Origin of the sequence: Paenibacillus sp. PK3_47 (assembly GCF_023520895.1) — a bacterium.
Taxonomy (GTDB): domain Bacteria; phylum Bacillota; class Bacilli; order Paenibacillales; family Paenibacillaceae; genus Paenibacillus_AQ.
In genome coordinates, this window is record NZ_CP026029.1 from 3,689,341 (window position 1) to 3,920,026 (window position 230,686).

The following is a 230,686-nucleotide window of genomic DNA, read 5'->3' on the forward strand; positions in this document are numbered from 1 at the left end:
GCGGAAGTGCTGGCGCAGTACGGCTCTGACTTCTATAAAGGCATGCCGGTCCTGACTGCGAACAGCTTTGGCGAAGGGAAGGCTTATTATGTGGCTTCCAGTCCGGAAGAGGGCTTCCTGAAGGGCTTCCTCACGAACCTGTGCGAAGACAACGGGATTAAGCCGCTTGTAAGCGCACCGGAAGGCCTTGAGTCCGTGCAGCGTGTAAAAGACGGCGTATCGTATCTGTTCCTCTTGAATCATCAGGCAGATGAAGTCAGCGCAGACATCGGCGGAGTTGAACGCAGGGATCTGCTGACCGGCCAGACATTCAGCAGCACAGTGGTTGTACCGGGCCGAGGCGTAATGATTTTGTCCGACAAAAAATAACTGTTCAGCATATTAAAGCGGCGATGCTTCCTTTACAGGAAGGTCGCCGCTTTTTTACAATCTTACTGGGTAAACGAACCGAAATCCGTGATTTTCAAATCATATTTAAAAGTGATTTTGGAACGGCTGAAGATGTCGTCCCACTGGTCTTTAACCTTCTTCCATACCGCCGGATGCTGGATGCCCAGTGCCTCTCCGAAGCCGGAGACATCTGTTTTATATTCGTTCTGGAGCTTCTGAATCAGCTGGTCCATCATCTGCTTAAGCCTGTCTTCAAAGATACCGCCGACTTTTTCCGCATAGGCACTCGAGGTGGCGTATTCGGTGGTATTCCAGGTTTCAATCAGCCGCCCCTCGGTTTGAACCGCAACCTCAAATGAAATCTCGTCCCCGTCTACCTTTGATTTGATCTTGCTCTTCATTGATTTCATTTCATAAGTCATGGGATGGTTGTCCCAGTCATAAGCCTTTATTGCGCCGCTGCTGCCTTTATTGGCCAGCCAGGACAGGCACTGCGTATCCTCCTGGTCCAGATCTCCAACCCAATGTCCGGTATCTCCTTTAACGATTGCTGCACCGGCAAACTCCATACTGCCTTTTGCCATGACCAGGTTCTGCAGGACATAACTTCTTTTCGAATGCATCAGCCCGTCCAACTCGGATAAAATGACTGGTTGCATCACCTTGCTTGTCCTGTATTGATTGCGGATCATTTCCTTGATATGAAAGGTGGGAATCTCCTCCGGCTGTTTGGACACAAGCGTATCCATTGCCCGTCCCTGGCTGATAAAAACCATTGTACTTGGCCGGATATCGTTGTCACGGAGTACAAAATCCATGACCTCATCCATTTTTTGCCGCTTAAGCAGTTCCTTTGAAACTACAATAATCTTGAGGTGATGCCCGATAATCGGGCGTTCGTTACGGATAGAGAAATTACGGAAAATCTCGAATACGGAATCCCCGGTTCCCGACAAATTAATATAGGCTTTGCCTTGGCTGCTGCTCTGCTTGTCTGGTCCGCCCGTCGATTTGGTCGGTACAATCTGGATGGTGGCCGTAATTTTGTTCTGTTTGGAATAGGTGCTTCCTCTTTCCTCCAGCAGTTGTTCTGTAGGAGTCAGCTCGCCTACGTCAAGTGCAAGACCGGCATAGAGGGCAAGATCCTCGATCTCTTTACTGCTCCAGCAGCCGGTTTGCGTACCCGTTAACAGGAGTAGGCAAAGGCAGAGGGGGATTATGCGTTTATACATGCTGCTTCAATCCTTTCCTGCGGATGAGCCAAATAACTGAAAGCAGCAGCGGCAGCAGAATGAACAGTACAATTCCCATTTTGCCGATCGCATCACCGAGAGTGAACAGGTCATGTACAGACTTGGGGACCATCGCCGAAATATAAATGACCGGAACAAGCGCGAAAATAACCGGATGAATAGGCAGACGGAAAATCTGGGAGACGCCTAAAGAGGCGTGAAAGAAGAAGCTGCTGAAATTACAGAACATCTGCATGAGCCAGATTACCATGAGCGGAAACTCCATACGTTCGAAGAACAGCCCCGTAACTTCAAAGCTGCGGATCAAATCAATGGTGGGCCATGTACTGGTAATTGCCGAATCAATAGAAATGCCCCCGATCACCATCACCACTGTTATAAAATACAGGCATACCGGAATGCCGATTCCGGTAAGCATTGCTTTTAGCGCCTGCCGGGGGTCCTGCATGAATGCTACGAGTATCATAACCACTTCACAGCCGGTGTAGACAAGGACAGTTGATTTCAGGCCGCTGATCACAGGAAGAATACCGCTGCCCATCACCGGGCGCAGATTATTAATATCAAAAAGCCTGAAGCTGAACGCGAACGAGATAAGCAGGATCATAATACTGATGGGGAACACGATTTGAAAGACTCTGGCCATGGAATTGATCCCCCCGTACACGAGATAAATCCCCAGCCAGATAAAAGGCAGGACAATAGCCCAGATCGGTGTGCCCTCCAGCAGAAAAAACAGCGTAACCTCAGCAAGTGTTCGAATCTCAAAGCCGGCAACAACCAGAAAGTAGACAACCAGCAGCAGACACAGCAATGCACCAGGAACCCTGCCCACAATTTTCGCAGCATACTGAAACACCGTTTTTCCGGGAAACTGCTGGCTGATCTTGACCATCAGCGCAACGACCAGCAGAACAATGACTCCGCCAAGCAGTACGGACAGCCAGGAGTCCGGAGTTTTGACGCTCTGGCTTACATTTCTCGGCAGCGTAAGTATGCCTGCGCCAAGCACGGCATTGTTCAGGAATACCGCAGCCTGAGAAGCTGTAATTTTATCATCTGTACGGGTAAACATGGCAGGGCTCCTTTTATAAATATGGATTAGTTTCTCCGTTTGCTTTTTTGAGGTTTCATCATGGCAGGCCGGTTTTTCATCAGGGAAAGCGGAACGCGGATGAATATATCTTTCCAGTCCTTTACACGAAATGGTGAGACCGGTGTCAGGTACGGCACACCAAAGCTTTTCAGCCTGGTAAGGTGGCTGCAGATGAGCAGGAAGAACAGAATTGTTCCGAACATGCCGAGACATGCTGCAAACAGCATACCTACAAAACGGAGAATACGAAGGGTGATCCCGGCGCTGTACATCGGGATGGAAAACGATGAAATGGCAGTAACCGCTACAACAATAACCAGAAACGGACTGACAATCCCGGCCTGAACCGCAGCATCGCCGATAATCAGACCGCCGACGATACCCATCGCCGGGCCGATCGGCTTAGGAAGCCGGATGCCCGCCTCCCGCAGAATCTCAATAGATACTTCCAGAATCAGCACCTCAATCAGGGAGGGGAAGGGTACCCCCTGCCGGGTCTTGATAATCGAGATGGCCAGCTCGGTAGGAATGAGCCCGGGATGAAAGGAAATAAAGGAAATATACAGCGCAGGTGCCATCAGTGCCAGAAAGGCAGCTGAGAAACGCAGATTTCTGAGGAGTGAGCCCGGCAGCCAGCGTTCGTAATAGTCCTCGGGAGACTGCAGCAGCATGCTGAATGTAACCGGGACAATGAGGGCGAACGGCGATCCGTCCAGCAGAATGGCGATCCGTCCTTCGAGCAGGGCGTTGATGACCCTGTCAGGACGCTCGGTATTCTGTGTCTGCTGGAACGGGCTTAAATAGTTATCTTCAATCAGCTGTTCAATATATCCCGATTCTGCAAGAAAATCGATATCGATTTTGGATATCCGGGTCTCTACTTCCTTCAGCAGCTCCGGATTCACAATATCTTTTATAAAAGCGACTACCAGATCCTTTTCGATTACCGTGCCGGAACGGTACGAGCGCATTTCCAGCTTGTCGCTGAATCCCTGGCGGCGCAGCATGGCGGTGTTCTCACTCAATACCTCCGTAAAGCCTACCCTCGGACCGCGCAGCAGGGCCTCCGAGACGGGCTCTCCGATAGGACGGTTGGCACCGCCCGGAAGTTCGATCAGCAATCCTTTTGGCAATCCTTCAATCAGCAGTGCAGCATGTCCGAACAGGATAGACTTGTTAAAGTTATTTAAATCGGCGGTCTCGGTAAGATTGCTGAAGGGCAGCCGCTCCGCGATTCCTGCAGCAGTTAAAGACCCGAAGTCAGCTTCATTGATCAGGAACTGCATCACCTGCAGGTTAAGCTGCCTGTCATTCTGCATGCCATCCACATAGATCAGGACTCCTTGTCTCTGCAGCTTTGTGAAAGTGAACTTCCTGAAGCTGAAATCACTGTTCCCGCCGATCACCGACTGGATTGCTTCCAGATCAGTGTCAATATTCCCGCTGAAATCTGCTGCGGCAGAAGACGTCTGCCGGCTTTCAGGCTGTGGCTGAGGTTTGCGGTTAGACTTGTCTTCTCCGGGCGAGGCTTGTCCCCCGCTGCCTACATAGGAATAGAGGGTTTTGTATGAAGCCAATGCCAGCAAGGGAACCAGCAGAGCCGCTCCAGCCTGAGCCCAAACCGCCCAGCCGGGGATGTAGGATATGAATGTTGAGAGCAATAGAATCAACCCCAGCTTTCAAAGTGGACTGCTGCCATAACAGCTGCGTAAATGAAGTTTTCCAAGGATTGCTTAGCTTTAGTCATTTTTTGCGAAAAAAAATGAAAAAAACGGATGCCCCTGATTTATAAGGAGTGCATCCGTTTTCCGCGGAGAATTGGAAAGGGCAAATGGTATATAATCATCATATAGAGAAATACAGAGCTTCCCGTTCAGAAAAGAGGCATCCTATGAAAACCTTACTCGTAACAGGCTACCGTGCGCATGAGCTCGGGATTTTTGACAGCAAGCACCAAGGGATTCCTTATATTAAAAAAGCACTCAAACACCGGCTGCTTCCTCTCGTGGAGGAGGGGCTGGAGTGGGTGATTACCCCGGGCCAGTACGGAGTCGATCTTTGGGCATGCGAAGTGGTGCTTGAGCTGAAAATGCAGTATCCCGCCCTTAAGCTCGGCATTATTACGGCCCACGCGGCACCGGAGGAGAAGTGGAAGGAGGAGAAGCAGAATGAATACCGGCGTATCGTGGCCGGGGCGGATTATTACGGTGCGGTCAGCAATGCGCCGTATGACGGAAGCTGGCAGTTCCGGGCCAGGGACGATCTGCTGTTCCGCAAGAGTGACGGTATTCTGCTCTTCTATGATGAGGATGCTGCTGAGGGCAGCCCGAAGTTCATTAAGGAACGGGCACAAAAGCTGCATGCTGAGGGCGATTACGAGCTCTATCTGATGCATGCCGAGGAGATTCAGAATATAGCCGATGAAGAAAATATGCGTGATTATGAATGAGGAGGGTTCCAGGTTGGGACAGGCGGATACGCTGGATTACCATGAGGATATTTGTTATGTAATTCTGCTGGACAAGACGGAGAATGACCGCAGGGATATGGAGATCATCCGGCAGCATGTACGGCATCTGCAGGAGCTGGAGCGTAGCGGCCAGCTTGTCTTATGCGGGCCGTTCAGCGATTACCCGGGCGGGATGGTTATTGTGCGCGCGGCTTCACGCGAGGAAGCGGAGGAGATTGCCCGGCGTGATCCTTATGTGACTTCTGGAATCCGCAGCTATGAAGTGCGCACCTGGGGCCTGTCGCATGCAGGCAACAGGCATATGGGCATAGCTGCGGACTGACAGGAGCAGGGTTCAGATAAAGCTGCGGAGGGAAGGTGCCTTCCGGACCTTGTAATTCTGTTCATAAGCGTAGGCCAGCCTGATCAGCTGCGGCTCGCAGTAAGCCCGGGCTGAGAAGGCTACGCCAAAGGGTGCGCCTGCCGAAGTATAACCGGAAGGTACGACGATTGAAGGGTAACCGGCGCGTGAGGTGATCCGTGAACCAAAATCGGCGGGGAACAGCAGCGCGTCAAGCTGATGCTCCTTCATGGTGGCGTCGATCCCCTCTTCCTTGCAGAGCTGAAGATCGGTTATGCGGTCACGGAGGTACTGTGGTTCCGTTAGCGTGCCGGAGGTAGTATATTCAGCAGAGATCAGCGTCGCCTGCCCGTAACGCAGCGTTTCTACAGGATGGGCATGGTTAAAATCGATAATATCCTTCAGCGTGCGCATCGGTGCTCCCGGACCAAGCTGCGCCAGATAAGCGTTGAGCGAAGTCTTGAATTCATTGAGCACAACGGAGGAGTATTTGATTTCACGCGCTGTCCTGATATCGGCAGGGTCAATGATGACTGCCCCCAGCTCGCGCATTTTGTCTACGGAAGCGTTGAACAGCGCCAGCTGCTCATCCGTCAGCTCCTCGAAATAGTAATCCCGCGGAATGCCGATTCTTGCGCCCTTTAGACCGTCTTCATCCAGAAAAACAGTATAGTCTTCATGGACCTTCCCCGGATTGCTGCCCATCGCAGCATCTTTGCTGTCCTGCCCCAGCATGGCATTCAGCAGCAGCACGGCATCGCGCACGGTTCTTGCCATCGGTCCGGCCGTATCCTGGGTATTGGACAGCGGAAGAATACCGGAGCGGCTGATTAATCCTACTGTGGGCTTGATTCCGATGATGGAGCCCAGGTTGCCGGGATTGAGAATGGAGCCGGAGGTTTCCGTTCCTACCGAGACGGTGCAGAAATTGCAGGCTACCGCTACCGCAGATCCGGCGCTCGAGCCGCCTGTCGGTGTGGAGATATTATACGGGTTCAGCACCTGCCCCCCGCGTGAGCTGTAGCCTGTCGGCATCCCGTTTGTCATAAAATTGGCGAACTCCGTCATGTTGGCTTTGCCCATAATGATCGCCCCGGCCTCCCGCAGCTTTGTTACCAGAAACGCATCTTCACCCGCAAAAGAATCCGCAAGAGCCAATGACCCTGCGCTTGTATGCATTTTGTCCCCTGTATTGATATTATCTTTCAGCAGCACCGGAATTCCGTGCATCGGCCCCCTCGGGCCATGAAGCGAGCGTTCAGCATCGAGAGCTTCAGCGATGAACAGCGCATCCGGGTTGATCTCCAGCACCGAGTTAATCGTCAAGCCGTTTTTGTCATGATCGGCAATGCGTTCATAATACTTGAGCACCAGTTGTCTGGAAGTAATCTCTCCTGCAGCAAGTGCAGCCTGAATCTCCGGAATAGTAGCCTCTACAATTTCAAAAGCCATGCGCGCCCACGCTTCTTCCCATATAGAATAGTTTTTCTTCCTCTATCTAACCACAATTTCCCTGGTGTTAATAGGAGTCTTTTTCAGCTTGGCAGCGCTTGCCGCGGACAGGCCAATACATATTTTGTTAGAAAGCTTCCTCCATTGGTTAAATACTTCACATAACTTGCTTGGCAGTTCATGGAAGCCTGCCATATTACACTAGGAGGGAATACCATTTTGAAAAAACTAACAACAGTATTACTAGGATCTATGCTAACCATCGGACTCACGGCTTGCGGTAACAATGAGGCAGTGCAGGATAATGCTGCAGCTAACAACACGTCTGCGGCGGTTACAGCTACCGCTTCACCTGCAGCTGAAGCTTCTGCTGCACCGGACGCCGGACAGGCTGCACAATCAGGGCCTATTACTGTAGAAGAATTGATTCAGAAATCAACAGAAGCCAGCGACCAGCTGACCAGCTTTGCTATGGATTCTAATATTGTTCAAAATATTACCATTAAGCAGGGAGAGGAATCCCAAAATCAGGATGTAGAAATGAAAATGAAGTCCGAATTTATCAAAGAGCCGCTGCAAATGCATCAGACGGTCCAGACGAATATGGCGGGCCAGCAGCAGGATGTTGAGCAGTACATTACAGCAGACGGGATCTACAGCTATACCAATGGACGTTGGGTCAAGCTGCCGGCGGAGATGACGGAGCAGATTACGGCCTCCATTCAGCAGCAGGCTGATCCGGAGAAGCAGCTGGAGCAGTTCAATACCCTTACTGAGTATACAAAAGTTACTGAAGAGGGCGATGACTATTTATTAACTGCCGAAGTCTCCGGTGACAGCGTCAAGGAGCTGGCCCAGACCTATATGAATCAGGCGGCCGGTGGAGACAACCAGATGGGCGCACTGATGGAGCAAATGAATATCCAGAGCATGACTATCATGTCCGCAGTAAATAAGGAAACTTTTTTGCCGACCCAGACCAAGGTATCTATGGCGATGGACATGACTGCTGAAGGACAGAGCGTCGAGATGCAAATGAATATGGACGCCGCCATCAGCCGCCACAATGAGATTACCGAAATCAAGGTGCCGGAGGAAGCGCTCAGTGCAGAGGAAGTAACGATGCCGGCGGCGCAGTAACATATAAGCTTATGTGAAATGCAAAAAGCCTGTATCCCGCATAATCTGCGGTGTACAGGCTTTTTAGTGTGTTGCTTGGGGATTGCATTCCACATTTAGCTGAAGGGCGGGTAAAAGTACCTCTCATTTAGTAAAAAGGCGAGCTGTGAGCGAAATCAAAGGTAAAAGTACCGCTCATTTGGCGAAAAAGCGAGCTGTGTGCGAAATCAAGGGTAAAAGTACCTCTCATTTGGCGAAAAGGCAGGCAGTGTGCGAAATCAAAGGTAAAAGTACCTCTCATATGGCGAAAAAGCGAGCTGTGTGCGAAATCAAAGGTAAAAGTACCTCTTATTTGGTGAAAAGGTGGCAGTGTGCGAAATCAAAGGTAAAAGTACCTCTCATTTGGCGAAAAGGCGGGATGTGTGCGAAATCAAAGGTAAAAGTACCTCTCAGTTGGTGAAAAAGCGAGCTGTGTGCGAAATCAAAGGTAAAAGTACCTCTCATTTAGCCGAAAGGCGTACTGTGTGCGAAATCAAGGGTAAAAGTACCTCTCATTTGGCGAAAAGGCAGGCAGTGTTCGAAATCAAAGGTAAAAGTACCTCTCATATGGCGAAAAAGCGAGCTGTGTGCGAAATCAAAGGTAAAAGTACCTCTCATTTCGCTAGAAAGCGGACTGTATGCGAAATCAAAGGTAAAAGTACCTCTCCAGCGCCACACAGCCCTTCACTCATTTCTCATATCCACCGCGCAGCCCAAAATCAACGGGAAAACTCCCGTACATTCCACCAAATCCACCGCGCAGCCCGAAATCAACGGGAAAATTCCCGTATATTCGGCCAGACCACACGCGCAGCCCGAAATCAACGGGAAAACTCCCGTACATTCCGCCAAATCACCCGCGCAGTCCGAAATCAACGGGAAAATTCCCGTATATTCCACCAAATCCACCGCGCAGCCCGAAATCAACGGGAAAATTCCCGTATATTCGGCCAGACCGCACGCACAGGCCGGAATCAACGGGAAAACTCCCGTACATTCCGCCAAATCACCCGCGCAGGCCCAAATCAACTGGAAAATTCCCGTATATACCGCCAAACCGCTCGCGCAGCCAGGGCACAAAAGCCCCTTACTCCTGCACCAGCGAAAATCCCTCTTCCGCCAGATACTCTTCCGCTTCCCCGACGGTCTCGAAGGCCATCTCCAGCTGAATGCCGGCGTAGAGGTACCACAGATCCTCCTCAAATCTGAGACTCAGCTGATTTCCTTCCGGGTTAGCCCAAATTGTCTCGGCGGCCGGAGCAGCTTTTTTCTTTCTTTTACTTGGAGCGGGGGCTTCAGGAATGTATGCGGATAATGAGGCGATTGATGCATCCAGCAGCTCACGCAGCTCAGCCTCAGAGTAATCGCGGATGTTGACCAGCCCTTTATTGTCTGTCTCATAGCCCCGAAGCAGCCCGGCATATACAAATCCGTTGCCGTTCGGATGGAGATGGGAAGCGACGGTCTTTTTCTCATGCCGACTGCCTTCAAAATGATAGTTCACCCGGCCAAGGGACACGTCTTTGCGTTCCAGTTGGGGGTAGGAATCGAGAATCGCCATTTTTTGTTCAAAAGTCAGCATATACAGCCTCCGGTTCACGGTTTCATATAGTAGTTGATTAACGTGCAAGTGATTATACCATGCCAGGGTAAAAGTAAACCACTTCCGCTTCCCGCATAGAAGCGGTGTTACAGCGCATGCGGAAGTGTCAGGATAAAAGTACAGCCCGGTTCCGGTCTGCTATCAAGCGCAAGGCTTCCGCCCATCGCTTCAGCCAGCAGCCGGCTGAAGGTCAGGCCAAGTCCCAGTCCGCGCAGCGTGCTCTGCTTGTCGCTGCCGCGGAAGAAGGCTTCGAATACCTTTTCGCAGTTCTCCGGCGTAATGCCCGGCCCGTTATCAGTGACAGTGATCACTGCGTTTCCGTGCGGAGCCTCAGTAAGGCTGACCGTCAGCTGGAGCGGGGTTCCGGGAACCGCGGCCTGCAGGCTGTTGTTCAGCAGATTCACAATAATCTGCTGGATGCGCAGCGGGTCTCCCCGAAGCAGCAGAGGTTTGCCGGGCAGATGAAGCAGAGGGTCAAGGACCTCCCCGTTTTGGGTCAGCTTCCACTGATACACGATTTCTTCCAGCAGCGGTACGGCATCCAGCTTGTCGTGGCGGACTGCGACGATTCCCGCAGTCAATGCATTATAGTCCAGCAGATCGGCGACCATATGCTGAAGCCGTCCGGCTTCCAGCAGGGCGATATCGAGAAATTCAGCGGCTTCGTCACCTTCGACGACGCCCTCACGGACCGCATGAACCAGTCCCTTGATGGAAGTGACCGGTGTTTTCAGTTCATGGGAGACCCCTGCAAGCATGACTGCCCGGGACTGTTCGAACTGCTGCAGCTTACCCGCCATCTCCTGAAAGGAGATCAGCAGCTCGTGAATTTCCCGCTCCTTGGCATTCGTATCCAGAACGATGTTATATTGCCCGCTGCTGATCTGGGCAGCGGCAGCGGCTACCTTCTGAACCGGCTTGGCAAGCTTGACCGACAGGAGATAGATCGTCAGCCAGCTCAGGACGATCAGGGAGATGATGATGATGGAGAAAAAAGTGATCTCCTCTTGCGGAATATGCTGCAGGGAGCGTTTGGACTGGAGCACAATGACTTGTCCGAGCGCTTCCCCGTCTCCCTGAATGGCAGCCGACGCCGCCTTGAATTCCGGGCTGCGCGCATCGGTAAGGCTGTCGTTAAGCTTATGCCGCATCTCCTCATCGGTTAGCTTTGGCTCCGAGAATAGCAGCTCGCCCTCAGGCCCGGTAATGATAACGCACATTTCTACCGTAACTTTAAAGAAACGCTTGCGGTCTTCGACCAGCTTCTGCAGCCCCGGGCTGATTTTGACAATGCCGTCTGGGCTGACGCTGCGGTCGGCAATTTCCTGGGCCAGCAGGGCGGTGGTCTGCATCCGGTTATTCATCGCTTCCTGCTGTATCCACCAGAACGTAAGCAGTGCGGTGACCAGCAGCCCGACACTGATGATCAGCAGGTAGCGGACTGTCCAGTACGAGAGAATGGAGGTGCGCTGTTTGTTTCCGGGAAGCTTTAAGTGACCCATAGCTGATACCCCGTTCCTCTCAGCGTACGGATTTCGCCTTCCCCGGCAGGCCAGTGGGAGAGCGCCTGACGCAGTCTTTTAATCGACAGATCCACGGCCCGGTCACTTCCCTCGTAATCCATTTCCCACACATATTCAAGCAACTGCTCTCTTGTACAAATCTGATTAGGACGTTCGGCGAGGAATAACATTACCGACATATCCCGCGGGCTGAGGTTGACCTCTGCGCCGTTAAGGAAAACAGCATGTGCTGAAAAATCTATAAACAGGCTGCCATAATGACGCTTGCGGCTGCCATCCGACCACTGGGAAGGGCGGCGGAGCACCGCATTTACGCGGGCCACTACTTCCTCAGGAATAAAAGGCTTGGACATATAATCGTCAGCACCGCCGTCCAGTCCGGCCAGACGGTCTTTAATGCCGTCCCTTGCTGTCAGCATAATTACAGGACAGCTGCTCTTCTCACGGATCAGCCCAAGCAGCTCAAAGCCGTCCATGTTCGGCAGCATAATATCAAGCAGGACCAGAGAAGGCGGAGCTTCTTCGAAGGCGGCCAGCGCACTTTGTCCGTCGGCGGCACGGGTAATGTGATAGCCTGCTTTTTTCAGATAGACGCTCAGCACCCGGGCAATCGCTTCCTCATCCTCTACAATTAAAATGGTTTTCATTAGATTTAAGCCTCCTCCGGGCCAGTGAAAATTACGACAATTTTACCACATTGTGTGCCTGCTTGCTTTGACTTATTCCCGACATATTGCCCTGTTAGAATAAGGGACAAGCCGATAGGGGCACTAAGATAAACAAATGGAGGGAACAAGGATGAAGAAAAAAACATGGGCCTGGGTTGGCGCCGGAGTCGTTATCGCAGGGGCAATCACAGCATTCATTTTACTCAACAACAGCTTGGGCAATAACGTTGAAATCGAGTCCGTTATCCCAGCCGAGACGCAAGCAGGCAATTCATCAGGGACGGCAGCCGCAAATGCTGCGGAGACAGCGGGCGCTGCAGTCACGGCAGAGCAGTTGAATGGTGCATGGACCATCGCCGATACCTCGAAGGTATACTGGTCGGTAACGACGTCCCGTGAAACGGTCAATTTTGTCAATGAAGAGGTTGCGGGGACCTGGAATGTGAATCTGGCGGATCCGGCTGCGATGACGGGTGAAGGAACGCTGGAGATGAGTGCCCTGGATTCCGGCAACGGCCAGCGGGACGAACATGTCAAAGGTGCGGACTATTTGAACATTGCGGAGTTCCCGCAGTCTACATTTGTAGTGAGCTCCTTCTCGGAGCTGCCGGCGGAGTGGACGGAAGGCACAGCGGTACCTGTAGAAATGCAGGGTACACTGACGGTAAAAGGTGTGGAAAAGGACGTTACTTTCCAGTCTCAAGCAGTGTACAGCGGCGGACAGCTGCTGCTCTCGGGAACAACAACTGTAACGTTCGAGGATTTCGGCTTAGCGAATCCGCATTCGATCGTGCTGGAAACCGAGAACAATCTTGAAGTGCGCCTGGAGCTTGCACTGAACAAATAAGCCTGTGTGTAACCTTCGACAAATTCACATAAAGATGGGGACGTCTCACAGCCGGACAATGGCTGAATGGGACGTCCCCTTTGTATACCCTCTGGGCTATGTCTTAATCCTCATCTGTGTCTGCTTCTTCATTACCTGCTGCAGTCCCGCTGTCTGCATCCTTATCAGGGGGGATATTCTTCTTCGGCACACCGTCTAGACCGTATTCCCAATCATATGCATCAAAAATTTTGCGGGCGACCGGTGCAGCACTGTTTGAGCCGAATCCCCCTTCGGGAATGACTACCGCTACGGCCAGCTTTGGATTCTCACGCGGGGCGAAGGCGATAAATACGCCGTTGTCAGCCAGATAATTAGTGCGTTTAACTGTATATTGCTGCTGCGAAGTCCCTGTCTTGCGGGCAAAGTCATAAGGAAAGTCTTCAAAAGCACTGACGGATGTATTCATCCCCTTGATGACCTCCCGCCAGTGGGCCTTGTCAAATTTCACTTCGTTCAGCACTTCCCGCCCGAAGGTTTTGACGGTATTGCCCGCCTGGTCTGTAATTTTGCTGACCAGCTGCGGTTTGATCCGGACGCCCTGATTAGCCAGTGTAGAGGCATATTGGGCGAGCTGCAGCACTGTATACCGGCCCTGCTGTCCGAAGGAAGCATAGACCAGCGCGGATTGGGCGCTTCCGGACTTGGCTTCAGCAAAGTAATTGATCAGGCCTTTGTGTTCGCCAGGCAGGCCGCTGCCCGGGGCCGCACCCAGCCCGAACTCCTTCATATATTTATCCCATACATCGACGCCTTTGGAACCGTATTTCTCGTAGAGTTTATTCCCAATCATATCGATCATAAAGACGTTGGAGGATTTCTCGATTGCTTTGGCTGGAGAACTGAAGAACCCGTAGGCATGGCTTCCGGAGTTGCGGACAGTGGTTTCGTATCCTTCCTTACCAAAGGTGGTGCTGCCTGTATCCGTATAAGGGGTATGCGTTGTGATAAAACCTTCATTCAGCCCGATCAGCACGGTCAGCGGCTTGATTACAGAACCTAAAAAGACCGTAGATTCAAAGTTATGGCCGGACCGTCCGGAGGCAATTGGCGTAATAGTACCGTTTTTATTGTTGATTTCCAGATTATTTTCTTTCCATACCTCGTCCGGCATCACGCCGGAAGTCCACAGGTTGGTATCGTAATCCTCCATGCTGGCCATCGCCACAATATTCCCTGTATCGACTTCCATGGCGACTGCGTAGCCGGTAAGGGCGTCAGGATGAACCTTCCCCTGCACCGGATTGCTGTGAACCCATTTGATCTGATCAAGGATGGCCTGCTCTGTTTTCAGCTGAATATTTTTGTTGATGGTCGTCCACAGGTTGTTGCCTTTCACCGGAGGTACCACTTCTTCGATGCCTTCGGACATGTTCTTGGCATTCACGCCAACCGTCAGGTATCCGTTGCGGCCGCGCAGCTCTCTCTGGTATTGCAGCTCCAGCCCGTCAAAGCCGACAAATTCATCGTCTCTGTAAGCCAGCCCCGGGTCTCCATCCCTCTTCATTGCAGCGAGGATATTCATATAAATGTTGAGGCTTCCTGACTTTTTGAAAGGCTTGATATACCCGATGGTCTGCGTTGCTACAGTGTCAGGATCATAATGCCGCTCGTCCTCCTCAATGACCGTGAGATTGGGATACTTGTCCTTGTGTTCCATGAAGTAAGCGACTTCTTCCTTCGTAAGCCCGCGTTTGATCGGCCGGAGCATGAAGCCCGAATAGACTCTGGAATCCAGATCCATCGCTTTCAGTATGGCCTCTTTGGTCATGGCCTCTTCCGGTGGCACCTGTGCACCATATTTAGCGAAATCAGCTGCCAGGCTCTCGGCAAGAGTCTCTGCTTTGGCGACCGCTTCGGGGGTGCGTGAGGTGATTTTGGTCTCCTTGTCGGTCGAGGTTGCCAGGAAATCACTGGTTAATGAAAAATATAACGTCTGCACTGAAGTGGAATAGGCCAGCTTTTCTCCTGCTGCGGCAAATATCGTTCCCCTGATGGAGGCCAGCGGCACGTTTTTGGTATCCCGGCTGGTCTCTACCTCGGAGAGCGTGGGTCCCTCCACGAACTGAAGAATGGCAAGACGGACAATAATAATGCAGAATATAATAAATGTGCTGAAGAAAAATATATTAATGCGCAGACTAAGGGACTGGGTCGGTTTGGGTTCATCGTGGAAAGAATCCGGCTTGAAAATAGATTTCACATACAGCCTCCCCTGGAGAATCCATCTCTCCTGCAGAAAAGATGAATTCTAGAATGCGAATCACTTATTACCATATTGTACCACAATATTACATCTTGCTTGTATGCACGAAATAGATGATTCGTAAGAAAAAATAGGAGGAATAGCATGATTGAAGTAGCGGCTGCGATTATACATAATAAAGAAGGGCGGATACTTATTGCCAAAAGAAGGCAGGGCAAGTCACAGGCGGGACTGTGGGAATTTCCCGGCGGCAAGCTGGAGGCTGGTGAGGATGTCCAATCCTGTCTGTGCAGGGAGCTGATGGAAGAGATGGCCATCGGGATACAGCCTGTGGAGGATTACGGTGTGCATGAGCATGATTATGGAGATGTTCAGATCCGGCTCCGGGCCTGGAGATCGGAGTATGTACACGGGGAGATCCGGCTGACTGATCATGATGCCTACAGATGGGTACTGCCCGGTGAGCTTGCGGAGTTTACTTTTGCGGCGGCAGATATCCCGTTTGTGGAAAAGCTGCTGGGCGAGTCCCGGGATGAATAATCCTGCCCATATTGAATATTTTGAGAATGGAAGTGATCTGTTTTGCCGCAATATCATAAGCTTGTACGCGACTGCATCCCGGATATCATAGCTCCCCAGGGAAAAAAATGTACTACAAAAATATTGGAACAAGAAGAATACATAGAGCAGCTGCGTGCCAAATTGCGTGAGGAAACTGCGGAATACCTCGAAGCCGGGAACGACAAGGATGCTGCGGAGGAGCTGGCGGATCTGCTGGAGGTAGTCTCGGCGCTGGCAGAAATTCATGGCTTGGATGACAGGGCTCTGGAAACTATCCGTGCACAAAAGGCAGAGCGGCGGGGAGGATTCAAGCGGCGTATTCTGCTGCTGCAGGTGGAGGATGAGACTTCATGTTCAAAAGAAGACTGACAATGTCCTTGAGTATTATTGCGGCAATGATTCCATTCATTTTGTACCTGTTTTTGTATCCGCGGATGCCGGTATTTGTACCTATTCATTATAACGGGGATGTAGCAGACCGGTTCGTGAACAAAAGCAGCGTTGAAGTCCTGCTGCTCAGTCTGCTCGGCTGGTTCGGCTTTATTGTGATCAGGCTGCTGCGGTTTGCCCTGACCAGAATGTTCTTCCGGAGCTATATTGAAAATCTTGCGGTGCTGCACCGTATCTGGAATGCGGCCGCGCTGCTCGTAACGCTGGGATTTGCTTCAATCAGCGTCTGCGCGCTGTTCGAAATGGTATAACCTATTATTGTGGTAATTGTTGTATACGCCTATCACATTTTGATAGAATTATAAGGACTATGTACGATACCAAGGAGGGCAAGTTAATGTCAGACGACAACGCTTACAAGGTAAAATGGGGAATTCTCAGCACTGGCTGGATTGCCCATCAGTTTGCAACAGACCTGGCTCATGCCAGTAACGGTGTAGCTTATGCCGTAGGGTCGCGGACCCAGGAGAGTGCGGATGAGTTCGCCCGCAATCACGGTATTCCTGTTGCGCATGCCACCTACGAAGATCTGGTGAATGATCCGGAGGTAGACGCGGTCTACATTGGAACTCCGCATCCTTTCCATAAAGAGAATGCGCTGCTCGCGCTGCGTGCCGGCAAGGCGGTATTATGCGAGAAGCCGTTCACCGTGAACAGCGGTGAGCTGGAGGAGCTTGTGTCTTACGCCCGTGAACACAAGCTGTTCCTGATGGAGGCCATGTGGAGCCGCTATATTCCGGCCAACGTCAAGGTTAGAGAGTGGATCGCTGACGGACGGATCGGCGATGTCCGGCTGGTCAAAGCGGATCTTGGCTTCCGCGCCGGCTGGAATCCGGAGAGCCGTCTGCTGAATCCGGCGCTGGGCGGCGGAGCGCTGCTGGATGTCGGCATCTATCCGGTATCCTTTGCGTCGATGGTTCTCGGACCGCACCCGGAGAACGTATCGAGCACTGTCCATATCGGCGAGACAGGTGTGGATGAGCATTTCTCACTGCTGCTGTCTTATGAAGGCGGCAAATCAGCTTCCCTGAACGGCGGCATCCGCCTGAACCTGCTGGAGGAAGCCCATGTATTCGGGACAGAGGGCCATATTGTTGTCAAAGGCACGCTGGTCAATCCGAAGTCGGCTGAGCTGTACATCGGAGGAGAGCTTGCGGAGACGTTTGAGGATGACCGTGCTTCGATCGGATATTCTTTTGAAGCCGAGGAAGTCGGACGCTGCCTTCAGGCCGGGCTTACCGAAAGTCCGGTGATGACGCTGGATGAATCTGTAGCGATCCTTAAGCTGCTGGATCAGATCCGCAGGCAGTGGGGACTTGTCTATCCGGGCGAACAGGCATAATAAGCTGCAAAGTGTTGCGATCATGCTCGTGCAGCAGCCTCCGCACCCTGCGGCAGACTGTTCTTGAGAGACAAGGAGGAGCACAATGTTAGGAACTGCCGATCGTTATCAGGGATGTTTGCAGGGACTGGCAACCGGGGACGCACTCGGGACTGCAGTGGAGTTCAAGCCCCCGGGTACCTTCACACCACTTACGGATATGACGGGCGGCGGCGTATTTGGACTGCAGCCCGGACAATGGACAGATGATACCTCCATGGCACTCTGTCTGGCGGAAAGCCTGCTGGCGAAGCAGGGCTTCGATCCCGCCGACCAGATGCGGCGGTATGTGAAATGGTTCCGGAAGGGTCATTTGAGCAGCACCGGAGTATGCTTCGACATCGGCAATGCTACTCAGGCGGCACTGCTGCAATTCGAGGCCGGCGGCGAAGCCTTCAGCGGCTCAGCGGATCCTCTGGCAGCCGGGAACGGCTCCATTATGCGCCTTGCTCCTGTAGTCATGTATTATGCGGAAGACCCGCCCGCTGCCATAGAATTTGCAGCACACAGCTCGAGGACCACCCATGGTGCTGCTGAATGTGTAGGAGCCTGCCGCCTGATGGCCGCCTACATTCTTGCAGGGCTTCACGGCTGGAGCAAGGAAGAAATGCTCGCCCCGGAAGCCTTCAGCGACTGGATAACTGAGAATCAGCTGACCCCGCATATTCTTAATATCAGGAACGGCTCTTATAAGCTGAAGGAGCCGCCGGAAATCCAGGGCTCGGGTTATGTGGTGGAGTCGCTGGAAGCGGCGCTGTGGGCTTTTCACCAATCATCAAGCTTCGCCGAGGGAGCACTGCTCGCCGTCAATCTGGGTAATGATGCCGACACCACTGGTGCGGTCTACGGCCAGATTGCCGGAGCTTACTACGGGCTAAGCGGCATCCCGGAGGAATGGGCAAGCAAGCTTGCCATGCGCCTTCTGATCGGCGACTTTGCCGGGCGGCTGTATACAGAGCGGGCTAGAAGGTAAGGGGAACGATGCAGCAGATGAAGAAGGCTCCGCGGATGCGGGGCTTTCTTGCTGCATGGGGTTGCAATAAAAGTTCCGATTACAAAGGAGGACCGGACCATGAGTGACACTTCATACAATCTGCAGTTTGACAAGTTATGCAGCATGCTGCAGCTTGGAGATATCGTTGGCGTTCCTGAGGTTATTACGGGCGGGCTCTTGCACAGAATGTACATGATAGTAACGACTCAGGGCAAATATGCAGTCAAGGCATTGAATCCTCAAATTATGATCAGGCCAACAGCCATGCAAAACTTCATAGATTCAGAACGGATTGCTGAAATTGCATCCCGGCATGTTCCTGCGCTCCCAGCGCAACGGTTCCAGGGTACTGCCGTGCACAACATAGATGGTCAGCATTATCTTGTGTTTGAATGGACTGAAGGAAGAAGCCTGAGGCCTGACGAAATTACCGCGGCTCATTGTTACATAATAGGCGGGGTTCTAGCGGATCTTCATAAAGTTGATTTTTCAGAATTAAACATCACTAACAATGGTGGGGCTCACATACAGCTAACGGATTGGAACCATTATTTGCATCTGGGGCAGAAAAATAATGCGCAGTGGATGAACCTGCTGTCTGAAAATATCCAACTTCTTTACAGCTGGAACGCACAGGCGAATAACGCAGCAGAACGGCTCGCTTCAGGTAGGGTTATAAGCCACTGGGACTTGGATGCTAAAAACGTAATGTGGAATGACGGAACCCCCCTTTTTATTGATTGGGAAGCTTCCGGTTACATTCATCCGATGCAAAACCTGATTGAAACGGCTCTGTACTGGTCAGAGGATGGAACCGGGAATATCAATAAAGAAAGATTTCAGGCTTTTATAGCCGGTTATGCAAGGAATTACGGAACCCTGCAGGCAGATTGGAAAACAGTTCTGGAGAACGGGTTTTCAGGCAAATTAGGATGGCTGGAGTACAGCCTGAAGCGTTCCCTGGGGATTGAATGTACAGACGAAAAAGAACAGCAGACGGGGACGGAACAGGTTGGAGGAACATTACATGCCCTCAATCGTTACGGGGACACAATCGCTGAGATCGAAAATTGGCTTAACAACGAAATTTGATCAATATGCAAACAGGTAGCTTTTCATAATAGCACACATTCCCTTAAATGAGTATATACAGCGGCAGATATTCGCGGAACCCTTGTTTTATACTATATTTAATTCTATCCTGCGGGCTTTGGCGGCTTGCAGCCTCTCCCTGATAATGTAAAAAAGAAAGGCAGCGATAGAATGACTTGGGGTTCCGTACTGATACTGATTCTGAATGCAGCTTATTGCCTCATTATGCCATGTTTTCTGTTCCATGCTTATAAACAATATAAATTTAAAAAAGCCGGGAAAAATCAGATACAAGTATACGACCCGGCTCTGTTCATTCCTCATAGCGGTCTGCTTGTTACGGCGTTTCTCTATCTGATAACAGTTACGGTGCTGTGGATGCTGTATATCTTTGGAGTGAGTGACCTGCTCATAAGCCACTGGTTCTATTATGTATATTTAGCGGCCCTTCCTGCCGTAATCAATCATGACAGAGTGCTGATGCATATCGGAAAGCAAGGCATTGTCCTGAACAAGGAGCTCATACCCTGGGATGAAATTACCCGCTGTGAATTTAAGGGGCTCAACCCTGCTACGAACCGGTGGAAGCTGGAAATTCAGGCTGGAGACAGAGGGTTATGCGGGATCATATCCTCCGGTTCATTTGCCGAGCTTGATCATTTGCTGGAAAAAAATAAATGTGCGTCCACGATCACTGTGCCGGAGTTGTTTTCAACTTAACAGGAACCAGGGCTGCCGGATAACCGGCAGCCTTTTTGTTATGGCATTAGTGAGCGGAAGGGCATGAAATGCACGAAATAAAACCACCGCGCCGCAGCCAATGTACACAGTTTTTCACGTACAATAGGCTCATTTCTCTCCGCCGCAGCCCAATGTACACGGTTTTTCACGTACAATAGGCTCATTTCTCTCCGCCGCAGCCCAATGTACTCGGTTTTTCATGTACAATAGGCTCATTTCTCTCCGCCGCAGCCCAATGTACACGGTTTTTCACGTACAATAGGCTCATTTCTCTCCGCCGCAGCCCAATGTACTCGGTTTTTCGTGTACAATAGGCTGCTTCTGCTGTAAGCCAGCAAAAGGGCTGGAGGAGAGGTATACCAGCACAAGACCGAACTGTGAATAAGCGGATTGCAAAAGAATACAGATTTTCATTTTGCAGCAACGATAGCAAATAGAAGTATCTCATTTCACAAGCGGATGCCCTTAGGTTTACGCTGAACGAATGTACGGTAATCCTTCACGGAGCGGATAATCCGGTGATGGAACAGCAGTTCTTTATCGCTGATAATCCAGGTGTGGTTGGATGTATTTTTTGGGCGGGCTTCCACTACATCGCTCCCCTTATCAATCATCTTCCATTACAATATGTAGGAGGAAACAAGAGTAACGGCGTATCTCTTCTGAAATAACAATGCCGTTGGAAGCTCCGCCAGAGAGCAGAATGCAAGTTTAATACATCATCAAGCCCTATGCTGCTCCATCCACGCCGCCGCCCAGTCTACAAGCGGTCTTTGCTCCAGCAGACGGATTTCGGCATTGCCGATGACGTGCACAGGGAGATTGATCTGGCGTTCGTATGCTTCTCCTAATCTGACAAAATCGCTGTCATCCACAGCCTGGGTAGAGTATGTCACCCATTGGCGTTTGCCGTCTACCAGCATGGCGCTGCTCTCGTTCATCAGGTGTTTGCCCGGGAAGCTGGCTCTGGTCTCAGCCAAATGAAGGGATGTATTCTTGTCATGACCGACGCCGATCAGGAGCACATGGCCGTTCAGCTGATACAGCTTATCCAGGGGCGATCCCGCTCCAAAAATATTGCTTAAATCATGATTTTCCGTCAAATACACCGCATGCTTACCCACTGCCGCTACGGAACGTGCCGGGTGATCCGAACGTTCTGCACCAGGCCATTTGCAGAACAGCTCCGCTGCGATGCCCATGCCGATGGCCGGAGTTACCTTTTTGTCATAGGCCGGCCAATGCTCCCGGATCACAGGCCACCATTCAGCAGGCTCTTCCCAGTGCACACCTGTTTGCGGATCGAGATTCTTCCAGGTTTGCGAGGGCATCATTATAGTTCCTCCGGTACCAACGATCTCAAGAAGCGCACGGATTAACGTTTCGGCCCCGCCCACGACAAACCCCAGCCGGCTCAGTGAGGTGTGTACGAACAGCGTCTGTCCTTCCTGCAGACCGCAGTGTTTGAACTGCCGGATCAGCTCTTCTTTTGTGAATATGGTTCTGTTCTCTTGACGCTTAGACATACAAACTCCACCTTTCATGTCCAGTCAAAATAAAAAGACAACGCCGCAATAATCTGCGGGGTTGTCTCCGGAACTGCCGGAAAAGCATTGCCCTTCATTTCAATAACTGACCAGATTATATCATGTATATTTACAAAAATGGAATAAGGAGGTTTGCGCATGGGACTGACGATTACAAACGAAACGAAGCTGCCTATCGAGGAACGGATGGATCAGTTATACATTGGTGTCGGGAACTTGTTTAGCCGCTCCGTGGTTGAAATAACGACAGTTACCTGTGAGGACCTCGGTTATGCAACCCCTAATTTTACAACGGCCGGAGTCTATCACCTCCATGGTCATGCCATTGTAGATCATGTACCGCTGCCCTGGTCTCTGATTCTGAAGATTATTCAGCAGGACAGCGGTGAGAAAGAGAACCCTCAGCATCATAATTACTGGAGGCGGGAGGCGCTTGTGCTTCAATCCGGGATTCTGAAAGAACTGCCTGAATCCGTCCGGGCGCCTGAATGTTATCTGGTACAAGAACAGCCGGATGGAACGATATGGCTGTGGATGGAGCGGGTGGAGGGGGAGGTCCCGGCTTCACTTGAACAGTTTGAAAGCATTGCCTTTCGGCTAGGCTGTTTTAATGGTGCATATCTGACAGGAAAAGAACTGCCCCGTGCAGAATGGATCTGCCAAAGCTGGCTAAAGTCCTGGACGGCGGCGAGCAGGAAGTATGCGCCGAGTACAGAATCCTATACGAGCCGTCTGCACACAAAGCATGAGCTTGACATCTGGGCATGGTATAAGGATTTTGACCGCCAAATCGGCGGTTACCTGAATGCGCTGGAGCGGCTGCCGCGTGTGCTGGCCCATCAGGATCTGAGTCAGATGAACATGCTGCTTGCCCGTGAAGACTTTCTTGATGCCCCGCTCATGCTGATCGACTGGCAGTTTATGAGTATTTCCGGTATTGGTGAAGACTTGGGCAAGCTGTACGGGGTGAACATGAGCCTGGGAATTATCCCCGAGAATGAATACGAAGTTTTTCGTGAAGCGTTATTCACTTCATACATGCAAGGTCTCAGGTCTGCGGGGTGGAGGGGGCTGGAGGTTCAGGCAAGGTACGGGTTTTGCGTGAGCACTGCCTTAAGGAGTGTCTGGGAGGTACCGCAGTTTTTTGCGGCCGCTGGGCAGCTGGAGCATGATCCGCATAACACCGGGCTTGAGGAGCGCTACACACGTCTAACGAAGATTATACAGGTACACCGGCAGATGGCCGGGGAAGCAGACAGAATACAAAGATATCATTGAGCTGGAGGGCGAACAGTATCATTACTACACTCTTACTAAAAGCAGCCGGGATAACCTGCAGTGAAAGACTATGCTGATATCACAGCATCTGGAGCGCTATAGCGGGGCTATACTTTCACTTCCTGTGGATAGATCCCTCCTCAAAAAAGATCTGCTGATCCGTGAATTCCTGATGGCGGAGAACGGCGGTCTGAAAATGTATTACGCACCGCATAACGAATATATCAACAGCACCGCGAAGGTAATGATCATTGGCCTGACGCCAGGGTGGACACAGATGAAAACTGCCATGGAAGCGGCCAGAGCGGGCCTTGCGGCTGAGCTTTCCGGCGAAGAGATATGCAAAAGAGCCAAAGAGGCGGCGAGCTTTGCCGGCCCGATGCGAAGCAATCTGATCCAGATGCTGGATCTGCTGAAGCTGCCGCAGGCGCTGGATATTCCGGATTCGGCCGGATTGTTTCAGGAACAGCGGAGTCTGCTGCATACGACCTCTGTGCTGCGGTACCCGGTATTTGTGGAGCAGCGGAATTACAGCGGCACGTCTCCGGGACTGCTGAACAGTCCTTTTTTAAAAGAAAAAGCGCTGCGGTCAGCAGCAGAAGAGCTTACGCTGTTACCCGGGGCACTGGTTATTCCTCTCGGAACCGTGGTGGAGAGCGTACTGCAGCAGCTTGTACAAGCGGGGGAGCTTGATCCCGGGCGTTGCCTGTGGGGATTTCCGCATCCTTCCGGCGCCAACGGGCACAGACACCGGCAGTTTGCTTCCCGGAGGGAGCAGATGGGGGCAAGGATGAGTCGTTTTTTCACTAACAAATGAGCAGCGAGTGTAAGTATACCTAACAATAAAATGCTTGATTCTTGTTTTGCGTCACTTTATATAACATTTTAATATTGACAACTCTCTGTATTTATCTATAATGATGTATAAGTAATAGGAGATAGCACAGTTTTTAGTTATTATGTAGTTTTTGCTGACATTACAATGAGCTATAAAGGTGTGACTGCGATGATCGCTTCCGCCGGACAATGGAAACAGGATATTCTTCGAGTGTACAACGAGATCAACAAGAAGCTGTTCAACGCCGGCGTCAAGCAGCAGAAGGTCGATTTTGTAGGGAACAAGATCATTATCCTATCCGTCAACAGCCGGGTCCCCGTACTGAAAGTGCTCGACACCCATCATGCTTCTGCCGGGCGTGAAATTAATCTGGTGCTGCATGAGGTGTTCAAGAAGGAGATCAGGCAGGCTTTTATGGATGAATTTCAAGTGAATATCAAAGCCGTTCTTAAAGATTATGATGTGGAGACCGAGTATTCCGGTACGATCATAATTTTGGAGAAGGATTTGGAGCAGTACCTGAACGTTACGCTGGAACTCTGAAGAGAGCCGGCCTGCCGTCAGTTTTAAGATTCGAGCCCCGGTGGGCTCTGTCTAAAGCTGGCGGCTTTTTGCATATGTGGAGATTTTCATTAGGGAGGATGATTGAGATGAACACAAAGATTGAGATTGCCGGAGTAAGCAAGTGGTTCCGCCGGGACGGTCAGGAAATTATCGCCATGCAGGAGACCAATCTTTCGATCGAAGAAGGCAGGTTCGTCAGCATTATCGGCCCCAGCGGCTGCGGGAAATCTACGCTTTTTAATATCATTGCAGGCCTCATGCCTCCATCTACGGGCCGTGTGCTGGCTGACGGGGAAGATATTATCGGCAAAACCGGACATGTAGGCTATATGCTGCAAAAGGACATGCTGCTGCCTTGGCGGACGATCCTCGACAACATCATTCTGGGGATGGAAATCCGCGGTGTACCGCGGAAGGAAGCCGTGGCCCGTGCGCAGCCGCTCATGGACCGTTACGGGCTGAAAGGCTTCGGCGGGCATTATCCCGCCGAGCTGTCCGGCGGCATGCGGCAGCGGGCGGCGCTGCTCCGGACACTGCTGTATGACCGGGATATTATTTTGCTGGACGAGCCCTTCGGTGCGCTTGATGCCCAGACCCGGCTGACGATGCAGAACTGGCTGCTGGAAATCTGGGAGGATTTCCGCAAGACGGTGCTCTTCGTTACTCACGATATTGATGAAGCGATCTACCTGTCGGATGACATTTATGTGTTCTCCGGACGTCCGGGAAGAATTATTTCCAAGATCTCCGTAGACATGCCGCGTCCGAGACATATGGAAGATACCGTATCTGCTTCCTTCATGGAGCTTAAGGCCCATTTGCTGGACCTGCTCTCCGGCAGCGGCAGTGAACCGGCTGCCCATATCTCCTGATTCACAGGTTTGGCAGGCCGTATAGCCGCAGCGTGCAGGATTTAAACACGTCAGGGGATTTCAACTCACATTACTTAAGGGGGAGAACGTCAATGGAGAGTGTGCAAAAGAAGGGTTATGTCATTCACAAGCTGGAAGCTGCGGGGCCGGCCATCGCCAGGCCCGAGAAAAAGCAGGCAGAGCCGTTCATCCAGGATGAAGAGGCGGCAGCGCGCCGGACTAAACGGGTAATCACCGCCGGACGGCTGACGGTAGCGCTGCTGATTGTGGTCTGCTGGGAGCTGTTTACAAGGATCGGCTGGATGGATGCCTACTACTGGAGCAGTCCGGTGCGTATCCTCAGCACGACCTGGACACAGATTACAGAGGGTACGCTGCTTGAAGATATCGCCTACACGTCCAGCTCTACGATTCTTGGTTTTGTGGGCGGCACACTGATCGGATCACTGCTGGGCCTCTCCTTTTGGTGGTCGCGGAAATTTGCCGGTATCAGCGAGCCGTTCCTGATCCTGCTGAACGCTATGCCGAAGCTGGCGCTTGCACCGGTATTGGTTATTCTGCTTGGTATCGGATTTTTCTCGAAGGTCGCGCTGGCTTTTGCCATGACGGTAGTAGTCGCAGCCTTGTCGGCGCACAGCGGCGTGCAGAGTGTGGACAAGGATATGGAGAAGCTGATGTACTCCCTGGGCGCCAAAAGGCATCAGGTGTTCACCAAGGTAGTTATCCCGTGGGCCATGCCGTGGATGATCAGCAGTCTGCGGATTAACATTGCCCTGTCGCTGGCCGGAGCCATTGTCGGAGAGTTCATCGCTTCAAGCCACGGAATCGGGCGGATGGTCATTTATGCCGGGACGATTCTGGATATCAATCTGGTCTGGGTAGGGGTTGTTGTCTTGTCGGTACTGTCCATGGTGATGTACATGGGGGTTGTGCTGCTGGAGAAATGGCTGTCCAAGGGTTACGGAATGAAGAAAGCTTAGCAGAGATCATCTAAATTATTGAACAAAAGGGGAGAATGGAATGAAAAAAACAAATAAGTTCAAGCTGTCCGCCGTCCTGCCGCTTGTCTCCGCTGTGATCCTGCTGTCCGGCTGTGGTGCCAAAGGGGCAACAGATGCTGATGCCGCCGCTGCCGGCAAAGAAGGGCTGAAGAAGCTCGTCATCGCCGAGCCGCTCCACTACACCGGCTATCTGCCGCTGTATGTAGCCCAGCGGGAGGGTTATTTTGCAGAGGAAGGGCTTGAGGTTCAGATGCTGCAGGCTGCGGGCGGCGCGCATGTCACTTCAGTGGTCAGCGGGGATGCCTGGGGCGTAATCGGCGGCCCGGAGTCAAACGCCTTGGCGAATATCGGAAACTCCGATCCGATTATTTCGGTCAGCAATGTCGTCAACCGTGCGAATGTCTATCTGATGGCCAAGAAGGGGACGGCACCTGCGGGAGACTCCAATGAGGAATTAAAAGCTTTTATGGAGGGCAAAAAAGTAAATGCCGGACGCCACGGCGGAACACCGAATTTGCTGACCCAGTATCTGCTGCTGGAGCTTGGCCTTGATCCGCAAAAGGATGTACGGCTGCTGGAGCCGGCAGACGGTTCGACGGTTGTAGCGATGGTGCAGCAGGGCGCAGCGGATATTGCTAACGGGGCTGAGCCGCAGATCAGTGACGGGATGGAAAAGGGCGTGTGGGACGAGCCGTTTTATAAGTTTCATGACATGGGCGACTATGCGTATTCGGTCCTGAGTGTAAAGAAATCGACGATTGAGAAGGACCCGGAAACGGTGCAGAAGGCAGTAAACGCGGTCGTCAAAGCCCTGAAGGCGATCCGGGAGGATGAAGCGATGGCGATGGAGGTGCTGAAGGCGGAGTTCCCGACTCTTTCGGATACGGCGGCGCAGGCGGCGCTTGACCGGGCGTTCGAGGATCAGCTGTGGAGCCCGGACGGAATCATCTCGGAAGAAGCGCTGGGCAAGGATATGAATGTGATGATCAAGACGGGGATTTTTAAAGGTGAATATACCTATGACGGGCTTGTGGATATGCAATTCGTTAACAAGACAGCCGGAAACTAAGCTTTTTATAAAATAAAGAGGTGACGATATGGAATTGACTGCAGATCTGATTATGCCGGAAAGAACAGCACTTATTATTGTAGATGTACAAAATGATTACTGCCACCCGGAAGGCGCGCTTGCCTCAGCAGGAAATGACGTAACCGCCGTAAAAGAAATGATGCCGCGGCTCCACGGGCTGATTGCGGCAGCGAGAGCACACAGTGTCCCCATTATATACATTCAGACCTTTCATGAGAGAGCTACGGATTCGCAGGTGTGGGTCTCGCGTTCCGGACGCGGTTCGCTTGGGGTGTGCCGCAGGGGAAGCTGGGGAGCGGAGTTTTTTGAAGTGGCGCCGCTGCCGGATGAAATCGTGGTCAACAAACACCGCTACAGCGCGTTCATTAATACCCGGCTCGACTCTGTCCTCCGGACACTGCGGGTCGAAACGCTGATTATGACCGGGGTAAGCACCAATGTATGTGTGGAATCGACGGCCCGGGACGGTTTTATGCGGGATTATCACATCGTGCTGGCTGAGGATGCCTGCGCATCCTATTCCCGGGCGGCACATGAGATGACGGTGGAGAACATGAAGGGATATTTCGGTGTAGTCTCCAAGGCGGCTGAAGTGGAGGAGAACTGGAGCATCTGGAGCCAGTCTGCGCTGCAAAATATTTTATGAATGCCCCGGGTGCGGGGGCGTCTCAGCAGGTAAACCTGTCAGCTGTTAAGGTAGTCATCTGTCTCGGCGCCTTCCTGTCCAATCTGTCTGCCGGCATGTTCAATATCGCGCTGGTTGATATTTCAGCGGATTTGCATATTCCGGTAGCTTCGGCCCAATGGGTAGTCAGCATCTACCTGCTGGTGATCTCCGTGCTGCTGCCTGTAATGGGCAGGCTCGGAGATATGCTCGGGCGGCGGAAGGTGCACAACTTTGGTTTGTTCGCCTTTGCATTGGGTGCGCTGGGCTGTGCGCTTGCGCCAAATGCTGCGCTGCTGCTGGGCTTCAGGGTCATTCAGGGAGCCGGTGCCTCGATGTACCAGGCCACGAATATGGCACTGATCGTCTCGGTATTTCCGGGGGAGCAGAGGGGCCGGGCGCTCGGGCTGATGAGCACTTTTGTAGCCGCAGGCTCCATGGCCGGACCGGCACTCGGCGGGTTCCTCATCCAGTGGCTGTCCTGGGAGAGCAACTTCTGGCTGCTGGCTGCAGTGGCCGGAGCTGTGGGGTTGCTCGCGCATCTGCTGATTCCACAGGACACGGAGACAGCAGGCGGAAAGCTGGATCTCGGCCGGACAGCCTGGTTCGCCGTGGCCTTGTCTACGCTGATGATCGCCGTTGATCTTGGCGGCCGGACTTCTTTCCTGTCCCTGCCGGTGCTGCTGCTGTTCACGGCTTCGGCAGGAACGGCTGCTGCTTATGCAGCCCATGCCCGTGCTTCGGGCCGCAGGGGAAGGTCCGCTGCTGTAGCGGCGGGTCCAGAGCCGGCGGATGCCGGGACAGGGTGGAGTAAGGACAATAAGACTTCCGCTGTGTCTGAACGGGGAATGTTCGCGGACAGTAATTTTGTCATGGGAATTGCCATTACGGTGATTACGTATATGGCTGCTTTTGCAGCACAGCTGGCTCTGCCTGCGGTTCTGCGGCTCTCCGGTGCAGAGCCTGCATGGATCGGCCTGATCATGATCGGTTATCCGCTGGCGCTCGTGGTGACGGCGCCGCTATGCGGAGGGATTGCCGACCGCAGAGGCCCGTCCGGCATTCTGGCGGCAGGCCTGCTGCTTATGAGTGCCACGCTGCTGGCACTGGGGTTCGCCGCCCCGGCGCTTGGTGCAGGAGCGATGTTCCTGCCGGTGCTGCTGCTCGGCTGCGCGATGGGCATGATCACCTCGCCCAACACCAGCATTGTCATGGGCCTGGCCGCGAAGTCCAGGCTCGGCATGGTCAGCAGCCTGCTGGCCTTATCCCGCAACATCGGGATGATGTTCGGCACGGCGGCAGGCGGCCTGGTCATTGGCGGCGGGGCCGCAGGACAGGGCGGGATGCACAGGGCTGTGTTCCTGGCCTGCGCGGCAGGCGTGGCAGCGGCCTGTGTCTGGCTGCTGTATTCCTTCCGCCGCAGCGGCAAACGGGAGGGCGCGGGGCTGCGCGGGTCAGCGCGCTGATAGACGTGTAAGGGGCGCGGCTGTACGGGAGCAGTGTGGTGATAAGTGTGGGTGCCAGAGGTGCGCATACTGTACAGGTGTGGGTGCCAGAGATGCGACTTCTGTACGGGACAAATGGTGATAGGTGTGCTAAAAGACACGGCTGTGCAGGTTGGCGTGCTGATTGGGCAATGCTGATCAAGAGGATTTGTGTTATAGACGGGATTAAAGGTATTATTGTTTGAGACTTTGATCGGTTTCGTATGCTGCTTGCTGTAACGGGAAACTCCGCCTATGAGGGCGGAGTTTTTTTGGCTTTCTATCTCGGGTTTAGGGATAAAAAGAAACACTCTAAAGCTTCCTGCTATAAATGAGGAACGGCGTTCTATTGTACTCTATACAGGGCTGTTGATTAGCTGTCATATGGAAAATGGTTGTAGGGAGCGTATACAGATAAAACCTAAGAGGAATTTTTCCATCTAATCCTCCGAAAAATGGCGGTTTTACAATGCTTGTTGGAAAAACTCCACTTAAATGTATTGAGTGAGTCTTTAAAGGCCTTTATCCGTTTGAATAGCTGGAGAATTTCCAACTAAAAGTTATAAATGATGAAAAAGGACAGGATTAGGGGGAGGAAATCCAACTAAAGTCTCCGGCTGTTTTATAAGGATTCTGTTGCACAAAGTGTAATCCCGGCACAAACTACTTAGCTTGCGGGGGACAAACACTACGGTTTGCTCCTTCAACGTACTCTGCATCAGCATTCTATTTTGAACTAACGGCGGAACATCTCTTGAGAGTAACTAGTGTGAAGTAAATGACGTTTAATTGTATTTCCTGCAATTAAAAGACTGTGAAAAACGGAATTTGGAACTTTAACTGTATTCTGTACAGGTAAAAGTGGCGATAATGCTCCTTGGGGGGATATGGCGGTTTTTAATTGCAGAAAGTGCATCTAAGGCCCTTACGGCCCGGAAATAGCCGGCTTTAGCTGCAGGAAATACAACTAAAGCGCCGGTGGGGAACTAGCATCTATAATATGTACATCAGGCAAGGAGCCGGGGGAACAATAGAACGCCGGTTCAACAATCCATTATTTGGACAATAATTCATCCGCAGCAACCGGGAACAACGTCTTCACAATGCTCAGTACCGCTTTGGCGTAATCTTGTATTTCCTGTTGGGCATCGTGTTCCAGCCGTTGGTTCAGGAAGTGGGCGGCAGATTGCAGGGATGCCGTCCAGTACCAGCGGACATACAGGCCGTAGGCCGGCAGGAATAGTCTGGCCTGCTCTGCGCAGATACCGTCAGAGAGGGCGGACTCATATTTTTTCATGCCTAATTCGGTGTAGTCCATCAGCTCCTTCGTATACTTCTCCCCAAGCTCCCAGGCAACAACGCCGCCGCTGCCCTGCTTGGAATTCTCAGGTGCACTCCGCCACTGATCTCCTGAAGGAACATAAAAAGCAGGCTCCTCCGTAATATATCTCCTGCTGGACTCATTCCACGCTTCAAGGCTGTCACCTGTTCCTTCGTAATGGGCTGCTCCGACAACATATTTCCACCACTGTCTGGCGACCATAAGCGGAGCATAGATTTCAAGCTGAATTACCGCATGTCTGAAAGGCGAGGTATGCCCTTCACGGGCCAAAAACTGAATCAGCCGCATGTCCTTTTCGCTCAGCGTTTCCGATTGTTTGGCATAAGAGACCCGGGCCGCATTTACCACGGTCAGATCACTGCCCATGTGGTCCACCAGCCGTACGTACCCTTTATCCAGAACGTTAATTAACATACTAACAACCTCCAATGGACTATTCTTTTGTCTAAGCTGAATATGAACTTCTAACTTCTTCTTTATGTACTTTTCAGCTGGCTGATGTACTGAGCATACTTATTTGCTCATCGGCACGCATTTTCAGCGGAAGGTTATCGGTTTAAGCACCCTTGTGTCCGTTATCCGCTTTCGGCAGCACTCTCCATACACAAATCATAGCTTATTTATTTATGTAATGCATGGTATAATTTTCCTGTGTGTTTGCTGAACACTTCATTGATGCGGATAAGTGGCTGGAGGGGATTTATGGTACGGCTCAGGCAGCTGGCAGTGGCTTTTTTATTGAACGATCGGATGGAGATGCTGTTTCTGCAAAAGAAAGCTGAAAGCGCATTCCTTCCCGGATATCTCGTTCCCGTTGGAGGGCACATGGAGGAGGGTGAATTTAATGATCCGCTGCGTGCCTGCATTAGGGAGATTAAAGAGGAAACGGGGCTTCCAGAGCAGGCGGTCCACAACTTGTCCCTCAGGTACATAGTTCACAGGATCAGGAGTAACCGGGAAATCCGGATCCAGTATGTCTATACCGGTCATGTGCCGCCAGAGAGCGTTCCTGCAGGGAGTGACGAAGGACAGTTGCTGTGGGTGGACCGTAACAGGCTGGACAGCCGGCAGATTACTGCCTCCACGAAGGCAATCATTGATCATTATTTTGCAAAGGGAATACATAACAAGCAAATTTATACCGGTACACTATACGCGCAGAAGGGACAGGCTGTTATGGGCTGGAGTGTGCTGGAGGATTGGGAGGCGTAACAGAGTGACAGAAGACACGGTTTCAATTTTGGGTGTGCCGTTCTCCAAGCTGACGCTTGAGGAGACGACGCTGTATCTGGCAGAGCAGATCCGCAAGGAGCGTTCCGGTCTGTTCCATTTAATTACGGCTAATCCGGAGATTACGCTGGCCAGCCAGACTGATGAGCTGCTGCGGGAAATTATTCATTCTGCGGACCTGGTGGTTCCTGATGGCATCGGGATTGTGCTTGCGGCCAAAAGACAAGGCGATCCCATCCCTGAACGTGTAACCGGATATGATCTTTTGCTGCGGCTGCTGGAAAAGGGGAATGAGCAGGGGTGGAGCTTTGATTTTCTGGGAACGGATGAGCAGACGAGCATGCAGGCTGTGGAGAAAATCTCTTACAAGTATCCCCAGGTGAAGATTGCCGGGAGGCATCACGGTTTTTTTGATGCGGAGGAGGAGCTGCAGATTATAACTGAAATTCAGCGCTGCGGGCCGGATGTGCTGATTCTCGCTATGGGAGCGCCGTATTCGGATAAATGGCTGAATAGGCATAAAGCGGAGCTGGCCGGGGTGAAGCTTGTTTTTGGCGTCGGAGGCAGCCTGGATGTGATCTCGGGAAAAGTGAAGCCTGCACCGGCAGTCTGGAAAAAGCTGAATCTGGAGTGGGCGCATCGCCTGCTGTTCGCTCCCGTGGCCAAGGGCCAGAAATCCCGCTGGCGCAGACAGGCTGCGCTGCCCAAATTTGTCTACCGGACGATGATCCGCAGATGACAGACAGCTGCAAATTGACCGGTCTGCTAAAAGACACGGTATACTGCTTCGTGTCCCCTGATGCCCAAGTGTTAAGCGTCGAGAGCAGTCCAATATCGGCAGGCAGCCGGGCTGTTGAGCTGTCGAGGCACCGGCTGAAGCTCGGGGTGAGCTCCGGGGAAAATGAGGCTTCCACTGGTGCGTCTGATTCAGAAATTTCGCTGATTACCAAACTGGCCAATTATAATGAACGTTCTGCCCTGTCCCGTTTATATGCACAAGGAGCAAAGGTTCCCTTCAGCTTGTCGAATCAGCCGCAATGTGAAGGGCGCAGCCTGCTCTGTATTCAAGATGTGGATGATCAGACAGATTACAGCAGACTGGATATTGCCGCGCTTGAGGCTAAAGAAATGCAGGCACTCGCCTATATTCACAGTAAGAACCTGGGCTGCAGGGAGGAAGTCCCCTGGCTGCCGGTGGTTGACGAGGATCAGATTGCTGTGGCGGTCGGGCACTGGTGGAAACCTGCGTGGAAAGCGGCGAAGAGCCATCCGGATTTTGCCGGGACATTCGGTGCAGAACGGCTTGCTGAAATTGAAAGTGTGGCGGAGGGGATCGTCAGTGCAATGGTTCCGGTCATTGAGGATACCGCCACCTATACGATGATCCACAATGACTTGAATCCGGGCAACGTGCTGGTGCATAACAACGAGGAGGTCTACTTCATTGACTGGGAGGAAGCCTGTTACGGCTCGCTGTTCCTGGATATTCCTATGCGCTGCAGCAGCGTGCGGCAAGCATTTGCCTACAAGAAATACTTGAACAATTACGGATTAGAGATTCCGGATGCGAAGTTTGCGGAGCTTTTTGCCGTCGCCTCCCGGTATCTGGGCCTGCGGTATATGTGCTGGAATCTTGGAGTATGGGAGCATAACGAGCGGGCTAAAGCTGATTTGTGCAAATATATGGATATGGTTACCCGGCCTTTATTCAGCTAAAAAAACAGACCTTGCCGGCCTGAGCCCGCGAAGGTCTGTTGTCGTATTTTATTAAATTACATAAGGTGTTGCTTCGATCGTTTCTGCTTTGGCTACAGCAGCTTCCAGCGTCATCCCGGTGAAATTCTGCGCATGGAGGAACCGTCCGCTTTTCTTGTCATCTACAAAGGCCCCGACAGCAATGCCGGGAATAACGCTCTCTACGGGGCTTGTGGCATTCGGGCCGCCGAGATCGGTTCTGCACCAGCCCGGATCAGTCAGACTGATAATAACATCGGTTCCGTCCAGACGTGAGGCCAGATCCTTGGTGAATTTATCAAGCGCTGCTTTGCTGGCGGCATAACCGGCCTGTTCGGGTTCATTTTTGATGCCGCTGGTGGTATTGATGACCCGCCCGAAGCCGCGCTCCAGCATTTTGGGAATTAAGCGGTTGCATATTGTTGCAACAGAAATGAAATTAATCCGGAAGCTCTGCTCAAAATCTTCTGCCGGCGTATTCCAGTAATCTGTCCGGTAAGCAATTTGTACGGCGGCATTGTTAAATACAATGTCTACTGCCACACCTTTAGCTTCGATTTCATCCAGCATGGCAGCCACTTCATCGTGATTCGCAAGTTCGGCATGCACACAGCAGGCTTCAACGCCGAGCGCTTTGACCTCCTGCTCCACCTTGGCTGTATGTGCCAGGTCTCTGCTGTGCAGAATCAGATTGCAGCCCTGCTGTGCCATGAATATCGCGGTCTGGTAACCGACGCCCCGGCTTGCTCCTGTAATCAATGCCCATCTGCCTTGTATGTTTACCATGAATATCGCTCCTTGTCTGAGAATGGACAATAATACTCCACAGCAAGTCTAGCATAAATCCGCTTACAATTATATCTGATCTTCGGCTGAATCCGCGGCTGCTGTTCTGGGTAAGTATAGGTAAAGGAAACCAGGAGGGGATAGAAGTGGCCAATCCGATTAAGGAATTCAAGAACAGCATTGACGGCCTGAAACAGTCGCTGGACGGGGTGAAGCAGTCCGTGGACCGGCTGAAGGAGCCTGTGGATGAAGTGAAGACCAATATCCAGGAAACACTGGATGAGGCCAAAAGCCGTTCGGAAGGCGTCAAATCCGGGGTGAAGCGCGTGAAAGCATCCGTGCAGGAGACCAAGACGGTATTGGGCGAGGTGAAGGAGACGGTATCAGGCGCAGCCGGAGCAATCTATACCCAGGAGCGTTACCAGCGCCTCAAGAGCCGCAAGAGAAGGCAGGGCATTGCCGGAGCAATCCGGCACTGACAATAGTGTGCATACAGCCCGGAATGTCATATACGAAATGAACAAAGACGCAAGGAGGAGAACGATGCCATCGTCCAGCCTTGCGTCTTTGTTGTGCGGTAGGATCGGTTAAGGTGCGGTCAAGCTCAGGCTTGCTGCGGAATCAACCATAAGTACAGGAACATACTCCGTACCAAGGTTCGTCTCCATGACATCATAATTACTCTGGAATTGGCCGCTGATAACGGCAGAGCCTGTGGTATCGCCGACATTGCCCTGAAGAATTATATATCTGTCTCCGGTGACGGCCACAATTCTTCCATAGTTATCATAGAAGATTTCGGCGTTCAGCGAGATGTTCTCGTAAGGATAGAGCTCGAGATCACCGGCACTGATGAGCCTGTATTCCTGATGAATTTCAGCAAACTGGTACATCCCGTCCACCTGACGGTATATTGCGGTTTGTCCGTCCACGCCATCCCCGATATCCGCATTCAAAACGGTAACCGACAGATCCTCCTGCACCAGCTCATAGCTGTCCCCGGCAAAAGAAAACAGCGGCGTTATCCCCTCAGGCCTGATGGTGTAAGCGGCAAAATCTGTCCGCCCGTCATCACGGCTGCCTTCACTTACAACAACCGGAACCCCGGCCAGGGCGGATAATCTGGTGTCAAAATCAAGACTCCGGAGGTTTTCATAACCGGGTACAATATCGCCAGTCAAGGTGGAGACAACACCCTCCCCCGTCATGTCCGCATAGTGTAACCTTCCGCTGCGGTCTGTTCCGGCTGCAGCTACCCGTACACCGTATTGTCCGGTAACGGAGGCCACTTGTGCATAGCTGTCCGGTTCTTTACCGCCCGGCAGCAGCCGCACCGGTTCGGCTATGTTCCAGGCCAGCTGGGCAGCGGCTATGTTCTCCGTGGTGTCTATTATAGAAGCGAGTTCACCATAGAGCTGAATGGCTGCTGCATACTGGCCGCTGCGCACCATTTTTCCGCCGGATCTAATGAGCTTGGCTGTGGTGTTGTCAATCACCGTCAGCGTCTGGGAAGCCGTAAGTCCTGCCGAAGCTGCGTATTCCCGGTAGGCTGTGACATGGCCTGTGAAAGCGGCCATATTATCGTTATCCACATCCTTGGTAAGGATAAGTGTGGCACTCTCCTCTGCCTGCTTCTGAATCCAGGGAGCCTCATAGCTGTGGCTGCTGTACGCCTCCTGCATGGACAGGGCGCTGCCGAGCAGACCGGTAAAGTTCCCTGCTCCCGTCAAAGCCTTGAGCCCCGCTATATCATGAGCCCGGAAAGCATCTGCCAGCAATTTCTCCTTGGCTTCATTTCCTCCATAATAAGCACCCGGAATCAGCAGCAGATTCCACTTAAAGCTGTCAGGGCTGCCGGAACTGTCTTCCGTACTGCCGCTGTTCTGACTGTCTGTCATCTCACCCAGAAACTGCGTCTTAAACTGCTGAAATCCGGCTGTCATCTGTTCGGAAATCCCTGAATCGGCTGACAGCTGGCGGTAATAGGCCTCATGAGGTCCGCCTGCCTTCATATATTCGGCTTTGAGGCTGAGCAGGGAGGCGTAGCTCTCCATGAATCCGCTAAAATCCCTGGTGACCAGCTGGTCTGTCACCTTCAGCACAAGAGTGCGCAGCCCGCTGCGGATGGCGCTGATCGGTGCAAGCTCCGCGAGCCGGGCATCCACCAGCTCTTCTTTGTACAGGATGGCAGAGTTCGAGTCCGCCTGGCGGAACTGATTCTCTGCAGCGATCAGGTCTCCGGCCGCGTACAGCCGCTCGGCTTCCTGAACCATTGTGATCTTATCGTCAATCCGGAATGCTTTCCGGCCCAGAAGGACAACCATGAAGATACACAAAATAATCATAATATTGCGCAGGGTTATCGCCTGTTTGAACGTCATATAATAGTAGCCCCTTTTTTAAAAAATATAAGAAGGTATAACTTGGTGTCATACTTCATTCTTATATTCCCTGCAGAACCGGCTCCGCTCCTGATCATAGGGCAGGCCGTTTCTTTGTGTGCAGGCATTCCTATTTCATCGGGCGCTGTCCTGAACATCAGGATCCCAGCGGTATTTGGCTTCACGGACCTCTGCGAGCTTAAGGTCGAGGCCGTTCCACGGTTCATAAGGATTTGCTGAAATCAGCCTGGATAAGCGCAGGAAACGGTCCTTGGGCAGCTCATCTATGTATCTTCCGATCATGCCGGAGTACAGCAAAGCGTAGCGTTTCATGCGGACGGCCGCGCCGGCAACACCTGTCAGGATAGCAATCCCGTCCTTCATTTCAAGGATTTGCGTCTCGTAGGCTTTCACATAACGCAGCGTCCGGTCCTTGATGAGATCGGGCCGGACCTTGGCAATTTCGCCGATATATTCAGCCAGCAGCGGTTCGAAATCCTTCAGCAGCAGCTGCTCAAGTTCCAGGTTCATGTCCTTGCGGAGCTGAAAGCCGTGCAGAAGGGCAACGCGCTGGCGGGCAATCCGGTCACCGCGCAGCAGGACGGAGATTTCGCGCAGCTTCTCATAAGCAAGCACATCATTCTCGCGGAGTACGGAGACCGCCTCCTGGCGGTTGATCTCCAGGCCTTCTTTGATCGTATCTATATTCCGGCCGAGCAGTTCGTTCAGTGCATACAGATTTTCGTTCTGTCTTACTCTGCGCTGCGTATAGTAGAGCAGTCCGGCCAGTATGATGCCTCCGGCTGCGCACAGCATCATTTCCTGCAGGCTCTGGCCGAAATAGACGGAGATCAGGGTGAGCAGGAGGACCAGCAGGAGCCGGGTATGCATCTTGCGGCCGGCCAGGCGGGCAGCCTGCTTCTCAACCCCGGTCAGTGCAGCGCGGCCACATTTGCCGCAGCGCTCTTCGCCAAGCGCGGTATAGCGTCCGCAGTGCCGGCAGATGCGCAGTTTATCGTAAGCGTAGCGGGGGGCCTTGAAGGGGCGGAACGTTACGGGTCGCTTCTTATTCACGGGCACGGTCGCCTCCGTTCAGCGCGGCCAGAAGCCTCTCGTCAATGTCATCACGGCCCAGCGGCTTGCGCCTGCGCGCGGCATATAGAGAGATCTGAATTACGGCATAAAGAAACGTAATTCCGAGAATGACGTATGAAATCATGGAACTCTTCCTTTCTTCCTGGAAGCACGGCGGTCCGGACATGTAACGGAAAAGACAATCCTGCATGTACGGTGCCGGTTCTGCGGTCCTAAAGTTGAAGTTTACAAGGTTTAATTATATCATAATGGCATGCTATTTACAGAATTTAGCTAGAACGACGAACAGTCTGCCAACCGAATTTAACACAAGAGGAGCCATCTTTATGCTTCGTACAAGAACACTCAAGCAATTCATGCAGGTTATCCTTACGCCGCTGCTCGCCCTGTGCCTTACTGCAGCACCGTTTGCGGCCGGCCGGGCAAGCGCTGCTGCACAGGCGCCGTCCCAGATTGACGCCGTGCTGCTGATCGATGTCAGCAACTCGATGAATACGAGCGACAAGAACAAAATCGCCAATGAGGCGATGAAGATGTTCATAGATATGCTGTCCACACAAGGTGACAAGGTCGGAATCGTAGCCTACACCGACAAGGTGCAGCGGGAAAAAGCCCTGCTGCAGATCAATTCTGCAACTGACAAGGAAGATCTCAAGGAATTCATCGACGGCCTGAACCGCGGAGCGTATACCGATATCGCCGTAGGGATGGAAGAAGCCGTCAAGGTGCTGGAGAACGGCAGCGACCCGGATCATGAGCCGATGATCGTCATGCTCGCTGACGGCAATAACGATCTTGATGAATCGACCGGACGGACACAAAGCCAGTCGGATCAGGAGCTGGATGCTGCGGTGGAGACCGCCAAGCAGAAGGGTTATCCGGTATATACAATCGGCCTGAACGCCGACGGCAAGCTGAACAAGGAAATTCTGGCCGGGCTGTCGGATGAGACAGGGGGCAAGGCCTTCACGACGGATTCCGCCGATGATCTGCCGCAGATTCTCAGCGAAATTTTTGCCAGCCATCTGAAGCTCAAGGTGGTACCTGTACAGTCGATTACAGCGGACGGCAGCTTCCAGGAGGTGACGGTGAACGTCCCTAACGAAAGTGTGCTGGAAGCGAATATTTCTATTATGTCATCACAGCCCGTCACTGCCAAGCTGACCGATCCGTCCGGCAAGGAGGTCCAGATTCCTTCAGATGAAGTCCTGTTGTCGAAATCGGCAACTTACAGTCTGATCAAGCTGCTCTCTCCCCAGGAGGGAGACTGGAAGCTGCAGGTAAAGGGCGTGCCGAAGGATAAGATCGATATCAATCTCGTGTTCAACTATGATCTTGAGCTTCAAATCGATGCAGTGTCATCTACTGCCTTCAAGAAGGGCGACAAAATTGATATCTCATCACACCTCTACAGCAACGGCACTCAGGTAACACTCAGTAACTTGTATCAAGATATGAAGGCAGTGCTGCTTGCCACGGATGTGGACACCGGAACAGTAGAGGAGATTCCGCTGGATAATTCCGGCGCTGTGTTCAAAGGAACCTTTGAGATCAAGGACAGCCATGATTACGAGCTGAAGGTCCGTGCGGAGGAGAGCAGCTTCTACCGGGAAAGTGATGTCCTGAAGATTAGCGCCAAGACAGGAGCTGCGGCTACAAGCGGAGCCGGAACCGGCGGCAATACAGGTGAAGAGCTCGCTGCGGACAGCGGCTCCTCCAAGACACTGTACTTTGTTATAGGCGGCCTTATACTGCTGATTGCGGCGGCTGTGGCACTTTGGATGCTGCGCAAGAAGTCCACCCGAGGTTTTGTGGGCCAAATGGTAGTGGAAGTGGTGGATGGAAATACCGGAGAGAAGACTTATCCGCAGTATAAGAAGCTGTCGGCCTTCCGCGGTAAATTCACCCTTCACCAGCTGCTGCAGCTTGCACCGGAGCTGAAGGAGAGTGAGAAGCTTGTCTTCACTCCGGGCAAGAATGACCGGCTGCTGCTGAAAGGCGGAGAAGGGCTTTCTGTAGAAAGATCAGGGCGTGCTGCCGATATCTCGCGCGGCCTTGAACTGAAGAGCGGCGACCGGATTTCCGTCAATCTGCAGACTGTAGACAAGACGATTCAACTGGAATATTTGATATAGGACAGCAGGATTCATACTGAACGCTGTCAATAATGCTTAGGGGGAGAACCTATGAAACCGGTAGTAAGAGAACATATTCAGCAGCTAGACGTATCGCTGGGCGGGGGCATTGTCAGCGACAAGATCAGGGTCGATACGATCGATAACCCGATCCTGATTATCGGCCTTGGCGGAACGGGGATCGATGCCCTGCTGCGCCTGAAATACCAGATTAACCGGCGCTTCAAGCTGCCGGAGGATCCGCTGTCCAAGAAAAAACGCGACAAGCCGGACAATGTGGAGTTTCTTGCTTTTGAGACCAATGAACAGGACCGCGGCAAGAAATACAAAGGGATCGGCCTGGATCCGCAAAATGAATTCGTGCTGCTGGCCAACGCCGAAATCGGCGGCCTTCTGCAGAACCGCAGCATTCTCGATCCGTATATTACGGAATGGCTGTCTCCGGAGCTGAGCATCACAGACGGCATGAACGGGGCTGCCGGTGTACGCCAGGCCGGACGGCTGCTGCTGTTCACGAAGATTAACCAGGTCGTCGGCGCCATCGACAAGAAAATCAAGACCCTGTCCGTCGGCACCAGCAAGAAGCTGATGGTATTCCTGCTTACCGGCCTGTCCGGCGGTACGGGCAGCGGCGCTTTTCTGGATATTGCCTACATCGTGCGCGGAATCATTGAGCGGGACTATGGGGCAGCCGGCATCGACCGGGTGAATACACTCGGTTATCTTTTCACACCGGACGTGAATCTGTCCAACAAGAGCCTCAGTGAGCACACGCGTGAGTATATCCGCAAAAACGGTTATGCTGCGCTCAAAGAGCTGGATTACTGGATGAATGTGGACAGCCGGGGTGAGCGTTTCCGCCAGCAGTACGGCAATATTCTGACGGTGAATTCTCCGCTTCCGCCGTTCAACCTGTGCCATCTGATCTCTGCGACCAATACGGAAGGCAAGCTGCTGGAGAACGCCTATGATTACTGCATGAATGTAACGGCAGAGAACATCACGAACTTTATGGCCAGCGAGGAAAAGGCATCCGGCGAAGAATTTGCGATCCATGACTATATCAGTAACATCCGCACGAATATCGCCCAGATGAACAAAACCTATCCTGCCAATTATGAATACAACATCATCGGTGCTTCGTCCGCGGTGCTGCCGATTGAAGAAATGACGACTTATCTGGCCTACCGCCTGTTCGACAAAATGGACAAGATGTTCCAGCAGGCGCCGGGGCAGGAGGATGTGGAGAAGCTGGCGCGCAAGCTAGGCATCGATCTTGACTCCATGATCAAAACCTTTGAATCCCGCGTCCCCGAGCCGCTGCCGGGTTACCAGAACAGCGAACGGCTCAGCCATGCCAATGTCATCAAAAACCAGGTCGTCGATATGGACACAGAGCTGGAGCAAAGCTTTCTGGCCCGGGCGCGTGAAGAGTATATCAAGGCCAAAAAACAGCTGCCGGGCGAAATCACCGGACGCTTCGGCGAGGAGCTGGAGCGGATCTTCCTGCATCCGGAGCAGGGGCCATTCTATGTCTCGCGTCTGCTGTACACCGAGAAGGGCTTCTGTATACTGAAGCTGATCCAGTCTTATATTGAAGCGCTGCGCGAGAGCCTGCTGCGTCTGCCGCGTGACATTGAGACCGCACAGGACAGTGCCGAGGAGAAGCTGGGCGATGCGCGGAGTGCTTTTGTCTCCAAGGAGAAGAAGAAGAACGCTTATATTGAAGCCAAAATCAATGAGTACTGGCTTCATGCCGATGTTGAACGCACAGAGCAGATGATTGAATTCTATGAAGATCTGTTTGAGCTGCTGAATGAGGAGAACAGCCGGATCTACGGCGTATTTACGGAGATTCTCAGCGCACTGAGCTCGATCTTTGAGAAAAACGGCGACATTCTGATTCACGGTGAAGAGCAGGCTGATCATAAAGGGAACAAAACTTACTACTGGAACATCGTCAATGTCCCTGATATTTCGGCGACGATTTCCAAGGTGATGGACCAGAAGGACGGCGACGATCTGATCCGTGACTTTACGCGGGAAATGCTGAAGCATTCCGGACGCTGGGTCAAAGAGCAGGAGATTGACATCGTCCGTTCGATTTCCGAGTTCCTGAGCGACAAGTTCGGCGATCTCATCACCCGTTCCATGGAGGATTTCCTGGTGATGAAATACGGCCGCGAGGAGCCGCTGGACAAATTCGTCGAGCGCATCATCGCCGGCAGACTGGATGAGGACGCTGTGCCGATTTTCCATCTCAGCAACAGCTCCGGCAGCCTGCATTTCCCTTCCTGGGGTTTTGTCTCTGTACCGGTCAAAGCGCCGGGCATTCTGAAGGGAATCCGCAATTACCAGAACAATGCGCTGGGCAAATCCCAGTTCACCGTCAAGGAAAGTGAAGTCAAAAACCGGATTTTCTGGCTGAATACCCGCAACGGGGTGCCGCTGTTCGTGTATACACCGCTGCGTGTATACGAGGAGAACTATGAGCGGACCATTCTCGACAAGGAGGGCATCGGCCGCCATCTGGTGATGACCGACAAGAATAACTGGACGTACCTGCCGTCTCCGATCCCAGAGAGATCATGGGGGGATACTTACGTCAATGAGCGTGTCCGTGAATATAACGCCAGAGTACGCAGTGATTTTGCAAGAGCGCTGGATAGCGGCGTCATTATCGAAAAAGGTCTGGATGAGAATACGAGCAGCCGTTACTCGGTGGTCTTCACCAAACCGTTTGACATCGACAAGCTTCTGAGCGGGTATGATCTGCAGCTTGGCGCGTCGCGTCCTAATCTCGGCGAGGTGAAAAAAGCAGCCGATGAACTGAAGGCGCTGCGCGAGAACGGGCTGGAGCGCGAAGCGGTTAAAGATATTTTTGGAAGTATCAATAATGAACTGGCTAAGGAAAATCTGATCCGCTCGCCGCAGCTGATTACCCGTGTACGGGAGGAACTGGCCAAGTATGATGCACTGGCTGCGAAGGCGGCTGAGCTAGAAGCGCTGCTCCACCAGTACATTGATGAAGACAAGTGGCTGGACCAGTTCATCGAGGCACTCTATACCGATACCATTGTCAAAAAGGGCGCGCTGTACGTCTATGACCGTGATGAGGAAGAGGATGCGTGGGAGCCGTTCGCCAATCTGATGAAGGAACGCAGCTATGTAGAGTATGCCGTATACCGCCATTTCCGCAGCCTGGATGACAAAAGCCGCAGTGTGCTGCTGCGCAAGGCAGCCAGACGCGCCGGGGAAATGACCGCTTCCGAGGATGTTACACCGCTGCTGTATAAGCTGGAAGGACTCTATGTCTCCTTCCTGGAAGCGCGCGACAGTCTGGAATACGAGCGGGTGGAGCATGCCGACGGTGATGAAATGTACAGCTTCTACAAGAGCATCACCGGCAAGCTGGCCAGTATCCGCAGAAAGCTGAAATAATCACATGATCAAATCACAAGTAATCCAATATGCCGTTCAATACGCGGCAGAGGAAGAGGCCCAGCGCAGCAAGGGGGATGGACGCAGCAGCATCCATTACCCTGCCCTGTTTCTGTTCCTTGGCGACAAGGTGTCTCCGGCCATCGGTCCGGTACTGGAGCGATGTGAGCGGAAATGGGATAATGCCGGTGGTGTGATGGCGCTGCATGCGGCTTCGCACAGCACGAACAGCAAGAGCGGCAGCGGTATGCCGGAGGAACGCGGTGACCGTGGACGGGAACGGGTGATGTCCATGGCTTTGCCGGACACGGCGGGGCGTGATCCCCGGACAGTCCGCCAGGATGTCTTCCGCGAGTTCAGCGAGGACAGCCGTTACCTGGCCGGAATGAACCGGAGCCTGCGTCAGCTCAGCAACAGCATAGCGGAGTACGGGCGTCAGTATTCATCCTTTGACGTGATCCATCTCTCCATCATTACGCGGGTCGATGACCCGCTTAATGTGCTGCTGCCGCAGATTACGCTGCTGGCCCGCGCCGTGCTCGGCCAATCCTTCAAATCGGTGCAGACCGATCTGTACGCACTGATCAATGAACGGGAGCAGGGGGAGAACTTCGGTTATTCCAGCTCGGTTGGATTGGCTTTTCTGCGTGAGCTTGATGGCCTGCAGGGAGCAGATTACACCTTCAGCGCACCGCTGCTGGTTACGGAGGACGGGTTGTCCATTCCGGTAGCGCATGGTCCGGCTTCCTTATTCGATCTCGTCTATCTGCTCTCGGATAAGAATGAACGGGGCATGATGTCTGTGCACGGTATGGAGGATAACTATGAGATTATCGCCCATATCAGCCTGCTTAAGAACCGTGTCCGTTCTACGTCAGATCCTGTTACCGGACACGGCGGCTACAACAACATGACCTTCAAAAGCGGGATCCGCGGCAGCACCGGCAGGCAGGGCTATGCATCCGCCGGTTTCTCGGCTGTGCGCAGGCCGAACAAGCAGATTGCCATGGCCGTACTGTATCACGCGCTCCGCTATCTTGCCACAGAGCTGCGCGGGAATGATAAATGGACGCTGCGTGAGCGGCAGGCGATGCTCGGCCTGACTCCGGAAGCGCTGCGCGAACGGGCTGCAGGCCTGCTGCCGGATGAGGAGGCTATTCAGGAAATGACGGGCCTGATGAGCCATGGCCGCCCGTCCTGGCAGGAGCTGAAGCAGCTGTCGCTGCGCGATGCGGAGACGCTGCTCTTCGGCGACGGGGGAGAGGCCTATTTCCGGAGCAATTTTGCCGGAGTGGCCGCGGGCAGGGCTGCGGGCATCGATCCGGCCCGTGAATGGGCGTCAGTGCTTGCGGCTGAGGCCCAGGCTGCTGTGCCGGTGACGTTCTACCAGCTGGCAGAGTGGACTGCCGAGCAGGGCGCAGGCAGTGTGCTGAATGCGCTGCGCCAGCATATGGGCGGCCTGCGCTCGGCCATTGCCTCCGCGCAGGAGGAGCTGGACCGGCTCTACGCGGAGAGCGTGGAGCGCCAGCCGTTCCAGCGCGTTCCGCTGCTGGACAAACGGACAGTGCGCAACTTCATTCATTATTTATTTGCGAGCATTTACGGCCGCAAATACGAATTGCTCCGGCTGCAGAGTGAGCTGGATCTCTGCCGCCGCTATGATGCTGCGCTGGAACAGCTGCATGTACAGAGCAAGGCCCAGGTGCAGACGATGGATGCTCTGGAAGAAGAGCTGCGGGAGCTGGCCTTTGCCAGCATCGGCCGGAGCAATGAGACGATTGATCAGAACATCATGGAGTATTACCGCACGGTGACGGAAGAAGTCATGCGGGATATTGAGACACGGCGCGGCCCTGGCATCCTGTGGAGCGAGCGTTACATGGGCAGCCTCCCGGCGCTGCTGCGGCGCGGCGGCGAAGCCGTCATAGAGCGGCTGATAGAAGTATGCCGCCGCGAGCTGCTGACGGCAGAGCCGTTCGCACTGCCGTTCGAGGAAGAGCTGCTGCGCCGCGCCAATGTCGCGGCCGCTTACGAGAACCGCGAGATTGTCTCCAGGGAAGAGCTGTTCAAGCGGCTCTACCGCAGTCTGGAAGAAGAGGCGGGCATCAACGTCCGCCTGTTCGAATACACGCAGGAGCACCGCCATGAAGAGAGATATTTCTTCGGCGACAGCACCTCTGAATTTCTGCGCTATGCCAATCATGCAGACGAGACCACCCGGATCTACCGGCTCGGCTTCGTGCACGAGCAGCGCAGAAGCGGTGTCGAGAAGCTGAACCTGATGGGCGGCTTCCATCTGGAGGATCTGCTCTACTACCGCAACGGCAAGGTCTACTATGAGACTTATGCCGGCAACGGATACCGCCTGCATGGCGTGGATGAGGAGCAGCTGCCTGAGCTGAGGTGATGCGGGCATTCTGTTGCATTTTATACAGCAGAATCCGGCAGATTCAGTGATTATGGGGAGGATGTCCGGATTCTGCTGCAGATAATGCAATAGAATTGAAATGTGTGTAGGATAAGGTTCAAACTACTGCACAATATGCAGCAGCCCTGTTGATTAACTGTATTACGGAATTATGGAAAATTGTCTTAGGGAGTTAGGGAGTTAGGGAGTTAGGGAGCATGAACAGATCAAGCTAAGTGGAAATTCTCCATCTAATTCTCCGATAAATAACGGTAATCCAATACTTGTTGGAAAAACTCCACTTAAATGTACCGGAAGAATCGCCAAAGGCCCTTATCCGCTCGAATAGCTGGAGAATTTCCAACTAAAACTCTTAAATGAGGAAAAAGTGTAGAATTAGGTGGAGGAAATCCAACTAAGCCCTGTAGCACTCTCCCTATTGCAGAGTTTAGCACACCATATAATTACAGAAAGATGCTTAAATCAGCCCATTAGACACCTTTTTAATACCTTTTTTTGGCGGATCAACACACTTGCACAATATGCAGCAGATGACTGTGAGTGGGGCGGGCGCTGCAGATGCCAGGAGTGTGAAGCGGGGCTCCGCCGTGTATAACACGGTGAAAATATGTATTTAATTATAGTTCCTCCCGGAAAGGACGGATGTATTATGCAGCGAAAAATCAACTGGCTTCTGCTCTGCTTCAGCCTGCTGGGCGGCGGGATTGCCTTTGTGCTCGGCGAACTGCTGCTGGGCAGCAGGCCTTATGATCTGCCGTCAATTGTGCTTGTGGGCATTTATTTTGCCATCGTTGCGCTTGGAGTGGGACTGGGCTGTCTGCTGGCGGAGATGATCTCCCCGAGACTGAACGGCCAATCGTGGAAGCAGCGGTACCTGGGGTTGTCCTGGAAGCTGCTGCCGCTGACCCTGGTGATGCTGTTCGCTGTCGGTACGCTGATGGAGTTTGTGTATGAGCTGAACTTCGGCGGTGTGAAGCCGGTCAAGGACGTGGTTATGGTCATTGATGACTCCGGCAGCATGCTGCAGAGCGATCCTGGCAACAGCCGGTATGCGGCAGCCAAGTCGCTCGTCCAGCAGATGGACGAGGACAACCAGGTAGCCGTAGTTACTTTCAGCAATGATGCTGCGGTTGTCCAGCCGCTTACCTCCCTGTCGAACACAGAGAACCGTGAGCAGGTATCCGCTGTTATTGACGGCCTGCAGACGACTGAAGGCGGTACGAATATCAGCGGTGCGCTTACAGAAGCGATGAATGTTATGAGCAGTGATAACAGAACGAGCCGAGGTTCAATGGTTATCCTGCTGTCGGACGGCTTCAGCCAGCTGGATACCTCGCGGGAATTATCGGAGTATGTGAACCGCGGTATTCAGGTCAATACGATCGGCCTGGCTCTGGATGACCCTTCCGGGTCAGTACTGTTGCAGGATATCGCCAGAGTGACCGGCGGGCAGTATTATGATGTTACGGATGCCAACCTGCTAGGCGATGTGTTTAAGCAAATTTATGACCGTCTGGGGGACCGCACACTGCTCACAGAACGCACCGATGCGACAGCAGACAGTCCTTATTATGCTATAGTCCGTATTTTGGCGCTGATGCTGATCGGTGCTGCGCTTGGCCTGGGCCTGGGCATCATCTTCGATAACCGCCATCTTGCCAAAAGCTTCGGCATCGGCGGCATAGTCTCCGGCCTGCTGGCAGGACTCATTCTTGAATTCGGACTGAACGGCCATTCCTTCTGGGATGCCATGGACCGCCTGCTGGCTCTCCTGGTATTGGCTGCAGTCATTGCCTTGTTTACCTTTGTCATCCCCGTAGGGGAAGGACGCCTCTCCCGCAGGGGCCGCAGAAACGAGTCAACAGCTGCACCCTCCTCTGACGGATTCCATTCGCCGCGCAGAAACCGGGGCAGCAAGGGATTTTAATCTTAATAGTACGCTTGCGCTCAAGGATGAGATCATGGTCAGCAGGCGTAGGCTTACAATAAAACTGTGCAGGAACACCTGAGAGGAAATTGAACAAGAACGTGAAAGGAGCAGGTTGTCATGAGGTACGCCCAGCAGCCTTCCGCCGCTTCCGCAATTACGGAGGTGGTGTCCCGGGTGGAGGACCGGCTCTGTACGCTGCGCTGGCGCTGGCCGGACGGCGTACAGGCGGTATACATCCATAAAGCCCCGGCAGAGACGCAGGATCACGGAGGGGCACCTCCCCAGGGACTAAAGCTGTACACCCGGGAGGAATACAAAGCGAATAACGGGTACCGCGACCGGCTGGATGATATCGGGCTGGTGGCGTATACAGTCTATGCCCGGACCAGCGAAGACGGTGACACGGTTCTGGTGCACCAGACGGACGGCGCCAACCGTACGGTTGTCAGTGCAGGCAAGGCGCGGATTTACTATTCCATCGTGCAGAAAAAGGCGCTGTTCGGCAAGCAGAAGACTGTACATATGACGATTACAGCCGAAGTGCCGGTACCGAAAGAAGTGCTCTGCTATGTCAAAAAACGCGGCGGCCATCCGTCAGCCAAAGACGACGGTGTGCTGTTCCCGTTCGTTCAGGACTTCCCCGCCGGACGGTGTGCGCTTCCGCCGATTGAGATCGGCAAAGAGGACTTTGTGCGGATTTTTTTCACCGATGGGCCAAAGTACGGGTTGTATTATGAGCTTGTGCCGGAGTAACGGGGGGCAGGGAAGCAGGGAAGCAGGGAAGCAGGGAAGCAGCTATGATGCCAGATTAACGTTATTGTTTATGCAAATCTGATTACTGGAACAGTAGGTATAGCAGGCTGCATGTGATTGCTGGAACTTAACTAATGTGCTGAACCAGACGTGACTGCTATATCGAACATAACGTGCCGAACCGAGCGTGACTCTGGACCAGCCAACTGTTTAATTGCATTTGATACAGCTATATCCGGGCTTTTAGACCATTTATGATGTTTAGTTGTACTTTGTACATCTGTATCCTGCATAATAGCCCTGATTAAGCCAATAGCCGGTATATAGCTGCACTAAATGCAGTTAAAGAGCTGGAGGCAGGCTGGAGCATGAATATAGCTGTATAAAGTACAGTTATATCGAAATTCCGGGATAAGAATGGGCCCGATTTTATACAATGGCCTTATTACTAATTTGTCAGGTTAAACATATGCTTCCGAAGCCGGCCCCAACAGGATCTACCGGGCAGCGGGGCCCCACAACACTTCCAGGAGGATGAGAAATGTCTTTTTTCAGCCGTTTTATGAAGAAGAACCAGCCGCAGCCGCGGCCGCTTTTTTACGATATTGTCTGTCCCTTCTGCTTCACCAAGTTCCAGCCGGATGAAGTGGTCTTCCGGGCCATGCACAGCCGTGAGGATGATGAAAATTATGCCTTGGCCGAAGATGACCTGCTGAACAAATACCGCGAGCGGTTCGGTCTCGATACGGTGGATGATCTGGAAGCGATTCTGAATCCCGCCGATATTCCCGAGGAATACCACCACTACACGGATAATGTGCTTACAGGTCTTACAGACCGCTATGGCGTGATGACGCGCAGACGGCTCTGTCCGGCTTGCCACAATGAGCTTCCGGTGACCGCCGGCAAGGTGCCAAGCAACATTATCTCGATTATCGGCGCTTCCCAGGTCGGGAAGTCGGTGTACATGACCTCGCTGATTCATACGCTGCAGCATACGACGGCAGGGCATTTTGACGCCGCCTGTATGCCGCTGAATGCCGAGATCAGCCGCAAGTTCCGCACCCTGTACGAAGAACCGCTGTTCGAACGCGGCGATCTGCTGGCCTCCACCCAGAAGGAGAAGATGCAGGAGCCGTTTATTTTCCAGTTTGTGTTCAAAGATGAAAGCAAACCGCCGCTGACGCTGGTGTTCTTCGACGTAGCAGGTGAGGGAATGGTTGATCAGGACTACCTCGGTCTGCACGGCCAGCATATCAAAAACTCTGCAGGGATTCTGTTCATGGTCGATCCGCTGCAGATCCGTTCGATCCGCGAGAAAATCCGCATCAACTACGGCGACCGGCCGGGGGAGTGGGTATCGCAGTATGATGAGCCGCGCGATGTGGTGCTGACCATGTTCGGCGACTTTATCGCCTACCAGGAAAAGAGCAAAACGGATATCCCGACAGCGGTCGTGCTCGCCAAAAGCGACATGCTGCATTCGCTGAAGGACGAAGACGGCGATTATATCAAGGCGAACAGCAATGTTTTTAATAACTATGTGCACCGCAAAACGCTGAATCTGGACGAATTCCACAACATTGACGGAGAAATCCGCCGCTTTATCGAAAAGGTGGACCGCCCGTTCAAGGATACGATGGATGTATATTTTGCCAATACAGGTTATTTCGCCGTGTCCGCACTGGGCAGCAATCCGGTCAATCAAAAGGTGGAGGGTGTGGTCAGCCCGATCCGCGTGGACGAGCCTTTTATCTGGCTGCTGCATAAGCTGAACTATATTGAGGGGAGCGACGGGCCGTGAACAGATTTACAGGGTCCGTAATCACCCAGCAGATGTACACCCGCGAACGGCGGGGGGTTTACCGGGCAACAGAAGGATTTGATACGGTAGCGAAGTCGGAGAGTCTGGACAATAATTTTGTCAAAAAAATTCTGCATCCCTTCTGTCTTTACGATGCGCCGGCAGAGCTTGCGGCACGCGGCGAGAAGAATGAGGAGCTGTATCCGGCTGCGCTGCACCTGTTCCACACGGAAGCCAATGACACCGTCATCGGCCAGAGCCGCTATCTGGCGGCGGATTTTACCGGACAGCGGAGCGCTTTTTTCGCCCATAACTTTGTAGTGCCGCCCATCCGTTCAGAGGAGATTGTGGAGGATTACGGGAAGTGGCTGCATGCCGATTTTGCCGGAAGCTATGACGGAGAGCCTGGCGGGACTTTGCCGGAGCTTGGAGACATTCCTGTGCGCCGGGGTGAAGGCAGAGCTGATCCGCTGAGTGTGCTGAAGTCGCTCGGATTCGGGGAAGAAACGTTCAAAGCGGTGCTGCAGGCGGTCATGACCTCGGTGGCGGGCAAGAAAAAAATATATGTGGCTCTCGACGTTCCTGTCATGGAGCTGTCACAGCGTGCAGTGGAACTGACGGAAGTAATCTACAGTGTGCTGCCCTATGATTTCCGCCGCAGGCTGGGTGTAATCACCTACGCCAATGAGCCGAAAAGCCGCAAATATATTCATCTTACCTTTGTTGAGAAGGGTTCCCTGCGCCAAGGCGACCGGAGTATCGAGAGAGACTTCACCTTTGATATGGCTTCAGGCCGGATTTTGAACGCGGACTTTGGCGGGCAGAGTCAGCCTTTTGCCGAACTTGCCTGGAAGACGCTGGAGCGTAAGGGGAGCCTGGAGGACTTTGCGAGATTTGCTGATTCACTGCTGCCCGGAGAGAGCACGGAACGTAAGCTGTCGCTTGCGCTCTATAATGAGCTGGCGGTATTTTATGAAATTGAACAGGGAGATGAAAACCTCTATACCGGGAACAAACAGGCTGTTCTGAGCGGGCTGCTGTCCTATCTTAAGCCGGAGGGGGCGCTGGTGTCGCGTGTGCGGCTGAACGATATGTTCCTGGAGCGGTTTGACCGCGAGTATGACCTGATCCGCAGCAAAGGCATTCCGCAGCCGGAGATTATGGAGAGCTTCAAGGAATATTTTGTGCTGAAGGGCCATAATTACCGGGTCAAAATCGTCGAATACTTCATCAACGGGATGCTGAACTGCAGCTCTGCCGGCCGTGAGGATGCACTCGCTTCAGCTTACAATATTATTGAGAGTGATGATGAACTGAGCAGCGCATTCTTCAAAAGAGTGCTGGCCCAGCCTGTCTTCCGCAGCAAGCTGCTTGAACCGTATTTGGAGACGAGGCTGGCTTCAGCGGCCAGAACATCCGATATTCTGCGGTTTGTCACCCACTGGGGACGGTTTCTGCCTGAGGCGCTGCAGCTGTCTTTTGTGCGTGATGCGGTCAAGGATTATCTGCTGGAGAAGCTGCAGCGGGATAAGGACCCTGTGGGTGCAGTTGCTGCCATAGACGAAGCAGTGGACAAGGCGGAAAAAGAACGGCGCAGAGGCGGCGGGACACATCCCGAGGCGCTGGCGCTGCTGCAGGAGCTTAAGGTTGCTGCGGAACGTTTTCTGCTGAACCGGGTATCTCTGGATGAGCTGACCCAGGAGCAGCTGCTCGATATTTCGTTCCTGCAGTACCGGGACATCACCGACTGGCAGCCGCCGCTAGACTCCATCAGCAGGCAAAAAGCTAATGCGCTCCGTGCCGCTTACCGCTGGTTCGGGGAGGAGAATCCGGATGAGAAGATTTTTGCCGGACTTACGCCCAAAGAGCTCGATGATGTACAGCTGCTGGGACGGCGCTGGCTGAAGGAAACGCTGTATATCGAGCCGTTCGAACGGCTTCCGCTGGCGTTTTATCACAGTGCTGACCGCGAGGGCGGTCCGCTTGATTATGAGGCGCTGATGGATCTGGTGGTCCGCAAAGCGGGGAACAGCAAGGAGACGGTCTACCGCTTCTTCGCCTGGTCACAAGACAGCCGCCTGTTCACGGTGTCGAACAAGAAGCTGCATCCGGCGTACCGCAAGGCGGTGCTCAAGTATTTCCTGAACAAAGACCGCGATGCATTCAAAAGCCGCGAATTCCGCAAAAACTACATGTCATCCGCAGGGCCTGCCCTGCAAAATGTATACAACGAGGCCCGCTCCAAGCTGGCTTCGCCGCTGGCGCGGTGGATCAGCCGCAGCCGATTTCAGCTCCTGATCTCCGGCTCCATCCTGGGGATCGTGCTGATCGGCATCATTGTGGCGGTCAGCCTGCTGCGCCCGGACAGCAAGGAGGCCGCTCTGCCGGCGGCCAGTCCGTCGCCGTCCGCTGCGGCCGCGTTTGCCCCCGCTGCCGTGTATCTCGGCAGCGAAGGGGCGGAGGGGACCGGCAGCCGGCTGGTGTTCTCCTTTGCCGACGCTGAGGAATGCACCGCCTTTAACCCGGCGGTGATTAGTGTAACGGCCTCCGGCGGGGACGCGGTGGCCTACGATGTTACGGCGATTGAACGGGGCGGCTGTCCCGTTCAATCGCCGGAGGCTGGAGCCGCCGGGGATGACGGCGGCGGAAACGCGGCTGCGGCGGATGCAGCCGGGGAAGAGAGCGGCGCGGCGGAGAACGCGCCTGCCGAGGGCGAGGGCGGCGCAGCGGAGGACGCGCCTGCCGAGGGCGATAGCGGCGCGGCGGAGAACGCGGCCGCTGAAGGTGATGGCGGCGCGGGGGAGAACGCGGCCGCTGAGGGTGATGGCGGCGCGGCAGAGAACGCGCCTGCCGCCAACACAGGCACGGCTCCGTACACCGTCAACGCGCTGCTTGAAGCGGGAGCCAGCGTTGCGGTAGGTGATATGATCACCGCCGGAAAGTACTCGCTGATGCTCGAAGCAAGTCCTGGCAGTACGCCGCCGTCAGCTACTCCGTCAGCTGCTGATACGGATGCTGATACAGGCAGCCCTGAGCCTTCCGCTGAAGCAAGTGCGGATGCGGAAGCTGAGTAACAGCATGAGCCGCTACCTCATATGCGGATTATGCTGCGAATGTGACAGAGCTGAATGTTTCTCATAGTAAAACCAGACAAAGCAGCGTTTCCCGTAATTCGGGGAAACGCTGCTTTACTTTTATGGACATTCCCTGCGCTAACGGACCCAGGATCCGTTATTTATTGATTTTGGCACGCTTATTATTTCTAACGGACCGAGGTTCCGTTATTCGCACCAAAATGACCTCATCTGCACACTTTTACTGAAAATAAGGCCCACTGAGTCCGTTAGATTCTGTGAGCGCCTGAAATCGCGGAAATAACGCCCCCTGTGTCCGTTACGCTCGGTCAGTCGCTCAGGATTCCGGTAAAATAGGTACCCTTAAACCCTATAAAACTGCTGACGCCCATTTCCATTAGCACAAGCCGCTATCATCCTCACAACAACTATCCCCGCCGCCGGACTATTTTCTTCAATAAAAGCGGAGAACGGCTGACTAACTAACATTTGGAATCTCTCAAATCCTGTTGGCATTCGCAGGTAACAGTCACTAACTCCTGACCGGGTACCGTTTTCCATTCAGCTTTTCTATGGACATACCGGAGATTACTAGATATGATTATGAAAATAATTAAAATTTAATAAGCACTAGGAAAAGGTGCGGTTCTACGCGTAGAATCCGCTTAAAAGGGAAGTCCGGTGCAAATCCGGTGCGGACCCGCCACTGTAAATGCGAAGCAACTCTCGGAGTGCCACTGTCCTGTGATCAAGGGTGGGAAGGCAGAGGGAAGCGATGAAGCATAAGCCAGGAGACCTGCCTTTTTCCGGAACGTTTCTATTCTTCGTGGGGTGAGAATGCGGAACATATGCAGATGAAATGAACTGTCGGTGTGGCTTTGGCACCGTTATGCTCGCTGTGTATTTTCCCTGGCCGCCCTTCGTGGGGCGGCTTATTAGCGTGTCAGAATGTGTAAACTTTTGGGCCCTCCCGCAAAGAACTTGATAACACATTGAAGCAAGGCCCCACTCAGTTTGTGGGGATATTTAGTGCGGACAGGCGGGTTGCGTTCATCCGGCTGATTTATGCTCCTGGAGAAAGAGTGCTGAATCAGGCAGGTAATGTGAAGCGAGTATCGGCAGATGCTTTTTTGTAGTGTCTGCTGCAAGACTAATATTATTATAGGAAAGAGGTTAATGATGAAGACGATTCTTTCTGCCAAGTCCTTTGTGCTTGGTCTGGCATTATTGCTGGTTATTTCAACGTTGGGTTCGGCTTTTGTTCCGGCAGGACAGGCTTTTGCTGCTGAGACAGCCCTAGCGGCAGCAGACACTGGTGCGACAGATGTATCTGCAGCCGACGCTCCCCAAATCACTGTATCCGAAGCTATAGAAGACACCGTCAAGCTTATCCTAAACAGCGGTGTGAAGTCCGACTGGGAGGCGATCGGGATAACCCGGGCCGGATACCAGGTGCCGGGGAGCTATCTCCAAGTGTTGGAGAACACAGTACAGACTGAAGGCAGACTTAGCAAAGTTACCGATTATGCCCGGACCGTACTTGCCATAACAGCTCTTGGCGGTGATGCGGCGAATTTCGCCGGCAGCGGTTCTGCAGCAGGGTACAACCTGTTGGAGAAGCTGTATAACAGCGACAAAATGAGCAGTGAGACGGTGAACGGACCCGTGTATGCACTGCTTGCGCTTGATTCCGGCAGCTATACTATTCCGGACGGTGCCAAGTGGACACGCACAGCGCTGGTAGACGAGATTCTGAAACAACAAAAAGATGATGGCGGTTTTGCCCTGTTCGGCTCGGCCGGAGATCCTGATATAACGGCGATGACCCTGACAGCGTTGGCGCCGTACCAAGATAAGCCTGAAGTGAAGACAGCCGGTGAAAAAGCTGTACAATGGCTATCCTCCCGTCAAGATGCCAACGGTGGCTACGGCGGCAGCAGTGAAAGTGTTGCCCAGGCTATTATCGCGCTCACTTCCAACGGAATTGATCCAACAGGGGAACGTTTTACTAAGAATGGAACCGACCTTGTAGGAAGATTAATGAGCTTCTTCGTGCAAGGCGGCGGTTTTTCACATACCCCAGGTGCTGCTGCTAATTCACAGGCAACCGAGCAGGGCCTGCAGGCCCTCGTTGCCTACAATCTGCTCGGCGGCAGCGGCAAGCTGTATGACTTCCCTAAGCCTGCGCAGCCTGAAGAACCCTCTGCCGTTAATGTGGCGCTGTCTGTTGAAGGACCGCAGGGAACAGTGGCAGAAGGCAAACTAACGGCCCTCAATGCTCTGGATGCGCTGAAACAGCTCACGGCGGCCCGCAATATTCCGCTTGATATTACTGTATATCCGTTTGGCAGTATGGTTGATGGAATTAACGGGATTAAGGGCGGCACTTACGGCGGCGGCTACTGGACTTTTCTTGTCCATCGAGGCGGGGAATGGGTGTATCCTGAATTAGGGATGGATTCCTATCCGCTTAAGGAAGCGGACCGTATTCTGATCTATTTTGGCGGAATGAATACCCCGGTGGTAGATTCAGTCACCATCAGCAGCCCGCAGCCTGAGCCAGACGAGAAATTTACAGTTGCAGTAACACAAAAACATTGGGTAACCGATGATGTGACATATGCTACTAGTACGGTTACATCCCCGGCAGCAGGCGTTCAAGTCACTGCAGGCGGCATCAGCGTAACTACAAATGATCAAGGCGTTGCTGTTTTTGAATCAGGTCTGCCGGCAGGAGATTACGAATTGGCCGTCACTGCTTATGCGGAAGGCAAAACTCCGGCAATTGTTAAACATAAGCAAGCATTGAAGGTAGGTGTAGCAGTTCACCTGTCTGTTGAAGGACCGCAGGGAACAGTGGCAGAAGGCAAGCTAACGGCCATCAATGCTCTGGATGCGCTGAAACAGCTCACGGCGGCCCGCAATATCCCGCTCGATATTACTGTATATCCGTTTGGCAGTATGGTTGACGGAATTAACGGGATTAAGGGCGGCACTTACGGCGGCGGCTATTGGACTTTTCTTGTCCATCGAGGCGGAGAATGGATGTATCCTGAATTAGGGATGGATTCCTATCCGCTTAAGGAAGCGGACCGTATTCTGATCTATTTTGGCGGAATGAATACCCCGGTGGTAGATTCAGTCACCATCAGCAGCCCGCAGCCTGAGCCAGGCGAGAAATTTACAGTTGCAGTTACACAAAAACGTTGGGTATCCGATGATGTAACATTTGTTACTAGTGCGGTCACATCACCTGCAGCAGGCGTTCAAGTTTCTGCAGGCAACCTCAGCGTAACTACCAATGATCAGGGCGTTGCTGTTTTTGAATCAGGCCTGCCGGCAGGTACCCACCAGCTTGCGGTAACCGGTTATGTTCCTGACAGTACACCGAGCGTAGTACGTTACGCACAGCAATTGGTTGTTTCCTCTCCGTCAGTAACCCCGGTGCAGGCTTCGGCAACGATTTCGGTTATCGGAGACAGCAGTAAGGGAACGATTCTGCCGAGTACAAATGTCGTCCTGAATCCGGGAGAAACGGCATACAGCCTGCTTGTCCGTCAGCTGGGCAGCAAAGTTGTTGCTTCGGGAAGCGGAGATGGCCTGTATGTACGTTCAATTGACGGCCTGGGCGAGTTTGACCGCGGGCCGCAGAGCGGATGGATGTACCTGGTCAACGGCACAGATCCAAAATCCAGCGCCGGAAGCTACAAGCTTCAGAACGGTGATGTGCTCACATGGCGTTATACGACAAATCTGGGGACAGATGTGGGCGCGGCACCTGCAGGCAATACGGGCAGCGGCTCCGGCAGCACAGCAAGTACTGTGAGCATCACTTCCGGGAATACCCTGCCGCTCCAGCAGGTGGGACAGACAACCTCTGTAACCAATGCCGGTAATCCGATGACTGCTGCAGCCGCAGCGGCGCTCCGCCAGAAGCTGGCGGGCAATCAGGTAGCTATGGAGCAGGAGGTAACCCCGGCAGCTGCTTCTGTACTGAAGGATAACGGCAGTGAAGTGCAGCTTCAGCTGCCTGCCGGATCTGTATCCGGTACAGTCAAGATCCGGGTGCAGGAGATGAAGTCAGAACGTTCCGAACTGGTATCGGGATTGTATGAATTTACTCCAGACGGAACCAAGTTCCTGAAGGAGGCAGAACTGTCGGTAACGATTCCGGTTACGGCGCTCCATCCGGCCAACCTGGCTTTGGCCTGGCTGGATGAAACCAGCGGACAGTGGATTCCGGTTCCTTCCGTACTGGATGTCTCAACAGGCTTCATTACCGGCAAAATTAGCCACTTTACCAAATACGCCGTAGTGGACCGCAGCAAATTCGAGCCGGAGCAGGAGAAGCTCAAGAGCGATATCGCAGCCACTGCCAAAGCGGTTACCGCGCTTGGCGAAATCAGTGACTGGCAGGCTGTCGGGCTTGCACGTACAGGAAATGCTGTACCTGCGGACTATCTGAACGGAGTAGCAGAGCAGCTTGATGCAAGCCAGGGCGAGTTCCGCAAGGTTACGGATTACGAGCGTCTGGTGCTGGCTGTAGCTGCAGCAGGCGGGGATCCGCGTTCGATCGGCGGGTACAACCTGATTGAGAAAATCTATAATAACAAGGCTATGGTGAACCAGGGCAGCAACGGACTTATTTTTGCCCTGATTGCACTCGACAGCGGGGCATACAATGTGCCTGCTGATGCGCAGTGGACCAGAGAACGCCTGATCAAGACGCTGCTGGACATGCAGAGCACAAGCGGCGGCTTCCCGCTGACAACAGGCGGAACCGATGATGTGGATATCACTGCAATGGCAGTGACCGCGCTGTCGTCGCATATGGGGCAGGCGGAAGTAAAGGCTGCTGCAGACAAAGCCATCACCTGGCTGTCACAGCAGCAGCTTGAGAACGGCGGCTTCAAGCTGGCCGGAGCAGAGAGCAGCGAGAGTACCGCCCAAGTCATTATTGCCCTTAGCGCAGCGGGAACCGGTCCTAACGACTTGCGGTTTGTAAAGGCAAAGGGCGGACTGCTAAGTCACCTGGCCTCATTCAGACAAGCTGACGGCAGCTATGTTCATGTATCCGGCGAAGCCGTCAACGGCCTGGCTACCGAGCAGGCACTGCTGGCACTAGCCGCTTATGACCGCTTCCTGAGCGGTGAGCCCAAGCTGTTCAGCATCGCACCGGCAGCTTCAGGCAATGTAATCTTTACCGATGAGCGTCTCATTTCTTCCTGGGCGCTGGATTCTGTCCGCAAGGCGTATGATACCGGCCTGATGAAGGGCGTCAGCACGGACAGCCTGGTCTTTGCACCGAAGAAGAATATTACCCGGGCTGAATTCGCTGCCCTGCTGCTGCGCCTGACAGACAATTCCCCGTCTTCGGCATCAGCAGCTCCGGTCTTTGGCGACGTGAAGGCTGACGCGTGGTATTATGGAGCTGTGCTTAAGGCAAAAGAGCTGGGAATCATCAGCGGTGTAACCGGGAACAGCTTCAATCCGGACGGTGTAATTACCCGCCAGGATATGGCGGTGATGATCTCCAGAGCGTTCAAGCTGGAGACTGGAACTGCTGCCGCAGGAGCTGCGAAGTTTACCGATGACAAGCGGATCAGCAGCTATGCACGGAATGCCGTTTATGCGGTGAATGAGTCAGGTTATATGACCGGCTCAGGCGGAGCATTTGATCCTTCGGCGCATGTTACAAGAGAAATGGCTGCGGTTGTAGCCGTCAGATTGCCATAGCAGTCAGCTGCAGTAAAATCATAGAGACGGGAACAGAACGGGGAGCAGATTCAGGCCTCGTTCTTTCCCTTTTTTCGGAGGTGCAGATAATAATGTCCAAACAAATGAAACGCCGGCTGGTCTATCCGCTGTTTCTGCTGCTTGCCGCCCTGCTTGTTGCAGGCTGTGCTTCCGGCGGACGGGAATCAGCAGACGAAGGCCGGAACAATACGGTAAGTAATGAGAAGTCTGCCACGCAAAGCCCGCAGCCGGAAGCCGCTGCTACAGGCTCACCGGCTGGCAGCGAAACTGCAGCCGCCTCCACTGCAGAGCCCGCGGCTCCAGATAATGCAGCAGCATCTGCTGCACCGGGCACACCGGCGCCCGAAGCAAGCGCAGCACCGGCTGCAACAGCCGCCCCAGCAGGCAGCGCAGCTCCGGCAGCGGCTTCGCCGGATGCAGCGAACCCCGTGGCAAAGACTGCTGCGCCTGCAGTGTCCGCGCCGGCCAAGCCGGACAGCGGCAAAAGCCCGGCAGTGGCTCCCAAGCCTGCCGCCACGGCCAAGCCAGCGGCTACTGTTAATCCAGCCGCTATCACGAAACCTGCCGCCACGGCCAAGCCTGCCGCTGCCGCCAAGCCGCCGGCGGCAACTGCAGCTCCAACGCAGCCGGCAGCAGCTGCAAAGCCGGCTGAGCAGGCCAGCACCGTTACACTCTCCATTACCGGAGATGAGGAGCACGGGACAATTTTGGCAGCGGCAGCGTATGAGCTGGAGGAAGGCGATACCGTGCTTGAACTCCTGAAGCGCATTACCCGCAAGAACAAAATTCAGATGGAATACAAGGGTGCCAAAAGCTTTGCCTATGTCGAAGGGATTGATAACCTGTACGAGTTTGACCGCGGCGCGGAAAGCGGCTGGATGTACAGTGTCAACGGCGAGTTTCCGGGCAAAGGCGCAGGGACCTATACCCTGAATCCCGGAGATACTATTGAATGGTTGTATACGCTGGATCTGGGCAAGGATCTGGGAGCGAAAGCTCCATGAACAGCGGCTTCCGCTCCATGCATCCAGCTGTAGCCCTGCTGTATTACGCCGGTCTGCTGCTGTTTGCTGCCCTGCTGTTTCACCCGCTGTTTCTGCTTACAGAGCTTCTGGCTCTGCTTGGCCTGCTGGCTTTGCAGGGGCAGGGGCGGAAGCTGCTGCGCAGCCTGCCCTTCTACCTGCTGATGGCAGGCTCGGTGGCTGTCCTGAATCCCCTGTTCTCACACAGGGGCTCGCATATTCTGTTTTATTTTATGGATCAGCCGGTTACGCTTGAGGCCGTGCTCTACGGACTGATGATGATGATCGTGCTGCTGACGATATTTATCCTGTTTATCTCGTACAATCATACAGTTACGACCGATAAATTCATGTACCTGTTCGCGGCGGCGGCCCCCAAAACAGCGCTTTTGACCCTGATGACGCTCCGCTTCGTCCCGCTGTTCCAGCGGAGGCTGAAGCAGATTACCCTGATCCAGAAGATGAGGGGAATCGATGTCAGCAAGGGCAAGCTGCGCAAAAGGCTCAGTGACGGCATGACCCTTCTCAAGGTGCTGCTGACATGGTCGCTTGAGGAGGCGCTGCAGAGTGCTGATTCCATGAAGTCGCGCGGGTACGGTGTCCGCAAGCGAAGTGTATACGGAATCTACAAGCTGGACAGAGAGGATAAAATTACACTGGTGCTGCTGGGTGCAAGCGGACTGGTTCCGCTGCTCTGCTGGCTGCAGGGCTACGGAGTGCTTGAGATATATCCGCACATGAAGCCCATGGTATTCGGCTGGGGCGAAGCTGTAATGTATGCAGGCTTTTGCCTGTTTGTGCTGACACCGCTGGGTCTGGAAGGAAAGGAGAAGTGGTTATGGAGATCATCACGGCGGAACGTTTATCCTTCCGTTATCCCGATGAAGCCAGAGACTCGATTCATGAGCTTTCGTTCACGGTAGAGGAGGGGGAGTTCGTAGTGCTGTGCGGTCCTTCCGGCGGCGGCAAAACTACGCTTCTGCGTCATCTGAAACGGGAGCTCACCCCGATTGGTACCGGCAGCGGAAGTGTCCGTTATAGAGGCCGGCTGCTGGCAGACCTGTCTGCCGAGACAGCTGCAGGCGAGATAGGTATTGTCTTTCAAAATCCGGATGCACAGATTGTGATGGACACAGTGTGGCATGAACTGGCTTTTTCCATGGAAAATCTGGGGTATTCCCCTTCGGTCATGCGGAGCAGGCTGGCGGAGATTGCCGGGCTGTTCGGACTGGAGCCGCTGCTGTATAAATCCGTCCATGAGCTTTCCGGCGGACAAAAGCAGCTGCTCAACCTGGCCTCCGTCCTGCTGCTTCAGCCGAAGCTGCTGCTCTTGGACGAGCCGACCTCACAGCTGGACCCTGTCGCTGCCCGCGAGTTCATCCAGACGCTGCACCGGCTGAATGAGGAACTGTCGATGACGGTCATTATCAGCGAGCACAGGCTGGAAGAGGTGCTGCCGCTGGCTGACCGGGTGCTGCTGCTTCAGGATGGTGTTCTGCAGGCTAATGGCAGTCCCCGGCAGTTCGTACGTGAATCGGATCATGCACAGAAGCTTGATCATCACGCTTATCTGCCTACAGCCTCGCGTTTGTTTCTCGCTCTGGCTCCTGAAGCGGCTGCTGTACCGCTTGAGAGTATTCCGCTTACTGTGCGGCAAGGCAAACGCTGGCTGGAATCCTTGGACACAGCTAAACCCCCTAAGACTCCAGAGGCTGCTGTTAAGGAGACAGCGGAGGATCAGCCATCCGGCAAGTCTCTGTTAAGCTGCCGGGAAGTTACCTTCCGCTACGAGAAGGACGGTCCGGAGGTGCTGAAAAAGCTGACGCTATCGCTTCAGCAGGGGGAGCTGCTGGCTGTCATGGGCGGAAATGGGGCCGGGAAATCCACTCTGCTGCATGTGCTGAGCGGACTGGCCAAGCCGCAGCGCGGCAAAGTTGAGCTGGCCAAGGGAGTTGCCGCAGGCTTCCTGGCCCAGAATCCGCTGCTCTATTTCAGCTATGACACAGCGGCCGAGGAGCTGCGGCATATGGCTGACATTTCCGGCCTGTCTCCTGAAGAAGCGAAAAAGGAAACCGACCGGCTGCTGGAGGTATTCCAGCTCCAGAGCGTGCTTGAAAGTCATCCGCATGATCTTAGCGGCGGGCAGCAGCAGAAGCTCGCGCTGGCCATGGTGATGCTGCTTAAACCAGATATTCTGCTGCTGGATGAGCCGACCAAGGGACTTGATCCCGTGGCAAAGGAGCGGTTCGCTGCCCTATTGGACCATTTGCTGAAGCAGGGAATGAGCATCATGATGGTGACACATGATGTGGAATTTGCGGCAAGGCATGCGTCCCGCTGTGCGCTGCTGTTCGATGGAAGCATTACGTCAGAGGGGGCTCCGGCAGACTTTTTCAGCAGCAACTATTTCTATACAACGGTGGTTAACCGCATGGTACGGGAGCGGCTGCCGCAGGCATTGACCATTGAGGATGTGATACAAGCATGGCCCGATTCCGTTTCCCGCTGTTAATTGCCCTGGGATTGTTTATAGCCGGTCTTGCGCTTACAGCGGCGCTGAAGGACAGGCATTATATGCTGCTCAGCCTGGTGCTGCTCGCCGTGGCTCTGCTGCCGCTGTTCATGCGCCTGGAGCGCAGGCCTCTGGAGTCCCGGGAGCTGGTGCTGCTGGCTGTGCTGTCAGCTGTCGCTGCGGTGAGCCGGATTCCCTTTGCCGCGTTACCCAGCGTCAAGCCTGTGTCGGCCATTGTGATGCTGTCGGCCTACGTGTTTGGAGCAGAGGCCGGCTTTATTATTGGAGCAGTGGCCGCGCTTGTCTCCAATATATACTTCGGGCAGGGGCCCTGGACACCGTGGCAGATGTTCGCCTGGGGAATGGTCGGACTGACAACCGGCTGGCTGCGGAATACCCGACTGCTGAAAAGCCGGATAGGGCTGCTTGTCTTTGGCTTTGTCTGGGGTTTCCTGTTCGGCTGGATTATGAATATCTGGTACCTGATCAGCCTTCCGGATGCCTTCAGCTGGGAGCTGGCAGCCGCTGCATATGCCTCCAGCTTTTATTTTGACCTGGCGCATGCCCTGTCTAATGTATTCTTCCTCGCCATTCTGGCCGGGGGCTGGACCAAGGTGCTGGAACGCTTCCGCAAGAAATACGGTTTGCTGCAGGAGTAATTAGGGTGTTATAAAGGCCGGAGCCCATGTAGATTGAGTTTGCACTCTACCGGACTCCGGCCTTTTGCTCGGCGGATAGTTTAACTGTATTCCGTGCAGCTAAAGACAATTGTTTTGGATGGCGGGAGGGGCATAGTTGCAGTTTCTGCAGTTATAAATCCCCGTAAGCCGGAAAAAGGGCCTTTACGTAGTTATTAAATGTACTGAATACAGTTAAACTTCCAAAACGGGCGATTTGCCGTCTTTTAACTGCAGGAAATACAATTAACCGCCAGGGGCTTCCCATCAGCCAGATTAGGTAGGAGCTGCTGTACAAAGTGCAATAGTCACTCATACCGCTCTATTGCGGCAGCTCTCAAATGGTGAAATTCCGCAGAAGATGCTCCATTTGGCTTTGCCAAATTCGCGGCTTGCATATGTAAACTAAGACTATCAGCCGCTCATTTTCATATTTCGACAAAATTCATGTTTTATATCATCAATTCGACTTTTTTCGCCGATATAAGATGTAAATAATAGACTCCTAGAAGGCGGGAACTCGATATGCGGCATCTGAAAGTAAAATATAAAGTGGCATTGCTCGCGGCGATTGCGGTGATTCTGATCATTGGTTTGGGTGCAGTAAGCATCACTACGATTGGAACGATGGCAGACCGCTCCCAGGAGACCTACAGCGGGAATCTGCAGCCGGTGTACCTGGTCACCGAAATCCGCGCGAATAACCGGACCATTGAGTCCTATCTTCTTGAACAGATGGTTAACAAGGATAGCGCCAGAAACGGGGAGCTTACGGCTGGTATTGAGGAGAACATTGAAAGAAACAACGGGCTGATGGAACAGTTGAAATCGGTCCGCTTCAGCAGCAGCGAAATCGAAAATTTAATTAACGAGTACATATCACTGCTGTCTGATTACCGGACACAGCGGAATAATATCATTCAGCTGGCTGCTAACAATCTTAATGCGGAAGCTTATCAGGTCTTCAGCGGCAGTACTTTTAGTGCATTAAGGGATAAAATGACAGCTTTGCTGGATGACGCTACCGGCCTGCTGGTACAGGATGCCGGAGAACGTAATGAGCTCACTGCGGAAAGCGCCAAAAACTCCACGAATGTAAGCACGGCTCTGATTACTGCGGCGTGGGTGCTGTGTATTGCAATCAGTATTATGATTACCCGGCTGATTACGAAACCGCTCAAAGAACTGCAGGGCACGATGCAGCGGGCAGAGCAGGGGGATCTGACCGTGAAGGCTTCGTACAATTCAAGGGATGAGATTGGTCAGATTAACCAGTCCTTCAACCTGATGCTGGACAGCTTAAAAGGAATGATGCAGGGAGTTTCGGAAAGCGCGGAAATGCTGTCAGCCTCCTCACAGGAAATGAGTGCCAGTGCAGAGCAGACCTCGCTGGCTTCACGCATGATTGCTGAAACTGCCGGGGGGATCGCTTCCGGGTTCGAAGCCCAGGTGGACAGCATCGCCCGCACCTCACAGTCCGCCCAGACCATGGCAGGGGATATTGCCGCCGTAGAACGGAGCGGCAATGAGATGTCAGAGCTAATGAGCAGAGCCGCACTTTCGGCAGATCTGGGGGCTGAAGCGGTAGGCAAGATTATGGACCAAATGAAGGAGATCGACACCAGCGTAACTGCCAGTCAGGCCATTGTCAGCCATCTGGATAACCTGTCGGAGGAAATCAATACGATTATCACCACCATCAATGAGATATCTGCCCAGACGAACCTGCTCTCGCTGAATGCCTCTATTGAAGCGGCCAGAGCCGGGGAATACGGTCGGGGGTTCGCTGTGGTTGCCGGTGAAATCCGCAAGCTGGCGGAGGCTACAGGAAGAAGTTCGCTGCAGATCACGGACATTATCGCCGATATCCAGCAGCAGACAGGCAGTGCTGTGAAATCCATGGCTTTGGGAGTGGAGCTGGTGTCTCATGGTGTGGCACAGAGCGAGCTGGTCTCACAGGCGTTTGCGGAAATCGATGACTCCATCAGGAGTGCTGTAGAGCAGACTGAAGAGATGAGAGCGGCCATAGGACATGTTTTAGAAGAGTCTAAGGCTGTATCAGAGGCGATGGAGCAGGCAAACGGGGTTACGCGTAAAGGAGCAGGCGATATTCAGGAGACGAGCGCAGCCAGCGAGGAACAGCTGGCTGCAATGGGCGAAATGTCAATGTCAGCACAATATCTGGCGACATTAGCCGAGGATTTGCAGAAGGAGCTGGCAAAGTTCAGACTGTGAGGAAGCGGGATAAGATTATAGCTGACAGGCCCGGGAACGATATGTTCCCGGGCCTGTTTTTTTCATACCCACAAAAAAAGACCCGCTCCGGTATTGAAACCGGAAACGGACCTTAACAATGAATACATATTTGCCTGTCTTAAGCGTACCAGCCCCATACGAAAATGAAGAGCGTTCCGAAAATGGTAACCAGACCTACAAACAAGGCATAAGCGATATTGATATACAGCTCTTTTTTGGTATCGGCAGATTCTCCGATGTGCATGAATACGAAGAGCTGCAAAGAAGCCTGAATAATCGCAGTGACCAGCAGAACAACCATATTGGCACTCTGGGACAGATCTCCGTAGATAACAACCAGCGCAGCAGCGGAAAGGACCAGAGAGGCCAGATAACCCATCACATGGCGAATTGGAAACAGTTGCTTCATCATGTTACATCAGTCCTTTCAGGTAGACGAAGCTGAAGATAAAGATCCAGACAACGTCCAGGAAGTGCCAGAACAATGAAAAGATAAATGTTTTATTAGCATTGGCCGGAGTAATACCCTGGCGCCACAGCTGAATCATGATTACTACGCCCCACAGGAAGCCGAAGCTGACGTGGGCACCGTGCGTTCCCAGCAGTACAAAGAGACTGGACAGGAAACCGCTGGTTTGCAGTGTTGCACCTTCATGAACGTAAGTCAGAAATTCTTCAATTTCAATCCCGATAAAGCCGAGACCCATCAGCAGCGTGATCCCCATAAAGAACATCATCGCTTTTTTGTAGCCCAGGCGCATGGCATGGACGGCAAGGCCGATCGTGAACGAGCTTGTCAGGAGCAGAAAGGTTGAAATCAGTACAGGACCGATTTCGAAGATTTCAGCACCGCTGGGGCCGCTGGCAAAGCGGTCAACCATGACAAAGTAAACCGTGAACAATGTGGCGAAGAGCGGAATTTCAGCTCCGAGAAACACCCAAAAGCCGAAGATCTTATTACTGTTCTCTTCTGTCGAGTATTCAAGCGGCTTGGACGCATCTATTTTCATACAGTCTCACCCCGCAGTTTCTTTTCTGTAGCTTCGACTTCTTTAGCCGAAACGTAGAAGCCCTCATCCCGGTCAAAGGACATCGCTCCCAGCATTATGAGTACGCCAATTCCCGCCACAACAGCCGGAATCCACATGCTGAATACGAGGAAGAAGCCAAGGAAGAAGAAGATAACTCCCAGAATGAACGGTTTCCCTGTATTGTTAGGCAAGTGAATCTTGGTGATTTTGTCTTCATAAAGCGGTACGTTCTTCTGCTTGGATTCCCAGAAAGGATCAAGCGATTTAACTTTAGGCACAATGGCAAAGTTGTAAGCCGGAATTGGACTTGGTGTAGCCCACTCCAGTGTACGTGCATCCCAAGGATCGCCTGTTGTATCTCTTGGCATGTAACGTGTACTCCAGTAGATGTTGTAAACCAGAATAACAAATCCGATGGCCAGACCCAGTGCACCGACGAAGGACAGCATATTCAGCGGACCGAAGCCGGTCTCTTCCGAATAAGTGTACATCCGGCGCGTCATACCCATCAGTCCCAGGAAGAACATCGGGAAGAAGGTTACGTTAAAGGAAATAATGATCCACCAGAAAGCGTGTTTGCCAAGACGTTCGTTCAGACGGAAGCCGAATACTTTAGGGAACCAGTAGTGGAAGCCCGCGATAACGGCGAATACTGCGCCCGGAATCAGAACATAGTGGAAATGCGCTACAAGGAACATGGTGTTGTGGTACTGGTAATCCGCACTGGCCATCGCCAGCATGACGCCGGTAACACCGCCGATGGTAAAGATCGGAATAAAGGCCAGCGTATAAAGCATTGGTGTTGTAAAGGTAATCCGCCCTTTTCGGAGGGTGAACAGCCAGTTGAATATTTTAACCCCTGTAGGCACGGCTATCGCCATTGTAGTAATGGAGAAGAAGCTGTTGACCATAACGCCTTGACCCATAGTGTAGAAATGGTGAGCCCATACCAGGAAGGACAGGAGGGAGATAATCACCATACTGAAGACCATGGATTTGTAACCGTACAGGTTCTTTTTGGAGAAGGTCGCGATAATTTCACTGTAAATACCGAATGCCGGCAGAATAACGATGTATACCTCCGGATGGCCCCATACCCAGAACAGGTTCGCCCAGAGCATATCCATCCCGCCGTTGGCCATCGTGAAGAATTGAGAGCCGAACAGCCGGTCGAACATCATCAGGGCAAGTGCTACGGTAAGCACAGGGAATGCAAATACGATAATGATGTTAGTGATCAGCACGGACCATGTGAACATTGGCATTTTCATCAGGGTCATGCCTGGTGCACGCATTTTGAGGATGGTAACGATGAAGTTAACCCCTGTAATAAGCGTACCGATACCGGAAATCTGCAGTGCCAGAGAGTAGTAGTTGTTACCTACAGTCGGACTGAATTCAATGCTTGCCAGCGGGAAGTAAGCGGACCAGCCTGCATCCGGCGATCCCCCGACAACGAAGGAAATGTTCAGCAGCATCGCTCCCATGAAGAAGAGCCAGAAGCTGACGGCGTTGAGGCGCGGGAAGGCAACGTCTCTTGCACCGATTTGCAGCGGAATGATTACGTTCATGAGACCGATGATAAACGGCATCGCCATGAAGAGGATCATAATCAGACCGTGGGTCGTAAATACCTCATTATAGTGCTGCGCATCCAGAAACTTCATTTCCGGTGCAGCTGTCTGCAGACGCATCATCAGGGCGTCCACACCGCCGCGGAACAGCATCAGCAGGGCGGCGAGGATGTACATAATCCCGATTTTCTTGTGGTCCACAGTCGTGAGCCATTCGCGCCAGAGGTAGCCCCATTTTTTAAAATAGGTCAGCCCAACGAGAATCCCGATGGTGGCGAGAGCGATACTGATCATGGCCCCATAAATCAGGGGTTCGCCGTGAACCTTAAATTTTTCTAAATCCATTAGGATGGCTCCTTTCAGGTTGGTACAATTGCTTCATACTATTTAAGAGCTAGTTGCTCTCGTGAGTGTGTTCTTCAACGTCTGAGCTTGGAAGCGGCTGCTCCACTTCAGGATGCGGCTCACCGTCAAATTCGGTTTGACTGGAAGGCTCCGGTGAAGGATGAATATCCTTGTTGTCGATATGTTCCGGATTTCCGTTTTCCATCTGGTCCTCAGAGCCGTGTCCGCTCATATGATCGCCATGGTCTCCAGGAGGAGGGCTGAACGTCAGATGGGTGGATGAATAGGTTTTGCGTCCAAGATGTTCGGCAGCCAGCAGACCCTTGAATTCATCCTCTGTAAGCTCAGGTGCGGTTTCTTTAACTTCATTGACCCAGTCAGTGTATTCCTGATCGGTCATAACAAGCGTTTCGAATTCCATATGGGCAAAGCCCTTACCGCTGAAGTTCGAGTTCTTACCGATAAAAGAGCCTACGGTATCTGCAGAGAGGTGCAGCGTTGTAAGCATGTCGCTCATGGCGTACTTTTGTCCGGCAAGCTGCGGAACCCAGAAGCTGGTGATTGTACCGAAAGAGTACAATCTGAATTCAACTGCACGGTGAACCGGAATGTTGACGTAGTTCACAGTTTCGATGCCTTCCTCAGGATAGCTGAAGTGCCATTTCCAGTTGGAAGAGGAAGCATAAATGACCAGAGGCTTCTGATCCTTATACTCATCAGCCACATTCTCGACAGCATGGGTGGACTTGACAGTCACAACGGACAAGAAGGCTACGATAATAATCGGGATGATGATCCAGATCGCCTCGAGTAACTTATTGCCCTCCTCATGTTCCGGAATGTAACCCTCATTGCTTTTCTTCGCACGATATTTCACCAGCACGAAGATATATAAGATGTAGACAACTGCGAGAACGAAGGCCATCGTTATAATGGAGAGGATGATGGTGTCAGATAACGTTCTTGCAGCAGGCCCCTTCGGATTCAGCACGGTTAAGGAGCTGCATCCCGGCAGGAGAAGGATAAGGCTGAGAAACAAAGCGTATAACGGTCCCTTTTTTTTCATATAGAACTCCTTCCTTCAATACTTCTTTTCATTAGCCGTACATTAGCCATGAAACAATAACCTGTATCTATAATAAGAACTACATACCCATTTTTCAAAATACATTAATTACCATATAAGCTAGATAAGTCCTTAATAATGTCGATTAAGTTAAATATGTGTGAGAAATTTGTTACAAATATTGTTAGGTATGATAAAGATCACTGTAGTGGCGCGCTTTAAGCTTATTTTAAGGTAGTTCAAAATTTGTTCACATATTAAATAAAGTTCCTTTTTTCGTCACATTTATAGTGCGTAAAAAACGTTGATTTTAACCGTCTTTTGCTTGATACGACAGTATTCGACGAATTCTGCATTTGGAACAATAATCATTGAATTTGTGTCATTTATCACTGTCAAAGGGTAACAACATTTTATTGTGGCGGTTACAATCTCTCAAATTTCCATTCCGTTAACTATGATAGAGTTATATTCAAATATACATAGATAGGAGATTAATGCTCGTGATTAAAAAAGTAATGCTGCTGTTCCTGTCCTTATTTCTTTGTACCGGCATTCTTCAGTCTGCGGCAAGTGCTGCAGGTGCAAACCCCGTTTCGAAGCTCGGAGTCAATGACAAACTGAGCGATATAGAACCAGTGTTTTCCGCTGGCCGTTATTATGTTCCGCTGCGCCAGCTCGCAAATGAACTGAACTGGACCCTGACCGGACTTAAGGAAGGAATTGCGGTTGCAGGGAACGGAAGAACACTCCGCCTGCTTCAGGGAGAAGGGGGCGCAGTGCTTCAGGATGGCACAGCTGTAGAGATGAACACCTTCCTGGAGAAGGGATCGCTGATGGTTCCGCTGCAGCTCAGCAGCCATCTTGGTTATATAATAACCTACCAGCCTGATAAATATTTGCTCAGGGTGCGCAATGCCTCGGCGAAGCTTGATGATACGGCATTTGCGGCCAAGTATCAGCAGGAACTAAAGCCCCGGGCTGCTGCTGAGCCGGCTCAGGAAGCAAAACCGGGCACGCCCGGGCAGACTGTCTATATGACCTTTGACGACGGGCCCTCGGCAACGACAGGGCAGCTGCTGGATATTCTCGGCCAATATAAAGTGAAGGCGACCTTTTTCATGCTTGGACAGAATATGAACCGTTACCCTTCCGCTGTGAAGCAAACCGTGAAGCTTGGGCAAGGATTAGGGCTGCACGGGATGACCCACCGCAAGGAGAAATTCTATGCTTCCCCGGCCGCAGCACTTGCGGAAATGGCGGATGCCAATGCTGCACTGAACAGAATTGCCGGTGCGGGCACAACGCTGATTCGTCCGCCTTATGGGAGCAAACCTTATTTCACGAAGTCCTTCAGGGACAAGGTGCTGAACCAGGGTTATCATCTATGGGACTGGAATGTGGACTCGGAAGACTGGAAATACAAGGAGAACAGTGACAAAATCTACACTTCTGTGATGGAGCAGGTCCACAAACTGAAGAAGTCCAAGACAAGTCCGGTAATTTTGATGCATGATCAAAAGGCCACGCTGAAGGTGCTGCCGCGCCTGCTCGAAACGCTGAAGAAGGAAGGCTATGACTTCCAGCTGATTACGAAAGATCTGCAGCCGGTGAATTTCTGGAAGGATACCCGCTGATCTCTGGCTTTTTCGTGATAAAGCAATTATACGTAAGATACGAGAACGGTCCCTTAGGGGCCGTTTCAGGCCGTTGAGAAAGTCTCGACAACCTTATTTATGCGATCTTGATTCACGACACCGCATTAACAATTGCCGGCTTCAATTCATCAACTGACGCGCACCAGAACATAGTAATGACTTGGAAATGCTGAAAAGCTAATGCTAACGGACCCTAGATCCTTTATCTTGCGCCAGAGGTGTTGTTTTGGGATTCTAACGGACCCTGGATCCGTTATTTCATCGAAACGGGGAAATTTATGGCAAATAACGGACGAAGTGTCCGTTAGCGTGCGAAAGGGGACGAGGCATATAACAGAGACAGCGTCCTCAGATATGGAAACGCAGCAAAGGAACCCAAGACCATTAAAAGGGTTTCTCAATACTTTGGAACGGTCCCTTAGGGACCGTTTTTTTGCTGTCAAGGTTGACAGCTGTTTCTAACTGTATTAATAATAGTAATACAGTTAATACACCTAGAGAGGTTTACCTACACAGCATGATGAATGGAGGACGGTTATGTTCGAATTGGATGTTCGCAGCCGCAAGCCGATTTACGAGCAGTTGACCGACAAGGTCAAGGAAATGATTATGCACGGCATCCTGCGGACGGATGAACAGCTTCCGTCGGTAAGAGCCTTGTCCTCACAGCTGACAGTCAACCCCAACACGATCCAAAAGGCTTACCGGGAGCTGGAACGGGAGGGGTATATTTACTCTTTGCCGGGAAAAGGAAGCTTTATTGCACCAATGCACCAGGAACAGAATGAAGGCAAGAAGGCGGAGCTCCGCACTGAACTGCTCCGGCTCATGGCCGAAGCCGTCTACCTCGGCTTTACCGAGGGGGAAATCGGGGCGCTGTACCGCCAGGTGCTTGAGGAGAGAGAGGAGAAGAACCATGATTGAGATCCGCGGAGTCAGCAAAATTTTTCAGGGGGAGAAAGCTGTTGACAGCATCTCGCTGAGTGTACATAAGGGAGCGATTTATGGACTGCTCGGTTCGAACGGGGCAGGGAAAACCACACTGCTGAAGACGCTGGCCGGCATCTACCGGCCCGAGGAAGGGACGGTCAGCGTCGGCGGACAGCCGGTATTCGATAATCCCGAAGCGAAAAGAAATGTTATTTTTATGCCGGACAGTCCGTATTTCTTCCCGCAGTCGAATTTGAAAAGTATGGCTGCCTTTTATCAATCTATATATCCCGGCTGGAGCACGAAGCGTTTTGAGGAGCTGGCTTCTGTCTTTCGTCTGGATCAGCGCAGGAAGCTGAGCAGGTTCTCTAAGGGGATGCAGCGGCAGGCGGCATTCTGGCTCGCGCTGAGCTGCACCCCGGAAGTGCTGGTCATGGACGAGCCGATCGACGGTCTGGATCCGGTCATGCGGCGGCAGATCAAGAATCTCCTGTTCCAGGAAGTGGCCGAGCGGGATCTTACCGTATTGATCTCTTCGCATAATCTGCGGGAAATTGAGGATTTATGCGATCATATCGGCATTATGCATGCCGGCAGAATGCTGGTGGAGAAGGATCTGGATGATCTCAAGGCGGACACGCACAAGATCCAGGTCGCCTTCCGCGATGAGCGGCATGCAGCGGCTCTGGGCGCCAAGCTGCAAATTCTCCATCAGGAGCAGCGGGGAAGCGTCAATCTTTATATTGTCAAAGGGGACCGTGAGCGGATTTCCAAGGCTTTTCATGTATATGAGCCGTATGTGTTCGATCTGCTTCCGCTGACGCTGGAAGAAATCTTTATCTATGAAATGGGGGATGCCGGTTATGACGTTCAGCCGATTCTTCTTTAACAGCAGCATTATCCGCCAGAATCTGCGGCAGCACGGCTGGATCGGAATTATTTATACGCTGGGTCTTTTATTTGCATTACCGCTGCAGATGTTCATGAGCAATGATCCGTATGCCAAGCCGCAGAAAGTAATGAGCCTGTTCTTCGTCGGCGGCGAAATTCAGATGATGTTCGCGGTTACGGTACCCATAGCTGCCGGTCTGTTCCTGTTCCGCTATCTGCAGGCCAAAATGCCCTCCGACTTCTATCACAGCCTTCCGCTGCGCCGGGAGCATCTGCTGGTATCGCATATCGTAAGCGGACTTATCCTGCTGATGGTGCCTGTCCTGCTTACTGCTGCGGTGGCAGGGGTTGTCAGACCCCTGGACGGTAATATGTTTATTTATTCCGGATGGGCAGTGTGGAACTGGGCCCTGACAGTCATCATCTATACGCTGTTTCTGTTCATGTTCAGCCTGTTTATCGGCATCTGCACCGGGCAAAGCATCCTTCAGGGAATGGTCATTTTTATTCTGCTGCTGCTTCCGGTGATGATGATCAAGCTGCTCAACCGGCATTTGGGCATGTACCTGTACGGATATCCCGAATGGTACGGAACCATGGCTAATGTAGAGGTATGGTCTCCCATCCTGCAAATGGTTTATGTGAAAACAAATCCTGTTCAGGCAATGCATTTGTGGCTGTATGCGATACTATCCGTCTTGTTAGCAGGATTGTCTGTAGTGCTGTACCGCAAGCGCCATAGTGAAAAAGCAGGACAGGCAATAGCCTTCACTTATTTCAATCCGCTGTTCAAAGCCGGATTTATGCTGTGCACTATGCTGATTTCCGGTACCTATTTCGGTGAACTCAAGCAGCAGCAGCTGGGCTGGATCCTAAGCGGTTATATTGCCGGAGCGCTGCTCGGCTATATTGCCGCGGAGATGATTATCCGCAAAACCTGGCATATTCTGAGCCGCAGAGTGCCGGTGGAATTTGCTGTATACGCAGGGCTGCTGGGCCTGCTGCTCTATGTTCCCGTCACCAGCATGACGGGGTATGAGGGCCGGGTGCCGGACGGAGAGAAGGTCCAGGCGGTATACGCCGGCGGCAACTACCGGATGTTCACCGAGGACATGAATGTATACGGCACTCCCCAAGCCATGTATCACGAAGAAGCTTTTACAGGGGATAGAAATTACATCGAGGCAGTCCGCAATCTGCACCAGGCCCTGGTAACGGTGCGGCCGGAAGGTCCTTCTTACACCACTTCCGAATTCCGATCCTTCCGCCAGATGGATTTTGTATACGAGCTTGACAATGGGCGGAAAGTTCACCGTGCTTATATGGTTCCTGAGCAGGGCTTTGAGCCGGAGCTGCGGGCAGTCATGGAAAGCGAGGGGTACAAGCGCAAGGAGTATATGCTGTCCCGCCTTGAAGCGGATATCGAGACGATCCGCCTGAGTTATTTTAATAAAGCAGTCGCTATTTCAGAGCCGCAGGAAGTCAAGGAGCTCACGGAGATCCTTCAGCGGGAATATCTGAATATGACCTACGATGATCAGACCAGCAGCCGGACTTCTTTTGCCTTCCTGCAGATCATGGGCAAGCCGCATGCTGACGGATATCAGATGTCTTACGGTTACGATTGGAAACCGTCGTTCCAAGAGCTGGGGGCATGGCTCACTGAGAAGGGTTATGCTGACAGAGTCCGGATCAAAGCCTCCGATGTCACTTCTGCCGAGATCATCAGAAATAACTATTCACAGCGGATTCCCGCTGAGGAAAGGTATAATGTTGAGGCACAAATGAAGCTGGCCCGCAGTGAGGAAGCTTCTGCTGTAATTACAGATGCCGGGATTATCTCTGAAATTCTGGAGAACCAGCGCAGCTATGCAGATCAGAAGGGCCAATATCTGGTGAAAATCATTTATAAGCAGGAGAAGAGAACCGATTATATATCCCTTCATGAGCAGGACATGTCGCCTGCCTTTAAAGCGCTGCTGCCGTAACGGACGGTTGACAGGAACTGGATATGTGGATTATGCTTTTGGAAATTATACAACAGTACAGTAAGGAGGTCAGGACAAATGAACGGATATGAGAATAAGCTGCAGCCGGGTAACTCCAATATTTTTAATAACGTCAATAACCCTCATTCTCATTCGTTCATTTGCCCGCCTGCTTATATTGCTCAGCCTAGGCAGCGGCAGGTCTAAGCCGGACTTCTTTTGCTGTACACCGGTGTTAGAGCAGCCGTATGTTCTGCTGATAGGCATAGCGGGGCCATGGACGATGACGTCCATGGCCTTTTTGCATACTTGAAGATCTGAAGGGAGAGAAGAGAATGACCGAAATAGAACAATCCATCCTGGGCGAGCTGCGCCGAATAGAGTCAGAAGATAATGTCCGTATTCTGTATGCCTGCGAGTCCGGCAGCCGGGCCTGGGGATTTCCGTCAAGGGATAGCGATTATGATGTGCGGTTTATCTATTTGCGGCGACCGGAGGACTATCTCTCGATTTTTGAACAGCGGGATGTCATTGAACGCCCAATCAGCGATTTGCTGGATATTAACGGCTGGGATCTGAAGAAGGCTCTCTTGCTGTTCCGCAAATCCAATCCGCCGCTGCTGGAGTGGCTGCAGTCCCCGATCAAGTATGAAGAAAATTATAAGGTGGCTGAGCAAGTCCGCAGTCTTTCACCGCTTAGCTTCTCGCCCAAGTCCTGTATTTACCACTATCTGAATATGGCCAGGGGCAATTACCGGGAGTATCTTCAGGGCAGTGAAGTCAAAATCAAAAAATATTTCTATGTGCTTCGGCCGCTGCTGGCCTGTGCCTGGATTGAGAAATACGGTGAGGTTCCTCCCCTGGATTTTACAGTGCTGGTCAATGATCTGATTCCGGAAGGCAGCGAACTGAGTGACACTATACAAAAACTGCTCCTCCGCAAAATGTCCGGTGATGAGCTGAATCTGGAGCCCCGGCTGGATGACATTAACGATTATCTGGAACGGCAGATCTCTCATTTTGAAGCAGCGGCTCCCCGTTTAGATTCGGGTAATGGTATAGCAGATGACACGCTGGATGAGCTGTTCCGCAGTGCGCTGCTTGAGGTATGGGGGCAGGAGAGCCGCTGGACTGCAGCGAGGCCCGATCAATGACAGGAATAAGGAGTGATGCAGACGATGCATTTAATTATAAAAGCGGCAGGGGAAGGGGCGGGAATGCTCTCCCACCTGCTGGCCAAAAACCCGAATAATCTCTACGACCGGAACGATAAGGAAGCCAGGGTACGGATTGTGTTCACTTCTTCTTCCGAAGAGGAAGCGGAGGCTGTCATTTACGTTACGCCTGATCCTGTGGAACTGGTAAAAGGGGCTTCTGCAGCCCACAGTGATATTACGCAGTATATCAACGACCGTGAATTTGTAACGAGCAGCCTGTTCTGTTCTTATATCCGCGCCGCGCTCGGGACTGCCCTTAACGGCAAGCCTAAAGAAGCTGTTTTACCCTGGGTTGAGTATCCCTTGACGCTTACGCTGTCGTTCGGGCCGGTAGCCTCCAATTTGCCTGACCACACGCTGGAGGAACTGTTCTCGGCACTGGGTTACAAGGTACAGGTGGAACGCGGAAATGCGGAATATTCCTTTGACCTGAAAAACCGCAGCTCCGTCCGTTATCTGAAGCTTACGGGGAAGCAGACACTGCAGACTGCACTCAGACAGCTGTTTGTGCTGATTCCGGCGCTGGATGATTATAAGCACTACTATATCAGCGGGGAAGAAGTGGACAAGATCAGACGGTATAGCGAAGGCTGGCTGGAAGAACATCCGCTGCGCGGGCTGATTCTTAAGCGTTCACTGCGTTTCGCCGATGCGATCAAGCAGTATGAAAGTCAGGCGGGCAGAGGGGCTGCCCGGAAAATTACAGAAGCGGGACCTGTTCCGGAGGCTGAAGGATTAACGGAGGATTCAGGCGGAGCACCTGCGGAACCTGCCTTCCAGGGGGATAAACCGCCGGTACCCGAGCCTCCCAAGGTCCGCTTGAATGATCTGCGTTATGCAGCTATTGCTGATGCGGTAGAGAGTCTTGATGCCAGGGGGAGTGTTGTTGATTTCGGCTCCGGCGAAGGCAAGCTGTCTGCCATCCTGGGCAGTGTGCCGGGTGTGCGGGAGATTAAAGCGGTGGAGCCTTCCGCGGTGTCACAGCTGCGTGCCTTGGAGCGTTTTGCCAAGCTGGAAGGCAAGCCGGGTGTAATTGTGCCTGAGCCGGTCACGGGCTCGCTGTTCTATTTCGATGAGTCTCTGCGCAGCAAGGATATAATAATTCTCTGCGAGGTTATTGAGCATATTGACGAGCATAGACTCGGCAGAGTGATGAATACTATTTTGGCACAGTACGCCCCAAGGACTTTAATTGTCACCACACCAAACAAGGAGTATAACGCGGTGTATGAGATGGACAGGGAGGAGATGCGCCACGGGGATCACCGTTTTGAGTGGACCCGGGAGGCTTTTGCCGCGTGGTGCGCAGGCTGGACAACGGAATTTGATTATTCGGCAGAAATAAGGGGCATCGGCGAAAGTTCGGAAGAGTTCGGCTGCCCGACCCAGATGGCCATATTTACAAAGGAGGCAGCATCCCATGACTGAAAGACAGCAAGGGCAGCGGGTGATCCCTTTTCCGCATGGAGGGATTATTGTACTGGTGGGCCCTTCCAACAGCGGTAAAACGACACTTCTCCGCCGGCTGGTGGAAGAGGGAACGCTGCTGCAGACGGAAATCGTCTCCTCTGATGACTACCGGACGCTGGTAGGGGATATTGATTACGTCGAATGGAAAGGCCGGCCCCGTGAGGAAGCGGATATTGTCTATAATGACTACCAGAAGCTGTCGAAACTGGCCTTTGAGGCAATGAATACGATAGTCGGCATGCGCTGCAGGCTGGGCAGACTGACTGTGGTTGATGCCACCCATCTGCTGCCTGAATACCGTGCCAAATACATTGAGCTGGCCGCAAAGCATGATCTGCCGTGTGCCGCCTGGGTCCTCGATGTGCCGGAGCAGATCCTGCTTGAGCGGGATAAAGGGCGTGAGCAGCCGCGCGGCAGACAGCGGGTGAAAGCGCAGTATGCCCAGTTCAGGCGTTCGCTGCGCGGTATGCGCGAGGAAGGCTTTGAATTCACTTATTTTCTGAAAGCAGAAGAGGATGTCCGGTTTATCCGAAAAGAGAACCCGCTGCTGCTGGATATCGGCGCCGGATTTGATGTCATTGGCGATATTCACGGCTGTTATGATGAAATGCTGGAGCTGCTCGGACAGCTTGGTTATACGCCTGATGATGAGGGTTTGTTCAGACATCCCGACGGAAGAACGCTGATCTCTGCCGGGGATGTAATGAGCCGCGGACCGAAATCACTGGAGACGCTGAGCTTCTGGAAGCAGCATTGCGATGCCGGAGCCGCGCGGATGATCGACAGCAACCATGGCTGGAAAATTGCCCGCTATCTTGATGGCCGCAGCGTTACGCTCAGTCACGGAGACGAGAAGTTTGCTGCGGAACTTGCGCAGTATGCCCGGGATAACGGTGACGGGGCTGCGGATGCATTTAAAAAAGAAATGAAGCAGTTTCTGCTCTCTGCGCCAAGTCATCTGGTTCTGTGCAGTAACGGCGTGCGCAGGGTTGTTGTTGCCCATGCCGGCATCCGTGATGAATATATCGGCAAACAGTCCAGGCGGATTTCGGATTTCTGCCGCTACGGTGACACGGAGGGGACAGACGGCAGCGGGAAGCCTGTGCGCAAGGAATGGTATGTCGAGCATGATTCCGGGGAGCTGATTGTCTGGGGCCATGATCCAAGACCATATCCTGCTGTGGTTAAGAATACGATTAACATTGATCAGGGGGCTGTCTTCGGAGGGGCATTGACTGCATACCGTTATCCGGAAGGGCAGTTTGTCAGTGTCAAGGCACAGCAGGACTATGCCGGAGATCCGGACAGCCCGCTGATCCGCTGGGAGCGCGGCCGGTTCGCCCCGCCTAACTTGCGGAAATTCGTGGAGGGCTATTCCGTCATGACGGAAGCTTATGGTGAACTCTCTGTCCGCGGAGAATTCGTGAAAGCGGCTATAGACACGGTGTCACATTTTACAGTTCCGCTTGAGGAATTGGTCTACATTCCGCCGACGATGAGTCCGCCGGCTGTTTCTGCAGATGAGGCTTATCTGGAGCATCCGCGCGAGGCTTTTGACTATTTCCGCGCCCAAGGCGTGCAGAAGATGATTGCTGAGAAAAAGCATATGGGCAGCCGGGCGGTGCTGCTGCTGTTCCGCGATGCCGGGGCTGCGGTATCCTATGTCGGACGCCCTACCCTGGGCACGATTTATACCCGGACAGGCCGCTCTTTCTTTGACAGCGCCACAGAAGCCGAGGTGCTCTCCAGGCTGAATGCCGATCTGCATGCTGCTGGTTATTTTGTCAAACACAGCACGGACCTGCTGCTGCTCGATGCCGAGATCATCCCGTGGAACCTGAAGGCGCGGGAGCTGATCGCGACCCAGTATGCCCATGTCGCGGAAGCTGCCCAGATGGACCGGGAGCATCTGTTGGAGAAGCTGAAGGAAGCGGAGCAGGCTGGCCGGGATGTATCCGGCTGGGTGCAGGAGATGGAAGAAAAGCTGAAGAATGCGCGGGTCTTCCGTGAGGCTTTTCAGAAATACTGCTGGGATGTCAGCGGACTGGAAGGGGTCAGGATTGCCCCGTTCCACACGCTTGCACACAGCGGGCAGAGTTATTTTGACCACAGCCATCTGTGGCATATGGAGCATAACCGCGAGCTGGCCGGCGTTTCGCCGCTGTTCATGGAGACGGAATACCGCATTATCAGCAGTGAAGCTGATGAGGCGGAGGTTATCCGCTGGTGGGAAGAAATGACTGAAGACGGCCATGAAGGGATCGTCATCAAGCCTGAGGTGTTCATCACCCGTAACGGCAAATCCATGATTCAGCCTGCAGTCAAAGTCCGGGGCCGCAAATATCTGCACATTATCTATGGCATGGATTACCTGCAGCCGGAACATCTGGCCAGGCTCAAGCAGCGCAAAACCGGTAAAAAAGAACGCCATGCCCTCATGGAATGTGCGCTCAGCGCCGAATCGGTGGAACGCTTCATCCGCAAGGAGCCGGTGGAGCGGGTGCATGAGTGTGTCCTTGCCGCCCTGGCGCTGGAGTCTGATCCGGTAGATCCGCGGCTGTAGAACAAAAGAGGTGAGAGTAATGTTGAATCACAAGGCTGAAGTATCTCTCAGCAAATATATGACCAAGCTCCTCCGGCATACCCCGGAGGAAGCCGGGCTGATGCTTGACCCCGAAGACGGCTCCTGCCTGCTGGAAGATCTGCTGGCTGTAATAACAGCTGATCCCAAGTGGTCAGAAATTTCGGAGGCGGATATCCGCCAGGTGGCCGCAAACAGCGAGAAGCAGCGTTTTGCCCTTGAAGGGGACAGGATCAAAGCCAGATATGGGCACAGCCATACCAAGGTGGCATACAGTCCCGGCACGCCGCCGCCGGTGCTGTACCATGGCACTTATGAAGAGGCTTTATCCCTCGTTCTGAAGGACGGTCTGAAACCGATGGGCAGGCAGTATGTCCATTTATCGGAGGGTCTTCATTTTGCCAGCCTGGCCGGACGGCGCAGAGGCAGGCTGGTGCTGCTGGCGGTAGATACGATTAAAGCTGCGGAGTCTGGTGTAACCTTCTATTATGCAGGCAACGAGGTGTGGCTGGCAGGGCCGGTTCCGCCTGAATGTATCACCCTGCACGAAGAAAATTAATCCGCGGGAGCCGGGAGGGGAACAGGATGAATGAGGTACGGGATCATCTGGATCACGGACTGCAGATTGTTTTTATCGGGTTCAATCCCAGCATCCGCTCGGGGGAGCTGGGCCATCATTATGCCAATCCGCGCAATAACTTCTGGCGGATTCTGGAGCGGTCCGGCCTGACAGACCGCCTGTATACAGCCGCCGAAGACGGCGAACTGCTGAAGCTGGGCTACGGCTTCACGAATATTGTAGCCCGGCCGACGGTAGGGGCGGAGGATATCACCCGTGAGGAATATACGGAAGGGCGGGAGCAGCTGCGCGCCAAGCTGGCACTTTACCGCCCGCAGATTGCCTGCTTTGTCGGCAAAGGCGTCTACACAGAATTCAGCCGCCGGAGCAAGGCCGGATGGGGCTTTCAGGAGAGTGTACCGGTTGTTGACGGTGTACGCGAGTTTGTGGCCCCGTCCTCCAGCGGGCTGGTCCGCATGCCGCTGGAGGAGATCGTGGATATTTACCGGCAGCTGTATTTGTTCACGCAGGAGGGGAGTTAGGGGGGCGCCATCTGTAAGTGGAATTTCTCCATTTAATTCTCCGATAAATACCGGTATTACAAAACTTGCTGGAAAAACTCCACTTAAATCTACCGGATGAGTCACTAACAGCCATTATCCACCTGAATAGCAGGAGAATTTCCAACTAAAGCTCATAAATAAGGAAAAAGGACCGAATTAGGTGGAGGAATTCCAACTGAGCTTTGTAGCGTTCCCGCTATAGCAGACTTTGCCGCACTCTAGTAATTACATCAGCACTTAGAACACCTGCCGCTTACCCTTTTCCGGGGATCGGCAGACTTGCACTGATTGTGCCGGAGACCCGATCTCAGAGCGGCTAACAGCGGCGTGGTTTCATCTCCAAAAAGAAATACCCCGCCCTTCATAAAGGGCGGGGTATTGTTCTGGTACGCCCAGCATGGGCGTCATCTCTAGGGTGAAAGTCCCGAGCGGGGGCTGGCAAGCGCCTACCGTTAGCCAAGGGCAAGGGTGTCTACCGCGAGGTGGAATCTGAAGGAAGCCGGAGGCAAAAGCACGACCTGAGGTACACGAATCCAATTTGAGGCGGTTGCAGCCGGATGAGTCACCTAGACATGACGAAATCCTAAGCTGCCAAGGGCTGCAATCGTAAACTTGGGCAGGTGCGGGCGGAAAGATGACGTTCTTATCTGGGGAGGCCTGTCCGGTATGCAAGGAAAAAAAACTTGTAACCGTAACCGAGAGGTTGCGCTGAACGGGCAGGAGTCAGCAGAGGCCATAGTACGTAAACTGTTGCAACAGTTTACGGAAGGGCTGAACCGAAAGGAGAGAGGAAACCGATGCGTTCGCATGAAGAGCAACGACAGCCGAATATCTCGCAAGAGAGCTGCCAGCAAAGAGAAGCGGTGAAGCCGCCAGGGTATGCTGGAGCGCCGAGTTCTTCGTCGGCACAAACCGCCCCTCCCTCTCGCAAAGCAGCGAACAACTTGCTGGAGCGAATGCTCGAAGGAGACAACCTTCGGCTCGCGTATAAACGAGTGGTACAGAACGGAGGAGCCCCCGGTGTGGACCATGTAACGGTAGCGAATCTACAAGCTTACTTGAAAACACATTGGGAACCGGTGAAAGCCGAACTTCTGGCGGGAACTTACAGACCTGCGCCAGTCAAACGGGTGGAAATCCCCAAACCCGGAGGCGGCGTACGGCTGCTGGGCATCCCGACCGTGATGGACCGTTTTCTCCAGCAGGCTCTTCTACAAGTCATGAATCCGATCTTTGACGCAGAATTCTCGTGGTACAGCTACGGCTTTCGACCCGGGAAAAGTGCACATGACGCAGTAAAACAAGCGCAAAGATATATCCAAAAGGGTCTGAGGTGGGTCGTGGACCTCGATCTTGAGAAATTCTTTGACCGGGTAAATCACGACATGCTGATGGCGAGAGTGGCGCGGAAAGTGACAGACAAAAGAGTGCTGACACTGATTCGCGCGTATCTAAACGCCGGAGTCATGGTGAATGGAAAGCTGGAGCACAGCCAGGAAGGAACGCCGCAAGGCGGTCCGCTGAGCCCGCTTTTGGCAAACATTCTACTGGATGATCTGGATAAGGAATTGACCGTACGTGGCCTGCACTTTGTGCGCTATGCGGACGACTGTAATATCTTTGTGGCGAGCAAACGAGCTGGCGAACGGGTCATGGAATCGGTTAGCGGGTTTGTAGAAGGAAAGCTAAAACTGAAAGTGAACCGGGAAAAGAGTGCAGTCGCCAGACCTTGGCACCGGAAGTTTTTAGGATTCAGTTTCCTGAGCCAGAAACAGGCAACCATTCGATTAGCACCGAAGACCATTTCGCGATTCAAGGAGAGAATCCGTGAACTGACAAACCGAACGTGGTCCATTTCCATGGAAGAACGAATTTGCCGACTAAACCGTTATCTGATGGGGTGGCTTGGCTATTTCCATCTAGCGTCGGCGAAGAAACACCTCCAAACGCTGGACCAATGGATTCGGAGAAGGCTGCGAATGTGCCTGTGGAAACAATGGAAGCGAGTGCGCACACGAATCCGCGAACTCCGGGCGCTTGGGGTGCCTGAGTGGGCCTGTTTCACGATGGCCAACTCGCGGCGAGGCGCATGGGAAATGTCCCGGAATACAAATAATGCCCTCCCGACTTCCTATTGGGAAGCGAAAGGGCTGAAAAGCTTGCTTTCACGTTACTTAGAGCTTTGTTAACCTTTTGGAACCGCCGTATGCGGACCCGCATGTACGGTGGTGTGAGAGGACGGGGGCTTGCAGCCTCCTCCTACTCGATCTTATCAGGTCTCAATCAGCAGCAGAATAATCGAAGACAGCGACAGGCACACGCTAGCCAGGTAGAGCACGGCAACAACCTGCTTCTGGTTGAGTCCGGCTTTGAGCAGGCGGTAATGCACCTGTGTGGCATCGGCCTGGTAGATAGACTTGCCTTGAAGAAATCTTTTGACAACAACAAAGATGTTATCGAAGATCGGTACACCAAGCGCCAGAATCGGGATGAACAGCGACAGCACGGTTGCCTGCTTGAACGCCCCGTCGAGGGCGATTACCGCCAGGATAAAGCCGAGAAAGGTTGCGCCGGCGTCGCCCATGAATATTTTGGCCGGAGCTTTATTGTACCGCAGATAGGCAAGCGTCACGCCGACAAGAGAGATTGCCATGATGGCTGACATGGACTGTCCTTTGGCCAAAGCGACAATGAACAGGGTAACGGCTGAAATTGCGGTAAGCCCCCCGGCCAGCCCGTCCATGCCGTCGGAGAAGTTAATCACGGTTGTGACGCCGAAGATCCAGATAATCGTCAGCAGGAACTGCAGAATGACCGGCAGGGACACATAATCCCCGGAAAAGGGATTGATGAAGCCTGTAAACGCATTGCCGGACAGAAAGACGAGGATCGCAGCGGTAATCTGCACAATGAATTTCGGCAGCGCCGGGAAATCCTTGCCTTTGGTTTTGTACCAGTCATCGATTGTACCTATAGTGAGCAGAAGCACGCCTCCGATGAACAGGGCCAGCGTCTCCAGCGAGAAATCACGGGCAAACAGCAGATATGTAATGAAAAATCCGAGAAAGATGGCGTAGCTGGCTGTCAGCGGGATGGGATTCCTATGTATTTTGCGCTCGACATCCTGGCGGGGCTTGTCCACAAAATCAAGCCGGAAAGCGAGCCTGCCAAGTGGAGGAATCAGCAAATAGACGATTATAAACGACACCAGAAACGATAAAACGTATAAAATGACAATCACCACCGTTGATTATTTTGAGCAAACCTGTCTAAATTATAACGCAGAAGGATACCTATTGTCGACGAGACGCAAAATGGAGGGAATTATGAAATACGAGGTTATTTTGTTTGATGCGGACGATACGCTGTTTGATTACGGTATGGCTGAAGGGCAGGCTTTTTACAATGTATTTGCCCATTTCGGGCTGCCTACGGGGGCTGAGGAGTACGGGGCGAGCTACAAGGAGATTAATCAGGCTTTGTGGAGTGACCTGGAGCAGGGAAAAATTACTTCCGCCGCGCTGCGGGTGGAGCGGTTTAACCGTCTGTTCGCACGCCACCAGCTGGAGTACAGCCCTGAGGAATTCAGCGAAGCTTACTTGCGTTTTTTGGGAGAAGGGACGTATCTGATTCAAGGGGCGGCAGAGCTGTGCGGGCAGCTTACCGGCTGCAGGCTGGCGATCATTACGAACGGGATCAAGGATGTGCAGCTGTCCAGAATCCAGGGCTCGCCGCTCTGTAACACTTTTGAACAGATTATTATTTCCGAGGAAGCGGGCAGCCAGAAGCCGGAGGCTAAGATTTTTGAGTATGCGTTCCGGAAGCTGGGGATTGAGGATAAGAGCAAGGTGCTGATCGTCGGCGACTCGCTGACCTCGGATATCCGGGGCGGGATCAACTTCGGCATAGATACGTGCTGGTTCAACCCGCTGGGTAAAAAGAATGAATCCGGGCTCCAACCGACCTATGAAATCCGTGAATTGTCTGCGCTGCTGGAGATTGTCCGTTAAAAGCATTCCCGGTGCAGCCATGTCCATTATGTGTGATTTTGGCAATTTGCGAGTTGAACACCTCACTCCGTGTTAAATATATTAAGACGCTGTGTTCATGTTAACAACATCATAATATACGGGAGAGGATTACGATGAACAAAAAATGGCTTATTGCCGCCATAGCGGCAGGCATGACTGTAACCGGCTCGGCCGGTGTGTATGCGGGTGCGAAGCTGGATGAGATCAAGGCGTATTTGAACCGCAGCATCGGCGTGGTGGTGGATGGAAATCCCTACTGGCTGAGGGACGGTAACGGTAAAACCTTATCTCCAATCACTTACCAGGGCCTGACGTATCTGCCGGTGCGCTCCATCGCGGATGCCCTGGATGTGCCTATCACCTATGATGCTGCAAATTATAAGGTGCGGATTGGTACTGGGGCTGATTCGGTATCCACACCGGGTGATTCGGGCAGTAATACAGGCGGTAATTCAAGTACCCCTGCTCCCGTGGAAACGACAATACGGCCGGTAAATTTGCCTAAGGACTTCCCGATTCCGGCAGATGCGGTGATTGCGACTACGCTGGATACAGATGCTAACGGTGTGAAAAAAGCGGCTTTCTCCTATTCTACCCAGGAATCGCTGGAAACGATGGGGTTTGTGTACAATGAGTATGCGAGGATTAAACGGCTGGATAATGCATCCCAGGCCGTCAGCTCTACAACTGTAAAAATCAGCGGCAGACTTGGCGGCACCAGTCCGGTGTCCATAACAGGCAAGCCTTCAACGGCCCGGCCGGGCTTCAACATCTTCACAGTAACCTGGTCGGAGAGCTAAAGAACCCTCTGTATGCCAAAAGACTCCAGGCGCTTCCATATGCGCCTGGAGTCTTTTAGGTTCTTGCCGGTGCTGATTATTGCCGGGTATCCAGCGGCTTGAGGTGAGCTTCAATCTGTGCGCGCTTTGATTCGAGGAACGGCGGCAGGGCAAGCGATTCGCCGAGATGCGCAAGCGGTTCGTCTGTAGCAAAGCCCGGCCCGTCAGTAGCCAGCTCGAACAAAATGCCGTTCGGCTCACGGAAATAGAGGGAACGGAAGTAGAACCGGTCAACGAACCCGGAGTTCGGCAGCTGTGCGGAGCGGATGTGCTCGACCCACTGCTTCAGCTCCTCTTCGTTATCCACCCGGAAGGCTACATGATGGACGCCGCCGCGTCCAAGGCGCTGCCCCGGGAGATCTGTGCGCTCTTCCAGATGCACCTCCGCACCGGAACCGCCTTCTCCGGTTTCAAATACGATGACATCCGGCTGACCGGGGGTCAGGGAAGGATAGGTGCTCTTGCGGCTGAAGCCGAGGACCTTCTCCAGCACCAGCGCGGTGTGCTCTGACGCTTCAACAGTCAGATGCGCGGGACCGAGGCCGGTAATGCCGTATTCCTGCGGAACCGGGCTTTTGGCCCAGGGACGGCCTGCGGCCACGCCCTCATTGTGCTCGTCTGATACGAGAATGAACCGCTGCCCTTCATGGTCGCGGAATGCCAGGGTAAGACGCCCGCCGCGGCTTACAATTTCATCGTGCTCAACGCTCAGGCTGCTGAACCGCTGTTTCCAGTAATCCAGTGATTTGTCATCCGGAACGCGCAGGGAGAGTGCGGAAATGCTGTTGTTGCCGTCACGGTTGCGCCCTGCATTCGGAAGCTCGAAGAAGGTCAGCTCAGTCCCCGGATTGCCAACCTCATCACCGTAGAATAAATGGTAGACCGAGATATCGTCCTGGTTGACTGTTTTTTTAATCAGGCGCAGGCCGAGCACTTCGGTATAGAATCTGAAATTTTCCGGCGCCTTGGCGGTAATTGCGGATACGTGGTGAAGCCCTTTTAATGTTAAACTCATGGTAGGTTCCTCCTGGAAATGTGGGTTTGTGTTACAAATCATGTATGTTGAAGAGGGATACGGTAAATATAATTCATGAGTAAATTTAAGTTACTATAATTTTAATAGTGAAGTGCGTATTTTGCAAGCAGGGATTTAATTATTATGGATGGGGGACAAAACTGTGATACATACTGCAGAAAGTTTAAAGGAGCAGCTGGCGGAAATGGGAATTGACCCGCGGGGGACGTTACTGGTCCATTCCTCTTTAAAAAGCATCGGCGAAGTGCAGGGCGGTGCGGATACGGTGCTGGATGTGCTGGCGGACTATATGAAGGACGGACTGCTGGTGCTGCCCACGCATACCTGGTCCTATATTAACGCTGAGAACCCGCGGTTTTCCGTATTGGAGTCGCCTTCCTGTGTCGGCATCCTGCCGGAGCTGTTCCGCAGGCGTGAAGGGGTGATCCGCTCCTGGCATCCGACCCATTCCGTGGCCGCTCTGGGCACAGATGCCGGGGACTTTACCGCCGGAGATGAACGCTGGGACACACCCTGTGCACGGGGATCAGTGTATGGAAAGCTGCTTGACCGCAAAGCGGACATTATGCTGCTCGGTGTGGATCTGCGGCGCAATACCTTTATTCACGGCATAGAAGAATGGGTGGATATTCCCGGCAGAATGACGGATGATCATGAACAGCTCTACACCGTGACTCCAGCAGGAGAGGAAATTTCCGTGCCTTCGCGGAGGCATTGCGGGCTGTCATGGTCGCAGCATTTTTGGAAGGTGGAACAGGTGCTTGAGGACGGGGGGGCCTTGAGAAGAGGAAGCTTCGGAGATGCGGCTGTGATGATCTGCGGCACTGGGGAAACGACGGAGATCATAAGCAGGATGCTGGCGGATAACCCGGATCTGTTCTCGGATAACGAACCGCTGACAGGCGAAGCTGTACCTGAGCCGCTGCCGCCGACATCGCGGGAGAAGCCGGAGTATGGCCGGTAAGGACGGGTTTTGGCGGGAAAAGTGATGTAGGTACTGGAAATTTAAGGTTGACACTGTCTGGAAAGACATGGTAAGCTGGCAACAAATTTAAGGACCGGATTAGGTCAAGGGGGTGCAGGAGCAATGATGACGCTAAATCGCTATGAACAGAATCAGTATCCGGACCGGAGCAGTGAGATACTTTCTGCCGATTTGCCGAGATTTGCTGCCTGTGAAGACGAGACTAATAGGATACGCAGCTCCCCCTTGCCCCAGGGTGTTCAGGTATAACCTGCACCTGGAGTTTCAGGTATTGGGAATGAAGGCTGCGTACACCGCAGCTTTTTTGTTTGGTCTTTTGGACCGGGGAAGAAGGCTGGGGGCGCAGCCTTTTTTTATTGTCTTTGCATTGGGCTGAAGTGTGCTGATGCGGCGGCGGGAGAGCGGAAATGAGAGGTGAAAATACCTTTGAATTCGGCAGAAGTGGCGGAAACGCGAGAATGAGAGGTAAAAGTACCTTTGATTTCGGCAGAAGTGACGGAAATGCGTAAATGAGAGGTAAAAGTATCTTTGAATCCGGCAGAAGTGGCGGTAACGCGGGAATGAGAGGTAAAAGTACCTTTGATTTCGGCAGAAGTGGCTGGAATGCGTAAATGAGAGGTAAAAGTACCTTTGATTTCGGCAGAATTGGCTGGAATGCGTAAATGAGAGGTAAAAGTACCTTTGATTTCGGCAGAAGTGGCGGAAACACGGGAATGAGAGGTAAAAGTACCTTTGATTTCGGCAGAAGTGGCGGAAACGCGTAATTGAGAGGTAAAAGTACCTTTGAATCCGGAAGAAGTGGCGGTAACGCGTAAATGAGAGGTAAAAGTACCTTTGATTTCGGCAGAAGTGACGGTAACGCGTAAATGAGAGGTAAAAGTACCTATGAATTCGGCAGAAGTGGCGGAAATGGGGGAATGAGAGGTAAAAGTACCTTTGATTTCGGCAGAAGTGGCGGAAATGGGGGAATGAGAGGTAAAAATACCTTTGAATTCGGCAGAAGTGGCGGAAACGCGTAAATGAGAGGTAAAAGTACCTTTGAATCCGGCAGAAGTGGCGGTAACGCGTAAATGAGAGGTAAAAGTACCTTTGATTTCGGTAGAAGCAGCTGAAGAGCAGATGAAATTAAACGGGAGGAGAGAGAATCATGAAGACAAATTTCAGCAGATATGAGCTGTGGAGCGCGCAAAATGGGAGAGTCGAGCGGGATGAACGGAATGAGCGGGATGAGCGTAATCTAACCCCCGGGACCGATATATCCATTCGGTTTGAGCAATATCCCATCAGTGGGCAATATTTCGGGGATAAGCTGAATATCCCTAACGAGCACGACACATGTATATCCGGCCGTCTTCATGATCCTCCTCCCCCTTCCGTAAGACGGAGGGATAGGCGTCTCATGGACTGCAGCGCATTTGCGCTGCAGCAGGAGCACCTGAGCTTAAGCACATCCATGCTATAGCAGCAGGTGCCCCGGGAATCGGGCTGCCGGATCACGTGTACTCTCTGCTTGCCGCTGTACAGGCGCGGACAGGGGGCAGACGTGACCCGGCAGCTTTTTATTTTTCATAACAGAAACAGGAGGAGAAACCTAATGAATCGTAACAGCAAATTTCACGGAGCCAATCATTATGAGCTGGAGCTTCCACACGGGGCGCTGCATGTGTTCGCGAATGAGGAGATTTATGAGTCTTTTGAAGACAAAGTGTTTGAAATGGCCGATAATAATTTGCGCATTCCCCGTAACAAATATATGGGCTACACACCGGATGCGCATGTCGGCGTAGGAACCTGCATCGGGACCACGGCTGTGTGGAACATGAAGGACGGAATGGTCTCCCCATCGATCGTCGGTGTCGATATCGGCTGCGGGATGCGGGTGCACACGACACCGCTGCACAAGTCGGATCTGCAGGATAAATCAGTCCGCCGTAAGCTGATCGAAGCAATCGAAAAATATGTGCCGACGAACGAGCGGATCAATACCAATTATGCGGACATCGATATCATGGAGGTTGTGCGCGGCGGGCTGAACGGGCTGCCGGAGAAATACATTCCTTCGCCGCAGTGGATCACGCATGTCGAGGAGAGCAATTTCCGCTATGACCATGCCGCGCTCGAAGCACTGCCGCCCAAAATTCGCAAAAATGCCCACGGACAGCTCGGAACACTTGGCAGCGGTAATCACTTCTGCGAGATACAGTACCTGGAGATTGCTGAGGAACAACGTGAGCTTGCCGCACGCTGGGGATTGTTCGACGGCGGGGTTGTCGTGATGATCCACTCGGGTTCTCGGGCCTGGGGGGCGATGGTCGGCCGGGAACACACGAAGGTCATTAAGGAAGCAATGCATCTCTGGGGTGTAAGCAATCCGGATCCTAACCTGAATTACGCGCCGATCGCCAGCCGTGAAGGGCAGACTTACTTGAATCTGATGTATTCCGCACTTAATTTCGCCGTGACTAACCGGCACATGATTGCGTTCGGGGTGCAGGAAGCTTTCCGTGAGCTGTACGGGCCGCAGTTTGAAATGCCGGTGCTGTATGACCTGATGCATAACTATGCGTTAAAAGAATTCCACCGCGGCCAGCCGATGCTGGTGCACCGTAAGGGAGCTACGCGGGCGCTGCCGCCGGGGCATTTTCTCAATACACCGGTGTATAAGGAAACAGGCCATCCGGCGCTGATCCCCGGCTCCATGGGAACCTCCTCATACATCATGCTGGGCCGCGAGCAGGGGATGAAGAACTTTTATTCCATCTGCCACGGCGCCGGACGGCTGCGTTCCCGGAGAGCTACACGGCTTGCAGTAACAGTGGATGAATTCAGCCAGTCGCTGCGCGTAGGCACGGACGATGAGATCATCGTCAACCACCGCTCCCTGGAGACGATTCTGGATGAATGTCCGCAGGCGTATAAGGACGTGGATCAGATTATCGACAGCATCACTGGAGCGGGGCTTGCCGATGTGGTGGCCAAATGCAAACCGATGGCAGTGATCAAAGGAATTTAACTTTATTAATCTAGGATTTCCCAGTTATAATAGATTCGGGTAATTAGCCAATCTGTCTGTGAAGCGAGGATTTCTGAATGATCCCGCAGTGCCATCCATCCTATGGAAGGGTATGCTGCAGCAGATCCGGCATTTATCCGCCAATTCGGGGTTCGAATCCCCATCGCCTGTGACGCGACTCTGGTAGAAAAATGCGCAATAGCAAACTGTAAAGACCTTGGCGGAGATTCCGGCCTGGCCTCCGGCCGGGCACCGGAGGTGCTGCCTTGCAGCCGGGCGGATACCGGAGAATAAGAGAGCGTACGGAGCGCAAAACATGTTCGGGTGTACCTGGAACAGGCTGCAGTTTAACCTGAACCGGCCATCCTGGAATGTCCGGCTGCTCCTGCGTACCCCTTCTCCTTAAGACCGGCTCCGCAATACTGCCGGAGGAATCTCTGCTGCCGGGGTTGACCATCAGAAGAACTGCCTGCAGTCATACAATCAGGGCGGGTTCAGGAGGATAGTATGTTCAATAAAATAACGGTGGCTGCCGATGAACGCGGGCTTTTGTTCAAACGGGGCAGCTATGATAAATATTTGGTGCCGGGTACATACTGGTTGAACCGTTTTGCAGAACAAGAGGTGCACAAATTCCACTTAAGCGAGCCTTTTGTTGTACCGGGAAAGGTGCTGGCGGTATTTTTGCAGGATGAGGAACTGGTGCGTGACCTGGAGATTGTGAATGTGGCAGATCATGAAGTTGTACTGCATTACGTGGACGGCAGGTTTAGCAGTCTTCTTCCTCCCGGGCAGCATGCGTTCTGGAATAAACTGAGCAAACATTCCTTTCTGCGGATCGACAGCCGCCAGCCGGAAATTGCCCCGGAGATCGATCGGTCGGTCTTGGCGCGTATTCCCTATTACACACAGAGCTTTGAGGTTGCCGCCCATGAGACAGGTATCCTCTATTACAATAATGTACTGCAGCGCGAGCTGCCTCCCGGCAAATATGATTTCTGGAAAGGTCCGGTCAAAGTGGTTGTGAAGACGGTGGATCTGCGGCAGCAGCAGATAGATATGACAGGCCAGGAAATGCTTACAGAGGATAAAGTCAGCCTGAGACTAAATTTCGTCTGCCGGTACTCTATTGTTGACCCGCAGCGGGTACTTGGTATCAAATCCGTTGAGGATCACATTTATATCAGTCTGCAGCTGGTACTCAGGGAGTATGTCGGCAGCCTGAAGCTGGATGATCTGCTGCGGATGAAGCAGGAGGTCGGGGCTTTTGTGCTCTCCAGGCTGCAGGAGCAGAGCGATGCTTACGGTGTACAGTTCCACTCCGCCGGGGTGAAGGATATTATTCTTCCAGGAGAGATCAAGGATATCCTCAATACCGTACTGCTGGCCGAGAAAAAGGCGCAGGCGAACCTGATCACCCGGCGTGAAGAAACCGCGTCTACCCGCAGCCTGCTGAACACGGCGAAGCTGATGGACGAGAACAAAACGCTGTACCGCCTGAAAGAGCTGGAGTTTCTGGAGAAAATCAGCGAGCGGATCGGCAGTGTCTCTCTGACCGGCGGCGGTACGCTTGCAGAACGGCTTGGTCAGCTGCTGATCCCTGACGGGGGCGGCAAGCAGTAGCCTTCTGAATCCGCCAACCTGCCAGGCGGAGTTTTCCGCAGGCAGGTTAATTTTTTGCCGTGATACCGGGCATTGTAAACTCTTCTTGGACACAATCTGGCTACTCCCTATCAATGTATGGTATATTAATCTCACAAAAAACAAAGTAAGGAGATTGGAAATGGAAAAAACACTGGTCTTTGGACACAAAAATCCGGATACGGATACCATTTGTTCAGCAATTGCTTATGCCGCACTGAAGAAGGAACTGGGCTGGGATGCCGAGCCTGTCCGTCTGGGAGAAGTTAACGGTGAGACACAGTATGCCCTCGACCAATTCGGAGTTTCTGCACCCCGTCTGGTAGAAAATGTTGCAGGCGAAGCGGCACAGGTTATTCTGGTTGACCACAACGAGCGCCAGCAAAGCGCAAACGATATCGATCAGGTGCGTGTTGTTGAAGTAATCGACCACCACCGGATTGCCAACTTTGAAACTGCACATCCGCTGTACTACCGTGCCGAGCCGGTGGGCTGCACAGCGACAATCCTGAACAAGCTGTACAAAGAAAACGGAGTAACGATTCCCAAGGAAATCGCCGGCCTGATGCTGTCCGCTATCATTTCCGACTCCCTGCTGTTCAAATCCCCTACCTGCACAGAGCAGGATGTGGCGGCTGCACATGAGCTGGCTGAAATCGCCGGTGTGAATGCAGAAGAGTACGGCCTGTCCATGCTCAAAGCCGGTGCAGACCTGAGCGACAAGAGCATTGCCCAGCTGATCTCCCTGGATGCCAAGGAATTCACTATGGGTGCCTACAAGGTAGAAATTGCCCAGGTTAATGCTGTGGATGTCAATGATGTCCTCTCCAAGCAGGCGGAGATTGAAACTGCGCTGAACGTGATTATTAATGAAAAAGAACTGGATCTTTTCCTGTTCGTAGTAACAGATATCCTGAACAACGATTCCGTAGGTCTGGCGCTGGGCCGCATTGCCGGTGCAGTAGAGACGGCTTACAATGTGAAGCTGGAAGACAACAAAGCCCTTCTCAGAGGCGTTGTATCCCGCAAATCACAAATCGTACCTGTGCTTACCGAGACGATTTCCAAGCTGTAACTCCGGCTTGACGGCCGTAAATTCAGCAGAGTTAGAAGTAACTCATATCAAAAGTGCAGCCCAAGAGCCGGCTGTGCCTTCCTTAACCGGAATGGTGCAGCCGGCTTTTTTGTGAGCCTGTATTTTTTTGATGGACAGCAACTTATTTCCAGCAGGGGAGTATAATCAGCATATGATCAGAGCGGGGGAAGCAGAATGGGCAAATTAAGAAAGACAGTTTTGGGAGCTGTATGCCTGATGACTTTGTCCGGAGGGACCGTGCTGTATGCGGCTTCAGGCAAATCGGAAATTGCGCTTTATTTGAACAATGTGCTGCAAAAACAAACAGGGCTGTTGTCCGAAGGGGTTCCATACCTGCCGGTCAAGCAGTTAGCCGGGGATCTGCATGCGCTGCTGTCGCTGGACGAATCAGGGCAGACCGTCCGTCTCTACAAGCCCAATGTGAATTTAGTACTGATTGATAATAAAGGGAAGATCTTTGGCAAGGTGCGGAGCGGAATCGACACAACCTTTTCGGTTCTGGTACAGGTGGATCACTTGAAAACAGATATTTCAGATATGAAAATACTGCTCATCGACCCGGCGGGCACTGTGAAGACGATTGATAATCAGCCGATCAAAGAGAAGAGTGAAAGCTTCTGGTTCAAATCAGTAGAATTCTCCGACAGCTTTAACGCCAAAGGGGCTTATACCATTCAGGTGTATATGAAGGCATCCGCCGCGAAGGAATGGTCGGTTGTCTCCGAAATGGAAATTACCACAATATAAGAAGTTACTGTTCCCGGAGCGGATGCTTGAGGCGGCCGGCACAAACAGGCCGGTGCTTTGTGTCCGGCTTTTTGGTTTTCCTGTACTTTCTGCTACACTAGGGGTAATGACACCAACAGGGAGGGGTTACAGTGATTCAAATCTATCCGGCGGAAGCCGCTCACCGTTTTGACCACGGCTGGCTGAAAGGCAGCCATGTCTTCTCGTTTGGTGAATATTATGACCCCGGGAATACTGCATTTGGGCCTATGCGTGTCTGTAACGACGACACCATCGCTCCGGGCAAAGGCTTTGGCGCCCACCCGCACAGCGATATGGAGATTGTCTCCATCGTGCTCTCCGGCAGGCTGCGCCATGAGGATAATCTGGGCAATGTGGCGGAGACAACCTTCGGCGGGATTCAGAGAATGTCTGCAGGAACAGGAGCTATTCATACCGAACATAATCCGTCCGATACGGAACCTGTACGGCTGCTGCAGCTGTGGTTTATGCCGCTGGCCCGCGGAACGGTTCCGTCTTATGCTACGGGACGTTTTGATCCCGCGAAGCTGGAGGGGGAGCTGCTGCCCGTAGTGTCCGTGGCACGTTCGGAGAGCGTCGTGGATATCGCTCAGGATATGACTATCTATCTAGGCCGTGCCGCGGCCGGGCAGGAGCTGTCTTTCAGCCAGGAGCCTGGACGGCGCGTGTTCATATATGGTATTGAGGGCAAGCTCAGCCTGCAGGGTGAGCAGCTTCTGAATCCGGGGGATTCTGCACGGATTGAAGGCATCAGTGAACTGGCGCTGGCGGCTGAAGAGGATGCCTTTGTCATGGTCATTGATTTGCCTTGAATAGAGGAGGGACAGGTAATGGCACAGGAGGAGAGAGTGCTGGTCAAGCATTCCGTAACAGGACGTATGCTGGTCAACAGCACGGACGGATTTGCTTATACTTTTGATCCGCAGGGTGAACTTACATTCCTAACGATCAATGGAGTGCCTGAGGACCAGGGGACAGCAGTGGTGGCGCTGAAGTCCGAGCTGAATGTGTTCCGTTTTGAGGAGCCCGCAGGCGGGCCGGTAATCAAGCACTGGTATTATGTAGGTGACAATCCGGTAACCTATGACGCGGCTTCCGGAAGCCTGACGATAGCGGTGCAGTCAGAGATCGAATACCGTCCGGATCAATACTGGGAATAAGGCAGTACAGCCGGATAACAGCATATTTTCTGATCTAACCCGGGATAATAACATTCCGGGTTAGATATGTGTGCGATACAGATGATTTCTATTTGAGTGTTCGTGAGGAAAGGACAAATGACATTGACATTCTGTCCCGGGTGTTCTAGTTTTGTTATGAAACATTACATGCTGTTCAAGAATGAAGACAGGAGAAATGAATACAATGGAATTGTTTGCAGCAATGGAGCGGGATGATTACGAAGAGCTGTTGTTTTGTCAGGATAGAGCATCTGGCCTGAAGGCCATTATCGCGATTCATGACACGACCCTGGGGCCAGCTCTGGGCGGAACCAGAATGTGGACTTATGCTTCCGAAGAAGAAGCCATTGTGGATGCGCTTCGTCTGGCCAAAGGGATGACTTACAAGAATGCGGTGGCCGGACTAAATCTGGGCGGCGGTAAGACGGTCATTATCGGCAATCCCAAAAAAGACAAAAATGAAGCAATGTTCCGCGCCTTTGGCAGATACATACAAGGACTAAACGGCCGCTATATTACAGCCGAAGATGTAGGAACTACAGAAGAAGACATGGATATCATCCATCAGGAAACCGATTATGTGACCGGAATTTCGGCAACGTACGGTTCCTCCGGCAATCCTTCACCGGCTACTGCCTTCGGGGTATACCAGGGGATGAAGGCGGCTGCCAAGGCTGCCTTTGGCACGGATTCGCTGGCAGGCAGGACAGTGGCTGTCCAGGGTGTAGGGAATGTCTCCTTTACGCTGTGCAAATATCTTCACGAAGAAGGTGCCCGGCTGATTGTAACAGATATCAATAAGGATGCCGTGGGACGCGCAGTGGAAGCCTACGGCGCCAAAGCTGTAGATCCTTCCGATATCCTTAGTGTGGACTGTGATATATATGCGCCGTGCGCACTCGGAGCCACGCTGAACGATGATTCCCTGCCGCTGCTTAAGGCAAAGGTTGTAGCCGGTGCGGCCAACAATCAGCTGAAGGAGCCGCGTCACGGCAACATCCTCCATGAGATGGGGATTGTCTACGCTCCGGATTATGTAATTAATGCCGGCGGTGTAATCAACATTGCCGATGAGCTGAACGGCTACAACAAAGAACGTGCCTTCAAGCAGATCGCCAAGATTTATGACAGCATTACCCGTGTGCTGGAGATTTCGCAGGCTAAGGGAATCCCGGCCTATGCTGCGGCAGACCGGCTGGCAGAGGAGCGGATTGCCCTGCTGCGCAGCAGCCGCAGCACCTTTCTGCAGAACGGACGGCATGCGCTCAGCAGAAGATAATTGGACTCATAAGCACAGTGCTGTATAGTAACACTGTGCTCCGGCCCGGCGTTCCCACTGGCATCAGCAGCGGGAACGCCTCTTTTTTTGTACATAATCTGTCCTTCAGACAGTGAGGAATGTCGCGGTGCATCTGGCAGTTAATCAGGAGAATAGAAGGAGTGTTACAGTTTTTTCTAATTAGGAGAGGTGGAAGTCCATGTCCGCTATTAACATGAACACCGCATTTGCTTATGAGAGCAGGGAGTCTTATTTTGACGGCAAGCTGATAGAGTATATCGGCTGGTGTCTGGCAGGCTGGCTCGTGACGGTATGCACCCTCGGGATCTGCTATCCATGGTCTGTAGTCATGATCTACCGCTGGAAAGTGGAGCATATGGTGGTGGAGGGCCGGCGGCTGCGGTTTGAGGGTACGGCTGTCAGCCTGTTCGGACAGTGGGTTAAATGGTTTGTGCTGTCCATCATTACGCTCGGCATTTACAGCTTCTGGGTGAAAATCAAGCTGGAGGAGTGGAAGGCCAAGAACACCTTTTTTCAATAAAAGTAAGTTCGCTTACGGCAAAAAGCCCCTTTCCTTTGACAGCGGACAGGGGCTCTTCACTTTGTATTAAGGTGTAAGTATACAGCTTATTGCACCTTTTCCGGCTCCGGATAGGTGACACCAAGCGTATCTACGGTGACTTTGGTCATCACCGGCGGTTCTTCCGGACGGTCGTTGCTGTCCCGCGGCAGGCTTACAATAGCCTGTACGACATCCATGCCTTCCGTTACTTTGCCGAATGAAGCATAGCTTCCGTCCAGGCTCGGGTAATCAGCTGCCATGATGAAGAACTGGGAGCCCCCGGAGTTCATGTCCTGGGATCTTGCCATAGACAGCACTCCCTCGGTGTGCAGCAGATTGTTGGTGAACCCGTTGCCGGAGAACTCACCGGCAATGCTGTAGTCCGGACCGCCCATGCCTGTGCCGTCAGGGTCACCGCCCTGGATCATAAAGCCGGGAATGACCCGGTGGAAGATCGTTCCGTCATAAAAACCCTTTTGGATCAGGGAAATGAAGTTATTGACGGTGTTGGGCGCCACTTCAGGGTAGAGCTCAGCCTTGATGATTCCGCCGTTGTCCATTTCAATGGTTACCACCGGGTGGCTGGCCGTTTCCGACGGTACGCCTTCGGCAGCACCGGCTGCATTATTCTGCGGGGCAGCACTGGCTTCAGCATTCACTGCATTGCTGTTACCCGCTGCTTCATTATTGGCCGCCGGCTTGTTGCCGCAGCCTGCCACGATGACCAGCAGCACGGTCAACAGCAGCAGTGTGAACGGATTTCTTCTGGTAAGCTTCACGTTCTCAATCTCTCCTTTTATCCTTGTGTAATCTAAGCAGATATACTTCATCATACCCTCTTTGTCCGGGTTCTTGCAAAGCCCATAAGCGCACCCGGGATTGGCACATCACTCAAAGAGGGGTAGAATGGTAAGAAGCTTCCAGAAAAAAACAGAGAAGGCGGTGCATACAATGAAATTTTCTTGGAAGCGGAACCTGATCGTGCTTTGGGTAGGGGTTTTCTTTTGCAGTACGGCATATTCGATCTCGATTCCGTTCATGTCCATCTTTTTGAGTGACCAGCTTGGGGTTACAAATCATCTGGAAATCTGGTCAGGTGTCAGCTTTGGGATTACTTTTTTGGCCAGTGCGCTGATTTCGCCGTACTGGGGATCGCTGGCTGACAAATACGGCCGCAAGCCGATGCTGATCCGCTCGGGATTCAGCCTGGCCGCTTTATATCTGATTAATTTTTTTGTGACTGATCCTTATGTTTTTGTGATCGTACGTATATTCCAAGGACTCCTGGCAGGGTTCGTTCCGGCCGCAATAGCGATGGTGGCTACGAATACGCCGGAGGAAAAAACAGGTTATGCACTAAGCATCATGTCTACAGCAGGAGCTACCGGAAGCATTATCGGACCGCTGATCGGCGGAGTCGTCAGCTATTATTCCAGCAACCGCAGTGCATTTTTGTTCTCGGCGGCAATCGTGCTGGTCTCCGCGCTGATCGCCACGTTCTTTGCCAGGGAGGAGAATGTGAACCGCTCCGCACCCAGATCCAGGGTCAGGGATGATATCCGGGAGGCCAGAACTAACCGTGCCTTTATGACACTGCTGTTCCTTGCCGGTATCTCTACCTTCTCGGTGATGATTCTGGAGCCGCTGCTGCCGATCTATTTGCTCGATATGGGCGTCTCCAAGAGCGATGCTTCTCTAAGCTCGGGCATTGTGTTCTCAGCAGTAGGCATTGCTACCGTCATTATGGCCCCGCAGTGGGGGAAAATAGGCACCCGCAAAGGCTTTGGGCTGGTGCTGTTCATCGGACTGATCGGCGGGGGGATCGGAAACATCCTGCAGTATTTTGTGTCCGGCTATGTGGAGTTCGCTGTGCTGCGTTTTGCCTACGGCCTGTTCTACGCCGGAGTTCTCCCGTCGGTGAATGCGATGATTGTCCAGACCATTGACCCCGGCTTCCGCGGACGTGCCTTTGGACTTAACCAGTCTGCTTCACAGCTGGCGACAATGGCCGGGCCGATTATCGGCGGGCTGCTGGGCGGCTTCCTGCCGATCCGCTGGGTGTTCGTGATTAACGGGCTGATGCTGCTGCTGGCCGCAGTGCTGGTCAAACTTTACAAGCTGGAGTCGAAGGTCAGCGTGGCCCGTCACTCCGGCGAACCTGCGGTATTGCCCAAATAGGAGTGGAGCAGCAGCCTGACGTTATATATTGTTAGATGACTTAAAAGCGCCGCCGGCATCTGCCAGCGGCGCTTTTCTGTTCCTGAAACGGGCTATCTGTCTTCCTCACCGGTAGAGCCGTTCAAGAGATCGGTCCCCGGCATGACATCCACAGGCGGCGCTGCCGGATCAACGGCAGTGCCCTGCTGAATCTCGTCCGCATCAGGAACATCCTCAAGCGGCTGCTCTTCTTCTTCGTCCGGCAGCTCATCATCCTCAGCGTAGTCGATCACGCCGCCGGTCAGTCCGGCTGCGCCTGCAGTAAAAATCGCATCGGATTCCAGCAGCTCGTCCCGTTCAGGTGCCGGAGAAGCAATTATGCCTCCGTCCCGGTCTGCTCTCCGGCCAAGGCCTTCTTCAGGTGCATTAAGACCGATATCCGCAGCCAGAATGTTGTCACCTACGAGAGCCGGGTCCGATCCGGAATCGACGGTTCCGTCAAAATCTACCGGAGTTTCCCCGACAGGAGTATGGCTGGCCAAGGCGGATTCCAGGGGGCGGTTCCCTGTGCCGTCCGTGAGGTCACTGGGCCCTTGCTCGGTTATCGTGCCGAGCGGCCGCAGCTCTTCTAAAGGGATGTCCTGCTCAGGAGATACGCCGCCCATCTTGTTGTAGCGTTCATATGCAAAGTCGGCTTCAGTTTTGTTGAATTCATTACCCATAGCCGTTCACTCCTTCTATTCTGAGTCTGCTCCCGGTTTAGGAACAGCGTGATTGATTGCTGCCTGCTGGTCATCGTCCGGCAGGGCGTCCGGAAATGATCCTTCCTGAAACAGGCCGAATTCTTCATCGATATCCCGCTCGGTAACCATTCCCTCTTCATCAGGGACTTTGCCGGTATCCGGTTTCCCGTGTTTATTCATCGCCAGTCCTCCTCTGTGTATAGTAATTCTATACCCGTTTAACGGTCTGCGAATCGCGGGTAAGATTTGGATAGAAGCTTACCATAATATATTCAGTTTTTTACGTCTTTAACCAATTTACGGACATAAAGGCTCTGTCCTCGATCTTTTTTGCAAATTTAGGCAGGGGACGGCGCGAAGGATGTCGAAATATAAGAAGCACATAAACTGTATGAATCCCACTAAAGATTTATTGAGGTGTCCAAATGAAGCTGTTATCACCAAAGAGCATAGCTGCGATCCTGATGCTGCTGCTGCTCTCAGCCATAGTACCCCTCGGTATTGCCATGGAATGGAAAGGCCAGGCAGGTACTGTCGTTAAGGGGTGGGAGCAGGCTTGGGACGAATCAGAATTACATAATGTTACCGGAGCTGCTGCAATTCCGGATCAAAACTGGATTCATATAACAAGCGGCACAGCGATGCCGCTGCCTCCCGGAGAGACGGAAGCGGCCTGGCTGCGCTTTGATTTGCCGGAGACCCAGGGCGATTCGGCACTGCTGATTGATAAAATCTACGGCAACCATATAAAGGCATACAGGAATAACACCCTCATTTTTGACTCTGAGGCTATGGTCGGTTTTAGCGGCAGCAAGGTGCTTATTCCTTTGACGGGTGAAGAAGAAGGCCGTCTGTATTTATGGAGCACCGGCAACGGCCGGGAGCTTGGAATAGAAGGAGAGGTCAGGCTGGGCGGGTACAACAAGCTGCTCGCCTTTTACGTAAAACAGGACCTGGTCGATCTGGTGATCGGCGCCGCGCTTGTCTTTATGAGCGCTGCGCTGCTGATGTGCCTCTTTTTCCTCAGAGTGGAATTTTTCTCAGGCGGCTTCTGGCTTGTGCTGGTTATCTTGTCTTTCGGTGTCCTGATGATTACCTACTCGCCGTTTCTGCCGCTGATTACGCACAAGCAGGACCGGATCATCGAGGTTTGCTTTGATCTTGCCCTGTTTACGCTGCTGCCGGCATTTACGTCTTATTTTGAACGGATGTTCCTGAACGGACGGAGTCGCCTGCTGATCCGTTTCCGCAATTTTCAGCTTGCCTATTCTCTTTTCTGCCTGTGCCTGATGATTGCGAATGCCCTGCTGTCCTACCGTCTGGATACGCTGTACCGGATGCTTACTGTTAATGTTCTGGGCATCATGATGCTGCTGCAATTCATTTTATTGCTGAGCCTGGCGGTCAAGTATGCCTATAAAGGCAGCCGGGATGCCGTAATCTTCTCTTTAGGATTTGGCGTGTTTGCTGTTGTGGCGCTGACCGAACTGCTGCTGTTTTTTGCATCTGGAGAGCGGTATCAGCTGTACTGGTGGAAGTGGGGAGTGGTTGTATTTATTATTTCCCTGATCGTCATCCTGGGCAGAAGATTTGCCCGAAACTACGAGCGGACCGTGGAATATTCCCGGGAGCTGGAAAAGTTCAACACGGATCTGCAGCGTTCCGAGAAAATGGAAATTATCAGCGAGCTCGCAGCCTCAGTAGCGCATGAGGTGCGCAATCCGCTGCAGGTTACCCGGGGCTTTCTGCAGATTCTGGGTGAACGTTCCGCTTCAAAGGAGCAGGAATACCTGAAGATGGCCATCGATGAGCTGGACCGCGCTTCGTCTATCATTACAGATTTCCTGACTTTCGCCAAACCGGGGCTGGATACGGTAGATGTGTTTGAGGCGGGTACCGAACTGAAACATGTAGCCGGTATTCTGGTTCCGCTGGCCAATCTTCAGGGAGGCACCATTGATCTTCATCTGCAGAACGGCCTGACTGTGCTGGGCAATCCCTCCAAATTCAAACAGGCTTTTATCAATCTGATCAAGAACAGTATCGAGTCGCTTGAGGATAACGGACGGATTACAGTAACTGCCTGGAAATCAGGAGAAGATATAATAATCAGTGTGAAGGATAACGGGGAAGGCATGAAGGCCAGTGAACTGGCCCGGCTGGGGGAGCCGTATTACTCCAACAAAACCAAGGGAACCGGGTTGGGGCTTATGGTGACCTTCCGGATCATTGAGGCGATGGACGGCACCATTAAGTTTCAAAGCACCAAAGGTGAAGGGACAGAAGTAACCGTTAAATTGCCAGGCGCCGGAAGAAAATAGAAAATAATTGGTTTGTCTTGCTATTTATGAAGGGATAGGCAAAGGTCAGGGCGAAATAATAACAGCAACAGAACTTTGCTTCTGAAACTTTCTCCTGAGGTGCTTGCATGCGCTTGATTTTCAGAACTTTACAGAAAGCGGCATTGGTTTTCCTGCTGTTTATGACCTGCGGACTGCTGCCGGTATCGGCGCAAAGCGAATATGCCTCAAGCGAAGTTTCCAGCTGGCAGATCAAGTGGGCGGATGAGGCCGGAGATCACGGAGCTGAAGCTCCTGCTGCTGTTCAGGAAGGGTGGATTACTGCCGGAGGAGAACAGGGGTCACCTGAACTTCCTAAGGGAGTCTCTGCTGCCTGGACCCGGATTCCTTTGCCGGAGTTCAACTATGCGTCACCTTCGGTTTATATTGAAAAGCTGTATGCACTGCAGGTAAAAGTGTACGTAGAGCAGCGTCTTATATATGAAGATAACCGCGATTATATCAAAGATAATTATTCCCTCCTGATTCCGCTCAGCACCGGGGACAGCGGCCGGAACTTATACATCTGGACAGAGACGCTGCAGGACCGGATCGGCATCAAGGATCACGTGATCATCGGCGAGCATAGTGAACTGGTCAAGGATTATATCGGCAATGGTCTGATTGACATCATTTTGGGCGGCGCCTTTTTGTTTGTGGCTGCAGTGTTGTTTGTATGCGCCTTTTACCTCAGCAAGGAGTATTTTCCCATTGCGGTGTCCCTGTCTATAGTTATCGCCTCCACAGGTACGCTTTCTATTACTTATTCTCCTTTTATCTATACCTTCTATAGCCATTTGGGTCCGGTCAGTATTGTTTTTCTGGATCTGGCTCTTTTGTCGCTCCTTCCTGCATTGACGTTCTTGTTCGAAAAAATCTTCGGCAGCGGAAAATTTGCTATTATCCGGCGCTTCCGCAAATTCCAGACCGGCTATTCCCTGTTCTGTGCGGGATGTCTGATTATCAATCTGCTGTCAGGCAACCATTTTGTGGAGCTGTATTATTTTGTCTCAACCACGGTTGTCGGAATTATTCTCATTCTGCAGTTCATACTGCTTATTGCCTGTGTCATCATTTACTCCCTCAAAGGAAACAGGGATGCGATTATTTTTGCTGTGGGCTTCGGGACGGCTGCCTTTACAGGCGTATTGGAGCTGATCTGGTATTATTTCCGGAACGGCAACTATGATCTCTTTTATTGGAAATGGGCGCTGGTGGTGTTCATTCTTTCGCTAATCATTATTCTGGGCCGCAGACTGGCTATGAATCACCAGCAGGTGGTGAAATATTCCCGGGAGCTGGAGCTGTTCAACAATGAACTGCAGCGCTCCGAAAAGATGGAGATTATCAGCGAGCTGGCAGCATCGGTGGCGCATGAGGTGCGTAACCCGCTTCAGGTTACCCGAGGGTTTCTGCAGCTGCTCAGCGAGAAGTCGACCGGGGATGCGCAGAGCTACCTGTTCATGGCGCTTAGTGAACTCGACCGGGCGTCGGATATCATTACGGATTTTCTGACCTTTGCCAAGCCGGAATTTGAACAGGTGGTCCTCTTGAACGTGCAGGATGAATTCAGGCATATCGAGGGTATTCTGCGGCCGCTTTGTCATATGAATGGCGGAAAAATGGTGCTCGATATGGGTGGCCAGCTGTGGGTGAGGGGCAATTCCTCCAAATTTAAGCAGGCGTTCATCAATATTATCAAGAACAGCATTGAATCGCTTGGGGATGAGGGTTATATCCATATGAGCGGATATGTGCGGGGGGATAAAGTATACATTCATATTAAGGATAACGGCGAAGGTATGGACCAAGGAGTGCTGAACCGGCTGGGCGAGCCGTATTTCTCGAACAAAACCAAGGGAACGGGCCTCGGCCTGATGGTGACCTTCCGCATCATTGAGGCGATGCAGGGGGAGATCAGGTTTGTCAGCAAAAAAGGGGCCGGAACCGAATCCATCATCATTCTGCCGCTGGCAGATGCTCAGGATGATTCCAACCCCTTATGAAGTCTAAGCTTGGTGAATTACCATGAACCCATCGGCTTAACGTCAGCTTTGAGCACATCTGAAGAAGGACTCGGAGGAATGACCAGGTAGAACTCGTTGGAGCCTTCTTCTACAGTTTTTAGCGTGATGTTGTCAGGAAGCTGGATGCCTAGGGCTTCGAACAGGGCTGCTTTGGGATCTGCAAGGAGCTTCTGCTTGAAACTTGGGTCTTCCCATGCTTTTTGAATCACTTGATTCTTAAGAATTGCTTCTGACATCACAATCATCCTCCCAAATGGTTAATTTTACCTACCAAGCATATCATAGTCTTTTATATAATTCTATTACTATTTTTTGGATTATGTAAGTGTCTGTGCTGGTCATAGATTACTATGTCTCGATAGCCAGTAACCGAGTCCTCCCCCCTGTAAAAGCTGCTTCTCCGCCTCAATGGCTGAGGCGATATGCTCCAGATTCTTGACCAGTACTAGGTGAAAAGACAGCAGATGAGGAATGTTCAGGCTGTAGCCTTCAAGCCTCTTATGATTATCTGCGGCAGTTCCCGCATAAGCAGCGAGGCCGCTTGAGGTGAAGATGAAATCTTTAACCTTGCCTTGTGTAAGGAAATCCTCAGCCTCAAGGGAGGAGCGGACCAGCGCGAGGAGACAGTTATAGCTTCCGTCGCTCAAATCCTGCTCCCAATCTTCATAATCATCAACCATTTGCAGTGTTATCAGCACTTCATGGAGCATAGATTCACATTCTGCGATCAGCGGGATGCGGTCTGTAAGCAGCAGTACAGCGGTACTGCACAGCTTAAGGGGGCTGGCTTTGTGGGCGATCCGGATACGGTCCTGCACAAAATAATTTCGGGTCTTTTCGCTGGTGACACTGTCGGCCCATTCCGAAATATAGCGGTTGAAATAGGACCAGAAGGGCGATTCCGGAGGAAACAGCGGGCGGTAAATATTGAGAAACTCCACATACAGCAGATTGGCCAGCGGCAGCTTTCCGGAAGCCGGGGACTCCCTATCGTCCATCAGATCATCCTGAAGGAAGAAATAGAGCATAAGCAGGATATTGCCGGCCGACATCGTACGTGCTGCTTCGGGAGTAATTCCATATTCGTCCCGCAGCCAGAAGGGGAGCAGATAACAGATATAGTTCTTGTTGCTCCCTGCCTTAAATACGTTAAATTGGTCAAGATAGGCCAAGCCCTGCGCAGCAAGCGGCTCCGGGAATCCGGAAATGATGCTGCTGCTTTTGTTGAATACAGCTTGCAGATCTTCTTCGTAATGATGAAGCCAATCCATAGGCTTCGCTCCTGTCCTCAGTTTATTTTGTCAGGAAAAAAGTGGTTATTCGTCATGATTATAGTCCTAAGGACAGGGGATTTCAATCGGAAATGTTGGGGTGAATGGGACTTGGAATGGTACACTTTGGGACAAATGCTGATGAAGATCCGGATCGGGCAGAAAGCCGCCACTGCGGACGGCCGGACCGTAATGCGTACAGCAGACGGACTGTTCTGGACAGGCGGAAGAGAGCACGGCCGGGCGGTCGAGATCAAAGACTATTTGTTCTCGGATATCTGGAGAATCTACGAGGATGAAGAAAGCCTGCAGGAAAGTGCAGGAAGGGAAGAGCGGGAGCGGCGGGAACGAGAAATGATTGAGAACCAGTATGAGGAGCTGCGCGGGGAATGGCTTGCTGCCGCCGGCGGCCAGCCGGAGGAGTAACCATCACAGCAAATCCCGGCCAGCCGGGACGCTGGAGCGTCCGGCCTGACCGGGATTCCGCATGAATGTCTAATAAGCGTGTACAGTTAGGCTAAGTGGAATTTCTCCATCTGATTCTCCGGCAAATAACGGTATTATGATGCTGGTGGGAAAAACTCCACTTAAATGCACTGGAAAAGTCTAAAAAGGCATGAATCCGTCGAATTAGCTGGAGATTTTCCAACTACATTCCATAAAAAAAGAAAATGGAGAGAATTAGGTGGAGTAAATCCCAGAAGATATAGTAAAGTCAGCACTAATAGATTTCGCTTATATAATAGAGCGGAGGTTTCAGTAACTCTAGTAATCAGCCAGCTGCCGTATCCGAAAGACGCTGAGCCAGAGCGGCGTACTCGCCGCGCAGGCGGAGCAGCTTGGAGACGCTTTTCTCCAGGCCCCCCGGACGGTTGCGCTGTATCCACAGCTGCCGGTAATGATGAAGTAAAAGGTCAAGATCCTTGATCTGCCGGGTAACCTGCTCAGGTCTGATGCCGCTCTGATCAGCTGCAAGCTGGTGTTTGAGCCGGCAGAGCCGGACAGCATGCTGCACAAAATGTATGCCGTTAGCCAGCTCCCGGCCTACAAGTGCGGCATCCTCACATTCCAGCGCGAGATCCGGCAGTCTGGCTTCTATACCGCTGATATACTGTTCCAGCTGGTCCAGCTGTTCTGCAGACAGCTTGCCGGAAAGCTGTACACTGCCGAGATTACTGCGCAGCAGCATGGACATTTCTGTATCATTTGCCCGCACACGGGATTCAAATTTATAGTAGTTCCCCAGATCAAGCAGCAGCTGTCCGATCTTCTCTGAACGGTCTTGAAAAACCGATTTGTTGAGATAGCCTGCGATATCGGCTTCAAGATTGTGCTCCACATTCCAGGCCAGCGCGGCGCCGTATACGAATCCCGGATAGCTTACCGGCAGATGCTGCCAATGGCCGAAATCGCCCCAGTCGGTAATCAGATATCCGATAGCCCCGTAGTTTTTGCCGTGGACAGCTGCATTCCGCAGATTGCCCAGCATATTGTCGCTGCGTCCTGTTAGCGAGTTCCAGGAGCTGGTGCCGGGGCAGACATAGAACGGTATGCCGGCTTCCCGGAATTTCTGCATATCTTCTTCAAAAGGATGCTCCGCGCCGTAGCCCCATTCCATGGCAATAATGTTTTTGGGCAGCTGCGGGATCAGCTCGGGATACTGAATGATAATATCGCCCCAGAACTGCATCGTTTTGCCGCGCCGGGACACAAGCTCCTGTATTTTGAGCAGGAAGGATAAATACACCTGGCCTTTTCCTGACGCATCGGCCTGTGCCTTGCTCTTGCCGAGACCCACCTCATAGGTTTCATCACAGCCGGTATTGAACTGGCTGGAGGTGAAATAGGGCAGCAGATCATCATACATAGTGCCAAGGAGAGTAAGTACTTCAGGATCTTCAGTATGGAAGGTTCCGGGCTCCATGAACAGGCCGTCCGGATACATATCGCTGTCATACATATATTCCGGCATCTTGAATCCTTCAGGAATTTCAGCCAGGTGGTTGAATTCCGGCCGGGTCAGCCAGCCTTCCATATGTCCAAAGCTGTTCTGGTTCGGAACCAGCTCAATCCCGCGCTCCCGGCAGTATTCATCCAGCAGCAGAATTTCTTCACCGGTTATAGGGGTTTCAAGCTCCCATACAGCCGGGAAGGATTCGTAGGCAAAAGGTGAACCTTCAATATATAGCTGCAATTGGTTCAGCTTCAAATCTTCCATCAGATCTACAATCCGGTAAAGGGTTTCGGTCTTGGGAATTTTATTGCGGCTGATATCGATCATCAGCCCCCTGGCGGCAAAATCCGGTTCGTCATAAATATGCAGGTACGGGATTTTTCTGCCACACTGCCCCAGAATCTGCTTCAGCGTGGTTACTGCGTAATTAGCCGCTGCCTGTGAGCCGTAAGTTATGAATATTCCGCCTGCGTCCACCCGGATTTCATAGGCCTGGGAAGGCAGTGCAAGGTTATAGCTGAAGCTGCAGGCGGATACAGTATTCGGACGTGTGCCGACAGACAGGGGCAGACTCAGCTGAAGGGCTTGCAATATGACAGCCTTGAGCCTGCGGGCGGCGTATAATATCCCGCGGTCCTCTTCAGCGGCCAGAATAATGCTGCCGTTCACAGGGATTGTAAATATTCCTCCGGAAGCTGTAAGCCTGCGCGGATAGGGGAGAAGCTGCAGTAGGCCTTTTTCAGTCATAGCGTGGACACCTCTTGTTCATGTAGAATATGTTCATCTATAAACAACCTTATCACTCTTAAAAAAAGGAAGGAATGCAAAATATGCTCAAGCAGATGGATTATATGATCAGCCCGTATCCTATCCGGATCATTGATCCCAAGGTGGAATCCTCCAGGCTCAGATTACAATCGATCCGTGTAGGGCAGGCCGGGCATCTTCCGGGAAGAACACTATACCGCTCCGGAGCTGTCTTTGAGCACTGGGCGATGGTCTATATCGCCTCCGGCAGCGGAACCTTGACGGAGAACGGAGGGAAGGAGCAGCAGGTAGGGGGAGGAAGCCTGTTTTTTTTCCGTCCGGGATACAGCTACTGCTTTGGTCCGCCTCCTGAAGGGAGCTGGGACGAGTATTATATCGACTTCACCGGAACAAGAGTAACTGAGTGGGTGGAAGCGGGGATGGTTACGGGCGGCACTGTGTATCAGATTGGACAGCCGCCGGGACTTTTGTCCTCCTTCGAAGAGGTTCTCCGGCTCATGGACAGCGGAATTCCGGCAGCTGCTGACCGTGCCGCGTTAATTCTCGAAAATATGCTGCTGGAGTGTACATTGGCCGCTGCCGCCCCCAGCCACTCCAGGGAATCCGATTTGATGCAGACAGTCCGCGATGATCTGGGCACCTGTGTCTACGGGGAAGTTACACTGGCGGAGATTGCTGCACGGCATCATATGTCAATGTCGACACTCCGCCGTATTGTCCGCCGCAGCAGCGGCTTCCCGCTGCATGAATATATTCACCGGATCAAAATGGCTGAAGCCAAGCACCTGCTGCTGAATACCAGCCTGCAGATTAAGGAAATAGCCGGGCTCCTCCATTACAGCGATGCTTTTTATTTCTCAAGGCTATACAAAAAATATATGGGGATTTCTCCCCAATACTCCCGGAACCATATTTTATAAATCGACATTATTCTACTTTTGGCTGTATTCCTTGTCGGAATATGTAGTCTTATGTTGACATGCGCGAATTTTGGATGCTATGATCTAGATAATATTAGCAGTTTTTTATGGGAATTCAGCATTAGTTTCATAACTATGTTATGCCGGAGATGAAGCCATGAGGGAATTTTACTGCATTACTTGCCGCAGTCTCCATAAAGTGGATGTACATAATAACCGCACCGTACGCATCATGTCCACCGGGTATCATATCGTTGGCGAACAGCGCTACCAGATTTGCATTTGTAATCCCCAGAAGCTGCATACAGCGTTGTCAGCGGAAGCGGAACGATCAGCGGAATAAATGATGCTCATATTTAAATAAAAGCAACCTGTGCGCACTGCGTACAGGTTACTTTGGCTGCAGTTATAAAACCTGAAAATAATGGATACGCTACCATTGGTAAGGTGAGGATATATTTTCCTGGTAATTTTGAAATTACAGAAAAATAACTTGTTATTTATTAATGTGAAAACGCTGTCAGTGGAAATCGAAACTTGTTATTGTGATTTTTCTCATGTATGATGCTTTTATCAAAGCTTAGCTAGCTCGAATTTTCCAAAGCTGGAGAATAGGGTGGTGGGATGAAAATTAAATCAACCGCTGAAGACAAACTGATAGCTTTTTACAGATACTTTTCTTTGTCCCTCACATCTCTGATGTATCTCCTGGATACCACGGGGCCTTCCGTAATATACAAATCCCTATTAATTCTAATACTATTCTTATTTGCCCAAATATTTATGATCTATTACCGGAGGCTTCGCAACAGACCCCAGGCACTTATGCTGGTTGTAAGTGCAGAGATGGCGGGTATTCTGGCACTGACGCTCTTAACCGGCGGTTATGACAGTTCGTTTAAGCTGTATGTGCTTAACCCTGTTCTCATTGCGGCCGGATCTTTATCCATCTATTTCGGGTGGAGTTTACTGTTTAGCTATATCGGCCTGATCGCTGTATTTTGTTACTTTTTCTTGAATTCTTCCGGAAAAACTTTTGCAGAAGCTGTACTCGAGAACGGCAACCTGTTTCTAGCCATGGTACTTACGGTTATAGTTATGCAGATGGTTAACAGGATCAAGCGGCAGCGGGAAGAAGCAAACGCGCGGACCAACGAAACCATGGAGCACATCAAATCGCTCTATCATATCGTGGAAAATTCCAGCCAGCATGACTTTATGAACATTGGCCAAGTGATCACGGATTATGTTGTGAAGCTTACCAAGCTTGATAAGGCCTTGTTCTGGTTTGCCAAGAAGAGCGGCGAGCCGGCTCCGCAGAGCCGTCAGACCGGATGGCAGCATGAAGAGGAGCATTTTCTCTTCGAGGAGCTGGAGAAGCATGAGCATGAATGGAGACTGCAGCGCGAACCGGTATTCAAAAGTTTTCCCGGACTCGGAGACTTTTTGCTGATGCCGGTGAGAATGAGCACCCGTTTTGTCGGCATGATCGGCGTGAAGCTGGAATCGTCTGAAGGGCTTGAAGGCCGCAGATGGTATATCCAGCAGCTGATGTTTTTGTCTGAGCTTAGCGCAATCATTCTCGAGCGCCATGAATTGGGTGTCATTGAGAACCGGCTGATCATCACGAATGAGCAGAACCGGATAGCTGATGAAATGCATGACAGCGTCTCGCAGAGCCTTTTCGGCATTGTGTATGCTACCCACTCTTTGAAGCAGACATGGCGCAAGATGTCTGAGTCAGAGCTGGAGGAACAGATTGAGCTTATTCATGATTCAGCGACCAAGGTAGCCAAAGAGCTGAGGATTACGATCTACAGTCTCAGCTCCAAGAAGAGCGGCGGCCCGACATGGCTGGGCATGGTAAGGTCACATCTGAAGAGCCTTTCCCGGCTCAACGATGTGGAGATCGAACTCAAAATAACGGGCGACGATTTTAGCCTCCCGTACCCCTATCACAAAGCGCTGTTCCGGATCATTTCCGAGGCAACAGGCAATGCCATCCGTCACGGTGCGGCCCGCCGGGTAGATGTTGAACTGTCGCTCAAGCCGAAATGGATCAGGCTGTCGATCATTGATGACGGCACAGGCTTCAATACGGATTTACTCTGGAGAGATACTGAGGATAACAGCAGCGGATTGGGCATGAGGAATATGCAATATCTGGCACAATCTCTCGGCGGCGATTTCCAGCTGACGAGCAGTGAGAATGCAGGTACAAGAATTTTAATTTCGATACCTGTCGGTGTGGCTGAATTAAAAAATGCATAAACTTTAGGCAGGAGGTCGTTCAAGTGAATATCGTCATTGTTGATGATCACCCTTTGGTGAGAAGAGGTTTGGCAGCGGTCATTTCCATGCAGCCCAATCTGCATTTTGCAGGCGAGGCAACGAATGGCCAAGAAGCTCTTCTCGTAATCGAGGAGACGAAGCCTGATCTTGTGCTGATTGATCTGAAGCTTGCCGATGAATCGGGCCTCGATGTCATCAAGGCTGCGCGTGCCCGCGGGCTGTCCAGCAAGTTCATTTTGCTGACATCATCAGCGAGCAGAGAGGATTTTTTGAAGGCGGAAGAAGTGCTTGTAGACGGTTATGTGCTGAAAGAGGCCTTGCCCGAAGAGCTGCTGTTCGCTATCCAACTGGTACATAAAGGCAGAAAATATTACGACCCCGGTTTGATGGAAGACAAGATGCGGATGAGCGGCAGCAGTCCGACAGACGAATTGACCCCGAAGGAAAAGGAAGTATTGATCGAGCTTGGCCAGGGCGCCTGCAACAGGGAAATTGCTTCACGGCTGTTCATCAGTGAATTCACGGTCAAGAAGCATGTCAGCCAGATTCTGGCGAAGCTGCAGGTTGCCGACCGTACACAGGCTGCGCTGTATGCCAATGCGGTTGGACTGACCAAATATGAAATGTCCTATGATTAAATAGTAAGGACCTGGAATACAGAACACGGACATGTAATGTCCATCAGGCTGTCGAGAACATCTCGGCAGCTTTTTTTATGTGATTTTGGTTTCATACGGAACCGCGTTAACTATTGCCGCTCCAGCACATCGCCTCATGCGCACCAGAACCTATAGATTACTTGACAGTGCTAATGCTTACGGACCCCAGGTCCGTTACTTTGCGCTGGTGGCGTGTTTTGGAATCCTAACGGACCCCAGGTCCGTTATTTCATCTGAAAGGGCGTAATTTATCCACCATTTGGCGGAATAAGGGAACGACGGTCCGTTAGCGGTGGAAACAGGGAGAATTCCGGCAAATAACGGACGCAGTGTCCGTTAGCGTGAGAAAGGGACGGAGCATATAGCGGAGGCAGAGTCAGGTCAGTACGGAGGGGGGGCGCCAGGCAGTCTTATGCGCCTGCCCACACACTGCAAGGCGCAGCTTGGACCCGTGCAAAATAAGTCATATTTGCTGACCAACCCCGGTACCCCCGCCGACGGATGCGCGTTTCTCAACACTCTGACGGACATATAATGTCCGTGTTTTTTTGTGCTCTTTGGCGGCATGAAGGGACACATAGAGGTACAAAGGCTCCCCGCAGTGGGAGCTTTTTTATCTGTGTTCAGCGTTTATTTTACAGATCCGGCTGTTAAAAAGAATGTGTTTGGGGACGGGATAACGTCAGGCGTAGGGTTGGCTGTCATTAGCTGTAAGTCATTCCCAACCATATGGTACTAAAGTATACCATTGAGACCCACCTAGGAACCAAAGAGACTCACACGAAAGTGAAGATTAAAGTGATGCTATGACCCATGTGGCAAGTCGTTCGGATTGATAGAATTAAAGCAAGATATCTGAAATTTTCATATCACTTTCAGAATGCACCAAATGCGGAAGGAGGGTTACTGTGGAAAAGACGATTTTAGATTACATTAACCTGATTAAGAAGAGGTTATGGTTAATCACGGTATTTGTATTAATCTCCTGCGCTACGACCTACTACGTCAGCAAGAACTTCGTCGTACCCGTCTACTCCGCTTCCGGACAACTGCTGGTCAACAACACCGCAAATGTACCCGAGAGCAATAATCTCAACAATCTGAACTTCAGCCTGAACCTCATCGAGAGCTACAAGGAAATCATGAAGTCCCCCACGATTATGAAGAGTGTAGTAGAGGATCACCCCGAGTTCAACCTGACGGAAGAACAGCTGGCCGGGAAGCTGCAAATCCGATCTTCGGAGAGAAGCTCGGTCATCAACATCACTGTTGAGGATGAAAATTACGCCAAGGCAGCCGGCATTGTAAACGCGGTTTCACAGTCGTTCATTCGCAGCCTGCCAACGCTGATGCAGCTCGACAATGTGACTTTCCTGACTCCAGCAGATCCGGCTGACACGCCTGCACCGACGAACGGCGGGTTCGCCATGAACCTGATCATCAGCTTTGTCGTAGCGCTGATGGCTGCGGTTGGAATCATCCTGCTGATGGAGACGCTGAACAGCACACTCCGCAGCGAGAAGGAAGCGGAATTCGATCTTGGCCTGCCGGTCATTGCGAGCATTCCTACCATCCGCAAACGTGATTTGGGCAAAGCGGCAAATGCCAACGCAAGAGTAGGGGAGGGCGCTTATGTTACGGCTGAATAAAAGTTTGATTGCGGACTACAATCCATCCTCACACATTTCCGAATCGTTCCGCTCGCTTCGTACCTACATCCGCCAGCTCGGTCTGCTGAAAGGGAACGGCGGACAGGTGCTGCTCTTCACATCTGCTGAAGGCGGAGAAGGCAAAACGACCATCCTGTCGAACCTCGCCGTTTCATTTGTCCAGGACGGCAAAAAGGTAGCGGTAGTCGACTGCAACCTGCGGCATCCCGGACTGCACACGGTGTTCGAGGTGGAAGGAAGCTATGGCCTGGCAGCTTATCTTAGCGGCCAGGAAGAAGCGAAGGATATCGCTGTTTACGGAAACCTTGCCAACCTGGCAGTTATTCCTGCGGGGATAACCAAGGTCAGCCCGCCGGATCTTCTGGGCAGCGACAGAATGACGGCGCTGCTGGAGGAACTGAAGAATAACTTCGATCTCATCCTGCTTGACTCGCCTCCGGCAGTAGAGTTCAGTGATGCACGGATTCTGGCCTCGCTGACAGATGGAGTGATCCTGGTTGCAAGGCACGGAAAGTCAAAGCGTGAAGCTCTCCGCAAGCTTAAGGTGCTTATGGAGCAGAGCGGATCAAAAATTCTCGGAATTGCCATGAATCAGACCAAATAAAGCTATCGCAGCAAGCTCACAAAAAATTATTTTTAGGAGGTAAGTGCGATGATGAAAAAGGTAAAGAAAGTAATTATCCCTGCAGCTGGGCTAGGTACGCGCTTCCTTCCTGCTACGAAAGCCATGCCGAAAGAAATGCTTCCGATCATCAACAAGCCGACCATCCAATACATCGTTGAAGAAGCCATTGCTTCCGGTATTGAGGACATCATCATTGTTACCGGTAAAGGCAAACGGGCAATCGAGGACCACTTCGACAATGCATTCGAGCTGGAATCCCGTCTGCTGGAAGACGGAAAGCTGGAGCTGCTGAAAGAAGTTCAACGTTCCTCTAAAGTAGAAATACACTATATCCGCCAAAAGGAACCAAAAGGTTTGGGACATGCGGTATGGTGCGCGAGACGTTTTATCGGAGACGAGCCTTTCGGCGTTATGCTCGGGGATGACATTGTAACCGGCAATACGCCTTGCCTGAAGCAGCTGATCGACCAGTATGAGGAGACGCAAAACTCGGTAATCGGTGTACAGGAAATTCCTGATGAATTCACAAACCGTTACGGTATTATCGAGCCTGACCTGCAGGACGGCCGCCTCTACCGTGTAAATAACTTTGTCGAAAAACCACCGCTCGGAACAGCGCCTTCCAATCTTGCAATTATGGGCCGGTATGTCTTCACTCCGAAGATCTTCAAGTATCTGGACCTGCAGGAAAAGGGTGCCGGCGGCGAGATCCAGCTGACGGATGCCATTCAGAAGCTGAACCAGAGCGAACGGGTATATGCCTACAACTTTGACGGCACGAGATATGATGTCGGTGAACGTCTGGGCTACATTTTAACAACACTGGAATTTGCGCTGGAGAGTGAAGATCTCCGTTATCCGGTAATGGATGCTATGGCGGAATGGCTCAGCAAAGCCGGACAAACCACACTCAGCTGATCCGGAGCTTGAGTGAAAACAAACTTTTTTAGGAGGAATGAGAAGAGATGAGCATGCAAAAACTGCCGGAAGACTATGATGCCGTCCTGCCGAAACTTTACATGCTGCATGCCAAAGAAGGAAGTAAAGGAATGGAATCCTATCTGGTAATGAAGCGGATTATAGACATTTTTTTCTCCGCTCTGGGCCTTCTCGTACTGCTGCCGCTGTTCGTAGTTGTGGCTATCCTGATTAAGCTGGAGGATCCGAAAGGCAAAGTCTTCTTTAAGCAGAACCGGGTCGGCAAGGACGAAAAGCTGTTCCCGATGTACAAATTCAGATCCATGGTCTCCAATGCCGAGGAGCTGAAGGCGAATCTGATGGCGTATAACGAAGTCAGCGGCGCAATGTTCAAAATCAAAAATGATCCCCGCATCACGCGGATCGGCAAATTCATCCGCAAGACCAGTATCGATGAACTGCCTCAGCTCTGGAACGTGCTGATGGGCCAAATGAGTCTCGTAGGCCCCCGTCCTCCGCTCGTTGAAGAGGTGGCGCAGTATACGGAATATGACAAGCAGCGGCTCCTGGTTACACCGGGCTGCACCGGATACTGGCAGGTTAATGCCAGAAACAGCGTCGGCTTCGACGAAATGGTACAGCTGGATCTGACCTACATCCATATGCGGAGCACCATGCTGGACCTGAAGATCATCGCCAAAACCGGCCTGATGCTGCTGGGTTCAAAAGATGCTTATTAAAATTATGGGAATTGGGTGATTGCCGATGCTTCACAACGGAGACGTCCCTAAGGTTTCCATTATCATCTGCACCTATAACAGGTCGGCGCTGCTGGTCAAAACACTGCAGTCGCTGCTGCTCTTGGAGAACCTGCATCAGGCTGAAGTCATCGTGGTGGATAATCAGTCTACGGATGACTCGGCTTTTGCGATCAAGAGCTTTATTGAGGCCCATGGTGCAGACATGGATATCCGTTACCTTCTGGAGCCGGTACAGGGATTGTCGGCAGCCCGGAACACAGGGATTCTGGCTTCGAAGTCGCCGCTCATCGCTTTTCTTGATGATGATGCGATACCTTGCCGGACCTGGATTACAACGATCGTAAACACGTTTGAAGAACGTCCTGAGGTCAAGGCCATGGGCGGGAAGATCGCTCCGATCTTTGAAAGTAAGCGCCCGGAATGGCTGATCAAGCCGTTCGAGCTGCCTTACACTATTGTGGATCTGGGCAACCGGATCAAAGAGTATCCGAAACGGCTGCATCCCTGCGGAGCCAATATGGCCATGCGCAAGCTCGTTTTTGATATCAGCCTGTTTCCCCTGGATCTCGGGAGAAAGGGAGACTCGCTTTTATCCGGTGAAGAGACCTGGTTGTTCGACCAGATCCAAAGGCAAGGCCATTCCATTCTGTACCATCCGGAGATGGCGGTCGACCATTTCGTGCCGGCAGGCCGGCTGACCGAAGACTGGATCATGAAAAGGTATTACAGCCAAGGCATATCCAACGCCATGAAAAGCGAAGGGATGAAGGGCAATCTGCTGCTGCTGGGCAAGACGGCCGCCAAAGTAATATACATTATGGCGGATTCGGTTACGGCCAGAAGCCAGGGCAGAAAGCTTCTGAACAGATGCAGGCTGGAGAGCATTAGAGGAACTCTTCATATGCTTTGGAACAGAAAGAGGCAATCTGCAGCGGGGTGAGGGAAGACAATGACTAATTTTGAGTGGGGCTCCAAATTTAACGTTTTGCCATACGGATTGCTCTACCTCGTGTCGGCTCTCTTCCTCGGAGCAGCGGTCATATACCAGCCGGCAATTGCGGTAGCTGCTGTACTCCTGATTATTTTGCTGGTTGTCGCCATCTCCCGTCCGGAGCGTATCAGCTACTTCGTGTTATTGACGACTTCCATCTCGATTAACTTTCTGTACAGCGGCAGCATGTTCGGGATCGAGATCCTGTCCCTTTACAAGCTGATGATCCTGATGCTGCTGGTACCCTGCATTCTGGTGAACGGACTGAAGTTTAAGCTGAGTCCTCCCATATGGGCCATGGCGGCGCTCTTCTTCATCACCTTTGCTTTCTCAAGCTGGCTGCCGGAGATGAACGCCTCCATTGCAGTGAAGGCTTTTATAGGACTGTCGCTGCCTTTCGTGTTCCTCCTGATTAACTGGAAAAAAGAGGTCGCGGAGAAGCAAATCCGCATTCTTGCGCTGCTGCCGCTGGTCAGTATGCTGGTTGGAGTAGTGCTGCATGTGGCTAACTTCCACTCCATTCTGACGATCGAATTCACGGGCGCTGTACGGGTGCAGGGAGCCAACATTCCGCCGCATCTGGCTATGCTGGCTTTCATGGGAGTAGCCATTTCATTTATCGAGATCAAGCGCAGTCCGCAGCATACCCGGTTTTTTTACATCATGCTGGCCTTGAACTTTCTGATTCTGGTCGCAACGGGGACACGGGGACCGCTACTCGCACTAGTATTGATGGTTATCTACTACTTTTTCGATATTTCACGACAGTACTTAAAAGGAAAATCGCAGTATCTGATTCCGCTGCTGTGTTCGCTGGTCCTGATTGTGGCAGCTGTGTTCCTGCAGCTCGACAATCTTAAGAAACGGTCCTTTGAGCGGACGACAGCAGAGGGAATTGACCTGTCGGGCAGAACGGAGGCCTGGGAATTTTTCCTGGATAAAGCAGCCGGCTCACCTTGGTCCGGCAGAGGGCTCGGATCAGCCACTGTAGCGAATGACGGAACACTCTACAAAGGATTTGTGGTTCCGCATAACGAGTACATCCGGTTTTACTTCGATGGAGGGTATATCGGCGCCATACTGCTGTTACTTTCCCTATTGGCTGTGTTTATTCTGGTTTACAGAGCTTTGGCACCGCCGGTCAAACCTTATTACCTGCTCTTTATTGCAGCGTTTCTGATTTATTCTTTCTCTGACAACACGCTGTCGACGGTCCAATTTATTATTCCGTTCTGTTGGTACCTGAACTGCCTGTATCGATCTTCACAGCCAACCGATTCCCCACAAAAAGAAGTGATACGATGAATCAAGTGAACATGTTCGATGTCAATTTCGATAATTATGATTTCATGGATCTGCTTGAATATATCGACAAAACCATCAGGGAGAGGAACCAGTCCTATATCCTGACCTGCAATGTCGATCATGTCATCAAGCTGCGCAAGGACAAAGAGTTTCAAACCGTATATTCGGAAGCAGGCGCCGTAGTAGCGGATGGTATGCCGCTGATCTGGGCTTCAAAGATGCTTGGCAAGCCGCTCAAACAAAAGGTATCCGGCGCGGATCTTTTTCACCGCCTGGGCGATGCCTTCGAGGAAAGGAAGTACCGGCTGTTCTTCCTGGGCTCTGCGGAGGGTGTGCCTGAGAAGGCGACCCAGAATCTTAAAGCGTCTTATCCCGGCATGAACATCGTCGGCTGTTATTCTCCTTCCTATGGCTTCGAGCACAATGAGGAAGAGAATAAACGGATCATTGAGATGCTGAATGAGAGCCGGCCGGATATCGTGTTCGTGGGCGTGGGAGCGCCCAAGCAGGAAAAATGGATTTACCGTCACTACAATTCATACCGGGCACCGATTTCGATTGGTGTCGGCGCAACCTTTGACTTTCTCTCGGGCTCTGTCAAACGGGCACCTGATTTCATGCAGAAAACAGGGCTTGAATGGTTCTGGCGGCTCAGCCAGGAACCGGGCCGGCTGTGGAAAAGATACCTTGTCGATGATGCCCAGTTTCTGGTGCTGCTGCTCAAGGAGCTCCGAAAACGGGAGAAGGTCAAGGGAGGAAGCCTTGAATAAACGTACTTTGCAGTAACCGGGGGAGGATCACCGTGATGACGAGGCCTTCCTTGTCCGTAATACGTAATGCTGATGGCCCTGAGGCGGAGGTGGGAAGATGAAGATGATGAGCCAGAATGACAGCGGCCTGACGCTGCCATCCCTCACAACCGTGAGATCAGGGATGATGATGATGTTACTGTGTGCTGCTGCCCTGGGGCTTCCGCTGATGATCGGCTTTGCCAGCGCCCATCTCAGTGCCTCGAACAGCCTGCAGGGTGTAATTCTGGCAGGCGTGCTGTTCCCGGCCCTTGTGCTGGCACTGCTGAAACCCAAACAGCTGGTAGCCTATACTCTGCTGATCTGGGCAGTGGCTCCGGAGCTTCGCCGCATTGCCGACTGGTCGGAAGGGGTATATCACTCCGTATCGCTGCTCAGTCTTGCGCCGCTGCTGACCGGTGCTACGCTGGCGATTCCGGTGCTGAAGGAGATCCACAAAATCAAGAAATCCTACACCCGGATTATCATGCTGTTCGCGGTGGCTCTGGCCTACGGTACGCTGATCGGTTTGGCAAAGAACGGCGTAGGCTCCGTGTACGATCTGGCGAACTACATCGTTCCGCTTCTGCTGCTTCCATTCTTTGCGGTGATCCGGTTCAAGCCGAAGGATATTGACCGCCTGCTGTACTCCTTTGCCAATATCGCCGTACTCGTAGCCATCTACGGAATTATCCAGTATCTGACCGTTCCGCCATGGGATGCTTTCTGGATGAGAAATGCAGATATGATCTCCATCGGAACGCCTTATCCTCTGGAAGTCCGGGTCTTCTCCACACTGAACTCTCCGGGTCCGGCAGCGACCTTTCTCGTATTTGCACTGGTGCCGATGATTCTGGAGAAAAGATGGCAGGGAACGCTGCGCTGGCTCGGTGTCCTGCTTGTCGTGATCTGTCTGCTTACCACGCTGGTGCGTTCCGCCTGGCTGGTTATGCTGGTCATGCTGCTGGTATACATCGCTTCCTCTCCCTCCAAGGGAAAATGGAAGTCACTGCTTCAGCTTGTGTTTGTAGCAGCCGCGCTGTTCCTGATTGTACCCAAGCTGCCGGGGGCGGAGGGGATCGTTGCACGGATGGAGACACTGACCTCCGTCCAGGAAGACCACTCCTATAACGAACGGCTCAGCTTATGGCAGAACATGCTGCCGATGGTAGCGTCCAATCCGGTCGGAGAGGGCATCGGAAGCGTAGGGCGGGGGACGAAGCTTGGCAACGGCGGTGAGCTTGGAGAATACGGCAACATGGATAATGGCATCATCGCGCTGCTGCTTACCTTCGGGGTACTCGGCGCTGCGTTCTTCTTCTCGGCACTGGGTGTAGTCATTAAGCAAATCATCGCGCGGGTAACCCGCAAAAATGTATTTCAGCCTTATGTCCGGCTGTCGCTGGCGGCATGGATGGGGGCAGTCATCAGTCTCGTGTCAGACAATGGCTTCCCGGGCCTGAAAGGTTACCTCGTATGGATGCTGATCGGCCTCGGCCTCGGCGCAAAAGAGATTATTGATAGCAGAAAGAAGGGAACACCGCATGCAGCAGTTGAACGCGAAGTCACCTCCCATTAGCTCGTTCTGGTCTACGCTCAAACGGTTTACAAAGAGCAAGGACAACAGCTCAGCCGCCGTGAAAACCATGTTCGTGAGCGTGCTGATCCTGCTGGTCAATATGCTGACCGGCGTGCTGACCGCCCGGTATCTCGGGCCGACAGGACGCGGTGAACAGACAGCTATGGTGAACTGGTCACAGTTTCTGGCGTTCAGTATGAGCTTTGGTATTCCTTCGGCGCTGATCTACAATGCCAAGAAGAATCCGGCTGAGGCCGGGGTACTGTACCGGGTGGCGCTGATGATCGGCCTGTGCTTCGGCCTCATAGCCATGACGCTCGGGATCCTGATTCTTCCCCAGTGGCTGAGCGCCTTCAGCCCCGAGGTAGTCACCTTTGCCCAGTGGTCAATGATTCTGTGTCCGCTGATCGTGGTCTCGCAGATCAACAATGCGGCCTTTCAGTTCAGAGGCGATTACAGAACCTTCAATCTGCAGCGGTATCTCACACCTACGCTGACACTGGTGGGCATCGGGCTGCTGATTCTGACAGGAACGCTCACTCCATATACTACGGCGCTGGCATACCTTGTACCTTCGGTGCCGCTGTTCATCGGAATGACGATCTGGCTGCTCCGGACCTACCGGGTGAAGATGAAGGATGCTTACCTGAATTTCAAAAGATTGTTCACCTACGGACTCGGCTCGTACGGAAATGATCTGCTCGGCCAGTTCTCCACCTATATCGACCAGATCATCATCGCCGGCCTGCTTCGTCCGGCAGATCTCGGGCTCTATGCAGTAGCGGTGAGCCTGTCGCGGATGGTTAACTTCTTCTCGAACTCGATCACAGTGGTCCTCTTCCCGAAGGCTTCCGAGCTGTCGAAGGACGAAGCGGTCAGCCTTACCTTTAAGGCGTTCCGGATCAGCACAACCTGCACCATGCTTGGCGCGGTGTTCCTGATGCTGGTAGCTCCTTTAGTCATTCCGCTGCTGTACGGCAAGGAGTTCAATACCGCGCTAACGGTATTCCGGCTGCTGCTGCTGGAAGTGACAATCAGCGGGGGGACACTGATTCTGGCCCAGGTATTCATGGCACTCGGCAAACCGAAGTTCGTCTCGATCCTTCAGCTGGTCGGTCTGATCCTGGTGGTCCCGCTACTGTTCGTACTGGTTCCGAAGTTCGGATTGTTCGGAGCAGGCATGGCAATGCTCTCATCAGCAGCACTGCGATTCCTGTTCATTATCCTTAATATCAAGTACAACCTGAAAGTAAAACTGCCCCGCCTGATTATCAACAGTCAGGACATAGCATGGATGAAGACGACGATGAATTCTTATATCCGCAAAAAACCTGCGGATACGCAGAGCTAGCGAGCGAGGTACTACGTGAGCAGCTCTACTGCTAAATAAAATTGGACGATGTTAGCTGAAAGTAGAGAAAATTTGGAGCTGTAGAAGCGTTAGCGTTCGCCTTTGTCTTCCGATTTCAACCGCAGACTGCGGTTTAATCAGAGAAATCGGAAGACAACAGCGATCGGAAGCCCAAATGTTTCTCGGATTGAAGCACACATCGGACTGCACAAGGAGGAAACCTTCATGGAATCAGTGACAAGCGTGCTTGGCGGCCCGGGCAGCTATCCGATCTCGGCTGTGATCATTGCCCAGGATGACGAAGTTCGTATATCCAAGGCAATTCAATCCTGCAGGCTCTTCGCCGATGAGGTTGTAGTAATCGACGGAGGCAGCAAGGACGGGACGGTGCAGCTTGCGGAAAGCCTGAATTGCCGGGTATACGTCAACCCATGGCCCGGATACGCAAAGCAAAGAGAATTCGGAGTGGAACGCGCCGTCCATGATTGGGTCTTCCTGATTGATACGGATGAAGTGGTCAGCGAAGAGCTGGCCCGGGATATTCTTGAGCGCAAGCCGGCGCTGACCGACAGGGCAGTAGCTTACTCGCTTTACCGGATCGGTGATTTTCTCGGGAGATGGCTGGATAAGGGCGAATACCTCGTGCGGCTGTATAACCGCAAGGAGTACAGCATCCGCGACTCCCTCGTGCATGAAATACCTGAGGTTGCGGAAGACAAGACGGTCCGGCTGAACGGGACGCTCTGGCACCAGGGCTTCCGCAGCATCAATGACCATGTGGCCCGCTTTAATAAATACACCGATCTGGAAGCCCAGACCGCTTATGCCAGCGGCAAGCCGTTCAAGCTCAGAAACCTGCTGCTGCGGCCGCCGGCGCGTTTTGTACAGAAATATTTTGTGCACGGCCTGTTCAAGAAAGGCATCTCGGGATTTGCGGTATCCGTATTCTGGGTGATGTATGAATTCATGGTCGGCTTCAAGCATTATGAATTGAACAGCTCCGGCAAGCTGGCCCAGCATAACGCCAAGGGTCAGGGGCAAACCGGTAAAGAAAATAACAAGGGGGAGAGAAGTTATGCCGTACAGTGACGGATTGAACATTATGACGACCGGCCTCAGCTGGCCGTCGCTGCAGCCCGGCGGGCTCAATACGTATTTCAAATCCGTATCCGAGCAGCTCTCCCTGCGCAACCAGGTGCATGCGCTGATCTGCAGTCAGGAGACGCCGGATACACCGAAAGAACTGATTATCCACAACGCCGGTGACCCGAAGGAATCGATCTTTAAGCGCAGGGATGCCTTCCAGCGCAAGGCAGCGGATCTGATGGGCAGCGGCAGCGGACGGATTGATATTCTGTACACCCACTTTGCACCGTATGGCGTCGGGCCGGCGATTGAAGCGAAGAAGCGGGGAATTCCGGTGATCATGACCTTTCATGGTCCCTGGAATGAGGAGATGAAGATCGAAGGCCAGGGCATCAAGCACCGGGTCAAGACAACGATCGCCAAATCGATTGAACGCAAAGCCTACAAGCTGGCGGACAAATTCATTGTCCTCAGCGAGTTCTTCCGCGATATGCTCCATGATCTGCACGGTGTACCGCTGCACAAGATCATCGTGATTCCGGGAGCAGCCAATGTGGAGCGGTTTACACCGGCCAGCAACCGGCTGGCGATCCGCCGGACGCTGAATCTGCCGGAAGGGGCAACTACAGTGCTGACTGTACGGCGGCTTATGAACCGCATGGGCCTGCTGCAGCTGCTGGAAGCCTGGAAGCAGGTAAGCGAGCGGTTCCCGAACGCGATTCTGCTCATAGGCGGCAAAGGCCCGCTGCGCGGTGAGCTTGAAACCCGGATTGCCGACTACGGTCTCACAGGCAAGGTAAGGCTGCTCGGTTATATTCCGGACCACCAGCTCGCTTCCTATTATCAGGCGGCTGATATGTTCGTAGTTCCGTCACAGGCGCTGGAGGGCTTTGGACTGATTACGGTCGAAGCGCTGGCTACCGGACTTCCGGTAATGGCTACCCCGGTCGGCGGGAACAAGGAGATTCTGCAGAAGTTCCGCCCGGAGCTGCTGTTCAAAGGTTCCACCAGTGAGGATATGGCCGAAGGCATGATTCATATGCTTAGCAACCGCAAGCTGCTGCCCGGCCGGGACGAGTGCAGAAATCATGTGCTTGAGAAATACACCTGGCAGCATGTGGGCGATCAAGTGGAATCCGTGTTCCTCGAAACCTTGGGAAAGGGTGTGGCCGCAGGATGCTAAAAGTCGCTTATATCGATCACACCGCCAAGTGGAGCGGCGGAGAGGTGGCGCTGTTCAACATCCTCACGAATATCGGCGAGCACATTCAGCCGCTGGTCATTCTGGCAGAGGAAGGCGCACTTGCTGACCGCCTGCGGGAAAGAGGCATTGACGTCCGCATCATCCCGCTCGACGAGAGCATCCGCAGCCGCGGACGGAATGCCGTCAACCTCGGCGCACCGGCTGCAGCAGTCAAGCTGCTGGCCTACGGGCGCAAGCTGGCTCCGCTGCTGAAGCAGGAAAAGGTGGATTGTGTGCACACCAATTCCCTGAAATCCGCTTTTTACGGCGCGGTTGCCGCCAAAAAAGCAGGTGTGCCGCTGATCTGGCACATCCGGGATCATATCGGTGCCCCGTATCTTAAGCCGGTGGTTGCCAAAGTGATCCGGCTGCTGTCCCGCCTGCTGCCGAACGGCGTCATTGCCAATTCGCACTCTACACTGAACGCCCTGGAGCTGCCGCGTACCAAGAAAACGCTGGTCGTCTACTCCGCCTTTGCCAAAGCGATCGGTGAAGGCCTGGCGAAACGGGAATCGCAGAAGGACTTCAACGTCCTGCTGGTGGGTCGGCTGGCACACTGGAAAGGCCAGCATGTCGTGCTGGAAGCAGCCAAAGCCTTCAAGAATGACCCGCGGGTGAAATTCTGGCTGGCCGGTGACGCCCTGTTCGGTGAAGAGGAATACAAACAAGAGTTAATTCAGACAATGCAGCAGAATGAGCTTACCAATGTCAGTCTGCTGGGTCATGTGGATGATATACAAGGACTAATGAGTAACGCCGATTTGCTGATACACACTTCGATTACACCCGAGCCGTTCGGCCAGGTTATCGTCGAAGGCATGGCGGCTGGACTTCCGGTAATTGCCTCCAATGAAGGCGGACCGGTGGAGATTGTGGTTCCCGGTGTAACGGGGCTGCTGATCCAGCCTGGAGACCCTGTCGTACTTGCAGATTCCATCACCTGGATGCTGAACCATCCCGAAGAGCGAAGACGGATGGCAGACAGTGGAATGAAACGGGTGAAAGAGCATTTTGTCATCGAGAACACGGTCAAGGACATCGTCGACTACTACAAAGGTTTGCTCGCGGCTACCTGAGTGTTCTGCGGACAACATGTAATGCTCGAACCGGGACCGTTACATCCATATGTTCACTGTTAGATGATGCTGCTCCATAAAACTTTGAGGATGATTCACATGAAAATAGCGATAGCGCACGATTACTTAATCCAAATGGGCGGGGCGGAACGGGTGGTGGAGGTATTCCACCATATGTATCCGGATGCTCCGATCTTCACAACGGTTTTTAACGGAAGCCAGTTGACCGACAACCTCAAAGATGCGGATATCCGGGCCTCCTGGCTGCAAAAAATTCCGGGAGTGAAGGCCAATTTTAAAGGGGTGCTGCCGCTTTATCCCATGGCCATCCGTGATCTGGACTTTCGCGGGTATGATATCGTCCTGAGTTCCAGCAGTGCTTTTATGAAAAGCATACAAGTGCCCGAATCCACATTTCATCTGTGCTACTGTCATACGCCCATGCGGTTTGCCTGGGATTATGACACTTACATGGAGCGGCAGTCCAACTCCGGATTATTCAAAAGACTGCTCAAGGTATACATGCAGCGCCTGAAAACCTGGGATCAGCGGACATCAAAAAATGTGAACCAGTTCGTAGCCAACTCTTCCGTTGTAAAAACCCGGATTCAGAACTACTACCACCGGGATGCCGATGTGATATTCCCACCGATCAACACCGCACGCTTCAGCAGCTCCAGCTCCATCGGAGATTACTACCTGATCGTTTCCCGGCTCGTGTCCTACAAGCGGATCGATCTTGCGGTCGAAGCGTTCAACCGGAACGGACTCAAGCTGTACATTGTCGGTGACGGGCCGGACCGCAAACGTCTGGAAGGCATGGCTAAGGGGAATGTTTCCTTCCTGGGCCGTCTGCAGGATGAAGAGGTTACAGGCCTGATGTCCAAGTGCCGGGCGTTTATTTTTCCGGGAGAAGAGGATTTCGGTATTACACCGCTGGAGGCGAATGCTGCAGGCAGACCGGTCATTGCTTATCAGGCCGGAGGAGCGCTGGATACAATTGTCCCTTATGTCAACGGCGTATTTTTCCGCAGACAGGAAGTTGATGATTTGCTGAAGGCCATCTACGAAGTGGAATCCTATGCATGGGATGTTGGCCAGATCATGGGCCATGCGCGCAAATTCGATGAACAGGCGTTTATGGTTCAGTTCAAGCAGTATGTAGAACAGGCCTACGTCAATTTTCTTAAAGGAGGATGATTGTATGAAGCTCACAGTAATCGGTACCGGCTATGTCGGTCTTGTATCTGGCGTATGCTTTACACTTAACGGAAATCATGTCATCTGCGTGGATAAGGATGAGGAGAAAATCAGCAAACTGAACCGGATGGAATCTCCTATCTACGAACCGGGCATTGAGGCGCTCATCGAAATGAATCTCCGCGAGGGCAGATTGTCCTTCTCTTCGGATCTTCAGGAATCGGTCCGCCGTTCAGATATTATTATTCTCGCTGTAGGCACACCTTCTCTGCCGGGCGGAGAAGCGGATCTCCGGTATATCGAAGGTGCAGCCACCGAAATCGCCCAGGCGATGGAAGGCTACAAAATCATTATGACCAAGTCCACCGTACCGGTCGGCACGAACGAGAAAATCCGGAATATCATCGCCTCGCATACGAATCATCCGTTTGATATCGTATCCGCCCCCGAATTTTTGCGCGAAGGCTCCGCCATCCGCGATACCCTTCATCCCGACCGGATCGTCATCGGACTCGATAATCCGCAGCTTGAACCAACCATGCGCCAGCTTCATCAGGGCTTCACGGAGAATGTTTTTGTTACGGATATCCGCAGTGCGGAGATGATCAAATACGCGTCTAACGCTTTCCTGGCGACAAAGATCTCCTTCATCAACGAGATCGCCAACATTTGTGAAAAAGTAGGAGCTGATGTTACCGAGGTCGCGGAAGGCATGGGGATGGACCGTAGAATCGGTTCTTCATTCCTGCAGGCCGGTATCGGTTACGGAGGCTCCTGTTTCCCGAAAGATACCAATGCGCTGATTCAGATTGCCGGCAACGTGGACTATGAGTTCAAGCTGCTGAAATCCGTAGTCGAAGTAAATAAAGACCAGCGCTTCATGATTATCTCCAAGCTGCATGAATCCCTCGGCAGCCTCCGCGGTGCGGTGATCGGAATCTGGGGTCTGGCCTTCAAGCCGAACACCGATGATGTCCGGGAAGCACCGGCCCGCGAAATTGTCGAGGCATTGGTCGCCGAAGGCGCTGTTGTAAAACTGTATGATCCGATTGCCGCTGATAACTTCAGATCGCAGTATGATCATCCGCAGCTCCGCTGGTGCAGCCTGCCGGAAGAGGCGGCTGAAGGCAGTGACGCCATCTGCCTTCTGACCGACTGGAGCCTGTTCAAGGAAATTGACCTCCACAGGCTGGCAGACGGTATGCGCCGCCAGGTGCTGATCGACGGCCGCAACGTCTATTCCAAGGAGCAGATCGAAGGCACGGGCCTGGAGTATCACTCCGTGGGACGCCCGCAAATGGGCGGCCTCAGCGGCTATTCGCCTAGTGTGGCCGGCGCGGTCTAAGAGATCTTGATCTTGCTGCCGCACAACCAAGCGGCAATAGCCGGATCTTTAGCAGGGAGCTCTACCTGCGTCTAATGCTAAAAGCTAACCTGTTGTACAGGAACGGAGAGGAATTTTGGAACTGTAGGAGCGGAAGCGTCCGCCTGAAAGCTTTCCGCAGGAAAGCTCGCTTCGGAAGCATATGCTTTGTCTCCGGATTTCCACCGCGAAGAGCGGTATGAATCAGAGAAATCTGCAGACAACAGCGGCCGGAAGTCCAAACATTCATCGCAGTGACTTCCATAACAGCTGTCCAAAGACGGCGAAGCTTAACACGTTAAGCATTCCTGTAAATTAGCGGTTTCGGCAAGCGAAGCTCGCAATAACAATCCGATATTTCAGCGACAACATATATATTTAGGGAGGGTTCACTATGAAACTGGTACTTCTATCAGGCGGTTCCGGCAAGCGTCTCTGGCCATTGTCCAACGATTCACGTTCAAAACAATTTCTGAAAGTACTGCAAAGCCCGGCAGGTGAGCCGGAATCCATGGTGCAGCGGGTATGGAGACAGCTGCAGGAAGCAGGGATAGCGGATTCCTCCTATCTGGCAACAGGACGCAGCCAGGTCGAGTCCATCCAGAGCCAGATCGGAAGCAGCGTGCCGATTATCGTTGAACCGGAACGGCGCGATACCTTCCCGGCGATTGCATTGACAGCAGCCTATCTGTATTCAATGGAAGGAGTATCACCAAGCGAAACCGTGGCAATTTTGCCCGTGGATCCTTATGTGGAGGCTTCCTTTTTCGATACAGTAGTGCAGCTTGAGGCAACTATGCAGGAGAGCGGCGCGAATCTGGCACTGATGGGCGTGGTTCCCGAGCATGCGTCGGAGAAATACGGATACATCATTCCAACCAGCAAGGAAGCAGGCGCAGGCGGTTATCTGCAGGTCAGCCACTTCCAGGAGAAGCCTGACCGCGTGCAGGCCGAAGAACTGATCAGCAAGGGAGCTTTGTGGAACTGCGGCGTGTTCGCTTTCCGTCTGGGGTATCTGCTTGATATTCTGCAGCGCAAAGGCTTGCCGCTGAATTATGAGGAGCTGCAGAAGCAGTATAAACTGCTGGCATCCATCAGCTTTGATTACGAAGTGGTTGAAAAAGAAGAGAAAATCGTGGTTCAGCCGTACTCCGGTTTCTGGAAGGATCTTGGAACCTGGAACACGCTGACTGAGGAAATGAGCAGCAACCATGTAGGCAAGGGCGTGGTCACAGCGGATTCCGAAGGCACCTGCCTGATTAACGAGCTGGATATTCCGATCACTGTAATCGGGGCAAAGGACTTGATTATCGCTGCCAGCCCGGACGGCATACTGGTTACCCACAAAGCCGAAAGCCCGCGGATCAAGGAAGTGCTGAAATCCCATGAACAAAGACCGATGTACGAAGAGCGCCGCTGGGGCCACTACAAGGTTATTGATCATGTGAAGTACGATGAGGGCAACGAAGTGCTGACCAAACGTATCTTTATAGAAGCAGGCAAAAACATCAGCTATCAGCTGCACCACAAACGCAGTGAAATTTGGACCTTTGTGAGCGGGGAAGCAAGCATCATCATTAATGAGAAAATGCATAAGGTGAAAGCCGGGGATGTTGTACGCATTCCGGAAGGCACGAAGCATGCCATTCTTGCGCTGACCGATGTGGAGTTTATCGAAGTGCAGACCGGCTCGGAATTGGTCGAAGAAGATAATATCCGCATTACGCTGGATTGGGAGGATATTGAGCTGCAGCAGTTCATTTCCTAGGTATAGCAGGCACTTTTATAGGTCCAATAGAACTATTACCCAATTTAGCGGCTTCCAAAACAGGTATTAGGAACCAATTATTAAAGCTTTTTAATTTTTCTATAAACAAAAACTGAATAGCTCCGATAATTATGGTAAGAAGGAAATAACCTTCCAAAATACGACAAAGGCAAACCTGCTGAAAGGCAGGGACGCAAAGCTATAGGGCCTTGAAACAGTGGCAGCCAGCTACCGAAAGGAAGATATTTTTGAAAACTTACCGTAAATCTCGTGTCCTCGGCGCTATTCTGTCGCTTGCTATGGTGTTCTCCGCTATCCCTATGTGGGTGGCTCCCTCGACGGTTCAAGCTGCTTCAAGTGTGACAGCACCTGTTAATCCGGATGCTTCCGCTGCAGCAGTCAAACTGCTGGATAAATTGTATTCCATTACCGGAAAAGGCATTATCGCCGGACAGCATAACTACTTCGAGAGCCCGGACGAACTTAGCAACAATCTCAAAGGAACAAGCGGACAGCATGCAGCCCTTCACGGATACGAGCTCGGGGCGATCAGCGGCCAATCGGAGAGCGGAGTTGCCGCTCAGCGTAAAAATATTGTATGGAGTGCCACGAACTGGCACAAAGCCGGCGGTATTGTGGCGATGACCTTTCACCAGAATCTCCCGGGAACCAAATACGAGTGGTCCAATGTTCAGAAGAATATCACTCAGGCAGAATTCAATAAATATGTGACACCTGGTACTACACAATACAATGCTCTGATTGCCGATCTTGACAAAGTGGCGGTTTCGCTCAAAAGCTTGCGTGATGCAGGTGTTCCGATTCTCTGGAGACCTTACCATGAGATGAACGGCGGCTGGTTCTGGTGGGGCCAAAAGAGCAATTTCGCAGAACTGTGGAATATTATGTATGACCGTTTCGTTAACGTTCATAAATTAAACAACCTGCTGTGGGTATGGAATCCGAATGCACCTAATGCCTGGTCTACGGCTTATCCGCTGACCTATCCGGGTGCAGATAAAGTGGATGTGCTTGCAGTAGATATATATGAAAATGACTTTCAGGATAAATATTACACCGGTCTGCTCAACCTTGCTGCCGGCAAACCTATAGCCATCGGTGAGAATGGCGAAATGCCGAGCACTGCAAAACTGCAGAATTCGCAGCAGAATTATGTTTTTATGATGAACTGGGGCAAAATGCTCTATGAAAATAACAGCACGGCTACAATTAAAAGCTTTATGAATGACAGCTACACAGTGACTCTTGATAAGTTCAAAGCTTGGACGGGTGCAGCACCAACGGCTACACCGACACCAACACCAACAGCTACACCGACGCCTAAGCCTACGGCAACACCAGTACCAACAGCAACACCAGTACCAGTACCAACAGCAACACCTAAGCCGACAGCTACAACAGCACCGGCGGCTGCACCTGAATTCCAATTGCCTGCAGTTAATGGCCTTACCGGTGAATATTTCAACAATATGAACCTGACTGGTGAACCGGCCCTGGTACGCAATGATTCGCAGATCAATTTCAGCTGGCGCCAAGGCTCACCGGATGCAAAAGTTAATGTGGACAAATTTTCGGTCCGCTGGACAGGACAAATCAAGCCTGCTTACAGCGAAACTTATCAAATCTCCACGAATTCGGATGACGGTATCCGCGTTTGGGTTAACGGAACATCTGTCATCGACAGCTGGGTGAAGCAGAGCGGTACGGAACGTACAGGAAGCATTGCGCTGCAGGCCGGACAACTGTATGACATTAAAGTGGAATACTATGAGAATGGCGGAGATGCAAGTGCCCGCCTGATGTGGCAGAGCCCTAGCCAAGCCAAGGCTACGGTTGCCTCCGGCGTATTGTTTACAGGAACTGCGGCAAACTTTGCTCCGGCCAAACCGGCAGCAGATCTGTCGGCACCTGCAGCAGCAGCACCGGCACCGGCTCCAACAGCTACAGCAGCACCGACAGCAGTACCAACAGCTACAGCAGCACCGACGCCTAAGGCAACTGCAACACCGGCACCAACAGCAGTACCAACAGCTACACCAGTACCAACAGCAGCACCTGTACTCCAATTGCCTGCAGTTAATGGCCTTACCGGTGAATATTTCAACAATATGAACCTGACTGGTGAACCCGTCCTGGTACGCAATGATTCGCAGATCAATTTCAGCTGGCGCCAAGGCTCACCGGATGCAAAAGTTAATGTCGACAAATTTTCGGTCCGCTGGACAGGACAAATCAAGCCTGCTTACAGCGAAACATATCAAATCTCCACGAATTCGGATGACGGTATCCGCGTTTGGGTTAACGGAACATCTGTCATCGACAGCTGGGTGAAGCAGAGCGGTACGGAACGTACAGGAAGCATTGCGCTGCAGGCCGGACAACTGTATGACATTAAAGTGGAATACTATGAAAACGGCGGAGATGCAAGTGCACGCCTGATGTGGCAGAGCCCTAGCCAAGCCAAGTCTACAGTTCCTTCAGATGCATTGTTTACGGGCGCTGCGGCAAACTCTGCTATCCAAGCACCGGCAGTACCAACAGCAACACCAACAGCAACAGTAGCACCAACAGCCGCACCAACACCGGTGCCAACAGCTGCGCCGGCACCGGCGCCAGCGCCAACACCGGAACCAACAACGGAACCAACACCAACAACTGTGCCAACGTCAGCACCGGCACCAGCTGCAAACGGGCTCCAGGCAGAATACTTCAATAATAAAGATTTGTCCGGTACTCCGGCTGTTATACGCACTGACGCGGTTCTGGATTTTAACTGGCGTCAAGGCTCACCGGACGAGGCAATCGGTATTGATAATTTCTCCGTACGCTGGAGCGGCAAGATCCAGCCTTTGTACAGCGAAACCTATCAGATTTACACTACATCTGATGATGGTATCCGCGTATGGGTAGATGGAAATCTTGTGATTGACAGCTGGGTGAAACAGAGCGGAACCGAACGTATGGGAAGCATAAGCCTGCAAGCAGGACAACTATATGATATTAAAGTGGAATATTACGAGAATGCAGGCGATGCCAGGGCACGCCTGATGTGGGAAAGTCCTAGCCAAGTCAAAGGAACTGTTCCGGCAAGTGCATTGTTTCTTCCTTCCGCTTCCTAATTTAAGCTACGGGTTCACCGCTGTATTCATCTCAAGGCGCTGATGTCGGTTAAGCTGTTACAATTATATATCCTGACAAGTTCACTCTTAGCGGCCCTGCTTACCAGCAGGGCCACTAGGCTATAGTCATCAGTTGACGACGTAGTGTTTTACGACATCGTACGCCCCTGTGACGCAAGTGCACTGGAGAGAGGAGATTACATTGAACACTTACCGAAAGTACCGGATGTTTACATTCCTTCCTATCCTATTTATTTTTTCACTGCTGCCCTGGGGTGAGGCGCGAAGCCTTCCTCTATCCCAGCCTATTGTTACGTCGCCGGTTGTAAATACACCTGTTAACCCGTCTGCATCCAAGGAGGCTGCGGAGCTGCTCACTTATCTGACAGAGCTCAGCGGCAAAGGGATTATTTCAGGTCAGCATGACTATCTGGAAAGTCCTGACGAGTTCAACAACAAGCTGAAGAATCAGACCGGTAAATACGCTGTCCTGCATGGTTATGAGCTCGGGGCCATTATGAACCAGTCCGATAAGACTGTGGACCGCCAGCGCCAGGCCGTCGTCGACAGTGCCATCAGGTGGCATAAAGGCGGAGGCATTGTAGCGATAACATTTCATCAGAATCTGCCCGGAACCTCGCGGGAATGGGAAAATGTGCATATGACCTTAAGCCAGGAGAAATTTGATGCCTATGTGACTCCGGGAACTCCGCAGTATAAGAAACTGATCGCTGAGCTGGATGAAATAGCTGTCTATTTGGGACAGCTGCGCGATGCAGAGGTGCCGGTCCTGTGGCGCCCTTATCATGAAATGAACGGAGGCTGGTTCTGGTGGGGACAGAAGGACAACTTCACCAAGCTCTGGGATATCATGTACAACCGCCTGGCCGGCAAGCATAAGCTGAATAATCTGCTGTGGGTGTGGAATGCGAATGCTCCTAATGAATGGTCGGATGCTTACGAGCCTTACTATCCGGGAGCCAATAAAGTCGATATTCTCGCCGCAGATATTTATAACAATGACTACAAGCAATCCTATTATGAGAAGCTGGTGAAGCTCGCAGACGGCAAGCCCATCGGAATCGGAGAAAGCGGAGAGCTGCCAGACCCTGTAATATTGTCTCAAACCCAGAGTAAATGGGTATATACGATGACATGGGGGAAAATGCTGACAGAGAACAATAAACCTGAGAAAATCAAAAGCTTTATGGGCAACAAATATACTGTCTCGCGGGATAATTATATAGCTGCAATGAAATCCAGACCGAATAATGCAGTGACACCCGGGCCGCGTAACGGATTACAGGGACAATATTTCAATAATACAGATCTTTCAGGCAAACCTGTGCTCGTTCGCACGGATGACAAGATTGACTTTAATTGGCATGACGATTCACCGGCATCCGGAATTAATAAGGACTCTTTCTCAGTACGCTGGACTGGTAAAATCAAACCGGTGTACAGTGAAAAATACACCTTTACGGCTTATTCCGATGACGGGGTGCGTGTGTGGATCGGCGGCAAGCTGATTATCGACAGCTGGAAAAAGCAGAGCAGCGCCAGCAGTGAGGGCAGTATAGAGCTGTCTGCGGGAACCTCATATGATATCAAAATCGAATATTTTGAGAACCGCGGTCATGCCAGCTCAAGTTTATTATGGAAAAGTAAGCACCAGAAGCAGACGGTCGTTCCGAGGAATGCATTGACCCATCCTTAAAGCTATGAACCAGAACAAATGTTAAAGCAGGCACCCCAGAAGAAAGCGAGGACACGGGAATGAGGACTAGAAGTAAGAAAAAACCAGGCAAACCCCTAACGCTTATACTAAAATTCGCAGCTTTGATCATCTTGTTTCTTGTGTCTGTGTCTGTCTTTGGAGATGACAGGACAAACAGGGGTGAAGCGGAGGTCGATATGACCGAATTGTCGGCATCGAGTAACACGGGACCGGAAATTCCCGAGGGAACTGTGCTTTGGCAATTAGGGCAGAATGACGGCTCCGCACAAGAATTTACTGCAGCAGGTTCCTCCGGTGCCTTGGAGGTTTTTAATGTTGCCTCTTCCAAGGCTACAGCAGCTTCGCTGCAAAAAGTCCCTTCCGGCCTCAAGGGCGACAGTAATCCTGAATTTAGCATTCAATACGAACTGGATAAGATCCCGGCTAACGGGGTCTTATTTCGCGTGAGCATCCTCGATGCCTACAAATCAGTGCCGCAAATGAGTGTGTTCTCCAACAGGCAGCTGTCAGGAATTATCCAGATTGCCGGTGTTTCCGGAACGGACAGCGAATACAGCTTCCGCAAATCCTATGAATTGTACATTCCGAAGGAACAGCTGGTCACCGGGACCAATGAACTGAAGCTGCAGGCAGCCCGGGGGATGTATTCCTCCAATCTGGAGGATAAATACAACTGGTGGACCTGGGATTCCCTGAGTCTGGAGTCGCTGAAGTCTCCCGTTAATGAGCCCATTCACGGAAGCTACACGCTGACAGGCACTATGGTGAACAACAAGCAGTTTTATTTTGATGAAGGTGCGGTAACCCATTTGCCCTATGTCATGAAATGGCTGGGTGTGGCTTACAGCGGCAACATTATGCGCACCAGCTGCGCCAGTGACGTCGGCCGTTCCTGTTCTAACATGCTGGATTACTATAAGGTGCTTAAGGATTACAACATGCAGGGAGTTGCCATGTATTTGCACAGCGGCAATATCGTGCTTGATGCGGACGGCTCACTTCCGGAGGATGCGGAAAAGAAGCTGACCGATTACTTTAATCAATACAGCCCGTATTTCCAGTACTATGAGGTCGACAATGAGCCGGGGTTGTTTAACCGTTCCAAGGCAGTGAATCTGGCCATTGCTGACTGGCTGAATGAAAAGGGCAAAACCATCGCTCCGCACCTGCAGACGGTGGCGCCTGGCTGGGCTTATTGGCCGAGCTACAATACGGACTCCTGCGGCAACCAAAAGAAGGGTGCAGCAGTACAGCAGTGCGGTGATCCGGACGGCTGGGAGCGGGATCCAGAGCAGCGTAATGAGCTGGAGGAAGTCACCGATCTGACCAATGGCCATTCTTACGGTGCTTCTTACGTTCACAGTGACGGAGGCAGCTTTACCGAGAATCTCAAAACCTTCGGCGGAGCCGCTGACGGGCTCGAGAAAAAAATGCTGACCACCGAATTCGGAACCTCGGATACTCATGTGGATGCCAAAGAATACGGGGCTGCCGAGCGTACCGCAGCATCCTTTGACCGGATTATGCGCGCTCACATCGGTTATGCGGATATGTTCGTGCAGCATGCGGCATTTTTCAAGGATTTCAGTCTCTTTAAATACGGGTTTAACCTGGAGGAGCATGATCCGGCTAAAACCGAAATTTACTACACCAAGGAAGCAGAGGATTCCCGGGTCAGCATTATGAGAAGGCTTAGTCTGGCTTATGCTACACACGGGGCTCCGTTAGGCTATCAGATCACGAACAAAGATGCATTAGCTGACAAGCTTGTCTACGTCCGGGCAGTGGATACGTCCACACTTGAGCCTTTGGCGGGAAGCGGAGCGACTTCGAACAAGGTATTGGTCAACTTCGTTAATTTTGAAGATACAGAACAGACCGTCACCGTTAAGGTGAGCATGCCGGAGAAGACAGTATATGAGGGAGAGCGCTTCGGCAACGGGGATACTTATGAAGAGGCGCGCAGCTATGTGACAGGCTTAAGTGCTTCGCCTACGCTGGAGTTTACCGAAACCCTGGCTCCCGGAGAAGCAGTACAGTATATTCTTGAACCCTCTCTTGAAGTGGCGGATGCCGCACCGCAGAATTTCAAAGCCGCTGCAGTAAAAGGATTGTCCGTTAAATTGAACTGGCTGGAGGCCCCTGGAGCAAGCTATGAAGTGCTCCGGGCCGACGGCTCCGGCGGAGATTTGAAAGTGGTTGCGTCCGATGTCCGGACTACGGAATACACCGACAAGAAGCTGCAGGAAGGCACACTGTACACTTATGCAGTCAGAGTTAAAGGATCTCAAGCCATGTCGGATAAGGTACAGATTACAGCCACAGGGCTGGTGCCGCTCAACCGTTCGGAATGGAAGGTATCCTCAAATATTAGTGCAGATGTTTCTTACCCCGGAGGTGCGATTGACGGAGACAGGCGGACACGCTGGTCAACCGGTAAGCATCAGGCATCCGGAGAGTACTTCCAGATTGATCTGGGCGCAGCCCATACCGTAGAAGCCGTTGAGCTTGACTACACATTATCCGACTATGATTATCCGCGGGGGTATCAGCTTTATATTTCGGATGATGCAAAGAATTGGCGTATGATTGCATCCGGAAAAGGCCAGCGGGAGAAAACTAAAATCGCATTTTCTCCAGTAAAAACACGGTATATTAAGATTCTCCAGACCGGGTCTGGGGGGAATTACTGGTCGATTCAAGAGCTGCAGGTATATTCCAGGGAATAAAGAGAGTTACAACGGCAGGGCAGCGTCATCTTCATGAAGAAGATCGGGGACTGCCCTATTTGCACGAGCTCCGTTCTGCGGGGCTTTTTGCCGTACATAATTATGGGAAATGATATGCATGAAGTCATTCAGTTTGAGCACCATATATGAAGATATAGCGTCAATAACTATGTGAACTTTTATGCCGCTGTTCGGTGAGTTATGTCAATATAGTGCTGTTTGGCTAAATGTGACACAAATAACAGGAAGAGTACAAAGGTTATGCTAGAATTTGCAACAACCCTATAGTAAAAGACATTGCAAAAAGTATAATCTTATGTTATATTGTATATAGATTTAGAACAAGTCTAAATACAATGACAAATATAGACTATGGAGGTTATTTAAAATGAGTACTCAAATTAAAAATCAGACTGAACTGTATGCTGCCTTGAACCGCCAGACTGCCAACTGGACCCTGCTCGGAGTGAAGTTACATCATTACCACTGGTATGTCAGCGGTTCGCATTTTTTCACGCTGCATGCCAAATTTGAAGAACTCTACAATGAAGCTGCAGGCTATGTCGATGAGCTGGCTGAACGACTGCTTGCAATCGGCGGACAACCTGCCTCCACTATGACCCAATACTTAGCCCTTTCCAGCCTGAAGGAAGCTGCAGGCGGAGAAAGCGCCAAAGAAATGGTTACCCAGCTGATCAATGATTTTGCTACGATTGCTGAAGAACTGAAAGATTCAATCTCCGCTGCAGAAGAGCTGAGCGATCAGCCTACTGCTGATCTCCTGATCGGCATCAGAAGCAGTGTGGAGAAAACCTCCTGGATGCTGAATGCCTATCTGGCTTAATACGTCAGAAGCAAAAGGAAGAGAGCCAATGCGCACCCGCATAGGCTCTCTTCCTTTTATTTTGCCGGCCTGAATCACTTAATGAATACTCCGCCGAACGGCAGGGCCTCACGCAAAAAACGTTTGATGATCCCGTCCTCATTATTATCACGTTCAAAGCGTCTGCTCTGGCGTCCCGCCTGAAACAGCACCGGACCGTGACCGGTCATCTTCCAATGGTAACTCATATGCTGGCTGGCCAAATGATTGCCGTAGACAGTGAGTTCCAGTTTGGCATTTTCGGGATAGGCAACGATGCTTCCTGCGTCCACGTAGAGCGGCTGGGTCGGGTGAAGCTCAGCTTCGCATACCGTTCCTTCGGTAAGAATGCCTATGCTGCCAAATCCGCTGAACTTTACCTTTATTACATCACGCGTAATCAGCATGTTCTTCATGCTCAAAACCCTTGTCTCCATGGAAATTCCTTTGGTGTAGAAGAACAAGTGCCTGAAGTCGTACAGCAGATCACTTTTACCGTCAAGCTGCAGCGTCTTCACACGGTATCCGGGAGGAAGTGCAGCGACGAACCGGCAGGGGCCGGACATATCGGAGCGGATCATCTTGCGCTTGCGGTACATTCCCTTAACATCCATAAGCCGGTCCGCACGGCCGGATGACGGGCCCTGGTAAGCTATAATCTGCTGCGGGTGCAGCACATGAACCTCTTCATTCTCTCCGACTGTAAAAGCAACAGCTTGTCCGCTGCCGCTGTCGCCTTCATCCTGGACATCAACGTTCATAATTCACTTCCTTTACACAATAACTGCTTCTGCCGGGCAGCTGTAGTTTAATGCAGCCTGTCTCCTTTTCTGGACCTCTGGCGCATTCCAAACCGGAGCAGCCGCACCAGAATGAAATAGCCGAGCAGCAGACCGACGCCTGTAAGCAGCGTGATCTTAATCCGGTTATAGTAGTTCTCCCGTTCTGTACGGTCATTCCTCAGCTCTTCAACGACTAAGCCCAATTGGCGGTTCTGTTCCTGAAGCGCAACATTCTGGGCGCGGTAATCCTCTATATCCTGCAGCGTCTGGCCTAACTGGTCCTGTGTCTCCCCCAGCCGGTCTTTAGTCTGCTGAAGCTCATCCATCGTCTGCTGATAGCTTTCCTGCAATTGATTAACTTCACCGGGCAGCTCCGAGAAATTCTGTAAGCCTTTATATAAATCACTGAAATAATTGGCTTCTGCGGCTGGAGCCGGAAGGCTGGCCGATACCGTAACCAGCAGCAGAGCCGAACCGAGCAGCTTGATGAACATGCCTTTTGATTTGTGTATCAATATAATCACCACCTGAAAATTGGCTTATCTTACCCTTATTTTAGCATAGCCGGACAACCTCCGACAGCTTGCGGCAAAGTCTGGCAGCATTTGGCGTAAGGTGGAATCCTATCTATTTAATCGTATACTTGCTTAGGATTTTTTACCCTGCCCCCGGGGGCGGTAACCATAACAGTAATACAGTCCCAAGGACAAGCCGGTTTCGTTTTGCTACCGCGGAGGGTTAAATTATCGTATACTTTGAACGGAAGGGGGCTGAATCAATGAATAAATGGCTGAAAACCATACTGTTTTTGGCTGGCTCTGCGCTGTTAACCCGGTTTATCCCGTTCTCATCCTTGTTCCGCAATCTCGATACCATGATTCATGAATTTGGTCATGCGCTGGTCACCCTGCTGCTGTCAGGCCGTGTACTGCGGATTGAACTGTATGCCGATCACAGCGGTGTAACCTACTCGGCGATAGGTGCCGGGGTCAAGGCAATGGCTGTATCACTGGCCGGATATCCGCTGGCTTCGTTATTTTCCCTCCTGCTGTTCTACCTGTACAGAAAAGAACAGCACCGCTGGGGCCTGATGCTGGCCAGTACGGTTGCGCTGATCATGCTTCTGCTGTATGTACGGGGCAGCTTCGGAATGCTCTGGCTAAGCGGATTTATACTGCTGAATATAGCCGTAATGATGCTCTTGCCCAAATTCAGCAAATATTATTATTTATTTTTGGCCTTTCTGACATTGGAGGAATCTGTTGCAGGTACGCTTGTTCTGGTAACAGCATCCATATTTTCGCCTTCCGGTGCAGGGGATGCGGCTAATTTAGCCAGAATGACTCCACTGCCTGCCATTTTGTGGGCACTCCTTTTCATGCTTTTTTCCCTGCTCTGCGCAAAATGGGCGCTGGGGCTCTTTTTTCAGAAGGAAAGCTTGCGGAGTAAGGCGGGGAGCCGCTAAGACCCGATAGATTTTCGGCACATTTAGACAAAAAGCCGCAGTTTTATAAAGAGGCAACCTACATTTTAGTAGTGTGTCTCTTTTTTTGTCGATATTATAGGACCGAACATACATTCCATGACAAGGAGTTGTCCGCCATTATTGGTACATTAATAGAAGAAGTATAAAGAAAGAGGTGGAAGTCATGCAGGCAAGTATTCAGCCCGTAGTTACATGGAGTCAAAACCGGATTTTTGCAGGCACTGTCCAAAATTTAGAGCTGCTTGTGGAATGGAGCGGAAGCTCCGGCAATCAGGATTTTCGCAAAAAAAGCCGTAAGGTGGCGGCACGGGAAATCGAGCTGAGAATTTGGCTTGAATCACATATGACACTGAGCGGCTGCCATGGCTGCAATGCGGAGCGAGGCGAAGGAGGATCCTTTCTGTTTAAGCTTGGAAAAATCCATTCCGGAAGCCGCAAATACATTGGTCTTGCGTTCACCACAGCAGCAATGCCGGCCGGAGTTCATGAAGCCATCTGGATGCAGTGGCAGTATAAGCAGCCGCCGGCGGAGCGGATCCGTGAGCTGCCTTTGAACAAGCTGAGTCTGGAATATACACATCATACGGATATTCTAAACGCGGCGACTTGTTTCCACGTAGAAAAGCATATGGAGCTTCTCAAAGCGGCCGAAGCCATGGAAGCGCTAGCGGTACTGCGGTCCCGGGAACCTGATCAGAAGGTATACGAGAAGCTGCGCAGGCAAGCGGACAAGGTGCTGCTGCTGGCTGCACGCTCAGGAGATCTGCAATTGGTCAAAGAAGCTGAAATGTTGTATAAGCAGTTGAGTGTTTAAAATTTGATATATGAATGACCGATTGGTCATACCTTAAACGTCGGATAATACCGATATACATACATAATAGAAGCAGTCATCAGAGACAAAGAAAATTTAAGGAAAAATATTACTATAATTGCGCAGATAAATAGTACAATGAATCTATTGCCTATTGTTAACATGGTTAATTTAGCCCTTGTTAGCAGGTATGCATTTACTTCGTAAACATAAAAAATGGGTCTACTTTACCATGAATCAAGGGGAACTGAAAATGACAGACCGATTGATCCGGCTAATGCGTATCATTACGCTAGTTCAAGCCAAACCGGGAATTTTGGCACGAGAGCTTGCGGAGCGCTGCGGCAACAGTGAGAGAACGATTTACCGGGATATGGATGCGCTTAGTGCCATGCATATTCCAATTACCCACCTGGGGCATGGCAAGGGATATGCTTTTATCGGGAATTTTGCATTGTACCCTTTAGATTTGTCGGAAGAGGAAGCGGCCGCATTTTCGCAGCTCGGCAGCATCATGAGAGACATCAAACCATTACTGCCTCCTGAATTTGAAGACGCCTATGAAAAAATAATGGCAGCTGAATACAAGCAAACGGCGGAAAGGGAAGAAAAGATGGAGAGTGTAAAAACGGAGGCCTGGCGGCTCTGGACAGAGAGGAGCAATGCCCGGACTGAGCCGTCGCCTTTTCTGACAGGAATTCTGTCAGCCATGATGAAGCAGAGGAGCATCCTTGCGGATTATTATGAGAATAATTATGAGGAAAAAGAGCTCCGGATTGACCCGTATTGCCTTGTTCCGCTGGAAAACCGTTACTATCTTATCGGGTTCTGCCACCGGTTCGGGCTGATCCGGGCTTTTCATATCAGCGGATTTGCAGGTGTCGAGACGCTTAACCACCGCTTTTCCAAGGAGCTGTTTGACCTGCAGGCTTTTATGAAGCAGAAGTGGTCGCTGGATCAGGACAGTCTGCAGGTGGAGTTCAAAGTCCGGCTTTCCGAGCGGATGATGGAGTGGATCAGAGATGATGAAATGATGTTCAAGCCGGTAAAGATTGACCGGGAACGCTGCTGCCTTCATTTCAAGGTTGCTGTCGAACAGGATATCGGTTTTGTCCGCTGGATTATGGGCTTTGAAGAGGAAGCGGAGCTGCTGGAGCCGTTTTATTACCGGGACATGCTGAGGGAGCAGCTGGATAAGTGGCTGATGCTCTATAAATAACGTGGAATTATAACGATTATAGAAGTACTCCGGATAATCCCTTCAGGTGAAGCTGCGCATGAAGGGATTCTATGTGTTGCAGAATCGTTGAATGATTGTGAATAATTATATACTATTCATAACTGATTATATTCAAGCATAACGAAACGTATAGAAAACAAATACTGCTTATGCTAGAATTACATCAAAATATACAAAGATACATAAGCGGGAGGAATAAAAATGTACAAGAAATTAATGGCGGTAGTCGTCGCCGTACTGCTTGCTGCTGGGCTATCCGCTGTTCCGGAGAAGCAGGCTGGAGCGGCCAAGAAAACGGAAATTATCGTGTCAGCGGCGGCAAGCCTGCAGGACAGCCTTGATAAGATAGCCCTTCAGTATGAGAAACAGCATCCGGAGATTGATCTGGTCTTTAACTATGGCGCTTCCGGTACACTGCAGAAGCAGATTGAACAGGGGGCACCGGCTGATTTATTCTTCTCTGCAGGCGATAAGCAGATGGCAGCGCTGGTGGATAAGGGTCTCATTTCCACACGTACAGGACTGCTGAAGAATCAGCTGGTACTGGTGGTGCCTGCAGGCTCCAAAGCCGAGTTCACAACCATCACACAGCTTACGGATAAAGCCTTTAAGAAGATTGCAGTAGGCCAGCCGGAATCGGTGCCGGCAGGACAATATGCGCAGCAGGCGCTGACGGCCAAAAAACTGTGGGAGCCGCTGCAGAGCAAGCTTGTCTTTGCCAAGGATGTACGGCAGGTGCTCTCTTATGTAGAAACAGGAAATGTGGATGCCGGATTTGTCTACAAAACCGATGCTTTGACTTCCAAGAAAGTAAAGATCGCTCTTACAGTAGGGGCGCATGTTCATAAGGCAATAAACTATCCAGTAGGCCTTGTGAAGGGTTCTGGGCATCAGGCAGAGGCCAAGGCTTTCTACAATTACGTTCAGACGAAAGCGGCGGGTGAGGTTTTTACCGCATACGGCTTTCAGCTGGCAAAATAATCATGCGATTAGCGTGCAAGCGGGGTGGAAGCTGATGGGGATCAATTGGAGTGATTTTTTCGCCCCGGTCTGGCTTTCGGTCAAAATTGCTGTAATTACCAGTATCCTCGTGTTCATCCTGGCGACCTTCGCGGCAAAGCTGATGGCAGGACGGAAGTTTCCGGGCTACAGCCTGGTTGAAACGGTCATGCTGCTGCCGCTGGTCCTGCCTCCGACGGTAGTCGGATTCGTGCTTCTGGTCATCCTGGGCCGGAGGAGCTGGATCGGGAGGCTGTATGAGCAGTTAACGGAGCAGACGATTCTGTTTACCTGGGGAGCGGCAGTGATTGCTGCAGTGGTTGTCGCCTTTCCGCTCGTCTACCGGACGGTGAAGGCGGGATTTGAAGGTGTGGAAAAGGATCTGGAGGATGCCGCACGTGCGCAGGGGGCAAGCGAGCTTCAGGTACTGAGGTTTGTGACGCTTCCGCTGGCCGGCCGTTCACTGGCTGCAGGGTATGTACTCGGGTTCGCCCGCGGGCTCGGGGAGTTCGGGGCGACAATCATGGTGGCCGGCAATATACCGGGCCGCACCCAGACGGTACCAACCGCTATATATGTAGCTGTCGATGGCGGAGACATGACGATGGCCTGGATGTGGGTCTGCTCCATTATCGCGATATCAGCGGTTATGCTGATGTTCGTCAACAAGCGTTCAAGATAAAGAATAGACATACATAAACCTCCGGGTCTGCCAGGCTTCACGGCAGATCCGGAGGTTTGTTGTTTGTCCCGTATTAAGTTTCGAAGATTACTCTTCCCGTATCTGTAAGGTCATAGCCGTGAATGGAGCTCAGCTCATTCTTGAAGGCCGGGGAGCGCAGGATGTCAATGACGCTGTTGACCCACGGATCATGCTCCGGCTTCTTGATCATCACCAGATCATAGCGCTCCTTAATAAGCGGAATGAAATCGACGCCGTCGATGATTCTGGAGGCTTTCTCGGTGCCGATGCCGACATCGGCTTCACCGCGCGCGACTACGCCGGCTACGGCGAGGTGGCTGTTCTCTTCGCGGCTGTAGCCGCTGATGCCGGCAGAGCGGATGCCATGGAGGCGAAGCTGCTCGTCCAGGAGCACACGGGCCCCCGACCCGAGCTCGCGGTTAATAAGGGTAAGGCCCTTCTGCTGCAGATCCCGCCAGCCGGTGATGCCTTTGGGATTGCCTTTTTGAACATATAAGCCGGCACTGCGGGCCAGCATGTGCACCACAATGTAAGAGAAGCCGACGAGCAGCTTGCGGATGTACGGCAGGTTATACTCTCCGGTATCGCCATCCAGCAGATGCGTGCTGACAATGTCGGATTCACCGTGATACATGGCAATCAGGCTGTCCAGGCTGCCGGCATAGGAGCGGAGCGGCCTTGCCGACGGCAGGCTGCGCTCCAGATGGGTGGCCAGAATGTCCAGCGACATGTCCTGGCCGGTGATGACGATGTTGAAGCCGGCGGACTTGGCGGCTGGCGCCGGCTGCTGTGACAGGTGAAGCGGCGTGGAGAAGGTGGCCGGCGGAAGCGTAAAGGGAGCGTGGGGCGGAGCAGAGGATGCAGCTCCTGATCCGGCTGCAGGAGCAGATGCTGCACCGCTGCGTGAATTCTGCTTATAGGCCTCCAGATCGGAGAAATCCACACGCATCTGCTTTCCGACACGGTAGGAGGGCAGTTCGCCCTTTTTAATCAAATCGTATACTTTGAGCTTCGATATCTTCAAGAGCCGGGCAATTTCCTCGGTGGTGTAGGAAGTGTTCTCGTGCTCAGGCATAATTATAGCCTCCTAAAGGATGCACTGCGGCAGTGCCCTGAGTAAATCCTCATCATAGCTCAAGACTACCTTATTTTGAGGTGCTGCGCAATGAACAGCCTTAGGGGGCGGATGTAGCGATCAAAAGGCCAGATGTCTGTCTTTATTCACCTGCTGCCTGTCGGATAGACCGATCAGCTCGGACACGGTAACGAACTTAAACCCCTTTTTTTTCAGCTCCGGCAGAATAATTTTAAGTGCCTCTTTGGTCTGCGACTGTCCGTGGACATAGTCATGGAACAGCACGATATCACCGTTTCTGGCATTGCGGATCACTTTACTGGATATATTCCATACACCCGGGCGGTTCCAGTCGCGGGTATCCTGATGCCAGGACCACAGCACCGGACGCAGCCCCATGCTGTTGGAGACATCCACCAGCGTCTGATCATACATTCCGCCGGGCGGTCTGAACAGGCTGCTGTGCCTGCCGGACACCTTGAATATTTCCTGTTCAGTCAGTTCAAGCTCCTTCTGGATTTGCTGCTGGGATACAGGAGCTTTGAAGTACACATGATTATAGGTATGATTCGCCAGCTCATGGCCTTCGGTAATGACCCGTCTGGCGACATCAGGGTAAGCGGCAATCTTTTTACCGATGGCAAAGAAGGTGCATTTGGCATTGTGTTCCTGCAGCACATCCAGAATCTCTCCGGTTTCATCGGGGTCAGGCCCATCGTCGAAGGTGAGGGCAATCACCTTTTGATTTGTATGCACCTCCCAGATCATCTCGCCCCGCTGTTCGTAATAATCACGGTTTTTGACATTCGGGCTGCTCATGGCTGTACCTGCCGTGCCAAGAACAAGTGCGGTGGAGATCAGCAGCAGGGCTGTATTTCTGCAGCTTGCTTTCATGGGTTCACTATCCTTCCAGGCGTGTCCCGCAGCAGTTCAAGGGACGGGGGTGTTTTTGTATAGAATGCGCCTTATTCCTGATGAAATATTCAATGCGGCATACAAACCGTAAAGTTTCTATTTTAGAGTGAAAGTTATGCTGAAAATGACTTATAATGTAGTACTAAATACAGAATTAGGGATAGGGGGAGCGGATATGACATTAATTGAAAAAAGAGAGCACCGGCAATATCCGGAGATTACCCGCCTGGAGACCTCGAGAGCCGCTTATGAACGCGATTATTCGCGTCTGATCCATTCGCCGACTTTCCGCCGGCTGCAGGGCAAATCACAGGTGTTCGGCGCCGGGACCGGCGACTACTACCGGACGCGACTGACCCATTCACTGGAGGTAGCGCAAATTGCCCGGGAGGCAGCCAAAAGCCTGCTGCGCTCTTACCCTGAAGTGGAGACCGGGCAGGCTGAGAATCCCGGCCTTGTCATTGATCCGGAAGTGGTGGAATGTGCAGCCATCGCCCATGATTTCGGACATCCGCCTTTTGGCCACAAGGGCGAAGAAGTACTGGACAGCATTCTGGAGCAGCTGATCGCGAAGAAGACCGATGATGAGGTGCTCAAATCCGGTGCCGGTACGGTACAGAAGCAGACGATTCATGAAAATATGAAGCGCAAATACGAGCATTTTGAAGGCAATGCCCATAATTTCCGGCTGATTATGTTTCTCGAAAAACGGGAGAACATCGACGGCTTGAACCTGTCAGATGCCGTGCTCCTGGGCATTAACAAATATCCTTTTCCGGGAACGGTACTGAAGAAGGGCCTGTATCTCCATGAATGGGATTATATTTCGGAGATCCGGCGGGAGTGGGGAGTGCCGGAAGGCAAGAAAACGCTGGAAGCCCAGCTGATGGACCTCTGTGATGACATTGCCTATTCTGCGCATGATCTGGAGGACGGCATTAAAGCAGGCAAAATTGAAGTGCATGAGCATTTCATGCATGATTCCTACATCCGGAAGCTGATTGTCGAGAAAATCACCACGCTGGAGGATTTCTTCTGGAAAGGCTGGGAGGAGGGGCAGATCAGCATCAAGGTAGAGGAAGTGCTGAGTTCATTCCTCAGAGTGTGGATGGAGAAAATGCCCACCTGCGAAAATGACTATTCCCGGACCCGGCGGGAAGTAAAGGCGTATTGGGTCAGCACCTTTGTCGCCAGCCTTGGTGTTATTCCGGACGGAGACTGGAAGAAGGTTACGTTCATTAAAGAGGGCAGGGAGGATGAGGACATGCTGCGGACAGTCAGTGTGCTCAAAAGCTTTGCCTGGGTGACGATGATCCGCGACCTGCGTGTGCAGCGCCTCCAAAAACGCAGCGAGTGGATTCTGCGCAGGCTGTGGGCAGCCTTCAATGATCCCGAGACGTCAAAGGCAATCATTCCAAGTGACTGGCTGCAGCGTTTTGAAAAGGATCAGCGGAGCAGCCGGCCCATCTGGACATGGGAGCATATGGTGATTGATTACATCGCGGGCATGACAGATGCTTTTGCCGAGAAGATATATAACGAGCTGTATGGGCTTAAGGTCGGTTCAATCTATGACCTCGATTAGACTTATTGCTTAATTTCTGGATAAGCTGCACATGCTAAAGCGCCGCAAGACAGACCCTGACGGGTCCGTTTTGCGGTTTTTTATGGTCTTTGCTTTTGAATTATGGTCTTGATTTTTGATTTCTGGTCTTGTATTGTTGTAATTTGTTATTATTTTGTTATTATAAAATCCACGGTTTTTTTAATTATGATATTTGCTGCTTAGAGTCATTAGTTATAATTAAACCTTTGAAATATGCGGGTTTATTCAGGATAATAGCCTTTGTTTGGAATACGGTTAATTGGTCTTTGTTTAAATTTAATAGAGATTTTAGTATTTTGTTATTGTTAATTTGTTATTACAATGCTAATATTACCAATGAGTTATTATATATTTCTGTAAGGCGGAGAGGAAAAGCGGTATACACGTTACGTTTATCTTGTAAGCCTTTACACAGGAGGAGGAAAAGGTAGTGAAGAGGTTTAGAAAAAGTTTTCTGCTGTTTCTTACGGCCGTTATGATGCTGTCGATGGCTGTACCTGCACTGGGTGCAGGCGGCAGCGAGAACCTTGGTACACACTGGGCCAAAGACAGTATCGGTACATGGCAGGGGAACGGAGTGATCCGCGGCTATCCTGACGGAACGTTCAGACCGGATAACCTTGTTACCAGGGCTGAGCTGGTCAGCATCATCAACAAGCTGTTCGGATTCAGTGCGCCCGCGGAGTATACATTCTCGGATGTGCCGGCAGGAGCATGGTATGCCACAGACCTGGCGGTAGCAAAGCAGGCAGGATATTATAAGGGGTTTCCGGACAACAAAGCGAAAGCGGATACAAAGATAAGCCGCCAGGATACGGCGACACTGCTCGCCTCGGTTTTTGCCCTACAGCCGGGCAATCATCCTGCCGCTGAATTTACAGACCACAGCAATATCAGCGCTTATGCCGCAGAGGCGGTCCAGGCGCTTCAGGGAATCCTTAACGGTTATCCTGACGGAAGCTTCCGTCCGGACCGCCCCATCACCAGGGCAGAGGCGGTTAGCATTGTGGACCGGCTGGTCAGCCGGTATTACAACACCGCTGGAACCTTTGAGGGCGGCAGCATTCAGGGGAATGTTCTGATTAACCGCAGCGGAGTGGTGTTCAAAGACAGCGGTGTATCCGGGAATTTATATTTAACTCCCGGCATCGGCAGCGGTGAAGCCGTTTTGGAGAAGGTGACTGTTCAAGGAGCGGTATACATTGCCGGAGGCGGTGAGAATTCAATTCATATCAGCGATTCCCGCCTGGCATCGGCGGTAGTGAAGCGTATGGACGGCAAGGTCCGTATTGCGGCGGAAGGGGACACATCGGTCGGCCAGCTTACTGTTGAAAGCGCCTCTGTTTTGGAAATCGGCCCCGGGGCGGTCATTACTGAGGCGGTCATCGGCAGCGGTGCAGCCGGTACCTCCATTACAGGCAAAGGCACGATTACCAGTCTTATCGTCCGTGCTTCTTCAGTAAGCCTTAACGGCCAAACCTTGACAGAAGGAAGCTACTCTGTGAGCAACGGGGCTACTGCACCGGCTGCAGCAGCTGCCGGAAGCCCCGCAGGTTCCGGCAGTTCAGGGAATTCTGGCGGCGGTGGCGGTAATGGTGGAGGAGGCTCTGCGGCAACGACCATTCATATTGCGGACCCTGGGGCAACAGCTGCTACGAAATCCCTGTTCGCTTATCTGGATGAGATGAGCGGCAAGCAGATCATGTTCGGGCATCAGCATGATACGACTGTATCTTTTGCCGGCAAGGATACCGCCGGTAACGTGATTTCAGATGTGTACAGCGCAACGGGCGATTATCCTGCCGTCTTTGGCTGGGATACGCTCAGCTTGGACGGTTATGAGAATCCTCCGGGTGTAAGCGGGAATTATGAAGCAAGCAGGCTCGGCCTGACTGCAGCGATGAAGCACGCGCATAAGCTGGGCGGCATCGTTACCCTAAGCACACATCCATACAATTTTGTGACTGGAGGAAACTTCAATGATACAGGCAATTCCAAAGGTGCAACCTCGTCGGTAGTGGCGCGTATTCTGCCCGGAGGCGACAGGAACAGCGCATTCAACCTCTATCTCGACCGTATTGCCGATTTTGCGAACAATCTGAAGGACGATGAGGGCGATCTGATTCCGGTTCTGTTCCGGCCGTTCCATGAGCAGAACGGCGGCTGGTTCTGGTGGGGGGCTGCAACGACCACCAAAAGTGAATACGCCGAACTGTACCGTTACACCGTAGAATATCTGCGCGACATTAAGGGCGTTCATAACTTCCTGTATGTCTTTTCTCCAAACGGCCCGTTCAACGGGAATGAGGATGAATATTTAACCACCTATCCGGGTGATCAGTATGTGGATATTCTCGGTATGGACCAGTACGACAACAAGGATAATGCAGGTTCGGAGGCATTCCTGGGCGGTCTTGTAAAGGATCTGCGCATGATCTCCAGTCTGGCCCGGGAGAAGAACAAAATCGTTACCCTGTCAGAATACGGCTACAGCGCTTCGGGAATGAAGACAGCCGGCAACAATGAGCTGGAATGGTTCACCAAGATCCTGAATGCCATCAAGGCAGACCCGGATGCGGCACGGATCTCCTACATGCTGACCTGGGCCAACTTCGGCGAAGGCAACAATCTGTATGTTCCATACAAGAATGTGCCGAACAAAGCCGATCATGAGCTGCTTCCGGACTTTATAAAATACTATGAAGACCCGTATACGGCGTTTGCCGGGGAAGTGAAGGCTGACAATAAATACGGGCGTGTTGTAAATACGGCGGCAAAGGAGCCGTTCCTGCACATTGTGACTCCGAACAATATCGGTACAGTAACGGAATCGACTTCGGTTATCCGTGCGAAAGCCGCCAATATGCAGTCTGTCAAAGTCACTTATTCAGTGGGTGCAGCAGGCGCTGAAACCGAAATGACACTGGGAGCTGACGGCTATTATACTGCTGCCTGGCAGCCTGATTCCACCCTCAACGGCAGTTCTGCCGACATTACGGTAAAAGCTTACGGGACAGGTGATGTTTTACTTACGCAAACCATCTCGGTATTTGTGAAGATCAGTGAGGTTCCGCTGACACGGATCACATTTGATAGCCTGGCGGATCTGCAGCTGGTGCAGAACAACGGCACCTGGTCGGGTCTGGCCGGCAACGGAGAAACCATCAAGACCGGTTTCCAGCATGCATTTATGGATGGGGACGGAAAGCTGAAGATTGATATCACTGAAGGACTGTCCGCAGAGGACACGTGGCAGGAATTGAAGCTGCAGCTTACACCGGCAGCGCTGGATGGAGTGGATCTCGCCAAAGCCGGACGTGTGAATTTCAGTGCACTCATACCTGAATCCGCGCAAAATGCCTCCGGAAACGCAGCGGTGCGCGGTGTTATCCAGCTGCCGGAGGACTGGAACACGAAATACGGGATGGATTCCAGCTATAAGGCATTGTCCGACCTGCCAAAAATTACGGTGGCCGGCGTATCCTACTATAAATTTGATGTCTCCATAGATCTGGATAATGCAGGGAAAACAGCGGCTGCGACAGGCCTGGCCATTTCCATTGTCGGCAGCGGACTTGTCTCAGAAGGCATTCTGCCAATTTATGTGGATGATGTGGGGCTCTTCAATATCTACTCAGCACCGGTATCCGACAAAGCGCTGGTCGATGATTTTGAAGCCTATGGTTCCAGCGACGATGCGCTTGCCGCCAAATATCCCAAAGCGGGCGGTGATGATATCGGAGTCTCCCTGAGCGCAGACCGCAAGCACTCGGGCAATTTTGGAATGAAGCTGCGCTACAGCATCAACAGTGCAGGATATGCCGGGGCCGGCAAAAGCCTGGGGGCGCTGGATTGGTCGGAATATAATGCGCTCAGTATGTGGATTGCTTCCGAAGGCAGCGCTTCCTACGCTGAAACAGGCGAGCCCCTGAAGCTGGTGGTCCAGCTGGTCATTGACGGCGGTTATTTCGAAGCTTATCCGGTCATTGCTCCAGGAACAAACGGGCAGGTGGTTATAAGTCTTAAAGATCTTGCCGGAATGAGCTGGGGCAAGGGCGGCGCGCTCACCGGGGAAAGGCTGAAGCAGGTGCAGAGCTTCAATCTGTATGTGAACTCGATGGATGGCGGCGCGCATGAAGGCGTACTGTATTTTGATGATATCAAGGCCATTTATGATCCGGCTCTTCCTGATCTGTCCGGTGAGAACGGCGGACAGCCGGAAGCCCATGCGCCGGGAATCCTGTATCAGTTCACAAGTGCCGGAGACATTGCTGGCTGGACAGCTGCTAACGGCAGCAGCGCCAATGCCGGAACTCCGGTATTTGCTGAAGAGGAGCAGGCGGTCAGTGTGGCTTTTGCTCTGGTAAACACCGGGCAGAACGATGACGGCAGTTTCAAGCAATCCTTTGAGCTTGCGGTGGACCCGGCGAAGCTGAATATTACCGGACTGGATACCCTTACTGCAAAAGTGAAGCTGTCCGGCGGCAGCGCCAAAGCGCGTCTGTTCATCAAGACCGGGGCAGGCTGGACCTGGACGGACAGCGGAACTCCGGTCACGGTGGATGCCAGCGGCTACACGGCCTTGTCGATTTCTTTGCCGGATGCTGCAAAAGCGGACGGTGCAGATCTGTCTGCGGTAAAAACCATCGGGGTGAAGATAGAGGACATCTCAAATGACGGCGGAACCTCCAATCTGTATCTGAAGGAAGTAACTCTGGCTGCTGCAGTGCAGTAAGATCATTTTGGGTCTTAAAAACGGTGAGGTAATAGCGGATTAACTGCGTCATAGAACAAAAGATTAAGGCAGTGATTCTCCTGTTAGGAGGGTCGCTGCCTTTTGTTATAATTTAAAGGAAACCGTTAAATATCTTAAAAATCTCATATGCTTTTACCGAAGTACAGAGTATAATCTACTTTTCGCTCATTTATGAAAATGATTGAACGGCAAAAATGAAGGGATCTTCCGGCTGGTCGGCTCGATCCGCAGCATTTCCGAGCAGACACATCTTCTGGCCATCAATGCTGCGATTGAAGCGGCCAGGGCAGGCGATGCCGGACGCGGATTTGCGGTAATGGCACAGGAAGTGCGCAAGCTGTCTGAAGAAGTGCAGCAGACCGTATCCGAAATTACAGCTATTAATGAAGGCATTCAGGCTGACTCGAGGGAAATGGTCCAGCAGCTGCGGGAAGGTGTTCTGATTACAGGGGAAGGCAGCCGGCAGATTGCAGAGACAGGCGGGGCGCTTGGGGAGATTAACCGTTCTGTAGATGTGATGGCCGGTACCATAGAGGAGATCAGCGGTGATCTGCAGCAGGTGACCGGAGCGAGTGAGACGATGAGTGAGTTCAGCCAGCTGCAGGCACTCTTGGACGAGCTTGAAGAATCTGTAACAAGATTTCAGGTATAACCATACAGAACTATAACAGCAAACAGCCTCCATGCGCACTTGTCGGAATGCAGGAAAGAGTGCACTGGAGGCTGTTTTATTGTCTTTCATGTTTAATATTGGCGGCTGTAGTCAACCTTATTACGGTTAGGCTCGCCGTCCGCCAGGTAAGATTTCAGATTCTCTGTAAAAATTTCGACGATACGGTCAGCATAGCGGTCTGTCGATCCGGCGCAATGGGGAGTGATAATTACCTTCTCCATGTCCCAAAGCGGGTGGTCCTCAGGAAGCGGCTCCTTCTCAAAAACATCCAGACCGGCACCAGCCAGCCTGCCGCTGTTCAGGGCATCCATCAGGTCCCCGGTATTCGTTGTGGCGCCGCGCCCGATATTGATATAATAAGCCCCTTGCCGGAAAGCTGAGAACATATCAGCATCGAACAGCATGCGGGTCTCATCGGTCAGCGGCAGTGTGTTAATGACAAAGTCACCGTTGCTTACAGCGCCGGACAGCTTGTCGGTCGTGTATACTTCGTCAAAATTGTCATCCGCTTTGCCTGAACGGCTGATTCCAATGGTCTTCATCCGGAACGCCTTGGCAATTCTGGCTGTTTCACTGCCGATGGCACCAGTTCCTGCAATGACAGCCGTCTTGCCGGTCAATTCGCTTTCGCTGCCGTCCGAATGCCAGCGGCGGTTCAGCTGATTGCGCATGGCCGTATGCAGATTCCGGGTAAACATCAGCATAAATCCGAGTATAACGGCAGTAATCGGTTCGGCATGCACGCCGCTCGCATTGGTAAGCAGGATGCCTCGCTCTTCAAGACGCTCAAGCGGCAGCTTCTCTACACCGGCGGACCAGGTCTGCACCCAGCGCAGCGGCGAATCCTGGCGCAGCAGTGTATCGCTGATGCCCTTGGCCCAGCCGATTACAATTTCGGCATCTGCAAGCAGTGCAAGATCCGGGTTCTTGGCATCCCCAAGTGTTATGGTATAATCTGGGGCGGCGGCACGAATAAGGTCCTGCTGTTCGGATGTTAAAGGCTGCAGACAAACAATAGATTTAGTCATGATGGTACCCTCCCGTTATACGATTCTGTAGAAATGACTGATTAAGTTATAGGACAAGGATAACAAATCTGATGCGAAAGGTGAAATATAATGAACAATACTGATGCTGCCCGTAAAAGTGAGCGCCTGTTCGTTGCTATAAGATTACCCCGAATACAGCGGGAACTACTGGAAAATGCCGCTTCCCGAGTATCAAGTGACATGAAATTTGCAAAATGGACACATTCTGAGGATTATCATATTACTGTGCAATTTCTGGGAGACACCCCCGTGGGAGATATTCCCGGGCTTCTTGATGCATTGAAGGGAATTTCCGGAAAACAGTCTCCTTTTCATTTGAATCTGGACCACTTTGGGACTTTTGGACCTGCAAGCGCTCCCCGGGTACTGTGGGCGGGAGTTTCCGGCGAGCTGGACAAGCTGAAGGAGCTGCAAAAGAACGTGGTTTCCGCCACCGGTCCGCTGGGATTCATTGCCGAAACCAGAGAGTACAACCCGCATATTACATTAGCCCGGAAATACCGGGATCAGGAGCCTTTTGCGGCACAGCGGCTGCAGGAATATGATGCTCTGGTAACTAAAACGGGGAACGAATGTTCGTCAAAGGGGTGGACGGTGGATGCATTTGTGGTGTATGCTACTAAAATGCATGCCATTCCTATGTATGAAGTGATCGAAAAAGTAACTTTTTTTAATAAATAAATCGACAGGTAAGTTTTCAAAGCTTCCAATTTCGGTTACATACAATAGGAATGTGCCGTCAAATAGGAGGTAAAAAATGGTAATTTTTAGACAAAACCGCTGTATCGCGCTGCTGGTCAGCGTAATTCTAGTGTGTTTCTCTGCTATAAGCCTGATGAATACTGAAGGAGCTGCGGAGGGAGAGCATTCCATCCCATTGGATAAATTAAGCGGGAACGGCCACGCATCAGCGGCACCAGCCCTGCTAAAGACAGCACCAGTCTCCAAGACGACAGACAGTACCAAGCTGAAGCCCCTGCTCTATACTGCAGCTGCCGATCCGGGGCTTGCCTTTAAAGGCGAGCAGACTCTGGAGTTGATTAGTCTGGACAAGCTGAAGAGTCAAATTCCGGCTAAAAAAACAGAAGCACCCAAGATCAAAGCTGCTGTGGTGCAGAAACCGCCGGTAGTTGTCCAGCAGGCAAAGGGACAGGCGGCAAACCAGGGGAGTCAGACCGTAAAACAGGCAAAGGCGGAATCTAAGCAACAACCCCCCACAACATTGTTCTTCTCTCGGACAGAGCTATTAAGCCAGGAGCAGCAAGCTGAAGCAACCTGGAGCTACGCCGTATCCGAAGAAGACCTGCTACTGCTGCAAAAAATCGTTATGGCAGAAGCAGAGGGCGAACCGTACCAGGGCAAAGTGGCAGTTGCCAACGTTGTTCTGAACCGGCTGCGGTCAGCCAATTTTCCCGACACAATCTATGAGGTAATCTATCAGAAAAGCCAGTTCAGTCCTGTGGCCAATGGGCGTCTTAAGCGTGTAACGCCCAATGAGGACAGCATCAAAGCGGTAAATGCCGCGCTATCGGGGATAAAAGAAGTCACGGATGATACGTATTTCTTCCTGTCACTAAAGCTTGCGCAGGATCTGACAGTCCATCATTCCCGCACTTTAGCCAAAACGATCGGCAATCATACATTCTATAAATAATCAGCCTTCTAACAGGACCTCAAGCTATCTGCATGCAGAGTAATTTGCACTATAGGATATTGATCCTTTCTTAAGCGTTTCTTTTACCCCTGAAAGACAGGGATTGATACTACGGCGCGCTGGCTGAGGGCGACCGTAATACAAAAGAACCTTCATTCCACGCTCTGCGGATTGAAGGTTCTTTTGCGTCTGTATTTACGGTCAGCTGATCGGCCGGCATGCTGCTTAAGGGGTAACATAGACGGCCTCTTCAGTACGTGCTGCCTGAGTCCTTGATCCCCACGGCTCCACCGGGCCGGCAGCCGGTTTGCCGAGCAGCTGCAGCACGGTCTGGGCGCAGTTCTGCGGCTGCTGCCGTTCAGGGGCGATACGCCGCATGCGCAGCTCCTCAAGGCCGTTATACTCGCGGAGCAGCAGCGAAAACCATTTATCCACTACCTGCGCATCCAGTACTTCGGCCAGCCCCAGCTCTACGAAATACTGGGCGTTTTTCTCCTCCTGGCCGGGAATCGCACTGTAGAACAGCATCGGAATGCCTTTGGTCTGTCCCTCTGTGCAGGTCATACCGCCGGGTTTGGTGATCAGCAGATCGGAGGCGTCCATAAGCTTGTTGATTTCACTGCTGTATCCCAGAATGCGCACATTGGGATGGTTCAGCAGGGGATCAGAGCCCATTTTGGAGACAAGCTTGTCATTGCTGCCCATGCAAAAGATCAGTTGAATATCGTCCATTCTCGCAGTGAGCGAGTCCATGACGTCTTTACCGAACATCAGGCCCCAGCCTCCGCCCATTATGAGCACTGTAGGAATATCAGCCAGCCCCAGCTCCTTACGCAGCTGGGCTTTGTTATACTTCTCCCAGAACTTGGGGTGTACCGGTATTCCGGTGACGGTCACCAGTTCAGGACTGACGCCTCTTCCGGTCAGAATGGATTTTACGCGGGAAGTGGACACCAGATAGCGGTCGGCTTCAGGATTAACCCAGCTGGCATGCGCATCATAATCGGTAATCAGCGTGTACAGCGGGACATCCAGGCCCTGGCGCTTCAGCCGGGATATAACGGCTGCCGGGATCGGATGGGTGCAAATAATCAAATCAGGCTTGAGCTGTTCAATGACTTGTGAAGCATGTGTATAAAAAATCCGGTGCAGCGCCATTTTGGTCAGCCGGTTCAGTGATTTGTTATATTGTGTTTTATACATCATGCCGACCAGCTTGGGCTGGCTGCTGACTGTTTTGCGGTAAGCGGAAAGAATCCAAGGCGCGACCGTAGGATTCAGGAATTTGCCCAGCTCAATGACCCGGCACTGGACGTCCGGGTGAAGCAGCTTAATTCCTTCTGCCAGAGCATAGGCTGCTCCTGTATGGCCCGTGCCGAAGCCTTCCGAAAACAGCAGTACTCTTTTCTTTCGCATAAGTTCACCTGCTACTTTCCACCAAGGGTAGGGAATCATCTCTTCTATTATACAAGGGAATAGAAATATTTTCTTTACATTATACAAATAAGACGTAAATAGAAAGTTAAAACCCTGCAAAATAAAAAATTTAGAACAATTCAAGTATTGCAAAGGGGAAGGTAAAGTGGTAAAGTAAGTCGTGACTAAATGACCAAATTAGTAAAGTGGTCATAAAGGGCTGGCAGCGATATTTTTGCAGGGAAAGGGCGTGTGTGAGTGGCTGTGGTAGATCGAAGGCAGCAGGTGCTTCAGGCGGCGACGAAATGTTTTTCATTGTTCGGATATAAGGCAACTACGATGGAACAGGTAGCGAAGATTGCGAATGTCGGAAAAGGAACGATTTACACCTTCTTCACCAATAAGGAGCAGCTGTTCAATGAGATTCTGAGAGATGTCATTATCGAAATGAAGAGAATCGCCGGGCAGGAAATCAGACGGGATAAAGCCTTTTTTGATAATCTGCACAGGGTTCTGGATGCTCTGCTGGAATTTCGCAGCGAACATGAGCTGTTCATCAAGCTGTCCCAGGAAAGCCGTGATTTCGGAACACCGCAGGCCGGCGAAGGGCTAGACAAGATTGAGAGCGTCGTGCTGGAATATCTGGAACGGGAGGTGGAACACGCGATTCATCAAGGGGAGATCAAGGAGTGCGACCCCAAAATTGTATCGGTGGTAATGTTCAGGCTGTATATTGTTTTGACGGCCGAGCTGAACAAGGTGCATGTACCGCTAAGCAAGGAACAGATCAAGCAGTATTTTCATCTGTTTCTGGCTGAAGGTCTGGCCCGGCAGAGCCTGGTTCAGCAGCAGCAGCGTTAGGCGTCAAGGGAAGGGCCGCTTTTTTTTTGCTTAAAATTGACCGGATGGGGAAAATGGTCATCTGGTGTTACTGCAATGTTTCTGCAAAACCAACAGAATTAATAGCTTTATAGAGAGCATATGATTATAAGGAGAGAACCAGAATGAAATCTTTATCTGTGTTTATGAAGGACCTTGGCGCAGCGCTCAAAAATCCTAAGGTGCTGATTCCGATGCTCGTCGTCCTTTTTATTCCGGTAATGTACAGCGGGCTGTTCCTGAAGGCGTTCTGGGATCCGTACGGCAAAATGAATGAGCTTCCGGTGGCTGTAGTTAATGAAGATAAGGGCGCAGCGTATGAGGGAACGCAGCTCACGGCAGGCAACGACCTGATAGAGGAGCTTAAAAAGACCGACGGATTCAGATGGAATTTCGTGTCCCGTTCCCAGGCGGAAGCGGGCCTTAATGACAATACTTATTATATGGCCATCATTGTTCCGGAAGATTTCTCCGCGAATGCAACCACACTGCTGGATGCAGAGCCGCAGCCGGCCAAGATTATATATGAGCCGAATGAGGGGTATAACTTTTTGGCGGGACAAATCGGCGGTACTGCGGTAAAGGATATCAAAACCAAGGTTTCTGCCAAAATTACAGAAGCTTATACGGAATCCGTGTTTGACAAGATCACGGATATCTCCGGCGGCCTTGGTGAAGCCGGAGACGGCGCAGCGCAGCTTGCCGACGGGGCCGGCAAGCTGGATGACGGGGCACTGAAGCTGAAGGACAATCTGCTTGTGCTGACCGAAGGCACAGGCAAGCTGCTGGAGGGGGCGGCGCCGCTTACCCAAGGCGTTACGGATTTGAACAGCGGTGCTGCAGCGCTTGAGAGCGGCAGCAGCACCCTGGCGGGCGGACTTGCACAGCTGTCCGCCGCACATAAGCAGCTGCAGGATGGCGTATCCCAGAGTGCAGCCGGCAGCAAGCAGCTGAGTGACGGCCTTGCGAAGACAGCCGCCGGTGCGGCTGCACTGCAGACCGGCACGAAGTCGGCAGTAGACGGCACCGCCAAGCTGCAGGCCGGCACGAAGTCGGCAGTAGAAGGCAGCGCGCAGCTTGCGGCCGGATTGTCCTCTTCCGCTGAAGGCAGCGCCAAGCTGGAAGAAGGCTTGAAGGCTTCCGTGGAAGGAAGCGCAAAGGTAGCAGCCGGCACCAGAGCGGTGGCTGACGGGCTGCAGCAGCTGGCCCAGGGCAATCCGCAGCTTGCGGCAAGCCCTGAGGTGCAGAAGCTGCTGGCGGCAAGCGCAGCAGCCGCTGAAGGCAGCGCGCAGCTGGAGCAGAGCCAGCAGCAGCTTGCGGAAGGCGCGTCTGCGCTGCACAGCGGCCAGGAGCAGCTCGCGCAGGGCGCGGAACAGCTGCACAGCGGAGCGCAGCAGCTGGACGCGGGTGTGTCCCGGCTGCATGACGGCGCGCAGCAGCTGCACACGGGCGCAAGCCAGCTGCTGGAAGGCCAGCAGCAGCTTGTGGCGGGCGCAGCCCGCCTGGAGAGCGGCGGCGGTACGCTCGCCGCAGGCATGCAGCAGTTCGGCGCGAAGCTTGCCGAAGCAGCCGCAGGGGGCGCCAAGCTGGCTGACGGCGGCAAAGCGCTGAAAGCCGGCACAGCCAAGCTGCTGGATGGCGCAGACCAGCTCAGCAGCGGCCTGAGCTCGGTAGCGGACGGCTCGCAGCAGCTGAGCGATGGTGCAGGCCAGCTGAAGGACGGCCTGGATGAACTGAAATCCGGATCAAACGAGCTGGCCTCCAAGCTGGGGGAAGCGGCTGCCCAGACAAGTGAAGTGAACAAGTCCGATGCACTGGTAGCAATGTTTGCCCAGCCGGTGGAGATTGAGGAGCATAAGGTCAGTGAAGTGCCGAACTACGGCTCGGGCTTTGCGCCGTATTTCCTGTCGCTTGGATTGTTCGTAGGGGCGCTGATCTGCACACTGGTTGTCCCGATGCGTGAATCCGGGGTGGCCGGCGCCAGCCGGTTCAACCGGTTTGTCAGCCGTACGCTAACCTTCTCGATGATGAGTGTGCTGCAGTCCCTGCTGGCGGCTATGGTCGTGCTGTACGGCTTAGGGCTGCATGTACAGAATGTCGCGTTGTTCTACGCCTTTACTTTCATTACAAGCATTGCTTTCATGTGGATGATCCAGGCTATTGTAACCTGGCTTGACCAGCCTGGCCGTTTCGTGGTCATTGTCGTTCTGATCTTCCAGCTGACAACCAGCGCAGGAACCTTCCCGCTGGAGCTGATTCCGGACTGGATGAAATTCTTCAATCCGCTGCTTCCGATGACATACAGCGTCAGCGGATTCAAAGCTGTAATTTCCAGCGGGGACTACAGTGCCATGTGGAGTGATGCAGGTCTGCTGGCAGTCTACGGCATTGTATTCCTGGCCTTCACATTCACCTATTTCATGTCCCGTAATCAGGACCGTGAAGCGGCAGTAAAAAGTGAACAAGTTTTGACTGTATAAAAGGATAATAAGGATAGTAAATAATTAGAAAAAAGAACGCCCTCCCGGGGGCGTTCTTTGTTTGTAGGGGTTTTAAAATACAATGTTATTCTCACATGTTATGGAAAGAAAACGCTTGAAGCGTTTTCAATGAATAAGGACTTATTCGTATTTTATGTATATTTATGCATAAGAAAGTTTTTTTACGCTTCTATTCGCTAAAGCTGTGTCGCAAAAACATTTGTTAATCAAACTCATAAAAAAGTTTAAATTGCGCTCATGTAAGGTCGGTGATAAAATAATATAACCAATCTGCCTTGAATAATTATTAAGATTTTCTTCTGAAATATTTTCCTGGATTAATGTCTACTTTATAATAGAAAGGTTGCGTAAGATGAGACACACTGAACTGCCCGGCAAACAGGGCCTATATGATCCCCAGTTCGAAAAGGATGCTTGCGGAATGGGATTTGTTGCCCATATTAAAGGCAAACCCTCTCATGAGATTGTAAGCAATGCATTAACCATGCTCTTTAACATGGAGCACCGGGGAGGACAGGGAAGCGAGCCGAACTCCGGCGACGGAGCCGGCATCATGCTGCAGATTCCGCACCGCTTCTTTGCCGGAGAAGCCAGCAAGCTTGGCTTTGAACTGCCGGAACAGGGCCGTTATGGCGTGGGTATGATCTTTTTGTCTCATAATGAGGAGATCCGCGCCCGCCATGAGGCGCTGCTGAGCGATATTATTGCCGAGGAAGGCCAGGTGGTGCTCGGGTACCGCGATGTGCCGACCTATGATGAAATGCTGGGCAAGACAGCCAAGGCTGCTAAGCCTTATGTCCGCCAGGTATTTATCGGCCGTGCAGAAGGTATCGCTGATGAGCTGGCCTTTGAACGCAAGCTGTTTGTGATCCGCAAGCGCGCTGAACTCGCTATCCGCTACGGCGGAGTCGAGGAAGCGGAATCCTTCTATATGCCAAGCATGTCCTGCCGCAAGATCGTGTACAAAGGCATGCTGACTACTGAGCAGGTAGGACAGTTTTATCTGGACCTGCAGGATGAAAATCTGGAATCGGCGATTGCGCTTGTGCATTCCCGTTTCAGCACCAATACGTTCCCGAGCTGGGAGCGTGCCCACCCGTACCGCTTCATGATCCACAACGGCGAGATCAACACGCTGCGGGGGAATGTGAACTGGATGCATGCCCGCCAGTCGCTGTTCAAGAGCCAGGTATTCGGGGCAGACCTTGACAAGATCAAGCCGGTCGTGAATCCGGACGGCTCCGACACCGCCATGTTCGACAACACCTTTGAGTTCCTGTACCTCAGCGGTCGTTCCCTGCCGCATGTGGCGATGATGATGGTTCCTGAGCCTTGGAGCAACCATGAATCGATGTCCGATGACAAGAAGGCATTCTATGAATACCACAGCACGCTGATGGAACCGTGGGACGGACCTGCTGCGATGGGCTTCACTGACGGTGTGCAAATCGGTGCAATGCTTGACCGTAACGGTCTGCGCCCTGCACGTTATTATGTAACCAAAGACGATATGATCATTCTGTCCTCTGAAGCGGGAGTTCTGGATATCCCGGCAGAGAACGTACTCTATAAAGACCGCCTGAGACCGGGCCGTATGCTGCTGGTGGATACCGAGCAGGGCCGGATTATCTCCGACGAGGAAGTTAAAGCCTCCATTGCTGCGGAGCAGCCTTACCGCCAGTGGCTAGATGAGCATCTGATCGGTCTGGACCAGCTTCCGGATGCACCGGAGCTGCCGAATCCGAAGCATGACAATGTGCAGCAGCTGCAGCAGTCTTTCGGCTATACCTTTGAGGATCTGCGCAAGGTGCTGGAGCCAATGGCTTCCACCGGTGCCGAAGCTGTCGGCTCCATGGGCTATGATGCTCCGCTGGCCGTGCTCTCGGACCGCCCGCAGCGCCTGTACAATTATTTTAAACAAATGTTCGCCCAGGTAACCAACCCGCCGATTGACGCCATCCGTGAAGAGCTGGTGACATCCACGGCAACGACAATCGGACCTGAACGCAATCTGCTGAAGCCGGAACCGGAGAGCTGCCGCCAGATTTCGCTGGATTCGCCGATTCTCTCCAATGAGGACTTTGCGAAGATCCGCCACGTCCGCCGTGCAGGCTTCAAATCGATGTCTATTCCGATCCTGTTCCCGGCTGAGCTTGGGGCAGAAGGACTGCGCATTGCGCTGGAGCGCATGAATGAAGCGGCTGACCGCGTAATGGCCAAAGGCCATAATATTCTTATTCTGTCCGACCGCGGCGTTGACCGCGAGAATGCCGCAATCCCGGCACTTCTGGCTGTATCCAGCCTGCATCACCATCTGATCCGCCAGGGAACCCGGACCAAAGTCAGCATCCTGCTGGAATCCGGCGAACCGCGTGAAGTACATCATTATGCGCTTCTGCTGGGTTACGGTGTAAGTGCGGTCAATCCGTACCTGGCGTTTGAAAGTCTGGATGACATGATCGGCCAGGGCCTGCTGCGCGGAATCTCGCATGAGAAGGCTGTGAAGAACTACATTAAGGCTGCGACGAAGAGCGTAGTTAAAATCCTGTCCAAGATGGGGATTTCCACCATCCAATCCTACCGTGGAGCACAGATTTTTGAAGCTGTAGGGCTTAACTCGGAATTCGTGGACCGTTACTTCACCTGGACGCCTTCCCGCATCGGCGGTATCGGCCTGGAGGAAGTGGCAGCCGAAACCCTGATCCATCATAACCGTGCCTTCACTGACAAGGACGGCAATGACAAGGTGCTGGATTCCGGCGGTGATTACCAGTGGCGCAGCGACGGGGAGGACCACCTGTTCAACCCGCAGACGATTCATCTGCTTCAGCACGCTGTGCGCAGCGGGGACTACACGCTTTACAAGAAATATGCTGCCTTGGTTCAAGGCGAAACCAAGAACCACCTGACACTGCGCTCCATGCTGCAGTTCAAACCCGCAGGTGCACCTGTGCCGCTTGAAGAAGTAGAACCGGCAGAATCGATTATGACCCGCTTCAAGACCGGAGCAATGTCCTTCGGCTCCATCAGTAAGGAAGCGCATGAGACGCTGGCTATTGCCATGAACCGTATCGGCGGCAAGAGCAATACCGGTGAAGGCGGGGAAGATCCGGCCCGCTTCACTCCTGATAGTAACGGCGATTCCCGCCGCAGTGCGATCAAGCAGGTGGCATCGGGACGTTTCGGGGTAACCTCGAACTACCTGGTGAACGCTGACGAGATCCAGATCAAGATGGCGCAGGGGGCTAAGCCGGGTGAAGGCGGACAGCTTCCGGGCCGCAAGGTGTACCCTTGGGTAGCTGAAGTCCGCGGATCCACCGCAGGCGTAGGCCTGATCTCGCCGCCGCCGCATCATGATATTTATTCCATCGAGGATTTGGCAGAGCTGATCTATGATCTGAAGAATGCCAATCCGCGTGCCAATATTAACGTTAAGCTTGTATCCGAAGTCGGTGTAGGAACGATTGCTGCCGGTGTAGCCAAAGGCCGTGCCGATATTATCCTGGTCAGCGGTTATGACGGAGGTACAGGAGCTTCTCCGATGAACTCCATCCGCCACGCCGGTCTGCCTTGGGAGCTTGGTCTTGCCGAGACCCATCAGACGCTGATGCTGAACAACCTGCGCGACCGCGTAGTGCTGGAAACGGACGGCAAAATGCTCAGCGGACGCGATCTAGCGGTAGCTGTTCTGCTGGGTGCTGAAGAATACGGCTTCTCAACAGCTCCGCTGGTGGCTGTAGGCTGTATTATGATGCGGGTATGTCAAATGGATACCTGTCCGGTAGGTGTAGCAACACAGAATCCAGACCTGCGCAAGAACTTTACCGGTGATCCGCAGCATGTCGTGAATTTCATGACCTTTGTTGCCCAGGATCTGCGCGAAATCATGGCTGAGCTTGGCTTCCGTACCGTTGAAGAGATGGTAGGGCGCACAGACTGCCTCGATGCGACACAGGCCTCCACACACTGGAAGAAGAAGGGCGTTGATCTGAGCAGTCTGCTGCATACTCCGCAGATGCCGGAGGGAAGCACCCGCTTCAACAGCAAGCGCCAGAACCATGGCCTGGAAGAAACCCTGGATATGTCGAAGCTGCTGGACCTGGCTGCACCTGCACTTGAATCCGGTACTCCTGTAGAGGCTTCACTGCCAATTACGAACGTGAACCGTGCAGTAGGAACCATCCTGGGCAGTGAACTGACGCGCAAATACGGCGCGGCAGGCCTGCCGGATGACACAATCCGCCTGCATTTCACAGGCTCAGCCGGACAAAGTCTCGGTGCATTCATGCCGAAGGGCATCACGATCTCCGTTGATGGGGATACCAATGACTATCTCGGTAAAGGGCTGTCCGGAGGCAAGCTGATTGTTAAGCCGTCACCGAAGGCTACCTTTGCTGCTGAAGACAATATCATTACCGGAAACACGGCACTCTACGGGGCGACTGGCGGTCAGGCTTACATCAACGGCATCGCCGGTGAACGTTTTGCCGTCCGTAACTCCGGCGCCAATGTAGTCGTAGAAGGCGTGGGCGACCACGGCTGCGAGTACATGACCGGCGGACGTGTTGTAGTGCTTGGCGGGACAGGACGCAACTTCGCGGCAGGGATGTCGGGCGGTATCGCATATGTGTACGATCCTGACAACACCTTCGTGAAACGCTGCAACCTGGAGATGGTGCTTCTGGAGCGTGTGGAAGAGCCGGAAGAGGTTGCCGAGCTGCACGGACTGATTACCCGTCACACAGAGCTTACGGACAGCGCTGCAGGAAGACGTATTCTGGATAGCTGGGAAGAGTCTCTGCCGAAGTTTGCCCGTGTCATTCCGAAGGATTACAAACGGATGATGGAGCAAATCCGCAAAGTAGAGCAGACCGGCCTGACTGGAGAAGCAGCCCTTATGGCCGCTTTTGAAGCCAATATGCGTGAACTTGCCCGCGTCGGCGGCTAGCATCATTAACTGAAATTCAGGACTGTGCCTTTCTTAAGGGAAAGGTGCAGTCCTTTTTACTGGTATTGAATGAGCTTGAACGAACAATCCCAAATAGAGGAGCCTTTAGTTCAATCAATACAACCTAATAGCCTTCAGCTTTTCAGAAAAAAGGGAACTTGTGGTAAACTAAGGGCGGATGAGTTATACCACTTGAACGAAAGGAAGTGAAAGTATGCCGAATACGGCAGAAGTGGTGAAGCCGGTAGCGAGCCTGATGAACGTCACCAAAAAAATCGGCTCCAAAACACTGGTGAGCAATCTGACCCTCGATATCCCGCCAGGGCAGATTTTCGGATTCCTGGGACCGAACGGGGCCGGCAAAACAACCACCATCCGCATGATGGTAGGGTTAATTTCGATCAGCCAGGGTGATATTCTGATTTGCGGACGCAGCATCAAGGATCACTTTGAGGAGGCGATCGCGAATGTCGGAGCAATTGTCGAGAACCCGGAGATGTATAAGTTCCTGACCGGATATCAGAATTTGCGCCAATATGCGCGGATGGTGAAGGGGGTGGACAAGCAGCGTATCAACGAAGTGATAGAGCTTGTCGGACTCGGCCAAAGAATTCATGACAAGGTAAAAACCTATTCGCTCGGGATGCGCCAGCGGCTGGGGGTAGCCCAGGCACTGCTGCACCGGCCCAAGCTGCTTATTCTCGATGAGCCGACGAACGGGCTGGATCCGCAGGGAATCCGCGAGCTGCGTGATTATCTGCGCCGTCTGTGCCAGGAGGAGGGAACGACGGTGTTCGTCTCCAGCCACTTGCTGTCTGAGATGGAGCTGATGTGTGACAGTGTAGCGATCATCCAGAACGGACGGCTTGTCGATGTGAAGCAGCTTAAGTCAGTGGGCGATATGGTGCTGCAGAATCCGGAGACCTGGTTCGAGGTTGATAACCCGGAGGCTGCGCTAAAGGTGTTCGGCCGGGGTTCGTTGGTGAACGGAGGTATTGTTATTGAGGCGGTACGCGAGGAAGTGGCAGAACTGAATGCGCGCCTGGTGGCAGGCGGGATCAAGGTATACAGCATCAAAGCACTGTCACGTTCACTGGAGGATCAATTCTTGGAAATTACGGGAGGTGAAGGCATTGGGTGAGTTTGCAGCTCTCATACATAATGAGAATATCAAGATTTACAGCCGTGTCCGCACATGGGTGATGCTGTTTATTCTTGCAGTAATGAGTATGCTGTTCCCTGTGCTGATGTATTTCACCAGCGGAAGTCCGGAGTCGATGATGGGCCTTTGGGATACTTTCCAGACGACGGTCAGTATTGCCTTTTTCCTGAATACGATCTTTACTGTTGTCGTTGCTTCTGACTCTGTTGCGAGTGAGTTTTCCTGGGGAACAATCAAGCTGCTGCTGATCCGCCCATGGAGCCGTACCAAGATTCTGGTCTCCAAATATATTTCCCTTGTGCTCTTTAGTCTGCTCAGTACGGCTGTGCTGATTGCTTTTGCCTATGGTTCATCCCTGATGTTCTCTTCTTCGGCTGAAGCAGGAATGTCCACCATGAGAGACATGAGTCCGGCGGAATATTCCTTCCTGGATCTGTTCTGCCGTTATGTGGAGATGTTCCTGACGGCTGCGCTTGCCTTCATGGTTTCCAGCGTCTTCCGGGCAAGCGGCCTGGCGATCGGATTGTCGTTGTTTATTATGTTCACCAAAAATATTTTCCTGATGATCTTCAGTCCCGAGCGTTATGAATGGGCCAAATATCTGATCTTTACCCACATGGATTTACGGGGATATATGGTCTCCAGCGTCGGACCGGGCGGTGTAACCCTATGGTTCTCTGTAGCGGTTCTGGCTGTTTATTATGTCCTGTTTCTGCTGGTCTCCTGGTACGTATTCCGTAAAAGAGATGTGGCGGCTTAATCTATACGTAAAAACAGCACACAAGCAAGCTTAAGCGGGCATAGGCCCGCCTAGCCTGCTTCCAGTGTGCTTTTTTGTGCTTTGGAGCGGCGTTTGCCGTCTTTATCCTTCTTCACATTTTGCGTAGGTCCGCCGGCTTTTTCTGCGGCAGGCAGCTCGGCCATGGCAACGGAGCAGTTCAGGACGCTGCCTTCTACAATATTCAGGATGCCTGCCATAATATCCCCGTGCAGCTGTCCGGTATCTGTAATTGTGAGCTTATGATCGGCAGTGACGCTGCCGAACACTTTGCCTGCGATAACAATATCATGCGCTTTGATGCTGGAATGTACCGTTCCCTGCTCCCCGACGGTTACTGTTCCCCGGCACTGGATTTCACCGCTGAAATCGCCGTCGATCCGCAGGTTGGTGTCACACTGCACTTTACCTTCCAGACTGTCCCCGTAGCCGATCAGCGAGTCTGTTGACTTGTACGAAGCCTGTGCCCTCTGTTTCCACATATTTATCCCTCCTGAAATTCGCTCCCCTGAGCTTACGGTTCCACATAATTCAAAGGATTTACGGCCTTATTCTGCTTCACTACCTGAAAATGAAGATGCGGTCCGGTACTGCGTCCGGTATTGCCGAGCGTACCGATCTTCTCGCCTTTGCTTACCTTGTCTCCGGCTGATACCGTCATGCTGTTCAAATGCATGTACCAGGTTTCCAGACCGTTTGAATGCTCGATGATGATGTATTTGCCTCTGGCTCCCATCTGATCGGAGGCGGTAACCGTTCCTCCCATGGCCGCATATATGGGATCCCCGATACTGCCGGCAATATCAATGCCGGAATGATAGGCTGAGGTACCTTTAAAGGGATCTGAGCGGTAGCCGAAGCTTGAAGTGATGGTCTTGGACTGTGTAGGCCAGATTACAGCCGGTGCCAGCCGTCTTTGTTCAGCAAGGGCCTGCTTGGCTTGAAGCTGCTCCTCAGCCCGACCAGCCTGCTCAGCCCGTGTGATCGTTGTGGCTATGCTGCTCATCATCTCATCAAGCATACTGCGGATCTCCTCGAAATCATCTCTGGTTTCCCGGAGCAGCGCCAGATGATCCTCCGGATAGACGGCGATATATTCGCCGCCGACCTGGGACGCGGCAATACTGCCCGTCACCGCTGCAGTTGTCCCGGATAACGGAGCTGGTGCTGTTTTTAATGAGGTCTGCTTATTCGCTCCTGACCCGGAGGAGGCTTCCGTCTCCTTGTCAATCAGCGACTGCAGCTGCTGTTCCAGCTCATTGACGCTTTTCAGCTTGTCTTTGATGCTCTCCGCCTCCTCCGACAGCTCGGTCACCTGGCCGCGGAGCTGCTGCAGTGCCTGATCCTTATCCTGGGCCTTCATCTCCATGCGGAGATTGGTTAATGAGAGTGCTGCTGCTTCAGCTTCCAGCTCGGCAATGGAGCGGGAGGCATGAAAGTGCATGGAAGTGACCAGACTGGAGATGGACAGGGCGGCAGCGGCCGGGAGGACCAGGGCTAGCGGTTTGGACAGCTGAAGCTGTCTGACCGGCCGTCCGGCTTCACGGACGACAAGCAGCGTGATCCGGTTATGATCTGGCTGACTTTTCATAGCTTCTCCTTCCTGCGGCTTGCAGCCGCCTTGTGTTAGTAGCGTCCGGCATTGTCTAAAAGCAGGCTCATCCGAATGGTCCTATTACTCTATGTATTCCTCGTCCCTGGCTAACATGACAACGTTTGATTGAATAAATAAGGAGAGTTACGGCAAGACCTGTACTAGAAAGCGTGCGGTCCGGTGTATTTCCGGTGTCCGGCCAAGCGCTTTTATATTATTTTCAGGAGGGACAAGCTTGACGATATTCGCAATTATTCTTTGTCTTTTTATTCTGCAGATCGCCATCATTTTACTGCTGGAGTTCAAACGTCCGCAAAGAGCGCTGGCCTGGCTGTTCCTGTCCTTTTGCTTTCCTCCTGCAGGGCTGCTGTTCTATTTTTTTATGGGGAGGGATTATTGGCAGCGCACCCGTATCGGCAAACGGTGTACTCCGCTTCTAAGCGGAATCCGCAATCATCTGGCCGGAAAAATTCATATTATCGGCAGTGCCGGGGATAGCGGAAATCCTGAGCTTGAATATCATAAAGGGCTGTTTAAGCTGTTTTCGGGGCTGGCAGAAATTCCGGTTACAGGCCGCAACAGCTGCAGAGTGCTCTGGAGCGGGCGGGAGGCCTTTGAGGATATGCTGGCACTCATGGAAGAGGCGCGGGAGCACATCCATTTGGAGTTTTATATTTTCCGGGATGATGATATCGGGGAAAGGTTCCGGGAAGTTATGATCCGCAAGGCACGCCAGGGAGTAAAGGTGCGTATGCTGTGTGATGGTCTGGGCAGCCATGGCCTTAGTCCGGCGTTCATCCGTACTCTGAAGAAGGCTGGCGTAGAGGTCCATATTTTCCTGCCGCCGCTAACCTCGCTGCTGGAACGCCGCTTTAACTACAGGAATCACCGCAAAATTATGGTTGTAGATGGTCTGGTCGGTTTTACCGGAGGGATGAATGTAGGCGATGATTATATGGGCAAAGATCCAAAGCGGGGCTACTGGCGCGATACCCATCTTCGTCTGGAAGGGGATGCCGTGTATCATCTTCAGTATATTTTTCTCAAAGACTGGCGGCTGGCAGCCGGTGATATCCTGAGCCACCCGCGGTTCTTTCCTGTCCACAGCTGCTCCGGCAGGGAGGCCGTGCTGATTGTTCCCAGCGGTCCGGATGGCGACGTAGACGCTTCCCAGGAGTTGTATTTTGCCGCCCTGTGTTCAGCAAGACACCGCATCTGGATTACCTCTCCGTATTTCATACCCGATCCGCCGATATGCCGCGCCCTTAAAAATGCTGCGCTCAGCGGAGTCGATATCCGAATCATCATTCCGGCTGTTCCGGACAACAAGCTGGTGTATCAGGCTTCATTATCCTATCTGGAGAACCTGCAGGATGCCGGCGTGAAGTTTTACCGGTACACCAAGGGCTTTATGCATTCCAAAATGATCCTTGTGGACAGCGTGCTGGCTACGGTCGGAAGTGCAAACCTCGATATGCGCAGCTTTTATTCCAACTTCGAGCTGACAGCGGTGCTGTTCAGTCCGGAGCGGATAAGCTCGCTTGCTGCGGGCTTTGAAAAGGATCTTCATCATAGTGAGTATATAGACCCGGAAAATTTCATGAAAAGGAGCAAAAATGTCAAGCTGATTCAAGGGCTGTGTCAGCTGTTTTCACCGCTTTTATGACGGAAAAATCGGCAAAAACACAATTTTTCTAACCCAAGAGTATCTTGAGTTCCTTATTTAGGCTTCTTTTATGATATAATGTAGGTATAAGAAGAAATATATGAGGGCATCTCAGCCAATGATGCTTTCGGTTATTTTTGATTCTATCTTTACTTTTATAGGGGGAGTTCTATGACTGTAAGCGGGGAAGTCTTTACAAGTGAGGAGCAGAAGAAGCTGCAGAAAGCAGGATCAGCGAAGATAGCGAGACTGCGGCTGGCCCAGCGGATCGTTATGATGGTACTGGGTGCCACAATGATGTCTGTTGCGCTGGAGATTTTTCTTGTTCCCAATGAGCTGATTGACGGCGGCATAACCGGTATATCCATTATGCTATCACATATTTTTCACATTCCTCTCGGCATTCTGCTGACCCTGCTCAACCTTCCGTTTCTGATCATCGGTTATAAGCAGATCGGCAAAACCTTTGCCTTATCCACTTTATTTGCCGTAGTCATCATGTCTATCGGCACCCAGCTGCTCCATCCTGTGCATCCCATCACGGTAGAACCGCTGCTCGCCGCTGTATTCGGCGGTGTCATTCTCGGCGTCGGGGTCGGGCTCGTGGTAAGATACGGGGGATCGCTTGACGGTACGGAGATTGTCGCCATTCTGGTGGCCAAGAAGCTGCCGTTCTCTGTCGGTGAAGTAGTCATGTTCTTCAACTTCTTTATTTTGTCCGGAGCAGGATTTGTATTCGGATGGAACAATGCCATGTTCTCCCTGATTGCGTATTACATCGCTTTTAAAATGATTGATATCACGCTTGAAGGACTGGATCAGTCCAAATCGGTATGGATTATCAGCGACAAATTCCGCGATATCGGCGAGGCGCTTACAGAGCGACTGGGACGCGGCGTTACTTATCTTGATGGGGAAGGCGGATTTTCCGGCGACAACAAGAAGGTAATATTCGTAGTTATTACTCGGCTTGAAGAAGCCAAGCTGAAGTCTATTGTTGAGGACTGGGACTCAGACGCTTTTATCGCCATTGGCAATATTCATGATGTCAAAGGCGGCCGGTTCAAGAAAAAATCAATCCACTAGTGCCAGTTCCGGTGGAACGGACTGCACGGTCCTGAAGGAAGGTATATTTACGAAAGTCCGAGCATACCGTCCGGTGCCGTCTTGCAGCACCGAATTATCCTATATAATGCCTTCCGTCCATTTGCTGGACGCCTGATAAGCCCGCAGCCTACATAGGCAGTTGCGGGCTTATTGCTGTATTACGGAAGATTGGCGACGATATTCTCGACCGGCTGGGGCGGAAGCTTGGCAATCAGATCGCCCATCACGTTCAGACGTTCTTCAATATTCAGCAGTGTATAATCTGCAGGAGAGACATTGCGCTCCACCTCCTCCCACAAGAGGGGAGTGGATACCGTTGCGAGCGGACGAGCACGCGGCGTATAAGGGGCAGCCAGGGTTTTGCCGGCGTAATGCTGCAGATAATCAAAATAAATTTTGTCGCCGCGGTGTTTTTTCAGCCGTTCCAGCGTAAAAAGATCGGGACGTTTCTCGGTGACGAACCGGCCGACCAAATGCCCGATTTTGCGCAGCTCGTCAAAGGTGATTCCCTGCCTGATGGGAACGATAATCTGGACACCGGTCGCCCCGGATGTTTTTGGCACAGACTGCAGCCCCAGTGATCTGAGCACTTCCCCGACAATGGAGGCTGCTTCCATAATCCGCGGTTCAATCTCAAGGGAAGGATCAAGATCGATCATCCATTCACAGGGAAGCACGCTTCCGGCATAATGCAGAGAAGGATGGAACTCCAGTGCAGCCAAATTTCCGAGCCAGATGAGTTCGGGCAGCCCCTGCAGCATAATATAGGTAATATTCTCATGAACAGCTGTCTTTACAAATTCGGGCAGCGGATGCGGTGCGTTTTTCTGATAAAAAGACATGCCTGATACCCCATGGGGATAGCGGATCACTGTCAGCAGCCGGTCCCGGCAGTAACGCAGCAGGAAGGGGGAAAGCGCGGCCAGCTTCTGCAGATATATTTTTTTGGTAATGCCTGCTTCGGGCCATAGGGGCTTATCGGGATTCGTAATGGCAAGCTCTTGCCCGTCTACCGTAATGGAACCTTTAATGGTTGCCGGCATAATGAACCCTCCCTTCTTAGTTGTCGGATATTTTTGCGGCGAATCCTTATGCCTTTTGATCCAGACGGCAGGAGAGCGGCGGCAGCTCAACGAGTGCCTGGATCACAGGCTGGCGCATCGTCCCCGAAGGATTCCATTCCAGAAAGTGAAGCTTGAACACAAGCTCGGGCTGAATCCAGACGGCATCCTTGCTGCGGCCCGGTACGGCAGTAAAAGGCATCTGCGGAACCTTAAGCATTTCTGCCCGGGCAGTCAGATTCCGCCAGTCTGCAGCTGTCATTTTGCCGGCGCCGGCATGTCCGATATAATGCAGTCTGCCCCCGTCGTCATACAGTCCAAAGAGCAGCGCATTCACAATCCCGTCCCGGTAGGTGACTCCTCCCGCTACGGCGGTCACATCGGAGATAACCTTGCGTTTCAGCCAGCGTTTATCTTTGCCCCCGGCTGTGTATGTGCTGGTAATGTCCTTGCAGACAATTCCCTCCAGGCCGCCGTTCCGTGCAGCGGTGAACAGCTCTTCGGGATTAGCGTAACTCGGTACATTCTGCACATGGGGATGCGGCAGCAGCATCTCGTTCAGGAACTGCTGCCGCCGCGACAAGGGCTGGTCCAGCAGCCACAGACCGTTGCAGTACAGCATATCAAAAATCATATAGAGCACCGGAACCTGCGGCATAGCCGCTTTGATCGCCGCCCCGTTCTTCAGGCTGTCCCGGCGCATCACCTCGTGAAATGAAGGCTTACCGCCGCTGAGCGCAATGACCTCACCGTCCAGAATGAAAGAGTCTGCCCGGCAGTAATCACCGGGCACCGTAAGCTCGGGATACTGCAGCGTCCGGCGGTTGCCGCGGCGGTTAATCAGCTCAAGGCTGCTGCCGTCATAATAAGAAAGCATCCGGACACCGTCCCATTTGATCTGGGCGATCCACTCGCTGCCGGAAGGAAGACAGGAAGCCAGGACTGGTTCAAAGGGAACGACAGGCTGCAGCTTCACTTATACCGCCTCCTTACAGGTTTTATATTGAAAGTCTTAGCCTAGGACACCGTTTCCTTGCTCTTGGCGCTGCGCCGTTTCGGTTTCGGGGCAATGACCGGAATGGGGCCTGTTGCTTCATCAAGCACCGCTGTTCCCGCAGGGGCGGCGGTTTTTTTGGTCCGGGTTGTCTTTTTCTTGGCCGCAGGCGCAGCCGGATTAGCAGTGGTACCGGGCAGCGGAGTGCCTGGATCCGTAGGAATATGCTGGACAGCCTGGATGCTGGCCTGCAGAGCAGCCATCAGATCAATTACATTGTTTTCCTGGCGGGCAGGGGCAATGTGGAATTCCTCTCCGGCAATTTTGTGTGAGATCAGATCCAGCATCCTCTGGCGGTAGTCGTCAGTGTATTTGGCCGGCTCGAACGGTGTGGACAGCTGGGAGATCAGCAGTTTGGCCATCTCCAGCTCCTTATCGCTGACGATGCCTGCTTCCGGCAGACCGGGAACCTGTGAGACGGGACGAACCTCATCGGGATAAAAAATCGTCTCAATCGCCAGACAATCCTCTAATACACGTATTGCAGCGAGGCTGCTTTTGGAGCGGATGGAGATTTTGGCAATACCGATCTTGCCCGTCTGCCGCATCGCCTCCATCAGGAGCCGGTAAGCATTGGTGCCCGCCTGGTCAGGGGACAAATAATAGGTTTTTTGAAAATAAATCGGGTCAATTTCGGTCAAATCCACAAAATCCAGAATCGTAATGTTCTTGCTGCTCTGTTCAGTGAGCTGGTCAATTTCCTCTTTGTCGAACAGGACAAACTTCCCTTTCTCATACTCATAGCCCTTGCCGATTTCTTCCCAGGTGACTTCTTTTTCACATACGGGACACTTGCGGACATACGACAGCGGACTGCCGCATTCCTTATGGATGTAACGCAGTGAAATGTCTTTGTCTTCTGTGGCGGAGAACATTTTGACGGGTACGTGGACGAGTCCGAAGCTGATGGCGCCTTTCCAGACGGTATGCATGAATATCGCCTCCTGATAATAAGTGCTTTGGCTTAGTATGAGGAAGCGGAGCTTTTTCTAGCCGGGTGCATTTTTTGCGAAGGTTGGGAAAAAATATAGCCGTGACAGGCAAGCTGCGTTATTTTATGCAGGGGAAGGTGCAGTGATGGGAAAAGGACCGTCTGAATGGAGCGGCATACTGTCTGCGCAGGATATCCCTGCAGAAGCTGTGAACTGGTATAACATCATCTCTTCTCCGGAGGAAAGTGAGCCGGATAGGGATTCCGGGCATTTGGATGCCGATGCAACCATTGGCGAGCTCCCCGAGGAGGAAGAGCAGGAGACAGACAGGCCTCATACAAACTAACTTAAAGGAGCCGGTAAAATGGACGTGAAACGCGCAAAGGATATCTATGCCTCCAAGGAAATGATCGCTGTACATCTCGATGGTGAACCGGTCTGGATAGAGCATGTGGATGCGGACAACGGGATGGCAACTGTGCAGGTAGGCTCCCGCCCGACCAATGTGCACACTGTAGGTGTAGAGCGGCTGGAGGAGCAGAAGAGCTAGCCGGATGCAGCAAAAGATGACCGATCCCCTGTCAGCTGGCAGGGGCGGTTGATAACAGATACATACTTACATAGAGTAACCGCTGGATAAATGGCGGCATAGAAGCCTTAAGGAGCAGTTTTGCGAAATGAACGGGAAAAGTCCCGTTGAATTCGGTCTAAGGGGGCATATCAGCGAAATGAGCGGGAAAAGTCCCGTTGAATTCGGTTTGAGGGATCGGAAGCGTGAAATGGGCGGGAAAAGTCCCGTTGAATTCGGCCTGAAGGAGCGGGATGGCGAAATGAACGGGAAAAGTCCCGTTGATCCGAGCAAACTGTAAAGGGATGTTGTGACAAGTGTAAGTCTCCACGGCACATTGTGTTAGAATTTTGCATACAGTTGGTTCGTTACCTTCGCAGTGGCACATTGTGTGCAATTTTTCGCATTCACATAGCTCTTTCTCCTTCGGATGAACCTTCGTCTACGTCTTGCACCAGCTCGAAGCCAAGAAAGGCTGATTTCAGCGGATTGCCATCTTTACTCTCTAATACGGACACAATACCTTACACAAGGGTTGACGGTGTCAGCTGTAAAATCCTATATTGGGTTTGTGAAAATTAGGGAAAAGAGCTGATGTGGTGCGTCCCCTTATACTTGGTGTGTGTTCGGCGCTGTTTTTTGCGGTAACGTTTGTACTTAACCGGCGGATGGAGCTGTCGGGAGGAAGCTGGGCCTGGAGCGCCTCGCTCCGGTACTTGTTCACGCTGCCGTTTCTGCTGGCGATTGTGGCTGGCCGGGGCAGGCTGAAGCCGCTGCTGGCTGCAATGAAGAACCGTCCCGCGGCCTGGATTTTGTGGGGAACTGTAGGTTTCGGCTTGTTCTATGCCCCGATCTGCTTCGCTGCAGCTTATGCCCCGGGCTGGCTGACTGCCGGCACGTGGCAGATTACGATCATATCCGGATCACTGCTTGCCCCGCTGTTCGGGGAATGGATAAGCAGTCCTTCCGGTCCGGTCTACAGACGCGGGCGTATTCCGCTGCGCGGTCTCGGGCTGTCGCTGATTATTTTGACCGGTGTGGCTCTGCTTCAGGCAGAACATGCGAAGGAGCTGTCTGCTTCACAAGTTTTGCTCGGTATTGTTCCGGTACTTATTGCTTCCTTCGCGTATCCGCTCGGTAACCGCAAAATGATGGAGTTATGCGGCGGCCGGCTGGATGTGTTCCAGCGTATTCTCGGGATGACTATGGCCAGTCTGCCGTTCTGGCTGCTGCTTGGGCTGTACGGCCTGGCGGACAGCGGCTTGCCGTCTCCCTCCCAGATGGGGCAGTCATTAATTGTGGCTCTGTCATCCGGCATTATCGCCACTGTGCTGTTCTTCCGCGCGACAGAGATGGTGAGGGACAACATGAGCGGGCTTGCCGCCGTAGAGGCTACCCAGTCGCTGGAAGTGCTGTTTGCCTTATCGGGAGAAATGCTGATTTTGTCTACGCCTATGCCCTCGCTGCTCTCCTGGTCGGGAATAGCTGTAATTATCACCGGGATGGCGCTGCACAGCCTGTTCTCCCCGCGGACGGGAAGTGAATCTCAAGTGACGGCAGGCGGGCCAAAAGAGGCTTTACCGCTTTCAGCGGACAGGAACGGATAGAGCAGGCTGTTGCGGTAAAAGTACCATACCGATATAATTAAAAGTAGTGTAACCGGGAAGGCATTTTTATAAAGGTGGTAGTTGCAGTTTGGAGAATAATGTCGAAACGGTGTTTACATACCGTTCTTACAGCCTGCAGGATACGGAACAGCTGGCTGCTGCTGTCGCTGCCGCATCTGCGCCCGGCATGGTGATCGGCCTGAACGGTGATCTGGGTGCGGGCAAAACGGCGTTCTCGCAATGCTACGCCCGTCATTTGGGCGTAGAGGGGATCGTGAACAGTCCTACTTTTACAATTATCAAGGAATATCAGGGCCGTCTGCCGCTCTATCATATGGATGTGTACCGGATATCTGCTATGGAAGCGGACGAGCTGGGGCTGGAAGAGTATTTTTACGGGCAGGGCGTCTGTCTGGTGGAATGGAGCAGTATTATTACAGAGCTGATGCCGCCGGGGCATCTGAATATATACATGAAAACGGCCGGGCCGGAGGAACGGCTTATTACAGTGACCGGAACCGGGGAGCCTTACGGTGAGGTCTGCCGGGCGCTTAGCCAGAAGTGGGGTAAAGATAAATGAGTAATCAAAATAATGAGCCGCGCAAGCGGCTTTTGGCGCTGGATACATCGACGGCCGTTCTTGGAGTTGCCGTTCTGGAGGACGGTAATCTTCTGCACGAGATTAATGCATCGGGAGAGCGGAACCACTCGGTTCATCTGCTCCCAATTATTCAGCAGGCGCTGCAGGCTTCTGGAACAACCTCCGGTATGCTTAGCGGAATTACTGTCGGCATCGGCCCCGGTTCTTATACGGGAACGCGGATTGCGGTTACAGCGGCCAAAACCTTGGCCTGGGCATGGAAAGTGCCTGTAGCAGGCGTATCCAGTCTGCATGCGCTGGCTTGGGGCGGTTATAATGCTGCTGCCCGGCAAGCGGTGGAAGCTGCGGATGGGGCAGCCGGGATAAGCGGGAGCGGTCCGGACTGGGTCATTCCGCTGCTTGATGCCCGCCGTGGACAGGCCTACACGGCGCTGTTCACTGTAGAGGGCGATCAGGCGCCGCGCCGTCTTGAGCCTGATGCCATCCGTCTGATGGCTGACTGGGTGGTGGATCTGGAAGCCCGGCTGCAGCAGGCTGAAGAAGAAGGCGTGAAGCCTGGCACGATCTGGTTTGTTGGAGAGACTTCTGTACACGGAAGCAGTGAGAGGCTTGCTCCGCTGGCAGAACATGTCTCTGTACGGGCAGTGCCTTATGAACTGGAGGGCCGCTGGGCAGGCTTCCTCGCCGGAGAGCGGCTGCTTACCGAAAGTGACGACCTGCACGGGCTAATCCCCAATTATACCCAACTATCCGAAGCCGAAGCCAATCTGCGCCGTAGCAGTGAAGGGGGCGGGACAAAACTATGACGGATTCAGAGCCGAACAAAGACCTGGGAGCGGAGCTTGTGTTCCGCCTGATGAAGCTTGAAGATATTCCCGATATCCTTGTCATTGAGCGCGAAGCTTTTACCATGCCGTGGACGGAAGAAGCGTTCCGCAATGAGCTGACGCATAATCATTTTGCCAAATATATGGTGATGGAGCTGCACGGGCATATCATCGGATACGCCGGAATGTGGGCCATTGTAGACGAGGCTCATGTAACAAATATTGCTGTTCTTGAAGCTTACCGGGGACGCAAATGGGGCGACCGGCTGCTGGAAGAGCTGATGAGGACGGCCGGATTTTTGGGCATGAAGTCCATTACGCTGGAGGTACGGGTCTCGAATGAGGTGGCCCAGAATTTATATCGCAAAAAAGGTTTCCGGCCTGCCGGCACCCGCAAAGGCTATTACTCGGACAACCGTGAGGATGCGCTGATCATGTGGGCGGATTTGCCGGATTACGGGGAGCAGGGCCTGATGGAAGGAAGCGTGGACTAACAATGAAGACAGAGACGGGCGCTGACAAGCCTGTGCTTATATTAGCTATAGAAACCAGCTGTGACGAAACATCTGTAGCGGTGATCAAAGACGGGAGCGAAGTGCTCTCGAATATTATTTCAAGCCAGATCGAAACACACCGCGCCTTTGGCGGGGTAGTCCCCGAGGTGGCCTCCCGCAAGCATGTGGAAGTGATAACCCTGGTCGTTGAAGAAGCGCTGGCCGCAGCGAAGGTGGATCCGCAGGAGCTGGCGGCAGTAGCAGTTACCCAGGGGCCCGGACTGGTCGGAGCGCTGCTGGTCGGCGTTGTAGCAGCCAAAAGCCTGGCTCTCGCCTGGGACAAGCCGCTGATCGGCACCCATCATATTGCCGGGCATATTTATGCCAACCGGCTGGTCAAAGAGCTGCAGTATCCGAACATGACGCTGGTGGTGTCCGGCGGACACACAGAGCTTGTCCATATGGAGCGTGAAGGGGAATTCCGGATTATCGGACGCACCCGTGATGACGCCGTTGGTGAAGCTTATGATAAAGTGGCACGGGCTCTTGGCTTTCCCTATCCCGGTGGTCCCCATGTGGACCGTCTGGCCCGCGAGGCGGCTGAAGCAGTGCCTTTGCCGCGTGTCTGGCTGGAGCCGGATTCCTATGACTTCAGCTTCAGCGGTCTGAAGTCCGCCGTGCTGAATGTAGTTAACCAGAGCAAGATGAAGGGCCTTACGCCGGATATTGCCGGAATTGCCCGCGGCTTTCAGGAGTCGGTTGTCGAGGTGCTTGTGGAGAAGGCCGTCCGCGCAGTAAAGGCGAATAAAGCTAAGCAGCTGCTCCTCTGCGGCGGGGTTGCAGCGAATAAAGGATTACGCGAAGCGCTGGTCTCCCGCTGCGAGTTGGAAGGGATCGAACTGATTGTTCCGCCGCCGGTATATTGTACTGACAATGCGGCAATGATTGGCGCCGCAGCCTATGTAAAATGGCGGCATGACGGTGACATTCCGCTGGATATGGCGGCAGATCCGGGACTTTCGCTGGAGAAATGGTCAGTATCCGCCTATTGACAGCATTTGGAGTCTAAGGGTATAATCAGCTCTAATTACAACATAACAAACGCGATGAATGGAACCAGTAAGGTAACTCCGGGATGAAGAGAACTGCGGGTTGGTGCGACGCAGCCGAAGGAGCCCTGAACTCATCCGGGAGCGGAACGGTGGAAGCAGGAGGCTCTGTGCGCAGGAGCTGAAGGTGCAGAAGATGTGCCTGACCTTTCGTACACCGTTACGGTTTGCCTCCGTGAGAAGGCGGCGATGCAGGAAGGCGGAGAATGATCCGGTAGTTCTTGCAGAGCATAGAGTGGATATCTTAGAGAAGGCTGAAAGAAAGCCGGACCGGGATATCAACAAGAGTGGTACCGCGAAGGTGAACAGCCTGTCGTCTCTTGAATGAGACGGCAGGCTTTTTTGTATTGAATTATAGAATACACGCGATGAACGGGAGCAGTAGACGGGAAAGGTAATCAGAGAGCTGCGGAATTGGTGCGACGCAGTTTACCCACCCCATTGAATCTCGCCCGGGAGCGGAGCGGCGGAAAGATCCAGGTACGCCGCAACGGATGTCCCCGTTACCGGACCTTCATGTGCATGCATATCATCCTTAAGGGAGGATAAGCACGCCGTGGGAAGAGCTGGACGCAGCTTTGGGTTAGCCTGTGAAGTAAAGGAGCCTGTGCGTCAAGAAGAGTGGTACCGCGGAGGGGTGACCCGCCGTCTCTTTATAGAGACGGCGGGTTTTTGTGTTGCTGCCGGCAGCAGTCAGGGAGGGACAAAGGCTTGAGCCGTAAGTCGACGTGCGGCTTAGTCACAGGAAGCATCACCAGAACCTGAAATGAACATAAACAACAATATTCCAGGAGGGAATTCCATGATTATTCCGGTAAAGAAACGCATTCAGATTTTTGATACTACGCTGCGTGACGGGGAGCAGGCTCCCGGGGCAAGTCTGACCCCTGAGCAAAAAATCATTTTGGCGCACAAGCTTGCCGGGCTGGGGGTTGATGTGCTGGAGCCGGGGTTCCCGGTGTCGAGTCCGGGTGATTTTGCTGCGGTGGAGGCCATCTCCCGTAATGTGCAGGGCGTGGAAATTTGCGGTTTTGCCCGTGCAGTCAAGGGGGACATTGATGCGGCTGTGCGTGCGACCCGTGACGCTGAACGCCGGCGGATCCATCTGTTCATTTCCTCCTCTGACATCCACCTGCGCCATCAGCTCCGTAAAAGCAGACCGGAGGTCGTTGCCGCTGCCCGTGAGATGACAGCCTATGCCCGCCAATTCTGCGATATTGTGGAGTTCACCGCGATGGATGCCGCCCGAACCGGCATTGATGATCTGATCGAGATGGTAGAGGCGGTCATTGAGGAAGGGGCGACGATCATCAACCTGCCGGATACGGTCGGTTATGCGCTGCCCCAGGAATACGGCGAGATGTTCCGGCGGGTACGGCTGGGAGCCAGAGGCGGGGATAAGGTCAGCTACAGCGCCCACTGCCATAATGATCTTGGGCTTGCCGTTGCGAACAGTCTGGCTGCCATTGAAGGCGGGGCTACCCAAATTGAAGTAACCGTTAACGGGGTGGGTGAACGTACAGGGAACTGTGCATTGGAGGAACTGGTCATGGCTCTGGAAACCCGTGGTGATGTTCTGGGTGCCGAAACGGGGATCGTACTGGAGAAGCTGTATGATACGTCGCGGATGATTAGCGGAGCAATGCATTTTCCGGTCGCCTATAACAAACCCGTCGTCGGCAGAAATGCCTTTCAGCATGAATCCGGGATTCATCAGGACGGCTTGCTGAAGGACCGCAGCACCTATGAGATCATGGACCCTGAACGGCTGGGCATCCCGCGCAGCATGATTATTCTGGGCAAGCACTCGGGCCGGCATGCACTGAAGGACCGGGCGGCGAAGTATGGAATTCACCTGGATGCGAAGGAGCTGGATGCGCTCTACGAATCCTTCAAGGAAACTGCTGACCGGCAAAAGGCAGTCAGCGACGACGAATTGCTGCGGATGGTCAGCAGCACCACCGGACAGCAGGCTCAGGTCTATGAGCTCGGCGAGGTTCAGGTGCTGGCCGGCAGTGCGCCGCGCCGCGTAGCTGCAGTAACTGTGCGGCACCTCAGAAGCGGTACAGAAACCTCGCATACCAGCACCGGCAACGGACCGCTCGAGGCGATCATTGCCGCAATCGGTCAGGGCATCACAGAGGAAATCGAGTTTTCCGGCCTGGAGCTGCATTCACTGGGCAGCGGCGAACACGCCCAGGCGGAAGCTGCAGTTATGGTAGAGTGGGAAGGCACTAAATTCCGGGGCACGGCGATTCATCAGGATATTGTAATGGCGGCAGGGAATGCCTATATTGCAGCCTGTAATTCGGCACTGCTCTCTGCGCAGGAAGTAACGGCAGCAGCGGCTGGTGTTAAGAGCGCTGAATAAGAACAGCGGAGAGACCTCAGCCGGTGCAGTTGCATACGGCTGAGGTCCTTTTTGATGCGCCGGAGGCAATCATGCTTTTGCTGTTATTTGATAGCGAAAAAGATAGAAAAATGACGAATGCGTCTTTTGTCAAGATGTGGACAAAGTTATCCACATATTCTCTCTGTATTGTGTAAAAACCGTGTAAAATCAGCAATTACGCCTGTTTTTTTTACGGCAAAACTGCGGATATATATAAGCTGTTTAATTTGTGGAAATTGTGGATAATGTGGATAATTCGGTGGATAAAAAGTTCTTGACAAATAAAATAGCGATTTAAAGCCTAAAAAAAGGCCCCGGGGGCCTTTTTAGGTTGTGAGTTATACACGGAAACTGTGGATGAGCTTGTGTATAACTGTTTATGAACAATTTGAAAACTCTTAAAAAATATTTAATTAACGCATTTACATTATTCGTCAGCAAGTTTTTCCCATTCGTTAAATAATTCTCCAAGAGCAGTCTTTTTGGTTTTCAGGTCATTTTCATGCTCCTGCAAAGCGACATAATCCTGGTATACCTCCGGTTTGGTCATCTCAGTTTCGACAGCGGCAATCTCTTCTTCCAGGCGTGAGATGTTCTCTTCCAGCTCGGTAATCCGCCGCTGGCGGCTGCGCTCCTCGCGTTTGGCCTGCTTGTCTGCTTCATAGGAAGAGGCTGTGCCTTTCTCTGCAGCAGGAAGCTCGGCAGCGGCAGTTCTGGCTGCTTTGGCGGAAGCCAGCTCCGCTTCTTCCAGGGCGATGGCTTCGAGCTCTTTTTTCTTATTAATATAGTCATCGTAGTTGCCAAGATATTGGTCAATACCTGAGGGATGAAGCTCCAGCACGCGTTCGGCCATTTTGTTAAGAAAGTAACGGTCATGAGATATGAAGAGCAGGGTGCCTTCAAAATCGATCAATGCCGCTTCCAGTACCTCGCGGCTGACCAGATCCAGGTGGTTGGTGGGCTCATCGAGAATGAGCATGTTGGCGCCGCGCAGCATTAGCTTGGACAGGGCTACACGTGCCTTTTCGCCGCCGCTCAGGGAAGCGACCTTCTTCAGGACATCTTCTCCGCTGAACAGGAAGTTGCCGAGAATGGTGCGGATACGCGCTTCTTCCAGCATCGGATATTCACTCCAGAGCTCTTCCAGCACGGTGTTCTTCGGATTAAGCCTGGTCTGCTCCTGATCGTAGTAGGCAATCTTTACTTTGGCTCCCCAGTTAACGGTGCCAGCCGATGGCTCGCGTGTGCCTGTCAGGCACTGCAGCAGGGTAGATTTGCCGATTCCGTTCGGTCCGATAAGCGCTGCTGTCTCGCCCCGGCGCAGCTCAAAGCCGGCGTTCCGGAAGAGCGGAGCCGCATCTTCGCTAAAGGCCACGGCCACATCACGGACCTGAAGCACCTCTTTACCGGACATGAAATCGGGCTCAAAGGAGAAGCTGGCCTTTTTGAGGTCACCAAGCGGCTTGTCGATACGGTCCATTTTTTCCAGCGCTTTACGCCGGCTTTGCGCACGTTTGGTGGTGGAGGCACGCACGATGTTGCGCTGTACGAAATCCTCCATGCGTGAAATCTCTTCCTGCTGCTTCTCATACTGCTTCATGCGGATTTCGTATTCCGCTGCCTTCAGTTCCATGTAACGGCTGTAATTCCCCGTGTAACGCCGGGACTGATGCCGTTCAATCTCGACGATGGTTGTCACCAGGCGGTCAAGAAAATACCGGTCATGGGAGACAACCAGGATGCCGCCCGCGTAGCTGCGCAGGTAATCCTCCAGCCAGGTCAGCGTTTCGATATCTAGATGGTTGGTTGGCTCATCCAGCATGAGCAGGTCCGGAGCCTGAAGCAGAATGCGGGCCAGGGCCAGACGTGTCTTCTGCCCTCCGCTGAGCGTAGCGATGGGCGTATCCGGTGCGAACTCGCCGAAGCCCATGCCGTGCAGTACACTGCGTATCCGTGTGTTCATTTCATAGCCGCCATGGTCCTTGAACCAGTCCGAGCGTTTGGCATAACGGTCCAGAAGATCCTCATAGCGCTTGGGATCGTCCGCCAGCTTGGGGTCGGCGATATCGGCTTCCATCTGCCGCAGCTCCGCTTCCGCTTCAATCAACGGGGCGAAGACGGCCAGCATTTCCTCCTGAATCGTCTTGTCGGACTGCAGGCCGCTGTTCTGGGCCAGATAGCCGATGGTTGTTTCTTTGGATTTATGAATTTGCCCGCTGTCAAAAGACATCTCGCCTGCGAGGATCTGCAGGAAGGTGGATTTACCGGCACCGTTGACGCCGACCAGACCGACCCGTTCTTTTTCATTCACCTGCAGGCTTATGCCGTCCAGCACGCTCTGAATACCATATGATTTTGTAATACCTGTCGCTTGAAGAAGCATACCGATGAAACCTCCGCCCTTGCATATTTCGCCGTGACGCTCTCCGCCCGGCTGTAATTTTCTTATATTATAGTTTACATGAAAAGCGTTTGCGGCGCGAGGGGGCCGGGATTTTGCCGGTTTATCCAGGCCAGCGGGAATACAGATGCAAATTTGGAGACTGCTTTTGGTATATGTGTATACGATATTGAATAATTGCTTCGCCTAACAAGCACACTCTTACAACCTTGGCGAATTGGAGAGAAGAGTGGTAAACTGAGTTTACAAACTATGATAAGCTAGGTACATGATAAAGAGGAGGCGGCTGCCTATGACAGGCCCGGGTGTCCCGCTCGCCGAGTGGAAGCGGGAACTTCGCGCGGAAAGAGCGGCCGTCCGTGACAAGCTGACTGTGGAGCAGAGGTCCTCCTGGTCTTCCCGAATCTGCAGTCTCGCATGGCAGTGGTTCCGCGGAGAAGGGGCGTCTGCCATGCTCGCATACGTCCCTTTTCGTTCGGAAGTGGATACCCGTCTGCTTATCGAGGAGTGCTGGGCCGGCGGTAATATGGTGCTGCTTCCGCGGGTGATCCGCTCCGGCGGGATGATGAGCCTGCATGCAGTGAGCTCCTGGGAGGAGCTTGCACCCGGTGCTTACGGGATCCTGGAGCCGGCCGCCGCCAGTACCGGGCATACAGAGCAGGACCTGATGCCGGAGGTTGTTTTTGTGCCGGGTTTGGCTTTTGACATCAAAGGCGGGCGGCTGGGTTATGGTGCGGGCTACTATGACCGGATGAGGGCTGCCTGGGAAGGCCGGTATCCGCTCAAGCCGCCGCTGTGGGTGGGACTTGCTTACGGCGTCCAGCTGCTGACGGAAGTGCCTATGGATGACCATGATGCCTATATGGACATGCTGATTACGGAGGATGGGATCATTCATTGCCGGAAGGAGAAGTAACATGGAGTTAACTCATTTTAATGAGCAGGGGCGGGCCCGCATGGTGGATGTCAGTGACAAGGAGATCACCAAACGGTCCGCTTCGGCACGAAGCAAGGTGAAGATGGAGCAGCAGACGCTTGCTGCGATTAAGGCGGGCAAGATCGGCAAGGGTGATGTGCTTGCTGTGGCTCAGGTTGCCGGAATTATGGCTGCCAAAAAAACCTCAGACTATATTCCGATGTGCCATCCGCTTCCGCTGACCGGAATTGATATCAGCTTCTCGGATAACAGCAAAGATGAACTTTATATAGAAGCAACTGTCAAAACAACCGGGAAAACCGGTGTGGAGATGGAGGCGCTGACTGCTGTTTCAGTGGCGGCGTTGACTGTGTACGACATGTGCAAGGCACTGCAAAAGGATATGATAATCGGCCCAACCTTGCTTTCGTCCAAAAGCGGCGGCAAAAATGGGGATTACGTACTGGAAGAATAGCAGGAGGGCTGCAGTAAACGGCTGCCCGTACATATTATATAGAGAGGGAGGGACAACCTATGGCGTGGAAAACAGCAATCCTGACGGCCAGTGATAAGGGGGCCAGAGGCGAACGGGAAGACACGAGCGCCCAGGTTATTCGGGAGCTGGTGGAAGAAGAGCTTGGCGGAGAGATTATCGAGTACCGGATCGTTCCGGATGAGCAGGATGAAATTATTGCTGCTTTGATTGAATTGACGGATTATTTTCAGGCTGACCTCGTGCTGACTACGGGAGGAACGGATCTGGCAATCCGCGATGTTACACCTGAAGCTACAAGACGTGTGATCGAGAGGGAGGTACCCGGTCTCTCTGAAGCGATGCGGAGCACAGTGATGCAGAAGAACCGGGCAGCTATGCTGTTCCGCGGAATATGCGGGATCCGCGGCAGAACGCTGATTGTCAATTTGCCGGGTACACCCAAGGGTGTGCATGAAAATTTGGCGGCAATTATGGATCAGCTGCCTGAAGCTTTGTTAATGGTAACCGGCCAGTACCGCCAATAGACGGCCCGGCCTCACCCGGTTGCAAGAAAACGTCCTGGAAAGCCGATGGATGTGTGACATAAGTTATGGTATTATTAAGATATTGTTAACGATATCATGAACGGATCTAATCGGTGAGGAGGAATAACATGAGTGGTATTGGTGCTCCCGGGATTATATTACTGGTTATCTTAGCATTGTTGCTCTTCGGGCCGAGCAAGCTGCCTGAGCTTGGCAGGGCGGTAGGACGTACTTTCCGTGAATTCAAGGACGGTGCCCGTGAAATTATCAGTGAACCTGAACCGGCTAAGAAAAGCGAGTCTTCCGTGCCGTCTCAGGCCCCGCAGACGGTCGCTGCTGAACTCCCGCAGAACAGACGCCTGCCGGAATAATACGATCCACACACAGGGGCGTTAGTCTCAGTTCTGCTTCAGACTGGGATGACGCTCTTTTTTTACGTATCAGGAAGTATATATCCATACATATGTCCTTTAGGTGGTGTCTGTCATGTCTCTGGAAGCGGAAGAAATGTCTGTGGTTGAGCATCTTACCGAACTGCGCAGACGGATCATTTATGTGCTGGCTGTTTTTGTGGCGGGGCTGGCAGGAGGATTGTTCGCGGCAAGGCCGGTATACCAGTATCTGATCCACGCTGACCATGCGCAGGGGTTCGTTCTGCATGCTTTTTCCTTTTGGGACGGAATCGGCATGTACATGAAAATTGCTATGGCGGTGTCCCTGGCGGTGTCTCTGCCTTTTATCGTCTACCAGTTATGGGCATTTATCAGCCCCGGCCTGCATCCGGCAGAGCGGAGTGCTGCCTTGCGCTATGTTCCTTATGTGTTTATTTTGTTTATTGCCGGGATTGCATTTGCCTATTACATTGTGTTTCCGATGGCACTTTCGTTCACGATCGCTGTAAATCACAGCATGGGCCTGGAGGAGACGTACGGGATTGCCCAGTATTTCAGCTTCATGTTCACTCTGGTCATTCCGCTGGCCCTGCTGTTCGAGCTGCCGCTGATCGTCATGTTCCTGACCAAGCTGAGAATCCTTAACCCGCTGCGCTTGCGCCGGATGCGCCGCTATGCCTACTTCGCGCTGGTCTTTATCGCCGTAGTGATCACACCGCCCGATTTTATCTCGGATTTTCTGGTGACGATTCCCTTGCTGATCCTGTATGAATTCAGCGTGTTTCTGTCTGCTTTCGTCTACCGCAAGCAGCTTGCGGGGGATGCCGAGCGGGAGGCGCGTTATGTTAGCAAAGAGGGGTAAGGACTGGGATTCCAGGTGGCCGGAGTTGCGGATGCAGCTCCCGCTTGTTCCGCCGGCTGACTGGGGCTGAGTGGGCGGAATGAGCGGGGATTTTCCCGTTCATGTGTGGAAAAGGTTTGGATTGGCTGGAATGAACGGGAATTTTCCCGCTAATAGGGGCAAAAGTTCTGGTTTGGTTGGAATCAACGGGAATTTTCCCGTTCATAGGGGCAAAAATTCTGGATTGGCCGGAATCAACGGGAATTTTCCCGTTCATAGGGGCAAAAGTTCTGGATTGGCTGGAATCAACGGGAATAATCCCGTTCATAGGGGCAAAAATTCTGGATTGGCCGGAATCAACGGGAATTTTCCCGTTCATAGGGGCAAAAATTCTGGATTGGCCGGAATCAACGGGAATTTTCCCGCTGATAGGGGCAAAATTTCTGGATTGGCTGGAATGAACGGGAATTTTCCCGCTAATAGGGGCAAAGCCATAGAGCGATAGCCCACATCCGCCGAAATGAAAGGTATTTATACCTCTGATTCCTACAAATAGCCCGCATCCGCCCAAATGAAAGGTACTTATACCTCTGATTCCGCCAAATAGCCCGTATCCGCCGAAATGAAAGGTATTTATACCTCTGATTCCGTCAGTTAGCCCACATCCGCCGAAATGAAAGGTATTTATACCTCTGATTCCGTCAGTTAATCCACATCCGCCGAAATGAAAGGTACTTATACCTCTGATTCCGCCAGTTAGCCCACATCCGCCCAAATTGAAAGGTACTTATACCTCTGATTCCGCCAAATAGCCCGCATTTCCGAATCCAACCGACTCCTGCTGAATTGCGCCAAACGATCCGCACCAACTGAACCCAACGCTGCATTTCCCGCCATTTCCCTTAAAACAATTTCTTTTTTTCGTCAGGCTTATTCTACTTTGTTCATTGTTCATTCCACCTGCGTCCTTCACCATATCCCTCATTTTTCAAAGTTTTATTGATAAACTCACTCTATTTCTTTAATGAGTTCCTTGCCAGCCTTGCTGCGCCCCCCTAATCAGGCATATTTTATGCCCTGGTGGATAGAATGTATGAGAGTGTGTAAGGGACAACCCGTACAGGCCGAATTTTTACCAAAAATGAATACGATTTTACGCAAAAGGACTTGAAATCCGTCTTCAAGTTGGGTATCATAAAAATTGTTGTTAGCACTAAAGGAGGTTGAGTGCTAACGGTCCTGAGAAATACAGAAACGGCCGGTGTTTTACCGCGTGCGGGACGATATTTCTCACCTGCCGCAGATTCTTTTACCGGAGTCCCGGCATCCCAAACTATGTGTTTAAGCTAAATAACATAATTTCAAAGGAGGCTATTTTTCATGATCAAACCACTAGGTGAACGCGTATTGGTAGAACCAAGCGAGCAAGAGGAAACTACTTCTTTCGGAATCGTACTTCCGGACTCTTCCAAAGAGAAGCCGCAAGAAGGCAAAATTATCGCTGTGGGCAGCGGTGCATTGAAAGACGGAGTGCGCGTGCCTCTGGAAGTTAAAGAAGGCGACCGCGTAATTTTCTCCAAATATGCCGGCACTGAAATCAAATACGAAGGCAAAGAATATTTGATTATGAAAGAAAGCGACATTCACGCGATTCTTGACTAAGAGAACGCTCATAAGTTACATCCCAATTTACTTACAACGGGCATAGCGGCTTAAATAGCAGGCTGTGTCCGGAGAATAGCATGGAATACACACACCAAACTTTAGGAGGTTAATTACACAATGGCAAAAGAAATTAAGTTCAGTGAAGACGCACGCCGCTCGATGCTCCGCGGGGTTGATGCTTTGGCAAACGCAGTTAAGGTAACACTGGGACCTAAAGGCCGCAACGTGGTACTGGAGAAGAAATTCGGCAGCCCGCTCATCACTAACGACGGTGTTACAATCGCCAAAGAAATCGAACTTGAAGATGCATTCGAGAACATGGGTGCACAGCTCGTTAAAGAAGTTGCTACCAAAACTAACGATGTAGCCGGTGACGGTACTACTACTGCAACAGTTCTGGCTCAAGCGATGATCCGCGAAGGTCTGAAGAACGTAACTGCAGGTGCTAACCCGATGGTTATCCGCAAAGGGATCGACAAAGCGGTTAAGGCTGCTGTAGTAGAACTGCAAAACATCGCTAAACCAATCGAGGATTCCCAAGCGATCGCCCAAGTAGCCGCTATCTCTGCTGCTGACGACGAAGTGGGCCAACTGATTGCTGAAGCTATGGAAAAAGTGGGCAAAGACGGCGTTATCACCGTTGAAGAATCCCGCGGCTTCCTGACTGAGCTTGAAGTGGTAGAAGGTATGCAATTCGACCGCGGCTACATTTCCCCGTACATGATTACTGATACGGACAAAATGGAGGCTGTACTCGACAACCCGTACATCCTGATCACTGACAAAAAAATCAGCAGCACCCAAGAAATCCTTCCGCTGCTTGAGAAGATCGTTCAACAAGCACGTCCGCTTGTAATCATTGCTGAAGATATCGAAGGCGAAGCCCAAGCCATGCTGATCGTGAACAAGCTGCGCGGAACCTTCAACGCTGTTGCTGTTAAAGCTCCTGGCTTCGGCGACCGCCGTGAAGCAATGCTGCAGGATATCGCTGCCCTGACAGGCGGCCAAGTGATCACTGAGAAGCTGGGCCTTGACCTGAAGAGCACTTCCATTGAGCAGCTGGGTAACGCACGTCAAGTGCGCGTAACCAAAGAGAACACTACAATTGTTGACGGCAGCGGCGACAAAGCGGACATCAATGCACGCGTTAGCCAAATCCGTTCCCAACTGGAAGAAACCACTTCCGAATTCGACAAAGAAAAACTGCAGGAGCGTCTGGCTAAACTTGCCGGCGGCGTAGCCGTTGTCAAAGTAGGCGCTGCAACTGAAACTGAACTGAAAGAGCGCAAACTGCGCATCGAAGACGCCCTGAACGCAACCCGCGCTGCGGTTGAAGAAGGTATCGTATCCGGTGGGGGTACAGCTCTTGTGAACGTATATAACGCTGTAGCCGCTGTAGAAGTATCCGGCGACGAAAAAACCGGTGTGAACATCGTACTGCGTGCTCTGGAAGAGCCGATCCGTACAATCGCTGCTAACGCCGGCGAAGAAGGTTCCGTTATCGTGGACCGTCTGAAAAAAGAATCCGTTGGCATTGGTTACAACGCTGCAACCGGCGAATGGGTGAACATGTTCGAAGCAGGGATCGTTGACCCTGCCAAGGTAACCCGCTCCGCGCTGCAAAATGCTGCATCCGTAGCCGCTATGTTCCTGACCACTGAAGCTGTTATCGCTGACAAGCCTGAGCCTGAAAAAGGCGGCGGCATGCCGGATATGGGCGGAATGGGCGGAATGGGTGGCATGATGTAAGGGAATCCCCCTCATCCTGGCTTTAAATTCAAATAATTAATCAAAAAGGATCAATAAAACGGTATCTCCGTTTTGTTGATCCTTTTTTAATCCGGAAGGTATTCCTTGCTGGAGAAGGAGATAGAGCTTTCTATACATGAAACAGCGGTTGATAATCACAAGCTGCATATGTATGGTTTACCACCTGCGTGCTAGTCTAGCATAGCTCCACGGTTCAGTACGTCAGCGGCTTTAAGTAAATGGGCTTGAATTAACTGGCTGGCCAGCCTGCTGTCTTGGGCGGATATGGCCTCATATATGGAGTGATGCTCTTGTAGAAGCAGTGCGGCAGAAGACTTGTCTTCAAAAAACCACAGCTGGCGGGTCTTTCCCATCGTTTCGGTTAGTTTAGAGGCAAGGGAGCCCATCAATGTATTAAGCAGTTCATTATGGGAGGCGGCAGCTATAGCAAGATGAAATTCAATATCCGCATGTTCACTCATCTGCGTATTGTTCATGGCCAGGGCATGCTCCATTTGTTCAATAATCACCTTTAACCTCTCAAGATCCTTCTCATTCCGCCGCTCGGCAGCGAAAGCAGCACTGCCGCTTTCAAGCCAAATACGAACCTCCAAGATTTCTTTAACATTTTCCGAATGTTTGAACGGATCATGCGAGTTGCCCGGAGAGGGAGGCAGTACTTTATTCACAAAAGTACCTCCGCCATGTTTAACATCGATCCAGCCCGTCGCCTTTAGTGCACTTAATGCCTCACGAATGGTGGAACGGCCCACTCCAAAAGAGAGACTGAGGTCTACTACGGACGGCAGCTTTTGACCGGGCTGCAAGCGGCCTTCCTCAATCTGGGTAAGAATGGCTCTGCGCACAAGCTCATGTCCCTTTTCAGTTTCTACCTTTATCGGATCCATAATAAATATAACCTCCCGAAGATATAACTATTGACTATAATGTACAACTTTAATACATTATTATCAATAAAAAGTCATCAGATGACCTGCTCACTTTTGCAATGGAGGGATGAATCATGTTGATTGAAACAGCGGTCAGACAATTGCGTGAAAGTGTAGGGGAGCAATTTTTCCGGACAGATCAGGAGGCTTTAATTGCGCATTCCTATGATGGAACGCCTATGCTGCAGGCTTTGCCTGATGGTGTTATTTACCCGGGATCAACAGAGCAGGTTTCAGAAATTATGCAAATAGCCAGCAGCCATCGTATTCCGGTTATAACAAGAGGCTCAGGCTCCAATCTTTGCGGAGGTACAGTACCGTTGCAAGGAGGTATTGTGATGGTTATGCACCGCATGAATAAGATTATTGAGGTTGATATGGAAAACTTAACGGCAGCAGTCCAGCCCGGTGTAATTACAGGACAATTCATTACACATGTTGAAGAACTGGGGTTATTCTATCCGCCAGATCCAAGCAGCATGAAGATCTCTACCATTGGCGGCAATATTGCTGAATGCTCTGGGGGGCTTAGAGGCTTAAAGTACGGAACTACGAAGGATTATGTTCTTGGCTTAACTGCTGTGCTGGCCGATGGCTCCGTCCTCCGCACCGGCGGAAAATTGACCAAGGATGTCGCCGGGTATGACTTGACGAAACTGTTAGTGGGCTCGGAAGGAACCCTTGCCATTATTACAGAAGCGGTTCTCAAGCTTATTCCTCAGCCAAAGACAAAAAAAACGATGGTTGCGATGTATAAGGATATTTACGGCGCAGCGCGTACAGTATCGAAAATTATTAAAAATCAGATTATTCCCGCGACCTTAGAAATATTGGATAATCCGACCATCCGGGTGGTTGATGATTTCGCAAAAATCGGCTTGCCCCTGGATATGGCCGCGATCCTTATTATTGAGCAGGATGGTGAGCCGGAAGTGGTTGAACGTGATATTGAACAAATTCAGCTTATATGCAGGGAAGAACAAGCGGACCGGATTGAAGTAGCGGCTGACCGTAAAGAAGCGGAAAAACTGCTGACTGCCAGACGCAGCGCATTTACCGCGCTCGCTCGCTTACGCCCGACGACGATCCTTGAGGATGCTACCGTACCCCGTTCCAAAATTGCCGATATGATCTTGCGGACAAATGCAATCGCCAAAAAATACAATGTGAATATAGCGACCTTTGGTCATGCAGGTGATGGAAATCTGCATCCGACGGCAACGACTGACGCGCGTGACCATGAAGAAGTGCATCGGGTGGAGGCGGCATTTGCAGAAATTTTTGCAGCGGCTATCGAACTCGGCGGGACCATAACCGGCGAGCATGGAGTGGGTGTTGTGAAAGCGCCTTATTTGGAGTGGAAGGTTGGAGAAGCCGGCGTGGAAGTGATGAGAGGAATCAAAAGTGCTTTCGACCCGTTGAATATTTTGAATCCGGATAAAATGTTTGCGAAGGAAACGAAGAAGAGGGTGGTGATGCAACGTGGATAGAACTACAGGAAAGCCGGTCATCGAGCATACTGATCCTCTGGCCCGGACCTTATTAGAGAAGCTTGATTATGATCAGCTAACCAATTGCATGCGCTGCGGCTTCTGCCTGCCTGCGTGCCCGACATTCAGTGAAACAGGGGTGGAGCCTGCCTCTCCGCGTGGACGTATTGCACTGATGAAAGCTGCTGTGGATGGGCTAATGGTGCCTGATCAGCAATTCCAGGATCAAATGAACTTGTGTCTGGGCTGCCGTGCCTGTGAACCGGCTTGTCCGGCAGATGTGAAATATGGTCAATTAATTGAACAGACGAAGGAGGCGATGGAGGAGCATGCCACTCATTCTTTACCTGTTAAAGCTATCCGCAGGATGGTATTCAAACATATATTTCCGAAGCACGGACGCCTGAAGCTGCTTGGAGGGGCACTATCACTTTATCAAAAATCCGCCGTGAAAAAGGCAGTACAGTCCACAGGAGTCATGAAGCTGCTTCCAAAGCAGTTATCGGAGATCGAAGCTATTTTACCGGCCGCCAGCTCTAAGGGGGTTGTGGAGCGTCTGGGTACATTTTTTCCGGCAAAAGGTGAACCGCTCGCCAGAGTTGCGCTGTTCCGCGGTTGTATCATGGATATTATATTTGCTGATACGAATGTGAACACAGTGGAGCTGCTGTCTGCTGCGGGCTTTGAGGTATATATTCCTGAAGGTCAGGTATGCTGTGGTGCACTATATGCCCATAGTGGAGAAATGGGCGATGCCAGAAAGCTGGCTGCCGTGAATATCGATACATTCAAACAGCTCAATGTCGATTACATTGTGTCCAATGCAGGCGGCTGTGGGGCGCTGCTCGTTGAATATGACCATCTAATGCAGGAGGATTTCAAGTACCGTGACTCAGCTAAATGGTTTGCTTCAAGAGTGATTGATGTCAGCACATTGGTAGTAGAGAAGGGGCGTATCCCGAATTTTGCGCAACCTGAAAGCTCTGTGCAAGCCGGCAAAATTAAAGTGACGTACCAGGATTCCTGTCATCTGCGCAATGTAATGAAAGGCTCGGACGCCCCGCGTATATTGATGAAGCAGATAGCTAATGCTGAATTTGTAGAAATGTCCGAAGCTGACCGCTGCTGCGGCTCTGCCGGTATATATAATATTGTACAGCCTGAGATGGCAGGTTTTATCCTTGAACATAAAATGGAGCATGCGAACAAGACACAGGCGAGCTATATGTTAACGAGTAATCCAGGCTGTCTGCTTCAAATGAAGGCCGGTATTGGAAAGCATCCGCCGGATCATCCGATGCGGGCAATGCACATTGTCGATTTTTTGCATGAACGGATGGCTGGTTCAGAGTGATAATAGGAATTATGTGTGCCAATATGGTTTTGCTATTGAAATAGGCCGCCTGTATTGTTTATGATAATATCTATGTTATTCATTAAATCTTGAGTAGGTAGATTATGAATTTAAATGACAATATATTAATCAAGATTCGTGAAATGAGGGAAAGCTTTACACCGGTTGAACGGTTGGTCGGGGATTATATTCTGGAAAACAAGGAAGAGATTCCCCATTTATCCATTAAGGAATTGGCCCAATCGAGCAAAACAAGTGATGCCTCGGTCCTGCGGTTCTGTAAAACAATGGGCTACAGCGGATACCGTAATTTTATTGTGAGTATATCAGCTTCTTTGGGTTCCCGTGATGAGGATTCAAAGGCCCAATATACAGATATCCAGCCGGGCGATGATCTCTCGACCATTATTTCAAATATTTCACTCAATAACATGAAATCTATTGAGGACACACTTAGTGTTGTTGACCGGAAAGAGATTGCAAGAGCGGTAGAAGTGCTGTGCCATAGCAAAAGAATTGTTTTCTTTGGCATAGGGGCCTCAGGAATCGTTTGTATGGACGGGGAACAGAAATTCTCACGCATTAACAAGATGTGTCATGCTTATACGGATGGCCATAGCCAGCTCACTGCAGCAACCTTACTCGGAAAAGATGATGTTGCCATTTTTATTTCTAACTCTGGCGCAACCAGTGACATTATTGACGCCCTGATCATTGCCCAGAAGAATAAAGCGACATGTATTGCGATTACTCGGTACAATAAAAGTGAGCTTGCAGTGCGGGCGGATATTGTTCTTAGCATATCTACACCTGAAATAACGATCCGCAGCGGTGCCATGGGCTCGCGTATTGCTATGCTGACGATCATCGACATCTTGTTTGCCGGGGTTGCAAGTGCAGAATACGAGCAGGTAAAAACCTCTTTAACCAATACTCATAATATTTTAAAGAAAAAACTCAGATATTAAGTTCTGATATTAGGTTCTGATAATCGAATGGATTTGGAGGGCGCATTGATCGATCATCGATCAGTGCTTTTTTTATTTCCCTTAGACATGTCAGATTATCTACATCATAAAATGTTTGATTTTGGCGAATCTAAAGATTCGTTTTTCAAGAATACTGCAGAAGGAGTGATAAAAACGTTTGACAAAGGTGGAAATTGCTTATTGTAAGCGCTTTATAAATGTGGTATAACTGATTATACGAAATAACTGAAATAAAAATTCGGAATAATATTCATAAATAAAATTTTATTTCAAAATCTATTGACGCCTTTAGGATTATATATTAGTATGAAAATTAATAAATGTATGATATTCTAACATCTTATGTTAGATATACGTAATTTTCATTTAATAAGAAGGAGGATGAATATGAATGATTACCTTGCGGGATTAACAACAGAAGCCGTGAATCCGGACACCCTGATGATTGATGAATGTACCACTGAACAAATGGTCCAGTTAATGAATCAGCAGGATGCTCTGGTCTCCGCAGCCATCGCTAACGAAATCCCGCAGATTGCAAGGGCGGTAGATGTTCTGCACCACAGGCTGTCTGCTGGCGGGAGAATGTTTTACATAGGAGCCGGGACATCCGGAAGATTGGGTGTTTTGGACGCTTCCGAATGTCCTCCTACCTTTGGTACAGATCCTTCCATGGTACAAGGATATATCGCTGGGGGTGATATTGCTTTACGGAGTGCGGTTGAAGGCTGTGAAGACGATGAGGAGGAAGGGATCGCATTAGTCGAAAGCATCGGGGTGACAGACCAGGATGTACTTATCGGCATTTCGGCAAGCGGCAGTGCCAAGTTTGTGATTGCAGCTTTAGCGAAGGCGAAGGAGCTTGGGGCAGCCACCATCGGTGTGTGCAACAACAAAGGCTCAAAGTTTGAACCCATTGTAGATATTTGTATTTCACCTGTTGTAGGACCTGAGGTCATTAGCGGCTCGACCCGGTTAAAGGCAGGAACGGCTCAAAAGCTGGTGCTTAATATGCTGACAACATGTACCATGGTCAAGTTAGGGAAAACATATAACAACTTAATGGTCGATTTAAAAGCCAGCAATTTCAAGCTGATAGACCGCTCCCTCCGCATTATTATGAATACGACGGGTGTAGACACCCAAGCCGCCTCAGAGACACTTGAAAAAGCAGGAATGAATTGTAAGCTGGCAATCATGATGATTAAAACGGGGTTAGACGCAAAGGCGGCAGAAGAAGCGCTTGAAGCAAATGGAGGACGCCTGAAACAAGCGATTCTATCATTGAATTAAGGCGCAGGAATTGGAATTACCGGATGGATGCTATTGAAAATTGAGGAGGCTGCTATCAATGAAAAAAAGAAATGTATTAACGCTACTTTTGTCAGCAATCATGATGATGTCGCTGTTATCCGCCTGTGGAGGGAACGCAAATAACACTGCGGATTCTGCAAATTCCGGAAACACAGACAACAGCAGCAGCGGTGCGGGAAAAGATACGATAACCGCATTATTACCTCCGGTATCGGCTAATTACCAGGCCCGTTTTGCTGATATGGAAAAAGAATTTAATACACTGCATCCTAATTTGACGCTGAAAATCGAACCGGCGAGCTGGGAAGATATGACACAAAAGCTTGATACACAAGTAAATGCAGGCTCCCCTCCGGATATTGCCTGGATCGGTGCATCCGGACTTTCGAAATATGCAGCACTAAATGTATTAATTGATCTGAACACAGTCCTGACCGACGAAATTAAGGCGGATTATGACGAAGTTCCAATGAAATATTTTCAATTGGGTGACGCCCAGTACGGTCTGCCTGCGTATATGGAAATCCACACGATCGGCGGTAATAAACAATTCCTCGAAGAAGCCGGAATTGACTGGAAGAGTATTCAGCAAAACGGCTGGACCTATGATGAGTTCCGGGAAGCTATTTCAAAAGGCGTAGTAAAAAATGATAAAGGTGAAACCAGCCGTTACGGTTTTGTATTCGCGACATCCGGTGTAGCTTCTAAAGACTACCTGGCTATTCTTGCCAAAACTGCGGGTCTGCCGGATTACTTCGATAATGACCTCAAATACACGTATACAAGCAAAAAATTCCTGGGTCTGCTGACAGCGATCCGTGAGATGATCGACGATGGTTCTATGCCTAAAGAGTTAAGCTCCATCGATGCCGGCAAACGCTGGAATATGTTCCTGACCGGCCAAACGATGATCACTGGTAAAGGCTTGTCGGCATTTGAAAACTCCGCCCGTCTGAACAATGAGAAAATTAAAGCGAACGATGGATCAGCTGTTGCCGATTCTATCGAAGTGGATTACATTTCACTTCCGGTTCCAACCTTTAACGGTGCCGATTATATCCCTACTTCCATAGTGGATGGTTATATCGCACTCCGCGGTAAAAAAGAGCCTTCAGAAGAACATATCAAAAATATTGCCCTGGCGATGAACTTCCTGTCTTCCGGTTCGATTGCTGCCAACTATAGTAATGAGCTGTTCTTAACACCAATTACTGAATCTGCACGTAATGCAGAAGTGCTTGAACAGTTCCCGCGTAACGAAGACAACGTTGCTGCAGGTGAAGCTATGATGGCCAAAGCGCTCCCGGCCCGTACAGATATTCCTACGGAGCAGGCTGCTGAAGCGCTCAAAATTGAAACAGAAGTGATTATTCCTAAACTGCAGGCATTGCTTGCCGATGAGATTACCCCACAAGAGATGTATGATGCAGTTAAAGCAGCTGCCGTCAAATCCTTCGGTGAAGATGGTGTGGTTGCTGACTAGATTGCCATATAGACTGGCATGTAAAGTGAAAGCTGTACGAAGCTTAAACGTACAGCTTTCCTTCTGAATTTAGGCAAGCCGAAGGTACTTTTTTTGAAGAAGAGAGGTGCGGCCCAATGAATCAAATGTTGACCAAAAGAAAAAAGTTGAAGCTCGAAAGTGACTCTGGCTGGGGATACGCGTTTATCGCAGTAGCACTTATTGCGTTTTCTTTATTTACTGCCTATCCGGTAATCAATGCATTTATAATCAGCCTGCAGGAATATCGTCCACTAGGGTCCACTTATGTCGGCCTGGAGAACTTCGTCAACTCCTTTTCAGATGAACTGTTCTGGAAAGCCCTAAAGAATACATTAGTCTATACGCTGTTAACCGTTCCATTTAATATTTTTCTGTCCTTCCTTGTTGCCATTCTGATTATGCCTTTTAAGAAAAAAACACAAACTATATTTAAAGCGGTATATTATTTGCCGGCTGTAGCTTCAGGTGTATCTCTTGCTGTCGTATGGCTGTGGATCTTTGATCCGTTAAAATCAGGTATTGCCAATCAAGTGGTTGGATTTTTTGGAATCAGCAATCAGAACTGGCTTGGTTCCAGTGCAACGGCCATGTTTTCACTTGTATTAATGTCCTGGCTGTCAAGTCATGGTACAGCGATCATTATCTATCTGGCTGCATTGCTCAGTATTGATAACAGTTATTATGAAGCAGCTGACATTGACGGAGCGACTTTTTTGCAAAAGCTGCGGTTTATTGTCATCCCTTTCCTTAAGCCAACAACGCTATTCCTGCTGGTTACAGGGGTCATTGGTTCCTTCCAGGTTTTCCAGAACGCTTATTTAATGACAGGCGGCGGACCAGACCATGCCACAACCATGGTGGGATTGTTAATCTTTAACAATGCGTTCACATATTTCGAGTTTGGTGAGGCAGCGGCTCAATCCTTGCTTCTGGCAGCGGTTATTGCATTGATCTCATTCCTTCAATTTAAGTTTTTAGGTAAAGACATAGAATACTAGGAAAGGGGCAGAAACCTATGGGGTTGTTCAACAATAATATAAAAAGCAAAGGGTCTCTGTTCGCCCGTAATGGTCTGATCATTACATGCCTTCTCCTGTTTGCCGCAGCGACCATTTTCCCGATATACTTTATGATCATTTCCTCGTTCGGTGATCCGGTAGAAGCGGGCGCAATGAGCTATTCGATTCTCCCGCCGAAGATTTCCTTTGAGTCTTATAAATTCTTTTTTAACTTCAGCGCCCATTCCTGGGATTGGTTAAAAAATTCATTTATCGTAGCAGCCTGTATTACGGTATCAAACGTATTTTTCGCCACCCTTGCAGGGTACGCTTTTGCAAAAATGAAATTTAGAGGAAAAGGTATTCTGTTCGCTATTCTGCTGGGGTCCATGATGATCCCTACTCAAGTAACCCAGGTTCCGCTGTATATATTGATCGTAAATATTTTTGAATTGCAAAATACGTATACAGCGCTGATTATGCCAAGCATAGTCACGGTGTATAACATTTTTCTGGTCAAGCAGTTCATGTCTTCCATTCCGGTTGAAATTATTGAAGCTGCGAAAATCGAAGGCTGCTCCCAGCCTAAAATCTTTTGGTATATCATTATGCCACTGTCCAAAACGGTTATGGCAGTGCTGGCGATCCTGACGTTTATGGCAGCATGGAATGACTTCTTCTGGCCGTTCCTGGTTACCAACACAATGGATATGCAGACGATTCAGGTGGGGCTCAAAAACTTCCGTTTTGCAAATACAACTTACTTTGCACCTATGATGGCCGGGGCAACCATTTCTGCAGTTCCGATGTTTATTTTGTTCTTCAGCTTACAAAAGTATTTCCTTGAAGGAGTAGCCGTCGGAGCAGTGAAAGGGTAATGGGCAGCCTATCTGAAGTCAATGTTACCTGTCTGGTTGGCTTGATGTCCGGCACATCGGTAGACGGTATTGATGCAGCAGTAATTAAACTTTCTTCTACGCCGGAAAAAGAGTACGGGATAGAGACGGAAATACTGGCGTTTGAGAATACTCCGTTTCCGGTGAATGTCAGAAGTTCGATATTCGAGCTGTTTGATCCATCCAAGGCTACGGTGGATAAAGTAGGCGCAATGAACATGTGGCTGGGGGAATTATACGCCCGGGCTGCAATGTCGGTGATTCGTAAATGCGGACTTGCGCCCTCCCAAATATTTGCGATAGGCTCGCATGGTCAAACGATCTATCATGCACCGGAAGAGAAGATTATGGACGGTTATAACCTGCACTGTACGGTGCAGATCGGGGAAGGTGCAGTTATAGCGAACCGAACGGGCATTCCCTGCATATCAGATTTTCGGGTTGCTGACATGGCCATGGGTGGACAGGGGGCGCCACTCGTGCCTTTTACTGAATATTTATTGTTTAACCATCCGGAGAAAACATCACTTCTGCAGAATATTGGAGGAATAGGGAATGTGACTGTTCTTCCTGCAAATGCTTCTCCCGAAGAGGTGTATGCTTACGATACAGGGCCCGGAAATATGATTATTGATGGTCTTGTATCCCGTTTATTTTCGCCAATGACGATGGATGCTGGGGGTGAAATTGCTGCGGGCGGTGAGGTTATTGATCAGCTTTTGAAATGGATGCAGCAGGATGAATATTATGCACTGCCTTTACCGAAATCGACGGGCAGAGAACGGTTTGGACAACAATATGTTGCACAAATACTTCAGTTGATGGAGGAGCATCACTGGAAAGCTGAAGATGTTATTGCCACAGCTACACGCTTGACAGCATGGAGTATTGCTGACAGCTATGAACGGTATATTGCGCCCCGTCATCAGGCTCAGCAATTGCTGATTGGCGGCGGGGGGAGTTATAACCAGACGTTAATGCGTGATTTGCAGCAGTTATTTACACCCTTTGGAGTGCAGGTGCTGACACAGGAGGATATTGGCGGTAATAGCGATGCCAAGGAAGCTATCGCGTTTGCTGTGCTGGCTTATCATACGATGAAACGTCTGCCGAATAATATTCCGCAAGTAACCGGAGCTTCCCGGCCGGCAGTAATGGGCAAAATTTCTTGGCCCCATCCGGAACACAGGAGGTTTGAATGATGCAAATCAGACCCTTCTCCATTGAAGATCTTTCTGCAGTGGTAGCGCTCTGGAACCGGGAGGCTACCAAATATGACTACAAGCCGTTTACCGAGCGGGATTTTCAGGACACATTCATTAATCATTCCTATTTCGATGCGGAGTGTATGTGGGTAGGCTGTAATGAACAAGGGATTGCCGGTTTTGCGGCCGGCTGCAGCGGGGATGATCTTCCGCTCGGCGATGTGGCCGGCTATATTACGACCGTTATTATGGATCCGGGTGCCGCTTCTTTAGAACTGTATGATGCCTTTTTGCTGCGTATGGAAACAAGGTTCCGGCAGCTTGGGAAAAGTCAGGCGGAGGTGTTGTTCTTTAACCCTGTTAAGCTGAAATGGAATATTCCCGGCGCACCGCAGCATGAACACAATAATGCTCCGGGCATTAGTAAAGACCAGCCATTATATGAGGCTTTAATCGCCAGAGGGTATGCAGACCGGGCGACACAATGCGGCATGTATTTGAAGCTGGGCAACTTTAGTGTTCCTGAAGATATTGCCAGCAAAGAAGATAAAGCCAACAGTAAAGGCTATCAGGTTACTCATTATGCTCCTGCTGTTCATAAAGGGCTTGAATCCATGCTTGCTGCCCTGCAGAATCCGCAGTGGGAGACGGATGTAGCAGCGTACGTGAAGGATGGCGAGCCTCTAGTGGTGGCTGTTCATGACAGTAAGGTTGTTGGTTTTGCAGGTCCAATTATGGTAGAACCGGACGGCCGGGCATTTTTTTGCGGGATCGGGGTACGCCCGGAGTATGAGGGTTATGGTCTCGGCAGTGTACTGTTTTTCCGGATGGTCGAAGCTTTTCAGAATGCGGGCTGTCAATATATCTCTTTATTCACTGGCAGCAATAACCCTGCTCTTCGAATCTATCAAAAAGCAGGATTTCATGTTGAAAAACAATTTTCAATATTGCGGAGGGAGCTGTAAGGATGAGCGGAAAGTTGACAGTCTTAGCTATTGGAGCGCATGTTGGGGATGTGGAATTGGCGTCCGGCGGTGTACTGGCCAGCCATAGCTTAAAAGGAGACCGTATTGTAACACTGGCTTTAACTCCAGGTGAAAGAGGCGTACCGGCCGGGCAGGATATGAAAGAGTACCGTCAGCAAAAAATCAAAGAGGCGGGAGTATTCGCTGATATGCTGGGCGGTGAGGCCGTTGTTTTTGATTATTGTGACGGAGAGCTGCCTGACAATCAGCAGATTCGGATGGAAGTCTGCGATGTTATCCGCCGCGTAAAGCCGGACATTATCATAACCCATTGGAAAAACAGCATGCATAAGGATCATGCACTGACCCATTACATCGTGAACGATGCAAGGTTTTTTGCAAGCCTGTCTTCTTTTGAGCGTGAGCTTCCTGCTCATTTTGCAGCAAAACTGTATTATTCGGAAAACTGGGAAGATGCTGTGGACTATGTCCCTTACGTTTACGTGGATTTTGATCAGGCGGCTTATGATTTATGGATTGAGGCGTTAGGCCAGCATTGGTTTGTGACGAACAGCAAATCTTTTAAATATATGGAATACTATAAAGCGTTGGCCGTTGTCCGGGGCTGTGAAGCAAGAAAAACCTATGCCGAAGCCTTCATGGTCCCTGCCGAGACGATGAAGATCAGACAATCGGGTCTTGCGTGATATGGTGTTGAGCGGAATTGACTCTATCGCCAAGTATCTTCATCTATTTAAAGGTAAACGTGTGGGGTTAATTACAGCGCCGACAGGGCTTACCAAAGATTTCAGATCAACCATTACGATATTACACGAGAATTGCAATCTTACGGCCATGTTCTCGCCTGAACACGGTGTCCGCGGAGATTTGGATGCAGGGGCGTTAGTGGAGACGTATACGGACCCCTTTACCAATGTTCCGGTCTACAGCCTGTATCGCAAAGATTCCAAACGTTTAACAAAGGAAATGCTGGAGAAGGTAGATATCCTTGTGTATGATATCCAGGATGTTGGTGTAAGGTATTATACCTTCATTTATACGATGCTGTACGCCCTTGAGGATTGTGCTGCGGCAGGTGTAGAATTTGTTGTTCTCGACCGGGTAAATCCGCTTAATGGGGTGAATGTGGAAGGGAATATCTTACAGCCCGGCTTCAAATCCTTTGTCGGGAATTATGAGCTGGCTGTCCGGTACGGCCTGACCGCAGGTGAAGTGGCTGTAATGGCAAATGATCAAATGAACTGGAAGGCATCGCTTCATGTCGTGCGTCTGGAAGGCTGGGAACGGAGCATGTCTTTCCCGGATACAGCCTTGACCTGGGTTCATCCTTCACTGGGAATCCCCCGGTATGAAACAGCGTTATTATATACAGGCACCTGTTTATTTGAAGGAACCAACTGCTCGGAAGGAAGGGGCACAACATTCCCCTTTGAAATGATTGGGGCTCCCTTTATTGAGGCGCAGCAGCTGGCAGACGAGATGAATGCCCGTCGGCTTCCAGGTGTATATTTCCGTCCGGTTCATTTCAAACCAACGTCATCCAAGCATTCAGGAGAGCTGTGCGGCGGCGTTCAACTATATATTACAGACCGCCAGGTGATAAAGCCGTTAGAGGTTGGCGTAACCTTATTATTTACGATAAGGGACTTATTTGAGCGATTTGCATTTCTGCCTCCTGTGAAGGAGGGCTCACGTCCTTTTATTGATTTGCTGGGCGGAAGCAGCATCTACCGTACGAAGGATATTCAGGCTAAGCAGCTGTCCGAACAGTTTGCAGAGGAAAGCAGGCAATTTGCAGAAATGAAACAGCAGTATCATTTATATCACTAGCGGATGGTGAGCAGCGGATGAAAACGATAGAACAAATGAGCTTGCGTGAGAAAATCGGGCAAATGTTCGTAACAGGCTTTCCCTCAACGGAGATATCCCCTGAGCTGAAGGAAGTCATTGAGCAGTACAAGATCGGGAATATTATTTTATTCTCACATAATATCAGCAATAAATATCAATTAGGCAGGCTTGTAGCAGAGCTGCAGCAATGGTTTACCACACATACAGGCATTCCGGGCTTTATTACGATTGACCAGGAAGGCGGCCGGGTAACCCGGATGCCCAAGGACGCGACGAATGTAGCCGGAGCCATGGCGATTGCCTCTTCAGGACGCCCTGAAAATGCTTATGCCGCAGGGAGAATAACGGCCCGGGAGCTAAAAGCATTAGGCATTAATTTCAATCTTGCGCCCGTGATGGATGTTACCAGTAATGCGCTCAATCCGGTGATCAATGTACGCTCTTACGGGGATTCGGTTGAGACAGTATCACAGTACGGGATTCAAATGATGAAGGGCTTGCTCGATGGTGGTGTTATGTCCTCGCTGAAGCATTTTCCCGGTCATGGGGATACTGATGTCGATTCACACATTGGCTTGCCTGTAATTAATAAAACGGTGGAGGAGCTAGAGCAGCTTGAACTGCTGCCATTTAAGGCTGCCATCGGGCAGGGGGCCCAGGCCATCATGAGCGCACATATTTTATTCCCGCAAATCGAAGGGTCCGGCGTACCGGGAACGATGTCTTATACCATTATTACAGAGCTGCTTAAAGAGAAATTGGGATTTCAGGGGCTTGTTGTATCCGATTGTCTGGAAATGGATGCGATTAAACGCTATTACGGGACGGCAAAAGGTGCATTGGAAGCCATTAAAGCAGGGATTGATCTGGTGTTCATCAGTCACACGCCTGCAACGGTTAAAGAAGCGGTGCATTTAATAGAAGAAGCTGTAGCAGCCGGTGATTTGGATGAAGCGGTTATTGATGCAGCCGTTGCCAAAATTTTAGCCTATAAAGCACGCTATGCGGATATTGGGGAACCGGATTACGGGATCGTTGGCTGCGGGGTTCACCGCAGGGCGAACGAGCTGATGCGTACGGAAACGATCTGCCTGATAAAAGGTGAGATCGAGCCCGTTCAGGCAGGTGACGGGCAGGTCTTGTTTATGGGCTCCTATGCCTACCGGACCGACCTGGCCTCCAGCAGTATGAATCAGGAGCTTAGCTTCTCCCGGTATATGGGTGAGCATTTCGCTGCAGCGTATGAGCTGATAAGCATTGATCCGGACGAGGAGCAGATTAACACAGTGCTGCAAAAGGCTGAAGGGTACAAGCATGTTGTAATCGGGCTGTTTAATGCGCGTGAAAATACAGGCCAGCTGGCGCTTGTGCAGAAGCTTTTGGCAGCAAACTGTAAAGTAACGGCAATTACACTGGGCCGGCCTTATGATTTGGCTTTAATCGAAGGCGGGTTTTGCGGCATTGCAGCCTTTGAATATACTCTGGATGCGTTCAAATCCCTTATTCCAATCCTGAATGGTGAGGTCACGCCAGCTGCCAGTATTACGATTCAGCTATAGGGGGACATAAGTATGGCATTTATTGTCGGCATTGACGGGGGCGGCACTAAGACAGCTGTCATTGTTACTCATGATGATCAGGAGGAGCCTCTACTAACCTTTACTGTAGGGCCTATTAATTATAACGGCGGTGATGCCGAAGCTATTGCTGCCGCTTTTGGGGAGATTTTTAATCAGACAAAGTCCTGCTGCACAAGCCTTGCGGAAGTTATTCATGTATGTATAGGAGCGGCAGGTGTAAGCAATCCGGCAGTAACCCGGTTTTTGGAGAAGCAGGTGAGAGATAACGGGTATAGGGGGCCTTTAACAATTACCGGTGATCAGGAAACCGCACTATATGGAGCCCAGAATGCGATGCAGGGCATTATCCTCATTGCCGGTACAGGCTCCATTTGCTTCGGGGTTAATGATAAGAGAGAGCGGCACCGCACAGGAGGGTTTGGCCATCTGATTGATGATGAGGGAAGCGGCTACTACATCGGGCGTGAGCTCTTGTCCGTGCTGGTTCAAGCAGAGGACGGAAGAATAGCGGATACTATTATTCCGGCACTGGTATATGAGCAGCTTGGACTTGGTACGGTGCAAGAGGTGATAGGTTTTGTCTACGACAAAAACACAACGAAAAAAGATATTGCAGCGCTCGCCCCGGTGATGACGGCAGCATGCGGGCTCGGGGACGCCCAGGCGCTAAAACTGGCGGAGCAGTGTGCGGCCGGTCTGTTTGAGCTTGTGGTGCCTGTTATTGAACGGCTGAAATTATATGAAAGCAAGGTTGCAACTGCCGGAAGTGTGCTGCAAAAATCCCGTTTTATAAGAGAAGCATTAGAGAGGAAGCTTGCCCGCAGCTACCCGCAGACCAAGCTGATTATGCCTGTTCATAATGCAGCCTATGGTGCTGTACTGCTCGGAAAATCAAAAATGAGTAATGGGTAATCCTATGAATAAGGTAACAAAAGAAGGGTGTGCCACAAGTCCGTCAGTTTTGGACTTGCGGCACACCCTTTTAAAATTTGTCGGTTAAATAAAACACGGCCTGCTGTTTCGGGAAGAGGGCCTGCAGGATATCAGCATGTTCAACAGGGTCTTTAGCTTCAGCTGCGCCTTCCGCAGAATAGCCGAAGATAATATAAGAGATTAGATTCCGCTCATCTACTTCTATGGATATCCGGGACCCGGCCTGACTACTCTCGGAAACGGAAAGCCGCTTCTGACAATAGTCGAGGCAGATCCTGTCCTCCCCGCATTGCAGCGCTATGTACAAATCCTGGTCTGCCATCAAGTCATTGCCGTTCAGGCGATGCTCCAGTTCAGGCTGAAGCTTGCGGAAGGTAGAATACAGGTTGATCATTTTCCACATCGCCATATGGATGGGAACGGGCTCTGCCTGAAGCTGCTGATAATAGGCATATAGCTTGTGATCCTCAGGAAGCATCGCCAATATTTGCTTGGCATTCGGCCGAAGACGGCATAATTCATGAAATAAGTATTGGGCACCGTCTGCTGCCTCATCAAGATATATGAATTCGTTGATAAATACCTGTTCGGTATCCTTTTTTTCTATAATGCCATAAGCGACAATTTTATGATGATGCTGAAGCAGCAGACAGTCCGCCTTGTTCCATTCCGGCCACCGGATCAGATCTTTCCAGTAGGTTTCATTACGGACTACGGTATAGGTACGGTTCTGATTGAATTGTTCATAAATACCACGGATATCATCAAGATAACGGGGCTCAAAAGGTATAATTTTATAACCGTCCGGCTGCCCGCCCCACGCCTGATTCTCAACTGCGTAAGCAGTCTCGGGAATCAGTCTCCAGCCGGCCTTCTCATAAAATGCATGCTTGCTGGCCAGAAGTACGCTTATATCATAATCGGCTTCTCTCATGTAGTCTGTTTGTGCAGCAAGAATTTTGTGTGTCAGTCCCATGCCGCGATAATGGGGATCTGCAGCGACGCTGCCCATGGCACCCGTGTGCAAGACCGCTTGGCCGACTCTGATTGAGAGGGGAAAGATTTGAACATTGGCAGCAACCTTGCCGCCGACCGTCGCAAACCATGTGGTATCGGGGTCATATGAGGTGTCGAGGTCTAATCTTTCCTGGAAATACCCCCGGCCTACGGAAAAACATTCATCTAAAATATCGTAAATCTTTTCAAGCTGTTCTCTGCTCGGTCTGTTTGTCACGCTGATATTTTGTTCTGGTGTTGTCGTCATCTATTCTTTCCTCCTGGGTCGCCATGTTAAAAACGGATTTAATTAGACTGCTCAAACGGGTCAACCAAGCTGAAAAATATTATCATAGTTAGATCTTAATATTGAAAATAATTTTCGTCAACAAATCATCGTAAGTCCAATCAAAATGATTATAAAATGAATAAATTATTATAAAAGGTTTTAGCATACAAGCTTACAGCAGCTTTTGTCGCAAAAGCGGACAGGCAGACAGGGGGGATTACTGATGGATTTGGATGCATTGACTGGCCTGTTTAGTAACAATAACGGTTCAGTCGTGCTAAATGTCCTTTTATCTACTGCATTAATCTGGTGTATCCGGCAGATCGCCAATAAAGAGAAGGTTATTCAGAATTACCAGAAACGCGATGAGGAGAACGAAAAGCAGCTTAATCAGTACAACCGTTCACTGGTCAAGCTGTTAATTGAGAGAGAAGTTCAGGAACGGAAGAGCGCTAGCGATAAATCCAATGGTGAGGAGGTCGTCAACAAGTGAAGCTCCTCGATATTTTCAAATGGAATGAGATCCAGCCCAGCCGTGTCAAAGGGGAAATTGAGAAACTGGGCAAAATTCAGAAGGCGTATGAGTCAAAAGATATCGAAAGCCTGATCGACCTGCACCATTCAGGACTCGGCAAGAGAGGAGATGATCTGCATGGAAATTATTGATATGACACTGGTCGCGCTTGAGGCGGCGGCAGTGGTTATTTTTGCTGCTTATGTTATCCGGTACCGGAAATATTTTATCGGGCATGGGCCAGAACGCACCTATAACCTTTATCTTCGCAGCGTTTGGGTAACCTACAGTGCTGTGGTGCTGCTTTGCCTTAATCTGTTATGGGGCAGGCTGAATATTGTTTTTGGCTATAATATGGACAGCCTGTCCAATACGCTGCGGGAATTTGTGATGATTCTGACGCTGGTTATTCTGGTCTACGCCGGATTGACCCACAAAGATATATGGGACAGCAGCCGGCATAAGGATGACCGGTAAGCGAAAGGTCTGATGCATAATCACTCCAAAGTGATCATATGCCTAGAGCGTGTGATTTTTTGCGAGGGAGGAATAGCGTTGGATACATTTCAGGAACCGTCTGCATGAGCTGAATGCGGGGAAACTGGAGCCTTTGGCGGATGCAATTATTGATGAGAATGTGTTTTTCTTAAAAATTATGGCGGATCACGCAAAATTCATCGGGCACCTGCTGGACCCGTCTGAGCGGAAGCTGGTGGAGCAGGCGCGGGAATTCAGCAATGATTTTGATACGCTGATGTTCCAGGCCATTGATCTCAGTCATATGCGTCCGCAATCCCAGACTTTTCCGCTGCTGAGCCAGTTTGTAGACGAGAATAGAGTCTCTGTAAAATCGCTGCGCGACTTCAAAAAGACGGCAAGAGATCTGATCGAAGAATGCCGGATCAAAAGCATCATTCATCCGCTGCTGGCGGATCATGTGTTCCGGGAAGCAGAGCGGTTCTTATACATTCTGGATATGTTTGACCGGTCCCTGTCCGGAGAGAAGGTAAATAAGCGGGAGATTCTTCTTTGAACAGCTGTTAGGCGCATATTAAAAAAAGGACACCCGCTAGAGATAGCTCCGGCTGATGTCCTTTTGCTGCTGTCATTAACCGTTCGGAAAGGCTCCGGCCGCAGGCTGTATATCCGGCGGTTGGCATCCACCTTGGCTTTGACGAGGCCGGCCTCACTCCGAACACGCAAATGCTTGGATGCCTGAGGCTGGCGCAGCGGCAGTTGTCCGGCAATCTCCCCTACAGTGGGCGGATATTCCTGTATAGGAATATTTAAAACGGAATTGAATGCCGCTTCTATATTTGGCGGCAGAGGTGTTGAGCGCAATATGCTGCCCATTTACTTACAGCTGTACGGCAGCCATGCGCTGCAAATGTCTGCGGAAAGCCGCCATGACCCAGAGATGGACTTTAGCCTGTGTATACTTATAAAGAGTCCATGGAAGAGAAGGCAAATAATCATGGATGGCGATAATACACTCCCGGGTTCCGGGAATCTGCAGAAATTCCAATCTCCCGTCATTGGGACTTGTTTTGGTCAGAAGGCCTCCGCAAATGCGGTACGCAGTACGTGCAGCACTGCTCTGCCCGGACAGAAGGATTAATTCCAGAATCGGCCGGCGGATGACGCGGGGGCGCACCTGATATACATGGCAGCTTCCGTGATCTACGCATATCACCCATTTCAAAAGCTTCTCCAGCCACTCCAGGTAATAACGGGCAGCCCAATCCGCATCTTTGCCTTCGGGCAGCTGTACACGCTGAACAGAGCGTACGCCTGAGAGAGACTTCTCCTGTGACCGGAAAGGCGGGGGAGTAGGAACCAGCTTATTACCGGAGTCCGGGACAGCAGGTTTTTCCGCTGTAAGCGCCGCCTGGACTGCCTCCGCAAAAGCCGTTGGTTCATGGCTGCTGAGTGGCCCATTCCCAGAATTGGACAGGCTTTCGGTGACCGGGGAGGTCTTGTTTTGGGTTACGGTATAAATCGTCGTGACAGGTATGCCATAAGAGCCAAGAATCCGCTCCGCTTCAGGACGGCTGCGCACATGGCGGGACTGCTGGTCCCGCGGCAGACCTGCTTCCATATATCCGCTTATATAAATAATCTCCTTGATTCCGTTCCTGCAGGCGGCACGGGCGAAATTGTCTGCCAGAATGACCTCCATATCTTCAGGACTGGCCTGGGTCAGCCTGGCCGATGATACGACAGAATGAGTCAGGTACACGGCATAATCTGCACCTTGCATAGCTTCCTCCATAGAGATCCTGGAGAAGGGATCACAGGAGCGCCATACTGCATGGCTGCCGCCGTTCCCGCTGTCTGCCAAACCGGATAAAGCGATGACATGATACTGAGCAGTCAGCTGAGCCAGCAGATGATGCCCGGTACCGCTGTTGGCCCCAGCTAGGATGACGGTCATCCGCGCTCTGGCGGATGCAGCTGTTGTTGGTCTGGTTGTGTTCATGCAAGTTCCTGCTTTCCTGATCGTGGAATGAAATTATGCGGTATGCTGCCTCTGGATATTGAACAGTACAATCTCCACCTGAAACACTCCGCTGTCATAGGTAATATCCAGCAGACCGCCGTATTCCTCTACAGCCCTGCGGATGTTCTGCAGTCCGATGCCATGTGCCCCTGTGTCCGGCTTGCTAGAACGGAGTTCTCCGTACAGGCCGGTGCGGATATCATGATCATATGGATTCCGGATCCGCAAAAACAGGCTGTCGTTCAGATAATGCATATGGATCGCGGCATACCGTTCAAGACCGGCCTTCTCCGGAATAGACTTTACGGCTTCAATGGCATTGTCCAGGGCATTGCCGAGGATGACGCTCATAACAGTGGTATCCAGCAGCAGATCCGGTGGAATATTCACCTCCAGCCGGAAGGGAATATTGCTGTTGCCGGCAACCTGCTCTTTGTAATTAATCATGGAATCAATGACGAGGTTTCCGGTGGAGCAGCTGCCGGCAGACGTATCGTTTGCTCCAAGTAAACGGTCCAGCTCATGGATGGACTTGTCCTCATCACCGGCAGCCAGCCGGGCACGCAGACCGAGCAGGATATTTTTGAAATCATGCTTGAATTTGAAGGCTTCCTCCTGCATATTACGGGTCATCAAGTACTGATTGGCATAATAAGTGTTCTGCTGTTCCAGCAGCTTTCGCCGGGCCTGTTCGGTCTGTACACACATTATCCGGTCGCTAAGCACAAAAATCAAAAGGTTGATGGCAAGCAGCAGAACCGGAACTACGGGAAATAACTGCGGATAGCTTTGAAAAAACAGATTGTCCGACAAGCGGACCAGAGCAGCAATGCTCAGCAGAGGGCTGAGAAATAACAGGCACCAGTACCAGCCTGCCAAATCGCCCCGGCCGTTGCTTTTCACAACCTTTAGCAGGACAAAAACAAACAATAAAATAAGAAGCTTGGACAGGAGCAGACTGATAAGATACCCGGTATCCGTATATGATAAAGGGATGACAGCATCGCTAAGAAAGATTAGTGCAGTGACGAAAAGCGAGCTGTATAATCTCCACAGCAGGCTGCCTTGATAAAAGAAAGTTACCCCCATAATAAGTCCGGTATTTGCTGCAAGCAAGAAGAGGCCTGGAAGCTGAATATGATGCAGGGCCATATGGCAGGCAGTATAAAGTCCATAGAGCGACAGCACAATCCATCTGTTGCCAATACGGCAGCGGAAGCAGCCGCTGAAGAAATAGTGAAGTATTACAGGAATGAGAGGGAATGCAGTGAAGTACACGATCTCATCCCGCAGAGCTGTAGTCAAATGAGCGCCCCCCTGAAGCTGAGATAAGCTTTGCGAACCGTCAAGCTGTTCTTTTCACTCACCGGCAGCTCACTGCCGTTAAGTAGTATAATCCTTTTGGCGCTGATTTCTTTAACATAATACAAGTTCACGATATAAGACTGATGAATCCGGGTAAAATAGCTTGCCGGCAGCTTCCCGGCTTCTTCCTTAAGAACCCCGTAGTACTGCAGTTCTCCTTCTTTGGTGACAAGCGTAATTCTCCGGATGCGGCTCTCCAAATAGACAATCTCCCGGAAGGGTATCATCAGCTCCTTACCCTTTTGCTGCACTGGCAGGAAGTTCAGCTTGCCGTTCTGGCGTGTGCGGACCGCTTTTTGCAGCGCCGGTATCAGCTTTTTCATAAAAACCTCCTGGTTCACCGGCTTCTTAATAAAGCCCGACGGACGGACGTCGAACAGCTGCAGATGGTACTGCTCATGACTGGAGATATACATCAGCTGCACAAAATCATTTTCATCATCACCCCGAAGCATCTGACCGGCTGTTATGCCATCCATTCCTTCCATCTCAATATCCATATAGACTAAGTCAAATATACAGCCGTGCTGAAGAGCCTCAGCGAAGCTCTCTCCGGAGTAAAACAGGGAAACTTCCAGGGTCTCCTCACAATAATGCTGCCCACTCAGAATTAAATTCTCAATCAGTCCCGCCGCCTGCGGATCATCATCACATACGGCAATATGAATCATCCTGTCACTCCGTTCACTATGTATCAATTTGTTACCTGTATATTCAGTATACATTTTCAGGAAAATACAGGCCAGGCAGGGCTTATTTTGCCGCAAAAACGACAATAACTTCCTCGAATTTAACAAGACCCAAGGCGGGAGAAGTCCTGCATGGTAAGGTTACCCTGTCCAAATACAGTTTTAAAGGAGTGTTGTCATTGAATACGCCCGTGCTTGAAGCCATAGCTCTAACTAAAGTGTACAGGTCCGCATTTGCGCTCCGTGAATTTAACATGAGGATTGAGGAGGGGGATATTTACGGGTTCGTCGGCGAGAATGGGGCCGGTAAAAGTACTTTGATGAAAATTATCGGCGGGCTTGTACATCCGGAAAGCGGAGAATTGCGTTTATTCGGACAGCAGGGGAAGCAGGGGCTCATGGAAGCCCGTAAAAGGATTGGATTTCTCATTGAAAGGCCGTCGCTTTACCCGCATATGAATGCTGAAGAGAATTTGAAATTCTACTGCCATATCTTCGGCATCCGGGACCCGGAAAGAATCGGCGAGGTTCTCCACGCTGTGGGTTTAACAGAAGCCGCGAGCAAAAAGACTTCGCAATATTCGCTCGGTATGCGCCAGCGTCTTGGACTTGCCATTGCCCTGCTTGCCAGGCCGGGATTTCTTGTGCTGGATGAACCCGTCAACGGGCTGGACCCGGCAGGCATTCTGGAGATGCGGAGGATTCTGGAGCGCCTGGCGCGTGAGCAGGGGGTAACGGTTCTGGTTTCCAGCCATATTCTTGGTGAGCTGCAGCTGCTGGCTACCAAATACGGGTTCATCCATCAAGGCCGGCTCATTCGGGAAATAAGCGCCGGTGAACTGCTGCAAACAGCCCGTTCGGTAATCACGCTCTCTACGCCTGATCCGGCAGCCGCTGCGGAGAAGCTGAGGCAGCATCTGCAGCTGCATAACATCTCGGTGAGCGACGCCGGAATCATCGAAATTCCAAAAGAAGATATGGATTTGGAGCGGTTGATGTCTGTGCTGCTGCAACAGGGTATCCGGGTAGACGGGTTCAACCTGTCCGCACCCAATCTGGAGAACTATTATATGGATTTGATTGGAGGCGGAAACAAGTGAGAGGATTTATAAAAGCTGAACTGTTTTATCTGAAAAAAGATTTGGCGTTCAAAAGCATCAATGCTGTTTTTGTGCTGGCCTGTGCTCTGCTGATGGTGATCTTCGGGAATAAGGGCGGGTATGGACTGACCAGTCCGCTGGAGCCTTTGCGTATCGCTGTTTCGTTTTCCCTGTTTCTTTACTTTATTATGCCGATGCATGCCTGCTTTTTTGCCACGGAAGGTTTTGAGCACGGGTCCATACAGAATATTATTGCTTCAGGCCAGCGCCGCTCAGGTTATTTTCTGGGTAAATTTGTGCTGGAGGTCCTGGCGATTTTATGGTGGCTGGTGTTGTTTTTCGGGATCTTTTATATTTTTTACATAACCGCAGCACTGGTAACCGGATCGCATATAGGGAATGGAAGCACGAAAGAAGACTTCATAAAAGCAGGCACAGCTATTGGGTTAAATTTGCTATATTTATCTGCATACGCTGCTGTAATTATGATGCTGGGGATAATGATCCGTAAAGCGGCCCCGGCCGTGGTTGCCGCCTTTTTCTTTATTTTCGGAAATATGCTGCTTACGGGTTATCTTAACGAATCTTCTTCAGCCTTTCTGCGGACAGTATCGGACTACTCGCTGATGACTCAGATTATGAAGTTTTCCGGAATGTATGTGTTGAATTCACAGCAGATTGGTCTGAGCGGACCGGACGACTATGCTCAGGTGGTGCTTATTCCCCTGGTGGTTATAGCCGTGTGCCTGAGCGCAGCAGTGATTTTTTTGGAGAAAAAAGATATTCATATATAATGGAACATAGGGACTTATGCGTTAGGGTCATTGGAGACAATTGTGGAGGAGGAGGCGGCAATGAACAAAATCGGGAATGTGAGAGAGCTGGCCACCTTCGCCGGAGGCTGCTTCTGGTGCATGGTCAAGCCGTTTGACGAGCTGCCGGGGATTGTGTCTGTAGTTTCGGGTTATACGGGCGGACACACGGTGAATCCGACTTATGAGGAAGTAGGGACGGAAACGACGGGGCATGTGGAGGCGGTACAGATTACCTTTGAGCCGGAGCTGTTTCCGTATGAGCGGCTGCTGGAAATCTATTGGCAGCTCATTGATCCTACTGATCAGGGCGGCCAGTTCATGGACCGGGGCTACTCTTACCGGACGGTGATATTTGTCCATAATGAGGAGCAGCGCAAGAAGGCAGAAGCCTCGAAGGAGGCTCTGAAGGCTAGCAAGCGGTTCAAGGGACAGATTGTAACGGAGATTGTTCCGGCGGGGACGTTCTATCCTGCGGAAGCTGTACATCAGGACTACTATAAGACCCATCCGATGAATTATAAAATGTACATGAAGGGCTCAGGACGCGATGAGTTTCTCGAGCAGCACTGGAACAGCCGGGAGGACCGGAAGCGGCTGCGGAGCAGGCTGACTGAGCTGCAGTACGAGGTTACTCAGAACAAGGCGATGGAGCCTCCGTACAAGAACGAATTCTGGGAACAGACCCAAGAGGGGCTGTATGTGGATGTGCTGAGCGGTGATCCGCTGTTCAGTTCTGCGGACAAGTTTGACTCCGGCACCGGCTGGCCGGGGTTTACCAGGCCTGTTGCCGGCGGGCTGATCCGCAAGGAAGCGGATTTCAGCAGCGGCACGGTGCGGACGGTAATCCGCAGCAGGCTGAGCGGGGCTTATCTCGGCTATCTGACCTATGACGGCCCGGAGCCTGCGAAGCAGCATTACGTGATCAACTCCGCGGCGCTGCGTTTCATTCCGAAGGAGGAGCTGGAGACGGAAGGGTACGGCAGGTACCTGGCAGGACCAGAGGTGAAGCTATAAGTGTATTACGTACACTTATTTTGCCTGTAGAATGGAGCAAATTATCCATAACTGCACCTTGTACACTTATTTTGATGCGATTTAGTGATTACGGCCAGAAACAATAAAATTAATTGCAGTGAATACAGCTATTTACCGAAAAGCACTTGATAACCCTGAAATACTTGCACATAGTACACTTATTCTACAATGACGGCTGGCCTGATACAGAACAGGGGAGGTATGGGTAATGTACATCAGAGTTCTGAACCCTGACGATGCAAAAATATACCGGGAGATTCGCCTGCAGTCGCTGCTTGCGCATCCGGAGGCTTTTCTAAGCTCGTATGAGGCGGAGAAGGATCTGCCGGTTGAAGCTACCCGCAGCAGACTGGAGCAGACCGACGGACAGTTCACGCTGGGCGGTTTTAGTGAGAAGCATGAGCTTACGGGGATCGTTACGTTTGTGCGGGAGAGCAGGGACAAGATCCGTCATAAAGGAAATGTGTACGCCATGTACATAAGCCCCGCAGCACGGAAGCAGAAGCTGGGATATTTGCTGATGCTGGAGCTGATCGAAAAGTCACGCCGGCTGCCGGGGATGGAAATCATCAATCTGACCGTTTTCTCGGACAACCTGCCGGCTATAAAGCTGTATACTTCCCTGGGCTTTGTGCGCTACGGTACCGAGCGGAATGCCGTGAAGCTCAGCGGGAAGTATCTGGATGAGGATCTGATGTCGCTGACATTAACCCCTGCTCTGGACTAAAATAAGTGAGCTGCACATAATATAAACAGCTGTGTGCATAAGAAGATTTGTCTGTAAAGGGGGTGACAATATGGAGTCTGCGCTGCTTGGCAGCTTTTTGTCTGCAATGGCAACGGTTCTTGGTGCCGTTCCGATCCTGTTCGTGAAGGAAATGTCGGAACGGTGGAAGGATGTGCTGGTTGCTTTTACCGCAGGAATCATGGTCTCGGCCTCAACCTTTGGCCTGATGCCCCAGGCTATTGAGGAATCCGGCATTATCGGCCTGACGCTCGGTTTAATCACCGGAGTTCTGCTGCTGGATCTGATTGAGAAGAATATCCCGCATATCGATGTCGAGAACAAGCCCGGCTTCACCAATATGGATTCCAAAGCACTGCTGGTCATGATTGCACTGTTCATTCACAATATCCCTGAAGGGCTCAGCACGGGCTTCAGTTATGCCAGCGAGGAGGCCAGCCTCGGGCCTATGGTGGCAATCGCCATCGGGGCACAAAATATGCCGGAAGGACTTATTCTGGCTGTCTTTATGATGAATTCCCGGATCGGCCGGGCCAAAGCGCTCGCGATTACGGCACTCACCGGACTTATGGAGATGGTGTCGGCGGTCATCGGTTATTTTACAGCCAGCTTTTTGGATAATGTTGTCGGGTATGGACTGGCTTTTGCCGCAGGAGCAATGCTCTTCATTGTTTACAAGGAGCTGATTCCGGAGAGCCACGGGCACGGGTACGAGCGGCCATCCACTTATTCCTTTATTTTCGGGCTGCTCGCTATGGTCTACATTACGCAATTTTTTGGATAAGGTCTGCTACGGTTTGTCCTGATCCGCTAAAATTACGGTTTTCGCAAAGGTAAGGAGTGACGGCACGATGGACAGACTTACACTTCAAGCTTCATTATCTTTTGTACTACTAATAGCAGCTTATCTGTGCTTGTATTATGTGATTGGCAAACGCACGAGATTCTCCCGCTACAGCATCACCGTTTTATTCGTGGCCAGCGGAACTCCGCTGGCAATCATGCTGGCACTGGACAGCCAAAGAGAGCAGATGGACGCCAATATAGGTCTGGGAATGTCTTTTCTCCTGACCTGGGCCATCACCGGACTCATCTTTCTGCTGTCCCTGATCTTGGGATTTATCCGGTTGAAACGCAGATGACGATAGGATAGCTGCACAAAAAAGGCTGTACCTGCTGCTGAATTGCGGCGGGTACAGCCTTTTGAATGCTTGTAAGATTCCAAGGCGATAGGTTGTTCAGATCCGTTTATCTGTGAGCCGTATAACGGTTCGGTCTGCTTATGGCCTGCACAGCCTCCCGCTCCTGCGGGGTGAGCGGAGAGGCTGCCGCAGCGGCAATGTTGCTTCTCAGCTGCTCAAGGCTGCTGGCCCCCGGAATAATTGTAGCTACAGCAGGATGCGAGAGCGGATACTGCAGCGCCGTCTGGGTCAGGGTTCGCGTTCCGGAAGCGCCCGCTTGTGCGGTCAGCTCTTCATGCAGCTTGCGCAGCTCCTGCGGCGTATGATCCAAATAACCCTGCTCTGCTTTGGCAGCACCCCGTTCGGTCAAAACTCCGCGGGCAAGCGGTCCGCGGGCGATAACGCTGATCCCGTTCTTTTCCAGCAGGGGGAGAACTTCCTCTTCAGGCCGTCTGTCGAGAATGCTGTACTGGCTCATTACGCTCACAATGCCGGAACGGCTGACATATTCCCTGATCACATTGGGGCGGATGGAGGAAATGCCATAATAACGGATCCAGCCTTCCTGCTTCAATTCCTCAAAGGCTTCGATGGTCTCGTCAATCGGATCGTCTAGCGTTCCGCCATGCAGCTGATACAGATCGATGTAATCGGTCTGCAGCCGGCGCAGGCTTTCTTTTACCGCTGTCTTAATGTATGCCTTGGAGGGATCCCAGCTCCAGCCTTCCTGGCCGGGGATTCTGCGGTTGCCGACCTTCGTAGCCAGAACTACATCCGTGCGGCGGTGGCGCAGTGCCTGTCCGACAATTTCCTCATTGCGCCCGTCATCGTACAGATCGGCAGTATCCAGAAAATTAATGCCCTGGTCGAGCGCTTCATGAATGATAGGTATGGCTGCTTTTTCGTCCGTCCCCAGGGACATGCACCCCAGACCCATGCTGCTTACAACTAAATCGGACTTGCCCAAACGATTTTTATTCATCGCTATTCCTTTCTGTGCTGTTTTTTGTATTGATTATACCACCGATGGCAAAAAGACGGTAAATGCCCGCACCCGCATTAGCCGGAAGGGCAATGTACCGTCTTGATTTCAAGCTGGGACGGGATTATCCCCGCAAAATTGTTTCGATCTGCTCCAGCTCTTCCGCACTGAGCTCGGGAGCGTTCAGGGATGCAACGGCATCTTCGATCTGACTCACCTTACTAGCGCCGATCAGCGCAGAAGTTACTTTACCGCCGCGGAGTACCCAGGAGAGGGCGAGCTGCGACATTTTTTGGCCGCGGGCGGCAGCGATGTCGTTCAGCTTGCGGACTTTGCCGATCACCTCTTCGGTAATTTCCTTCTCCGAGAGGAATACGCTTGGTCCGGCAGCGCGGGAATCCGGTGTAATTCCATTCAGATAGCGGTCGGTGAGAATGCCTTTGTACAGCGGCGAGAATGCAATGGTGCCAATGCCTTCCTCAGCAAGCACATCCTGCAGCCCGTCTTCGATCCAGCGCGACATCATGGAATAGCTTGGCTGATGAATCAGGCAAGGCGTGCCCAGCTGGCGCAGAATTTGCGCAGCAGCCCGGGTCTGCTCTGCACTGTAATTGGAAATACCGACATACAGCGCTTTGCCCTGGCGTACGATCAGATCCAGCGCGGCCATGGTTTCTTCCAGCGGGGTGTCAGGGTCCGGACGGTGATGGTAGAAAATATCCACGTAATCCAGGTCCATCCGTTTGAGGCTTTGATCGATGCTGGCAATCAGATTTTTCTTGGAGCCCCACTCCCCGTACGGTCCGGGCCACATATAATATCCGGCTTTGGTGGAGATGATCATTTCATCACGGTAGGCGGCAAAGTCCTTTTTAAGAATTTGTCCGAAGGTTTCCTCGGCAGAGCCTGCAGGCGGACCGTAGTTATTGGCGAGGTCAAAATGGGTAATTCCCAGGTCAAAAGCCCGGCGTACCATGGCACGTCCGTTCTCAAAAACATCAATGCCGCCAAAGTTATGCCAGAGTCCGAGGGAGATGGCCGGCAGGCGCAGGCCGCTCCGCCCTGAGCGGTTATATTTCATATTGTCATAGCGTTCAGGATTAGCGTTATACATGAATATCCTCCTTATAGTTTGGTTCCAGTCAAGCTCTATTGTAGCGAATGAGGGGAGCCAGGCGTATGTCAGCAAGGAAGAACTTTATAGAACAATGTCGTTATCCGCATGCCGGCTGCGGTAGTCTTTGGGGGATGAGCCCTTGACCTTCTTGAACATCCGCGAAAAGAGCAGCGGGTCCTGATAGCCGACCGAACGTGAGATTTCACCAATGGTACAGCGGGTCTCCGTCAGCAGCTCACAGGCCTTGGCCATCCGGAAGTTAAGCAGATACTGCTGCGGCGGCATCCCGATGCTGCGCTTGAACAGGGCGGACAGGTATTTGCGGTCCAGCTTCAGCGAGGCTGACATCATCTCTACCGTGACGTTCTCGCAATAATGGGCATGCAGATAGTGGAGGCACTGCTCGACATATATACTTTTTTGGCGCGGAAGCGGGAGGACATCCCCGGCTGCCGGAACGGTGCGCAGCAGAAGCGCAAGAAATTCATACATAATGGCTTTGAGCGGCAGGTCCAGGCAATGGGCCGAATCCATGGCATCCGCTGCATCTGTCAGGCGGTCATAAAGAGCGGGCATAAAGTGCTCGTCCATCGGAAAGACGGGATGCTCCGGCGACAGCGAAGTGCGCTTTAGAACATGTCCGATTTCTTCCCCGGTAAACGCAACCCACGAATAGCTCCACGGATCCGCAATATCTGCGGCGTAATGGGTCACAACATGCGGATAGGTCAGGAAAGCCTGGCCTCCCTGAAGAATATGTGTCTCTTCCCCGACAACCACCTTGCCGGTTCCGGAGTGGATGAAATGGATCTTGTACAGGTCACGCACACCGGGACCGACGGAATGTCCGGGAGCACACTGCTCCCGCCCCCAGTAATGAAGATGCAGACCGGCACTGCCCGGCAGCGGGCGCTCGGAATTATATTTGAATATGGCCATGCCTCAGCCTCTTTTCTGTATAAAGGTTGTCCAGGACAAAGTTACGGATACGTTTCCATTATACATTAGATTTGAATGAGGGGGGCAAGTGAAGGGATCCAGTATAGGTGGGCATCTGCGCCAGTCAATGGTTTGGGAGTAACTTTTAAGAGTAACTAATGTAGGGGAAAGATGATGAATAACTGCATTTCCTGCAACTAAAAGCCTGCGAAAAACCTGATTTCGAGGTTTAACTGTATTCTGTACAGCTAAAAATGGCAGAACGCCTCCTTTGGCTGAATTCCGGGTTTTTTAGCTGCAGAATATGCAATTAAACCTCCTGTGGTACCAGTAAAGCTCGGTTTTAGCTGTATGAAATGCAATTAAGAAGGGATGGTTTGTTACAAACAGCCCATTTCGGGCACGGGGCAGCTCATCGTCACCATGGAAAAAGAGAATCAATAATTCTGCCACCATAAATGATCATTAACGGTCCGATTACAAATCCAACCGCTCCGGATGCCCGTATTATATTTCTTGTTCTTGGTCGCTCCTTTAATCATTATTAACCGTCAGTAATTAAAACACCTCCAAGAATGACCCGCCGCAAGGGGTTCACTTTGAAGGTGTTTTGGTGCAGGCACGGGCAAAATATAGGCTAAGCCTCCATTTTAAGCATCACCAGCTCATCCACCGGTTCACCGTTTACCAGATGCTCCTCCACAATGCGCGGCACATCGTCAGTGGTTACATTGTAATACCAGATGCCGTCGGGATAGACGATGACAAAAGGACCGTTGCCGCACAGCCCCAGACAGCTGGTTTTGTTGATTTTGACCGTTTTGTTGATGCCCTGCTCCACCAGCTGCTCCTTGAATGCCTGCATGACCTCCTCGACCTCCTGATTGTTGCAGTGCTCGCTGCAGCAGAACAGCAGATGCTTTTTCAACACCTTCAGCCTCATGTTCATGATTACGCCCCCTTGCTCAAAATGGATGAATGATTAGCACCGTTCTTATGAGGAGTATAGTCTCTTTTGGCAGAGCTGTAAGGAGGTTAGAGCCAATGTTCCTAAAGGCTTAACAAACAGGCTGGGACTGTGAATTCTATGTCAGTATACGTAACTTGCGATTGATTTATATGAAGAAAATGTGTCAATTCCCTTATTTACCAGCTGTTTTTCTGTTTCAGAAATTTAATTGTGGACCCGGCATTGAAATTGAAAAAATACAGTTTAACCGGTACAGGAGTGGTTAATTAAGAGCTATGGAAGACCCAAGAAGCAACACAAATTAATCAAATTACAAACTGGAGGGAATCGTTATGAATAAGAAAATTGTAGGTGTGTTTTATACAGAACACGAGGCTTCTAGTGCAATTGAAGACTTGAAAAACCACGGATTTTTGACAGAGGATATCTCCGTCATTGCCAGAAACAAACGTGATGTGGAAGCAATCAGCGATGAGACAGGAACTAAAGCGCCGGAAGGCATGGCTTCAGGAGCAGCAACAGGCGGTATTCTCGGCGGATTGACCGGACTGCTTGCAGGTATCGGTGCCCTGGCTATTCCGGGAATCGGGCCGATTATCGCTGCAGGGCCTATTGCGGCTACCCTGACGGGAGCAGCTGTCGGCGCCGGTACAGGCGGACTGGTCGGCGGACTGATCGGTCTCGGCATCCCTGAAGATGAAGCGCAAACTTATGATAACTATGTAGATGAAGGCCGTATTCTGGTTATGGTTGATGCGGACAGCTCACAGGTTAACGATGTGTACACAGTATTCCGCAACCACAACTCTGCCAACGCTGACCGGTATGTCGATGAAGATGTGACGGCTGGCCGCGATTCAGTAAGAGATACGGTGGATGCAGCGTTTAACGGTTCTGGTCTTGAAGGCCGTACCGATACTGGTCTGGATACCATGAATTCGGCTCCGGTGAACGGTCTTTCGCAAGCTGACGCACTGGATGGTGTGGACAGACCCGGGATGACAGGCGATGTCTATTCCGGTTCCCGGCAAGGTATTGATACGCCGCTGCCGGAAACGGGTGCCCTGAACCTGAATAATGAGGATGAGGCCCGCAAGCTGCGTCTGCGTGAGGAACAGCTGGATGTATCCAAGAACAGGGTACAGGCCGGTGAAGTTGAAATCCGCAAGGAAGTTATTGAGGAGCAAAAAACGATCAATGTTCCGGTCTCCCATGAAGAGATTGTCATTGAGCGCCGTGCCGTCAATAATGATTCTTCTGCCACTCCAATCGGAGCGGATGAAACTATCCGCATTCCCGTGAGTGAAGAACAGGTTGAAGTGCATAAAAACACGGTAGTAACCGGAGAAGTGGACGTTCACAAACGCGAGGTTCAGGAAACCGAGCAGGTTAGAGATACTGTGAGACGCGAGGAAGCGCGTGTGGACAAGTCTGGTGACGTAAGAGTTAACACCAGCAATGATCTGCAGCGGGACCACAGCCGTACCCGATAAGTACGGCTCTAGCGTCCCCTGAATAAGCGGTTAATTGTATAAAAAGGATCTCCCGGGCCAAGCGGCCTGGGGGTCCTTTTTTTGGCGTATCCGCAAGTCGGAAGGGCCGCTGCTTATTTCTGCGGGAGAATCTCCAGGTTTACTTTTGAAGCCTCAGGGTCCACCGGTTTGGGTCTAAACATCAGCTGTTTCAGCGCACCTGCATTAACCAGCACGGTCCCTGCAATGATGGTGAACACGCCAACAATCGTTAAAGGGGTCACTGCTTCGCCGTAGAACAGGAACCCCATACCCACGGCAATCGGCGGTGAAATATAGAGCCAGGTAGAAGGGAAGACAGGATTGGTTTTGGCAACAAGCCAGTAGAACAAGGTGTGGCCGACCATGGAGCCGATCACTGTCAGGTACAGGATGGAGCCGGCTGTTTTGAAGGACAGAAGAAATTCAGGGTGAACTTGTTCAGTAAAAATCGACAGGATGAACAGGAGCGCACCCCCATACATCATTTGTGCCGCATTCAGGGCAACGGGCGAGACTTGTGAGAAGGCATCAGTCACTTTTTTGGAATAAATCGCTCCTGCAGCGTAGCAGCATTCTCCGATCAGCACTACGGCACAGCCTATGATCCACAGTGGAGAGACCTCAATCGCCAGGTTCGGCAGGACGAGCAGCAGCACACCTGTAAAGCCGATTATGCAGCCCATTATGGAGTAGGAGGGAGCTTTTTGCCGGAGCAGAGCGGTCTGCAGCAGAAGGATCATCAAGGGGCCGGTAGCCGACAGCACGGCAGCAAGCCCGGAAGACACATATTGCTCAGCCCAGTATAGTGCAGAAAATGTCCCGAACGTCAGCGCTGCCCCGGTGAACAGCATTTCCCGCCGCAGCAGCAGGGAGAAGCTTGCTTTGCCTTTAAGAACCATCCAGAAGAACAGAACCGCCCCCGCCAAGAAAAACCGCAATCCCGCTGAGAAAAAGGGCGGCGCCCCTGCATCCACACCGATTTTGATGGCCAGGAAGGTAGTGCCGAAGATCAGACAGACGAGAGAATAAGCTAACATTATCATTTCAAGTTCCCCTTTGCAAAGTTAATGTGTCAGCCGGTTGAAGACTTTGATTCATCATAAGCCGCCGGGAACAGAACAGATAAGAGATAACAGAACAGATGGCGGCGGATATGCGGTACAATACGGTAAAGAGTGAGGAGGAGGGAGCGGGGGAATATGAAAAAAGCGGCAGGAACAGAACAGGTCAGCCCGCTATTCCGTCAGGTATATGAGTTCGTGCTGAACCGGATGGAGCGGGGGGAATGGAAGGCGCATGACAAACTGCCATCCATCCGCCTGCTGGCGGAAGAGCTGAAGGTGCACCGGCTGACCGTGTTCAAGGCTTACCGGGAGCTGAGTGATCACGGCAAGGTATATGTCAAAGATAAATCGGGTTACTATGTCTCTGCGGGCAGCAGACCGGCTGCAGCGGTGGAAGCGGGAGCGGAGGTACCGTCCTATTCGCTTACCAATCCCTTGTCAGATATTCAGCGGACACCGGTGAAATACCAGTTCTCCCAGGCGCTGATTGATCCCAATCTGCTGCCGAATCTTTTTCTGTCGGATTATGTGAAAAAAGTATTCGATCTCTACCCGAAAGTCATGGGCACCTATTCTTCTGTACAGGGGGATGAGGAGCTGCGGGAAACGCTGAGCCGTCATTTTCATGAGCAGCACCGGCTGCAGCTGTCGCCGCAGGAGCTGATCATCACCTCGGGTGCGCAGCAGGCAATCAACCTGATCGCGGGGATCATGCTGGGGCCGATGGATTATGTGCTTGTGGAGCGGCCGACGTACAGTGTGGCGATGGATATTTTCCGGCGGGCCGGGGCCAGGCTGGTTTCCGTGGAGATCACTCCTGACGGCTACGATCTTACGGAAGTGGAGGAGCTGATGCGTAAGTTTAAGCCGCGCATGTTCTACATGAACCCGACGCACCACAATCCTACAGGGTATACGGTTCCGGTGCGGCAGCGTAAACTTCTGGTCGAACTTGCCGAGCGTTACCGCTGTCTGCTGGTGGAAGATGACCCCTTCCGGGATATGTATTTCGGGGAGAAGCCGCCGCCGCCTTTTTTTGCCTATGACACGGAGGGCTGGGTGATTTATATCAGCAGTTTCAGCAAATATGTGGCTCCTGGTCTCAGAATCTGTGCGGTGGCCTGCAGGTATCCGTTCATGGAAAGGCTGATTACCGCCAAATCCCTGTCCGATAACGGGACGCCGCTGCTGAACCAGAAGATCTTTCTGCATTATTACACTTCACCGCGGCTGCAGCAGCATATCGGCAAGCTGCGCATTGCGCTGCAGGTGCACAAGGAGATTGCCGAGGAGGAGCTGGCAGCTGCCGGGTGGGAGTGGACCGCGCCGCAGGGCGGACTGAATCTGTGGGTGAAGCTTCCGGAGTCTATTGCGGTGGCAGAGCTTTTTGCCCGCTGTATGGCGGAGTCCATCTCCTTCGTGCCCGGCGAGATCTGCGATCCGCTCGGGGAGATGACAAACCGGCTGCGGCTCAGCTACTCCTTCGCCAGCGAGGAGAAGCTGCGCGAAGGCTTGCGGCGCCTGACCGCGATTGCGGGGGAGCTGGCGCGGGGGTGAGGTGAGGGGGAGTGGAGGCGTGCGGCGTCTGGCGCAATTGCGTGGGAGCTGTGCGGTGGTGTAAGTGAGGGAGTGTGAAGGCGTGCGGCGTCTGGTTGAAATCGCGGGGGAGTTGGCGCTGGATTATGGCGTGCGTCCTTCGCCTTTTAACCGTGTCCCCGCCCTGCGATCGGGTTAACTCTAAGAAGTTCTAACCGTAAATTCTCACTTAGCCACCATCAACCTCGTTTTATTTGTGTCCCCGCCCTGCGATTGGGTTAACTCCAAGAAGTTCTAACCGTAAATTCTCACTTAGCCACCGTCAACCTCGTTTTATCCGTGTCCCCGCCCTGCGATTGGGTTAACTCCAAGAAGTTCTAACCAGTAAATTGTCACTTAGTCATCGTCAACCTCGTTTATTCGCGTTCCCCCTGCGATTGGGTTAACTCTAAGGAGTGCTAACCAGTAAATTCTCACTTAGCCACCCGCCAACCTCGTTTTATCCGTGTCCCCGCCCTGCGATGGGGTTAACTCCAAGAAGATCTAACCAGTAAATTCTCACTTAGCCACCATCAACCTCGTTTTATCCGCGTCTCTGTCCTGCGATTGGGTTAACTCCAAGAAGATCTAACCAGTAAATTCTCACTTAGCCACCATCAACCTCGTTTTATTTGTGTCCCCGCCCTGCGATTGGGTTAACTCCAAGAAGATCTAACCAGTAAATTCTCACTTAGCCACCATCAACCTCGTTTTATCCGCGTCTCTGTCCTGCGATTGGGTTAACTCCAAGAAGATCTAACCAGTAAATTCCCACTTAGCCACCATTAACCTCGTTTTATTTGTGTCCCCGCCCTGCGATGGGGTTAACTCTAAGGAGTTCTAACCAGTAAATTCTCTTAGCTACCATCAACCTCGTTTTATCCGCATCTCCGCCCTGTGATTGGGTTAACTCCAGTAACCTTCCAGTATTTATTGAAATTAGTGGCATATATACCTTTGATTCGGCAGGAAGTGGGCTGTGGAGCTAAATGAAGGGTATAAATACCTTTGGTTTGGAAGAAAGTGGGCTGTGGAGCTAAATGGAGGGTATAAGTACCTTTGATTTGAGTGAAAGTGGGCTGTGGAGCTAAATGGAGGGTATAAGTACCTTTGATTTGAGTGAAAGTGGGCTGTGGAGCTAAATGAAGGGTATAAATACCTTTGAATTGGAAGAAAGTGGGTTGTTGAGCTAAATGGAGGGTATAAGTACCTTTGATTTGAGTGAAAGTGGGCTGTGGAGCTAAATGGAGGGTATAAGTACCTTTGATTTGAGTGAAAGTGGGCTGTGGAGCTAAATGAAGGGTATAAATACCTTTGACTCGGCAGAAAGTGGGCTGAAGCTCGAAATGAACGGGAAAAATCCCGTTGAATTGGCTGAAACGAGGCCGAAGCTCGAAATGAACGGGAAAAGTCCCGTTGAATTGGCTGAAACGAGGCTGAAGCTCGAAATGAACGGGAAAAGTCCCGTTGAATTGGCTGAAACGAGGCCGGAGCTCGAAATGAACGGGAAAAATCCCGTTGAATTGGCTGAAACGAGGCCGAAGCTCGAAATGAACGGGAAAAGTCCCGTTGAATTGGCTGAAACGAGGCCGGAGCTCGAAATGAACGGGAAAACTCCCGTTGAATTAGCCGAAACGAGACTGGAACTCAAAATGAGCGTAGAAGCGGGGGTAGAGGTAGGCACCCCACCCCGGAAATCGCTAAAGCAGGTCTGAAGCACAGAACGGGAACTGTAGTAGCCAGGACCTCACCGTTAAAATATACATCCGCCGCTGCAGCATTACATTTAGAGTAATAGAGTAACTAATATTAAAAACAGCGGCCTGCCCGGTTATGCGGACAGGTCGCTGTTATTGTTAGACTCTGACAAGGCTATGCTCTGTCAGCCAATCCCATATTCCATTCACACTTTCTTCCGGCGTTTGCTCAGCCGTGCGGAGTGTCAAATCCGGGCTGAGAGGCGCTTCGTATGGATCGGAAATGCCGGTGAAAGCAGGGATTTCGCCACGGCGGGCCTTGGCATATAATCCTTTGACATCACGGGCTTCACAGATTTCCAAGGGACAGTTCACATAGACTTCTGCAAAACCGGGTAACGCCTGGCGGGCATACTCGCGCATATCCCTGTAGGGGCTAATAACAGAGACTACTGTAATGATGCCATGTCGGTTCAGCATTCCGGCAAGGTATACAGCCCTATGGATATTCTCCAGCCGGTCTTCCCGGCT

The 230,686-nt window shown here is 51.8% G+C and carries 197 protein-coding genes, 3 pseudogenes, 2 riboswitches and 1 other annotated feature (2 of these 203 running past the window's edge); of the genes and pseudogenes, 147 read left to right on the forward strand and 53 right to left on the reverse strand.

The features are described 5' to 3' along the window. Window positions 1–369 carry the final stretch of a beta-galactosidase gene (locus C2I18_RS16385; RefSeq protein WP_249896830.1) on the forward strand. Its footprint begins 1,662 nt before the window's first position, so 369 of the gene's 2,031 nt are visible here — the last part of the coding sequence; the start codon falls outside the window, past its left edge; the stop codon is at window positions 367–369. 62 nt (window positions 370–431) lie between these two features. Here the strand turns inward: C2I18_RS16385 and C2I18_RS16390 are convergent, their stop codons facing one another. From C2I18_RS16390 to C2I18_RS16400, 3 genes are read right to left on the reverse strand one after another with little or no spacing between them, the layout of a single operon-like run. Continuing rightward, window positions 432–1,622 carry a Ger(x)C family spore germination protein gene (locus tag C2I18_RS16390; protein ID WP_249896831.1) on the reverse strand — a complete coding sequence of 397 codons (1,191 nt, stop codon included), beginning with the start codon at window positions 1,620–1,622 and terminating at the stop codon, window positions 432–434. Next, window positions 1,615–2,718 (reverse strand): GerAB/ArcD/ProY family transporter, encoded by a 1,104-nt coding sequence (locus C2I18_RS16395; RefSeq protein WP_249896832.1) that lies wholly within the window; start codon window positions 2,716–2,718, stop codon window positions 1,615–1,617. The genes C2I18_RS16390 and C2I18_RS16395 overlap by 8 nt, the downstream gene beginning before the upstream one ends. A 26-nt stretch (window positions 2,719–2,744) precedes the next feature. Beyond that, window positions 2,745–4,400: a spore germination protein gene (locus C2I18_RS16400; RefSeq protein ID WP_249896833.1), complete on the reverse strand. Its 1,656-nt coding sequence runs from the start codon at window positions 4,398–4,400 to the stop codon at window positions 2,745–2,747. Between the two features lie 230 nt (window positions 4,401–4,630). Between C2I18_RS16400 and C2I18_RS16405 the strand changes: the two genes are divergently transcribed. After that, complete coding sequence (locus C2I18_RS16405; RefSeq protein ID WP_249896834.1) at window positions 4,631–5,188, forward strand: SLOG family protein; 558 nt, start codon at window positions 4,631–4,633, stop codon at window positions 5,186–5,188. 13 nt (window positions 5,189–5,201) lie between these two features. Next, window positions 5,202–5,531 (forward strand): YciI family protein, encoded by a 330-nt coding sequence (locus C2I18_RS16410; RefSeq protein ID WP_249896835.1) that lies wholly within the window; start codon window positions 5,202–5,204, stop codon window positions 5,529–5,531. 12 nt (window positions 5,532–5,543) lie between these two features. On the opposite strand, the gene C2I18_RS16415 is transcribed toward C2I18_RS16410, so the two are convergent. Continuing rightward, window positions 5,544–7,001, reverse strand: coding sequence for an amidase family protein (locus C2I18_RS16415; protein ID WP_249896836.1), 1,458 nt, complete (start codon window positions 6,999–7,001; stop codon window positions 5,544–5,546). A 219-nt stretch (window positions 7,002–7,220) separates the two neighbouring features. On the opposite strand from C2I18_RS16415, the gene C2I18_RS16420 reads away from it, so the two are divergent. Then, window positions 7,221–8,141: a DUF6612 family protein gene (locus C2I18_RS16420; RefSeq protein ID WP_249896837.1), complete on the forward strand. Its 921-nt coding sequence runs from the start codon at window positions 7,221–7,223 to the stop codon at window positions 8,139–8,141. Between the two features lie 145 nt (window positions 8,142–8,286). Continuing rightward, a complete protein-coding gene (locus tag C2I18_RS16425; protein ID WP_249896838.1) occupies window positions 8,287–8,580 on the forward strand; it encodes a hypothetical protein in 294 nt (97 codons plus the stop codon). Between the two features lie 263 nt (window positions 8,581–8,843). Here C2I18_RS16425 and C2I18_RS16430 read toward each other — a convergent pair whose 3' ends face one another. The 4 genes from C2I18_RS16430 to C2I18_RS16445 form a co-directional block, all read right to left on the reverse strand. Next, on the reverse strand, window positions 8,844–9,215 hold the full coding sequence (locus C2I18_RS16430; RefSeq protein ID WP_249896839.1) for a hypothetical protein: 372 nt from the start codon (window positions 9,213–9,215) through the stop codon (window positions 8,844–8,846). A 31-nt stretch (window positions 9,216–9,246) separates the two neighbouring features. Further along, window positions 9,247–9,741 carry a hypothetical protein gene (locus tag C2I18_RS16435; RefSeq protein ID WP_249896840.1) on the reverse strand — a complete coding sequence of 165 codons (495 nt, stop codon included), beginning with the start codon at window positions 9,739–9,741 and terminating at the stop codon, window positions 9,247–9,249. A gap of 107 nt (window positions 9,742–9,848) precedes the next feature. Further along, window positions 9,849–11,264: a sensor histidine kinase gene (locus C2I18_RS16440; RefSeq protein WP_249896841.1), complete on the reverse strand. Its 1,416-nt coding sequence runs from the start codon at window positions 11,262–11,264 to the stop codon at window positions 9,849–9,851. Further along, complete coding sequence (locus tag C2I18_RS16445; protein ID WP_249896842.1) at window positions 11,252–11,932, reverse strand: response regulator transcription factor; 681 nt, start codon at window positions 11,930–11,932, stop codon at window positions 11,252–11,254. The genes C2I18_RS16440 and C2I18_RS16445 overlap by 13 nt, the downstream gene beginning before the upstream one ends. 151 nt (window positions 11,933–12,083) lie before the next feature. Here C2I18_RS16445 and C2I18_RS16450 point away from each other — a divergent pair, with 151 nt between their 5' ends. Then, complete coding sequence (locus C2I18_RS16450) at window positions 12,084–12,800, forward strand: YceI family protein (RefSeq protein ID WP_249896843.1); 717 nt, start codon at window positions 12,084–12,086, stop codon at window positions 12,798–12,800. A gap of 103 nt (window positions 12,801–12,903) precedes the next feature. Here C2I18_RS16450 and C2I18_RS16455 read toward each other — a convergent pair whose 3' ends face one another. Further along, window positions 12,904–15,042, reverse strand: coding sequence for a peptidoglycan D,D-transpeptidase FtsI family protein (locus tag C2I18_RS16455; RefSeq protein ID WP_249896844.1), 2,139 nt, complete (start codon window positions 15,040–15,042; stop codon window positions 12,904–12,906). A 147-nt stretch (window positions 15,043–15,189) separates the two neighbouring features. On the opposite strand from C2I18_RS16455, the gene C2I18_RS16460 reads away from it, so the two are divergent. The 7 genes from C2I18_RS16460 to C2I18_RS16490 all read left to right on the forward strand — a co-directional run bounded on the left by C2I18_RS16460 (window position 15,190) and on the right by C2I18_RS16490 (window position 20,243). Next, on the forward strand, window positions 15,190–15,585 hold the full coding sequence (locus C2I18_RS16460; protein ID WP_249896845.1) for a (deoxy)nucleoside triphosphate pyrophosphohydrolase: 396 nt from the start codon (window positions 15,190–15,192) through the stop codon (window positions 15,583–15,585). Window positions 15,586–15,627: 42 nt separating this feature from the next. After that, entirely contained in the window at window positions 15,628–15,975 is a 348-nt protein-coding gene (locus C2I18_RS16465; protein ID WP_249896846.1) for a nucleoside triphosphate pyrophosphohydrolase, read from the forward strand. Beyond that, window positions 15,957–16,307 (forward strand): DUF1648 domain-containing protein, encoded by a 351-nt coding sequence (locus C2I18_RS16470; protein ID WP_249896847.1) that lies wholly within the window; start codon window positions 15,957–15,959, stop codon window positions 16,305–16,307. Before C2I18_RS16465 ends, C2I18_RS16470 begins: the two co-directional genes overlap by 19 nt. A gap of 86 nt (window positions 16,308–16,393) precedes the next feature. Further along, the gene (locus C2I18_RS16475; RefSeq protein WP_249896848.1) at window positions 16,394–17,398 is read left to right on the forward strand and encodes a Gfo/Idh/MocA family protein; all 1,005 of its coding nucleotides are present in this window, start codon (window positions 16,394–16,396) and stop codon (window positions 17,396–17,398) included. A gap of 85 nt (window positions 17,399–17,483) precedes the next feature. Continuing rightward, window positions 17,484–18,410, forward strand: a complete 927-nt coding sequence (locus C2I18_RS16480) for an ADP-ribosylglycohydrolase family protein (protein ID WP_249896849.1) — start codon at window positions 17,484–17,486, stop codon at window positions 18,408–18,410. A 99-nt stretch (window positions 18,411–18,509) separates the two neighbouring features. Continuing rightward, a complete protein-coding gene (locus C2I18_RS16485) occupies window positions 18,510–19,523 on the forward strand; it encodes a phosphotransferase (RefSeq protein WP_249896850.1) in 1,014 nt (337 codons plus the stop codon). 171 nt (window positions 19,524–19,694) lie between these two features. Continuing rightward, window positions 19,695–20,243: a hypothetical protein gene (locus C2I18_RS16490; RefSeq protein ID WP_249896851.1), complete on the forward strand. Its 549-nt coding sequence runs from the start codon at window positions 19,695–19,697 to the stop codon at window positions 20,241–20,243. Window positions 20,244–20,713: 470 nt separating this feature from the next. Here the strand turns inward: C2I18_RS16490 and C2I18_RS16495 are convergent, their stop codons facing one another. Continuing rightward, entirely contained in the window at window positions 20,714–20,878 is a 165-nt protein-coding gene (locus C2I18_RS16495; RefSeq protein ID WP_249896852.1) for a hypothetical protein, read from the reverse strand. A gap of 108 nt (window positions 20,879–20,986) precedes the next feature. Continuing rightward, complete coding sequence (locus C2I18_RS16500) at window positions 20,987–21,790, reverse strand: AAC(3) family N-acetyltransferase (RefSeq protein ID WP_249896853.1); 804 nt, start codon at window positions 21,788–21,790, stop codon at window positions 20,987–20,989. A gap of 159 nt (window positions 21,791–21,949) precedes the next feature. Between C2I18_RS16500 and C2I18_RS16505 the strand changes: the two genes are divergently transcribed. From C2I18_RS16505 to C2I18_RS16540, 8 genes are all read left to right on the forward strand, one after another. Beyond that, on the forward strand, window positions 21,950–23,089 hold the full coding sequence (locus tag C2I18_RS16505) for a phosphotransferase (RefSeq protein WP_249896854.1): 1,140 nt from the start codon (window positions 21,950–21,952) through the stop codon (window positions 23,087–23,089). Between the two features lie 70 nt (window positions 23,090–23,159). Then, window positions 23,160–23,906, forward strand: a complete 747-nt coding sequence (locus C2I18_RS16510; protein WP_249896855.1) for a uracil-DNA glycosylase family protein — start codon at window positions 23,160–23,162, stop codon at window positions 23,904–23,906. Between the two features lie 165 nt (window positions 23,907–24,071). Continuing rightward, window positions 24,072–24,470: a Na-translocating system protein MpsC family protein gene (locus C2I18_RS16515; RefSeq protein WP_249896856.1), complete on the forward strand. Its 399-nt coding sequence runs from the start codon at window positions 24,072–24,074 to the stop codon at window positions 24,468–24,470. A gap of 107 nt (window positions 24,471–24,577) precedes the next feature. Then, the gene (locus C2I18_RS16520) at window positions 24,578–25,363 is read left to right on the forward strand and encodes an ABC transporter ATP-binding protein (RefSeq protein ID WP_249896857.1); all 786 of its coding nucleotides are present in this window, start codon (window positions 24,578–24,580) and stop codon (window positions 25,361–25,363) included. A 92-nt stretch (window positions 25,364–25,455) separates the two neighbouring features. Beyond that, window positions 25,456–26,343, forward strand: a complete 888-nt coding sequence (locus C2I18_RS16525) for an ABC transporter permease (protein WP_249896858.1) — start codon at window positions 25,456–25,458, stop codon at window positions 26,341–26,343. A 40-nt stretch (window positions 26,344–26,383) separates the two neighbouring features. Continuing rightward, the gene (locus C2I18_RS16530) at window positions 26,384–27,433 is read left to right on the forward strand and encodes an ABC transporter substrate-binding protein (protein WP_249896859.1); all 1,050 of its coding nucleotides are present in this window, start codon (window positions 26,384–26,386) and stop codon (window positions 27,431–27,433) included. A 28-nt stretch (window positions 27,434–27,461) separates the two neighbouring features. Beyond that, complete coding sequence (locus C2I18_RS16535) at window positions 27,462–28,100, forward strand: cysteine hydrolase family protein (RefSeq protein WP_249896860.1); 639 nt, start codon at window positions 27,462–27,464, stop codon at window positions 28,098–28,100. Then, on the forward strand, window positions 28,097–29,584 hold the full coding sequence (locus C2I18_RS16540) for an MFS transporter (RefSeq protein WP_249896861.1): 1,488 nt from the start codon (window positions 28,097–28,099) through the stop codon (window positions 29,582–29,584). The genes C2I18_RS16535 and C2I18_RS16540 overlap by 4 nt, the downstream gene beginning before the upstream one ends. Window positions 29,585–30,656: 1,072 nt before the next feature. Here C2I18_RS16540 and thyX read toward each other — a convergent pair. Beyond that, on the reverse strand, window positions 30,657–31,358 hold the full coding sequence (gene thyX / locus C2I18_RS16545; RefSeq protein WP_249896862.1) for an FAD-dependent thymidylate synthase: 702 nt from the start codon (window positions 31,356–31,358) through the stop codon (window positions 30,657–30,659). A 288-nt stretch (window positions 31,359–31,646) separates the two neighbouring features. On the opposite strand from thyX, the gene C2I18_RS16550 reads away from it, so the two are divergent. From C2I18_RS16550 to C2I18_RS16560, 3 genes are read left to right on the forward strand one after another with little or no spacing between them, the layout of a single operon-like run. Further along, window positions 31,647–32,156, forward strand: coding sequence for an NUDIX domain-containing protein (locus tag C2I18_RS16550; RefSeq protein WP_249896863.1), 510 nt, complete (start codon window positions 31,647–31,649; stop codon window positions 32,154–32,156). Window positions 32,157–32,160: 4 nt separating this feature from the next. After that, complete coding sequence (locus C2I18_RS16555; RefSeq protein ID WP_249896864.1) at window positions 32,161–32,913, forward strand: WecB/TagA/CpsF family glycosyltransferase; 753 nt, start codon at window positions 32,161–32,163, stop codon at window positions 32,911–32,913. Further along, a complete protein-coding gene (locus C2I18_RS16560; RefSeq protein ID WP_249896865.1) occupies window positions 32,910–33,890 on the forward strand; it encodes a phosphotransferase in 981 nt (326 codons plus the stop codon). The genes C2I18_RS16555 and C2I18_RS16560 overlap by 4 nt, the downstream gene beginning before the upstream one ends. A gap of 51 nt (window positions 33,891–33,941) precedes the next feature. On the opposite strand, the gene C2I18_RS16565 is transcribed toward C2I18_RS16560, so the two are convergent. Next, a complete protein-coding gene (locus C2I18_RS16565; protein ID WP_249896866.1) occupies window positions 33,942–34,694 on the reverse strand; it encodes an SDR family NAD(P)-dependent oxidoreductase in 753 nt (250 codons plus the stop codon). Window positions 34,695–34,840: 146 nt separating this feature from the next. Here C2I18_RS16565 and C2I18_RS16570 point away from each other — a divergent pair, with 146 nt between their 5' ends. Next, entirely contained in the window at window positions 34,841–35,173 is a 333-nt protein-coding gene (locus C2I18_RS16570; protein WP_249896867.1) for a hypothetical protein, read from the forward strand. Window positions 35,174–35,281: 108 nt separating this feature from the next. Here C2I18_RS16570 and C2I18_RS16575 read toward each other — a convergent pair whose 3' ends face one another. From C2I18_RS16575 to C2I18_RS16585, 3 genes are all read right to left on the reverse strand, one after another. Further along, window positions 35,282–37,075, reverse strand: coding sequence for a hypothetical protein (locus tag C2I18_RS16575; protein ID WP_249896868.1), 1,794 nt, complete (start codon window positions 37,073–37,075; stop codon window positions 35,282–35,284). Between the two features lie 135 nt (window positions 37,076–37,210). Next, window positions 37,211–38,149: a hypothetical protein gene (locus C2I18_RS16580; protein WP_249896869.1), complete on the reverse strand. Its 939-nt coding sequence runs from the start codon at window positions 38,147–38,149 to the stop codon at window positions 37,211–37,213. After that, window positions 38,142–38,294, reverse strand: a complete 153-nt coding sequence (locus C2I18_RS16585; protein WP_249896870.1) for a hypothetical protein — start codon at window positions 38,292–38,294, stop codon at window positions 38,142–38,144. The genes C2I18_RS16580 and C2I18_RS16585 overlap by 8 nt, the downstream gene beginning before the upstream one ends. A 202-nt stretch (window positions 38,295–38,496) precedes the next feature. Here C2I18_RS16585 and C2I18_RS16590 point away from each other — a divergent pair, with 202 nt between their 5' ends. The 13 genes from C2I18_RS16590 to C2I18_RS16650 all read left to right on the forward strand — a co-directional run bounded on the left by C2I18_RS16590 (window position 38,497) and on the right by C2I18_RS16650 (window position 65,938). Further along, the gene (locus C2I18_RS16590) at window positions 38,497–40,305 is read left to right on the forward strand and encodes a vWA domain-containing protein (protein WP_249896871.1); all 1,809 of its coding nucleotides are present in this window, start codon (window positions 38,497–38,499) and stop codon (window positions 40,303–40,305) included. Window positions 40,306–40,356: 51 nt separating this feature from the next. Further along, the gene (locus C2I18_RS16595; RefSeq protein ID WP_249896872.1) at window positions 40,357–43,746 is read left to right on the forward strand and encodes a tubulin-like doman-containing protein; all 3,390 of its coding nucleotides are present in this window, start codon (window positions 40,357–40,359) and stop codon (window positions 43,744–43,746) included. Between the two features lie 4 nt (window positions 43,747–43,750). Then, window positions 43,751–46,153, forward strand: coding sequence for a transcription initiation factor TFIID (locus C2I18_RS16600; protein WP_249896873.1), 2,403 nt, complete (start codon window positions 43,751–43,753; stop codon window positions 46,151–46,153). Window positions 46,154–46,823: 670 nt separating this feature from the next. Then, window positions 46,824–48,101: a vWA domain-containing protein gene (locus tag C2I18_RS16605; protein WP_249896874.1), complete on the forward strand. Its 1,278-nt coding sequence runs from the start codon at window positions 46,824–46,826 to the stop codon at window positions 48,099–48,101. A 120-nt stretch (window positions 48,102–48,221) separates the two neighbouring features. Then, window positions 48,222–48,857, forward strand: a complete 636-nt coding sequence (locus C2I18_RS16610; protein WP_249896875.1) for a beta-mannanase — start codon at window positions 48,222–48,224, stop codon at window positions 48,855–48,857. A 541-nt stretch (window positions 48,858–49,398) separates the two neighbouring features. Then, entirely contained in the window at window positions 49,399–50,661 is a 1,263-nt protein-coding gene (locus C2I18_RS16615; RefSeq protein WP_249896876.1) for a hypothetical protein, read from the forward strand. After that, entirely contained in the window at window positions 50,658–53,735 is a 3,078-nt protein-coding gene (locus C2I18_RS16620; RefSeq protein WP_249896877.1) for a GAP1-N2 domain-containing protein, read from the forward strand. Before C2I18_RS16615 ends, C2I18_RS16620 begins: the two co-directional genes overlap by 4 nt. Before the next feature lie 621 nt (window positions 53,736–54,356). Beyond that, a riboswitch (cobalamin riboswitch) is annotated at window positions 54,357–54,553 on the forward strand. Window positions 54,554–54,911: 358 nt separating this feature from the next. Further along, window positions 54,912–59,471 carry an S-layer homology domain-containing protein gene (locus tag C2I18_RS16625; protein WP_249896878.1) on the forward strand — a complete coding sequence of 1,520 codons (4,560 nt, stop codon included), beginning with the start codon at window positions 54,912–54,914 and terminating at the stop codon, window positions 59,469–59,471. A 92-nt stretch (window positions 59,472–59,563) separates the two neighbouring features. Then, on the forward strand, window positions 59,564–60,496 hold the full coding sequence (locus C2I18_RS16630; RefSeq protein ID WP_249896879.1) for a DUF4430 domain-containing protein: 933 nt from the start codon (window positions 59,564–59,566) through the stop codon (window positions 60,494–60,496). Further along, window positions 60,493–61,437, forward strand: coding sequence for an energy-coupling factor transporter transmembrane component T (locus C2I18_RS16635; RefSeq protein ID WP_249896880.1), 945 nt, complete (start codon window positions 60,493–60,495; stop codon window positions 61,435–61,437). The genes C2I18_RS16630 and C2I18_RS16635 overlap by 4 nt, the downstream gene beginning before the upstream one ends. After that, window positions 61,353–63,026, forward strand: a complete 1,674-nt coding sequence (locus tag C2I18_RS16640) for an ABC transporter ATP-binding protein (RefSeq protein ID WP_249896881.1) — start codon at window positions 61,353–61,355, stop codon at window positions 63,024–63,026. The genes C2I18_RS16635 and C2I18_RS16640 overlap by 85 nt, the downstream gene beginning before the upstream one ends. Then, window positions 62,999–63,685: an ECF transporter S component gene (locus tag C2I18_RS16645; RefSeq protein WP_249896882.1), complete on the forward strand. Its 687-nt coding sequence runs from the start codon at window positions 62,999–63,001 to the stop codon at window positions 63,683–63,685. Before C2I18_RS16640 ends, C2I18_RS16645 begins: the two co-directional genes overlap by 28 nt. A 543-nt stretch (window positions 63,686–64,228) precedes the next feature. After that, window positions 64,229–65,938, forward strand: coding sequence for a methyl-accepting chemotaxis protein (locus tag C2I18_RS16650; RefSeq protein WP_249896883.1), 1,710 nt, complete (start codon window positions 64,229–64,231; stop codon window positions 65,936–65,938). A 139-nt stretch (window positions 65,939–66,077) separates the two neighbouring features. On the opposite strand, the gene qoxD is transcribed toward C2I18_RS16650, so the two are convergent. The 4 genes from qoxD to qoxA are packed head-to-tail and all read right to left on the reverse strand — an operon-like array spanning window position 66,078 to window position 69,975. Then, a complete protein-coding gene (qoxD, locus tag C2I18_RS16655) occupies window positions 66,078–66,371 on the reverse strand; it encodes a cytochrome aa3 quinol oxidase subunit IV (protein ID WP_249896884.1) in 294 nt (97 codons plus the stop codon). Window position 66,372: 1 nt separating this feature from the next. Further along, window positions 66,373–66,969 (reverse strand): cytochrome aa3 quinol oxidase subunit III, encoded by a 597-nt coding sequence (gene qoxC / locus C2I18_RS16660; RefSeq protein WP_249896885.1) that lies wholly within the window; start codon window positions 66,967–66,969, stop codon window positions 66,373–66,375. Continuing rightward, window positions 66,966–68,909: a cytochrome aa3 quinol oxidase subunit I gene (gene qoxB / locus C2I18_RS16665; protein ID WP_249896886.1), complete on the reverse strand. Its 1,944-nt coding sequence runs from the start codon at window positions 68,907–68,909 to the stop codon at window positions 66,966–66,968. The genes qoxC and qoxB overlap by 4 nt, the downstream gene beginning before the upstream one ends. Window positions 68,910–68,958: 49 nt before the next feature. Beyond that, the gene (gene qoxA / locus C2I18_RS16670; protein WP_249896887.1) at window positions 68,959–69,975 is read right to left on the reverse strand and encodes a cytochrome aa3 quinol oxidase subunit II; all 1,017 of its coding nucleotides are present in this window, start codon (window positions 69,973–69,975) and stop codon (window positions 68,959–68,961) included. Window positions 69,976–70,478: 503 nt separating this feature from the next. Between qoxA and C2I18_RS16675 the strand changes: the two genes are divergently transcribed. The 10 genes from C2I18_RS16675 to ltrA all read left to right on the forward strand — a co-directional run bounded on the left by C2I18_RS16675 (window position 70,479) and on the right by ltrA (window position 84,021). Beyond that, entirely contained in the window at window positions 70,479–71,612 is a 1,134-nt protein-coding gene (locus tag C2I18_RS16675) for a polysaccharide deacetylase family protein (protein WP_249896888.1), read from the forward strand. Between the two features lie 558 nt (window positions 71,613–72,170). Beyond that, window positions 72,171–72,557, forward strand: coding sequence for a GntR family transcriptional regulator (locus C2I18_RS16680; RefSeq protein ID WP_249896889.1), 387 nt, complete (start codon window positions 72,171–72,173; stop codon window positions 72,555–72,557). After that, complete coding sequence (locus tag C2I18_RS16685; protein WP_249896890.1) at window positions 72,550–73,452, forward strand: ABC transporter ATP-binding protein; 903 nt, start codon at window positions 72,550–72,552, stop codon at window positions 73,450–73,452. The genes C2I18_RS16680 and C2I18_RS16685 overlap by 8 nt, the downstream gene beginning before the upstream one ends. After that, complete coding sequence (locus tag C2I18_RS16690) at window positions 73,427–75,442, forward strand: DUF6449 domain-containing protein (protein WP_249896891.1); 2,016 nt, start codon at window positions 73,427–73,429, stop codon at window positions 75,440–75,442. The genes C2I18_RS16685 and C2I18_RS16690 overlap by 26 nt, the downstream gene beginning before the upstream one ends. 335 nt (window positions 75,443–75,777) lie before the next feature. Further along, a complete protein-coding gene (locus tag C2I18_RS16695) occupies window positions 75,778–76,596 on the forward strand; it encodes a nucleotidyltransferase domain-containing protein (RefSeq protein ID WP_249896892.1) in 819 nt (272 codons plus the stop codon). Window positions 76,597–76,620: 24 nt separating this feature from the next. After that, entirely contained in the window at window positions 76,621–78,087 is a 1,467-nt protein-coding gene (locus C2I18_RS16700) for a 3' terminal RNA ribose 2'-O-methyltransferase Hen1 (RefSeq protein WP_249896893.1), read from the forward strand. After that, on the forward strand, window positions 78,080–80,692 hold the full coding sequence (locus tag C2I18_RS16705) for a polynucleotide kinase-phosphatase (RefSeq protein ID WP_249896894.1): 2,613 nt from the start codon (window positions 78,080–78,082) through the stop codon (window positions 80,690–80,692). Before C2I18_RS16700 ends, C2I18_RS16705 begins: the two co-directional genes overlap by 8 nt. A 19-nt stretch (window positions 80,693–80,711) precedes the next feature. Beyond that, window positions 80,712–81,269 (forward strand): RNA 2'-phosphotransferase, encoded by a 558-nt coding sequence (locus tag C2I18_RS16710; RefSeq protein WP_249896895.1) that lies wholly within the window; start codon window positions 80,712–80,714, stop codon window positions 81,267–81,269. Between the two features lie 26 nt (window positions 81,270–81,295). After that, the gene (locus C2I18_RS16715; protein WP_249896896.1) at window positions 81,296–81,811 is read left to right on the forward strand and encodes a mismatch-specific DNA-glycosylase; all 516 of its coding nucleotides are present in this window, start codon (window positions 81,296–81,298) and stop codon (window positions 81,809–81,811) included. Between the two features lie 818 nt (window positions 81,812–82,629). Beyond that, window positions 82,630–84,021 carry a group II intron reverse transcriptase/maturase gene (gene ltrA, locus C2I18_RS16720; protein WP_249896897.1) on the forward strand — a complete coding sequence of 464 codons (1,392 nt, stop codon included), beginning with the start codon at window positions 82,630–82,632 and terminating at the stop codon, window positions 84,019–84,021. An 83-nt stretch (window positions 84,022–84,104) separates the two neighbouring features. On the opposite strand, the gene C2I18_RS16725 is transcribed toward ltrA, so the two are convergent. Continuing rightward, complete coding sequence (locus C2I18_RS16725; RefSeq protein ID WP_249902141.1) at window positions 84,105–85,064, reverse strand: MraY family glycosyltransferase; 960 nt, start codon at window positions 85,062–85,064, stop codon at window positions 84,105–84,107. Window positions 85,065–85,158: 94 nt separating this feature from the next. Between C2I18_RS16725 and C2I18_RS16730 the strand changes: the two genes are divergently transcribed. Together C2I18_RS16730 and C2I18_RS16735 are read left to right on the forward strand one after the other, a co-directional pair. Further along, the gene (locus C2I18_RS16730; protein WP_249902142.1) at window positions 85,159–85,842 is read left to right on the forward strand and encodes a YjjG family noncanonical pyrimidine nucleotidase; all 684 of its coding nucleotides are present in this window, start codon (window positions 85,159–85,161) and stop codon (window positions 85,840–85,842) included. 134 nt (window positions 85,843–85,976) lie between these two features. Further along, a complete protein-coding gene (locus tag C2I18_RS16735; protein ID WP_249896898.1) occupies window positions 85,977–86,663 on the forward strand; it encodes a copper amine oxidase N-terminal domain-containing protein in 687 nt (228 codons plus the stop codon). Window positions 86,664–86,739: 76 nt separating this feature from the next. On the opposite strand, the gene C2I18_RS16740 is transcribed toward C2I18_RS16735, so the two are convergent. Then, entirely contained in the window at window positions 86,740–87,717 is a 978-nt protein-coding gene (locus C2I18_RS16740) for a ring-cleaving dioxygenase (protein WP_249896899.1), read from the reverse strand. A gap of 166 nt (window positions 87,718–87,883) precedes the next feature. Between C2I18_RS16740 and C2I18_RS16745 the strand changes: the two genes are divergently transcribed. The 11 genes from C2I18_RS16745 (at window position 87,884) to C2I18_RS16795 (ending at window position 98,242) form a co-directional block, all read left to right on the forward strand. Continuing rightward, complete coding sequence (locus C2I18_RS16745) at window positions 87,884–88,702, forward strand: AAC(3) family N-acetyltransferase (protein WP_249902143.1); 819 nt, start codon at window positions 87,884–87,886, stop codon at window positions 88,700–88,702. A gap of 887 nt (window positions 88,703–89,589) precedes the next feature. Next, window positions 89,590–89,742: a hypothetical protein gene (locus tag C2I18_RS16750; protein WP_249896900.1), complete on the forward strand. Its 153-nt coding sequence runs from the start codon at window positions 89,590–89,592 to the stop codon at window positions 89,740–89,742. A 575-nt stretch (window positions 89,743–90,317) separates the two neighbouring features. Further along, window positions 90,318–91,736 (forward strand): RtcB family protein, encoded by a 1,419-nt coding sequence (locus C2I18_RS16755; protein ID WP_249896901.1) that lies wholly within the window; start codon window positions 90,318–90,320, stop codon window positions 91,734–91,736. A gap of 102 nt (window positions 91,737–91,838) precedes the next feature. Further along, complete coding sequence (locus tag C2I18_RS16760) at window positions 91,839–92,030, forward strand: hypothetical protein (protein ID WP_249896902.1); 192 nt, start codon at window positions 91,839–91,841, stop codon at window positions 92,028–92,030. Window positions 92,031–92,243: 213 nt separating this feature from the next. After that, window positions 92,244–93,359, forward strand: coding sequence for a slipin family protein (locus C2I18_RS16765; RefSeq protein WP_249896903.1), 1,116 nt, complete (start codon window positions 92,244–92,246; stop codon window positions 93,357–93,359). A gap of 160 nt (window positions 93,360–93,519) precedes the next feature. After that, window positions 93,520–94,452: a manganese-dependent inorganic pyrophosphatase gene (locus C2I18_RS16770; protein ID WP_249896904.1), complete on the forward strand. Its 933-nt coding sequence runs from the start codon at window positions 93,520–93,522 to the stop codon at window positions 94,450–94,452. Window positions 94,453–94,647: 195 nt separating this feature from the next. After that, a complete protein-coding gene (locus C2I18_RS16775; RefSeq protein ID WP_249896905.1) occupies window positions 94,648–95,220 on the forward strand; it encodes a hypothetical protein in 573 nt (190 codons plus the stop codon). Window positions 95,221–95,351: 131 nt separating this feature from the next. Next, complete coding sequence (locus tag C2I18_RS16780; protein WP_249896906.1) at window positions 95,352–96,053, forward strand: pirin family protein; 702 nt, start codon at window positions 95,352–95,354, stop codon at window positions 96,051–96,053. Between the two features lie 18 nt (window positions 96,054–96,071). Further along, window positions 96,072–96,401: a hypothetical protein gene (locus tag C2I18_RS16785; protein WP_249896907.1), complete on the forward strand. Its 330-nt coding sequence runs from the start codon at window positions 96,072–96,074 to the stop codon at window positions 96,399–96,401. Between the two features lie 205 nt (window positions 96,402–96,606). Further along, window positions 96,607–97,701 carry a Glu/Leu/Phe/Val family dehydrogenase gene (locus C2I18_RS16790; RefSeq protein ID WP_249896908.1) on the forward strand — a complete coding sequence of 365 codons (1,095 nt, stop codon included), beginning with the start codon at window positions 96,607–96,609 and terminating at the stop codon, window positions 97,699–97,701. A 214-nt stretch (window positions 97,702–97,915) separates the two neighbouring features. Beyond that, the gene (locus C2I18_RS16795) at window positions 97,916–98,242 is read left to right on the forward strand and encodes a DUF898 family protein (RefSeq protein WP_249896909.1); all 327 of its coding nucleotides are present in this window, start codon (window positions 97,916–97,918) and stop codon (window positions 98,240–98,242) included. 86 nt (window positions 98,243–98,328) lie between these two features. Here C2I18_RS16795 and C2I18_RS16800 read toward each other — a convergent pair whose 3' ends face one another. Beyond that, window positions 98,329–99,093, reverse strand: a complete 765-nt coding sequence (locus tag C2I18_RS16800; protein ID WP_481857946.1) for a peptidylprolyl isomerase — start codon at window positions 99,091–99,093, stop codon at window positions 98,329–98,331. Between the two features lie 121 nt (window positions 99,094–99,214). Between C2I18_RS16800 and C2I18_RS16805 the strand changes: the two genes are divergently transcribed. Beyond that, entirely contained in the window at window positions 99,215–100,441 is a 1,227-nt protein-coding gene (locus C2I18_RS16805) for an MFS transporter (RefSeq protein ID WP_249896911.1), read from the forward strand. A gap of 92 nt (window positions 100,442–100,533) precedes the next feature. On the opposite strand, the gene C2I18_RS16810 is transcribed toward C2I18_RS16805, so the two are convergent. After that, window positions 100,534–101,142, reverse strand: coding sequence for a hypothetical protein (locus C2I18_RS16810; protein WP_249896912.1), 609 nt, complete (start codon window positions 101,140–101,142; stop codon window positions 100,534–100,536). A gap of 15 nt (window positions 101,143–101,157) precedes the next feature. Then, window positions 101,158–101,343, reverse strand: a complete 186-nt coding sequence (locus C2I18_RS16815; protein ID WP_249896913.1) for a hypothetical protein — start codon at window positions 101,341–101,343, stop codon at window positions 101,158–101,160. A gap of 245 nt (window positions 101,344–101,588) precedes the next feature. Between C2I18_RS16815 and C2I18_RS16820 the strand changes: the two genes are divergently transcribed. Together C2I18_RS16820 and C2I18_RS16825 are read left to right on the forward strand one after the other, a co-directional pair. After that, a complete protein-coding gene (locus tag C2I18_RS16820; RefSeq protein WP_249896914.1) occupies window positions 101,589–103,484 on the forward strand; it encodes a sensor histidine kinase in 1,896 nt (631 codons plus the stop codon). A gap of 107 nt (window positions 103,485–103,591) precedes the next feature. After that, window positions 103,592–105,508 (forward strand): sensor histidine kinase, encoded by a 1,917-nt coding sequence (locus C2I18_RS16825; protein ID WP_249896915.1) that lies wholly within the window; start codon window positions 103,592–103,594, stop codon window positions 105,506–105,508. A 17-nt stretch (window positions 105,509–105,525) separates the two neighbouring features. On the opposite strand, the gene C2I18_RS16830 is transcribed toward C2I18_RS16825, so the two are convergent. Continuing rightward, a complete protein-coding gene (locus tag C2I18_RS16830) occupies window positions 105,526–105,765 on the reverse strand; it encodes an NHLP leader peptide family RiPP precursor (protein ID WP_249896916.1) in 240 nt (79 codons plus the stop codon). A 102-nt stretch (window positions 105,766–105,867) separates the two neighbouring features. Continuing rightward, the gene (locus tag C2I18_RS16835; protein WP_249896917.1) at window positions 105,868–106,800 is read right to left on the reverse strand and encodes a hypothetical protein; all 933 of its coding nucleotides are present in this window, start codon (window positions 106,798–106,800) and stop codon (window positions 105,868–105,870) included. Between the two features lie 111 nt (window positions 106,801–106,911). Here C2I18_RS16835 and C2I18_RS16840 point away from each other — a divergent pair, with 111 nt between their 5' ends. Further along, entirely contained in the window at window positions 106,912–107,226 is a 315-nt protein-coding gene (locus C2I18_RS16840; RefSeq protein WP_249896918.1) for a hypothetical protein, read from the forward strand. Between the two features lie 346 nt (window positions 107,227–107,572). On the opposite strand, the gene C2I18_RS16845 is transcribed toward C2I18_RS16840, so the two are convergent. Continuing rightward, complete coding sequence (locus C2I18_RS16845) at window positions 107,573–109,501, reverse strand: beta-N-acetylhexosaminidase (RefSeq protein ID WP_249896919.1); 1,929 nt, start codon at window positions 109,499–109,501, stop codon at window positions 107,573–107,575. 95 nt (window positions 109,502–109,596) lie between these two features. Here C2I18_RS16845 and C2I18_RS16850 point away from each other — a divergent pair, with 95 nt between their 5' ends. Further along, entirely contained in the window at window positions 109,597–110,442 is an 846-nt protein-coding gene (locus C2I18_RS16850) for a helix-turn-helix domain-containing protein (protein ID WP_249896920.1), read from the forward strand. A gap of 133 nt (window positions 110,443–110,575) precedes the next feature. On the opposite strand, the gene C2I18_RS16855 is transcribed toward C2I18_RS16850, so the two are convergent. Continuing rightward, window positions 110,576–110,746: a hypothetical protein gene (locus C2I18_RS16855; protein WP_249896921.1), complete on the reverse strand. Its 171-nt coding sequence runs from the start codon at window positions 110,744–110,746 to the stop codon at window positions 110,576–110,578. Window positions 110,747–111,267: 521 nt separating this feature from the next. On the opposite strand from C2I18_RS16855, the gene C2I18_RS16860 reads away from it, so the two are divergent. From C2I18_RS16860 to C2I18_RS16960, 21 genes are all read left to right on the forward strand, one after another. Continuing rightward, window positions 111,268–112,713 carry a sensor histidine kinase gene (locus tag C2I18_RS16860; protein ID WP_249896922.1) on the forward strand — a complete coding sequence of 482 codons (1,446 nt, stop codon included), beginning with the start codon at window positions 111,268–111,270 and terminating at the stop codon, window positions 112,711–112,713. Window positions 112,714–112,736: 23 nt separating this feature from the next. Next, window positions 112,737–113,372, forward strand: coding sequence for a response regulator (locus tag C2I18_RS16865; RefSeq protein ID WP_249896923.1), 636 nt, complete (start codon window positions 112,737–112,739; stop codon window positions 113,370–113,372). Window positions 113,373–114,301: 929 nt separating this feature from the next. Next, window positions 114,302–115,042 (forward strand): YveK family protein, encoded by a 741-nt coding sequence (locus C2I18_RS16870; protein ID WP_249896924.1) that lies wholly within the window; start codon window positions 114,302–114,304, stop codon window positions 115,040–115,042. Further along, entirely contained in the window at window positions 115,026–115,667 is a 642-nt protein-coding gene (locus C2I18_RS16875) for a CpsD/CapB family tyrosine-protein kinase (protein ID WP_249896925.1), read from the forward strand. The genes C2I18_RS16870 and C2I18_RS16875 overlap by 17 nt, the downstream gene beginning before the upstream one ends. A 48-nt stretch (window positions 115,668–115,715) precedes the next feature. Next, a complete protein-coding gene (gene galU / locus C2I18_RS16880; RefSeq protein WP_275100925.1) occupies window positions 115,716–116,606 on the forward strand; it encodes a UTP--glucose-1-phosphate uridylyltransferase GalU in 891 nt (296 codons plus the stop codon). A gap of 47 nt (window positions 116,607–116,653) precedes the next feature. Continuing rightward, window positions 116,654–117,346, forward strand: coding sequence for a sugar transferase (locus C2I18_RS16885; RefSeq protein WP_275100926.1), 693 nt, complete (start codon window positions 116,654–116,656; stop codon window positions 117,344–117,346). Window positions 117,347–117,371: 25 nt separating this feature from the next. Continuing rightward, window positions 117,372–118,307 carry a glycosyltransferase gene (locus tag C2I18_RS16890; RefSeq protein ID WP_249896926.1) on the forward strand — a complete coding sequence of 312 codons (936 nt, stop codon included), beginning with the start codon at window positions 117,372–117,374 and terminating at the stop codon, window positions 118,305–118,307. 9 nt (window positions 118,308–118,316) lie between these two features. Then, window positions 118,317–119,663: an O-antigen ligase family protein gene (locus C2I18_RS16895; RefSeq protein ID WP_249896927.1), complete on the forward strand. Its 1,347-nt coding sequence runs from the start codon at window positions 118,317–118,319 to the stop codon at window positions 119,661–119,663. Next, window positions 119,660–120,433, forward strand: a complete 774-nt coding sequence (locus C2I18_RS16900) for a WecB/TagA/CpsF family glycosyltransferase (protein ID WP_249896928.1) — start codon at window positions 119,660–119,662, stop codon at window positions 120,431–120,433. The genes C2I18_RS16895 and C2I18_RS16900 overlap by 4 nt, the downstream gene beginning before the upstream one ends. 103 nt (window positions 120,434–120,536) lie before the next feature. After that, the gene (locus C2I18_RS16905; protein ID WP_481857947.1) at window positions 120,537–122,030 is read left to right on the forward strand and encodes an O-antigen ligase family protein; all 1,494 of its coding nucleotides are present in this window, start codon (window positions 120,537–120,539) and stop codon (window positions 122,028–122,030) included. Further along, a complete protein-coding gene (locus C2I18_RS16910) occupies window positions 121,996–123,381 on the forward strand; it encodes an oligosaccharide flippase family protein (protein ID WP_249896930.1) in 1,386 nt (461 codons plus the stop codon). Before C2I18_RS16905 ends, C2I18_RS16910 begins: the two co-directional genes overlap by 35 nt. Before the next feature lie 225 nt (window positions 123,382–123,606). Further along, window positions 123,607–124,470: a glycosyltransferase family 2 protein gene (locus C2I18_RS16915; RefSeq protein WP_249896931.1), complete on the forward strand. Its 864-nt coding sequence runs from the start codon at window positions 123,607–123,609 to the stop codon at window positions 124,468–124,470. After that, window positions 124,457–125,650: a glycosyltransferase family 4 protein gene (locus C2I18_RS16920; RefSeq protein ID WP_249896932.1), complete on the forward strand. Its 1,194-nt coding sequence runs from the start codon at window positions 124,457–124,459 to the stop codon at window positions 125,648–125,650. Before C2I18_RS16915 ends, C2I18_RS16920 begins: the two co-directional genes overlap by 14 nt. Continuing rightward, the gene (locus tag C2I18_RS16925; protein ID WP_249896933.1) at window positions 125,644–126,786 is read left to right on the forward strand and encodes a glycosyltransferase family 4 protein; all 1,143 of its coding nucleotides are present in this window, start codon (window positions 125,644–125,646) and stop codon (window positions 126,784–126,786) included. Before C2I18_RS16920 ends, C2I18_RS16925 begins: the two co-directional genes overlap by 7 nt. A 99-nt stretch (window positions 126,787–126,885) precedes the next feature. Then, window positions 126,886–127,986 (forward strand): glycosyltransferase, encoded by a 1,101-nt coding sequence (locus C2I18_RS16930; protein ID WP_249896934.1) that lies wholly within the window; start codon window positions 126,886–126,888, stop codon window positions 127,984–127,986. Window positions 127,987–127,990: 4 nt separating this feature from the next. Next, window positions 127,991–129,331 carry a UDP-glucose dehydrogenase family protein gene (locus tag C2I18_RS16935; RefSeq protein ID WP_249896935.1) on the forward strand — a complete coding sequence of 447 codons (1,341 nt, stop codon included), beginning with the start codon at window positions 127,991–127,993 and terminating at the stop codon, window positions 129,329–129,331. 412 nt (window positions 129,332–129,743) lie between these two features. Next, window positions 129,744–131,117, forward strand: a complete 1,374-nt coding sequence (locus C2I18_RS16940; RefSeq protein ID WP_249896936.1) for a sugar phosphate nucleotidyltransferase — start codon at window positions 129,744–129,746, stop codon at window positions 131,115–131,117. Window positions 131,118–131,275: 158 nt separating this feature from the next. Then, window positions 131,276–131,353, forward strand: a riboswitch (cyclic di-GMP riboswitch). 12 nt (window positions 131,354–131,365) lie between these two features. Then, window positions 131,366–134,257, forward strand: a complete 2,892-nt coding sequence (locus C2I18_RS16945) for a PA14 domain-containing protein (RefSeq protein WP_481857810.1) — start codon at window positions 131,366–131,368, stop codon at window positions 134,255–134,257. 226 nt (window positions 134,258–134,483) lie between these two features. Then, window positions 134,484–135,974 carry a glycosyl hydrolase gene (locus C2I18_RS16950; protein WP_249896937.1) on the forward strand — a complete coding sequence of 497 codons (1,491 nt, stop codon included), beginning with the start codon at window positions 134,484–134,486 and terminating at the stop codon, window positions 135,972–135,974. Window positions 135,975–136,171: 197 nt separating this feature from the next. Further along, window positions 136,172–138,724 carry a discoidin domain-containing protein gene (locus C2I18_RS16955; RefSeq protein ID WP_249896938.1) on the forward strand — a complete coding sequence of 851 codons (2,553 nt, stop codon included), beginning with the start codon at window positions 136,172–136,174 and terminating at the stop codon, window positions 138,722–138,724. Window positions 138,725–139,112: 388 nt separating this feature from the next. After that, window positions 139,113–139,568, forward strand: coding sequence for a Dps family protein (locus tag C2I18_RS16960; RefSeq protein WP_249896939.1), 456 nt, complete (start codon window positions 139,113–139,115; stop codon window positions 139,566–139,568). Window positions 139,569–139,642: 74 nt separating this feature from the next. Here C2I18_RS16960 and C2I18_RS16965 read toward each other — a convergent pair whose 3' ends face one another. Continuing rightward, window positions 139,643–140,347, reverse strand: coding sequence for an AIM24 family protein (locus tag C2I18_RS16965; protein WP_249896940.1), 705 nt, complete (start codon window positions 140,345–140,347; stop codon window positions 139,643–139,645). A gap of 47 nt (window positions 140,348–140,394) precedes the next feature. After that, window positions 140,395–140,883 carry a hypothetical protein gene (locus C2I18_RS16970; protein ID WP_249896941.1) on the reverse strand — a complete coding sequence of 163 codons (489 nt, stop codon included), beginning with the start codon at window positions 140,881–140,883 and terminating at the stop codon, window positions 140,395–140,397. Window positions 140,884–141,146: 263 nt separating this feature from the next. Between C2I18_RS16970 and C2I18_RS16975 the strand changes: the two genes are divergently transcribed. The 5 genes from C2I18_RS16975 to modB all read left to right on the forward strand — a co-directional run bounded on the left by C2I18_RS16975 (window position 141,147) and on the right by modB (window position 145,589). Then, window positions 141,147–141,833 (forward strand): M50 family metallopeptidase, encoded by a 687-nt coding sequence (locus C2I18_RS16975; RefSeq protein ID WP_249896942.1) that lies wholly within the window; start codon window positions 141,147–141,149, stop codon window positions 141,831–141,833. 184 nt (window positions 141,834–142,017) lie between these two features. Then, window positions 142,018–142,668 carry a hypothetical protein gene (locus C2I18_RS16980; RefSeq protein ID WP_249896943.1) on the forward strand — a complete coding sequence of 217 codons (651 nt, stop codon included), beginning with the start codon at window positions 142,018–142,020 and terminating at the stop codon, window positions 142,666–142,668. Between the two features lie 253 nt (window positions 142,669–142,921). Then, window positions 142,922–143,887 carry a helix-turn-helix transcriptional regulator gene (locus C2I18_RS16985; RefSeq protein ID WP_249896944.1) on the forward strand — a complete coding sequence of 322 codons (966 nt, stop codon included), beginning with the start codon at window positions 142,922–142,924 and terminating at the stop codon, window positions 143,885–143,887. Window positions 143,888–144,109: 222 nt separating this feature from the next. Beyond that, entirely contained in the window at window positions 144,110–144,889 is a 780-nt protein-coding gene (modA, locus tag C2I18_RS16990) for a molybdate ABC transporter substrate-binding protein (protein ID WP_249896945.1), read from the forward strand. A gap of 34 nt (window positions 144,890–144,923) precedes the next feature. After that, entirely contained in the window at window positions 144,924–145,589 is a 666-nt protein-coding gene (gene modB, locus C2I18_RS16995; protein ID WP_249896946.1) for a molybdate ABC transporter permease subunit, read from the forward strand. A 73-nt stretch (window positions 145,590–145,662) separates the two neighbouring features. Here the strand turns inward: modB and C2I18_RS17000 are convergent, their stop codons facing one another. Both C2I18_RS17000 and C2I18_RS17005 read right to left on the reverse strand, forming a co-directional pair. Then, a complete protein-coding gene (locus C2I18_RS17000) occupies window positions 145,663–146,685 on the reverse strand; it encodes a substrate-binding domain-containing protein (protein WP_249896947.1) in 1,023 nt (340 codons plus the stop codon). Window positions 146,686–146,805: 120 nt separating this feature from the next. Next, on the reverse strand, window positions 146,806–147,579 hold the full coding sequence (locus C2I18_RS17005; RefSeq protein WP_249896948.1) for a polysaccharide deacetylase family protein: 774 nt from the start codon (window positions 147,577–147,579) through the stop codon (window positions 146,806–146,808). A gap of 196 nt (window positions 147,580–147,775) precedes the next feature. Between C2I18_RS17005 and C2I18_RS17010 the strand changes: the two genes are divergently transcribed. The 3 genes and pseudogenes from C2I18_RS17010 to C2I18_RS17020 all read left to right on the forward strand — a co-directional run. Then, a complete protein-coding gene (locus C2I18_RS17010) occupies window positions 147,776–149,185 on the forward strand; it encodes a deoxyguanosinetriphosphate triphosphohydrolase family protein (protein ID WP_249896949.1) in 1,410 nt (469 codons plus the stop codon). 451 nt (window positions 149,186–149,636) lie between these two features. After that, window positions 149,637–153,941 (forward strand): glycosyl hydrolase, encoded by a 4,305-nt coding sequence (locus C2I18_RS17015; RefSeq protein ID WP_249896950.1) that lies wholly within the window; start codon window positions 149,637–149,639, stop codon window positions 153,939–153,941. A gap of 253 nt (window positions 153,942–154,194) precedes the next feature. Continuing rightward, window positions 154,195–154,614: pseudogene (locus tag C2I18_RS17020) on the forward strand (methyl-accepting chemotaxis protein); the annotation flags it as partial. Window positions 154,615–154,706: 92 nt separating this feature from the next. Here the strand turns inward: C2I18_RS17020 and C2I18_RS17025 are convergent. Next, entirely contained in the window at window positions 154,707–155,663 is a 957-nt protein-coding gene (locus C2I18_RS17025; protein ID WP_249896951.1) for a D-2-hydroxyacid dehydrogenase, read from the reverse strand. Between the two features lie 90 nt (window positions 155,664–155,753). On the opposite strand from C2I18_RS17025, the gene thpR reads away from it, so the two are divergent. Both thpR and C2I18_RS17035 read left to right on the forward strand, forming a co-directional pair. After that, complete coding sequence (gene thpR, locus C2I18_RS17030) at window positions 155,754–156,365, forward strand: RNA 2',3'-cyclic phosphodiesterase (RefSeq protein WP_249896952.1); 612 nt, start codon at window positions 155,754–155,756, stop codon at window positions 156,363–156,365. A 76-nt stretch (window positions 156,366–156,441) separates the two neighbouring features. Next, entirely contained in the window at window positions 156,442–157,338 is an 897-nt protein-coding gene (locus tag C2I18_RS17035; RefSeq protein ID WP_249896953.1) for a cell wall hydrolase, read from the forward strand. Window positions 157,339–157,563: 225 nt separating this feature from the next. On the opposite strand, the gene C2I18_RS17040 is transcribed toward C2I18_RS17035, so the two are convergent. Beyond that, the gene (locus tag C2I18_RS17040) at window positions 157,564–158,754 is read right to left on the reverse strand and encodes an MGDG synthase family glycosyltransferase (protein WP_249896954.1); all 1,191 of its coding nucleotides are present in this window, start codon (window positions 158,752–158,754) and stop codon (window positions 157,564–157,566) included. Window positions 158,755–159,012: 258 nt separating this feature from the next. Between C2I18_RS17040 and C2I18_RS17045 the strand changes: the two genes are divergently transcribed. From C2I18_RS17045 to C2I18_RS17065, 5 genes are all read left to right on the forward strand, one after another. Next, window positions 159,013–159,615: a TetR/AcrR family transcriptional regulator gene (locus tag C2I18_RS17045; protein WP_249896955.1), complete on the forward strand. Its 603-nt coding sequence runs from the start codon at window positions 159,013–159,015 to the stop codon at window positions 159,613–159,615. Between the two features lie 143 nt (window positions 159,616–159,758). Further along, on the forward strand, window positions 159,759–162,113 hold the full coding sequence (locus C2I18_RS17050; protein WP_249896956.1) for a YhgE/Pip domain-containing protein: 2,355 nt from the start codon (window positions 159,759–159,761) through the stop codon (window positions 162,111–162,113). A gap of 373 nt (window positions 162,114–162,486) precedes the next feature. Continuing rightward, window positions 162,487–167,082, forward strand: a complete 4,596-nt coding sequence (gltB, locus tag C2I18_RS17055) for a glutamate synthase large subunit (RefSeq protein WP_249896957.1) — start codon at window positions 162,487–162,489, stop codon at window positions 167,080–167,082. 214 nt (window positions 167,083–167,296) lie between these two features. Beyond that, window positions 167,297–168,223: an ABC transporter ATP-binding protein gene (locus C2I18_RS17060; RefSeq protein WP_249896958.1), complete on the forward strand. Its 927-nt coding sequence runs from the start codon at window positions 167,297–167,299 to the stop codon at window positions 168,221–168,223. After that, window positions 168,216–169,004, forward strand: a complete 789-nt coding sequence (locus C2I18_RS17065) for an ABC transporter permease (protein WP_249896959.1) — start codon at window positions 168,216–168,218, stop codon at window positions 169,002–169,004. The genes C2I18_RS17060 and C2I18_RS17065 overlap by 8 nt, the downstream gene beginning before the upstream one ends. Window positions 169,005–169,054: 50 nt before the next feature. Here the strand turns inward: C2I18_RS17065 and C2I18_RS17070 are convergent, their stop codons facing one another. After that, window positions 169,055–169,504, reverse strand: a complete 450-nt coding sequence (locus C2I18_RS17070) for a bactofilin family protein (RefSeq protein ID WP_249896960.1) — start codon at window positions 169,502–169,504, stop codon at window positions 169,055–169,057. A 32-nt stretch (window positions 169,505–169,536) separates the two neighbouring features. Next, window positions 169,537–170,613 carry a M23 family metallopeptidase gene (locus tag C2I18_RS29645; protein WP_275100928.1) on the reverse strand — a complete coding sequence of 359 codons (1,077 nt, stop codon included), beginning with the start codon at window positions 170,611–170,613 and terminating at the stop codon, window positions 169,537–169,539. Between the two features lie 238 nt (window positions 170,614–170,851). On the opposite strand from C2I18_RS29645, the gene cls reads away from it, so the two are divergent. Together cls and C2I18_RS17085 are read left to right on the forward strand one after the other, a co-directional pair. Continuing rightward, complete coding sequence (gene cls / locus C2I18_RS17080) at window positions 170,852–172,282, forward strand: cardiolipin synthase (RefSeq protein WP_249896961.1); 1,431 nt, start codon at window positions 170,852–170,854, stop codon at window positions 172,280–172,282. A 171-nt stretch (window positions 172,283–172,453) separates the two neighbouring features. Then, on the forward strand, window positions 172,454–173,368 hold the full coding sequence (locus C2I18_RS17085; protein WP_249896962.1) for a YitT family protein: 915 nt from the start codon (window positions 172,454–172,456) through the stop codon (window positions 173,366–173,368). Between the two features lie 179 nt (window positions 173,369–173,547). Here the strand turns inward: C2I18_RS17085 and ligD are convergent, their stop codons facing one another. Genes ligD through ku form a run of 3 tightly spaced genes read right to left on the reverse strand, consistent with a single transcriptional unit; the run spans window position 173,548 to window position 176,436 of the window. Further along, window positions 173,548–174,432, reverse strand: coding sequence for a non-homologous end-joining DNA ligase (gene ligD, locus C2I18_RS17090; protein WP_249896963.1), 885 nt, complete (start codon window positions 174,430–174,432; stop codon window positions 173,548–173,550). 46 nt (window positions 174,433–174,478) lie between these two features. Then, on the reverse strand, window positions 174,479–175,426 hold the full coding sequence (locus C2I18_RS17095) for an ATP-dependent DNA ligase (RefSeq protein WP_249896964.1): 948 nt from the start codon (window positions 175,424–175,426) through the stop codon (window positions 174,479–174,481). A gap of 41 nt (window positions 175,427–175,467) precedes the next feature. Further along, complete coding sequence (ku, locus tag C2I18_RS17100; protein ID WP_249896965.1) at window positions 175,468–176,436, reverse strand: non-homologous end joining protein Ku; 969 nt, start codon at window positions 176,434–176,436, stop codon at window positions 175,468–175,470. A gap of 145 nt (window positions 176,437–176,581) precedes the next feature. Between ku and C2I18_RS17105 the strand changes: the two genes are divergently transcribed. The 9 genes from C2I18_RS17105 (at window position 176,582) to C2I18_RS17145 (ending at window position 184,013) form a co-directional block, all read left to right on the forward strand. Beyond that, window positions 176,582–176,782 carry a hypothetical protein gene (locus tag C2I18_RS17105; protein ID WP_249896966.1) on the forward strand — a complete coding sequence of 67 codons (201 nt, stop codon included), beginning with the start codon at window positions 176,582–176,584 and terminating at the stop codon, window positions 176,780–176,782. A gap of 18 nt (window positions 176,783–176,800) precedes the next feature. Next, complete coding sequence (locus C2I18_RS17110) at window positions 176,801–176,986, forward strand: H-type small acid-soluble spore protein (protein WP_249896967.1); 186 nt, start codon at window positions 176,801–176,803, stop codon at window positions 176,984–176,986. 127 nt (window positions 176,987–177,113) lie between these two features. After that, on the forward strand, window positions 177,114–177,305 hold the full coding sequence (locus tag C2I18_RS17115; RefSeq protein ID WP_249896968.1) for a hypothetical protein: 192 nt from the start codon (window positions 177,114–177,116) through the stop codon (window positions 177,303–177,305). Between the two features lie 298 nt (window positions 177,306–177,603). Next, window positions 177,604–178,611 carry a DMT family transporter gene (locus C2I18_RS17120; RefSeq protein WP_249896969.1) on the forward strand — a complete coding sequence of 336 codons (1,008 nt, stop codon included), beginning with the start codon at window positions 177,604–177,606 and terminating at the stop codon, window positions 178,609–178,611. Between the two features lie 88 nt (window positions 178,612–178,699). Further along, window positions 178,700–179,191: a tRNA (adenosine(37)-N6)-threonylcarbamoyltransferase complex ATPase subunit type 1 TsaE gene (gene tsaE, locus C2I18_RS17125; RefSeq protein WP_481857811.1), complete on the forward strand. Its 492-nt coding sequence runs from the start codon at window positions 178,700–178,702 to the stop codon at window positions 179,189–179,191. Beyond that, a complete protein-coding gene (gene tsaB, locus C2I18_RS17130; RefSeq protein WP_249896970.1) occupies window positions 179,188–180,018 on the forward strand; it encodes a tRNA (adenosine(37)-N6)-threonylcarbamoyltransferase complex dimerization subunit type 1 TsaB in 831 nt (276 codons plus the stop codon). Before tsaE ends, tsaB begins: the two co-directional genes overlap by 4 nt. After that, window positions 180,015–180,533 carry a ribosomal protein S18-alanine N-acetyltransferase gene (gene rimI / locus C2I18_RS17135; protein ID WP_249896971.1) on the forward strand — a complete coding sequence of 173 codons (519 nt, stop codon included), beginning with the start codon at window positions 180,015–180,017 and terminating at the stop codon, window positions 180,531–180,533. The genes tsaB and rimI overlap by 4 nt, the downstream gene beginning before the upstream one ends. 2 nt (window positions 180,534–180,535) lie before the next feature. Continuing rightward, window positions 180,536–181,585, forward strand: coding sequence for a tRNA (adenosine(37)-N6)-threonylcarbamoyltransferase complex transferase subunit TsaD (tsaD, locus tag C2I18_RS17140; RefSeq protein WP_249896972.1), 1,050 nt, complete (start codon window positions 180,536–180,538; stop codon window positions 181,583–181,585). 416 nt (window positions 181,586–182,001) lie between these two features. Further along, window positions 182,002–182,298, forward strand: a binding site (T-box leader). 146 nt (window positions 182,299–182,444) lie between these two features. Beyond that, entirely contained in the window at window positions 182,445–184,013 is a 1,569-nt protein-coding gene (locus C2I18_RS17145; protein WP_249896973.1) for a 2-isopropylmalate synthase, read from the forward strand. Window positions 184,014–184,461: 448 nt separating this feature from the next. Here C2I18_RS17145 and C2I18_RS17150 read toward each other — a convergent pair whose 3' ends face one another. Next, entirely contained in the window at window positions 184,462–186,417 is a 1,956-nt protein-coding gene (locus C2I18_RS17150; RefSeq protein ID WP_249896974.1) for an ABC-F family ATP-binding cassette domain-containing protein, read from the reverse strand. 310 nt (window positions 186,418–186,727) lie between these two features. On the opposite strand from C2I18_RS17150, the gene C2I18_RS17155 reads away from it, so the two are divergent. From C2I18_RS17155 to groL, 8 genes are all read left to right on the forward strand, one after another. Further along, the gene (locus C2I18_RS17155) at window positions 186,728–187,351 is read left to right on the forward strand and encodes a 5-formyltetrahydrofolate cyclo-ligase (RefSeq protein WP_249896975.1); all 624 of its coding nucleotides are present in this window, start codon (window positions 186,728–186,730) and stop codon (window positions 187,349–187,351) included. A gap of 1 nt (window position 187,352) precedes the next feature. After that, window positions 187,353–187,826: a cyclic pyranopterin monophosphate synthase MoaC gene (gene moaC / locus C2I18_RS17160; protein ID WP_249896976.1), complete on the forward strand. Its 474-nt coding sequence runs from the start codon at window positions 187,353–187,355 to the stop codon at window positions 187,824–187,826. Window positions 187,827–187,885: 59 nt separating this feature from the next. After that, window positions 187,886–188,371 (forward strand): MogA/MoaB family molybdenum cofactor biosynthesis protein, encoded by a 486-nt coding sequence (locus C2I18_RS17165; RefSeq protein WP_036693720.1) that lies wholly within the window; start codon window positions 187,886–187,888, stop codon window positions 188,369–188,371. Window positions 188,372–188,499: 128 nt separating this feature from the next. Next, on the forward strand, window positions 188,500–188,742 hold the full coding sequence (gene tatA, locus C2I18_RS17170) for a twin-arginine translocase TatA/TatE family subunit (protein ID WP_249896977.1): 243 nt from the start codon (window positions 188,500–188,502) through the stop codon (window positions 188,740–188,742). A 115-nt stretch (window positions 188,743–188,857) separates the two neighbouring features. Further along, complete coding sequence (gene tatC / locus C2I18_RS17175; RefSeq protein ID WP_249896978.1) at window positions 188,858–189,625, forward strand: twin-arginine translocase subunit TatC; 768 nt, start codon at window positions 188,858–188,860, stop codon at window positions 189,623–189,625. Between the two features lie 176 nt (window positions 189,626–189,801). Then, window positions 189,802–190,065 carry a hypothetical protein gene (locus tag C2I18_RS17180; RefSeq protein ID WP_249896979.1) on the forward strand — a complete coding sequence of 88 codons (264 nt, stop codon included), beginning with the start codon at window positions 189,802–189,804 and terminating at the stop codon, window positions 190,063–190,065. 919 nt (window positions 190,066–190,984) lie between these two features. After that, window positions 190,985–191,266, forward strand: coding sequence for a co-chaperone GroES (groES, locus tag C2I18_RS17185; protein WP_249896980.1), 282 nt, complete (start codon window positions 190,985–190,987; stop codon window positions 191,264–191,266). A 120-nt stretch (window positions 191,267–191,386) separates the two neighbouring features. Further along, a complete protein-coding gene (gene groL / locus C2I18_RS17190) occupies window positions 191,387–193,018 on the forward strand; it encodes a chaperonin GroEL (RefSeq protein ID WP_249896981.1) in 1,632 nt (543 codons plus the stop codon). Between the two features lie 191 nt (window positions 193,019–193,209). Here the strand turns inward: groL and C2I18_RS17195 are convergent, their stop codons facing one another. Next, a complete protein-coding gene (locus C2I18_RS17195) occupies window positions 193,210–193,926 on the reverse strand; it encodes a FadR/GntR family transcriptional regulator (protein ID WP_249896982.1) in 717 nt (238 codons plus the stop codon). Window positions 193,927–194,042: 116 nt separating this feature from the next. Between C2I18_RS17195 and C2I18_RS17200 the strand changes: the two genes are divergently transcribed. The 13 genes from C2I18_RS17200 to C2I18_RS17260 all read left to right on the forward strand — a co-directional run bounded on the left by C2I18_RS17200 (window position 194,043) and on the right by C2I18_RS17260 (window position 209,047). Continuing rightward, on the forward strand, window positions 194,043–195,458 hold the full coding sequence (locus C2I18_RS17200; protein WP_249896983.1) for an FAD-binding oxidoreductase: 1,416 nt from the start codon (window positions 194,043–194,045) through the stop codon (window positions 195,456–195,458). Then, complete coding sequence (locus C2I18_RS17205; protein WP_481857812.1) at window positions 195,451–196,812, forward strand: (Fe-S)-binding protein; 1,362 nt, start codon at window positions 195,451–195,453, stop codon at window positions 196,810–196,812. Before C2I18_RS17200 ends, C2I18_RS17205 begins: the two co-directional genes overlap by 8 nt. A 104-nt stretch (window positions 196,813–196,916) precedes the next feature. Continuing rightward, the gene (locus C2I18_RS17210) at window positions 196,917–197,780 is read left to right on the forward strand and encodes a MurR/RpiR family transcriptional regulator (RefSeq protein ID WP_249896984.1); all 864 of its coding nucleotides are present in this window, start codon (window positions 196,917–196,919) and stop codon (window positions 197,778–197,780) included. A gap of 408 nt (window positions 197,781–198,188) precedes the next feature. Beyond that, window positions 198,189–199,094, forward strand: a complete 906-nt coding sequence (gene murQ, locus C2I18_RS17215) for an N-acetylmuramic acid 6-phosphate etherase (protein ID WP_249896985.1) — start codon at window positions 198,189–198,191, stop codon at window positions 199,092–199,094. A 58-nt stretch (window positions 199,095–199,152) separates the two neighbouring features. Continuing rightward, window positions 199,153–200,598 (forward strand): ABC transporter substrate-binding protein, encoded by a 1,446-nt coding sequence (locus tag C2I18_RS17220; protein WP_249896986.1) that lies wholly within the window; start codon window positions 199,153–199,155, stop codon window positions 200,596–200,598. 116 nt (window positions 200,599–200,714) lie between these two features. Further along, window positions 200,715–201,617 (forward strand): carbohydrate ABC transporter permease, encoded by a 903-nt coding sequence (locus C2I18_RS17225; RefSeq protein ID WP_249896987.1) that lies wholly within the window; start codon window positions 200,715–200,717, stop codon window positions 201,615–201,617. 17 nt (window positions 201,618–201,634) lie between these two features. Beyond that, window positions 201,635–202,495, forward strand: coding sequence for a carbohydrate ABC transporter permease (locus C2I18_RS17230; RefSeq protein WP_249896988.1), 861 nt, complete (start codon window positions 201,635–201,637; stop codon window positions 202,493–202,495). After that, window positions 202,495–203,715 (forward strand): anhydro-N-acetylmuramic acid kinase, encoded by a 1,221-nt coding sequence (locus C2I18_RS17235; protein ID WP_249896989.1) that lies wholly within the window; start codon window positions 202,495–202,497, stop codon window positions 203,713–203,715. The genes C2I18_RS17230 and C2I18_RS17235 overlap by 1 nt, the downstream gene beginning before the upstream one ends. Continuing rightward, entirely contained in the window at window positions 203,712–204,683 is a 972-nt protein-coding gene (locus C2I18_RS17240) for a GNAT family N-acetyltransferase (protein WP_342760304.1), read from the forward strand. The genes C2I18_RS17235 and C2I18_RS17240 overlap by 4 nt, the downstream gene beginning before the upstream one ends. A gap of 2 nt (window positions 204,684–204,685) precedes the next feature. Beyond that, window positions 204,686–205,390, forward strand: coding sequence for a PIG-L deacetylase family protein (locus C2I18_RS17245; protein ID WP_249896990.1), 705 nt, complete (start codon window positions 204,686–204,688; stop codon window positions 205,388–205,390). 1 nt (window position 205,391) lies between these two features. Beyond that, window positions 205,392–206,534: an exo-beta-N-acetylmuramidase NamZ family protein gene (locus C2I18_RS17250; protein ID WP_249896991.1), complete on the forward strand. Its 1,143-nt coding sequence runs from the start codon at window positions 205,392–205,394 to the stop codon at window positions 206,532–206,534. A gap of 17 nt (window positions 206,535–206,551) precedes the next feature. Beyond that, window positions 206,552–208,114 (forward strand): glycoside hydrolase family 3 protein, encoded by a 1,563-nt coding sequence (locus C2I18_RS17255; RefSeq protein ID WP_249896992.1) that lies wholly within the window; start codon window positions 206,552–206,554, stop codon window positions 208,112–208,114. A gap of 12 nt (window positions 208,115–208,126) precedes the next feature. Further along, window positions 208,127–209,047, forward strand: a complete 921-nt coding sequence (locus tag C2I18_RS17260; protein ID WP_249896993.1) for an N-acetylglucosamine kinase — start codon at window positions 208,127–208,129, stop codon at window positions 209,045–209,047. Between the two features lie 70 nt (window positions 209,048–209,117). On the opposite strand, the gene C2I18_RS17265 is transcribed toward C2I18_RS17260, so the two are convergent. After that, window positions 209,118–210,332 (reverse strand): GNAT family N-acetyltransferase, encoded by a 1,215-nt coding sequence (locus C2I18_RS17265; RefSeq protein WP_249896994.1) that lies wholly within the window; start codon window positions 210,330–210,332, stop codon window positions 209,118–209,120. A 244-nt stretch (window positions 210,333–210,576) separates the two neighbouring features. On the opposite strand from C2I18_RS17265, the gene C2I18_RS17270 reads away from it, so the two are divergent. The 4 genes and pseudogenes from C2I18_RS17270 to C2I18_RS17285 form a co-directional block, all read left to right on the forward strand. Beyond that, window positions 210,577–210,846, forward strand: a complete 270-nt coding sequence (locus C2I18_RS17270; RefSeq protein ID WP_249896995.1) for a hypothetical protein — start codon at window positions 210,577–210,579, stop codon at window positions 210,844–210,846. After that, a complete protein-coding gene (locus C2I18_RS17275; protein ID WP_249896996.1) occupies window positions 210,843–211,019 on the forward strand; it encodes a hypothetical protein in 177 nt (58 codons plus the stop codon). The genes C2I18_RS17270 and C2I18_RS17275 overlap by 4 nt, the downstream gene beginning before the upstream one ends. Continuing rightward, complete coding sequence (locus tag C2I18_RS17280; RefSeq protein ID WP_249896997.1) at window positions 211,006–211,344, forward strand: hypothetical protein; 339 nt, start codon at window positions 211,006–211,008, stop codon at window positions 211,342–211,344. The genes C2I18_RS17275 and C2I18_RS17280 overlap by 14 nt, the downstream gene beginning before the upstream one ends. A gap of 85 nt (window positions 211,345–211,429) precedes the next feature. Further along, window positions 211,430–211,900: pseudogene (locus tag C2I18_RS17285) on the forward strand (DUF2935 domain-containing protein); the annotation flags it as partial. Between the two features lie 74 nt (window positions 211,901–211,974). Here C2I18_RS17285 and C2I18_RS29835 read toward each other — a convergent pair. The 4 genes and pseudogenes from C2I18_RS29835 to C2I18_RS17305 all read right to left on the reverse strand — a co-directional run. Further along, window positions 211,975–212,193, reverse strand: a pseudogene (locus tag C2I18_RS29835) (ArsR/SmtB family transcription factor); the annotation flags it as partial. 31 nt (window positions 212,194–212,224) lie between these two features. Next, window positions 212,225–213,346: an NAD(P)H-binding protein gene (locus C2I18_RS17295; protein ID WP_249896998.1), complete on the reverse strand. Its 1,122-nt coding sequence runs from the start codon at window positions 213,344–213,346 to the stop codon at window positions 212,225–212,227. Between the two features lie 33 nt (window positions 213,347–213,379). After that, entirely contained in the window at window positions 213,380–214,672 is a 1,293-nt protein-coding gene (locus tag C2I18_RS17300) for a sensor histidine kinase (protein ID WP_249896999.1), read from the reverse strand. After that, entirely contained in the window at window positions 214,669–215,403 is a 735-nt protein-coding gene (locus tag C2I18_RS17305; RefSeq protein ID WP_249897000.1) for a LytR/AlgR family response regulator transcription factor, read from the reverse strand. The genes C2I18_RS17300 and C2I18_RS17305 overlap by 4 nt, the downstream gene beginning before the upstream one ends. A gap of 197 nt (window positions 215,404–215,600) precedes the next feature. Between C2I18_RS17305 and C2I18_RS17310 the strand changes: the two genes are divergently transcribed. The 6 genes from C2I18_RS17310 (at window position 215,601) to C2I18_RS17335 (ending at window position 220,258) form a co-directional block, all read left to right on the forward strand. Further along, window positions 215,601–216,521, forward strand: coding sequence for an ATP-binding cassette domain-containing protein (locus C2I18_RS17310; RefSeq protein ID WP_249897001.1), 921 nt, complete (start codon window positions 215,601–215,603; stop codon window positions 216,519–216,521). After that, window positions 216,518–217,315: a hypothetical protein gene (locus C2I18_RS17315; protein WP_249897002.1), complete on the forward strand. Its 798-nt coding sequence runs from the start codon at window positions 216,518–216,520 to the stop codon at window positions 217,313–217,315. Before C2I18_RS17310 ends, C2I18_RS17315 begins: the two co-directional genes overlap by 4 nt. Window positions 217,316–217,375: 60 nt before the next feature. Continuing rightward, window positions 217,376–218,350, forward strand: a complete 975-nt coding sequence (gene msrA, locus C2I18_RS17320; RefSeq protein ID WP_249897003.1) for a peptide-methionine (S)-S-oxide reductase MsrA — start codon at window positions 217,376–217,378, stop codon at window positions 218,348–218,350. Between the two features lie 229 nt (window positions 218,351–218,579). Continuing rightward, window positions 218,580–219,098, forward strand: a complete 519-nt coding sequence (locus C2I18_RS17325; RefSeq protein WP_249897004.1) for a GNAT family N-acetyltransferase — start codon at window positions 218,580–218,582, stop codon at window positions 219,096–219,098. A gap of 70 nt (window positions 219,099–219,168) precedes the next feature. After that, the gene (locus tag C2I18_RS17330) at window positions 219,169–219,900 is read left to right on the forward strand and encodes a ZIP family metal transporter (protein ID WP_249897005.1); all 732 of its coding nucleotides are present in this window, start codon (window positions 219,169–219,171) and stop codon (window positions 219,898–219,900) included. 67 nt (window positions 219,901–219,967) lie between these two features. Beyond that, complete coding sequence (locus tag C2I18_RS17335; protein ID WP_249897006.1) at window positions 219,968–220,258, forward strand: hypothetical protein; 291 nt, start codon at window positions 219,968–219,970, stop codon at window positions 220,256–220,258. Window positions 220,259–220,364: 106 nt separating this feature from the next. Here C2I18_RS17335 and C2I18_RS17340 read toward each other — a convergent pair whose 3' ends face one another. The 4 genes from C2I18_RS17340 to C2I18_RS17355 all read right to left on the reverse strand — a co-directional run bounded on the left by C2I18_RS17340 (window position 220,365) and on the right by C2I18_RS17355 (window position 224,284). Then, on the reverse strand, window positions 220,365–221,279 hold the full coding sequence (locus tag C2I18_RS17340) for an aldo/keto reductase (RefSeq protein WP_249897007.1): 915 nt from the start codon (window positions 221,277–221,279) through the stop codon (window positions 220,365–220,367). A 124-nt stretch (window positions 221,280–221,403) separates the two neighbouring features. Then, the gene (locus C2I18_RS17345) at window positions 221,404–222,393 is read right to left on the reverse strand and encodes an aldo/keto reductase (protein ID WP_249897008.1); all 990 of its coding nucleotides are present in this window, start codon (window positions 222,391–222,393) and stop codon (window positions 221,404–221,406) included. A gap of 84 nt (window positions 222,394–222,477) precedes the next feature. Then, complete coding sequence (locus C2I18_RS17350; protein ID WP_249897009.1) at window positions 222,478–223,335, reverse strand: AraC family transcriptional regulator; 858 nt, start codon at window positions 223,333–223,335, stop codon at window positions 222,478–222,480. 637 nt (window positions 223,336–223,972) lie between these two features. Then, entirely contained in the window at window positions 223,973–224,284 is a 312-nt protein-coding gene (locus C2I18_RS17355; RefSeq protein ID WP_249897010.1) for a (2Fe-2S) ferredoxin domain-containing protein, read from the reverse strand. A 353-nt stretch (window positions 224,285–224,637) separates the two neighbouring features. On the opposite strand from C2I18_RS17355, the gene C2I18_RS29840 reads away from it, so the two are divergent. Further along, a complete protein-coding gene (locus C2I18_RS29840; protein WP_249897011.1) occupies window positions 224,638–225,798 on the forward strand; it encodes a YsnF/AvaK domain-containing protein in 1,161 nt (386 codons plus the stop codon). 113 nt (window positions 225,799–225,911) lie between these two features. Here the strand turns inward: C2I18_RS29840 and C2I18_RS17365 are convergent, their stop codons facing one another. After that, the gene (locus C2I18_RS17365) at window positions 225,912–226,862 is read right to left on the reverse strand and encodes a DMT family transporter (RefSeq protein WP_249897012.1); all 951 of its coding nucleotides are present in this window, start codon (window positions 226,860–226,862) and stop codon (window positions 225,912–225,914) included. 156 nt (window positions 226,863–227,018) lie between these two features. Here C2I18_RS17365 and C2I18_RS17370 point away from each other — a divergent pair, with 156 nt between their 5' ends. Continuing rightward, window positions 227,019–228,440 (forward strand): aminotransferase-like domain-containing protein, encoded by a 1,422-nt coding sequence (locus tag C2I18_RS17370; protein WP_249897013.1) that lies wholly within the window; start codon window positions 227,019–227,021, stop codon window positions 228,438–228,440. A 1,313-nt stretch (window positions 228,441–229,753) separates the two neighbouring features. Beyond that, window positions 229,754–230,173, forward strand: coding sequence for a hypothetical protein (locus C2I18_RS17375; protein WP_249897014.1), 420 nt, complete (start codon window positions 229,754–229,756; stop codon window positions 230,171–230,173). A gap of 141 nt (window positions 230,174–230,314) precedes the next feature. Here the strand turns inward: C2I18_RS17375 and cysC are convergent, their stop codons facing one another. Next, window positions 230,315–230,686, reverse strand: the 3' portion of a protein-coding gene (gene cysC / locus C2I18_RS17380) for an adenylyl-sulfate kinase (protein WP_249897015.1). It continues 348 nt past the right edge of the window; only the last 372 of its 720 coding nucleotides appear in the window; its start codon lies off the right edge, out of view; its stop codon occupies window positions 230,315–230,317.

Excerpts from the sequence above, each read along its gene's own strand:
- C2I18_RS16485 (WP_249896850.1), top strand. The coding sequence starts at position 18,510 with ATGAGTGACACTTCATACAATCTGCAGTTTGACAAGTTATGCAGCATG.
- C2I18_RS16615 (WP_249896876.1), top strand. The coding sequence starts at position 49,399 with ATGTCTTTTTTCAGCCGTTTTATGAAGAAGAACCAGCCGCAGCCGCGG.
- C2I18_RS17245 (WP_249896990.1), top strand. The coding sequence starts at position 204,686 with ATGAGCGGAAAGTTGACAGTCTTAGCTATTGGAGCGCATGTTGGGGAT.
- C2I18_RS16710 (WP_249896895.1), top strand. The coding sequence starts at position 80,712 with ATGTTGAATCACAAGGCTGAAGTATCTCTCAGCAAATATATGACCAAG.
- C2I18_RS16680 (WP_249896889.1), top strand. The coding sequence starts at position 72,171 with ATGTTCGAATTGGATGTTCGCAGCCGCAAGCCGATTTACGAGCAGTTG.
- msrA (WP_249897003.1), top strand. The coding sequence starts at position 217,376 with ATGAACAAAATCGGGAATGTGAGAGAGCTGGCCACCTTCGCCGGAGGC.
- C2I18_RS16500 (WP_249896853.1), bottom strand. The coding sequence starts at position 21,790 with ATGTCTAAGCGTCAAGAGAACAGAACCATATTCACAAAAGAAGAGCTG.
- C2I18_RS16815 (WP_249896913.1), bottom strand. The coding sequence starts at position 101,343 with ATGAATAAACACGGGAAACCGGATACCGGCAAAGTCCCTGATGAAGAG.
- C2I18_RS17150 (WP_249896974.1), bottom strand. The coding sequence starts at position 186,417 with ATGCTTCTTCAAGCGACAGGTATTACAAAATCATATGGTATTCAGAGC.
- C2I18_RS16405 (WP_249896834.1), top strand. The coding sequence starts at position 4,631 with ATGAAAACCTTACTCGTAACAGGCTACCGTGCGCATGAGCTCGGGATT.
- C2I18_RS16630 (WP_249896879.1), top strand. The coding sequence starts at position 59,564 with ATGTCCAAACAAATGAAACGCCGGCTGGTCTATCCGCTGTTTCTGCTG.
- C2I18_RS16450 (WP_249896843.1), top strand. The coding sequence starts at position 12,084 with ATGAAGAAAAAAACATGGGCCTGGGTTGGCGCCGGAGTCGTTATCGCA.
- C2I18_RS17250 (WP_249896991.1), top strand. The coding sequence starts at position 205,392 with ATGGTGTTGAGCGGAATTGACTCTATCGCCAAGTATCTTCATCTATTT.
- C2I18_RS16505 (WP_249896854.1), top strand. The coding sequence starts at position 21,950 with ATGGGACTGACGATTACAAACGAAACGAAGCTGCCTATCGAGGAACGG.
- C2I18_RS17000 (WP_249896947.1), bottom strand. The coding sequence starts at position 146,685 with ATGCCTGAGCACGAGAACACTTCCTACACCACCGAGGAAATTGCCCGG.
- C2I18_RS16560 (WP_249896865.1), top strand. The coding sequence starts at position 32,910 with ATGACAGACAGCTGCAAATTGACCGGTCTGCTAAAAGACACGGTATAC.
- C2I18_RS17195 (WP_249896982.1), bottom strand. The coding sequence starts at position 193,926 with ATGGATCCGATAAAGGTAGAAACTGAAAAGGGACATGAGCTTGTGCGC.
- C2I18_RS16890 (WP_249896926.1), top strand. The coding sequence starts at position 117,372 with ATGCTTCACAACGGAGACGTCCCTAAGGTTTCCATTATCATCTGCACC.
- C2I18_RS16590 (WP_249896871.1), top strand. The coding sequence starts at position 38,497 with ATGCTTCGTACAAGAACACTCAAGCAATTCATGCAGGTTATCCTTACG.
- C2I18_RS16645 (WP_249896882.1), top strand. The coding sequence starts at position 62,999 with ATGGCCCGATTCCGTTTCCCGCTGTTAATTGCCCTGGGATTGTTTATA.
- ligD (WP_249896963.1), bottom strand. The coding sequence starts at position 174,432 with ATGCCGGCAACCATTAAAGGTTCCATTACGGTAGACGGGCAAGAGCTT.
- C2I18_RS16715 (WP_249896896.1), top strand. The coding sequence starts at position 81,296 with ATGAATGAGGTACGGGATCATCTGGATCACGGACTGCAGATTGTTTTT.
- C2I18_RS16460 (WP_249896845.1), top strand. The coding sequence starts at position 15,190 with ATGATTGAAGTAGCGGCTGCGATTATACATAATAAAGAAGGGCGGATA.
- modB (WP_249896946.1), top strand. The coding sequence starts at position 144,924 with ATGGGGATCAATTGGAGTGATTTTTTCGCCCCGGTCTGGCTTTCGGTC.
- C2I18_RS16635 (WP_249896880.1), top strand. The coding sequence starts at position 60,493 with ATGAACAGCGGCTTCCGCTCCATGCATCCAGCTGTAGCCCTGCTGTAT.
- C2I18_RS17375 (WP_249897014.1), top strand. The coding sequence starts at position 229,754 with ATGAAGGGTATAAATACCTTTGACTCGGCAGAAAGTGGGCTGAAGCTC.
- C2I18_RS16885 (WP_275100926.1), top strand. The coding sequence starts at position 116,654 with ATGAGCATGCAAAAACTGCCGGAAGACTATGATGCCGTCCTGCCGAAA.
- C2I18_RS16975 (WP_249896942.1), top strand. The coding sequence starts at position 141,147 with ATGAATAAATGGCTGAAAACCATACTGTTTTTGGCTGGCTCTGCGCTG.
- C2I18_RS16810 (WP_249896912.1), bottom strand. The coding sequence starts at position 101,142 with ATGGGTAATGAATTCAACAAAACTGAAGCCGACTTTGCATATGAACGC.
- C2I18_RS16835 (WP_249896917.1), bottom strand. The coding sequence starts at position 106,800 with ATGGATTGGCTTCATCATTACGAAGAAGATCTGCAAGCTGTATTCAAC.
- gltB (WP_249896957.1), top strand. The coding sequence starts at position 162,487 with ATGAGACACACTGAACTGCCCGGCAAACAGGGCCTATATGATCCCCAG.
- C2I18_RS17110 (WP_249896967.1), top strand. The coding sequence starts at position 176,801 with ATGGACGTGAAACGCGCAAAGGATATCTATGCCTCCAAGGAAATGATC.
- C2I18_RS17365 (WP_249897012.1), bottom strand. The coding sequence starts at position 226,862 with ATGATAATGTTAGCTTATTCTCTCGTCTGTCTGATCTTCGGCACTACC.
- C2I18_RS16550 (WP_249896863.1), top strand. The coding sequence starts at position 31,647 with ATGGTACGGCTCAGGCAGCTGGCAGTGGCTTTTTTATTGAACGATCGG.
- C2I18_RS16595 (WP_249896872.1), top strand. The coding sequence starts at position 40,357 with ATGAAACCGGTAGTAAGAGAACATATTCAGCAGCTAGACGTATCGCTG.
- C2I18_RS16540 (WP_249896861.1), top strand. The coding sequence starts at position 28,097 with ATGAATGCCCCGGGTGCGGGGGCGTCTCAGCAGGTAAACCTGTCAGCT.
- C2I18_RS16805 (WP_249896911.1), top strand. The coding sequence starts at position 99,215 with ATGAAATTTTCTTGGAAGCGGAACCTGATCGTGCTTTGGGTAGGGGTT.
- C2I18_RS29645 (WP_275100928.1), bottom strand. The coding sequence starts at position 170,613 with ATGAAAAGTCAGCCAGATCATAACCGGATCACGCTGCTTGTCGTCCGT.
- C2I18_RS17035 (WP_249896953.1), top strand. The coding sequence starts at position 156,442 with ATGGTAATTTTTAGACAAAACCGCTGTATCGCGCTGCTGGTCAGCGTA.
- C2I18_RS17255 (WP_249896992.1), top strand. The coding sequence starts at position 206,552 with ATGAAAACGATAGAACAAATGAGCTTGCGTGAGAAAATCGGGCAAATG.
- C2I18_RS17210 (WP_249896984.1), top strand. The coding sequence starts at position 196,917 with ATGAATTTAAATGACAATATATTAATCAAGATTCGTGAAATGAGGGAA.
- C2I18_RS16530 (WP_249896859.1), top strand. The coding sequence starts at position 26,384 with ATGAAAAAAACAAATAAGTTCAAGCTGTCCGCCGTCCTGCCGCTTGTC.
- C2I18_RS17115 (WP_249896968.1), top strand. The coding sequence starts at position 177,114 with ATGAACGGGAAAAGTCCCGTTGAATTCGGTCTAAGGGGGCATATCAGC.
- modA (WP_249896945.1), top strand. The coding sequence starts at position 144,110 with ATGTACAAGAAATTAATGGCGGTAGTCGTCGCCGTACTGCTTGCTGCT.
- C2I18_RS16575 (WP_249896868.1), bottom strand. The coding sequence starts at position 37,075 with ATGACGTTCAAACAGGCGATAACCCTGCGCAATATTATGATTATTTTG.
- C2I18_RS16965 (WP_249896940.1), bottom strand. The coding sequence starts at position 140,347 with ATGAACGTTGATGTCCAGGATGAAGGCGACAGCGGCAGCGGACAAGCT.
- C2I18_RS29840 (WP_249897011.1), top strand. The coding sequence starts at position 224,638 with ATGAATAAGAAAATTGTAGGTGTGTTTTATACAGAACACGAGGCTTCT.
- tatC (WP_249896978.1), top strand. The coding sequence starts at position 188,858 with ATGTCTCTGGAAGCGGAAGAAATGTCTGTGGTTGAGCATCTTACCGAA.
- C2I18_RS17265 (WP_249896994.1), bottom strand. The coding sequence starts at position 210,332 with ATGACGACAACACCAGAACAAAATATCAGCGTGACAAACAGACCGAGC.
- C2I18_RS16685 (WP_249896890.1), top strand. The coding sequence starts at position 72,550 with ATGATTGAGATCCGCGGAGTCAGCAAAATTTTTCAGGGGGAGAAAGCT.
- C2I18_RS17105 (WP_249896966.1), top strand. The coding sequence starts at position 176,582 with ATGGGAAAAGGACCGTCTGAATGGAGCGGCATACTGTCTGCGCAGGAT.
- C2I18_RS16790 (WP_249896908.1), top strand. The coding sequence starts at position 96,607 with ATGGAATTGTTTGCAGCAATGGAGCGGGATGATTACGAAGAGCTGTTG.
- C2I18_RS17005 (WP_249896948.1), bottom strand. The coding sequence starts at position 147,579 with ATGAAAGCAAGCTGCAGAAATACAGCCCTGCTGCTGATCTCCACCGCA.
- C2I18_RS16695 (WP_249896892.1), top strand. The coding sequence starts at position 75,778 with ATGACCGAAATAGAACAATCCATCCTGGGCGAGCTGCGCCGAATAGAG.
- C2I18_RS16985 (WP_249896944.1), top strand. The coding sequence starts at position 142,922 with ATGACAGACCGATTGATCCGGCTAATGCGTATCATTACGCTAGTTCAA.
- C2I18_RS16600 (WP_249896873.1), top strand. The coding sequence starts at position 43,751 with ATGATCAAATCACAAGTAATCCAATATGCCGTTCAATACGCGGCAGAG.
- C2I18_RS16925 (WP_249896933.1), top strand. The coding sequence starts at position 125,644 with ATGCTAAAAGTCGCTTATATCGATCACACCGCCAAGTGGAGCGGCGGA.
- galU (WP_275100925.1), top strand. The coding sequence starts at position 115,716 with ATGATGAAAAAGGTAAAGAAAGTAATTATCCCTGCAGCTGGGCTAGGT.
- C2I18_RS16915 (WP_249896931.1), top strand. The coding sequence starts at position 123,607 with ATGGAATCAGTGACAAGCGTGCTTGGCGGCCCGGGCAGCTATCCGATC.
- C2I18_RS16740 (WP_249896899.1), bottom strand. The coding sequence starts at position 87,717 with ATGAGTTTAACATTAAAAGGGCTTCACCACGTATCCGCAATTACCGCC.
- C2I18_RS16475 (WP_249896848.1), top strand. The coding sequence starts at position 16,394 with ATGTCAGACGACAACGCTTACAAGGTAAAATGGGGAATTCTCAGCACT.
- qoxB (WP_249896886.1), bottom strand. The coding sequence starts at position 68,909 with ATGGATTTAGAAAAATTTAAGGTTCACGGCGAACCCCTGATTTATGGG.
- C2I18_RS16730 (WP_249902142.1), top strand. The coding sequence starts at position 85,159 with ATGAAATACGAGGTTATTTTGTTTGATGCGGACGATACGCTGTTTGAT.
- C2I18_RS16875 (WP_249896925.1), top strand. The coding sequence starts at position 115,026 with ATGTTACGGCTGAATAAAAGTTTGATTGCGGACTACAATCCATCCTCA.
- C2I18_RS16960 (WP_249896939.1), top strand. The coding sequence starts at position 139,113 with ATGAGTACTCAAATTAAAAATCAGACTGAACTGTATGCTGCCTTGAAC.
- C2I18_RS17060 (WP_249896958.1), top strand. The coding sequence starts at position 167,297 with ATGCCGAATACGGCAGAAGTGGTGAAGCCGGTAGCGAGCCTGATGAAC.
- C2I18_RS16905 (WP_481857947.1), top strand. The coding sequence starts at position 120,537 with ATGATGAGCCAGAATGACAGCGGCCTGACGCTGCCATCCCTCACAACC.
- C2I18_RS16930 (WP_249896934.1), top strand. The coding sequence starts at position 126,886 with ATGAAAATAGCGATAGCGCACGATTACTTAATCCAAATGGGCGGGGCG.
- C2I18_RS16415 (WP_249896836.1), bottom strand. The coding sequence starts at position 7,001 with ATGGCTTTTGAAATTGTAGAGGCTACTATTCCGGAGATTCAGGCTGCA.
- C2I18_RS17370 (WP_249897013.1), top strand. The coding sequence starts at position 227,019 with ATGAAAAAAGCGGCAGGAACAGAACAGGTCAGCCCGCTATTCCGTCAG.
- thpR (WP_249896952.1), top strand. The coding sequence starts at position 155,754 with ATGAACAATACTGATGCTGCCCGTAAAAGTGAGCGCCTGTTCGTTGCT.
- C2I18_RS17070 (WP_249896960.1), bottom strand. The coding sequence starts at position 169,504 with ATGTGGAAACAGAGGGCACAGGCTTCGTACAAGTCAACAGACTCGCTG.
- C2I18_RS17330 (WP_249897005.1), top strand. The coding sequence starts at position 219,169 with ATGGAGTCTGCGCTGCTTGGCAGCTTTTTGTCTGCAATGGCAACGGTT.
- C2I18_RS16395 (WP_249896832.1), bottom strand. The coding sequence starts at position 2,718 with ATGTTTACCCGTACAGATGATAAAATTACAGCTTCTCAGGCTGCGGTA.
- C2I18_RS17240 (WP_342760304.1), top strand. The coding sequence starts at position 203,712 with ATGATGCAAATCAGACCCTTCTCCATTGAAGATCTTTCTGCAGTGGTA.
- C2I18_RS17355 (WP_249897010.1), bottom strand. The coding sequence starts at position 224,284 with ATGAACATGAGGCTGAAGGTGTTGAAAAAGCATCTGCTGTTCTGCTGC.
- C2I18_RS17025 (WP_249896951.1), bottom strand. The coding sequence starts at position 155,663 with ATGACTAAATCTATTGTTTGTCTGCAGCCTTTAACATCCGAACAGCAG.
- ltrA (WP_249896897.1), top strand. The coding sequence starts at position 82,630 with ATGCGTTCGCATGAAGAGCAACGACAGCCGAATATCTCGCAAGAGAGC.
- C2I18_RS17050 (WP_249896956.1), top strand. The coding sequence starts at position 159,759 with ATGAAATCTTTATCTGTGTTTATGAAGGACCTTGGCGCAGCGCTCAAA.
- C2I18_RS16650 (WP_249896883.1), top strand. The coding sequence starts at position 64,229 with ATGCGGCATCTGAAAGTAAAATATAAAGTGGCATTGCTCGCGGCGATT.
- C2I18_RS16705 (WP_249896894.1), top strand. The coding sequence starts at position 78,080 with ATGACTGAAAGACAGCAAGGGCAGCGGGTGATCCCTTTTCCGCATGGA.
- C2I18_RS16825 (WP_249896915.1), top strand. The coding sequence starts at position 103,592 with ATGCGCTTGATTTTCAGAACTTTACAGAAAGCGGCATTGGTTTTCCTG.
- C2I18_RS16495 (WP_249896852.1), bottom strand. The coding sequence starts at position 20,878 with ATGATTGATAAGGGGAGCGATGTAGTGGAAGCCCGCCCAAAAAATACA.
- thyX (WP_249896862.1), bottom strand. The coding sequence starts at position 31,358 with ATGTTAATTAACGTTCTGGATAAAGGGTACGTACGGCTGGTGGACCAC.
- C2I18_RS16765 (WP_249896903.1), top strand. The coding sequence starts at position 92,244 with ATGTTCAATAAAATAACGGTGGCTGCCGATGAACGCGGGCTTTTGTTC.
- C2I18_RS16640 (WP_249896881.1), top strand. The coding sequence starts at position 61,353 with ATGGAGATCATCACGGCGGAACGTTTATCCTTCCGTTATCCCGATGAA.
- C2I18_RS16830 (WP_249896916.1), bottom strand. The coding sequence starts at position 105,765 with ATGTCAGAAGCAATTCTTAAGAATCAAGTGATTCAAAAAGCATGGGAA.
- C2I18_RS16700 (WP_249896893.1), top strand. The coding sequence starts at position 76,621 with ATGCATTTAATTATAAAAGCGGCAGGGGAAGGGGCGGGAATGCTCTCC.
- rimI (WP_249896971.1), top strand. The coding sequence starts at position 180,015 with ATGACGGATTCAGAGCCGAACAAAGACCTGGGAGCGGAGCTTGTGTTC.
- C2I18_RS17220 (WP_249896986.1), top strand. The coding sequence starts at position 199,153 with ATGAAAAAAAGAAATGTATTAACGCTACTTTTGTCAGCAATCATGATG.
- C2I18_RS16800 (WP_481857946.1), bottom strand. The coding sequence starts at position 99,093 with ATGAAGTATATCTGCTTAGATTACACAAGGATAAAAGGAGAGATTGAG.
- tatA (WP_249896977.1), top strand. The coding sequence starts at position 188,500 with ATGAGTGGTATTGGTGCTCCCGGGATTATATTACTGGTTATCTTAGCA.
- C2I18_RS17335 (WP_249897006.1), top strand. The coding sequence starts at position 219,968 with ATGGACAGACTTACACTTCAAGCTTCATTATCTTTTGTACTACTAATA.
- tsaD (WP_249896972.1), top strand. The coding sequence starts at position 180,536 with ATGAAGACAGAGACGGGCGCTGACAAGCCTGTGCTTATATTAGCTATA.
- C2I18_RS16895 (WP_249896927.1), top strand. The coding sequence starts at position 118,317 with ATGACTAATTTTGAGTGGGGCTCCAAATTTAACGTTTTGCCATACGGA.
- C2I18_RS16980 (WP_249896943.1), top strand. The coding sequence starts at position 142,018 with ATGCAGGCAAGTATTCAGCCCGTAGTTACATGGAGTCAAAACCGGATT.
- C2I18_RS17280 (WP_249896997.1), top strand. The coding sequence starts at position 211,006 with ATGGAAATTATTGATATGACACTGGTCGCGCTTGAGGCGGCGGCAGTG.
- C2I18_RS16525 (WP_249896858.1), top strand. The coding sequence starts at position 25,456 with ATGGAGAGTGTGCAAAAGAAGGGTTATGTCATTCACAAGCTGGAAGCT.
- C2I18_RS16515 (WP_249896856.1), top strand. The coding sequence starts at position 24,072 with ATGAGCTATAAAGGTGTGACTGCGATGATCGCTTCCGCCGGACAATGG.
- C2I18_RS17350 (WP_249897009.1), bottom strand. The coding sequence starts at position 223,335 with ATGGCCATATTCAAATATAATTCCGAGCGCCCGCTGCCGGGCAGTGCC.
- C2I18_RS16785 (WP_249896907.1), top strand. The coding sequence starts at position 96,072 with ATGGCACAGGAGGAGAGAGTGCTGGTCAAGCATTCCGTAACAGGACGT.
- C2I18_RS16820 (WP_249896914.1), top strand. The coding sequence starts at position 101,589 with ATGAAGCTGTTATCACCAAAGAGCATAGCTGCGATCCTGATGCTGCTG.
- C2I18_RS16440 (WP_249896841.1), bottom strand. The coding sequence starts at position 11,264 with ATGGGTCACTTAAAGCTTCCCGGAAACAAACAGCGCACCTCCATTCTC.
- C2I18_RS16625 (WP_249896878.1), top strand. The coding sequence starts at position 54,912 with ATGATGAAGACGATTCTTTCTGCCAAGTCCTTTGTGCTTGGTCTGGCA.
- C2I18_RS16775 (WP_249896905.1), top strand. The coding sequence starts at position 94,648 with ATGGGCAAATTAAGAAAGACAGTTTTGGGAGCTGTATGCCTGATGACT.
- C2I18_RS17295 (WP_249896998.1), bottom strand. The coding sequence starts at position 213,346 with ATGAACACAACCAGACCAACAACAGCTGCATCCGCCAGAGCGCGGATG.
- C2I18_RS17010 (WP_249896949.1), top strand. The coding sequence starts at position 147,776 with ATGACATTAATTGAAAAAAGAGAGCACCGGCAATATCCGGAGATTACC.
- C2I18_RS16750 (WP_249896900.1), top strand. The coding sequence starts at position 89,590 with ATGAGAGGTAAAAGTACCTATGAATTCGGCAGAAGTGGCGGAAATGGG.
- murQ (WP_249896985.1), top strand. The coding sequence starts at position 198,189 with ATGAATGATTACCTTGCGGGATTAACAACAGAAGCCGTGAATCCGGAC.
- C2I18_RS17230 (WP_249896988.1), top strand. The coding sequence starts at position 201,635 with ATGGGGTTGTTCAACAATAATATAAAAAGCAAAGGGTCTCTGTTCGCC.
- C2I18_RS17235 (WP_249896989.1), top strand. The coding sequence starts at position 202,495 with ATGGGCAGCCTATCTGAAGTCAATGTTACCTGTCTGGTTGGCTTGATG.
- C2I18_RS17340 (WP_249897007.1), bottom strand. The coding sequence starts at position 221,279 with ATGAATAAAAATCGTTTGGGCAAGTCCGATTTAGTTGTAAGCAGCATG.
- tsaB (WP_249896970.1), top strand. The coding sequence starts at position 179,188 with ATGAGTAATCAAAATAATGAGCCGCGCAAGCGGCTTTTGGCGCTGGAT.
- C2I18_RS17200 (WP_249896983.1), top strand. The coding sequence starts at position 194,043 with ATGTTGATTGAAACAGCGGTCAGACAATTGCGTGAAAGTGTAGGGGAG.
- C2I18_RS16910 (WP_249896930.1), top strand. The coding sequence starts at position 121,996 with ATGCAGCAGTTGAACGCGAAGTCACCTCCCATTAGCTCGTTCTGGTCT.
- C2I18_RS16855 (WP_249896921.1), bottom strand. The coding sequence starts at position 110,746 with ATGCAGCTTCTGGGGATTACAAATGCAAATCTGGTAGCGCTGTTCGCC.
- C2I18_RS16850 (WP_249896920.1), top strand. The coding sequence starts at position 109,597 with ATGGATTATATGATCAGCCCGTATCCTATCCGGATCATTGATCCCAAG.
- C2I18_RS16565 (WP_249896866.1), bottom strand. The coding sequence starts at position 34,694 with ATGGTAAACATACAAGGCAGATGGGCATTGATTACAGGAGCAAGCCGG.
- C2I18_RS17270 (WP_249896995.1), top strand. The coding sequence starts at position 210,577 with ATGGATTTGGATGCATTGACTGGCCTGTTTAGTAACAATAACGGTTCA.
- C2I18_RS17325 (WP_249897004.1), top strand. The coding sequence starts at position 218,580 with ATGTACATCAGAGTTCTGAACCCTGACGATGCAAAAATATACCGGGAG.
- C2I18_RS16940 (WP_249896936.1), top strand. The coding sequence starts at position 129,744 with ATGAAACTGGTACTTCTATCAGGCGGTTCCGGCAAGCGTCTCTGGCCA.
- C2I18_RS16900 (WP_249896928.1), top strand. The coding sequence starts at position 119,660 with ATGAATCAAGTGAACATGTTCGATGTCAATTTCGATAATTATGATTTC.
- C2I18_RS17260 (WP_249896993.1), top strand. The coding sequence starts at position 208,127 with ATGGCATTTATTGTCGGCATTGACGGGGGCGGCACTAAGACAGCTGTC.
- C2I18_RS16520 (WP_249896857.1), top strand. The coding sequence starts at position 24,578 with ATGAACACAAAGATTGAGATTGCCGGAGTAAGCAAGTGGTTCCGCCGG.
- C2I18_RS16760 (WP_249896902.1), top strand. The coding sequence starts at position 91,839 with ATGGAAGGGTATGCTGCAGCAGATCCGGCATTTATCCGCCAATTCGGG.
- C2I18_RS16770 (WP_249896904.1), top strand. The coding sequence starts at position 93,520 with ATGGAAAAAACACTGGTCTTTGGACACAAAAATCCGGATACGGATACC.
- qoxA (WP_249896887.1), bottom strand. The coding sequence starts at position 69,975 with ATGAAAAAAAAGGGACCGTTATACGCTTTGTTTCTCAGCCTTATCCTT.
- C2I18_RS16585 (WP_249896870.1), bottom strand. The coding sequence starts at position 38,294 with ATGATTTCATACGTCATTCTCGGAATTACGTTTCTTTATGCCGTAATT.
- C2I18_RS17345 (WP_249897008.1), bottom strand. The coding sequence starts at position 222,393 with ATGTATAACGCTAATCCTGAACGCTATGACAATATGAAATATAACCGC.
- C2I18_RS16390 (WP_249896831.1), bottom strand. The coding sequence starts at position 1,622 with ATGTATAAACGCATAATCCCCCTCTGCCTTTGCCTACTCCTGTTAACG.
- qoxC (WP_249896885.1), bottom strand. The coding sequence starts at position 66,969 with ATGAAAATAGATGCGTCCAAGCCGCTTGAATACTCGACAGAAGAGAAC.
- C2I18_RS17085 (WP_249896962.1), top strand. The coding sequence starts at position 172,454 with ATGACTGTAAGCGGGGAAGTCTTTACAAGTGAGGAGCAGAAGAAGCTG.
- C2I18_RS16490 (WP_249896851.1), top strand. The coding sequence starts at position 19,695 with ATGACTTGGGGTTCCGTACTGATACTGATTCTGAATGCAGCTTATTGC.
- C2I18_RS16470 (WP_249896847.1), top strand. The coding sequence starts at position 15,957 with ATGTTCAAAAGAAGACTGACAATGTCCTTGAGTATTATTGCGGCAATG.
- C2I18_RS16860 (WP_249896922.1), top strand. The coding sequence starts at position 111,268 with ATGCTGGTTGTAAGTGCAGAGATGGCGGGTATTCTGGCACTGACGCTC.
- C2I18_RS17155 (WP_249896975.1), top strand. The coding sequence starts at position 186,728 with ATGACAGGCCCGGGTGTCCCGCTCGCCGAGTGGAAGCGGGAACTTCGC.
- C2I18_RS16755 (WP_249896901.1), top strand. The coding sequence starts at position 90,318 with ATGAATCGTAACAGCAAATTTCACGGAGCCAATCATTATGAGCTGGAG.
- C2I18_RS16510 (WP_249896855.1), top strand. The coding sequence starts at position 23,160 with ATGCTGATATCACAGCATCTGGAGCGCTATAGCGGGGCTATACTTTCA.
- C2I18_RS16955 (WP_249896938.1), top strand. The coding sequence starts at position 136,172 with ATGACCGAATTGTCGGCATCGAGTAACACGGGACCGGAAATTCCCGAG.
- C2I18_RS16610 (WP_249896875.1), top strand. The coding sequence starts at position 48,222 with ATGAGGTACGCCCAGCAGCCTTCCGCCGCTTCCGCAATTACGGAGGTG.
- moaC (WP_249896976.1), top strand. The coding sequence starts at position 187,353 with ATGGAGTTAACTCATTTTAATGAGCAGGGGCGGGCCCGCATGGTGGAT.
- C2I18_RS16535 (WP_249896860.1), top strand. The coding sequence starts at position 27,462 with ATGGAATTGACTGCAGATCTGATTATGCCGGAAAGAACAGCACTTATT.
- qoxD (WP_249896884.1), bottom strand. The coding sequence starts at position 66,371 with ATGATGAAGCAACTGTTTCCAATTCGCCATGTGATGGGTTATCTGGCC.
- groL (WP_249896981.1), top strand. The coding sequence starts at position 191,387 with ATGGCAAAAGAAATTAAGTTCAGTGAAGACGCACGCCGCTCGATGCTC.
- C2I18_RS16795 (WP_249896909.1), top strand. The coding sequence starts at position 97,916 with ATGAACACCGCATTTGCTTATGAGAGCAGGGAGTCTTATTTTGACGGC.
- C2I18_RS16445 (WP_249896842.1), bottom strand. The coding sequence starts at position 11,932 with ATGAAAACCATTTTAATTGTAGAGGATGAGGAAGCGATTGCCCGGGTG.
- C2I18_RS16435 (WP_249896840.1), bottom strand. The coding sequence starts at position 9,741 with ATGCTGACTTTTGAACAAAAAATGGCGATTCTCGATTCCTACCCCCAA.
- C2I18_RS16920 (WP_249896932.1), top strand. The coding sequence starts at position 124,457 with ATGCCGTACAGTGACGGATTGAACATTATGACGACCGGCCTCAGCTGG.
- C2I18_RS17040 (WP_249896954.1), bottom strand. The coding sequence starts at position 158,754 with ATGCGAAAGAAAAGAGTACTGCTGTTTTCGGAAGGCTTCGGCACGGGC.
- C2I18_RS16735 (WP_249896898.1), top strand. The coding sequence starts at position 85,977 with ATGAACAAAAAATGGCTTATTGCCGCCATAGCGGCAGGCATGACTGTA.
- C2I18_RS16950 (WP_249896937.1), top strand. The coding sequence starts at position 134,484 with ATGTTTACATTCCTTCCTATCCTATTTATTTTTTCACTGCTGCCCTGG.
- C2I18_RS16690 (WP_249896891.1), top strand. The coding sequence starts at position 73,427 with ATGACGTTCAGCCGATTCTTCTTTAACAGCAGCATTATCCGCCAGAAT.
- C2I18_RS17145 (WP_249896973.1), top strand. The coding sequence starts at position 182,445 with ATGATTATTCCGGTAAAGAAACGCATTCAGATTTTTGATACTACGCTG.
- C2I18_RS17225 (WP_249896987.1), top strand. The coding sequence starts at position 200,715 with ATGAATCAAATGTTGACCAAAAGAAAAAAGTTGAAGCTCGAAAGTGAC.
- C2I18_RS16480 (WP_249896849.1), top strand. The coding sequence starts at position 17,484 with ATGTTAGGAACTGCCGATCGTTATCAGGGATGTTTGCAGGGACTGGCA.
- C2I18_RS16935 (WP_249896935.1), top strand. The coding sequence starts at position 127,991 with ATGAAGCTCACAGTAATCGGTACCGGCTATGTCGGTCTTGTATCTGGC.
- C2I18_RS16605 (WP_249896874.1), top strand. The coding sequence starts at position 46,824 with ATGCAGCGAAAAATCAACTGGCTTCTGCTCTGCTTCAGCCTGCTGGGC.
- C2I18_RS17305 (WP_249897000.1), bottom strand. The coding sequence starts at position 215,403 with ATGATTCATATTGCCGTATGTGATGATGATCCGCAGGCGGCGGGACTG.
- ku (WP_249896965.1), bottom strand. The coding sequence starts at position 176,436 with ATGCATACCGTCTGGAAAGGCGCCATCAGCTTCGGACTCGTCCACGTA.
- groES (WP_249896980.1), top strand. The coding sequence starts at position 190,985 with ATGATCAAACCACTAGGTGAACGCGTATTGGTAGAACCAAGCGAGCAA.
- C2I18_RS17165 (WP_036693720.1), top strand. The coding sequence starts at position 187,886 with ATGGCGTGGAAAACAGCAATCCTGACGGCCAGTGATAAGGGGGCCAGA.
- C2I18_RS16845 (WP_249896919.1), bottom strand. The coding sequence starts at position 109,501 with ATGACTGAAAAAGGCCTACTGCAGCTTCTCCCCTATCCGCGCAGGCTT.